This window comes from Flagellimonas amoyensis, from assembly GCF_003058265.1.
GTDB classification, from domain to species: domain Bacteria; phylum Bacteroidota; class Bacteroidia; order Flavobacteriales; family Flavobacteriaceae; genus Flagellimonas; species Flagellimonas amoyensis.
The window spans coordinates 171895-392983 of sequence record NZ_QBUK01000003.1 but is presented as its reverse complement, the minus strand read 5'-3'; the positions used below and the strand labels follow the sequence as shown (position 1 = coordinate 392983).

Annotated in this window: 218 protein-coding genes, 1 tRNA gene, 1 other RNA gene and 1 pseudogene (1 of these 221 cut by a window edge); 119 read left to right on the top strand and 102 right to left on the bottom strand. The window is 46.0% G+C overall.

The genetic code is table 11. The features are described from left to right. Positions 1 to 65: 65 nt before the first annotated feature. The 8 genes and pseudogenes from DB398_RS06510 to dinB form a co-directional block, all read right to left on the bottom strand. Positions 66 to 149, bottom strand: a pseudogene (locus tag DB398_RS06510) (single-stranded DNA-binding protein); the annotation flags it as partial. An 884-nt stretch (positions 150 to 1033) separates the two neighbouring features. Beyond that, positions 1034 to 3001, bottom strand: a complete 1968-nt coding sequence (locus tag DB398_RS06500; RefSeq protein WP_108423566.1) for a heavy metal translocating P-type ATPase — start codon at positions 2999 to 3001, stop codon at positions 1034 to 1036. A gap of 42 nt (positions 3002 to 3043) precedes the next feature. Beyond that, positions 3044 to 3460: a Fur family transcriptional regulator gene (locus tag DB398_RS06495; RefSeq protein WP_108246765.1), complete on the bottom strand. Its 417-nt coding sequence runs from the start codon at positions 3458 to 3460 to the stop codon at positions 3044 to 3046. Between the two features lie 15 nt (positions 3461 to 3475). Continuing rightward, positions 3476 to 4675 (bottom strand): efflux RND transporter periplasmic adaptor subunit, encoded by a 1200-nt coding sequence (locus DB398_RS06490; RefSeq protein WP_108423565.1) that lies wholly within the window; start codon positions 4673 to 4675, stop codon positions 3476 to 3478. 4 nt (positions 4676 to 4679) lie between these two features. Beyond that, on the bottom strand, positions 4680 to 9053 hold the full coding sequence (locus DB398_RS06485; protein WP_108423564.1) for a CusA/CzcA family heavy metal efflux RND transporter: 4374 nt from the start codon (positions 9051 to 9053) through the stop codon (positions 4680 to 4682). Positions 9054 to 9177: 124 nt separating this feature from the next. Then, entirely contained in the window at positions 9178 to 9486 is a 309-nt protein-coding gene (locus DB398_RS18655) for a DUF6660 family protein (RefSeq protein ID WP_081894468.1), read from the bottom strand. Positions 9487 to 9732: 246 nt separating this feature from the next. Then, the gene (locus DB398_RS06475) at positions 9733 to 12714 is read right to left on the bottom strand and encodes a DNA polymerase III subunit alpha (protein WP_108423563.1); all 2982 of its coding nucleotides are present in this window, start codon (positions 12712 to 12714) and stop codon (positions 9733 to 9735) included. 1 nt (position 12715) lies between these two features. Further along, positions 12716 to 13930 (bottom strand): DNA polymerase IV, encoded by a 1215-nt coding sequence (gene dinB, locus DB398_RS06470; protein ID WP_108423562.1) that lies wholly within the window; start codon positions 13928 to 13930, stop codon positions 12716 to 12718. A 117-nt stretch (positions 13931 to 14047) separates the two neighbouring features. Here dinB and DB398_RS06465 point away from each other — a divergent pair, with 117 nt between their 5' ends. Next, positions 14048 to 14803, top strand: a complete 756-nt coding sequence (locus DB398_RS06465) for an SOS response-associated peptidase (RefSeq protein ID WP_036379062.1) — start codon at positions 14048 to 14050, stop codon at positions 14801 to 14803. 201 nt (positions 14804 to 15004) lie between these two features. Then, positions 15005 to 16552, top strand: coding sequence for a Fic family protein (locus DB398_RS06460; RefSeq protein ID WP_036379063.1), 1548 nt, complete (start codon positions 15005 to 15007; stop codon positions 16550 to 16552). Positions 16553 to 16681: 129 nt separating this feature from the next. Here the strand turns inward: DB398_RS06460 and DB398_RS06455 are convergent, their stop codons facing one another. From DB398_RS06455 to DB398_RS06370, 18 genes are all read right to left on the bottom strand, one after another. Beyond that, on the bottom strand, positions 16682 to 18478 hold the full coding sequence (locus DB398_RS06455) for a ParB/RepB/Spo0J family partition protein (RefSeq protein WP_108423598.1): 1797 nt from the start codon (positions 18476 to 18478) through the stop codon (positions 16682 to 16684). Positions 18479 to 19046: 568 nt separating this feature from the next. Continuing rightward, positions 19047 to 19514, bottom strand: coding sequence for a DUF2703 domain-containing protein (locus tag DB398_RS06450; protein WP_159076331.1), 468 nt, complete (start codon positions 19512 to 19514; stop codon positions 19047 to 19049). Between the two features lie 74 nt (positions 19515 to 19588). After that, complete coding sequence (locus DB398_RS06445; protein WP_051947128.1) at positions 19589 to 20128, bottom strand: sigma-70 family RNA polymerase sigma factor; 540 nt, start codon at positions 20126 to 20128, stop codon at positions 19589 to 19591. 12 nt (positions 20129 to 20140) lie between these two features. Further along, the gene (locus DB398_RS06440) at positions 20141 to 21115 is read right to left on the bottom strand and encodes a permease (RefSeq protein ID WP_108423560.1); all 975 of its coding nucleotides are present in this window, start codon (positions 21113 to 21115) and stop codon (positions 20141 to 20143) included. Between the two features lie 12 nt (positions 21116 to 21127). After that, on the bottom strand, positions 21128 to 21364 hold the full coding sequence (locus DB398_RS06435; protein WP_051947130.1) for a thioredoxin family protein: 237 nt from the start codon (positions 21362 to 21364) through the stop codon (positions 21128 to 21130). Between the two features lie 85 nt (positions 21365 to 21449). Then, positions 21450 to 22046, bottom strand: coding sequence for a sigma-70 family RNA polymerase sigma factor (locus DB398_RS06430; protein ID WP_051947131.1), 597 nt, complete (start codon positions 22044 to 22046; stop codon positions 21450 to 21452). A gap of 322 nt (positions 22047 to 22368) precedes the next feature. Further along, on the bottom strand, positions 22369 to 23139 hold the full coding sequence (locus DB398_RS06425; RefSeq protein WP_036379065.1) for a metallophosphoesterase family protein: 771 nt from the start codon (positions 23137 to 23139) through the stop codon (positions 22369 to 22371). 2 nt (positions 23140 to 23141) lie between these two features. Then, a complete protein-coding gene (arsB, locus tag DB398_RS06420) occupies positions 23142 to 24188 on the bottom strand; it encodes an ACR3 family arsenite efflux transporter (protein WP_036379066.1) in 1047 nt (348 codons plus the stop codon). Between the two features lie 3 nt (positions 24189 to 24191). Beyond that, positions 24192 to 24824 carry a low molecular weight phosphatase family protein gene (locus DB398_RS06415; protein ID WP_108423559.1) on the bottom strand — a complete coding sequence of 211 codons (633 nt, stop codon included), beginning with the start codon at positions 24822 to 24824 and terminating at the stop codon, positions 24192 to 24194. A gap of 16 nt (positions 24825 to 24840) precedes the next feature. Next, positions 24841 to 25311, bottom strand: coding sequence for a DUF6428 family protein (locus tag DB398_RS06410; RefSeq protein ID WP_036379069.1), 471 nt, complete (start codon positions 25309 to 25311; stop codon positions 24841 to 24843). After that, positions 25308 to 25940: a hypothetical protein gene (locus DB398_RS06405; RefSeq protein ID WP_108423558.1), complete on the bottom strand. Its 633-nt coding sequence runs from the start codon at positions 25938 to 25940 to the stop codon at positions 25308 to 25310. Before DB398_RS06405 ends, DB398_RS06410 begins: the two co-directional genes overlap by 4 nt. 68 nt (positions 25941 to 26008) lie before the next feature. Next, a complete protein-coding gene (locus tag DB398_RS06400; protein WP_036379071.1) occupies positions 26009 to 26341 on the bottom strand; it encodes an ArsR/SmtB family transcription factor in 333 nt (110 codons plus the stop codon). A 108-nt stretch (positions 26342 to 26449) separates the two neighbouring features. After that, positions 26450 to 26662, bottom strand: a complete 213-nt coding sequence (locus DB398_RS18520) for a GDCCVxC domain-containing (seleno)protein (RefSeq protein ID WP_081894160.1) — start codon at positions 26660 to 26662, stop codon at positions 26450 to 26452. A 2-nt stretch (positions 26663 to 26664) separates the two neighbouring features. Continuing rightward, positions 26665 to 27267 (bottom strand): mercuric transport protein MerTP, encoded by a 603-nt coding sequence (gene merTP / locus DB398_RS06390; protein ID WP_036379073.1) that lies wholly within the window; start codon positions 27265 to 27267, stop codon positions 26665 to 26667. Further along, entirely contained in the window at positions 27260 to 27643 is a 384-nt protein-coding gene (locus DB398_RS06385; RefSeq protein WP_036379075.1) for an ArsR/SmtB family transcription factor, read from the bottom strand. Before DB398_RS06385 ends, merTP begins: the two co-directional genes overlap by 8 nt. A gap of 84 nt (positions 27644 to 27727) precedes the next feature. Next, entirely contained in the window at positions 27728 to 29002 is a 1275-nt protein-coding gene (locus DB398_RS06380; RefSeq protein WP_036385944.1) for a site-specific integrase, read from the bottom strand. Positions 29003 to 29224: 222 nt separating this feature from the next. Next, positions 29225 to 29298: transfer RNA gene (locus tag DB398_RS06375), tRNA-Pro, on the bottom strand. 268 nt (positions 29299 to 29566) lie between these two features. Further along, complete coding sequence (locus tag DB398_RS06370) at positions 29567 to 37771, bottom strand: T9SS type B sorting domain-containing protein (RefSeq protein WP_234416099.1); 8205 nt, start codon at positions 37769 to 37771, stop codon at positions 29567 to 29569. Between the two features lie 257 nt (positions 37772 to 38028). Between DB398_RS06370 and DB398_RS06365 the strand changes: the two genes are divergently transcribed. Beyond that, positions 38029 to 39147, top strand: coding sequence for a PQQ-dependent sugar dehydrogenase (locus DB398_RS06365; protein ID WP_234416113.1), 1119 nt, complete (start codon positions 38029 to 38031; stop codon positions 39145 to 39147). Between the two features lie 2 nt (positions 39148 to 39149). Here the strand turns inward: DB398_RS06365 and murQ are convergent, their stop codons facing one another. Together murQ and DB398_RS06355 are read right to left on the bottom strand one after the other, a co-directional pair. Next, positions 39150 to 39965 (bottom strand): N-acetylmuramic acid 6-phosphate etherase, encoded by an 816-nt coding sequence (murQ, locus tag DB398_RS06360; protein WP_108423555.1) that lies wholly within the window; start codon positions 39963 to 39965, stop codon positions 39150 to 39152. Positions 39966 to 39967: 2 nt separating this feature from the next. Next, positions 39968 to 40717, bottom strand: a complete 750-nt coding sequence (locus tag DB398_RS06355) for a DeoR/GlpR family DNA-binding transcription regulator (protein WP_108423554.1) — start codon at positions 40715 to 40717, stop codon at positions 39968 to 39970. 460 nt (positions 40718 to 41177) lie between these two features. Here DB398_RS06355 and DB398_RS06350 point away from each other — a divergent pair, with 460 nt between their 5' ends. The 7 genes from DB398_RS06350 to DB398_RS06320 all read left to right on the top strand — a co-directional run bounded on the left by DB398_RS06350 (position 41178) and on the right by DB398_RS06320 (position 51780). Next, positions 41178 to 44264 carry a SusC/RagA family TonB-linked outer membrane protein gene (locus DB398_RS06350; protein WP_234416093.1) on the top strand — a complete coding sequence of 1029 codons (3087 nt, stop codon included), beginning with the start codon at positions 41178 to 41180 and terminating at the stop codon, positions 44262 to 44264. Between the two features lie 13 nt (positions 44265 to 44277). Next, positions 44278 to 45777 carry a SusD/RagB family nutrient-binding outer membrane lipoprotein gene (locus DB398_RS06345; RefSeq protein WP_108423552.1) on the top strand — a complete coding sequence of 500 codons (1500 nt, stop codon included), beginning with the start codon at positions 44278 to 44280 and terminating at the stop codon, positions 45775 to 45777. A gap of 95 nt (positions 45778 to 45872) precedes the next feature. Then, positions 45873 to 47357: a glycoside hydrolase family 10-like protein gene (locus DB398_RS06340; RefSeq protein ID WP_108423551.1), complete on the top strand. Its 1485-nt coding sequence runs from the start codon at positions 45873 to 45875 to the stop codon at positions 47355 to 47357. Positions 47358 to 47363: 6 nt separating this feature from the next. After that, a complete protein-coding gene (locus DB398_RS06335) occupies positions 47364 to 47846 on the top strand; it encodes a GNAT family N-acetyltransferase (protein ID WP_108423550.1) in 483 nt (160 codons plus the stop codon). Then, entirely contained in the window at positions 47843 to 49123 is a 1281-nt protein-coding gene (locus tag DB398_RS06330) for an MFS transporter (protein WP_108423549.1), read from the top strand. Before DB398_RS06335 ends, DB398_RS06330 begins: the two co-directional genes overlap by 4 nt. Continuing rightward, positions 49116 to 50711, top strand: coding sequence for a glycoside hydrolase family 3 protein (locus DB398_RS06325; RefSeq protein ID WP_108423597.1), 1596 nt, complete (start codon positions 49116 to 49118; stop codon positions 50709 to 50711). Before DB398_RS06330 ends, DB398_RS06325 begins: the two co-directional genes overlap by 8 nt. Beyond that, positions 50698 to 51780 (top strand): anhydro-N-acetylmuramic acid kinase, encoded by a 1083-nt coding sequence (locus DB398_RS06320; protein WP_108423548.1) that lies wholly within the window; start codon positions 50698 to 50700, stop codon positions 51778 to 51780. The genes DB398_RS06325 and DB398_RS06320 overlap by 14 nt, the downstream gene beginning before the upstream one ends. On the opposite strand, the gene DB398_RS06315 is transcribed toward DB398_RS06320, so the two are convergent. From DB398_RS06315 to DB398_RS06300, 4 genes are all read right to left on the bottom strand, one after another. Then, a complete protein-coding gene (locus tag DB398_RS06315; protein ID WP_108423547.1) occupies positions 51777 to 52991 on the bottom strand; it encodes a multidrug effflux MFS transporter in 1215 nt (404 codons plus the stop codon). The two genes, DB398_RS06320 and DB398_RS06315, sit on opposite strands and share 4 nt — an antisense overlap. A 337-nt stretch (positions 52992 to 53328) precedes the next feature. Beyond that, the gene (locus DB398_RS06310; protein WP_108423596.1) at positions 53329 to 54870 is read right to left on the bottom strand and encodes an acyl-CoA carboxylase subunit beta; all 1542 of its coding nucleotides are present in this window, start codon (positions 54868 to 54870) and stop codon (positions 53329 to 53331) included. Positions 54871 to 54875: 5 nt separating this feature from the next. After that, the gene (gene accC / locus DB398_RS06305) at positions 54876 to 56318 is read right to left on the bottom strand and encodes an acetyl-CoA carboxylase biotin carboxylase subunit (protein WP_108423546.1); all 1443 of its coding nucleotides are present in this window, start codon (positions 56316 to 56318) and stop codon (positions 54876 to 54878) included. After that, positions 56318 to 56803 carry an acyl-CoA carboxylase biotin carboxyl carrier protein subunit gene (locus DB398_RS06300; protein WP_108423545.1) on the bottom strand — a complete coding sequence of 162 codons (486 nt, stop codon included), beginning with the start codon at positions 56801 to 56803 and terminating at the stop codon, positions 56318 to 56320. The genes accC and DB398_RS06300 overlap by 1 nt, the downstream gene beginning before the upstream one ends. Before the next feature lie 175 nt (positions 56804 to 56978). Here DB398_RS06300 and udk point away from each other — a divergent pair, with 175 nt between their 5' ends. From udk to DB398_RS06245, 11 genes are all read left to right on the top strand, one after another. Continuing rightward, positions 56979 to 57587 carry a uridine kinase gene (gene udk / locus DB398_RS06295; protein WP_108423544.1) on the top strand — a complete coding sequence of 203 codons (609 nt, stop codon included), beginning with the start codon at positions 56979 to 56981 and terminating at the stop codon, positions 57585 to 57587. A gap of 2 nt (positions 57588 to 57589) precedes the next feature. Further along, complete coding sequence (locus tag DB398_RS06290) at positions 57590 to 57922, top strand: FtsB family cell division protein (RefSeq protein ID WP_108423543.1); 333 nt, start codon at positions 57590 to 57592, stop codon at positions 57920 to 57922. Continuing rightward, positions 57915 to 59294: a methylmalonyl-CoA mutase subunit beta gene (locus DB398_RS06285; RefSeq protein WP_108423542.1), complete on the top strand. Its 1380-nt coding sequence runs from the start codon at positions 57915 to 57917 to the stop codon at positions 59292 to 59294. The genes DB398_RS06290 and DB398_RS06285 overlap by 8 nt, the downstream gene beginning before the upstream one ends. Continuing rightward, positions 59287 to 61374 carry a methylmalonyl-CoA mutase gene (scpA, locus tag DB398_RS06280; RefSeq protein WP_108423541.1) on the top strand — a complete coding sequence of 696 codons (2088 nt, stop codon included), beginning with the start codon at positions 59287 to 59289 and terminating at the stop codon, positions 61372 to 61374. The genes DB398_RS06285 and scpA overlap by 8 nt, the downstream gene beginning before the upstream one ends. A gap of 133 nt (positions 61375 to 61507) precedes the next feature. After that, entirely contained in the window at positions 61508 to 62281 is a 774-nt protein-coding gene (locus DB398_RS06275) for a ParA family protein (protein WP_108423540.1), read from the top strand. Continuing rightward, positions 62282 to 63190 (top strand): ParB/RepB/Spo0J family partition protein, encoded by a 909-nt coding sequence (locus DB398_RS06270; RefSeq protein ID WP_108423539.1) that lies wholly within the window; start codon positions 62282 to 62284, stop codon positions 63188 to 63190. Continuing rightward, on the top strand, positions 63183 to 63809 hold the full coding sequence (locus DB398_RS06265; protein WP_199913355.1) for a DUF5683 domain-containing protein: 627 nt from the start codon (positions 63183 to 63185) through the stop codon (positions 63807 to 63809). Before DB398_RS06270 ends, DB398_RS06265 begins: the two co-directional genes overlap by 8 nt. A 3-nt stretch (positions 63810 to 63812) precedes the next feature. Further along, on the top strand, positions 63813 to 64514 hold the full coding sequence (gene dapB, locus DB398_RS06260) for a 4-hydroxy-tetrahydrodipicolinate reductase (RefSeq protein ID WP_108423538.1): 702 nt from the start codon (positions 63813 to 63815) through the stop codon (positions 64512 to 64514). Between the two features lie 48 nt (positions 64515 to 64562). Further along, positions 64563 to 66305, top strand: a complete 1743-nt coding sequence (gene lepB / locus DB398_RS06255) for a signal peptidase I (protein ID WP_108423537.1) — start codon at positions 64563 to 64565, stop codon at positions 66303 to 66305. 17 nt (positions 66306 to 66322) lie between these two features. After that, positions 66323 to 66955 carry a WbqC family protein gene (locus tag DB398_RS06250; RefSeq protein WP_108423536.1) on the top strand — a complete coding sequence of 211 codons (633 nt, stop codon included), beginning with the start codon at positions 66323 to 66325 and terminating at the stop codon, positions 66953 to 66955. Further along, positions 66948 to 67256 carry a DUF6122 family protein gene (locus DB398_RS06245; RefSeq protein WP_108423535.1) on the top strand — a complete coding sequence of 103 codons (309 nt, stop codon included), beginning with the start codon at positions 66948 to 66950 and terminating at the stop codon, positions 67254 to 67256. Before DB398_RS06250 ends, DB398_RS06245 begins: the two co-directional genes overlap by 8 nt. Here DB398_RS06245 and DB398_RS06240 read toward each other — a convergent pair. The 7 genes from DB398_RS06240 to DB398_RS06210 all read right to left on the bottom strand — a co-directional run bounded on the left by DB398_RS06240 (position 67245) and on the right by DB398_RS06210 (position 73468). Then, positions 67245 to 68264 carry an endonuclease/exonuclease/phosphatase family protein gene (locus DB398_RS06240; RefSeq protein ID WP_108423534.1) on the bottom strand — a complete coding sequence of 340 codons (1020 nt, stop codon included), beginning with the start codon at positions 68262 to 68264 and terminating at the stop codon, positions 67245 to 67247. The genes DB398_RS06245 and DB398_RS06240 overlap by 12 nt on opposite strands. Before the next feature lie 21 nt (positions 68265 to 68285). Beyond that, positions 68286 to 69149, bottom strand: coding sequence for a rhomboid family intramembrane serine protease (locus DB398_RS06235; RefSeq protein WP_108423533.1), 864 nt, complete (start codon positions 69147 to 69149; stop codon positions 68286 to 68288). A gap of 3 nt (positions 69150 to 69152) precedes the next feature. Beyond that, entirely contained in the window at positions 69153 to 69887 is a 735-nt protein-coding gene (locus tag DB398_RS06230; RefSeq protein WP_108423532.1) for a rhomboid family intramembrane serine protease, read from the bottom strand. Further along, positions 69888 to 71735: a DNA mismatch repair endonuclease MutL gene (gene mutL, locus DB398_RS06225; protein ID WP_108423531.1), complete on the bottom strand. Its 1848-nt coding sequence runs from the start codon at positions 71733 to 71735 to the stop codon at positions 69888 to 69890. Further along, positions 71735 to 72019, bottom strand: coding sequence for a riboflavin synthase subunit beta (locus tag DB398_RS06220; protein WP_108423530.1), 285 nt, complete (start codon positions 72017 to 72019; stop codon positions 71735 to 71737). The genes mutL and DB398_RS06220 overlap by 1 nt, the downstream gene beginning before the upstream one ends. A gap of 201 nt (positions 72020 to 72220) precedes the next feature. Next, on the bottom strand, positions 72221 to 72703 hold the full coding sequence (gene ribH / locus DB398_RS06215; RefSeq protein WP_108423529.1) for a 6,7-dimethyl-8-ribityllumazine synthase: 483 nt from the start codon (positions 72701 to 72703) through the stop codon (positions 72221 to 72223). A gap of 3 nt (positions 72704 to 72706) precedes the next feature. Continuing rightward, positions 72707 to 73468 (bottom strand): tetratricopeptide repeat protein, encoded by a 762-nt coding sequence (locus DB398_RS06210; protein WP_108423528.1) that lies wholly within the window; start codon positions 73466 to 73468, stop codon positions 72707 to 72709. Positions 73469 to 73594: 126 nt separating this feature from the next. On the opposite strand from DB398_RS06210, the gene recF reads away from it, so the two are divergent. Genes recF through DB398_RS06190 form a run of 4 tightly spaced genes read left to right on the top strand, consistent with a single transcriptional unit; the run spans position 73595 to position 75953 of the window. Next, positions 73595 to 74674: a DNA replication/repair protein RecF gene (recF, locus tag DB398_RS06205; protein ID WP_108423527.1), complete on the top strand. Its 1080-nt coding sequence runs from the start codon at positions 73595 to 73597 to the stop codon at positions 74672 to 74674. A gap of 1 nt (position 74675) precedes the next feature. After that, positions 74676 to 75098 (top strand): hypothetical protein, encoded by a 423-nt coding sequence (locus DB398_RS06200; protein ID WP_108423526.1) that lies wholly within the window; start codon positions 74676 to 74678, stop codon positions 75096 to 75098. Beyond that, entirely contained in the window at positions 75098 to 75394 is a 297-nt protein-coding gene (locus DB398_RS06195; protein ID WP_108423525.1) for a DciA family protein, read from the top strand. The genes DB398_RS06200 and DB398_RS06195 overlap by 1 nt, the downstream gene beginning before the upstream one ends. Before the next feature lie 19 nt (positions 75395 to 75413). Then, positions 75414 to 75953, top strand: a complete 540-nt coding sequence (locus DB398_RS06190) for a GNAT family N-acetyltransferase (RefSeq protein WP_108423524.1) — start codon at positions 75414 to 75416, stop codon at positions 75951 to 75953. A 15-nt stretch (positions 75954 to 75968) separates the two neighbouring features. Here DB398_RS06190 and DB398_RS06185 read toward each other — a convergent pair whose 3' ends face one another. Together DB398_RS06185 and DB398_RS06180 are read right to left on the bottom strand one after the other, a co-directional pair. Next, entirely contained in the window at positions 75969 to 76388 is a 420-nt protein-coding gene (locus tag DB398_RS06185) for a nucleoside-diphosphate kinase (protein ID WP_108423523.1), read from the bottom strand. 50 nt (positions 76389 to 76438) lie between these two features. Continuing rightward, entirely contained in the window at positions 76439 to 77473 is a 1035-nt protein-coding gene (locus tag DB398_RS06180) for an alkaline phosphatase D family protein (protein ID WP_108423522.1), read from the bottom strand. 74 nt (positions 77474 to 77547) lie between these two features. Between DB398_RS06180 and DB398_RS06175 the strand changes: the two genes are divergently transcribed. The 6 genes from DB398_RS06175 (at position 77548) to DB398_RS06150 (ending at position 85755) form a co-directional block, all read left to right on the top strand. Further along, a complete protein-coding gene (locus DB398_RS06175; RefSeq protein ID WP_108423521.1) occupies positions 77548 to 78564 on the top strand; it encodes a DHH family phosphoesterase in 1017 nt (338 codons plus the stop codon). After that, on the top strand, positions 78561 to 79109 hold the full coding sequence (gene gldI, locus DB398_RS06170) for a gliding motility-associated peptidyl-prolyl isomerase GldI (RefSeq protein ID WP_108423520.1): 549 nt from the start codon (positions 78561 to 78563) through the stop codon (positions 79107 to 79109). The genes DB398_RS06175 and gldI overlap by 4 nt, the downstream gene beginning before the upstream one ends. 14 nt (positions 79110 to 79123) lie before the next feature. After that, positions 79124 to 80230 (top strand): peptidylprolyl isomerase, encoded by a 1107-nt coding sequence (locus DB398_RS06165; protein WP_108423519.1) that lies wholly within the window; start codon positions 79124 to 79126, stop codon positions 80228 to 80230. Positions 80231 to 80380: 150 nt separating this feature from the next. Next, a complete protein-coding gene (locus tag DB398_RS06160) occupies positions 80381 to 81388 on the top strand; it encodes a DUF3810 domain-containing protein (RefSeq protein WP_234416091.1) in 1008 nt (335 codons plus the stop codon). Between the two features lie 62 nt (positions 81389 to 81450). Then, a complete protein-coding gene (locus DB398_RS06155) occupies positions 81451 to 84390 on the top strand; it encodes an amidohydrolase family protein (protein WP_108423517.1) in 2940 nt (979 codons plus the stop codon). A 96-nt stretch (positions 84391 to 84486) separates the two neighbouring features. After that, a complete protein-coding gene (locus DB398_RS06150) occupies positions 84487 to 85755 on the top strand; it encodes an amidohydrolase family protein (protein WP_108423594.1) in 1269 nt (422 codons plus the stop codon). Positions 85756 to 85829: 74 nt separating this feature from the next. Here the strand turns inward: DB398_RS06150 and DB398_RS06145 are convergent, their stop codons facing one another. After that, the gene (locus DB398_RS06145) at positions 85830 to 86633 is read right to left on the bottom strand and encodes a DUF6503 family protein (protein ID WP_108423516.1); all 804 of its coding nucleotides are present in this window, start codon (positions 86631 to 86633) and stop codon (positions 85830 to 85832) included. 66 nt (positions 86634 to 86699) lie between these two features. Here DB398_RS06145 and DB398_RS06140 point away from each other — a divergent pair, with 66 nt between their 5' ends. The 13 genes from DB398_RS06140 to DB398_RS06080 all read left to right on the top strand — a co-directional run bounded on the left by DB398_RS06140 (position 86700) and on the right by DB398_RS06080 (position 102812). Further along, on the top strand, positions 86700 to 87503 hold the full coding sequence (locus DB398_RS06140; protein ID WP_108423515.1) for a TrmH family RNA methyltransferase: 804 nt from the start codon (positions 86700 to 86702) through the stop codon (positions 87501 to 87503). A gap of 3 nt (positions 87504 to 87506) precedes the next feature. Further along, on the top strand, positions 87507 to 88739 hold the full coding sequence (locus DB398_RS06135) for a M48 family metallopeptidase (protein WP_108423514.1): 1233 nt from the start codon (positions 87507 to 87509) through the stop codon (positions 88737 to 88739). Between the two features lie 44 nt (positions 88740 to 88783). Next, complete coding sequence (locus DB398_RS06130) at positions 88784 to 90988, top strand: RelA/SpoT family protein (RefSeq protein ID WP_108423513.1); 2205 nt, start codon at positions 88784 to 88786, stop codon at positions 90986 to 90988. Between the two features lie 41 nt (positions 90989 to 91029). Beyond that, positions 91030 to 91485, top strand: a complete 456-nt coding sequence (locus tag DB398_RS06125) for a Fur family transcriptional regulator (RefSeq protein ID WP_108423512.1) — start codon at positions 91030 to 91032, stop codon at positions 91483 to 91485. 12 nt (positions 91486 to 91497) lie between these two features. Next, positions 91498 to 92766, top strand: a complete 1269-nt coding sequence (locus DB398_RS06120) for an adenylosuccinate synthase (protein WP_108423511.1) — start codon at positions 91498 to 91500, stop codon at positions 92764 to 92766. A 199-nt stretch (positions 92767 to 92965) separates the two neighbouring features. Next, complete coding sequence (locus DB398_RS06115; protein ID WP_108423510.1) at positions 92966 to 93445, top strand: Dps family protein; 480 nt, start codon at positions 92966 to 92968, stop codon at positions 93443 to 93445. A gap of 91 nt (positions 93446 to 93536) precedes the next feature. Next, the gene (locus DB398_RS06110; protein ID WP_108423509.1) at positions 93537 to 95240 is read left to right on the top strand and encodes an OstA-like protein; all 1704 of its coding nucleotides are present in this window, start codon (positions 93537 to 93539) and stop codon (positions 95238 to 95240) included. Continuing rightward, positions 95240 to 96436 carry an aspartate aminotransferase family protein gene (locus DB398_RS06105; RefSeq protein WP_108423508.1) on the top strand — a complete coding sequence of 399 codons (1197 nt, stop codon included), beginning with the start codon at positions 95240 to 95242 and terminating at the stop codon, positions 96434 to 96436. The genes DB398_RS06110 and DB398_RS06105 overlap by 1 nt, the downstream gene beginning before the upstream one ends. A gap of 86 nt (positions 96437 to 96522) precedes the next feature. After that, on the top strand, positions 96523 to 97923 hold the full coding sequence (locus tag DB398_RS06100; RefSeq protein ID WP_108423507.1) for a tetratricopeptide repeat protein: 1401 nt from the start codon (positions 96523 to 96525) through the stop codon (positions 97921 to 97923). Positions 97924 to 97948: 25 nt separating this feature from the next. Next, positions 97949 to 98866, top strand: coding sequence for a polyprenyl-phosphate transporter (locus DB398_RS06095; protein ID WP_108423506.1), 918 nt, complete (start codon positions 97949 to 97951; stop codon positions 98864 to 98866). A 19-nt stretch (positions 98867 to 98885) separates the two neighbouring features. Then, positions 98886 to 99923 carry a DUF368 domain-containing protein gene (locus DB398_RS06090; protein WP_108423505.1) on the top strand — a complete coding sequence of 346 codons (1038 nt, stop codon included), beginning with the start codon at positions 98886 to 98888 and terminating at the stop codon, positions 99921 to 99923. Further along, a complete protein-coding gene (locus tag DB398_RS06085) occupies positions 99892 to 100629 on the top strand; it encodes a shikimate dehydrogenase family protein (RefSeq protein ID WP_234416090.1) in 738 nt (245 codons plus the stop codon). The genes DB398_RS06090 and DB398_RS06085 overlap by 32 nt, the downstream gene beginning before the upstream one ends. A 143-nt stretch (positions 100630 to 100772) precedes the next feature. Further along, positions 100773 to 102812 carry a DUF349 domain-containing protein gene (locus tag DB398_RS06080; protein WP_108423503.1) on the top strand — a complete coding sequence of 680 codons (2040 nt, stop codon included), beginning with the start codon at positions 100773 to 100775 and terminating at the stop codon, positions 102810 to 102812. A 42-nt stretch (positions 102813 to 102854) separates the two neighbouring features. Here DB398_RS06080 and DB398_RS06075 read toward each other — a convergent pair whose 3' ends face one another. Further along, on the bottom strand, positions 102855 to 103274 hold the full coding sequence (locus DB398_RS06075) for a CBS domain-containing protein (RefSeq protein WP_108423502.1): 420 nt from the start codon (positions 103272 to 103274) through the stop codon (positions 102855 to 102857). Between the two features lie 224 nt (positions 103275 to 103498). On the opposite strand from DB398_RS06075, the gene DB398_RS06065 reads away from it, so the two are divergent. Beyond that, positions 103499 to 104758 (top strand): DUF7477 domain-containing protein, encoded by a 1260-nt coding sequence (locus DB398_RS06065; RefSeq protein WP_108423500.1) that lies wholly within the window; start codon positions 103499 to 103501, stop codon positions 104756 to 104758. A gap of 12 nt (positions 104759 to 104770) precedes the next feature. On the opposite strand, the gene rny is transcribed toward DB398_RS06065, so the two are convergent. From rny to DB398_RS06045, 4 genes are all read right to left on the bottom strand, one after another. After that, entirely contained in the window at positions 104771 to 106342 is a 1572-nt protein-coding gene (rny, locus tag DB398_RS06060; protein WP_108423499.1) for a ribonuclease Y, read from the bottom strand. 51 nt (positions 106343 to 106393) lie between these two features. Beyond that, a non-coding RNA gene (gene ssrS, locus DB398_RS06055) (6S RNA) lies at positions 106394 to 106500 on the bottom strand. Positions 106501 to 106555: 55 nt separating this feature from the next. Beyond that, positions 106556 to 106849, bottom strand: coding sequence for a cell division protein ZapA (locus DB398_RS06050; RefSeq protein WP_108423593.1), 294 nt, complete (start codon positions 106847 to 106849; stop codon positions 106556 to 106558). 14 nt (positions 106850 to 106863) lie between these two features. Beyond that, entirely contained in the window at positions 106864 to 107154 is a 291-nt protein-coding gene (locus DB398_RS06045; protein ID WP_108423498.1) for a hypothetical protein, read from the bottom strand. A 168-nt stretch (positions 107155 to 107322) separates the two neighbouring features. On the opposite strand from DB398_RS06045, the gene DB398_RS06040 reads away from it, so the two are divergent. Both DB398_RS06040 and DB398_RS06035 read left to right on the top strand, forming a co-directional pair. Next, a complete protein-coding gene (locus DB398_RS06040) occupies positions 107323 to 109014 on the top strand; it encodes a M23 family metallopeptidase (protein ID WP_108423497.1) in 1692 nt (563 codons plus the stop codon). A gap of 138 nt (positions 109015 to 109152) precedes the next feature. Continuing rightward, positions 109153 to 109800, top strand: a complete 648-nt coding sequence (locus DB398_RS06035) for a hypothetical protein (protein ID WP_108423592.1) — start codon at positions 109153 to 109155, stop codon at positions 109798 to 109800. Positions 109801 to 109808: 8 nt separating this feature from the next. Here the strand turns inward: DB398_RS06035 and DB398_RS06030 are convergent, their stop codons facing one another. Next, complete coding sequence (locus DB398_RS06030) at positions 109809 to 110957, bottom strand: cysteine desulfurase family protein (protein WP_108423496.1); 1149 nt, start codon at positions 110955 to 110957, stop codon at positions 109809 to 109811. 109 nt (positions 110958 to 111066) lie between these two features. Here DB398_RS06030 and DB398_RS06025 point away from each other — a divergent pair, with 109 nt between their 5' ends. Then, positions 111067 to 111588: a hypothetical protein gene (locus DB398_RS06025; protein WP_108423495.1), complete on the top strand. Its 522-nt coding sequence runs from the start codon at positions 111067 to 111069 to the stop codon at positions 111586 to 111588. Here DB398_RS06025 and DB398_RS06020 read toward each other — a convergent pair. Then, positions 111585 to 112127, bottom strand: coding sequence for a Smr/MutS family protein (locus DB398_RS06020; RefSeq protein WP_108423494.1), 543 nt, complete (start codon positions 112125 to 112127; stop codon positions 111585 to 111587). The two genes, DB398_RS06025 and DB398_RS06020, sit on opposite strands and share 4 nt — an antisense overlap. 80 nt (positions 112128 to 112207) lie before the next feature. On the opposite strand from DB398_RS06020, the gene DB398_RS06015 reads away from it, so the two are divergent. Genes DB398_RS06015 through DB398_RS06005 form a run of 3 tightly spaced genes read left to right on the top strand, consistent with a single transcriptional unit; the run spans position 112208 to position 113192 of the window. Beyond that, on the top strand, positions 112208 to 112528 hold the full coding sequence (locus DB398_RS06015; RefSeq protein ID WP_234416089.1) for a DUF2752 domain-containing protein: 321 nt from the start codon (positions 112208 to 112210) through the stop codon (positions 112526 to 112528). A 13-nt stretch (positions 112529 to 112541) separates the two neighbouring features. Then, the gene (locus tag DB398_RS06010) at positions 112542 to 112871 is read left to right on the top strand and encodes a CCC motif membrane protein (RefSeq protein WP_108423493.1); all 330 of its coding nucleotides are present in this window, start codon (positions 112542 to 112544) and stop codon (positions 112869 to 112871) included. A gap of 3 nt (positions 112872 to 112874) precedes the next feature. After that, a complete protein-coding gene (locus DB398_RS06005; protein WP_108423492.1) occupies positions 112875 to 113192 on the top strand; it encodes a CCC motif membrane protein in 318 nt (105 codons plus the stop codon). Here DB398_RS06005 and recQ read toward each other — a convergent pair. Continuing rightward, on the bottom strand, positions 113189 to 115390 hold the full coding sequence (recQ, locus tag DB398_RS06000) for a DNA helicase RecQ (protein WP_108423491.1): 2202 nt from the start codon (positions 115388 to 115390) through the stop codon (positions 113189 to 113191). The two genes, DB398_RS06005 and recQ, sit on opposite strands and share 4 nt — an antisense overlap. A 185-nt stretch (positions 115391 to 115575) precedes the next feature. Here recQ and DB398_RS05995 point away from each other — a divergent pair, with 185 nt between their 5' ends. From DB398_RS05995 to lptB, 4 genes are read left to right on the top strand one after another with little or no spacing between them, the layout of a single operon-like run. Further along, the gene (locus DB398_RS05995; RefSeq protein ID WP_108423490.1) at positions 115576 to 116541 is read left to right on the top strand and encodes a KpsF/GutQ family sugar-phosphate isomerase; all 966 of its coding nucleotides are present in this window, start codon (positions 115576 to 115578) and stop codon (positions 116539 to 116541) included. Beyond that, positions 116541 to 117383 (top strand): twin-arginine translocase subunit TatC, encoded by an 843-nt coding sequence (gene tatC, locus DB398_RS05990; protein WP_108423489.1) that lies wholly within the window; start codon positions 116541 to 116543, stop codon positions 117381 to 117383. The genes DB398_RS05995 and tatC overlap by 1 nt, the downstream gene beginning before the upstream one ends. Beyond that, positions 117373 to 117723, top strand: coding sequence for a carboxymuconolactone decarboxylase family protein (locus tag DB398_RS05985; protein WP_108423488.1), 351 nt, complete (start codon positions 117373 to 117375; stop codon positions 117721 to 117723). Before tatC ends, DB398_RS05985 begins: the two co-directional genes overlap by 11 nt. 57 nt (positions 117724 to 117780) lie before the next feature. Further along, complete coding sequence (gene lptB, locus DB398_RS05980; protein ID WP_108423487.1) at positions 117781 to 118521, top strand: LPS export ABC transporter ATP-binding protein; 741 nt, start codon at positions 117781 to 117783, stop codon at positions 118519 to 118521. A 7-nt stretch (positions 118522 to 118528) separates the two neighbouring features. On the opposite strand, the gene DB398_RS05975 is transcribed toward lptB, so the two are convergent. Further along, positions 118529 to 118960 carry a PH domain-containing protein gene (locus DB398_RS05975; protein WP_108423486.1) on the bottom strand — a complete coding sequence of 144 codons (432 nt, stop codon included), beginning with the start codon at positions 118958 to 118960 and terminating at the stop codon, positions 118529 to 118531. Next, positions 118950 to 119681 (bottom strand): CDP-alcohol phosphatidyltransferase family protein, encoded by a 732-nt coding sequence (locus DB398_RS05970; protein WP_108423485.1) that lies wholly within the window; start codon positions 119679 to 119681, stop codon positions 118950 to 118952. Before DB398_RS05970 ends, DB398_RS05975 begins: the two co-directional genes overlap by 11 nt. A gap of 226 nt (positions 119682 to 119907) precedes the next feature. Between DB398_RS05970 and DB398_RS05965 the strand changes: the two genes are divergently transcribed. From DB398_RS05965 to DB398_RS05935, 8 genes are all read left to right on the top strand, one after another. Continuing rightward, complete coding sequence (locus DB398_RS05965) at positions 119908 to 121077, top strand: lipoprotein N-acyltransferase Lnb domain-containing protein (protein ID WP_234416088.1); 1170 nt, start codon at positions 119908 to 119910, stop codon at positions 121075 to 121077. 22 nt (positions 121078 to 121099) lie between these two features. After that, entirely contained in the window at positions 121100 to 122974 is a 1875-nt protein-coding gene (locus tag DB398_RS05960; protein WP_108423484.1) for an ABC-F family ATP-binding cassette domain-containing protein, read from the top strand. A 33-nt stretch (positions 122975 to 123007) separates the two neighbouring features. After that, on the top strand, positions 123008 to 123508 hold the full coding sequence (locus DB398_RS05955) for a hypothetical protein (RefSeq protein WP_108423483.1): 501 nt from the start codon (positions 123008 to 123010) through the stop codon (positions 123506 to 123508). Between the two features lie 17 nt (positions 123509 to 123525). Continuing rightward, entirely contained in the window at positions 123526 to 123687 is a 162-nt protein-coding gene (locus DB398_RS18415; protein WP_199913354.1) for a hypothetical protein, read from the top strand. Between the two features lie 100 nt (positions 123688 to 123787). Beyond that, the gene (locus tag DB398_RS05950) at positions 123788 to 124348 is read left to right on the top strand and encodes a cob(I)yrinic acid a,c-diamide adenosyltransferase (protein ID WP_108423482.1); all 561 of its coding nucleotides are present in this window, start codon (positions 123788 to 123790) and stop codon (positions 124346 to 124348) included. 122 nt (positions 124349 to 124470) lie between these two features. Further along, complete coding sequence (locus DB398_RS05945) at positions 124471 to 124695, top strand: DUF2795 domain-containing protein (protein ID WP_013551418.1); 225 nt, start codon at positions 124471 to 124473, stop codon at positions 124693 to 124695. A gap of 133 nt (positions 124696 to 124828) precedes the next feature. Beyond that, complete coding sequence (gene secA / locus DB398_RS05940; RefSeq protein WP_108423481.1) at positions 124829 to 128191, top strand: preprotein translocase subunit SecA; 3363 nt, start codon at positions 124829 to 124831, stop codon at positions 128189 to 128191. A 209-nt stretch (positions 128192 to 128400) separates the two neighbouring features. Beyond that, a complete protein-coding gene (locus DB398_RS05935; protein WP_234416087.1) occupies positions 128401 to 129570 on the top strand; it encodes a sensor histidine kinase in 1170 nt (389 codons plus the stop codon). Positions 129571 to 129688: 118 nt separating this feature from the next. Here the strand turns inward: DB398_RS05935 and DB398_RS05930 are convergent, their stop codons facing one another. Then, on the bottom strand, positions 129689 to 129925 hold the full coding sequence (locus DB398_RS05930) for a hypothetical protein (protein ID WP_108423479.1): 237 nt from the start codon (positions 129923 to 129925) through the stop codon (positions 129689 to 129691). Positions 129926 to 130302: 377 nt separating this feature from the next. On the opposite strand from DB398_RS05930, the gene msrA reads away from it, so the two are divergent. Further along, entirely contained in the window at positions 130303 to 130995 is a 693-nt protein-coding gene (gene msrA, locus DB398_RS05925) for a peptide-methionine (S)-S-oxide reductase MsrA (protein WP_108423478.1), read from the top strand. Positions 130996 to 131115: 120 nt separating this feature from the next. On the opposite strand, the gene DB398_RS05920 is transcribed toward msrA, so the two are convergent. The 4 genes from DB398_RS05920 to DB398_RS05905 form a co-directional block, all read right to left on the bottom strand. Beyond that, positions 131116 to 132555: a hypothetical protein gene (locus DB398_RS05920; protein WP_159076330.1), complete on the bottom strand. Its 1440-nt coding sequence runs from the start codon at positions 132553 to 132555 to the stop codon at positions 131116 to 131118. Next, positions 132527 to 133129, bottom strand: a complete 603-nt coding sequence (locus DB398_RS05915) for a hypothetical protein (protein WP_108423476.1) — start codon at positions 133127 to 133129, stop codon at positions 132527 to 132529. Before DB398_RS05915 ends, DB398_RS05920 begins: the two co-directional genes overlap by 29 nt. Beyond that, positions 133119 to 133655 (bottom strand): RNA polymerase sigma factor, encoded by a 537-nt coding sequence (locus DB398_RS05910; protein ID WP_108423475.1) that lies wholly within the window; start codon positions 133653 to 133655, stop codon positions 133119 to 133121. The genes DB398_RS05915 and DB398_RS05910 overlap by 11 nt, the downstream gene beginning before the upstream one ends. 153 nt (positions 133656 to 133808) lie before the next feature. Further along, on the bottom strand, positions 133809 to 134234 hold the full coding sequence (locus DB398_RS05905; protein ID WP_072877880.1) for an organic hydroperoxide resistance protein: 426 nt from the start codon (positions 134232 to 134234) through the stop codon (positions 133809 to 133811). A gap of 198 nt (positions 134235 to 134432) precedes the next feature. Here DB398_RS05905 and meaB point away from each other — a divergent pair, with 198 nt between their 5' ends. Genes meaB through DB398_RS05890 form a run of 3 tightly spaced genes read left to right on the top strand, consistent with a single transcriptional unit; the run spans position 134433 to position 137333 of the window. Beyond that, a complete protein-coding gene (meaB, locus tag DB398_RS05900) occupies positions 134433 to 135476 on the top strand; it encodes a methylmalonyl Co-A mutase-associated GTPase MeaB (protein ID WP_108423474.1) in 1044 nt (347 codons plus the stop codon). Positions 135477 to 135511: 35 nt separating this feature from the next. Then, positions 135512 to 136474, top strand: a complete 963-nt coding sequence (locus DB398_RS05895) for a glycosyltransferase family 2 protein (protein WP_108423473.1) — start codon at positions 135512 to 135514, stop codon at positions 136472 to 136474. Continuing rightward, entirely contained in the window at positions 136455 to 137333 is an 879-nt protein-coding gene (locus DB398_RS05890) for a lysylphosphatidylglycerol synthase transmembrane domain-containing protein (protein ID WP_108423472.1), read from the top strand. Before DB398_RS05895 ends, DB398_RS05890 begins: the two co-directional genes overlap by 20 nt. Here the strand turns inward: DB398_RS05890 and DB398_RS05885 are convergent. From DB398_RS05885 to mazG, 5 genes are all read right to left on the bottom strand, one after another. Then, positions 137321 to 138979: an ArnT family glycosyltransferase gene (locus DB398_RS05885; RefSeq protein ID WP_108423471.1), complete on the bottom strand. Its 1659-nt coding sequence runs from the start codon at positions 138977 to 138979 to the stop codon at positions 137321 to 137323. The genes DB398_RS05890 and DB398_RS05885 overlap by 13 nt on opposite strands. After that, positions 138976 to 139545, bottom strand: coding sequence for a phosphatase PAP2 family protein (locus DB398_RS05880; protein ID WP_108423470.1), 570 nt, complete (start codon positions 139543 to 139545; stop codon positions 138976 to 138978). Before DB398_RS05880 ends, DB398_RS05885 begins: the two co-directional genes overlap by 4 nt. Continuing rightward, positions 139545 to 139772 carry a hypothetical protein gene (locus DB398_RS05875; RefSeq protein WP_108423469.1) on the bottom strand — a complete coding sequence of 76 codons (228 nt, stop codon included), beginning with the start codon at positions 139770 to 139772 and terminating at the stop codon, positions 139545 to 139547. Before DB398_RS05875 ends, DB398_RS05880 begins: the two co-directional genes overlap by 1 nt. Before the next feature lie 36 nt (positions 139773 to 139808). Continuing rightward, a complete protein-coding gene (locus tag DB398_RS05870) occupies positions 139809 to 141176 on the bottom strand; it encodes an MATE family efflux transporter (RefSeq protein WP_108423468.1) in 1368 nt (455 codons plus the stop codon). A 159-nt stretch (positions 141177 to 141335) separates the two neighbouring features. Further along, a complete protein-coding gene (mazG, locus tag DB398_RS05865; RefSeq protein WP_108423467.1) occupies positions 141336 to 142109 on the bottom strand; it encodes a nucleoside triphosphate pyrophosphohydrolase in 774 nt (257 codons plus the stop codon). A 168-nt stretch (positions 142110 to 142277) separates the two neighbouring features. On the opposite strand from mazG, the gene DB398_RS05860 reads away from it, so the two are divergent. After that, positions 142278 to 142922 (top strand): SGNH/GDSL hydrolase family protein, encoded by a 645-nt coding sequence (locus DB398_RS05860; protein WP_108423589.1) that lies wholly within the window; start codon positions 142278 to 142280, stop codon positions 142920 to 142922. Between the two features lie 13 nt (positions 142923 to 142935). Next, the gene (locus DB398_RS05855; protein ID WP_108423466.1) at positions 142936 to 144510 is read left to right on the top strand and encodes a family 20 glycosylhydrolase; all 1575 of its coding nucleotides are present in this window, start codon (positions 142936 to 142938) and stop codon (positions 144508 to 144510) included. 3 nt (positions 144511 to 144513) lie between these two features. Here DB398_RS05855 and DB398_RS05850 read toward each other — a convergent pair whose 3' ends face one another. The 3 genes from DB398_RS05850 to ruvX all read right to left on the bottom strand — a co-directional run bounded on the left by DB398_RS05850 (position 144514) and on the right by ruvX (position 146159). Continuing rightward, the gene (locus DB398_RS05850) at positions 144514 to 144957 is read right to left on the bottom strand and encodes a DUF5606 family protein (RefSeq protein WP_108423465.1); all 444 of its coding nucleotides are present in this window, start codon (positions 144955 to 144957) and stop codon (positions 144514 to 144516) included. Positions 144958 to 145154: 197 nt separating this feature from the next. Continuing rightward, positions 145155 to 145745 carry a peptide deformylase gene (def, locus tag DB398_RS05845; protein WP_108423464.1) on the bottom strand — a complete coding sequence of 197 codons (591 nt, stop codon included), beginning with the start codon at positions 145743 to 145745 and terminating at the stop codon, positions 145155 to 145157. A 3-nt stretch (positions 145746 to 145748) separates the two neighbouring features. Next, positions 145749 to 146159, bottom strand: a complete 411-nt coding sequence (ruvX, locus tag DB398_RS05840; RefSeq protein ID WP_108423463.1) for a Holliday junction resolvase RuvX — start codon at positions 146157 to 146159, stop codon at positions 145749 to 145751. A gap of 98 nt (positions 146160 to 146257) precedes the next feature. On the opposite strand from ruvX, the gene DB398_RS05835 reads away from it, so the two are divergent. After that, positions 146258 to 147073, top strand: coding sequence for a 2,3,4,5-tetrahydropyridine-2,6-dicarboxylate N-succinyltransferase (locus tag DB398_RS05835; RefSeq protein WP_108423462.1), 816 nt, complete (start codon positions 146258 to 146260; stop codon positions 147071 to 147073). A gap of 6 nt (positions 147074 to 147079) precedes the next feature. Here DB398_RS05835 and DB398_RS05830 read toward each other — a convergent pair whose 3' ends face one another. Next, a complete protein-coding gene (locus DB398_RS05830) occupies positions 147080 to 148120 on the bottom strand; it encodes a glycosyltransferase (protein ID WP_108423461.1) in 1041 nt (346 codons plus the stop codon). Positions 148121 to 148218: 98 nt separating this feature from the next. On the opposite strand from DB398_RS05830, the gene glf reads away from it, so the two are divergent. Both glf and DB398_RS05820 read left to right on the top strand, forming a co-directional pair. After that, a complete protein-coding gene (glf, locus tag DB398_RS05825; RefSeq protein ID WP_108423588.1) occupies positions 148219 to 149328 on the top strand; it encodes a UDP-galactopyranose mutase in 1110 nt (369 codons plus the stop codon). A gap of 228 nt (positions 149329 to 149556) precedes the next feature. Further along, on the top strand, positions 149557 to 150360 hold the full coding sequence (locus DB398_RS05820; protein ID WP_108423460.1) for a glycosyltransferase family 2 protein: 804 nt from the start codon (positions 149557 to 149559) through the stop codon (positions 150358 to 150360). On the opposite strand, the gene DB398_RS05815 is transcribed toward DB398_RS05820, so the two are convergent. Continuing rightward, positions 150342 to 151175: a glycosyltransferase family 2 protein gene (locus DB398_RS05815; RefSeq protein ID WP_108423459.1), complete on the bottom strand. Its 834-nt coding sequence runs from the start codon at positions 151173 to 151175 to the stop codon at positions 150342 to 150344. The genes DB398_RS05820 and DB398_RS05815 overlap by 19 nt on opposite strands. Positions 151176 to 151251: 76 nt before the next feature. Here DB398_RS05815 and DB398_RS05810 point away from each other — a divergent pair, with 76 nt between their 5' ends. From DB398_RS05810 to DB398_RS05785, 6 genes are all read left to right on the top strand, one after another. Further along, positions 151252 to 152322, top strand: coding sequence for a hypothetical protein (locus tag DB398_RS05810; RefSeq protein ID WP_108423458.1), 1071 nt, complete (start codon positions 151252 to 151254; stop codon positions 152320 to 152322). 11 nt (positions 152323 to 152333) lie between these two features. Continuing rightward, positions 152334 to 152894 carry an L-threonylcarbamoyladenylate synthase gene (locus DB398_RS05805; protein ID WP_108423457.1) on the top strand — a complete coding sequence of 187 codons (561 nt, stop codon included), beginning with the start codon at positions 152334 to 152336 and terminating at the stop codon, positions 152892 to 152894. Between the two features lies 1 nt (position 152895). Beyond that, positions 152896 to 154326, top strand: a complete 1431-nt coding sequence (locus tag DB398_RS05800) for a CCA tRNA nucleotidyltransferase (RefSeq protein ID WP_108423456.1) — start codon at positions 152896 to 152898, stop codon at positions 154324 to 154326. Further along, complete coding sequence (locus tag DB398_RS05795) at positions 154323 to 155336, top strand: COX15/CtaA family protein (RefSeq protein ID WP_108423455.1); 1014 nt, start codon at positions 154323 to 154325, stop codon at positions 155334 to 155336. The genes DB398_RS05800 and DB398_RS05795 overlap by 4 nt, the downstream gene beginning before the upstream one ends. A gap of 42 nt (positions 155337 to 155378) precedes the next feature. Then, positions 155379 to 155891, top strand: coding sequence for an IS1096 element passenger TnpR family protein (locus tag DB398_RS05790; RefSeq protein WP_108423454.1), 513 nt, complete (start codon positions 155379 to 155381; stop codon positions 155889 to 155891). Between the two features lie 87 nt (positions 155892 to 155978). Beyond that, positions 155979 to 157037 carry a nucleoid-associated protein gene (locus DB398_RS05785; RefSeq protein ID WP_108423453.1) on the top strand — a complete coding sequence of 353 codons (1059 nt, stop codon included), beginning with the start codon at positions 155979 to 155981 and terminating at the stop codon, positions 157035 to 157037. On the opposite strand, the gene DB398_RS05780 is transcribed toward DB398_RS05785, so the two are convergent. Next, positions 157034 to 158110, bottom strand: a complete 1077-nt coding sequence (locus DB398_RS05780) for a hypothetical protein (protein ID WP_108423452.1) — start codon at positions 158108 to 158110, stop codon at positions 157034 to 157036. The genes DB398_RS05785 and DB398_RS05780 overlap by 4 nt on opposite strands. A 392-nt stretch (positions 158111 to 158502) precedes the next feature. Between DB398_RS05780 and DB398_RS05775 the strand changes: the two genes are divergently transcribed. The 3 genes from DB398_RS05775 to uvrB all read left to right on the top strand — a co-directional run bounded on the left by DB398_RS05775 (position 158503) and on the right by uvrB (position 162331). Then, positions 158503 to 159399: an ABC transporter ATP-binding protein gene (locus DB398_RS05775; protein ID WP_108423451.1), complete on the top strand. Its 897-nt coding sequence runs from the start codon at positions 158503 to 158505 to the stop codon at positions 159397 to 159399. An 11-nt stretch (positions 159400 to 159410) separates the two neighbouring features. After that, positions 159411 to 160244 (top strand): ABC transporter permease, encoded by an 834-nt coding sequence (locus tag DB398_RS05770; RefSeq protein WP_108423450.1) that lies wholly within the window; start codon positions 159411 to 159413, stop codon positions 160242 to 160244. 98 nt (positions 160245 to 160342) lie between these two features. Continuing rightward, on the top strand, positions 160343 to 162331 hold the full coding sequence (uvrB, locus tag DB398_RS05765) for an excinuclease ABC subunit UvrB (protein ID WP_108423449.1): 1989 nt from the start codon (positions 160343 to 160345) through the stop codon (positions 162329 to 162331). Positions 162332 to 162445: 114 nt separating this feature from the next. On the opposite strand, the gene DB398_RS05760 is transcribed toward uvrB, so the two are convergent. The 5 genes from DB398_RS05760 to DB398_RS05740 all read right to left on the bottom strand — a co-directional run bounded on the left by DB398_RS05760 (position 162446) and on the right by DB398_RS05740 (position 166147). Continuing rightward, positions 162446 to 162871: an Hsp20/alpha crystallin family protein gene (locus DB398_RS05760; RefSeq protein ID WP_108423448.1), complete on the bottom strand. Its 426-nt coding sequence runs from the start codon at positions 162869 to 162871 to the stop codon at positions 162446 to 162448. A gap of 117 nt (positions 162872 to 162988) precedes the next feature. After that, the gene (locus DB398_RS05755) at positions 162989 to 163390 is read right to left on the bottom strand and encodes a hypothetical protein (RefSeq protein ID WP_108423587.1); all 402 of its coding nucleotides are present in this window, start codon (positions 163388 to 163390) and stop codon (positions 162989 to 162991) included. A gap of 118 nt (positions 163391 to 163508) precedes the next feature. Then, on the bottom strand, positions 163509 to 163844 hold the full coding sequence (locus DB398_RS05750; protein WP_108423447.1) for a hypothetical protein: 336 nt from the start codon (positions 163842 to 163844) through the stop codon (positions 163509 to 163511). A gap of 352 nt (positions 163845 to 164196) precedes the next feature. Beyond that, entirely contained in the window at positions 164197 to 165390 is a 1194-nt protein-coding gene (gene sucC, locus DB398_RS05745; RefSeq protein WP_108423446.1) for an ADP-forming succinate--CoA ligase subunit beta, read from the bottom strand. Positions 165391 to 165508: 118 nt separating this feature from the next. After that, positions 165509 to 166147 (bottom strand): LON peptidase substrate-binding domain-containing protein, encoded by a 639-nt coding sequence (locus DB398_RS05740; RefSeq protein WP_108423445.1) that lies wholly within the window; start codon positions 166145 to 166147, stop codon positions 165509 to 165511. A gap of 207 nt (positions 166148 to 166354) precedes the next feature. On the opposite strand from DB398_RS05740, the gene lysA reads away from it, so the two are divergent. The 3 genes from lysA (at position 166355) to DB398_RS05725 (ending at position 168593) form a co-directional block, all read left to right on the top strand. Next, positions 166355 to 167593 (top strand): diaminopimelate decarboxylase, encoded by a 1239-nt coding sequence (gene lysA, locus DB398_RS05735; RefSeq protein ID WP_108423444.1) that lies wholly within the window; start codon positions 166355 to 166357, stop codon positions 167591 to 167593. Between the two features lie 37 nt (positions 167594 to 167630). Next, the gene (locus DB398_RS05730) at positions 167631 to 168008 is read left to right on the top strand and encodes a DUF3995 domain-containing protein (RefSeq protein ID WP_108423443.1); all 378 of its coding nucleotides are present in this window, start codon (positions 167631 to 167633) and stop codon (positions 168006 to 168008) included. A 69-nt stretch (positions 168009 to 168077) separates the two neighbouring features. Next, positions 168078 to 168593 (top strand): thioredoxin family protein, encoded by a 516-nt coding sequence (locus DB398_RS05725; protein ID WP_108423442.1) that lies wholly within the window; start codon positions 168078 to 168080, stop codon positions 168591 to 168593. A gap of 39 nt (positions 168594 to 168632) precedes the next feature. Here DB398_RS05725 and guaB read toward each other — a convergent pair whose 3' ends face one another. Then, complete coding sequence (guaB, locus tag DB398_RS05720; protein ID WP_108423441.1) at positions 168633 to 170105, bottom strand: IMP dehydrogenase; 1473 nt, start codon at positions 170103 to 170105, stop codon at positions 168633 to 168635. 159 nt (positions 170106 to 170264) lie between these two features. On the opposite strand from guaB, the gene DB398_RS05715 reads away from it, so the two are divergent. After that, a complete protein-coding gene (locus DB398_RS05715) occupies positions 170265 to 170615 on the top strand; it encodes a DUF6686 family protein (RefSeq protein WP_108423440.1) in 351 nt (116 codons plus the stop codon). A 3-nt stretch (positions 170616 to 170618) separates the two neighbouring features. Here DB398_RS05715 and DB398_RS05710 read toward each other — a convergent pair whose 3' ends face one another. The 5 genes from DB398_RS05710 to DB398_RS05690 form a co-directional block, all read right to left on the bottom strand. Next, a complete protein-coding gene (locus DB398_RS05710) occupies positions 170619 to 171116 on the bottom strand; it encodes a hypothetical protein (RefSeq protein ID WP_108423439.1) in 498 nt (165 codons plus the stop codon). A gap of 70 nt (positions 171117 to 171186) precedes the next feature. After that, a complete protein-coding gene (locus DB398_RS05705; protein WP_108423438.1) occupies positions 171187 to 172050 on the bottom strand; it encodes a hydroxymethylglutaryl-CoA lyase in 864 nt (287 codons plus the stop codon). A gap of 20 nt (positions 172051 to 172070) precedes the next feature. After that, complete coding sequence (locus DB398_RS05700; protein ID WP_108423437.1) at positions 172071 to 172727, bottom strand: LysE family translocator; 657 nt, start codon at positions 172725 to 172727, stop codon at positions 172071 to 172073. Between the two features lie 7 nt (positions 172728 to 172734). Beyond that, the gene (locus DB398_RS05695; protein ID WP_108423436.1) at positions 172735 to 173775 is read right to left on the bottom strand and encodes a quinone-dependent dihydroorotate dehydrogenase; all 1041 of its coding nucleotides are present in this window, start codon (positions 173773 to 173775) and stop codon (positions 172735 to 172737) included. A gap of 55 nt (positions 173776 to 173830) precedes the next feature. Beyond that, complete coding sequence (locus DB398_RS05690; RefSeq protein ID WP_159076329.1) at positions 173831 to 174193, bottom strand: hypothetical protein; 363 nt, start codon at positions 174191 to 174193, stop codon at positions 173831 to 173833. A gap of 153 nt (positions 174194 to 174346) precedes the next feature. On the opposite strand from DB398_RS05690, the gene pepT reads away from it, so the two are divergent. From pepT to DB398_RS05665, 5 genes are all read left to right on the top strand, one after another. Next, complete coding sequence (gene pepT / locus DB398_RS05685) at positions 174347 to 175576, top strand: peptidase T (protein ID WP_108423434.1); 1230 nt, start codon at positions 174347 to 174349, stop codon at positions 175574 to 175576. Position 175577: 1 nt separating this feature from the next. Next, a complete protein-coding gene (locus tag DB398_RS05680) occupies positions 175578 to 176168 on the top strand; it encodes a YdeI/OmpD-associated family protein (RefSeq protein WP_108423433.1) in 591 nt (196 codons plus the stop codon). Between the two features lie 46 nt (positions 176169 to 176214). Further along, entirely contained in the window at positions 176215 to 176763 is a 549-nt protein-coding gene (locus DB398_RS05675) for a DUF7010 family protein (protein ID WP_108423432.1), read from the top strand. A 199-nt stretch (positions 176764 to 176962) separates the two neighbouring features. Further along, the gene (locus DB398_RS05670) at positions 176963 to 178066 is read left to right on the top strand and encodes a DUF262 domain-containing protein (protein WP_108423431.1); all 1104 of its coding nucleotides are present in this window, start codon (positions 176963 to 176965) and stop codon (positions 178064 to 178066) included. 3 nt (positions 178067 to 178069) lie between these two features. Beyond that, positions 178070 to 178570 carry an endoribonuclease gene (locus DB398_RS05665; RefSeq protein ID WP_108423430.1) on the top strand — a complete coding sequence of 167 codons (501 nt, stop codon included), beginning with the start codon at positions 178070 to 178072 and terminating at the stop codon, positions 178568 to 178570. A 16-nt stretch (positions 178571 to 178586) separates the two neighbouring features. On the opposite strand, the gene DB398_RS05660 is transcribed toward DB398_RS05665, so the two are convergent. From DB398_RS05660 to nusB, 4 genes are all read right to left on the bottom strand, one after another. Next, the gene (locus DB398_RS05660; RefSeq protein ID WP_108423429.1) at positions 178587 to 179936 is read right to left on the bottom strand and encodes a Gfo/Idh/MocA family protein; all 1350 of its coding nucleotides are present in this window, start codon (positions 179934 to 179936) and stop codon (positions 178587 to 178589) included. An 88-nt stretch (positions 179937 to 180024) separates the two neighbouring features. Beyond that, positions 180025 to 180318, bottom strand: coding sequence for a preprotein translocase subunit YajC (gene yajC, locus DB398_RS05655; RefSeq protein ID WP_108423428.1), 294 nt, complete (start codon positions 180316 to 180318; stop codon positions 180025 to 180027). Positions 180319 to 180331: 13 nt separating this feature from the next. After that, the gene (locus DB398_RS05650; protein ID WP_108423427.1) at positions 180332 to 180808 is read right to left on the bottom strand and encodes a DUF1573 domain-containing protein; all 477 of its coding nucleotides are present in this window, start codon (positions 180806 to 180808) and stop codon (positions 180332 to 180334) included. Positions 180809 to 180846: 38 nt separating this feature from the next. After that, positions 180847 to 181794, bottom strand: a complete 948-nt coding sequence (gene nusB, locus DB398_RS05645) for a transcription antitermination factor NusB (RefSeq protein WP_108423426.1) — start codon at positions 181792 to 181794, stop codon at positions 180847 to 180849. Between the two features lie 179 nt (positions 181795 to 181973). On the opposite strand from nusB, the gene DB398_RS05640 reads away from it, so the two are divergent. The 3 genes from DB398_RS05640 (at position 181974) to DB398_RS05630 (ending at position 184819) form a co-directional block, all read left to right on the top strand. Further along, entirely contained in the window at positions 181974 to 183725 is a 1752-nt protein-coding gene (locus tag DB398_RS05640) for an ABC transporter ATP-binding protein (RefSeq protein WP_108423425.1), read from the top strand. Between the two features lie 78 nt (positions 183726 to 183803). Then, a complete protein-coding gene (locus DB398_RS05635; protein WP_108423424.1) occupies positions 183804 to 184178 on the top strand; it encodes a PUR family DNA/RNA-binding protein in 375 nt (124 codons plus the stop codon). Between the two features lie 80 nt (positions 184179 to 184258). Further along, positions 184259 to 184819, top strand: a complete 561-nt coding sequence (locus DB398_RS05630; RefSeq protein ID WP_108423423.1) for a thioredoxin family protein — start codon at positions 184259 to 184261, stop codon at positions 184817 to 184819. A gap of 27 nt (positions 184820 to 184846) precedes the next feature. Here the strand turns inward: DB398_RS05630 and DB398_RS05625 are convergent, their stop codons facing one another. After that, positions 184847 to 185389 carry a YfiT family bacillithiol transferase gene (locus DB398_RS05625; RefSeq protein ID WP_108423422.1) on the bottom strand — a complete coding sequence of 181 codons (543 nt, stop codon included), beginning with the start codon at positions 185387 to 185389 and terminating at the stop codon, positions 184847 to 184849. A 233-nt stretch (positions 185390 to 185622) separates the two neighbouring features. Here DB398_RS05625 and DB398_RS05620 point away from each other — a divergent pair, with 233 nt between their 5' ends. After that, positions 185623 to 186261, top strand: a complete 639-nt coding sequence (locus DB398_RS05620; protein WP_108423421.1) for a peroxiredoxin — start codon at positions 185623 to 185625, stop codon at positions 186259 to 186261. 83 nt (positions 186262 to 186344) lie between these two features. Beyond that, a complete protein-coding gene (locus DB398_RS05615; protein WP_108423420.1) occupies positions 186345 to 186539 on the top strand; it encodes a cold-shock protein in 195 nt (64 codons plus the stop codon). A 434-nt stretch (positions 186540 to 186973) separates the two neighbouring features. On the opposite strand, the gene DB398_RS05610 is transcribed toward DB398_RS05615, so the two are convergent. Continuing rightward, on the bottom strand, positions 186974 to 187906 hold the full coding sequence (locus tag DB398_RS05610) for a peptidylprolyl isomerase (protein ID WP_108423419.1): 933 nt from the start codon (positions 187904 to 187906) through the stop codon (positions 186974 to 186976). A gap of 437 nt (positions 187907 to 188343) precedes the next feature. Between DB398_RS05610 and DB398_RS05600 the strand changes: the two genes are divergently transcribed. From DB398_RS05600 to DB398_RS05525, 16 genes are all read left to right on the top strand, one after another. Further along, entirely contained in the window at positions 188344 to 188922 is a 579-nt protein-coding gene (locus tag DB398_RS05600; protein WP_108423417.1) for a hypothetical protein, read from the top strand. Between the two features lie 412 nt (positions 188923 to 189334). Continuing rightward, the gene (locus DB398_RS05595; RefSeq protein ID WP_108423416.1) at positions 189335 to 189739 is read left to right on the top strand and encodes a hypothetical protein; all 405 of its coding nucleotides are present in this window, start codon (positions 189335 to 189337) and stop codon (positions 189737 to 189739) included. A gap of 126 nt (positions 189740 to 189865) precedes the next feature. Beyond that, entirely contained in the window at positions 189866 to 191332 is a 1467-nt protein-coding gene (locus DB398_RS05590) for a hypothetical protein (protein WP_108423415.1), read from the top strand. Between the two features lie 151 nt (positions 191333 to 191483). Continuing rightward, entirely contained in the window at positions 191484 to 191981 is a 498-nt protein-coding gene (locus DB398_RS05585) for a hypothetical protein (protein ID WP_108423414.1), read from the top strand. Between the two features lie 40 nt (positions 191982 to 192021). Beyond that, the gene (locus DB398_RS05580; protein ID WP_108423413.1) at positions 192022 to 192564 is read left to right on the top strand and encodes a DUF1579 family protein; all 543 of its coding nucleotides are present in this window, start codon (positions 192022 to 192024) and stop codon (positions 192562 to 192564) included. Between the two features lie 56 nt (positions 192565 to 192620). Beyond that, positions 192621 to 192818, top strand: a complete 198-nt coding sequence (locus DB398_RS05575; RefSeq protein WP_199913353.1) for a VOC family protein — start codon at positions 192621 to 192623, stop codon at positions 192816 to 192818. Next, a complete protein-coding gene (locus tag DB398_RS05570) occupies positions 192815 to 193321 on the top strand; it encodes a hypothetical protein (RefSeq protein ID WP_159076328.1) in 507 nt (168 codons plus the stop codon). Before DB398_RS05575 ends, DB398_RS05570 begins: the two co-directional genes overlap by 4 nt. Positions 193322 to 193528: 207 nt before the next feature. After that, positions 193529 to 194062 (top strand): DUF2975 domain-containing protein, encoded by a 534-nt coding sequence (locus DB398_RS05565; RefSeq protein ID WP_108423411.1) that lies wholly within the window; start codon positions 193529 to 193531, stop codon positions 194060 to 194062. A gap of 3 nt (positions 194063 to 194065) precedes the next feature. Then, the gene (locus tag DB398_RS05560) at positions 194066 to 194272 is read left to right on the top strand and encodes a helix-turn-helix domain-containing protein (protein ID WP_108423410.1); all 207 of its coding nucleotides are present in this window, start codon (positions 194066 to 194068) and stop codon (positions 194270 to 194272) included. A 191-nt stretch (positions 194273 to 194463) separates the two neighbouring features. Beyond that, positions 194464 to 194895, top strand: a complete 432-nt coding sequence (locus DB398_RS05555; RefSeq protein ID WP_108423409.1) for an EthD family reductase — start codon at positions 194464 to 194466, stop codon at positions 194893 to 194895. Between the two features lie 240 nt (positions 194896 to 195135). Further along, a complete protein-coding gene (locus DB398_RS05550; protein WP_108423408.1) occupies positions 195136 to 196854 on the top strand; it encodes a tetratricopeptide repeat protein in 1719 nt (572 codons plus the stop codon). Positions 196855 to 196941: 87 nt separating this feature from the next. Next, positions 196942 to 197268, top strand: coding sequence for a DMT family transporter (locus DB398_RS05545; protein WP_108423407.1), 327 nt, complete (start codon positions 196942 to 196944; stop codon positions 197266 to 197268). Between the two features lie 19 nt (positions 197269 to 197287). After that, positions 197288 to 197683, top strand: coding sequence for a DUF1801 domain-containing protein (locus DB398_RS05540; protein ID WP_108423406.1), 396 nt, complete (start codon positions 197288 to 197290; stop codon positions 197681 to 197683). 26 nt (positions 197684 to 197709) lie between these two features. Continuing rightward, positions 197710 to 198075, top strand: coding sequence for a DUF2200 domain-containing protein (locus DB398_RS05535; RefSeq protein WP_108423405.1), 366 nt, complete (start codon positions 197710 to 197712; stop codon positions 198073 to 198075). Between the two features lie 102 nt (positions 198076 to 198177). After that, a complete protein-coding gene (locus DB398_RS05530; RefSeq protein WP_108423404.1) occupies positions 198178 to 198759 on the top strand; it encodes a PepSY domain-containing protein in 582 nt (193 codons plus the stop codon). A gap of 42 nt (positions 198760 to 198801) precedes the next feature. Continuing rightward, positions 198802 to 199383, top strand: a complete 582-nt coding sequence (locus tag DB398_RS05525; protein WP_108423403.1) for a TMEM175 family protein — start codon at positions 198802 to 198804, stop codon at positions 199381 to 199383. 7 nt (positions 199384 to 199390) lie between these two features. Here the strand turns inward: DB398_RS05525 and DB398_RS05520 are convergent, their stop codons facing one another. Then, entirely contained in the window at positions 199391 to 200788 is a 1398-nt protein-coding gene (locus DB398_RS05520) for a M28 family peptidase (RefSeq protein WP_108423402.1), read from the bottom strand. Next, the gene (locus DB398_RS05515) at positions 200788 to 201669 is read right to left on the bottom strand and encodes a PPK2 family polyphosphate kinase (RefSeq protein WP_108423401.1); all 882 of its coding nucleotides are present in this window, start codon (positions 201667 to 201669) and stop codon (positions 200788 to 200790) included. The genes DB398_RS05520 and DB398_RS05515 overlap by 1 nt, the downstream gene beginning before the upstream one ends. A gap of 176 nt (positions 201670 to 201845) precedes the next feature. On the opposite strand from DB398_RS05515, the gene DB398_RS05510 reads away from it, so the two are divergent. After that, the gene (locus DB398_RS05510; protein ID WP_108423400.1) at positions 201846 to 202553 is read left to right on the top strand and encodes a hypothetical protein; all 708 of its coding nucleotides are present in this window, start codon (positions 201846 to 201848) and stop codon (positions 202551 to 202553) included. 5 nt (positions 202554 to 202558) lie between these two features. On the opposite strand, the gene DB398_RS05505 is transcribed toward DB398_RS05510, so the two are convergent. The 10 genes from DB398_RS05505 to DB398_RS05460 all read right to left on the bottom strand — a co-directional run bounded on the left by DB398_RS05505 (position 202559) and on the right by DB398_RS05460 (position 212052). Then, complete coding sequence (locus DB398_RS05505) at positions 202559 to 203722, bottom strand: sigma-54-dependent transcriptional regulator (protein WP_108423399.1); 1164 nt, start codon at positions 203720 to 203722, stop codon at positions 202559 to 202561. Positions 203723 to 203734: 12 nt separating this feature from the next. Next, a complete protein-coding gene (locus DB398_RS05500) occupies positions 203735 to 204592 on the bottom strand; it encodes a DUF6268 family outer membrane beta-barrel protein (RefSeq protein WP_234416079.1) in 858 nt (285 codons plus the stop codon). A gap of 51 nt (positions 204593 to 204643) precedes the next feature. Next, the gene (locus DB398_RS05495) at positions 204644 to 205522 is read right to left on the bottom strand and encodes a mechanosensitive ion channel family protein (RefSeq protein ID WP_108423397.1); all 879 of its coding nucleotides are present in this window, start codon (positions 205520 to 205522) and stop codon (positions 204644 to 204646) included. Between the two features lie 6 nt (positions 205523 to 205528). Next, positions 205529 to 206869: an ABC transporter permease gene (locus tag DB398_RS05490; RefSeq protein ID WP_108423396.1), complete on the bottom strand. Its 1341-nt coding sequence runs from the start codon at positions 206867 to 206869 to the stop codon at positions 205529 to 205531. Continuing rightward, positions 206859 to 207797 (bottom strand): ABC transporter ATP-binding protein, encoded by a 939-nt coding sequence (locus tag DB398_RS05485; protein WP_108423395.1) that lies wholly within the window; start codon positions 207795 to 207797, stop codon positions 206859 to 206861. Before DB398_RS05485 ends, DB398_RS05490 begins: the two co-directional genes overlap by 11 nt. A 182-nt stretch (positions 207798 to 207979) precedes the next feature. Then, positions 207980 to 209101, bottom strand: coding sequence for a molecular chaperone DnaJ (gene dnaJ, locus DB398_RS05480; RefSeq protein ID WP_108423394.1), 1122 nt, complete (start codon positions 209099 to 209101; stop codon positions 207980 to 207982). Positions 209102 to 209107: 6 nt separating this feature from the next. Next, complete coding sequence (locus tag DB398_RS05475; RefSeq protein ID WP_108423586.1) at positions 209108 to 209683, bottom strand: nucleotide exchange factor GrpE; 576 nt, start codon at positions 209681 to 209683, stop codon at positions 209108 to 209110. A 134-nt stretch (positions 209684 to 209817) separates the two neighbouring features. After that, positions 209818 to 210780 carry a TIGR01777 family oxidoreductase gene (locus DB398_RS05470; RefSeq protein ID WP_108423393.1) on the bottom strand — a complete coding sequence of 321 codons (963 nt, stop codon included), beginning with the start codon at positions 210778 to 210780 and terminating at the stop codon, positions 209818 to 209820. Between the two features lie 136 nt (positions 210781 to 210916). Further along, positions 210917 to 211579, bottom strand: coding sequence for a tRNA (5-methylaminomethyl-2-thiouridine)(34)-methyltransferase MnmC2 (mnmC2, locus tag DB398_RS05465; RefSeq protein WP_108423392.1), 663 nt, complete (start codon positions 211577 to 211579; stop codon positions 210917 to 210919). Positions 211580 to 211581: 2 nt separating this feature from the next. Further along, entirely contained in the window at positions 211582 to 212052 is a 471-nt protein-coding gene (locus DB398_RS05460; protein WP_108423391.1) for a DUF4920 domain-containing protein, read from the bottom strand. Positions 212053 to 212158: 106 nt separating this feature from the next. On the opposite strand from DB398_RS05460, the gene DB398_RS05455 reads away from it, so the two are divergent. Continuing rightward, positions 212159 to 213226 carry a branched-chain amino acid aminotransferase gene (locus tag DB398_RS05455; RefSeq protein WP_199913352.1) on the top strand — a complete coding sequence of 356 codons (1068 nt, stop codon included), beginning with the start codon at positions 212159 to 212161 and terminating at the stop codon, positions 213224 to 213226. 27 nt (positions 213227 to 213253) lie between these two features. Here the strand turns inward: DB398_RS05455 and DB398_RS05450 are convergent, their stop codons facing one another. Continuing rightward, entirely contained in the window at positions 213254 to 213640 is a 387-nt protein-coding gene (locus DB398_RS05450; RefSeq protein WP_108423390.1) for a pyrophosphohydrolase domain-containing protein, read from the bottom strand. 39 nt (positions 213641 to 213679) lie between these two features. On the opposite strand from DB398_RS05450, the gene DB398_RS05445 reads away from it, so the two are divergent. The 5 genes from DB398_RS05445 to DB398_RS05420 all read left to right on the top strand — a co-directional run bounded on the left by DB398_RS05445 (position 213680) and on the right by DB398_RS05420 (position 217665). Continuing rightward, positions 213680 to 213868, top strand: coding sequence for a hypothetical protein (locus tag DB398_RS05445; protein WP_108423389.1), 189 nt, complete (start codon positions 213680 to 213682; stop codon positions 213866 to 213868). A gap of 311 nt (positions 213869 to 214179) precedes the next feature. Continuing rightward, positions 214180 to 214554: a fluoride efflux transporter CrcB gene (gene crcB / locus DB398_RS05435; protein ID WP_108423387.1), complete on the top strand. Its 375-nt coding sequence runs from the start codon at positions 214180 to 214182 to the stop codon at positions 214552 to 214554. Between the two features lie 268 nt (positions 214555 to 214822). Then, a complete protein-coding gene (locus DB398_RS05430; protein WP_072877242.1) occupies positions 214823 to 215161 on the top strand; it encodes a P-II family nitrogen regulator in 339 nt (112 codons plus the stop codon). Between the two features lie 32 nt (positions 215162 to 215193). Continuing rightward, the gene (locus DB398_RS05425; RefSeq protein WP_108423386.1) at positions 215194 to 216477 is read left to right on the top strand and encodes an ammonium transporter; all 1284 of its coding nucleotides are present in this window, start codon (positions 215194 to 215196) and stop codon (positions 216475 to 216477) included. Between the two features lie 126 nt (positions 216478 to 216603). After that, the gene (locus tag DB398_RS05420; protein WP_108423385.1) at positions 216604 to 217665 is read left to right on the top strand and encodes a porin; all 1062 of its coding nucleotides are present in this window, start codon (positions 216604 to 216606) and stop codon (positions 217663 to 217665) included. A gap of 61 nt (positions 217666 to 217726) precedes the next feature. Here the strand turns inward: DB398_RS05420 and DB398_RS05415 are convergent, their stop codons facing one another. From DB398_RS05415 to DB398_RS05405, 3 genes are all read right to left on the bottom strand, one after another. Next, positions 217727 to 218365: a DUF1684 domain-containing protein gene (locus tag DB398_RS05415; RefSeq protein ID WP_108423384.1), complete on the bottom strand. Its 639-nt coding sequence runs from the start codon at positions 218363 to 218365 to the stop codon at positions 217727 to 217729. A 25-nt stretch (positions 218366 to 218390) separates the two neighbouring features. Next, entirely contained in the window at positions 218391 to 219809 is a 1419-nt protein-coding gene (locus tag DB398_RS05410; RefSeq protein WP_108423584.1) for an alpha/beta hydrolase, read from the bottom strand. A gap of 61 nt (positions 219810 to 219870) precedes the next feature. Further along, positions 219871 to 220323, bottom strand: coding sequence for an Lrp/AsnC family transcriptional regulator (locus DB398_RS05405; RefSeq protein ID WP_108423383.1), 453 nt, complete (start codon positions 220321 to 220323; stop codon positions 219871 to 219873). A 121-nt stretch (positions 220324 to 220444) separates the two neighbouring features. Between DB398_RS05405 and DB398_RS05400 the strand changes: the two genes are divergently transcribed. Further along, positions 220445 to 220846: a hypothetical protein gene (locus DB398_RS05400; protein ID WP_108423382.1), complete on the top strand. Its 402-nt coding sequence runs from the start codon at positions 220445 to 220447 to the stop codon at positions 220844 to 220846. Positions 220847 to 220853: 7 nt separating this feature from the next. On the opposite strand, the gene DB398_RS05395 is transcribed toward DB398_RS05400, so the two are convergent. After that, positions 220854 to 221089: the 3' portion of a methylmalonyl-CoA mutase family protein gene (locus tag DB398_RS05395; protein ID WP_108423583.1), read on the bottom strand. Its footprint extends 3217 nt past the window's final position; only the last 236 of its 3453 coding nucleotides appear in the window; the start codon falls outside the window, past its right edge — the gene reads right to left on this strand; its stop codon occupies positions 220854 to 220856.

The window sequence follows — 221089 nt, the reverse complement described above, 5'->3', positions numbered from 1 at the left end:
CACTATGCTCACTTTGGTCCGCCGCGGGTGGCTCAGTTTAATCCGCCGAAGGTGGTATACTATGCCCGTTTTTTGCAGTCAAGGTCTGTGATGGTGGGGTCCTGCCCCACATTTCCGATAAGTTGCACTTTGTTTCTCAATGTACTCATGATAAAAAGTTTTAAAGGCCTGCTATCTTCCAGTATGGATAAATCAGCAAACAGGGTTAAAAATTTCCCCTCTATTTTTTTGGTCATTGTTTCCCAAATTTTAAGGGGCGTTTGTTTGCTTCTTACGTGCGTAGCACAATAAAAGAAGGGGGTTCTGTCAAGGCTTTTGGACAGAAATCGGGAGGCTCCGCGACGTAGCAAAACCTTTAGGTTTTCAAGGAAGTGGAAACCCTATTTGTGGACAAAACCTGTCTTGGCCTTGACAGGTTCGATAAGGGCCTTAGGAATTCCTTCAGACCCATTGGCAAGGGAGCGTACGGGAAGTTAAGCGAGTGCAGGCAATGGTGTCCTGATAGGAAGTCCTTGGGCACTGCCCTGTTTTTCGATGCCCCGAAAAACAACGAGGGCTTCTTTTATTATGGACCCCTTAAAATTTGTTGGGCGGACGGACGGATTTGCGGCCTTTCCCGGCAAAGCCCCAAGAAGGGTTTGCTAAGGAAGGGCGCACCAAAGATCCGTTTGGACGGCTTCCGTTTTGACCAAATGAAGTTTCATCAAACATTACGACAATAAGGGAACAAACGTATTGGAGTTACCCTACGACCGGATTATTTTTCATCTACAGTGATAAGCATTTCGTAATTGTTCGGATACGGTTTTTTATGCCCGGAAGCTTTCATATTGTCTCATAAGTCCTGTCGCCGTTTCTCGAAGAATCAGACCCCTAACCTTCCTGAAGTCCCCTCCAATACACGGACAGTTGTTTGGGTGACACAACCTGCGAAGCCTCTCATGTACAATTTTATTGAAGGTCTTGGCGAACCATGGGGCTGCCAACAACGGCTGAAATATAAGTTAGCCCAAAAAATGGTTCCTCTTTGAAACTAAGTGTTCCACTTCATCCGCTGAAGTCGAACAGCATTCAATATTGCCAATAAGGCAACCCCCACATCAGCAAAAACTGCTTCCCACATCGTGGCTAGGCCTCCCGCTCCAAGGATGAGCACAAATGCCTTCACGCCAAAAGCGAGCCCAATATTTTGCCAAACTATCTTTCGGGTGGAGCGTCCTATTTTAATGGCTCGTGCCATCTTGCTCGGTTGGTCGGTCTGAATGATGACATCTGCTGTTTCAATGGCCACATCACTACCCAAGCCTCCCATGGCAATGCCCACATCGCTGATGGCCAGAACGGGCGCATCATTAATGCCATCGCCCATAAAGGCCACTTTGGTGTCTGATTGTTTTTTGAGTTCTTCGACTTCGCCGAGCTTATCTTCTGGCAACAGGCCGCCCTTTGCCCAATCAAAGTTCAACTTTTTCGAGACTTGTTGCGTTATGGAATCTTTGTCACCCGAAAGCATTATGATTTTCGAAATCCCGGCATCCCTGATTTGTTGGATGGCTTGATGGGCATCTTCCTTGAGTTCATCTGCAATGGTAACATAGCCTGCAAATTTTTCATCAATGGCCAACATTACAATAGAATCTACAATATCATCGGTTTCTGAAGGTACATCAATGTTGTTTGAGGCCATTAGGGCTTTATTGCCCACCAGCACTGTTTTCCCATTGACCGTTCCCCTTAATCCCTTTCCTGCAACTTCCGATACATCGGTTGCCTTTATATCCGTGCCTTCGGCTTTGTATTCCAAAATTGCTTTTGCTATGGGATGGGTAGATTGTTCCTCCATGGCCATCAGGTATTTCATAAACTTGGCTTCCTCAAATTGCGCGGTCTTGATCTCCTTGATTTTAAAAACCCCTTTGGTAACGGTTCCCGTTTTGTCCATCACTACCGTGTTCACTTTGGTGATTGCTTCCAAAAAAGATGCACCTTTGAAAAGAACCCCATTTCGGGATGCCGCTCCCAGACCACCAAAATAGCCGAGCGGAATGGAAATGACCAAGGCACAGGGACAGGAAACGACAAGGAATATTAAAGCGCGATAAAGCCAATCCTTAAATACATAGTCATTTAGAAAAAAGTAGGGCAAGAACGTTAATCCAATGGCAAGGAAAACTACAATGGGCGTATAAATTCTTGCAAATTTTCTGATGAACAGTTCTGTCTTTGATTTTCTGGCTGTAGCGTTTTGTACCATATCCAAGATTCGAGTGATGGAACTGTCCTTGAATTCTTTGGAGGTTTCTACATCGATAACACCCTCGAGATTAATACTTCCGGCATAGACTTTTTCGTCTCTATTTATCGTATCGGGCTTACTTTCGCCAGTAATTGCCGCCGTATTGAGAGAAGCTCTTTCGGATAAGAGAATGCCGTCCAAGGGGATTTTCTCCCCCACACGTACTTGTATCCTTTCGCCAATCTCGACGGTTTGGGGATTTATGGTAACGAAATTCCCGTTACGAAGCACCAAAGCTTCGTCCGGTCGCGCACCCAAAAGGGCCTTAATATTTCCCTTTGCCCGATTGACTGCTGCATTTTGGAACAGTTCGCCCACGGCGTAAAACAACATTACGGCCACGCCCTCTGGGTATTCGCCTATGGCAAAGGCCCCTAGAGTGGCAATGGACATCAGGAAAAATTCAGTAAAGAAATCACCATGCTTTATACTGTTCCAACCTTCTCTAATGACAGGGAAACCAACAGGCAAATAGGCAAGGGTGTACCATATAATCCTTATCCAGCCCTTGAAAAACGGGAAAGCATCAAAATAGTCCACTGCAATGCCGATGATGAGCATTACAAAACTGAAAATGGCCGGTAAATAGGTCTTGAATTTAGATACACCTTCAGGACCACCATGGTTATGGCCACTTTCGTGTCCGTTTTCGCCCTGGCGTTCCTTTGAACCTAGATCACGTAGTTTTACTTTTTTCTTTTTCATAGACGGTAAGGTCGTAATTAGTTTCGTGCAACGGAAGTGCATTTATTGACCGCTGCATTTGTCGCAGATTCCCTTAATGACCAAATTGGCATTTTCTGCCACATACCCATCAGGTAGATTGATATGGGGAATCTTATGCTCAGTGAGACAGACCGTTTCATCACAGTTATCGCAATGAAAGTGCAGGTGCAGATCTTGTTCCATTTCACAATTGCAACCTGGTTCGCACAGGGCATACTTTGAAATATTGGTGCCATCATCTATTTGGTGCACAATGCGTTTTTCCTCAAAGGTCTTCAGGGTCCGGTACAATGTGGTTCTGTCCGCTTTTGAGAAAGCGTTCTCCATATCGGTCAGTGCAATGGCCACTTCCTTTTCAGCCAAATATTTATAGATCAAAATACGCATCGCCGTTGGGCGTACACCTTTATTTTCCAATGTTTTTTCAATGTCTGTCATCGTATTGTGATTATATCAATGATCATGTCCCGCATCCCCTTTTTTCATTTGGGCCATTAAATAGTAGGCATTGTTGTATGCAAATGTAGTGTTTGGTCCAATAGAGTCTACAAAATCGATGGCGACCCAATTTCCGTCATGTGGACCGGTGGTAATTTCGACAGGTTTGAAGCTCCAGTCATTGCCTTCGCGCTCCGCTGTAAATATATACTTCATTCCCTCGTTCGAACTTATTGCACTTTCAGGCATCGCAACAGTCTCGAATTTTTGGATTTCAATCCGTCCTTCAACATACATCCCTGGAATCAGCTGCCCTTCCTTGTTCTCGATTTCGGCATGGACGTGTATCGCTTTGGGATTTTGCTCGAAAGTTTTCCCTACGGAATAAATTTTCGCAGTAAGTTCCTTTCCGGGAATGGATTGCACATTGAAGGATACTTGCTGGCCTACCTTTACTTTGTACACATCCTTTTCAAACACCATTAAATCGGCATGGACGTGATGGGTGTCAACGATTTCAAAGAGGTCGGTCTGCGGTTCTACGTACTGCCCGGTTTTGACCGCTACTTTTTGGACAAACCCCTCAATGGGACTTCGCAATGCCACCCGTTGGTAAATCGTACCATTTCTGACCCCGGATGCACTAATGTTCAATTGTTCCAACTGTGCTTCCAATCCTTTTGCCAGGCTTTGGGAGGCCCTGTATTCCGCTTCGGCCTTTTGAAAGTTGGCCCCGCTGCCCACCCCGGCATCATACAAGTTTTTTTGTCTTTCAAATTCCTTCTTAAGAAACTGGCTGTTACTGTAGGCGTTCAGGTAATCGGTCTGTTTCTGGATAATATTGGGGTGGGACAAATAGGCGACCGTTTGACCTTTATTTACTTGGTCTCCCTCAATGACCTCTATGGACACCACATTGGCACCCACGACCGTTGTAATGGTCGCTTCATTCTGTGGTGGGACCTCCAATTGGCCATTGGCTTCCACATACTGCTTCATAACACGTTGGGTAACAGTATCGATTCTCATGTTAAGATTCCGGTACTGTGCCTCCGTCAGCATGGCTTCTTTGGCTTCACTTTCATTTTGCATTTCACCCACTTCAGGATTTTTTTGCTTTGCTTCCTCAGTATCGGCTTTGGAATTCCCACAGGAAGTAAGAACCAAGAGCATCGCCACGAGCCCGAAAACGCTATATTTAAAAAGATTGTTCATTTGTCTATTGTTTAAAATATTGTAATTCAAATACTGATTCTAGATAATTGTCAAGAGCGTCAAGGGCATCCATTTCCGTGTTTATGGCATCCCGAATAATCTGTGTGAACGCTGCATAGTCCACCGCACCCTCCGCGTAGGCCAACAATGCTCCCCTGCGTTGCTCTTGGGCAAGTGGCAAGGCCTTGTCCCTATAAAATTGCCACGATGCGCTCCATTTCTGATAGGCTTGCACTGCCTGCCGAAATTCGGATTGCAGCTGGCGTTTGGTATAATCCGCATTGGTCTTTGCGATTTCACTTTTAATTTTGGCGGCCTTGGCTTGACTACGCTGTCCACCTGAAAACAAAGGAACCGAAATGCCGGCTTGATAGGTATAGAACCCGCTATTACCATTGACCTGTTGCAGTCCGCCCTGAAGGTTGAATTTAGGCAGCAGATCGGCACGTGCCGCATTGTAAGTCGCCTCGGCCTCCTCGATGCGCCTTTGTGAAAGTTCCAGCTCTGGATGTTTTCCTAAATCCCCGTCCCATCCCAAAACCGTTACCGCACTTTCATCAAGTTTTCCCGGAACTGCATAGTAGATGTCCGAAACCAACCAAAGATTGAGCTTTTGCAGGGCAATGGCATAATCACCTTCGGCCTGTTGCAGTTTATTGTTGATTTGCAAGGCCTGATTTGTGGCCGATGAATATTCCAGCCGGGAAATGGCTTCTACCTCGAAGTTGAGTTCTATTGCTTTTTTAAATTGTGAATAAATAGAATCCAGTTCACGGTACAGTTCAAATTTCTGTCGTTGTCGATAGGCTTCTGACCAAGCCTTTTTGACTTCCTGTTCCACTTGCAATTGGGAAAGGTCCAGAGCTGTCTCGGCCAAAGCTATGCGTTGTCTCTGCAAACGCCTTTTTGCACTGATGCCCAACAGGTCGATATTCTGTTGTCCAACCCCAACCAAGGTATAAATTCCCTGCCCATCCATAATTTCTTCGCCACCTGTAAAGACTTGGGTATTTCCAAGGTCGTAAGCCATACCTTTTAGGACGGTTTGTTTTTGGACCTCCCATTGTTTCGCTTTCAACAGCGGGTAGTTTTTCTTGGAAACTTCCACCGCCTCTTCCAATGAAATAGTGGGCAGTGAATCTTTAGATTGGTCCACCCGTGCATTTTCAAAACCTTCTTGCGCATTCAATTTGGCAGGTAGTGCTGTGGTGAATAAAAGAAGGACCATGACCACAGGGGCAATCCATTTCGGGTCGGGTTTCCTCATCCGTTCCGAACGTCCCTCGACCCATTGGTATAAGATGGGTAGGATAAAGAGGGTCAAGAGGGTCGAAGTTATCAAGCCACCAATGACCACGGTGGCCAAAGGTCGCTGTACCTCTGCCCCGGCCGAAGCCGAAACCGCCATGGGAAGAAACCCTAAAATATCCGTAAAGGCCGTGAGCATAATGGGACGAATCCGTCTTTTAGTGCCTTCTATAATTCTATCTTTAAGATTGGTCACGCCTTCTTCCTTCAGTTCATTGAGACCACTTATCATGACGAGTCCGTTCAGAACGGCCACACCAAACAACACGATAAAGCCGACCCCTGCGGAAATACTGAAAGGCATATCCCTTAACCACAGGGCGAACACACCGCCAATGGTGGCCATCGGGATCGCTAGGTAGATCATCAAGGTCTGTGGAAAGGACTTTAGCGCAAAATAAATCAATATGAAAATCAGGAACAAGGCAATAGGGACCACAGTTTGCAATCTATTGCTGGCACGTTCCAGATTTTCGAAAGCTCCACCATACCGAATGTAATATCCTGCGGGCAGGTCAAACTGTGCATCCAATTTTTCTTGGATATCCTCTACCACCGATTTTACGTCACGGTCGCGAATATTGATACCCACATAGGTCCGCCTATTGGTATTGTCACGGCTTATCTGCATCGGGCCGGGTTCATAACTTACCTCGGCAATTTCCCGTAATGGGATTTGCGAACCATTGGGCAGGTTGATGAACAAGTTCTGGATATCCTCGATGCTTTGTCGGTTTTCCTTTAGAAGTCTTACGACCAGGTCAAACCGTTTTTCACCCTCGAAGATTACGCCCGCCTTTCCTCCTGCAAAGGCGGACTGTACCACTTTATTGAGCTGTTCGATCTTTAGACCGTACTGTGCCAATTTATTGCGGTTGTAGTCAATGGTGATTTGTGGCAGGCCGTCCGTGGCCTCAACTTTCATATCCGCCACACCGGGAACGGTGGCAATGATTTCCCCCATTTCCTCGGCCTTGCTTGCCAATATGCCGAGGTCTTCCCCGAACAATTTAATGGCCACATCCTCACGAACACCCGTAAGTAGTTCGTTGAAGCGCATTTCGATAGGTTGGGTAAACTCAAAATTCACGCCGGGAACGATACTGATGGCCTCCTTCATTTTTTCCACGAGTTCATCCTTGCTTTCTGCAGATGTCCATTCATCAGTTGGTTTGAGGATAACGAAGACATCGGCAATATCCATGGGCATCGGGTCCGTTGGTACATCGGCGACACCGATACGGCTGAGAACGGTTTCAACTTCGGGAAATTCGGCCTTCACGATACGTTCAATAATTGTCGTGGTTTCGATGGTTTCCGACAGGGAACTGCCGGGTTTCAAGATCGCATGAAAGGCAATATCACCTTCGTCCAATTGCGGGATAAACTCACCGCCCATTCTCGTAAAGGCGAAAATGGCAATGGCAAAAAGACCAAGGGCAATGCTTACGACCACTTTGGCCTTGGAAAGTGATTTGGTCAACAACGGTTCATATTTCCGCTCAATCCAATGCACGAACCTATCGCCATAGGATTGTTTTTTGGATTTTGGCGGCCGTAGGAACAATGCCGAAACCATGGGTACATAGGTAAGACACAATAACATGGCCCCGATCATCGCGAAAATGAAGGTGAGGGCCATGGGCTGGAACATTTTCCCTTCGACACCCTCCAAGGCCAAAATGGGCAGGAACACGATCAGAATGATCAGCTGGCCAAAGAAAGCGGCGTTCATCATTTTTTTGGAGGCCTTAGCGGCGATGTCATCCCGTGTTTCTGCACTAACGCCATTCTTTTTGACCACATAGGAGTACATTAAAAAAACGGTGCCCTCTACGATGATCACCGCACCATCCACAATGATTCCAAAATCGATTGCCCCCAAGCTCATCAAGTTTGCCCATACGTCAAAAACATTCATCAGAATAAAGGCAAACAATAGGGATAAGGGTATGGTCGAAGCCACAATGAGTCCGCCACGCCAATTTCCCAACAACAAGACCAACACGAAGATCACGATAAGCCCACCTTCCAAAAGGTTCCCCGTTACCGTGCCTGTTGTCTCGGCGATCAATTCGCTGCGGTCCAGGAAAGGTTTGATGGACACTCCTTCAGGAAGGGACCGTTGTATCTGTTCCACACGTCGGGTCACGTTTTCGATCACCTCGTTGGAATTTGCCCCTTTGAGCATCAAGATCATTCCGCCCACGGCTTCGCCCTTTCCATCTTTGGTAAGCGCACCATAGCGTACCGCACTTCCCATGCTTACCTTACCTATATCCTTCACTTTGATGGGAATGCCATTAACGGCCTTGACCACCATATTTTCAATATCCGATATGGTCCTGGCCAGCCCTTCACCACGAATGAAGTTGGCTTGGTGGTTACGCTCGATGTAGGCCCCACCTGTATTCTGGTTGTTCTTTTCAAGGGCCGAGAACACTTCTGTAATGGTTATACCAATGGCGCGAAGTTCGTCCGGGTCAACCGCCACTTCGTATTGCTTTTTGTTTCCGCCAAAGGCGTTTACCTCCACCACGCCGGGCACCATGGCCATCTGTCTCCGTACAATCCAGTCCTGGATCGTACGCAGTTCGGTTGCCGAATATTCACCTTGATGTTCATCATCTACTTCAAGGGTATATTGATAGATTTCGCCCAATCCCGTTGAAATTGGACCCATAACGGGTTTGCCAAAACCCGAAGGGATCTGTTCTTGAACCTCGGGCAGTTTTTCAGCTACAAGTTGTCTCGGCAGATAAGTGCCCACCTCGTCATCAAATACAATGGTCACTACAGAAAGACCAAATCGGGAAACAGAGCGGATCTCCTTGACGTTGGGCAGATTGCTCATGGCCACCTCAACGGGATAGGTTACAAATTGTTCTATATCCTCCGTTCCCAGATTGGGCGATTGGGTAATGACCTGTACTTGATTATTGGTGATATCCGGTACGGCATCGATGGGAACTTGGGTCATGCTATAAACGCCCGCACCTATCAATGCGAGGGTGAGCAGACCAATAATAAATTTATTATTGATTGAAAAATCAATGATTCTGTTGATCATGGACAAGGGTATTGATTCAGTTTATATTCTTACTGGGCGCATTGATGAAAAGCAACGCACGATATTGACGTAACCATGAAAAAGTCACGTCAAAACAGGATAGTTTTATCCTATAAAAACTGGATCATGCCCGAGGGGGCTGTAAAAGAGAAGGTGGAATATCCTTGCCGAGGTCATCAAAATGGGCAAAGAATTCGTCTGGGATTTCTGGCTGGTACGGTTCAAATGCGACAAGCCCAAAATCTATGGTGTGAACGTGGCAACAATGACATTGACAGAAAGGCGAGCAAAGTTCACAATCGTCACCTTGGTCGCCGTCAGAATCGACTACCGAAACAGTTTGGCAATCGTCAGAGGCATTCCCTGAATCACTACAAGGCACCACGTTGAGCGCCAAGAAGTATATTGTTAATATGATTGTCAAAAATTTCACGGGGCAAAGATAAAAAAATCCAAGTGCAACTCTATTGCAAAGAATGGTTCTTAAAAGGAACTCTTTTTGGACCAATAAAAAGTAGTTCCAAACTTCATTATTGGAGTTTTCCCCCTAAAATATCAGGTCATTACTAGAGTATGAAAAAAGTGACATCGGCAACGGCCTTATGCCGTCCCTTTCCCGAGAAATATTTTCCGGGTTTATCTTTGCGCAGTATTGATCGGAATACGTCCTTACTCGCTTTTATTTGGCCAATAGCGCTCCCGATCCCACTTGTCTCGGGTCAGGTTTCAAGGGTTGTTTGACGGTCGTAACCACCTCCAGACTGAAATGCCCGAACTCTTCGGTCACCGTTCCGTGGCATAAATAGATGCCCTTTCCATGAATGGGTGTGGATGCCATCGTTTGTGGAAAGTGTACACAGTCAAAAAAGTGCCCTTCCAGATCGAGCATGGTGGTAAAGCGCATGGTGTCCCCTTTGGATGTGGTGTTCAATCGGGTATGCACTAGGGAACCATAGATCCAGATCCTTTGGTTGACATAGGCCTCAAAATCACCGGCAGTCAGCCTACTCTTCACTTTGCCGTCCATAAGTTCATAATACCCGCATAGTGGAAAACCCAGAAGTTCCATTTGGTCGTAGGCATCCTCAATAGGATGGGAAGGTAAATTCGGCAATGTAAAATGCCTGTGGTTGGGTTTAAAGAGCAGTTTCTGGATAGTTTCCTTTCGATGGGCCTTGGTCTTGAACACGGCCTGCCAAAGCACTTGCTTCTTGGGCACGTCAAAGACACGAAAGGCATCGATACGCACCAAGATGGTCAACTGTTCGATGGCAATGGGGACACGGTCGATAAAATCATCAAAATCTCGGAATTTGCCATGGAGTTGCCTTTCGTTCAAAATGCGTTGGATGACCAAACGTTCCAAACTCCGAAGCTGCCCCAGCCCCAAATAGATGTGCTTCCCATAGATGACATTGACATGATCACTGCGGTTGATACAGGGCGGATGGATAATTCCTCCCCACATCTTAGCCTCATGGACATAGAGCTCTGTATCATAGAACCCTCCCCCATTGTTGAGCACGGCTACCATAAATTCCAGGGGAAAGTAGCATTTCAGATACAGGCTCTGGTAGCTTTCCACGGCATAGGAAGCGGAATGTCCCTTGGCAAAGGCATAACCCGCAAAACTCTCGATCTGTTCCCAGACCATTTGGGTCAAGGCAGCATCGTGCCCCCTTTGTTTGCAGTTTTCAAAAAACTTGAGTTTCACTGCTTGGAATTCCTCCCGGGAACGGAACTTTCCGCTCATCCCCCGTCGCAACACATCGGCCTCCCCTAGGTCGAGTCCTGCAAAGAGATGGGCCACCTTGAGCACATCCTCTTGATAGACCATGATCCCATGGGTCTCCGGCATGATCTCCAACAGGATGGGATTGGCCTCCTTGCGGCGTTCCGGTTCCCGCTCCCTGCGGATATATTCATCCTTCATCCCCGAGGAGGATACCCCTGGACGGATCACGGAGCTGGCCGCCACCAGTCCCAAGTAGTCATGGGTCCGTAGCTTTTTCATCAGCCCCCGCATGGCTGGGGATTCCACATAATAGGCCCCTATCGCCCTTCCTTGGCTCAACAGCCGATTGATATTGGCATCCTGTTTCATGGCCTCCACGCTCTTGATGTCCCAAAGCATGGCATCGGGTCGGTTGTCCTTGATCACCTCAACCGCCTCCTTGATCTTGGCCAATCCCCGTTGCCCAAGGATATCGAACTTGAACAGGCCTACATCCTCGGCAATGATCATATCGAACTGCACCGTCGGAAACCCTTTGGGCGGCAGGGTCGTGGCCGAATAGTAATGCTCGGAACGGTCCAGAATCAAGATCCCCGAGGAATGCACACTGATGTAATTGGGCATCCCATGGATATAGGTGGCGTATTTCAGCACCAATCGGGCCAGTTCGTCCAAGCTTCCTTGCTCATACCGACCTGCACTGAGCTTATCGATTTCCTCGGTGGGCAGACCGAACACCTTGCCCAGTTCCCGAACAGCGGCCCGGTATTTAAAGGTGTTGTAGGTTCCCAATAGGGCCACATGCTCGAAACGTTCAAAAATATAGGCCGTGACATCGTCCCGGTCCCAGGTGGAAAAATCAATGTCAAAATCCGGAGGGGAGGCCCTAAAGGGATTGATGAACCGTTCAAAATACAGGTCCAGTTCAATGGGATCCACATCGGTGATCCCAATTAGGTAGGCCACCAGACTGTTGGCCCCACTCCCCCTGCCCACATAGGGATACCCTTTGGACTTGGCATAGGAGACGATATCATGGTTGATCAAAAAATAGGACACGAAGTCCAGTTCCTGAATGGTACGCAGTTCCCGGAACATCCGCTCCTTGACCTTTTCCGTGGGATGGGCATAGCGTCGAGGCAGCCCATCCAATGCCAGTTCCCGCAACCGCTCCACATCCAAGGCCTTGGACGCCAAAAAACGGGACTGGTTCTGGGAAACCCGCTCACTTCCAAACCCAAAGGCAATGGTACAGGAGTCCATCAACCGCTGCGTATTCTCCCAGATATGCGGAAAATCAACCAAGGCTTTTTTTAGTTCCTCCATGGACCGAAGGGTATCAGAGGGTCTGGCCTCCTCGGACTGGGGAAGTTTACTCAACAGTGTGTTCAATCCTATGGCCCGAAGCAACCGATGGGTATTGAAATCCTTTTTGTTACGAAAGCTCACGGGCTGTAACAACACCAATCTATCGGTATAATCCCGGTACCGGGAGAACCGTAATTTCCGGAGCTCTTCGACGGATACCCCAATGTACTCATAAGCTCGGAAGTCTGTCCGTTCCTCCTCCTGGATCTTCTCGAAGGGATAGATGACATGGACATGTTCGAATATTGGAGCCACGGAGGGAATGGATGTTCCCTTATGCAAATGTTCGGATAGAAAGGCATTGATCTCCCGAAACCCTTCATTGTTTTGTGCCAGGCCCACAAACTCCTGTACGTTCCCGTTCCGAAAATCGATGCCCAGAATGGGACGTATTCCCTGCTCATGGGCCAGTCGCACAAAGTTCATCCCTGCCGAACTGTTGTTGATATCGGTCAGGGCCAAGGTTTCCACCCCATGGGAACAGGCCAACTCCAAGAGCTCCGTTTCGGAAAGCACCCCGTAGTTCAAGGAATAATAGGTATGGCAGTTCAAGTACATGCTATTGTTGTCTATGGGCCAATAAGATGGGTGGTTGTCCGTCAAAGGGGTTTCCGCCTCTTCCTATACTATGGGCCCCCATGGCCGAGGCCCGCATCAAACTGGATTCCCCAAATCGATTCCGTACACGATCCATGGCCTGATAGAGGTTGAGCAGTTTTTCGTCATCCGCGAACAGGTCGATCTGGTAATGCCCCCCTACGATATGACTGTAGTTGACACCCACGAGTCGGATGAGCATCCTTCGGTCATAAAGGGAGGTAAAGAGTTCCTTCACCAAGGGTACCAACACATGGTCCGCAGAAGTATAGGGAACCCGTTTCTGCTTGGTGTAGGTCTTGAAATCACTGTACCGGATCTTCACACTCACACAGCCCGTCATCTTATTGGCCCTTCGGAGTTGGTAGGCCAGGTTCTCGGCCATGGCGAACAAGGTGGTCTCCAGTTTGACCATATCGGTGGTATCCTTTCCATAGGTACGTTCCGTAGAAATGGACTTCCGTTCATGAAACGGGAGCAAGGGGGAATTGTCCAGCCCCTGGGCCCGCATCCAGATGGTCCGTCCATGCAACCCAAAGGCGCTTTCCAGCATCTCCAAGGGCAGTTGCTGTACGGTCTGTATGGTAGTCACCCCCATATTGGACAAAAGCCCATAGGTTTTCTCCCCCACGGAGGGCAGTTTACGAATGTGTAAAGGCGCCAGGAACTCTTTCTCCAGTCCAAGATCGATCTTCATCTGGTTGTTGGGCTTGGCCTCCCCGGTGGCCACTTTGGAGACCACCTTGTTCTGGGAGAGTCCAAAGGAAATAGGCAATCCCGTTTCCCTCAAGATCCGTTGTCGAATTTCCGAGGCATATTTGTAACAACCAAAGAAGCGGTCCATGCCCGAAAGGTCCGCATAGAACTCGTCCACACTGGCCTTTTCAAAGACCGGCACGCTTTCCTTGATAATTTCGGTCACATTGTCCGAGAACTTCATATAGGTGCCTGCATTGCCCTTGATGACCGTCGCCTCTGGGCACAACCTACGGGCCACTTTCATGGACATGCCTGAATGTACCCCAAAGCGTCGGGTCTCATAGCTACAGGCCGCGACCACCCCTCTGTCCCCCAACCCTCCGACCAATAGGGGCCGCTTCATCAGACGGCTGTCCAACAGCCGCTCACAGGAGACGAAGAAGGTATCCAGATCGAGATGGAGAATGGTGGGTTTCATAAAAATATTGGATTTATTCCTATAATTTGGAAAATATCCAAATGTACGGAAAGGAACAACCCGTTTCAAAACTTTAACAATTTTGCCTATCTTAATACGGCATAATTCAACCTCAACATGTGTTACTCGACCAGACAGACCCGGGAACGGAAGGAGCTGGAAAAACTCCTTTCTGTCAAGGCCATGTACGGTGACCTGGACACCGACCTGGAACTCATTTATTTCCACGCCAACGGCTGGAGCCATCCTGTGATGTGGACTTTGGGCCAGGAAGAGCCCTACAATATGCTCCCTGCGATGTGGGGCATCATGCCCCCAAAGGAAAAGCAGGAAAATTACACGGAGTATTTCAAGAACCCAAAAACCTTTGGGGGACTGAATGCCAAATCCGAAAAGCTCTTTGACCACTTCGTGTACCGGTACTGTTGGGAGCACCAACGCTGTATCATTCCCGTGGACGGATTCTTCGAACCACACAATACGAAAGTGAAAGTCAAGGGAAAGGATTTTAAAGTTCCGTTTTATTTCCATAGAAAGAACGGCGACCCCATATACCTAGCGGGCATCTATACCAACACGGCCGATGGACGGAGGACCTTTGCCGTACTCACCAAGGACGCCACCCCCATGTTCGAGGAAATCCACAATGAAAAGAAAAGGCGACCCGTCATCATTGATGATGAAAACTTGGATGCTTGGTTACATAACGGCAACAATAAATCAGATGTTCAAGATCTTATCGATGACGATCTATGGGAAGGTGATCTGGAAGCCTATCCCGTCACCAAGGACCTCTATAGTAGAAGTGTGGATTCCAACTATCCGGGCATCATTGAAAAAGTGGACTACGAAGAGGTGTCCATACCCTATTGACCTTTCCTTTTGACCATGTTCATGGGTACGGACAGGGAATATCCCCCATTAAGGGTTCGCTAGCCCCGGAAGTGCAAGATCTTCAACGGTCAACCCAGACAGATGTACTTATATTTCATGAAAAATATATAAAAATCATCGTTTTTCACGCCAAGTAATTGTTTTTCATGGTATATTTGTCATTATATTTCACGTCATCATATGAAAAATAATGATTTTTCACAGAAAATAACGGTTTTTCATGGCCGCACCTTACCTGAGGAAGGTTTCTTGGTAGGTCAGTCCCTTTTGATTGCCACAATGGAGAATCAATTTGATGTAGCGGTTCCCCTGCCTGATATATTGGCCATGGCAACGGAGAAGCACCAACGCTACGATACGGACCAATGGCAAGTGTTCACCATAAGGCACAAACCCAAGGACGACCTGAAAAGCCATTTGGTCTTTGCCCTTAAATACGAGCCCTTGGACCTATATCTCCTCAAAAGGTTTTTCGAGTTGACCGGGGATGCCATCATACACCAAATGTTGGAAGAGGAGCCCACGGGGCAATACACTAGAAGGGCGTGGTTTCTATACGAATGGCTGACCGGAATAACCCTTGACGTACCGAACCTGAACAAGGGCACTTATGTAACGGTGGTGGACCCCAACCTACAATATACGGCCGAGCCCGAGAATTCCACACGGCATCGCGTCAAGAACAACCTGCCCGGGGTCCCGGGGTACTGCCCGATGATCCGACGGACGGCAAAACTGGATGGGTATATTGCCAAGGACCTATCTGAAACCATCGAAAAGGGATTGGGCAAACGGGACAAGGATCTTATTCGAAGGACCGCTGCTTTTTTATTGTTGAAGGACTCGAAGGCATCCTTTGCCATAGAAGGGGAACATCCCCCGAGCATGCGGGCAAGGAATTGGGGAAAAGCCATAGGCCAATCGGGCAAGTCCCCTTTGGGCATACAGGAGATCGAACGGTTACAGCATATTGTCATCGGCAACAAAAAACTGAGGCATATGGGCATCAGGACCGGGGAAGGCTTTATTGGGGAGCACGATAGGGAGACCCTCTCCCCCTTGCCCGACCACATCTCTGCCAAGGCCAAGGACCTTCCTCTTTTGATGCAAGGGTTGTTCGGCACGAACGAGCTGTTGCAGAAGTCTCGGTACAATCCTGTATTGGCCGCGGCCACCATCGCATTTGGCTTTGTTTTTATCCATCCCCTATCCGATGGCAACGGGAGGATACATCGCTATATCATCCACCATTTGCTTACCCGGATGGGGTATACCAAGAGAGGTATGATATTCCCCATATCCTCTGCCATTCTGGAACGGATTGATGAATATCAGGATATTCTGGAGCATTTTTCCTCGCCAAGGGTCGATTTGATCGAATGGGAGGAAACACAAGACCATAACATCGATATCCTGAACGAAACCATTGATCTATACCGGTACTTTGATTTGACCAAACAAGCGGAATTCCTGTATACCTGTGTGGAAGAGACCATTGAAAGGATCATACCGGAAGAATTGGACTATTTGGAAAAATACGATCGGATGACAAACCTTATCAATGCCCGTGTGACCTTACCGGATACCAAAGTCGATCTTTTGATCAAGTTTCTGAACCAGAATGAAGGTATATTGTCCAAAAAAAGAAGGGAAAAGGAATTTGCGGAATTGACAGATGCTGAAATCCAGGAAATTGAAGATTCATTCCAAAGTATTTTCCAAGGTTGATGGGTAACCTGACCCAGTTTGGGTTCCCTAACTATTCAAATCCCTATCTGTGGTAGGACACCGGCATGGTTCGACCAAAATAAAAAGGGTTCGCTTTCCCGAACCCTTCTTTTGTACCATTTGGAAGCCCTATCCCTCCAATATTTTGGCCTGCCGTTCTAAACTGGCCACCCTTTCCTTGATCCGTTCCTCCCGTTTTTGACGCTTTTCAGTATAGGATTTTTCGATTCCCAAAATCTTCTCCTTGTAAAAGGATTGCATTGCCACATAAAAGGATCGGTTGGTCAAATCATTGGAGTGGTTGCTTTCCCCAAGGTGTACCTGTCGGGTCAACAGGAACCGGAGCAGTTTATACAAGGTCTCCTTTTTGAAACCCTGTTTGAACCGGGCCACCCGTTCCCCATCGGATAACTTGGAATCCTCGCCGAAGAATTCCCCAAAATGTTCCCTTTGGCTATAATACCCGATGTTGTTCTCGAACAGGGAAATGGCAATGGCCACCATTTCATCCGTGGACAAAGGCTTTTTCAGGTTGATATAATCGGTCTCACGTATCATGTCCACGACTTCCTTGAACTGGTTGTTGTTCTCGATCTGTTTTTTCCGCAATTCCCGTGTATTGATCTTGATGATCTGCTCCTCCGGGGTACACTCGGACATTTTGCGTTGCTCCAAGGCCTTGGTACCTGAACTTCCACTATGGGTTTCTTCCCTGACCTTCACAAATACCGGCCGGGTCAAATAGGTGTCCGTTTCCAGCAGGATACCCTTTTCAAATCCAAGGTCCACGGCCTTGTCCCATGCCTCCTTTTCCTCCGTGAAGGATTCCAGGGCCTCTTTCAGGAATTCACCCAACTCTTCCTCGGTATATTCATAGTGTCGGTGCTCCTCCCTAATGTGATTCATGGTAGGTTCTATGGGCTCCTTTAAAATGTCCAGCCCATTGGTCAAATGCACCGCTAGGCCCTCCTTTTCCATTTGGGCCATGACCCATTGGTTGCGTTCCTCGTCCACCCGGTATTTGTTGATGTTGGGCACCAGTTTCAATCCTTCCTTTTTCACGCTTTTCAATAGCTGCATAAAGGTCTTGGTCTTTTTGTTCTCAAAACAGGAGGTCCGGGTACAGACCATCTTCCCATCACCGAACAAATTGCCCTGATTGGCAGCATTGAAGGGACAGGTATGGCAAGCCCCGGCTTTGGGAAGCAACGTCTTATCCGACAACCCAAAAGGGGCTTTGGACAGATCGAAGGTGCGGCTTTCGATCATCCGTTTGATCCGATGTTCCTGGAATTCGTCTTCTAGGCTTTCCAACAGCATCAGTTGTTCTCCGGGTTCAAAAAGGGCCACGGCCACCCCTAGGGAGAGGGTCATTTCCCCACTGCGGATAAAGGCCTTGAATCCCTCGATCAATCCTGCCAACTTGATGCGTTGCCGGATATAGTTCTCAGATCGGCCCAGACGTTTTGCAATCTCCCCGGGTTCGTAACGATCCAACAAAAATTGGATGGCCTCGGCCTCCTCCGTGGGTTCCACATCCTTGCGCTGTAGGTTCTCGATGATCTGGACCTCCAGAATCTCAGTGTCCCTATAGTCCCTTACCATGGCAGGGATAGTGGTCAATCCTGCCAATTTACCGGCACGATACCTTCGCTCACCCATGACGATGATAAAACCTTCGTCGGATTTTCGTACGGTGATCGGCTGCAGCACCCCATGTTCGGCAATGCTCTGTTCCAAATGATTGAGACTTTGCTCATCAAAGGTTTTTCGGGGTTGGTCTGGGTCCGGGAAAACCGAATCGATTCCCAACAACTGGATCTGTGGAACGTTTTCCACCTTCTCCACAGTTTTGGTTTGTTCCGACTTTGAACCTTGGTTGTTACCTGCTTTACGTGTCGCTCTCTTCTTTGTTTGTGCTTCCATGATCTTTGGATTTTGGTTAAACAATATTTGAGCGGAAACCAAGCGGAAGACAAATTTTTGGAGTGGCAAGGAAACGGAATAAAAAGTGACAGGGGAACGGCTTTATGCCGTCCCTTGTCCGACAAACCATTTGCGGGCTTATCTTTCGAAAACTATTGGAAGATAAAAAAGAAATCTACCCCTCCAGAAGGCCCATAAGGGTATTATAGTTCCAAACCTTAGATGGATATCCCTTGTACGCATGTTTGAAACCGAAGGTTTTTCTTTGAAAACCCATAGAACCCTAAAAACCAAAGGCTACAATATCAATCAGGCACGAACCTAGGTTATGGGAAGCGTATCCGCCGTCCTAGTCCTGAAAATGACTTATTTGAGGGCGGGGCGGACAAACGAGGGGACGATACGGCATTGGGGTATTGAACGGTAATGAAATACTACTGGGAAGATTGCCAAATTCAAAAAATAGGTAAAACAAAAGCCCATCGTTTCCGATGAGCTTAATAAGGTCTTTTCTTGTATGAGGTAAATCTCATCTAACAGAACCTAAGGCGGTTCACCCAATCATTCATCAATGGCATCCGCAGTTGGAATCCGCGGTCACTTCTCCTTTTAAGTGTTTTAGAATGTAAGGGTACAAGGTTATTTCCCCATGGTCATTTTTGGGTTCAAAATAGCCTTTGAGCAATACCTCGATTAAGATTTCTTTATTGGGTTCTCCCATTGTAGCTCCATTCCAAACCCATTCCCTGGCTTCCGGACTGTCTTCCAAATGTTCAGGATGGAAATCGAGGTTGCCGACCCTTATGGTAGGGGAAGCAACAATATGGGCTTTTTCGGCTTCCTCTATCGTTTTAATCATGGTTGAACTGAACAAGATTTCGCAGTTCAAATGATCAAAGAGTTCTTGAACTTCTTGAATCGCCGATAGCAATACACCTTGAACAGAATCACAGGCTGAGCAAGTACCTTCCCCAGTTGTTGGCATTCCCACTTGAAAAAGGGTCACTCTCAATGCATTTTTTGTCTTTACTTCCATGTTCATACGTTTTTAAGATTAAAGTTTACCCCTAAGACATGGAAAATGGACAAAGGATGCAGGTTTATACAAAATTATGATAGGCAACAGGATTTTGTAATGGTAAATCTCCACATTTGGTTTTCAGAATATTCAACTTCACCACATTCATCAAACTTTGCCCTAACCTTTTTCCTTGCCCTTAAGATCCTTGACTTTGTTGCCGATAATGTCAAGCCCAGATGCGCGGCAATACTTTTCTGCGGAAGGCCTTCTATATCCGAAAGTCTCAAGGGAGTTGAATAGTCGATAGGGAGACCATTTATAAACTTATCGAGCCAAACAAAGACGTTTTCATCATATTCATCCGGAACAAACAGGTGCAACTGTTCCAGGTCAACAAGTGTGGTCTTTCTTGGCTTCTTGTAAAAGTCAAAAATTGTATGTTGTGCAATCCTGTATAACCAAGCCTTTATATATCTTACGTCATTTTTTTTCTCACAATATGTTATGACCTTGATAAGAATCGTTTGCATTATATCATCAACATCATGCTCATTGTAAACACGCTTGCCCACATAGTTCCTTAAATCAGTCCGAAGGTCTTCCCAAATATTGAATATATCACATTTCATAAGTATAGGTTGTTAAAAAAGGAGGTTGAACAAATAACCGGAAATGATCATTCCAATGGCAATAGTTGAAAAGAAGGCAATGATCAACTGCCTTTGCATCACTTTTTGGAGCAGCAGGCCTTCGGGGATGGAAAGTCCGATCGAACCCATGATAAAGGCCATGGCCGTCCCTAACGGAACCCCTTTGTCAACGAGCGAATCCAATATGGGCAGGATTCCAACCGCATCAATGTACAATGGAATCGATACCAATACGGCAATGGGAATCGCAAAAGGGTTGGATTTTGAAATATAGGTGCCAAAAAATGACTCGGGGACATAGCCGTGGATAAATGACCCTATTGCAATTCCTATAAAAATATAGGGGACAAGGTTTTTAAGGGTCCGAATGGCCTCCCGATGAATTCCAGGAAATCGTTTCAGCAAATTTCTGCTATCCTTTTCCCTCGAATGCGCTTTCCATTCATTGTCCTTGAGCCATTCTGCCACATATTTGGCCATACCCATCTTTTCCAGGATAATTCCACCGATCACCCCCAAGACGATTCCTGAAAGTAGGTACACTATTGTAACTTTCCAACCATAGCCCAACCAGAAAATGGCAATAGCGATTTCGTTCACCAAGGGTGAGGTTATGAGGAAGGAAAGTGAAATTCCCAGTGGGATCCTGACCTGCATCATTCCCACGAACAAAGGAATGGAAGAACACGAGCAAAAAGGTGTCAAGGCACCCAAAGAGGAGGCCACAACATTCCCAAGACCTGATTTTTTGTGTTTCTCCAAATAATCCCGGATTTTTTCCATGGGCAAATAGCTTGTTACCACTCCCATTACATAGGTCACCAGCACAACCAGAATGGAAATAGAGCCAAAGGCAATGATGAAATAGTGTAATGCTGAGCCGAATGTATCCGTATCAGGAATACCCAAAAGGACATGGACAACATAGTCTGCCAGTCGGGTAAGCAGTTTTGTAAAGATTTCCATCTTAAAAACGTTTTAAAGAATTGCTAATAACACCTTGTCGTTGCTGACTTTTTTATAGTCATAAACCTTCCCGTCAATGACCAATGCAGGAAAGGTAAGGACCCCGTAGGGCATGGTGTCCTTGAGGTCAGAAAACTCGGTGATGTTTACGTCCAGATGGTTTTCACTGGCAATTTTTTCGATTTGTGCCCTTATGGGGGATGCAGTGGCGCAGCAGGATGAATGTAAAATTTTGACTTCAGTACTCATAGTTCAGTAATTTTAAATAAACTTTACTATGTAGTCTAAAATGGCGTGTCAAAAGACACAATTCTCAATAAAAAAATGATTCTACCTATTTGTACTTTGTGGATGCCTGAAAATCAACCAAGTGGTTTATTAACGGGATACACGATTCCTTAACAGAGCAATTGACGAAGTTGCCATTGGCATCATATACGATATCACAGCATTCCACAAATAATTCCCTTAGCTTTGTTCTTGCCCTTTGCACCCGCATTTTTGCAGCCGAATACCCCAAGTTCAGCTTTTCAGCTACATCTTTTTGGGATAGTTTGTCGATGTCACTCCATTGTAAAGGCTCGGCATATTTTTTGGGAAGGAACTGGATCATGGGTATCATATGATCATACACGGATAGCTCCAGATTGGTTGGTTCAGTTGCCTCAAGTATCTTTACATCACTAAGTTCAACAATTGGGGCACTCTTTTTGAAATGGTCATAAATGGTATTTCTGGCAACTTGAAACAGCCAGGCCTTGATGTTTTCAATTTCCCTATTTTTTTGATAGGACTCGACCAGTTTCAGCATTACCTCTTGCACAATATCTTCCGCAATGGTTTCATCCCGAACCTTTTTTAAGGTAAAGTATTTTAAATAACTGTAGAAACTTTCGATCTGTTCATTAATATCGCAACATTTCTTTTTCATGGCTTTGCTTTTATGGCTTTCGGTTTAATGGTGTGCCAGCCTACACAGGATATGTATACAAAGAGGTTGGTGAAACTTTTATTTTTCACTCTTCCTATTTCCTTTGTCAATTAAGGATGAAGCTTTAGTAGTGGTAAAATTTCCCTGTAACTGACCATGGTTTTCAATTCCCTTAAATGCTGATCAAGGGTAGATTTACAATGGAAAATATTTCCACCAAGTTGCCTGTTATATTCTTGTACTTACATTGTTCCTTACAAAATTCATCACAGATTTGGATTGTCTTACAAGAAAATATTTAGACTAAGGCCTTAAAAAATAATCAATGGGCCTTTCTCAATGCTCCAGCGTAAGCGTTGGGCAATATGCTGCCCTCAACGGCTTTGGCCGCCTTTTCGACATCATATTCGAAGCGTACAAACTCCACATGGATGCTATTCTTGTCCGGCCTACGGAAGTTCCCATCCATGTTCAACAGCACATAGCATCCCCTATTGTCGCCATCCTTGGGCTTTCCGATGGATCCGATATTTATCGCATGGCGGTATATGGTGCCTCCATCATAATCCAAAAGGGCCTTGTGATAGGGTTGGTGTGTATGTCCAAAACAGAGGATATCGGCATTTGCATCCCGCAGGATGCGTACCAGGCTCTTCTCCTTCCGGTCCTCGAAAAGATACTCGTTGATTCGTCTTGGGCTTCCATGCACCAGGAGTAGGTTCACTGTTTCATCGTTCCTTTTGAACTCCACATTGATATGGGATGGAAGGTTTTTCAGGTAGGCCCTTTCATCATCCCCCATAATGGAGTTGGTATAGGATATGGAAATTGCCCCGTTCGCCTTTTCCTCATCGCTCTTGTAGGCACAGCCACAATCATCACTGTTGCGTCCGATGCCAAAATCATAGTTGCCCGCAATGGTGGGTATCCGGCGTTTTCTGATCTCATGGACCACCTCGTTGGGCCAGATGTTATAGCCCACAAGGTCCCCAAGGCAATAGATGGCGTCCGGCCTATGTTTTTCCACATCCACAAAAAAGGCCTCAAGGGCAGGAAGGTTGGCGTGGATGTCCGAGAAGAGTGCAATTTTCATCCTTATGCGGTTTGCGGTTTAAAATACTTTTTGCGCAACCAAAAGGCGACCCTTACCAACAGAATCAGGGCAGGAACTTCCACCAAGGGCCCGATGACCCCTGCAAAGGCCTGGCCGGAATCCAGTCCGAAGACGGCAATGGCCACGGCAATGGCGAGCTCAAAGTTGTTCCCGGCTGCTGTAAAGGCCACCGAAGCGGTCTTGTCATATTCGGCACCCATCGCCTTGGTGAAAAAGAACCCAATGATGAACATCAGGGTAAAGTACACCAAGAGGGGTATGGCGATCACCACCACGTCCATGGGAATCTCCACGATAAGTTCCCCTTTGAGGGAGAACATGATCACAATGGTGAACAACAGGGCGATCAAGGTCATGGGAGAAATGGCGGGAACAAACTTTTGGGCATACCACTGTTCCCCTTTGATCCGGACCAATATCGTTCGGCTAAGGATGCCCATAAGGAAGGGGATGCCCAAATAAATGGCCACACTCTCCGCTATGGTCCCTATGGAGATGTCCACAATGGCCCCTTCAAAGCCAAAATATGGGGGCAAAACGGTGATAAAGATCCACGCATAGAAACTGTAGGCAAACACTTGGAAGATACTGTTCAGGGCCACCAGTCCCGCACCATATTCCGCACTGCCCTCGGCCAGGTCATTCCAGACCAGCACCATGGCAATGCAACGGGCCAAACCTATCAATATCAATCCGACCATATACTCGGGATAGTCCCTCAAAAAGAGGATGGCCAGGACGAACATCAACACGGGGCCGATGATCCAGTTGAGCACCAGGGAAATGGTCAAGATCCTGGTGTTCTTGAACACCTTGGGCAACAGTTTATAATCCACTTTTGCCAAAGGTGGGTACATCATCAGGATGAGACCTATGGCAATGGGGATGTTAGTGGTGCCGCTGTTGAACGAATTGATGATGTCGGGGAAGGACGGGAAGAAGTAACCGATACCGACCCCTACCGCCATGGCGATAAAGATCCAAAGGGTAAGGTTCCTGTCCAAAAAGCTCAATTTTTTTACTGCCATGTGTTATGATTTGATCTGTGAAAATACATACCAAAGTTCCGTTGCTATCTGTATGCTCCTTTCAAGGTATTTCTCGGCCTGTTGCGGGGTATTGTCAAAGGCCTTGGGATCCTCAAAGGTGATGGGGATGCGCTTTTCCGCACCGGGCACAAAGGGACAGGCCTCATTGGCCGAATCACAGGTCATGATGGCCCCAAAGCCGGAACTGGGGTTGAAGGCATCGTCCATTTTCTTGGAGAACCCGATCACCGGATGGGCATTTTCCGCATATTTGATGGCATAGACAGGATTTTGTCCCTGTGAAAGCTGTTGGATCTGGAACCCTTGTTTCCCCAAGGTTTCCGCCACCATCGGGAACAGGGCCGTGGCTTCGGTCCCCCCCGAATAGCAAAATACGTTCTTGATGTTGAAATGGAAAGCCATGGCCTGTGCCCATATCTGTGACAGGTGGCTCCTCCTGGAATTGTGGGTGCAAATGAAATTCAGGCGTATTTCCTGATCTTCGGAAACTTTCGACTGTATGAACCCGGCAAGGGGATCAAGGATTTCCCTACGCTCCGGGGAAACGGCATCCAGTTTCAAGGTTGTGATGAATCCCGCTATTTCAGGGAACAGGCTAGTTGTGGTCGTAGTCATTATATAGAATTAAGATTTAGCAACAATTGCCGTCCGGGGAACAGCAGGGCTCACTTTTCAATTGGGACAGTCTTACCTTTGGTTTCTTTTCGGGGACCCCACACTGGTCCTTGGCAAGGCAGTCGGTCATCTTGGTGGTCAACAGAAAATGCCCTTCATCAAAGGCAAGGCCATATTTTCCGATAGTGGTGCCCTGGTATTCCACTTCGACTTCCAGTGAGTCCTCTATTTCCAATACCTTTTGGGACAGTTCGATGATATGAACCAACTTTTCGGGATGCAACCTGTGGTCATAGTCGTTGGCCTCCCACAGTTGGAAACTGACCACTTCCTCATGGCGCACGGTTCCCCCGCAGTCTATAAAGTGTTTGTGAATCTTCCCCACTTCGGTGACATGGAAATGTCCGGGGACCATTTCCCCGGTGGGCAATTGGAAGCCAAGGGTTTCCAATCGGGACAGTACTTCTTTTACTTCTGATAATTTCATGGATTGTTCATTTTAGCTTTGATAATAGCATCGACCTGGGTGGCGACATAGATCATTTCCCCCGCGATGACGGCCTTGTTTTCAAAAAGGACCTCTGCATTTCGGTCCGTCAGCCCATCCTGTACATATACCTTGACACTGCTGTCCTCGTCCAAATGTAAGGATTCGAGGGTCTTTCTGTTGATGGTCCAACTATCGGAGCCATAGCGGACCGAATACGTGAACAGGGATTCGCCCTGCGCATTGGAGACCCTGAACCCATCGTTCTTCAGCAGGGCCAGACCGGGAAGGGTCTCATTGGCGGTATCCAGACCAGCGGATTCCACCTTGAACCTGTCATATAATCCGTAGTACATAAGGCCCGTCCTGAGCCAGATCATGGCCAATTGGCCCATATCGTCATTGTCCTGGTCCACAAATACAACGGTATAAGGGGTCTCCCCCATATTGGACACCATTCTGGCGGCGAGTTGGTCCAAAAGCTGGATCTTTTCTTTGGGTATCTGGGGAAAAACGGTCTTCAGTTCCTTTACGGAGCGTTGGATCTTTCCCCTCAGTTCCTGGGAATGTGTGGTCAATGGGAGGCACAACAGCAGCAGTGCCATGGTTAGGATCATTTTTGTTTTCATGGTTTCTATTTTATGGTTTCAGTTTATTAGTTAATCGCAATAAAACGATTAATGGGTTCAAAAAAATACTAACAGCACTCTTGGTCCAGTTCAATCCCCTGATCGAGGAATGCCTTGAACTTATCCTTCATTTCGTTCCAATTTGCCACATTGACACAGTAACAGACACTGGTGCCCTCCACATCGCCCTTGATGAGTCCCATGTTCCGGAGTTCCTTCAAGTGTTGTGAAACCGTAGGCTGTGCCAGTCCTATCTCGTCCACAAGGTCACCACAGACACAGGCCTTGACCTTGAAGAGGTGCTGCAATATGGCAATCCGGGCGGGATGGGCAAATACCTTACCGATGAGGGCGAGCTCATTCTGGTTTTCGGTAAATATTTCGGTCTTTGCCAGTCCCATATCATTATTTTATCGCAATATTACAATATATTGATTCAACATAAAAAGATTTTCGATAAAAATACTTAGGTTCAAACCAAGGCTTTACAAATTTTCAGGGTCACTTGGTCATGTACCACAACATCCGGATGTTGCCTGAATGGGGGGACAGGCCACCGAACCAAAGGAACAATACACGCAACAATCGCCATTTTTGGGCCTTAGAATGGAGCCGCAATTTTCACATTCATAAAAGAACTGACAAGAATCCGTAGGCATCTTTTCCTCTTTGGAATTGCCACAATGCGGACAGGTAATTGTAGAGTACAGATTGATATCCATTATCACTGGTCCTTTATGGTGTATCCGGTTTTCAAAATGGCGTTCACGATAGCATCCCTGGTGGTTTTGGCGGGATCGTACATTATCTGTGCATTGGCTTTTTGGTAATCTGCCTTGACCATGATGATCCCATCAAGTCCATTGACCTCGTGTTCAATATGTGCCTCGCACCCACTGCATGTCATTCCCACGACCGGAATATTGATTTCCTTGACATCTTGGCTCGCAAAAAAGTTCGTTTGACCCTTGGCTTCCTGTTTCGGGTACAAAGATTGGGCATAATAGGGAAAGGCAAGCATCGCTAAGGCAAAGACCGTGATGGTCATCAACCAAATTTTACCCTTCCAAAAGGCCGGCTTTTCGTCCGTATCGCATGCACAGTCTATTTCCTTTTTGGCGACTGTCCTTAACTGTTGGTACCACGCCACTACCAAAACCAAACCCGTAATTCCGATCAAATACGGTCTGAACGGTTCCAAAAACTTAAAATTGGACGCCAGGCCAGATGTTCCGGCCACAATGGCCAAAAGTGGTCCTATGCAACAAAGGGAGGTGGCCATGGCCAAAATAATGGAAGATCCCATTAAGGTTTTCTTGTTATTCATGGTTTACTGGTTTTATTTGTTCTTTTTTATCGAGCAGGTCAAAAATTGGAAAAAGTAACGGCGAATGATCGGTCACCAAGGAATAATGGATCATCTGGCCTTCCTTTTGGGATGTGATCAAATTTCTGTCCTTGAGCTTGCGCAAATGTTGTGAAATTGCGGATACATTCATTTCCAGTATATCACTAAGGTCACAGACACATAAGCGTTGCTCTTGGTTCAAAAGGTAGAGAATCTTAAGCCGAACCGGATTGCCCATTAAATTCATTATCCCTGAAAGGGAGTCCATGGAATTTTCCAAATTTTGCATAGTTTCCCTGCATTCCATTATCTGTTTGGCATCCGCCTCCAAACGTATGCATATGTTCTTATCCATACTACGAAGTTACAGTAATTTATTATTTTAGCAAACTCTAAAATAAATGGGTGGCAAAAGAACAATATCAAGCCCTGGGTCACATTACCTGATAATCTTTAGGGTCGGATATTCCGAATTGTCGTTCGCTTTACTTTGCCCGCTTCCCAATTTCTCCTTCAACTGGGCCATGTCCTTGCTGATTTTCTTTTCCACGACCCTAGCATACTTTTGGGTCGTTGAAAGCTTGGTATGCCCGAGGAGTTTGGAAACGGTCTCAATGGGCACGTCGTTCATTAAGGTGATTGTCGTTGCAAAGGTATGTCTGGCCACATGGAAGGTTAGGTGCTTATCAATATTTGCCCTTTGTGCAATGATCTTTAGGTATTGGTTCACCTTTTGATTGGAATACACTGGAAGAACGGTATTTTCATTTTTGGGAAAATCCACATACTTCTCCAAGATTTTCTTGGCTTTGGGCAATAGGGGAACCTTCACTTCGGTCTTGGTCTTTTGGCGTTTTACATCGATCCAGAGTTCCCCGTCGATGCCGGATACGATACCATTGGGATTGAGAAGTTTGATCTCTATGTAGCTGAGTCCGGTATAACAGGCAAAAAGGAAAATATCCCGGACCAGTTCCATGCCCTTTTCCTCGAATTCCAATTGGTCCAGCGCCAGAATTTCCTCCTCTTCCAAGAAAGCACTGTCATAATCCTCCATTTTCACTTTATACAGATTGAAGGGATTCTTGGGGATACAATCAAATTTATAGGCCATGGTCACCAATTTCTTGAACCGCAGCATATGTTTCATGATACCGTTGTTGTTCAATGTCTGGAACGATTTGATGGGTTCGCAGTTCCGCAGGAAGTTTTCAAACTCGATCAAAAAGGCATAGTCTATCGAGGCCAGCCCAATATCGGGTACCCGATATTTTTTGGCAATGAAGCGTTTCAGGTAGGTCTCTGTGGAGGAATAGTTCTTGACCGTCCCTTTGGCCAGTTTGGGCAACTCATAGGTTCGGTTGTACTCCAAAAGGTCCAATAGGGTGAGCATCACCTTGTCCTTTCCCAGATATCGAAGCTTGATGGATTGTGCCGTTATAAAGTTACTCTCGGCACTAAGTTGCCGATGGCATTCCAGCAACTTTGCACGGACGTCGTCCAGATATTTGTTTACAACAACGGATTCACTGGCCCTATGGTCCATTTTTCCCAAAATAGGACACCATCGTTCTTCAAAAGTTGATCTATGGACACTGAGATCTGCATTTTTTCCTTTACATCTGATCCGGACATAAATTGGAAACCGTCCATCTTTTTTTCTTCCTGATTTTTTCAGCCAAAAACTGATACTGAAGGAGTTAGAGGTATTCATGTGTTCTCGCTTTAAGTGAAACATTGGTTGAAGCGAAAGTCAAATCACACGAAAAATCAATAATGGAAGTACAATTTAGGGAATTTTTCCCGACAAAAATAGGACACTCTATAGGACATCCTCACCGATGGTTTCAGATGGAAATAAAAAAAACCAGAAAAAATTAATTTTCTGGTTTTCAATTAATTAAGGTTTTACTTAGTGTCATAAAACCATGGTTCGTCGGGATGACTGGATTCGAACCAGCGACCACACGCACCCCATGCGTGTACGCTACCAGACTGCGCCACATCCCGTATTTGACCTTCGGTCAACAATTTTCAATAAACAATACCCAATTTTCAAAACGTCCACTGCTTTAAGCAGTCTGGGTGCCAGACGGAGTCAATCCTGAGCATGGCCGAAGGGCCACATCCCGAAATCGGACTGCAAAAATATAAATTTTGATGATATTTTGCCCCAGCCCCTACAAAACTTTTGCTCTTGAATGCAAAATAGACGCTCCTCTCTTGACACCAAAATACGCTTCAGTCTTAGTGTCAATGATTTATAAAATAAATCCTTCTATCTGTATAGTGTAAAGTGACCTACAAATCGTTGCTTTTCCCTATCGTTTGCATTCACCACATACCAGTAGTCACCAGTGGGCAGCGGTTTGCCCTCATAGGTCCCATCCCATTTTTTGACCTGGTCCAATCGGGCCACTACCCTACCATATCGATCATAAATAATGACATCGATATTGGGGAAAAACTCACGGTTCCCTGGATACCAGTAATCGTTCAGGTTATCACCATCCGGGGTAAAGAACGGCGGCATTTCGGGCATTCCCTCAAAATTGAACGGCAGCACCAGATTGGCCACACAACCATTACTGTCCCGGACCATGATGTTGATGTTTGAATCCACATTGATGTTGAAGGTGTTGATATCCCCATAGGACTCCCCTTGGAAGAAATATTCATATCCCCCAAATCCGCCTGTAGCAATGGCCGTGACCTCATTTGGGCCAGTTTTCATGGCTTCCAGCGTAAGTGGCTCGTAGGCATCAATTTCAAATTCCACAAAGGTCACACAACCGTTGGCGTGGTAAATATATACCGTGTGTTCACCTGGTGGCAGGTCCCCAAAGGTCCTTTGGTTCGTGGCCAGTTGAATATCATCCACATCCAATGAAAACAAAAGGTCGGAAAGCTGTGAACTGTCTGCAATACTGACAGTGGCCGTACTGTTCGGGAATATTCCCTCACAACCATATTCCACTATGGGTTCAGCAATAATGTTTATTCCAATGCCAATTTCTGCTATCACGTTGGTCTGGCAACCATTCGCATCCCTAATAAAGATGGCATAGGTTTCCCCTCCCTGAAGATGATCAAAGAACATGGTATCATTTTGGACAAAATCAGCATCGTCCACAGAATTTATACTGGTGTAATAGGGTGCCGTTCCTCCAGAAACTCCCAAGGTCAAGGTACCATCACCATCCCCCATACATACCTCTGGAGTCGTAGAAACCACTGCGGCGACAAGTTCCGTAGGCTGGGTGATTTCCAGTGTTCGGGTTATGGTACATCCTAGATCGTCCTGAATTATGATGTCATAGGTCCTAGGGCTAAGATCGTTGAAAGTTTTTCGGTTTGGATTGTCCGGGTCATCCCCTTCAAAGAACTCGCTCAATGTATCTGAAATGGAGTACCTGATCCTTCCTGTACCTCCACTGGCCTCGATGATGATCTGTCCGTTGGTATCTCCGGCACACATGACGGGCACTGCTTCCAGATATTCCAATACCAATGGTGGTTTAGGTTCGATGACGATAGGGTCCGACATGGCTTCACATCCACCACTTTGGGCATACACGTAGTAGGTGCCAACATCCAGGTCCCTAAAGATTCCTGAGTTTTGTGATGGACGGACAATATTGGCTGGCATTACAGGCAAGGTATTCGTGTTCACCAAGGTGTACGTATAACTTCCAATACCCCCGAAGGCTTCCGAGCGAATGATAGCGGTTGACTCCCCTGCACAATTGATCGTTGCATTGGTAAGGTCCAAGGAAACCACCAAAGGTGCCGCTGGATCCAAGGAGATCTGGTTCGATTTCTCTGAAGGACAGCCATTGGAATTCTGCACATCAAACTGGAAAGGTCCTGCATCCATAGTAATGTCCACTGTGATCTCTACACTGGTCATTCCCGCCCCAAAAGGGGTAAATGGGTCAGAAGTACCTGATTTACGATAGAAATACTCGACCAAGGGCTCAGGATTGGTGACCGTTAATTCCATTCTACCCAAATCCCCACAACCCGGAGGTTGCAACTCCACCAATTCGGCCACCACGATTTCTGGATCGGCAATGGTGATCACATCGGTGAGGGCACTACAGTTCCATCCGTCAAAAATGGTGATGGTATAATCTCCCGCCGATAGGTTGGCAAAGGTTGGGGTGGTCTGGAGTCCACTATTGGTACCGTCAGTGATGCGGTTCAATTGGTATAGGTAATTTCCTGGTCCTTGGCCTCCCGAAACCGCAAAAGCCTCGATGACCCCATCATTATCGTTGTTACAGGCCAATGGGCTCACCACACGAATGTCTGCCGTGATTTCCACAGGCAATGGCAAATTGATGGTATTGAATCTCTCACAACCTCTCACATCTCTGATATTTACCGTATATGTATCTGTAGATAGATTTTCAAATACTGGATTGGTATTGGGATAATCCACCAAAATGGTTCCATCGGATGCCACCAACTGATATTGGTAAGTTCCCCATCCACCATCGCCAGTGGCTGTGATTTCACCCAAACCGGGCACATTACAGGTCACCGGGGAGGTTTGCAATAAATCAACGGTCAGTTCCCTATCAGGAGAGCGCACTGTGGTCACATTGCTCACGGTATCGCAATAGGGCGAATCCACGGCCTCGATACGGACAATCAGGTTGCCTGCAGGTAAATTTTCGATGATCTCGGGAGTATTGATCGGGGCATTGGTATCAAAAGTCCCAGTTACCCCTGTAGTGGTTTCCACTCCTGCATTATCACGAGTGAACACTTCATAATTGTACACGCCATTATAGTTGCTGATCTGCAAACTTATGGAACCATCTCTTCCATCAAAACAGGTCACGGGTTCCACCTCGGCGATCAGGGCCTCGATGGTATTGTATTCGGGCATGTTGATGGTCGTGGTCAAATACGTACATCCACCACTGCCCACATCGGTCACGGCGAAAATATAATCACCGGGAGTGGCAATATCCCAGGTTACACGATCACTGCCTCCAGAACTTCTTGCTGGTTCGGAAAGCAACGGTAGAATTTCGACTTGGTAATCCCCTGGTCCTTCGTTGATGATGATATCAATGGAACCTGGGCTTACCCCCGTTCCCGAAGCATCACAAGTGATAGGGTTCACATTATAACTAAAAGTGATGTCTGTTGGGCTGTTGATGGTTATGGTTGATGTTTCCTCGCATCCATTATAGTCACGGGCAGTGAGGGTAATGGTCTGATTGGTACCATTATCGATCACTTCAAAAGTATTGCTGGTCTGGAAATTGGTGCCATCAAACTGTGGCGTACCATCGTTCATGCTGTAGGTATAAGGACCTGTTCCAGTTGCTGTTCCAGTTCCATCACCATTGGTATCGGTATAAATGGTCATGGTCGCCGTACTGAACTGATTGCTGGATGGGTTACAGCTAAATTCGGTATGTATTGCATTGGCCATCAATAGGGATGGTTCACCAATGATGATGTCTCCTGATCTATTTGCACATCCCCTATCGGAAACCACTTCGGCCTGATAGGTGCCTGGTTGAAGGTCATCAAAAACGGGAGAGCCTTGCGGACCGGCCACGATGGTCGAACTGGAACCTTGGTACAGGATATATTGAATCGGTGTATCGGTATCTGTGCCAGGTTGAAGTTCTACGGAAATAGTACCATTATCGGCCCCATTACAGGTCACATGGCTACTGTTCGTGGCGGTAATGATCGGGGTATCCACTGTGGAGACAATAACTTCGGCCTCATCCGAGCACAATGGGGATGTATTGGAATCCAAATCCGTTACCAGAATGTTGTAGTCCCCAGGCATCACACCGGTAAATTCGTTGGTGTACTGTGGTGGTCCAAGATCTGTCAAAGTGAGGGCATCCCTCAATTGGTATTCAAAATTTCCACTACCCCCCGTGGTGTTCACTGTAATGACTCCATCCCCTGCATTACAGGTAGGGAAAGAGGTGGCATCGGCCGTAATGGCGAAGAAATCGAATACTTCCGCAGTAACGGTATTGGTACACCCGTTTCCATCCCGAACCGTGATCACATAGGTGCCAGGGTTGGGCACAATAAAGGTAGTTCCTGTCTGGTAACCACTTCCGATGTTGTATTGGAATGTATTTTCCGGCTCAGGACCTGAAGTGATCGGCGATACCATATTGATTTGATACCCGCTTGTGGCCGTACATTGGTTCACCACATCGATCATAGGGTCTGGAACACCGGCCTCTTGGGTCACCGCAAGCGTGGTGAAAGCCGTACACCCGTTGGCATCTTGGGCATAGAAATCATATGTCGTTGGGTAAGGCCCAGGAACCTCAAAAGTGGTTTCCGGCACAAATGTTGTCGGCGCCGGATCTCCCGAAGGCACATAGGCATAGGTGTATGGACCTGTGCTTCCAAAACCTCTGACAGTCACCAAGGCACCAGCATTACACGTGGCCTCCACAAAGTTGTCGATGGCTATGGAAACAGCACTGATGTCAATGAATGCCAAGGTACTTGAGCTACATCCCGTAAAGTCGTCCGTGACAATAATCTGATAGTTTCCAGGAGCCAATCCGGTCAGGGTTCCAGTATAGGGAATGGTTTCTCCTGTAAATGGTTGGGTCGAAACTGTTGCTCCAGTATCGGTGTTTTCTACCCTGACGGTAAAGTTTCCAGGTGCTGAAATTCCAGATACCTCAAAATCAATGGAGCCACTTCCTGCCACATTACAGGAAGCTGCCAAGGAGGTGGCGGTCACAGCAACAGGATTGGTTGGACCAATGGGGTCAATTTCTTCAATATAGGTACAACCGTTGGCATCCATCACTTCTACAAAGTAGGTCACTCCTGGAACCACCAATCCGGTCACATCAAATATATCTTCTCCAGGACCTGTTCCATCCTGCCATGTAGGGTCACCCACCAATCTAAAATCGTAGGGTGCTGTTCCGCCAACGGCTTGGACTCGATATGGAAACGAAGTATCAAAACAATCTGTCGGGGCTGGGTCCAAAGGAATCAAATCTAATTGGTTTTGGTCTATCACTACCGGATCTCGGTCCTCACAACCTTGGGCATCGGTAGTGATCAGGGTATAGTTGCCCCTAGGTAGATTGGTAAAGTTCACCGAAGTACTGGTGGTTCCTATTGATGATGCCACTGTTCCCCCAAATTCATCCACCAATACATAATCGAAAGGTGCAACCCCATTGCTGATGGATGCCAATATCTCCCCATCGACCGCTCCCGATGAACAAATCGCATCGGTGGGTGTTGCGGAAGCATCCAAAGGATCACTGGCACCTATGGTGACGGAATAGGCCGGGCTCACACAGCCCCTACTGTCCCGGATGACAAACCCTCCGTGCGTTCCAGGTCCATAACCCGAAAAGATATTTTGGCTGCTGAATGTCGCCCCATTGTCATTACTGTATTCATACGGTGGAATACCTTGTGTAGTGTCAGGAACTAACTCCACAATACCACTCGAAATGTCTCCACATTGCGTATCCGTACCCACCACAGACCCGGCTATGGTCTCGGGAGGAGACATGGTCACCATGTTCGATTGCGTGGTACATCCACGGCTATCCGTAATCAAAAACTGAAAGGTTGTATCCGTGATGATGGAACCATCGTTGGGAACATTGTACACAAACGAGTTCCCTGTAATGTTGTTGTTATCTGAAGTGTAAGGCGCACCATTGATACTTACTTCATAAATATCATAGTTGCCCCCGGAGGTATATCCATTACTGATGTTTACACGAATCTGTCCCGGAGGTCCTGCACAATCCAATTCTTGGATAATGGTGGCATTGGCCATCACCTGAGGCTGAATTGTAGCGGTGACCGTATCTCGACAGTCGTTGGCATCCACCACTTCGATGGTATAGGTTCCGGGAGTAAGTCCGGAAAAGCTGTTGCTGGCCTCCAAAGGACCTCCGTTGATCCTGTAGCGGTATGGGGCCAATCCGCCTGCTGCATTAACCGCCAAGGTAGAGGCATTAAAATTATCGTAACAGAAATCAGAGACTCCGTTGTCCAGCGTGAGCGTAGGCGCATCTAATCGGGTCAAGGTAAAACTATCGGTGACCTCACATCCATTGGCATCGGCAACAATCACTTGATAGGTCCCATCCAAGGAAAGATTGGAGAACGTGCTTCCACTTTTTGGTCCTCTTGTGGAACCATCGGGTTGGATCAAGGTGTATCGGTTACCTCCCCATCCTCCTACGGTATTGATCTGGACCGCTCCAATGTTTCCATTTTGACAGCTCATGTCCGTTACGTTCAAGCCTGAAATATCAAAAGCGGTTGATGGTTCTTCAATGATCAAAGTGGCCGTGTCGGTACAATTGGTCCCTTCATCGGTCACGGAAATCACATAACTTCCGGCGGTCAATCCTGTTACGGGAATGATACTACCATTCTGACCTGTGAACACTGGGCCTCCGTCTATACTGTAGCTATAGCTGGTGCTGAAGCCATCCACCAAAAAGCGACCTTCCCCGTCGGAATCACCAACGCAGGTCACCACCCTAGTCTGTTGGGCCTGTACACCAATGGAACTGATATCGGTAATGGCGTAATTCTCTTCATAAGAACATCCTTCATTGTCAGTGACCCTGAACGTATAGGTTCCCAGTCCCAAACCTGTAAAGGTATTGTTGGCGCCATTGTTGATGGCACTTGTCGATGGGGCAATGATTTCGTAGGTATATGGTCCCGTTCCACCAGTTACTACCAAATCCAAAGAAGCGGTGGTAGTGATACAATCCAAACTGGAAATGCTGAAATCCAGATTTGTGGGTTTGTTCAACGTACTGAAAACGATGTTCGGAAGTGCTTCAACACATCCGTTGGCATCCCTTACCATGGGCGTATAGGTTCCCACACCTAAATTGGGGAACACATTACTGGCCCCAAAACCTGCACCGATACTATATTCATAAGGTCCTGTCCCCCCTAAAACACCTGAAATGGTAATCTGCCCCCCATTTTCATTCCCACAGGTGGGTTGAAAATCGGGAGTGGCCGATGCAGTTATGGTGGACGGTGTGCCCACCGTAACGGTTTGCGGTGTTGTGGTACAGGTAAAGGAATCCTGTTGGTACCTTAGGACCACATCGTAGGAGCCTGGTGCCAAATTGGAGAACACATTGCTTATTTGATAGGTGGTCCCATTGTTGACACTGTATTCGATCTCGTAACCAAATCCGTTGGTCACATTAACGGTGACCCTTCCATCATTGGCACCCCCACAGTTGGCATCTTCTTCGGTGATATTGAAAATGGGCTGGGGAATATCCTGAACATCTACCGAAGCGCTTCGTTGGCAACCATTGGCATCTTCCACCAAAACGGAATAGGTCCCTGCCGTTGTCACCGAAAAGCTGGCAGTACTGGCATAGGTTGACCCAAAAGGTGCTCCATCCACGCTGAAGCGATAGGGGGCCGTACCCCCTGAAGTGGTCAAATTGACATCGACCGAGGTGGCACCACAGCCGAAACTGTCCGATGCAGTGGCAGATACGGCCAAAGGACTTATGCCCCCACCTATTACAATGGGATCTCCATTGACATCTTCCGTAATGGTCACGGAACAATCGTTGGTCTCCACCCGAATACTATAGGTTCCGGGGCTTATGTTCGCAAACGTATAGGAATCGGCCCCGTTTGGACCGAAAGTATTCACGGTCACTCCATTTTTGATCAAACGATAGGTATAAAATCCCGGCACTCCCGAAACTTGGATGTCAATGCTTCCCAGTTCCCCGCTACATAGAATATCGTTGGCGGTCACATCCACATTGATGTCAAGGTCGTTCACGGTCACAGGATTTGATGGAAAGACACAGGCACTGGCGGAAACATTTTTCAAACGCACATAGACCCTGTAAGTCCCTGGTGAAGTGATATCGAAATAAGGAGTGTCCTGATATGGTCCGGCAGGACTGTTCAAACTGTATTCATAACCAGCAGGAACGTTGGTCACCTCCACCCTTCCCGGATTTCCACAAACTATGTCTTCTTTGATCAATTGTGGGTTCAAGGGGTTAAGGGTCGATTTAAAATAATAGTACTGTCCAGAATTCACCCGTACCCTGAATTCCCCTGCGGTCGAAAGATTATAAGTAGCTCCTGTTCCCACGGTGTTCCACGTACAGGCACCATTTATGGTGGGACAGTTATCCACTACCGTCGGGGCACAGGTATTGGGGTCCAACTGTTGCCATTGGTAAGTACTACCGGATTGGCTCAGGCTCAAGGTCCTGATGTCACTGGTTCCACAAAGGAAGAATTTGGCCAATGTACTTCCATCGTTGGGACAGATGACCTGTTGGTCGCTCCCCTGGATAATGGTCGCGAACATACTGGCACTCGCCGGAGCATAGGTCACTTCTGTGGCCGATGGCATCTCTGGAACGGAAACCACCTCTTCTTCCCCGGCATCTTCCGCGGAAACGGTGGATACTATTTTTGTCAAAATTCGTTTGACGTCTGTTTTTGCTAATACCGTGGAACCAAATATGGATATGAACACCAGCAACACGGCATATAGCAAATGCCTTGTTTTTTGAGGGAGCATAGGGTTAAGTCTTGTTAGCAGAATATGTCAGATTTGGGACCTTAATATTCTAAGTTGTAATTGTCTATACTTATAAAAATTCTGTTTATCTTACAGCAAATGATTCTCTAAAAATGACCGTTCGTCCAATAAATCTATTATTTCAACGTAAAATTATAGAAAAAAGTACCTTATTTCCTTATTTTTTCGTTGTACTGCTCAATACATCCTGCGCGCAAAATTCCAACTCTAAGATAAATCTTACGAATAACGACAGTTTTACTTCGGAAATTGTAGTGGATGGCATTCAAAATCCATGGGGCATGGTTTTCTTGCCCAATAATGGCATCCTCATATCCGAAAAATCAGGAAAACTGCTCCTCCACCAGTCCGGAAAGACCATTGAAGTGGGAAATCCTCCCGAGGTCTATAACCGCGGACAAGGCGGATTGATGGACATTGAACTGCATCCCAATTACAAAAACAATGGCTGGATCTACTTTTCCTATGCCTCAAGCGAGGGTGATGACAAAGGTGGAAACACTGCAATCATGCGGGCGAAACTTTCCAACAATAAGCTCGTCCAAAAACAATTGCTCTACAAAGCGGTCCCCAATACCACCAAAGGACAGCACTTTGGGTCGCGTTTGGAGTTTGACCGGGATGGCTATCTGTTCTTCTCCATCGGTGAACGTGGAGATCGGGATGTGAACCCACAGGACATCAATAGGGACGGCGGCAAAATCTATCGCCTTCATGATGATGGAAAGGTTCCCGAAGATAATCCGTTCGTAGGCCAAGACGGTGCCAAGACGGCCATCTACAGTTACGGCCATCGAAACCCACAGGGGTTGGCGCTGCACCCGGAAACTGGGCAGTTGTGGGAACACGAGCATGGCCCAAGGGGTGGTGACGAAATCAATATCATAAAAAAAGGAAAAAACTATGGCTGGCCTGTGATTACCTATGGCATCAACTACAGCGGCACCAAAATCACTGATGAAACTTCACGGTCCGGCATGGAACAACCCCTATACCAATGGACACCCTCCATTGCGCCTTCTGGGTTGGCTTTTGTCACTTCCGACAAATACCCCGATTGGAAAAACAATCTTTTGGTGGGTTCTTTATCGTTCCAATATTTGGAACGCTTGGTGATCAAAGACAACAAAGTAGTGCACCGGGAAAAATTATTGGATGGTATGGGAAGGGTCCGTAATGTACGACAAGGCCCAGACGGCTACATTTATGTAGGTATAGAGGGCAAGGGAGTTTTCCGATTGGTCCCCAAGTAACCTTATCTCAAGGCATCAATGGCCCTTTTGACCGAACCGTATTCTTTCAATGCTTTTTCCGCATCTTCATAGTTGAGCCCCAACTCTTCCATAATATAGCGTGTGCCCCTGTCCACCAATTTGGTGTTGCTGAGCTGCATGTTCACCATTTTATTGCCCTTCACACGGCCTACACGTATCATCAGCGCTGTGGAAATCATATTGAGCACCAACTTTTGGCTGGTACCACTTTTCATCCGGGTACTTCCCGTCAAAAACTCGGGTCCTACATTGACCTCTATCGGAATATCCGTATCCGTTGCCAAAGGTGAACCTGGGTTATTGGTAATGCCCACGGTCAATATACCATGCTTTTTGGCATCTGCAATGCCGCCCAGCACATAAGGAGTGGTCCCGGAAGCCGCTATACCGATCAGAACATCATTGTTGGCAATGCCATATTCCTGAAGGTCTTTCCACGCTTGTTCCGTATCGTCCTCTGCAAATTCCACGGCCTTTCGAATGGCCTTGTCGCCTCCAGCAATGAGACCGATCACCCTGTCGTAGGGTAGCCCGAAGGTGGGCGGTATCTCGGAAGCATCAAGGATTCCCAATCGTCCGCTGGTGCCGGCACCAATATAGAAGAGCCTACCGCCTTTTTCAAACCGCTTTGAAGTTTCATCCACGACACGCGCCACTTGGGGAAGGACCTGTTCCACGGCATCCGCCACTTTCTTGTCCTCATTATTGATATTGGCCACTATGTCCAATGTATCCATTTCATCCAATCGGTCGTACAAAGACGGTTCTTCGGTTATCTTTATGTGCTTTTCTACCACTATTATAATAATTGTATGTTCATATTTTTAAAAGCATCCAGTTTTACATCCCAAGGGTCCAATTCAGTGATCAACACGTCAATTTCTTCCACCCCACAAATCCTATATCGCTGTAATGACCCAATTTTTTCGGATATACAGGGAGATACGACCCTTCTTGAACTTTGGATCATGGCCTTTTTTACTTGGACAATCTCCCAATCAAACTCCATTAGACCCTCTGTTGGGTGAATGGAATTGGTTCCCAAAAAACAGATATCCACCTTGATATCCGAAAGCATATTGATGGCACTGCCCCCTATGGCTATTTGGGAATCCTGGGACAACCTTCCCCCAATGAAAATGACCTCAACATTGCTTTTTCCCAACAATTGCACTGCTATGGGAAGGCTTGGGGTAAAGCAGGTCAGTTTTATTTTTGAGGGCAACCGTCTTGCCAATTCCAGATTGGTGGTTCCCCCACTCAGCAAAATGACCTGTCCCTCTTTGATCAACCCCAATGCCTTTTCGGCTATCAGTGATTTTTTCTCCAAGGAGTATATTTTCTTTCCCGTGGGACTGTAATTATTAAACCCTAGGGAAATGGCTCCTCCATGCACTTTCTTCAATTGTTTGGCATTGTGCAGCTCTTTGATGTCCCTACGTATGGTATCCACAGAAACATTGAGCAGATTGGCTATATCCGTCAACAGTACCCTGTTGTGGATCCCAACCTCATTGAGGATAAACTGATGTCTTTCTTCCTTCAACATAGTATTGGGGTAAAGTTAAATAAAACCAAAAAAGAATACCAATACCAGCAAAATACTGCAAAAATATGCAGATTTTATAAATATATTTTCAATAATTGCAAATCCTTGCAAATAAATGCATTATTATGCTGCTTTTAATATATATTTGAAATAATCTTTCTGTCTTTTGCAAGAATATGATATTTGGATGCTTTTGATGCTGGCAGAAAGAAACAAAACTTGAATTGGTCTTACGATTACCTTGGGGCAAGGGCATGAAGAAAAGATTAGGATGCCGCTCGCAGAAACCTTTCCCATAAAAGACCATACCATATCCACAGGACTATGGACAACAAGGCTCCGATGCCCTTATCGATTGAAAAACCGCAAATAGATATAAAATCCCAATATTGACTGAAAATTAGGGTCATGAAAAGGATTTTATGCTATCAATTATGTAACTCAATTAAACTACTCATTTATGCAAAAACTTCATGACTTTTTAGGAAAAATGAGGTTCCGATTGGTTTTTATTGCACTTATGGCGTCATCGCTATCAGCGTTTGCCCAAAGTCAATACACCTTGACGGGAACCGTAACAGAAAGCGGGTCAGGACTGCCATTGACCGGCGCTTCTGTATTCATCGAGAACACATCATTCGGTACGGTTACCGATTTTGATGGAAATTACAGTTTCACGGCAACACTGGAACAAGGAACCTACACCTTGTCGCTCAGCTCACTGGGCTTCACCCCTCAAAAAATTACCTTTACCGCAGGGGGGAATTCCACAATCACCAACAATGCCTCACTTTCAGAGGATTTGACCAGCCTTGATGAAGTGGTGGTCACCGCATTGGGAATCGAGGCCAACAAAAAATCCTTGTCCAACTCCATCCAGAACATTAAGGCCGACCAACTTTTGGAAGGAAACCAAGCAAACATGGTCAATGGACTGCAAGGTAAGGTCTCCGGGGTCAATATTGTTTCCTCCGGAGGTGCTCCTGGAACATCATCCATTATTTTGATAAGAGGTGGTTCTTCCATTACAGGAAGCAATCAACCACTGTTCGTGGTGGACGGTATCCCAATTGACAACTCCACCAATTCTTCATTGGATGTGGCCAGTATCAACAGGGCTTCGGACATCAACCCAGCAGATGTGGAGAGCATTTCCGTATTGAAAGGCCCTGCTGCAGCTGCACTTTATGGTATCCAGGCCGCTAGTGGTGCTGTTATCATTACCACCAAAAAAGGGAAAGCAGGGGTCAGTACAATAAGCTATTCCGGTTCCTTGTCCGTGGATAAAATCCTAGGAACTCCAGATGTACAAAGTGCCTATGGGCAGGGAATGGAAATTGTGACCGAATCAGGGACCGAATATGACCCTGAGTCTTCTTTCTCCTGGGGGGCACCGCTAGCTGCAGGAACCCCCATATATTACAACATGGAGGATTTTTACAAGACAGCCGTTACCCAGAACCACAATGTGAGCTATTCCAGCGGTACAGAAAAAAGCAACTTGTATTTTTCCATAGGCGACATGTCACAAGATGGGATCATTCCTAGTACCAGCTACGACAAGACCTCCTTTAAAATCAACGCAAACTCCAAGTTTGGTGATAATTTCACCATAGGAATTTCAGGAAACTACATTGACACCAAAACTGCCAGCACCCGTCAAGGGAACTCCACCGGGGGAAGTCTTAACAGCCTTTTGGCCTATCCTGTGAATGTCAATGCAAAAGATTACCTCAATGAGGATGGACTCCAAGAGCCATTTTATTTGGACCAACAGTTTGACAATGCGTATTGGAGCATCGCCAATAGCCCAAACAATAATAATGTCAAAAGGTTGATCGGGGTGCTCAATCTGAGTTATAATTTCCTGAACGATTTCAACCTTACCTACAAAATAGGTACCGATGATTATCACGAATATGACAAAAAGATAATCGGGACAGGCTCCTTGGTTGAAAATAGGGCCGATGGTTATATCAGTCAGTTCGAAAGGGACCACAGCCGTTTAACCTCCAACTTGTTCTTAAGGTACGACAAGCAGATCACCGATGATTTTTCCGTGGAGGCCATGGTCGGGAATTCTGTGGAAGAATTGGACATCCGAACCACTTACACCTACGGGGATGGTTTCCAGGCCCCAGGAATCTATAGCATTGCCAATGTGCTCATCGAAAACCAGTCCATTAACGAGATCATCAACAGAAAAAGAATCGTGGGTGTTTTTGGAGACATTAAATTGGGTTGGAAAAATGCCTTGTTCTTGACCGCGACCGGAAGGAATGACTGGACATCCACCCTACCTGCAGACAAGCGTTCTTTCTTCTATCCCTCTGTAGGAACATCGGCCATATTGACGGACCTATTTGATTTCTCCAGCGATAAATTCAATTATTTGAAATTGAGGGCCACTTGGGCACAAGTTGGTAAAGATGCGCCAATAGGAGCTTTGGAGAGTTCATTGGGGACCAACCTAAACGGTGCTGCAAGTTCTGGATATGCCTGGAACGGGCAGAATGTCGGAAACCCAAATTTGGAGCCAGAGTTCACCAACAGTTTTGAGATTGGTGCGGATATGCGTCTTCTTGACAATAGGGTCTCATTGGAGGTCACTTATTACAACAGCAAATCGGACAATCAGATATTAAAGGATATCCGAGTCCCTCCGACCACGGGTACCTTTTTGGCTACCCTCAACGGAGGCTCCATAGAAAACAGAGGGGTCGAGGCATTGCTTTCGGCAAATATTTTCAACAACCCCCAAGGCTTTTCTTGGGATGCCACCTTCAACTTCGGCACCAACAAAAGTACGGTAGCCACTCTTCCCGGCTTTTTGAGTGAAGTATATCTATCCGACTCTTGGACCTTTAGAGATTCGGCTGCCGGCGCAGCCATCTTGGATGGCTCACTTTTCGGCCTTAGGGGAAAACGACCTCAAAGGAACGAAAATGGAGAGGTGCTGGTCCAATCCAATGGATTGCCTGTTTTGGAAGATGCAATTCATGACGACGTAAACAGGTTGCCAGACTGGACTTTGGGCATCACCAACAGCTTCAAGTACAAAAACTTGAGCCTTTCCTTTTTGTTTGACATAGCCATGGGCCAGGACATCTACAATGCCACCTCTTCTGCCTTGGTGTATTACGGGCAAAGCCCCATCACCCTTAATAGAGGGGAAACCACCATTATCCCGGGTGTGGATGTAAACGGTGTTGCCAACCAAACGCCCGTGGTGATGAACCAGAGCTACTATCAAAACTACTATTCCCTTAATTCGGAAAACTTTATTGAGGATGGTTCTTTTGCACGTTTGAGGTATGTGACCCTTAGCTACAAGTTCCCAAAAACAATTTTGGACAAACTATCCCTATCCGCTCTTGAGCTTTACGCCACTGGACGAAATCTGCTTACCATCACGGATTACAGCGGAGTTGACCCAGATGTGAATACGTTTGGAGCAGGGATTTCAGGCGCTGGTTCCACATACATTGATAACTTGGGCACACCGAACACCCAAGGATTTGATTTAGGATTGAAATTTACTTTTTAAAACCAAAAGGACTATGAAAATTATCAAACACATATATATATCACTGTTACTTGTTGGAGTGGCATCCTGCTCGGATGACTATTTTGATGTGAACAGTTCCGAGACAGCACCGACCACAGCATCGCTGGAACCCCAATATAGGATTCAAGGTGCCATAGAGAACACTACGGGAACGGCCCAGTATAGAGGAATGAGGGAAGTTTTGGGAGTGGTCCAGTACGGATCCCAGAACGTGGCCAACTACTATTCGGAGACTTGGAGCAATGAATTTACCACAGGCCGATATTTTCTGTGGCAAAATGCCTATGTCTATGCCCTGCCAAATACCGCCGACCTTATTGTTCTGGGTAATCGATACAACTCCCCCAACTATGTTGCGGTAGGTAAAATACTGAGAGCCTACAATTTTGGAATGACCACCGACCAATATGGCGATATCGTTACAGATCAGACCTACGACGGTGAGTCCTCCATGAACCTTACCCCTGAGTTTGTAACGCAAAGGGAAGTGTACGCGACCATCTTTCAGATGTTGGACGAGGCCATCGAGGAATTGCAACAGCCCAGTGCCATAGGATTGGACCAGGAAGGCGGCGACGTACTCTATCAAGGCGATCAAGATCAGTGGATAAAATTTGCCAAAGCCATCAAAGCTCGGTATTTGAACCACTTGAGCAAGAAATCCTCTGGGGACATGGCCTACGATGCACAACAGATCATTACCCTTTGCCAAGAATCATTCACTTCCAATGCGGACAACGCACAGGTGACCTTTGGCGGTGGTGAAGCGGAAAACGACAACCAGCCCTTTAGCTCCACAGGGTATGGATCATCCCGTTTTGACTATTTCTCCGATTTCTTTGTGGAAATGCTCAAAAACCCCATGAATCTGGAAACCCCTTATGAAGACCCCAGACTAAGTATTATTGTTCCCGAAGCGGTCAATGGTGGTTATCATGGCGTGGTGACCGGTCGAGGGTTGGACGGATTGCCTTCCGATGATTTCTCACTCGGAAATGGAGGTTTTTATACCAGTTCAACATCTCCAACCTATATGATGAACTACAGCGAGGTCAAATTCATTGAGGCCGAGGCCCAATTTAGGAGTGGAAACCCAGGTGAAGCCTATACAGCCTTTAGAATGGGCGTTCAGGCCGACTTGGAAAAATTGGGAGTCCCCAATACAGAGGCAACCGCTTATTTAAATGAGTTGGACACCCAAGTGGGCAGTGACAACATAAGCCTGTCACACATCATGGTCCAAAAATACATCGCCAACATGCTCAATCCAGAAACCTGGGTGGATATGCGCAGGATGGATTACAGTGCCGATATTTATCCCGGCCTGCAAAGACCGGACCATGTCAACCTGGACATCTTCCCTGGAGCAAATGATTGGCTTCAAGCAATGATGTACGAATACAATGAAGAGGACAGGAATTATGTGAATATGCCCGACAACAATCCTTACATCAGACTCACAACACCTGTTTGGTGGAATACCGAAGAATAAAGGAATTTCATTTTGAGTTGTTAGTTGTTTAATTCAATTTTAGCAAAAAGGCCTACATTTAGTGCATAGTAGGCCTTTTTTATTTATCTCAGTTCATGAAAAGATTTCTCTACCTGGTTCCTTTTGCATTTTTGATTTCCTGTGCCGTTTCCAAAGCACCCAAGGAAGAATTCAGGGGGGTATGGATAGCCACAGTGGCCAACATCGATTGGCCCAAGCACCCATCCGATGATGTTGAAAAGAAAAAGAAGGACTTTATTGCCATTCTGGACTTTTACGAAAAGTTGAACTTCAATGCAGCCATTGTGCAGGTGAGGACCGCCGGCGATGCCCTCTACCCCACCCGGCTCGCCCCATGGTCCAAATACCTATCGGGCCAACAGGGAAAAGCACCCGAAGGTTTTGAAAAACCGCTCCAATGGATGATCGAGGAAACCCATAAAAGGGGAATGGAATTCCACGCTTGGCTCAATCCCTACCGCGCCACGTTTGACCTGGACACCTTGGCCCTCTCCAAATCCCATGATTTTTACCAACATCCCGACTGGATGATCAAGTACGGCAAAAAATACTACTATCACCCCGGCCTTCCCGAAGTGCAGGACAAATTCAACCAGATCATTGAAGAATTGGTCATCAACTATGAGCTGGATGCCATCCATTTTGATGATTATTTCTATCCCTATAAAATTGAAGGGGAAACATTTGGGGATGCCGAAACTTTTTCCAAATACGGATTGCCCGGACAATCCTTGGAAGATTGGCGACGAAGTAATGTGGATTCCCTCGTGAAAAATGTACACGCCACCATCAAAAAGAACAAACCTTGGGTACAGTTCGGCATCAGTCCGTTCGGGGTCTGGAAAAACAAAAGCACCGACCCAAGGGGCTCCGACACCCAAGCCGGACAGACCACCTACGAGGACCTGTATGCAGACCCCGTGCTCTGGGTGCAGGAAGGTTGGTTGGACTATTTGGCCCCACAAGCCTATTGGAGCATGGATTACCCAGTGGCTTCACACAAAAAAATTGCTTCATGGTGGGCCAATGCCACACCAAACACCAACCTGTACATGGGCAACGGCACCTACAAAATCAAGAACAATGCCGACAAAGCTTGGGAAAAGGACAATGAGATCCCCAAACAGTTGAGCCATGCCCGTAACCTGGAAAACATTGATGGCAATATCTTCTTCAGTGCCAAATCATTGATGGGCCAGCATGAAAAGGTCAATACCAAACTGGCAAAGAAATTTTATGCCCTGCCCGCAGAAAATCCGGGGGCCATCAACCAAGTGACAAGGGCCGTACAATTGCCCGCAATCATTTCTTTGGAAAAAACAGGGCAATCCGTGAAAATTTGTATCGACCACACGGACCGTATTCCTCGTTTTCTGAACCTTTACCTTGTAAAAAATGGAAAAACACAGCTCCTTGCAAAAGAATATCTTTCAGAAAGTGATGGGGAAGGATGCTTTGCATTCAACCTATCGCCAAAACAGCTACGTGGCAATCTCCAAATCAACATCAGTGATGCCTATGGCAATAAAAGCGCCATGCTACCCCTGAACATCAAATAGACCGATATGCACGACATGCTTGTTCGACTTATGGACCTCCCCGACACCTCCACAGCGGAAAAAGCACTTTTGGAGAAAGAGGGCATCATTTTTAAAAGGCCCATACCCCCCGAAAAGAGCATTGTGGTCCAGTGGGTCGGCCAGCATTTCAGCACAAACTGGGCGGATGAGACCGAGGCTGCCTTCACGGCATTGCCCGTAAATTGTTTCATTGCCCAACGGGAGCAGGAAATTTTGGGTTTTGCCTGTTTTGAGAGCACGGCAAGGAACTTTTTTGGCCCTACGGGAGTTCTTCCCTCCGAGAGGGGCAAAAACTTGGGCAAGATCCTGCTGGTGAAATCCTTGCTCGCACTGAAGGAAATGGGGTATGCCTACGCCATCATCGGTGGGGTTGGCCCTGCCAGCTATTACGAAAAAACCGTAGGTGCCACCATCATCGAGAAATCGGAAAAAAGCATCTACCAGAACCTATTAAAACATCCCAAATGAATGTAGTTCCAAAAGACAAAAACGCCTGGCTGTGGATTCCCTTTTTATACTTCACCCAAGGGATCCCTTACATTCTGGTGGTCACGGTCTCCGTGATCATGTACAAGCGGTTGGGCATTGGCAATGCCGAAATAGGGCTGTACACCAGTTGGCTCTATTTGCCTTGGGTCATCAAACCCTTGTGGAGCCCCATTGTGGACCTGAACGGCACCAAACGAAAATGGTTCCTGGGCATGCAATTGGTCATTGCCCTTGCATTTTTGGGAATCGGGCTGTTCCTGCCCTCCAATTCCTTTTTCACCATCACCTTGGCGTTTTTCTGGATGGCCGCCTTCGCCTCCGCCACCAACGATATTGCTTCGGATGGTTATTACATGATCGGTCTTACCCAGAAAAAACAATCCTTCTTCATTGGCCTTCGCAGCACCTTTTACCGATTGGCCATGGTGACAGGGCAAGGGCTCTTGGTCATTTTTGCTGGATTTTTGGAGAACAGATATGGTGACAACACCAAAGCATGGTCCGTTACCATGATCAGTGCGGCCGTTTTGATGATCGCCCTCACCATTTCCAACTTTTTTGCCACGCCCAAGTTTGAAGAAACAGCACCCCGACCCAAAGAAAAACAAGTGGGCTTTTTAGAGGTGTTCGCTTCCTTTTTCAAGAAAAAACAGATAGGCTGGGTGCTCCTGTTCATCCTCACCTACCGTTTGGGCGAATCCCAATTGGTAAAAATGGCCTCCCCCTTCCTTTTGGACAAACTCGAGGTGGGCGGATTGGCCTATTCCACTGAAGCCGTGGGCACCATCTATGGCACGGTGGGCATCATCATGCTATCCTTGGGCGGAATCTTGGGTGGAATCCTGATCTCGAGGGATGGCCTAAAAAAATGGATGCTGCCCATGTTGCTGGCCCTGAACCTGCCCAATGCCCTGTATGCACTTTTGGCAATCACCCAAACCACCAGCATGTTTGCCGTGGTGGGCACCGTGGTCATCGAGCAATTTGGTTATGGTTTTGGGTTTGCTGCATTTATGATGTACCTCATCTATGTGGCCGAAGGGGCCTCCAAAACATCGCATTACGCCATCGCCACCGGATTTATGGCCCTCGGGATGATGCTCCCCGGCATGCTGAGTGGATACATTCAGGAGTGGTTGGGATATGGCGGCTTCTTCACTTGGGTCGTGATTGCTGCGCTACCCGCATTTGTGGTACTGCGCTTTTTGAAATATCCTGCGGATTATGGCAAAAAAACTATCGACACCAATGACTGATACCCATCCAATCTATACGCTTCCAAAGAAAGAATTGACCCTAAGACAAAAAGTGGGGCAATTGTTCATGCCTGCAGTTTTCATTAATGATACCGAGGAAGAAGTCCAAAAAATGGAAAGCCTCATCAAGGAACACCATGTGGGGTCCATCTGCTTTTTCCACAGTAGGGCCAGTGCTGCGACCAATTTTGAAGGGAAGAAAAAAGTGGTGCACAATGCCAAAAGCTATGATCGGTTAAAAGAACTCATTGCCCGCTATCAGAAAGCGGCTGAAGTTCCGATTTTGGTAGCCATTGATGCCGAATGGGGATTGGCCATGCGCATTGAGAACACCCCCCAGTTTCCCTACGCCATTACCTTGGGCGCACTGAACGGTGGCGAAAATCTTATCTATCAAGCTGGACAGCATATCGGATGGGATTGCAAGGCTGCTGGCATTCAGTGGAACCTTGCCCCAGTGGTGGACATCAATAACAATCCTGAAAACCCGGTGATTGGCTACCGTTCATTTGGGGAAAACAAAAGAAAGGTGTTGGCCAAATCCGAAGCTTTTATACAAGGAATGAAAAGTACCGGGGCGCTGAACTCCATCAAACACTTTCCCGGTCACGGTGATACGGCCACCGATTCCCATTTGGGACTGCCCGTCATCGATAAATCTTTGTCCGAGTTAAAAGAAAACGAACTGTTCCCATTTCAGGAACTCATCAACAAAGGAGTGGATTCCGTGATGGTAGGCCATTTGTCATTACCTCAATTGGACGCCGAAAATCCATCGACCACTTCATCAAAAATCATCACTGATCTCCTTCGGAAACAAATGGGCTTTGAGGGTGTGATCATTTCAGATGCCCTGAACATGCATGCCGTCTCCAAAAAATATCCCCAAAAAGGAAAATTGGAACAGGCCGCTTTTGAAGCGGGGATGGATGTTCTTTGTTTCAGCGGGAACGTGAAGGAAGGGATTGAAGAAATATTGGGAAATGCATCGGAAGAAAGAATCCAAGAGAGCTTTGAAAGGATTTGGAAAATAAAATACAATGTATTTGCAGACAACTCCCGACCTGAAGAGTTCAATACCAAATCACCTTCGAAGCTAAACCGGGAAATAGCAGAAAGCAGCATTACAGAACTCATTTCAGATGTGTCTGCGGTCGATCAAATAAAATCTTCTCGTTTTTTGAATGTTTCCGTGGATTTTGGAAAGAAAAACACCTTTTCCGAGCAGATTTCGTCCAATTTCGGGTCAAAAACCATTGATTTGAATGATGTGCTATCTACCGATAACAAAAATATTGTACTGAGCATCTTCCCACCTGCCGTAAAACCCAAAAACTTTTTTGGTTTTGGTGAAATCACGTTGGCAAACATCCATAAATGTGTAGCAGAAAAAAATAGCTTGATCTATCTTTTCGGGAATCCGTATGTGCTGGATATTTTAAAGTTGCGGCCGAATTCCAATGTGGTAGTGGTATATCAAGATTTTGCGGAGTTTCAAGATGTTGCCTTCGATCATTTTATGGGAAAAATTGAAGCAAAAGGAACACTTCCCATCCAATTAAAAACCAAATTTCATGAGCAGCTATAACGTATTGGGGTTGATGTCGGGCACATCACTGGATGGTCTGGACATGGCCCTTTGCCATATTTGGCAGGAAAATGGACACTGGAACTTCACCATCAAACACTCCATGGATGTTGCCTACTCCGATGAAATGAGGGAACATCTCAAAAATGCCATTTACCTATCCGAAAAAGATCATGCCCAGTTGCACCGGGATTATGGTATTTGGTTGGGGGAACAGTCCAAAAATTTTATGGAGGCGTTTGGTCCAGAGGTGGATTTTATTGCCAGTCATGGCCATACTTCCCATCACAGGCCACACGACGGCATCACTTTTCAATTGGGTGATGGACAACTCTTGGCAGATACCAGTGGCAAAAAAGTGGTCTGCGATTTCAGGACCAAGGATGTGTCCCTAAAGGGACAAGGTGCCCCATTGGTTCCCATTGGCGATAAATTGCTGTTCCATGAATATGATTTTTGTTTGAATTTGGGCGGAATCAGTAATATTTCCTTTGATAAGAATGGGAAGCGGATTGCCTATGACATCGGATTGGCCAACATGCCCTTGAATTATATTACCCATAAAATGGGTCTGGCCTACGATGAAAATGGAAAATTGGCCCGTTCGGGGAAATTGGACCACAATCTTTTACAACAACTGAACGCCTTGGCGTATTACCAGCTTCCCTACCCCAAATCCACAGGTTACGAATGGTTCACCGGCGAGATTGTTCCCTTGGTTGAAGCTTCCGGAAGTTCCGAGATTGAACTTTTGCACACCTTTATCCACCATAATTGCGAACAGATTGCCCTTTCGGTCCATAAACATCAAAGCAAATCCCAAAATAAATTATTGGCGACCGGTGGAGGGGCACTCAACCAATTCTTTGTGGATACATTACAAGAGAAGTTGGGTTCCCATACCGAAGTGGTCGTCCCGAGCAAAACATTGATCGCTTACAAAGAAGCCTTGGTCTTTGCACTGATGGGTGTGCTGCGTTTGGAAGGCCAGACCAATGTGCTGCGCTCTGTTACTGGGGCCACATCAGATTCTTGCAGTGGGGAGATCTTCCTTCCCAACCAAGGTTAAACCGCGGCCAGCTTTTTCCTTCTAGGCTTTCTCACCATCAAGAAAATGGCAAGGGAACACAGTCCACAGATGGCCAAACCAGCAAAAAGAGGCCATACACTATCTTTCACAAATTCCCCGATGAAGGTCGCAATGGGAATGGAGAGCAGGGTGGACACAAAACCATTGATGGCCGCACCTATTCCCGCAATATGGCCTATGGGCTCCATGGCAATGGAACGGAAGTTACCCCACATAAACCCAAGACAGAAGAACTGCACGGACAGAAACCCGACCAACACATAGATACTTGGATTGGGTGAGTTCAGGTACAAAAAGGAATACAACAGGGCTACCGAACAGAACACGATGGTGGCCATCAGGGACAGTTTTCGCATCCCAAAGCGCATCACCAAGGTACCGTTCAGAAAAGTGGAAAGTCCAATGGAAATGGCCAATCCTGCAAAAATGTAGGGGAACATCTCCTTCAGCGCATATTGGTCCTCAAAAATATGCTGGGCAGAACTCAGGTAGACCAAGAACGCCCCTGTGACCAATCCTGAAGTCAGTGTAAAGGCAACGGTTTCCCTATGTTTCACAAACTCCTTCAGACCATCTATAAAAACATGGCCTGTGAACGGAATCTTGTATTCGGGGTGCAAGGTCTCTGGCTGTCGCTTCCAAAACCAAAGTGCGACCACCAAGGCAAAGAACAACTGCACATAAAAAATGGCCTGCCATCCGGCAGCATCCATGATCAATTTGCCTATGGCAGGGGCCACAACAGGCACCAAAATGAAGAAAGCCACCACAAATGACATGATCTTCGCCATGTAATCGCCTTCATACGTATCTCGGATGATGGAAATGGATATGGTGCGGGGAGCGGACAGTCCTATTCCTTGGAATATCCTTCCAATGACCATGATTTCCAGTGATGGTGCATAGAGACAGATGATACTGGCCACCAAGAAAATGGTGAACCCAATATAGACCACGGGTTTTCTACCAAAACTGTCGGATATGGGGCCAAAGAACAATTGTCCCACACCCAAGCCCAAGAAAATCATGGTAACCAACAATTGGTTGTCCGTTGTGTCCAAACTGTTGATGGCCACACCGATGTTTGAAATAGCGGGCAAAATGGCATCAATCGCAAGGGCAACAATGGACATCAAGGCAGCCATCATGGCTACAAATTCAAAATGAGGTTTTTGGGTTTCTTTTTGCATGGCGCAAAATTAGGCATAGCCCATGGATCCATAAAACTTTTAAGATAGGTTTAATGATATGTTGATATAGGTTTTGTCTATGAGCGCCTTTAGTACATTTTGAAGGTTTTTTATACCAAAGCCGTCAATTAGCTTCGCTCAGTTCGGATTTGCCTCGGGTCAAGTGAAATTCCGAAGGAATTTTGTGTCGAGAAATCGAAGATTCAGCGGAGCTAATCGGTTTTGGGCTCGAAATTCTGGTTCTCGATACAATTTTTCTCTCGAAAAATTACTCGAAATGACTTTATAAATTCAATTAGTGAAAATTCGTGCCATTCGTGTCAAAACACCGCAAAACCTACAACGGAATATTACCATGCTTCTTCCATGGAGTCTGCACTTCTTTTTTCTCCAACATGGCATAGGCCTTCAACAGTTTGCGCCTTGTATCTTTTGGTAAGATCACCTCGTCAATGAAACCGCGCTCCGCAGCTCGATAGGGGTTGGCGAACTTTTCCGCATATTCGGCCTCTTTCTCCTTCAACTTGGCTTCGGGGTCATCTGAATCGGCAATCTCTCGCCTAAAAATGATCTCGCTGGCTCCCTTGGCTCCCATCACGGCAATCTCGGCACTGGGCCATGCAAAATTGAAGTCGGCACCAATGTGCTTGGAATTCATCACATCATAGGCACCGCCATACGCCTTTCGGGTGATCACCGTCACCCGTGGCACGGTTGCTTCGCTTAGGGCATAGAGCAATTTGGCCCCATGCATGATGATCCCGCTCCACTCCTGGTCCGTTCCCGGCAAAAATCCAGGGACATCCACCAAAACAAGCAATGGAATGTTGAACGCATCACAAAAACGGGTAAAACGGGCTGCTTTCTGCGAACTTCGTACATCCAATACCCCTGCCAAGAACATAGGTTGATTGGCAATGATGCCTATACTTCGTCCTCCCAAACGGGCAAAACCTGTGATGATGTTTTCCGCAAAGTCCTTATGGATCTCATAGAACGTGTCGTTGTCGATGACACCCTGGATCACATCGTGCATATCGTACGGCTTGTTTGAATTATCGGGCACAATGGTGGTAAGCTGCTCCCGAAGCTCATCACCAAGCTCATACGGTTTTATTTTGGGCCGTTCGGTATTGTTCTGGGGCAGGTAGTCCAACAATCGTTTGATATCGTCCAAGCAAGTGGCATCGTTGGAAGCCGTCCGGTGTGCCACGCCCGACTTCGCTGCGTGTGTGCTGGCCCCTCCCAATTCTTCGGAAGTGACCTCTTCATTGGTCACCGTTTTCACCACATTCGGGCCTGTGACAAACATATAGCTGGTCTCCTCTACCATCACAATAAAATCCGTCATGGCCGGGGAATAGACAGCACCACCCGCGCAGGGACCCATAATGGCCGAAACCTGTGGAATCACGCCCGAAGCCTGCACGTTTCGGTAAAAAATATCGGCATAACCTCCCAAAGACCGTACCCCTTCCTGTATCCTTGCCCCTCCGGAATCGTTCAGCCCCACAATGGGCGCCCCGACCTTCATGGCCAAGTCCATCACCTTACAGATTTTTTCGGCATGGGTCTCGGACAAGGCACCACCAAAGACCGTAAAATCCTGGGCATATACATAGACAAGCCTTCCGTTCACAGTGCCATACCCTGTCACCACCCCATCCCCGTAGTAGATTTCCTTGTCCATCCCAAAATCTTTGGTGCGATGGGTGACCAAGGCCCCCATTTCTTCGAAGGAACCTTCATCCAAAAAGTAATGGACCCGCTCACGGGCTGTCAATTTTTTCTTTTGATGCTGCTTTTCAATTCGCTTTTCCCCACCTCCCAAAAGGGCTTGGGCCATTTTTTCCTGAAGCGTCTTTATTTTATTGTCCATTGGGTTCAATTTGATGGCAACCGTACTGTTTTTTTATCTTCCAAATACTGATAGAGTGCAACCAGTGCAGCTACTTCGGCTTGTTTGGCATTGCGCTCTTTGATGTCGTCCGGGGCATAATGGTTTTTCACAAAGTGGGTGTCAAAATTGCCCGAACGAAAGGCTTCATGGGCAAAGACAAAACTCCCGAATGGTAATGTGGTCTGCACTCCCTTCACCTTGTATTGCTTGATGGTGTCCAGCATCAGCGCTATGGCCTCTTCCCTCGTTTTACCATAGGTAATGAGCTTGGACAGCATGGGGTCATAATAGATGGGCACGTCCATGCCCTCCTCAAAACCATCGTCCACACGGATGCCTTGTCCACTGGGCGGCCTATATATTTCCAAGGTGCCCACACTCGGCAAAAAATCGTTCAAAGGGTCTTCCGCATACACCCGAAGTTCCACGGCATGCCCATGGATTTTCAGGTCTTCCTGCTTCATGGGCAGTTCTTCCCCACGCGCCACGCGAATCTGCAATTCCACCAGATCTACTCCTGTGATCATCTCGGTAACGGGATGTTCCACTTGCAAACGGGTGTTCATTTCCAAAAAATAGAAATTGTGGTCGGCGTCCATCAGAAATTCCACTGTACCAGCCCCTATATAATCGCAGGCCTTGGCCACTTTGGTCGCTGCCACGCCCATTTTTTCCCTCAGTTCCGGGGTCAAGATGGAGGAAGGGGCCTCTTCCACCACTTTTTGGTGCCGTCTTTGCACGCTGCATTCCCGCTCAAAAAAGTGAAGGACATTCCCGTGGGTGTCCGCCATCACCTGTACTTCGATATGTCTGGGGGACTTCACATATTTTTCCAAGAACACCGAACCATCCCCAAATGCAGAGGTAGCCTCACTGATGGCACGTTTCATGCCCGATTCCAACTCCTCTTCCTTCTCCACAATACGCATTCCTTTGCCCCCACCGCCTGCGGATGCCTTGATCAGAATGGGATAGCCCACCTCTTTTGCAATCTTTTTGGCCTTGGTCACATCGGTAATGGCCTCATCTATACCGGGAACCATGGGAATGTCGTAGGCCTTGACCGCTTCTTTGGCCGCCAATTTGCTCCCCATCATTTGGATGGCCTTGGATTTGGGACCAATGAAAGTGATTCCGCTTTTCTCGACAGCTTCGGCAAAGTCAGCGTTCTCGCTGAGGAAACCATATCCGGGATGGATGCCATCCACACCAAGCGCCTTGGCCACTTCAATGATCTTGTCCCCCCTCAAATAGGATTGGTTGGAGGGCGCCTCACCAATGCAAACAGCCTCATCGGCAAACTTTACATGGGGTGCGTTCCTGTCCGCTTTTGAAAACACGGCCACAGTTTGTATGCCCATCTTTTTGGCGGTTTTCATCACACGGACCGCAATCTCGCCGCGGTTGGCTATCAATATCTTTCTCATCATTCAAACGCTATCAACAATTGTTTTTTATCAACCGTATCACCTTGCTTCACGGCCACCTGTTTCACCACTCCCTTTCTCGGCGAAGTGATGATGTTTTCCATCTTCATGGCTTCCAAGACCAACAGTTGATCTTCTTCATCCACCTCTTGCCCTACTTTTACCAAAATATCCAAGATGAGGCCGGGCATGGGCGCGGAAATGGAGTCGATGTTCTTGGCCCCGTTGGTAGCAAAACCCATTTTCAGAATGAGTTCATCCAATGGCGTGTGGATGGATGCCGTGTATTCATTTCCGTTGACTGAAATGGTATAGGTGCCCTCATTGTAATTGGATTGCAAGATTTCGATGGTGTAGGATTGCCCTTTATGGAGCAAATGAAAGCTAGTTTTCCCCGTTTTGATCAAATCCAATGCGGCAATTTGTTCATGGGAGAACGCAAAATCAACATTCTCGCCCACCTTTACCGAGTACGAACTGTCCATAGCGACTTTCTTTGGTTAGTTGGATAAATATAAGGGTAATGGTTTGGAATTGCACAAGACATTCCGGTTATCCTATTGTTATGATCTGCGGATGGACATCATTTTACCCGCTTGGGAACGATAGGATGGCAACAGATATATTCAAATGTTTATTTTTGGGGCTAAATTGGTTCGTATGCTGATCTTAGGGATTGCCGGGGGCACCGGGTGTGGAAAAACGACAGTGGTCAATCAAATTGTTGACCAACTTCCTAAAAATGAGGTAGGTGTCATTTCGCAGGACTCGTATTACAAAGACCTTTCCCATATGGAACGAAAGGAGCGGGGAAAGGTCAATTTTGACCATCCGAACTCCATTGATTTTGACCTTTTGATCTCCCATATGATGCAGTTGAGGGAAGGCAAGACCATTCAGATGCCGGTATATTCCTTTGTGGAGGAAACACGTTTGGAAGAGACCGTACCCACCCCGCCCCGAAAGGTGATGATCGTAGAGGGCATTTTGGTGTTGAGCAATCCAAAACTTCGCGATCTGTTCGACATCAAAATATTTGTGCATGCCGACTCCGATGAGCGGTTGATCCGCAGGTTGCAGCGCGACATCAGGGAACGGGGGCACGACCTGGACAAGGTGCTCACCCGCTACCAGACCGCCGTAAAGCCCATGCACGAACAGTTCATTGAACCTTCCAAGGAGTTTGCGGACATCATCATCCCGAACAACCACTACAACACGGTGGCCGTGGATATTGTACGGACCATCATCAACAATAAACTGGCATAGCCATGGGCCTGAAGGAATTAAAGCAGAAAAAATGGTTCAAAGTCTTTACCAATACGTATATTTTGGTACTGACCATTTTTGTGATATGGATGGCCTTTTTCGACACCAACTCCCTATTGATCCACATGGAGCTGCGGAACGAGATCAAGAAACTGGAAAAACAGAAGGATTTCCTGAAAGATGAAATTGCAAAGGACAAGGAGATCCTTGAAAAGATGTCGGACAAAAATGAATTGGAAAAACTGGCCCGCGAAAAATATTACATGAAAAAGGAAAAAGAGGAAATCTTCCTTATCGAGTACGAGGACAGTTTGAAAAACAAACAAGATGACTGACAGTGGCCTATTTGATGAATTTCCCGAAATTTCCGCCAAACAGTGGAAACAGAAGATCCAATATGACCTAAAAGGGGCAGACTATAACGACACCCTCGTCTGGGAATCGTTGGAGGGCATCAAGGTAAAGCCCTTCTACCACTCGGAGGACATGGAAAGCACCAAGACCTTTGCCCTACCCGAAGGCCATACGTGGCAAATTGCAGAGAACGTCTATGCCGGAGACCCCAAAAAAGCGAATGCAAAGGCCTTGGATGCCCTCAAAAAGGGAGCTGGCAGCTTGATCTTTACCATTCCCGACCCAAAAACAGATTTCTCGGTCCTGCTTGCCCATATCGATTTGGAAAAGACCCCGGTCCATTTCAATTTCGGGTTTTTGGACGTGGAACCCATCAAACGGCTATTGTCCGTCACCGGTGGCCAAAAAGCGAATATATTTCTCAACTTGGACATCATCGGGCATTTGACCAAAGATGGAAACTGGTACCACAATCTGGAAAAAGACCATGAACTGGTCGGGGAAATCAACGCATTGGGCAACATTCCGATAGTGGGCGTCGATGTTTCCCATTACCAAAATGCTGGAGCGAACCGGATTCAGCAACTGGCCTATGGGTTGGCCCATGCCCATGAGTACCTGAACCATTTTGTCCCATCGGGAGCAGTTGAAGAGTCTTTTCCAATCGTGTTCAAAGTGGCCGTGGACGGCAACTATTTCTTTGAAATAGCAAAATTGAAGGCATTGCGTTGGCTCTGGAACACGTTGGCTGTTGCATACGGTTTAAAAAATGACTGCCATATCCTTGCCGTGCCCACCAAACGGAACAAGACCCTATATGATTATAACGTGAACATGCTCCGTACCACTTCCGAATGCATGTCTGCCGTACTGGGCGGTGCCGATACGATATGCAACCTTCCCTATGATGCCATTTACCACAAGGACAATGAGTTTGGCAGCCGTTTGGCCCGAAACCAATTGTTGTTACTGAAAGAGGAGAGTTATTTTGACAGTACTTCAAATGCGTCGGAAGGAGCTTACTACATCGAATCGTTGACCCAACAACTGGCAGAAAAGGCCTTGACGCTCTTCAAACAGATAGAGGCTTCAGGGGGATTTTTGGACGCCTTGAAAAAAGGGACCATACAGCAAAAAATCAAGGAAAGTGCCGCAAAGGAACAACAGCTTTTTGATGAGGGGAAGATTATATCATTGGGAACGAACAAATACCAGAACCCCCAAGATCGTATGAAAGATGATCTGGAGCTGTATCCCTTTGTGAAGACACAGTCCCGAAAAACTATCATTGAACCCATCATTGAAAAAAGATTGGCCGAAGCTATCGAACAAAAAAGATTGGACAATGAGTAGAAAGGACCTTCAACATTTGGAATTGAGTTCAGAGTTGGGTGAAACTCATAATTCAAAACCCATAACCCATAACTATAGGCATGCCAACTTCGCTGCCGGCATCTCTCCCTTCCTTCGGGGTCCCTACTCCACCATGTACGTGAGCAGACCATGGACCATCCGTCAATATGCCGGATTTTCCACTGCCGAAGAGAGCAATGCCTTCTACCGCAGAAACTTGGAGGCAGGGCAAAAAGGACTTTCCGTTGCCTTTGACCTCCCGACCCATCGTGGATATGATTCTGACAATGAACGTGTTGTCGGGGATGTGGGCAAGGCTGGGGTCGCCATAGATTCGGTGGAAGACATGAAAATTCTCTTCGACGGCATTCCGTTGGACCAAATGTCCGTTTCCATGACCATGAACGGCGCCGTGATTCCCATTATGGCCTTCTACATTGTGGCGGCACTGGAACAGGGCGTGCCCATGGAAAAACTTTCAGGGACCATCCAAAACGATATTTTGAAGGAGTTCATGGTACGGAACACCTACATCTACCCCCCCACGCCCTCGATGCAGTTGGTGGCCGACATTTTCGAGTTCACCAGCAAACATATGCCGAAGTTCAACAGTATCAGCATTTCTGGCTACCACATGCACGAAGCAGGTGCGCCTGCAGCCATGGAGCTGGCCTACACCTTGGCCGATGGGGTCGAATACATCCGGACCGGAATCAAGGCCGGCATGAAAATAGACGATTTTGCCCCCCGACTTTCCTTTTTCTGGGGGATTGGGATGAACCATTTCACGGAAATTGCCAAAATGCGTGCAGGTCGCATGCTCTGGGCCAAGCTGGTACAGCAATTTGGGCCGAAAAATGAAAAATCGTCCATGCTGCGTACCCACAGCCAGACCAGTGGATGGAGCTTGACCGAGCAAGACCCCTTCAACAATGTGGCAAGGACCACCATTGAGGCCATGGCAGCGGCCTTGGGCGGAACACAGAGCTTACACACCAATGCGTTGGACGAGGCCATTGCCCTTCCCACAGATTTTTCTGCACGTATTGCACGGAACACACAGATCTATCTTCAGCTTGAAACCCATATCACAAGAACTGTGGACCCTTGGGCCGGTAGCCATCTCGTTGAAAAATTGACCCAAGAAATCGCCAAAGAGGCCTGGGAACTCATCACGGAAATTGAAAAACTGGGCGGAATGACCAAGGCCATCGAGGAGGGTATCCCCAAAATGCGCATTGAGGAGGCAGCAGCCAAAAAGCAGGCCCGGATAGACAGCGGACAGGACATTATTGTGGGCGTGAACAAATACAAATTGGAGAATGAGGACGAGCTCCAAATTCTGGAAGTGGACAATGTAAAGGTCCGCAAGCAGCAGATGGAGCGTCTGCAACACATCAAATCCACCAGAAATACCGCTTCGGTCGAAAAAGCCTTGGAAAACATAAGGACCGCGGCAAAAAAAGCAGTGCAACAGGAGACCGACCGTGAAAATTTGTTAGCTTTAGCAGTGGAAGCGGCCAAAGAACGTGCTACGCTGGGCGAGATCAGTGATGCCATGGAGAGTGCCTTTGGACGCTACAAAGCAAAAATCCAATCCTTTTCCGGAGTGTATTCCAAAGAAATCAAGAACGACGAAAGCTTTGAAAAGGCCCGAAAAATGGCCGATGAATTTGCCGTTAAGGAAGGCCGTCGCCCCAGGATCATGGTGGCCAAAATGGGTCAGGACGGACATGATCGCGGGGCAAAGGTGGTGGCCACAGGCTATGCCGACCTCGGTTTTGATGTGGATATAGGCCCCTTGTTCCAGACCCCTTCGGAAGTGGCCAAACAAGCTGTGGAAAACGACGTGCATGTACTTGGCATCTCCTCCTTGGCCGGAGGCCATAAGACCTTGGTACCGGAAGTGGTCCAAGAACTCAAAAAAATGGGAAGGGAGGATATTATGGTGATCGTGGGCGGTGTTGTCCCCAAACAGGATTACGCACACCTACTGGAACATGGCGCCGTAGCGGTGTTCGGGCCGGGCACCAAGATCAGTGATGCCGCCATTGAAATACTCAACATTTTGATGGGCTAATGGCTTAACGATCTAATACAGATAACTTTAACTTTCTTTAACGCCCAAAGCGGCCGTTATTCACCCCTTGTTAACAAAATACATTTTCTGGCATCTTAAATAATCGTATTTTTAGCACCTAACTTACTATGAAATGGGCAAGATTATTGCTATCGCGAACCAAAAGGGCGGTGTGGGCAAAACGACCACTACGGTAAACCTTGCAGCCTCCCTTGGCGTATTGGAAAAGAAAGTATTGTTGATCGACGCCGACCCCCAGGCCAATGCAACATCTGGCCTTGGCATCGATGTGGATTCCGTGGAATATGGCACCTACCAACTTTTGGAACATACCATGAGCGTGGACGAGGTCATCATCCAGACAGATTCCCCCAATGTAGATCTAGTTCCCGCACACATTGACCTTGTGGCCATCGAAATAGAACTGGTGGACAAGGACAATAGGGAATACATGATGAAAGAAGCCCTAAAGGACCTTGGTGACCGATATGATTTTGTCTTGATCGATTGTGCCCCATCCCTGGGCCTTTTGACCCTGAATGCCCTTACTGCGGCAGATTCTGTCATGATTCCCATCCAATGCGAATATTTTGCGCTGGAAGGTCTTGGTAAGCTGTTGAATACCGTAAAAAGCGTACAAAAAATACATAACAACGACCTGGACATCGAGGGTATGCTACTGACCATGTACGATTCCAGGCTCCGCTTGTCCAACCAAGTTGTGGAAGAAGTGAAAAAACATTTTGCCGATATGGTGTTCGACACCATCATCCAAAGAAATGTGAGACTGAGTGAAGCCCCAAGTTATGGAGAGAGCATCATAAAATATGATGCCAGCAGCAAAGGTGCCTCCAATTACCTTAACTTGGCCAATGAAATTTTGAAGAAAAACAAGGAGAAAGTTTAAATGGCGAAAGCAACTAAAAAGCAGGCTTTGGGAAGAGGCCTGTCCGCCCTATTGAAAGATCCCGAGAACGATATCCAATCCGTTTCGGACAAAAATGCGGACAAGGTGATAGGAAATGTGGTGGAACTGGACATCGAATCCATAGAGATGAACCCGTTCCAGCCCCGATCCAACTTCAACGATGAAGCTCTTGAGGAATTGGCCAGTTCCATTCGGGAATTGGGCATCATCCAACCCATCACCGTTAGAAAACTGGATTTCAACAAATTCCAGCTGGTATCCGGGGAGAGAAGGTACCGTGCCTCCAAACTGGTCGGACTGGAGACCATTCCTGCCTACATCCGCATCGCCAACGATCAAGAATCCTTGGAAATGGCCTTGGTGGAAAACATCCAGAGGCAAGACCTTGACCCCATTGAAATAGCACTTTCCTATCAGCGACTGATCGATGAGATCCAGATTACCCAAGAAAAACTGAGCGATCGTGTAGGAAAAAAACGTTCCACCATCACCAATTACCTTCGTCTGTTGAAACTGGACCCCATCATCCAAACAGGGATGAGGGACGGGTTCATCAGCATGGGACACGGTAGGGCGCTCATCAACATCGACAAGAAAAAGGACCAGATCTCCATCTACGAAAAAATTGTTTCCGATGGCCTTTCCGTCCGCGATACAGAACAATTGGTGAAAGCCTACAAGGAGCCCGAAAGCCAAACGGGGGCACCGAAGAAAAAAGGCAGCAAGGATGTTCCCGGATTTGTATCCAAAAGCATTGAAGCCATCAAAGAACACCTTTCCGCAAAAGTGGACATTTCCGCCTCCAGCAACGGAAAGGGCAAGATTGTGATTCCTTTCCACTCTGAAGAGGAATTCAAGCGAATAAAAAAATTGTTGACAGGTGAATAAAAACCTCCTCTTTTTGTTCTTTGCCTTGTTGTTTCTGCACATTGGTCTTTCCCAAGAAAAAGAGGAAACAGGCAAGGAAGAACCCCAACCCCAAGAAGTGGATTCCCTGGCCCAAAATATGGAAGGCGAAGGCATCACTTTTGAGGAAGTGACCAAAAGGGAGAGCGTGAATCCACTTGCTCCCAGCAAAGCCGCATTCTACTCGGCGGTACTTCCCGGTCTTGGACAGATCTACAACAAACGCTACTGGAAAGCCCCTATTGTCTGGGGTGCCATTGGCACTGGAATCTACGTGTATTCCTATAACAACACCGAATACAAAAGAGCCAGAAACGCCTTCAAGCGACGATTGGCAGGCTTTACCGACGATGAATTTTTTGGTCGTATTTCCGATGAGGCTTTGGAGGGAGCACAGGAGAATACCCAAAGAGATAGGGACTTGGCCCTCGTGATCACCATTGCGCTCTATGCCTTTAACATCATAGACGCCAATGTGGACGCCCACCTAAAACAATATAACGTCGATGACAATCTCGCGGTTGATTTTCAACCTTATATAGATGTAAACCCCGTGACCAACCAGCCCAATTATGGAATGGCCTTGGTCGTAAAATTTTAGTGTATGAACATTGCTTTGTTCGGTTATGGCAAAATGGGTAAGATGATTGAACAGATCGCCCAAGAAAGGGGCCATACCATAGTGGCAAAAATAGACGTCGGCACGGCAGATGTGGATTATGGCGCCATGGACGTTGCCATAGATTTCAGTACGCCCGATGCCGCCTTTGAAAATATCACCAACTGTTTCAAAAACGGTGTTCCGGTCATCAGTGGCACCACGGGATGGTTGTCCCGCTACGATGAAGCCGTGGAGCAGTGCACAGAAAACAAAGGTGCCTTTATCTACGCATCCAATTTCAGTTTGGGCGTGAACATCTTTTTTGAACTGAATTCGTATTTGGCCAAAATGATGGCCCAATTGGAGCAGTACAAGGTTTCCATGGAGGAGATCCACCATACCCAAAAACTGGATGCACCCAGCGGGACCGCCATCACCTTGGCGGAAGGGATCATTGGGAACTCTTCGTACAGGGATTGGAAACTGGACACCGCAGGTGATACAACCATTCCCATAACATCAATACGGGAAGGCATGGTGCCCGGCACCCATAGCATCTGCTACGAAAGTGATGTGGACAGCATCGAGATAAAGCACACGGCACACAATAGACAGGGTTTTGCCCTTGGGGCCGTGATCGCAGCGGAATGGATCCAAGGTAAAACAGGTGTCTTTTCCATGAAGGACGTGTTAAACCTAAGCTAAAAAACGTAACAACAATTTAGGCATTTAGTCTAACAAAGAAAACTTTATATGGACGGTACACAGTGGATCATTTTTATCTTGATCATCCAGATCATCCATTTTTTGGGTACTTGGAAACTATATGTAAAAGCAGGACGAAAGGCTTGGGAAGCCGCCATTCCCGTGTATAACGGGATCGTATTGATGAAGATCATCAACAGGCCCAAGTGGTGGGTCATCTTGTTGTTCATCCCCATCATCAATTTATTGATGTTCCCCGTGGTTTGGGTGGAGACCATCCGAAGTTTTGGCAAGAATTCCTTGCTGCACACTTGGTTGGTGATCCTCACGCTTGGATTCTACATCTACTACATCAATTACGCTGAAAATGTCACCTACATCGAAGACCGTAGCCTGAAGCCCAAAACCGGTCTGGGCGAATGGGTCAGTTCCATTGTCTTTGCCATTGTGGCCGCAACCTTGGTGCACACCTATTTCATCCAGCCTTATGTGATTCCGACGGGATCATTGGAGCGCACCCTCCGGGTCGGGGACTTCCTTTTTGTGAGCAAGTTCCATTACGGTGCCCGAGTGCCCATGACCACCTTGGCCGCCCCAATGGTACACGATACACTTCCCGTTCTCAAGACAAGGTCTTACTTGGCCGATGTGGACCCCGAGACCGCCAAGACTTCCTGGATCAACAAACTGCAATTGCCCTACATGCGATTGCCCGGTTTTGAAGAAGTGAAGAAGAACGATATTGTGGTCTTTAGTCTGCCCTCGGATACCCTGTACCAATTTTTCAGGGCCGAAAAGGCCGTCAAAAAGCCCATCGACAAAAAATCCAATTACGTAAAACGTTGTGTGGGCACCCCAGGGGATTCCCTTTCCGTGGTTGATGGCTTTGTACACATCAATGGAAAAAAACTACAGCTTTCGGACAGGGCCAAACCCATGTACAATTATGAAATATATGCCAAAAATGGCGTATCCAGCCGTTATTTGGAAGAAGTGGATGCATCGGACTATTTGCGAAAGTATATTGCCACGACCATAAGCGAAGCACAGTACAATGCCCTGGCCCCTTATGCCATGGGAGCCAATCGTACTAAAGATGGAAAAATAGAGCTGATCACTGAAGAAAAGGGAATCCCAACAGAAGTCATCCGACAATCAAGGCTTTCCCTGACCGAGGAGAAGCCCCTTTCCCGAATTGCCAATATGACTACCGAAATGGTGGAAAAATTGCGTCAAAACCCAGCCATTGATTCCGTAGTGATGACACTGGACCCCAAAGGTGTTTACGGCGGCTCCTTTCCGCAAAAACCCAACCTCTATCCGTGGAACAATGACAATTTTGGACCTATTTACATTCCAAAAGCGGGAACCACGGTGGAAATCAATTCCAGGACGATTCCCTTGTACAAAAAAATTATCAGGGATTACGAGCACAACGATGTCGAGGTCACAGGAGGGAAAGTGCTGATCAATGGACAAGAAGCCACTTCTTATACCTTCAGACAGGATTATTACTGGATGATGGGGGACAATCGTGACCACTCCGAGGATAGTAGAACCTGGGGCTATGTCCCTGCAGACCATATTGTGGGCAAACCTGTCTTTCTTTGGATGAGCTTTGACAATTTCACGGAAGGCATCGCCAATTGGAAACCCAGATGGGAGCGTGTCTTCACCACTGTGGGCGGTAGCGGGGAACCTGTTTCCTACCTCAAATATTTTCTGATCTTGTTGGTTGGATGGTTTGTTTTTGATTTCTTCCGAAAGCGAAAAAAGAAAAAGGCTGAATAACCCTTAATCCGTTTCCTTTGAAAATATTGCTCCACCCCACCTATTTTCCGAACGTGGCCTCTTTTGCCGCCATGGTCCAAAATGATGTGGTCTGGGAAGCCAAGGACAATTTTCAGAAGCAGACCTACCGAAACCGGTGCTACATCTGTACGGACAAAGGAAAACACATGCTCAACATTCCCATCAAACATGTTGGTGGTGATGAGGGCAGGCAAAAATACGCCGATGTGGAAATGGACAACAGCTATCCCTGGAAAAAACAACACTGGCGCACCTTGGAAACAGCCTACAGGACATCCCCTTTCTTTGAGTTCTATGAAGATGAGATAAGACCGCTGTATGAAGGAACCGACGTCTCTTTGTTCGAGTTCAACCTAAAGACCATCGAGGTGGTCGTCAACTGTTTGGGCGTGGAAATGCCCACGGCCAAGACCGAGAAATTCCAAGTGGATCCGACCGAACTAATAGACACCCGTTTTTTGGCAGAGGCCAAACGAGAAGGAAAAATACACTTGGAACCTTACCCACAAGTGTTCGATGATCGTCATGGCTTTATCCCCGACCTGAGCATATTGGACCTTTTGTTCAATGAGGGCACCAATGCCCTTACCTACTTAAAGAACCAATCTTTGGATTTTCCCCATGCTTAGGCACGTGGTCCATTATGGCATCCATTTTCTGGTGCCCATTCTTATTGCCGTTTGGTTTTTCAAGGGGAATCGACTGCAAATTGCCTTGATCTTGTTGGCAGGCATTCTTATCGATGTGGACCATCTGTTGGCAGAGCCGTTATTCGACCCAAACCGTTGCAGTATCGGTTTTCATCCCTTGCACAGCTATTGGGCCATAATGGTGTATTGCATCCTACCCTTTTTCAAACCCACTAGGATCATTGGTCTAGCGCTCATCATCCACATTGTGGCGGACATGCTGGACTGTCTATTGATGTGAACTGAGGCGTAGCGTGGCCATCACAGGGTAATGATCGGACAGTTTTTTATCGAAATTTTCATGATCCAAGATTTCCAAATCGGGATCCGTCAAGATATAGTCTATCCGGATCGGGGTCCTGAAGAGATCATAGGTTCGTCCAAACCCTTCTCCTTTCTCCAAAAAAGTATCTTGCAGATTCCCCCTGACCATTTTATAGATATTTGAAAATTGGGTGTTATTGAAATCTCCACATACAATGTTCGTAAAAGGACTCTTCTCAATATGTTCCCTAAAAATTTTTGCCTGTTCCAGTTGCTTGGTGAAGGTGTTCACCAAACGCCTGTACGCTTTTTCAGACTTGTCCCCATCCGAAAAGGAAGCTGCACTCGGCACAATACTGAATGATTGCAAATGGATATTATATACCCGTATTGTGTCCTTTCCATGGGCAATATCAGCATAAATAATATTATTGATCGTTCCTGGCAAATCCAGCGAACCATTTCCCACTATGGGATATTTTGAGAAAATCGCTTGGGTGGTCCGCCCAGTTGAGTAGGGAGTTTCGCTTCTGTAAGGATATTGGCGCAATTGGCGATGGCGAATTCTATTGTGCTCTTGGATGCAAAGGATGTCTGGGTCTTTTTCCTTTACAAAATTGATTATACTGTCACCAATGCCAGGTTGCTTGATCCATCCGTTCTTATTGAAGCCCCAAACATTGTAGGTCATTATCTTCAGATCAGTGGTCTTTGCCTCCACCTGATCATTATCTCCAAATCCATAGAAAAATCCAAAGGAGATATATCCTATGAGCAATGCCGATATGGAATAAACTGCTCTTTTCCTTTTTTTGAACAACCAATAGAGCAAAAACAACAAATTAAGGATAAAAAGAAAAGGTACGAAGAGGCTCAACACCGAGAGAACAGGTATTGGCTGGAACGGCAAAAAGGAAAAAATGGATATGATGCCCAATAAAAGGGCAATCAAAATATTGATGCCGAGAATTATCCTATCCAGCATTGATGGTGATTTTTTTATACATCAATCTTCCTTACCTGCTTTAAACAAAAAGTCTTTTTCCTCTTTGGACAGACTCTCGTAGCCCGACTTGCTGATCTTGTCCAGAATGGTATCGATTTTGCGCTGCCTGGCCTGCCTATCATAATCTGCCTGACTGTCCGCGGCAGTGTTTTTTCTATACACGGTCTTCATCGAGGCCTTTTTTTCCTTTGGTTTGAACAGTTGCCCGATGGAATTCCTCAGCTTGGTGAACCCAGCACCAATATCATTGCCATTGAGCAATTGTCGGGCATACATATAGCCCAAAAAAGCACCGCCCAAATGGGCCAAACGCCCCCCAATATTTCCACCATAAGGTATCTGGATCAAATCCACCAGAACGAAGAACACCCCAACATACCATAATTTGATGTTGAAGAAAATCACCCTGACCTCTTGATTTGGGATATACGCACAGACAAAGATCAGCACGGCCGTCACCCCTGCCGATGCGCCGATCAACGCAGTATTGGTGTTCAACAGGGTCGGGAATACATTGTAACTGAGCAGAAAGACCAATCCTCCCACAATGACACCCAAAAAATATACGTTGATGAACTTTTGGGCGTCAAAAAGGTTCAGGAAGATGCGACTCGCAAAATAGAGCATGAGCATGTTCCAAAAGATATGCCCCAATCCCGCATGAAAAAAAGAGTAGGTGACCAAAGACCATGGTTGCCCTACAAATTCCAAAAAGTCCTTGGGCAAGTGGAACCAGTGGGACACCGAATGGCCCAACAAGGCTGTTGACAATCCGTCCAGAATAAAGATCAGGACATTGACAACAATCAGTTTCTCAGCAATGCTGAGTCGGGCAAATTGATATTGAAGTCCGCCATTCGTCATAGATCAATCCCATCTTCTATTGTTGAACTGGTTCTTTTTCCAGTACCACATCATTATAAAACCAATCAGGGCACCACCGATATGCGCAAAGTGTGCCACTCCCGTGTTCACGTTCCCTATACCAAAAATCAGATCCACTGCGATCAGTATGGGCACAAAATATTTTGCCTTGATGGGAACGGGCAGGAAGATGAGCATCAACTTGGCCTCGGAATACATAAAGGCAAATGCCACTAAAATACCGTAAATAGCTCCCGAAGCGCCTACTACCGGAGTGTTGAATGCAGTCAGCATGGCATCTATCGTACTTTTAGGGGCCAAATCATACCAACCAGGACTGTATTGCCCATTGACCAAAATATCCAAAACCTGAGTCCTGACAATGCCAGCTCCTTCCAAAGCACTCAATCCTTCGTTGAAAAGGAAATAATTTACGCCGGTATGCAGTGCAGCGGACCCCAATCCAGCGGAAAAATAGAAGAACAGGAACTTTCCCTTTCCCCATACCTGCTCCAAAGGCGTTCCAAAGGCCCACAAGGCGTACATGTTGAACACAATGTGCATCAGGTTACCGTGCATGAACATATGGGTGACCACTTGCCACCATTGAAAGTTGTTGTTCTTGGGAAACCAGAGCGACATCCATTGGTACATCTGATCCCCATATAGTTGTGTGGCAAAAAACAAGATCACGTTAACGATCAACAAATGCTTTACTGCCTCGGTCATTCTACCCATCTAACTGAATTTTTTATCGATATCCCCTTCGGAGATAATAGTGTACGTTAATTTCTGGAACGGACTCAAAGAGGGTTCCTTACATGCGAACAGGTTGTCCAAAAGGGCCAACTGCGATTCTTGGTCCAAAACCTCGCCGGTCCGTACCGCCAAGTTCTTGGAAAGCACTTTGGCCAAGACCTCTGCCTGCGAAACGGAACCGTCACTGAACCCTTCCGTATAATCTGCGATGAGGCGGTCCAATACCGTGCCAATCCCACTTTCGGGGACGACCAAAGGCACACCTGTCACTTTTACAGTCTCCTGTTCCAGACTTTCAAAGGCAAAACCGATGTTTGTCAGGCTTTCCTTGATCTCGTTCAGAACGACCAGCTCCTGCTTGTTGAAGGTCAGTTCCATGGGAAACAACAGTTGCTGGCTCAAACCTTCCTTCACCGTGATCTCCCCTAAAAATTTTTCAAAAAGGATGCGTTCATGTGCCCTGTTTTGATGGATAACGAGCATTCCGGACTTCACCGTGCTCACCACATATTTTCGTCGAAGTTGAAACGTGGAGGCCAAATGCCCTGTCCCGTCTTCCGGATACAAAGTGCCCTGCTCGTCACTTTCCGATTCGATGACCACACTGCTGAAACCTTCAATATCGGTGCTTTTTTCCAGTCCTTCGTACAGCCCCTCCCAACCCTTGACGCTGGTTTTTTGATAGGTTCCACCACCCGTGTTTCTTCGCTCTGTCGTTTGCTGAAAGGGATTGAAACTGGCATCCACGGTAACCTTGGGCAAGGTCGCCCCCTTTTCCTTGTACGAATAGGGCGTGTCCAGATTAGGGTCATGCTCAAAATCAAGTACCGGGGCCACATTGAACTGTCCCAAGCTATGCTTTATGGTCGATCGGAGAATGGCATATAGCGTGTTCTCGTCATCAAACTTCACTTCTGTTTTTGTGGGGTGGATATTGATGTCGATGGAAGACGGGTCCACTTGCAAGTACAGAAAATAGCCCGGGTACAGATCCGATTTGATCAAACCTTCAAATGCGGCGACCACGGCATGGTGCAAATACGGACTTTTGATGAATCTGCCATTGGCAAAAAAGAACTGTTCGCCCCTGCTCTTCTTGGCAAATTCGGGCTTACAGACAAATCCTGAGATTTTGACCACCTCCGTTTCCTCCTGCACAGGCACCAATCGACCGTCCATTTTGCTGCCAAAAATATGGGCAATGCGCTGACGGTGCTTTGCCGATGGCAGGTTGAAGATATCCGAACCATTATTGTAGAAATGGAACTCGATATCCGGGTGCACCAAGGCCACTCTATGAAACTCATCGGTGATGTGACGGAGTTCCACTTGATCGGATTTCAAAAAATTTCGTCTTGCGGGTATATTGAAGAAGAGGTTTTTCACTGAAATGGAAGTCCCCTTTGGGGATGCCACAACCTCTTGGGAAACAATTTTACTCCCTTCTATTTTTATGTGTGTACCCACCTCATTGGATGCCGTCCGCGTATGCATATCCACATGGGCAATGGCCGCAATGGAGGCCAGGGCCTCACCTCGGAAACCCTTGGTCTGCAAATTGAACAGGTCCTGCGCAGAGGATATTTTGGAAGTCGCGTGACGCTCAAACGACAATCGGGCATCGGTTTCACTCATCCCAACACCATCATCGACCACTTGGACGAGGGTCTTTCCGCCATCCTTGATGATCAATTTGATGACCTTGGCACCGGCATCGATGGCATTTTCCAAGAGTTCCTTGACCACCGAAGCAGGCCGTTGGACCACTTCCCCTGCTGCAATCTGGTTGGCAACATGGTCTGGCAAAAGTTTGATGATGTCAGCCATTAGGGATTCAGGAATATCGATAGGTCGAAGTCGATGATAAAAAGGAACAACAACACCAATATGCCCACAATAATGAGAAGGCGCAGTTTCAGGTTCTTGTCCCCTTCTGTTTTCAGATCGTCCATTGCCGATGAAAACTTATTCTTGAGCCCTCTATTGGTATGTGCCGTACTTCGAAACTTATCCAGTTTGTGTTCTATTTTATACGGATTGCCCTCCCCCTTGTAGTAGCGCGGTGAATAATCAAATGATTTATTTTTCCTAAGTTTTAAGGGGTTTCGCATAACATCCTTCTCCGTATCACCTCAAAGGTACTCAAAATAGAAAAAAGGCGTTGGACGGTGCTGCCAAAAAATGTTAACAGGGGAGAGATAAGCTCAAGTACAAGTTAAAGTTTCAAGTTCAACAATCCAACCATCCAAAAGTTAACTTGATAGAAGACAGCCCATATATGTTCTTGAACTTGATACTTGTACTTGAGCTTATTATTTCCCCAATACTGCCATTTGGATGGCCGCTATGGCCGCTTCCGTGCCCTTATTGCCGTGTTTGCCCCCACTCCTGTCCTTGGCCTGCTGAAGATTGTCATCGGTCAGGACACAGAAAATGACAGGAACGTCATAGGCCACGTTCAGATCTTTGATGCCCTGCGCCGTGGCACTGCACACAAAATCGAAGTGACTGGTCTCCCCACGGATGACACTGCCTATGGCGATGACGGCATCCACTTTTTGGGTATCCATCATTTTTTTGCAGCCAAAAGTGAGCTCAAAACTGCCGGGAACATCCCACACCAATATGTTTTCGGGAAGTGCCCCACAATCCAAAAGGGCTTCTTTGGCCCCTTCACAAAGGGCTCCGGTAATCTCTCCGTTCCATTCCGAAACAACAATCCCAAACCGAAGGTCCTTCGCATTTGGGATTTTGTTTTTATCGTAAGTGGATAAATTTTTGTTCGCTGTGGCCATAGTTTAGTTTTGGGCCATTCCGATCAGGGCTTCGACGCCATTGGCTTCTTGGGCGTTCGGATACTCCTCCTTGATGCGCTCAAAATATCCCAATGCCTTGTCTTTTTGTCCCAATTCCATGGCAACCACTCCTGCCTTGTATAGAAATCTTGGTGTGGTGAACTCATTTTCGCTATGGGCAACGGCCTTTTCGTAGTAATCCAAAGCATCTTCGGACTGGTTCAACTGTGAAAAAGCATCACCGATCCCGCCTTTGGCCATGGCTCCCATGATATCGTCTTCGGATGAAAAGCTTTCCAAATGGGAAATGGCCTCATCGTATTGCTGAAGGTTCAAATAGGTCATTCCAGCAGAATATTTGGCCAAATTGGCCGCTTTGGTCCCGCTGTATTCCTCAATGATATCCAAGAAACCATATTTACCCTCGGCACCGTTGAGCGCCAATGTAAACAGGGAGTCCTTTTCGGTCTCGCTGTTCAATGCTTGGTCAAAATATTGTTGTGGGTAGAAAAGCTCGTTGGCCGCAGAAGCCTCTTTGGGCTTTTGGATGAACTGGTGGTAACCCAAATAGGCAAGCACCCCAATGGCAACGGCTCCAATGACCCCCAAAATATAGTTTTGGTTCTTTTGTACCCATGCCTCGGTGCGTGATGCACCTTCGTCCAGCGTGTTGAACACTTCCGCCGTTGTGCTCTCGTGTTCTTCTATCTGAGCTTCTTCTGCCTTATTTTTTGGCTTAAAGCCTCTCTTCTTGTATGTTGCCATCCGTCATTTAATTGGTCGCGCAAAAATAAAGTTTTTATCCAAAACCAAAAGGTAATTTATTCGTTATTTTTGGAACCCTTAACGGAATACCGATCAGAAAAACCCACTTTGTCCCTTTAGATTTTTATGTTTTTAAGACATTTATCTTTAGTCAATTACAAAAACTTCGACTCCAAGACCCTGGAGTTCGACCCAGTCATCAACTGCTTGGTGGGCGATAACGGCGTGGGAAAAACGAATATTCTGGATGCCATTTACCACCTCTGTTTCGGTAAGAGCTATTTTAATCCGGTGGCCACACAGAACATCAAACACGACACTGATTTTTTTGTGGTGGAAGGTGAGTTTGAAAAGGAGGGAAAAACGGAAAAAATCATCTGCAGCTTCAAAAAAGGGACCAAAAAGGTCATCAAACGCAATGGAAAACCCTACGAAAAGTTCTCCGAGCATATTGGCTTTTTGCCCTTGGTGATCATTTCCCCTTCGGACCGCGACCTTATCCTTGAGGGCAGCGAAACCCGTAGGAAGTTTATGGACGGCGTTATTTCACAATCGGACAAAGTTTATCTACAGAACCTCATCAAGTATAACAAGGTTTTGGTACAGCGCAATTCCCTGTTGAAATACTTTGTGGCCAATCGCACCTTTGACCCGAACACCCTTTCCATTTATAACGAACAATTGCATGGACTGGGGACGGAGATCCACAAAAAACGTAAGGAATTCATGTCCGCTTTTGTGCCCATTTTCAAGGAGCAGTACAGTCATATCTCGGAAAAGGAAGAACAGATCATGCTCTCCTACGAAAGCCCGCTCTCCGAAGGTCCACTCTTGAAACTTTTGGAGGACAATGTGGAGAAAGACCGTGCCCTGCAATACACTTCGGTGGGAGTGCACAAGGACGACCTGGACTTTACGATCGCGGGACATCCCATCAAAAAATTCGGGAGCCAAGGCCAACAGAAATCCTTTTTGATCGCCCTGAAACTGGCCCAATTCCATTTCATCAAGGAACAGGCGAACACCACGCCCATCCTGTTGCTGGATGATATTTTTGACAAACTGGACGAGAACCGGGTCTCCCATATTGTGGGCTTGGTGAAGAACGACAATTTCGGTCAGATCTTCATCAGCGACACGCATGCGGAGCGCACGGAAAATGTGGTAAAAACCATCCATCAGAGCTATAAAATCTTTACCTTGTAACATGCGCCAGATTTTTCCTTTTATATTGCTATTGATGCTCATGGGCTGCAAAAAAACCGCTGTGGCCGAGGCGGACCTACAGTATCTGAACGGATATTGGGAGATTGCCGAAGTGGAATTTCCGGATGGCTCCAAAAAGCAGTACTCGGTCAACCCCAGCATCGATTTCATCAAATTGAAGGATGGCGAAGGGTTCCGCAAAAAGATGCAGCCCCAGTTTGATGGCTCCTACGACACCTCGAACGATACGGAGTTCTTCACCGTATCGGCAAACCAAGAGACCTATACGCTGCGCTACAAAAATGAGTTCAGCGAATGGGAGGAAAAATTGGTGTCCGCGGATTCCCTTTCGTTTTCGGTGACCAACGAAGAAGGGGTCACCTATTCCTACAAGCGGTTCCAACCTATCCAAATTCCGAAGTAATGGCCAAACGGAACAACTCCCATCTGCCACTGAGCGAAGCCTTGAACGAGTTCATCAAGGAAAACAAGCTCCAAAAAGGCATGGACAAGGTGGATGCCCGCGAGGCATGGACCAATCAGATGGGCAATGGGGTGAACAACTACACTACGGCCGTGGAACTCAAGAACGAGACACTCTACGTCTCGCTTTCCTCCTCCGTGCTCCGGGAAGAACTCAGTTTGGGCAAGACCAAGATCATTTCCATGATCAATGAGGAACTGGGTCGGGAACTGGTCAAGAAATTGGTGCTTCGTTGATCTTGATCCTTCAACACTCATGAAAGTCATCCTATCCACAGAACGGCTCGTCATCTCAGAAGCAGAACTTTCCGATGCCACATTCATTTTGGAATTGCTGAACAGCCCTACATGGATCCAATTTATTGGGGACAAGGGAATATATACGATGGAAGAGGCGGAAAACTATATCCAGAAAAGTCTGATGGATTCCTACCAGACACACGGTTTTGGACTGCATAAGCTCTGCTTAAAGGAATCCATGGTCCCGATAGGCCTTTGCGGATTCTTGAAACGCGACTATCTGGATCATCCGGACATCGGTTTCGCCCTATTGCCAGATCATGAAGGAAAAGGTTTGATGTTGGAGGCCGGCAAAGCACTTTTGGAACATTCCCGATCCCAATTGGATTTTGATGAAGTGCTCGCCATTGTCCTTCCATCCAATGATCGATCCCGCCAATTACTGATGAAATTGGGGCTCCAAGAAATTGGAAAAGTGACGCCGAAGGGAAGCCATGCGGAACTGCTGCTATTTTCCAATAAAAAAAGCCACTCCAATGGAGCGGCTTCTTCTTGATATCTTTGGTTCAAATTAGAACACTTCCCTTCCCGAAAAATGGAAAGCACCTTCAATGGCGGCATTCTCATCACTGTCCGATCCGTGAACGGCGTTCTCACCGATGCTGGCTGCATACAACTTACGGATAGTCCCCTCGGCGGCTTCGGCCGGGTTGGTGGCACCGATCAAGGCACGAAAATCATCAACGGCATTGTCCTTCTCCAATATGGCGGCCACAATGGGACCCCTGGTCATAAACTCTACCAATTCACCAAAGAAAGGACGCTCTCTGTGGATACCGTAGAATTCCTCGGCATCCCTTTGGCTCAATTGGGTGTACTTCATGGCCACGATCTTAAATCCGGCAGCCGTTATTTTTTCCAAAATCGCGCCGATGTATCCGTTTTCAACAGCATCTGGCTTGATCATGGTAAACGTTCTATTTCCCGTCATTTTCTTTAAATTTTGCGCAAAAGTACAGTTTTTGGAACAACGGACAAGTGTTAATAGGTTTGTTTTAACTCCTGAAGCACAGCTCCGTTATCGCCCATGATCTTCATGTGGGCTTCTTTATCCTTGAAATTTAGGTCGATGATCCCGTAACTTTTATCGGAAACCACCTCACCTACCCTATAGCTATTAGGTTCCCCACTGAAGGATGCATAGGAATGGGTGAGCCCACTGCTCGTAAAATCCACCAAGGGATAGGGCAATCCAGTGACAGTGCTCCTTGAAAATTCAGAGATGTGACGGTCCCCGGACAAAATGATGACCCCCTTCGCCCCTGATTCCACAATCATGGTTTCCAATTTTTCGACCTCATGCGGAAAATTGCCCCAAGTCTCAAAACCGTGCTCCCCGGACAATATCTGTATACTGGACATGATCAGGTTAAAATCCGCATCGGAATTGGCCAACTCGCCCTGCAACCAGTCCCATTGGACATTCCCGAGTATGGTGGCCCCATCCTCGATATTGGGCTTATACCTTCTTTTGGGGTCTTCGTCCCTGATCAGGTCACTTCGGAAATATCGGATATCCAAAACGATGATCTTCACTTTTCCCTCAGGTAGTTCAAATTCGTGCGAGGCATAGACTCCTTCGCGGGTTCTTCGCTCACTGTCCGAAGGCACTCCCATAAAATCCAAGAACACCTGCTGACTTTCCTTTTTCACGGCAAATCCGGAGCCTCCATCGTTCAGCCCAAAATCATGATCGTCCCAAGTCCCGATAATGGGAACCTCTGCCTTCAATCGGGCATAGCCCTGCACCGTATCCTGCATCGCATAAATGGCCCTGATCCTGTCCACATCGTCCGTATCGGCATAGACAATATCACCTCCCCAAACCCAGACATCCGGGTTTTCGACCAGTACATCGTCCCAAAACGGGTTGGGTTCCTGGGGCATGTTGCAGGAGCCAAAGGCCACCACAAAATCAGGCCGTTGCTTTTCTTTTTCCAATGGTTGTTTCCCATCTTTCCTTTTGCATCCCATAAAAAGGACCACAAGGACCAGCAAAACGGAAGTGTGCTTCATCGTCAGTGTTTAGAGGTTCAAAAATAAGGATATTGCCAGTTACCTCTATATTATATTATTGTATATTTGGCCGCATGAATTCAGCGGATATCACGACAGTAAAGTCGATACTTTCCCAGCCTCAAAAAATTGTGATCGTTCCTCATAAAAACCCCGATGGCGATGCTATCGGCTCTTGCTTGGCACTCTATGGGTTTTTGAAGGGAATGGGCCACACGGCCCATGTAATTGCCCCTAACGATTACCCCAAGTTCCTGAAATGGATGCCCGGCAACGAGACGGTCATCAATTACGAATGGGAGACCCAAAGGGCCCAGCGATTGTTGGATGAATCTTCCTTGATCTTCACTTTGGATTTCAACGACCTGTCCAGGGTTGGACAGATGGAATCCGCACTGAGGCAGGCCAAGGCCGATTTCATCATGATAGACCATCACCAGCAACCTGGTGATTATGCCAAGGTGACCTATTCCGATGTCAGCATGAGCTCCACCTGCGAGATGGTCTATAATTTCATCTCTTTTTTGGGCGGAGCCGAGCAGGTGACCAAGGAAATTGCCACTAACCTTTACACGGGCATCATGACCGATACGGGTTCCTTCAAGTACCGGTCCACATCGAGCAAAACCCACCGCGTAGTGGCGGAGCTGATAGACAGGGGCGCAGAGAACATGGAAATCCACAGACAGGTGTTCGATACCAATTCGCCTTCCAGATTGCATTTGTTGGGCGTAGCCCTGAGCAATATGGTTATCTTGCCCGAATATCGGACGGCATACATCACCCTAACGCAGAACGAACTGGATGCCCATGATTTCAAGAAAGGGGACACGGAAGGATTTGTGAATTATGGACTTACCTTGGAGGAGATTGTTTTTGCATTGATCTTTATTGAAAACAAGGAAGAAGGCATTATCAAAATCTCCCTACGTTCCGTGGGTGACTTTTCGGTGAACGAATTTGCCCGAAAGCATTTTCAAGGGGGCGGGCACGACAATGCCGCAGGTGGCAAAAGTGACCTGGGCATGGAAGAGACCATCGAACAGTTCAATGCCATCCTGAAAACCTATAAAAGCCGATTGAACCCATGAGAATTGTCCTTTTATGCATAGCCGTAATCGCTTTTGCAAGCTGCAAAGGCCCTGAACCACGAAAACCCGTGGAAGTAAAATCCGGCAGCTTCTACAAGGAATCCATAGAACGAAGCAAACAATTGTTGGCCAAGGAAGAGGAAATGATCAAAGAACTCATGGCCAAGGACACGCTTCACGAATATAGCTCCAGTCCCAATGGTTTCTGGTACTATTTTGAAACAAAAAACGATACGGCCACCTATTTGCCCAAATCAGAGGACCAAATCTTGTTTTCCTATAATCTGATGTCGTTGCAAAACGACACCATCTATACCGCCGAGCAAATTGGCCCAACATCGCATGTGGTGGACAAGCAGCAATTGTTCCCGGGGCTCCAAAATGCGGTGAAACTACTCAAAATCAACGAGAAGGCCACATTTATATTCCCCTCATTGCAGGCCTATGGCTATCAAGGGGACAATAAGGCCATCGGCCCGCGGACGCCATTGAAATCTTCGGTGGAACTACATACGATCATTATCCATAAAGACAGTTTAAACTAAAATCCATACATCAAATGAAACAATCACTTTACATCATAACCCTGTTCTCCTTGGTCATTTTGGGGTGCAAATCCAGCCAGCATGCTGATTTGGGAGATGGTATCTATGCCGATATCCAGACGACCAAAGGGGACATCATCATCAAACTGGAATACGAAAAGACCCCGGTCACTGTGGCCAACTTCGTGTCCTTGGCAGAAGGGAACAACCCCTTTGTGAATGACGAGTACAAAGAAAAAAAGTTCTATGACGGCATTGTTTTCCACAGGGTGATCAAAGATTTTATGATCCAAGGCGGTGACCCTTCGGGAACAGGCAGTGGAAATATCGGATATACGTTCAAAGATGAGATCCATGACTCCTTGACACATTCCAAAAAAGGCATCATCTCCATGGCCAACAGAGGCCCAAAAACCAATAGCAGCCAGTTTTTCATCACGCACAACGAAACTCCATGGCTGAACGGCAAGCACACCGTTTTTGGGGAAGTGGTCAAGGGAATCGAAGTGGTGGACTCCATCGCCAACACGGAAACTGGACCTGGCGACAGACCCAAAGTGGATGTGGTGATGAACAAAGTGGCCATTGTCCGAAATGGCAAGGAGGCCAAAAAATTTGATGCCATACAGGTAATGAACGCTTATTTTGAAGAAGAAAAGGCAGTTGAGGCCGCTTTCAAAAAAATGAAAGAGGATTGGGTCGCCGAATTTACTTCACAAATGGCCAATGCCGAAGAGACCCCTTCCGGACTGAAAATAGTCAAACTGAATGAAGGGGATGGCGAACAGCCTAAACTAGGCCAAAAAGCAATGGTGAACTATGCCGGCTGGTTGGCCAATGGCGAACTGTTCGACACCAACATTATGGAAATTGCCGAAAAGTTCAACCAAGTGAACCCTGGCAAAAGAGATCGTGGCCTATACAGCCCCTACCCTATGGATTACAGCCCGGATGCCCAATTGGCGGCAGGCTTTAGGGAAGGACTGCTCACCATGAAAGTGGGGGACAAAATACGTTTGTTCATCCCTCCGCATTTGGGATATGGCGACAATGACTATGGCCCCATTCCCGGAGGCTCCACATTGGTCTTTGACCTAGAGATTGTGGGAATCCAAGAATAAAAACCAACTATTGAACATAAAAAAAGCCGTACTTTTCCGTACGGCTTTTCCATTTATGGTCGCACCTATTTTCGCTTTATATTGATGGGACAAAAAACGAAAACTATCCTTGCCATTGCGCTTCCAATCCAAATTATATTGGTCAAATGGATGGGAAGCTATCCCCTCTTTGTCGAGAATTATTACAGTAATGGAGTATACCCCTATATCTCCGGATTGTTGCGTACCCTTTTCGGATGGATTCCCTTTTCGGTTGGGGACCTGGTCTATACCGCCTTGACCGTGATGGCCATCAGGTACTGTTACCGCCATTGGAAGACCATCAAAAAACGACCGCTTTTTTTTCTCAAAGACATCTTGGTGGTATTCTCCATTGCCTATTTTGCGTTCCATTTGCTCTGGGGACTCAACTATTACCGACAGCCCATCACATGGCGGTTGGGCATAGCACGTGAGTATACACTTGACGAATTGGTGGATTTCACCGAATATCTGGCAGAGAGGGCCAACCAGTACCAAAACGAGATTACCGGAGATACCCTTTCCCCTGTGCATATTCCCTATACCAAAAGGGAAATTTTCACCAAAACAGAGGATGCCTATCATCTTTTAAACCAAACATACCCTAGCTTCAACTACGAAACTCCCAGCCTGAAATCATCAATCTACAGTCTTCCCCTAACCTATATGGGATATGGGGGTTACCTCAACCCCTTCACGAACGAGGCCCAGGTGAACGGTCTGACGCCATTGTTCCGGCTGCCTGCCGTGAGCGGGCACGAAGTGGGGCACCAATTGGGCTATTCCGCCGAGGATGCCACTAATTTCATAGGTTTTTTGGTCACATCGCAAAGCGACGACCCTTACTTCAAATATGCAGCGTATAACCATGCATTGGGGTACTGCCTTGTGGATCTATACCAAAAAGATGAAGTCAAATACAATGAAATTTTGAACGCTCTTCACCCCGGCGTGAAAAAAAATTATAAGGAATTGGCAGATTTTTGGAAAAAATATGAAAATCCCATGGAGCCGGTCTTCAAGGCCCTGTTCAACACTTTTTTGAAGGCGAACAACCAAAAAGAGGGAATCAAAAGTTACAACTCGGTCGTTGGGTTGATGATCAACCACCAAAAACGCCTTGGGAAGCATGACTGAAACTTGTGGGGTCTGCACACTTCCTTTATATTTAGACCACTAAACTAATTCAATTCAACTTTATGAAAATTAAACTCTTGGCGCTGTCCTTCTTTTGGGGCGGTATTTCTTTGTTCGCACAAGATTATTTTCCAACAAATGATGGTGTAAAGACAAAGAACAACAACTACACGGCATTCACGAATGCCAAGATCCACGTGACACCCACACAGGTCATTGAAAAAGGGACCCTACTGATCCAGAACGGAAAGGTAGTGCAGGTAGGCAAGTCCGTGAGCATTCCCAAGAATGCCGTGATCCAAGACCTTGACGGGAAGTCCATATACCCTTCCTTTGTGGACATTTTTTCGAATTTTGGGGTAAAGGCGCCCGAAAGGGCAAATAATGCAGGAAGGTCTGCACAATATGGCCCGGAGCGAGAAGGGTTCTATTGGAACGACCACATCATGCCAGAGAACAATGCCGTGAACAGCTTCTCCTACGACTCCAAAAAAGCCGAAGAGCTCCGAAAAGCAGGTTTTGGGACAGTGAACACCCATATCCAGGACGGTATTGCAAGGGGAACGGGACTACTGGTCGCACTGAACGACGCTGGAACCGAGGCCCAAAGAATCCTTTCGGACAAATCCGCGCAATACTTTTCCTTTCAAAAAAGCGTAGCCAAAAGACAATCCTACCCCGGTTCCCTCATGGGGGCCATGGCCTTGATGAGACAATTGTACTATGATCTGGACTGGTACAACAAAGGCAATGTGGACACCAAGGACCGCTCACTGGAAGCTTTGGCAGCCAACAAGGGCCTTACCCAGATTTTTGCTGCCGGTGACAATGGAAATGTACTACGGGCCGATAAGATCGGGGACCTGTTCGGCATCCAATACGCCATTTTGGGCGGAGGCGATGAATATGAACGCATTGAGGACATCAAGGCCACCAAGGCCAAGTTGATCCTTCCCTTGAATTTTCCAGATGCCTTCGACGTATCCAATCCCTATCAGGCCGAATTCATCGCCCTCAAGGATATGAGGCATTGGAACTTGGCACCATCCAACCCTAAGGTATTGGCTGAAAATGGGGTGGAATTTTCCATCACACTACACGAATTGAAGTCCCCTTCCGACCTGAAGGAAAAATTGGCCAAGGCCATCACGTACGGGCTTTCCAAGACCAAGGCTTTGGAAGCACTGACCACAGTGCCCGCAGGCATTTTGGGCATGTCCGGCCAAATAGGATCTCTACAAACCGGCAGTCAGGCGAACTTCTTGATCACTTCCGGTGAAATTTTTGACGAAGGTACCATCCTCTACGAAAACTGGGTACAGGGAACCAAGAACATCATCCAATCCATGGACTTGGTGGACATCCGAGGGAATTATGACCTCAGCGTGAACGGCAACACCTATTCCGTGGCCCTTACCGGCTCCATAGACAAGCCCAAGGCCGAATTGAAGAAAGGGGATGATAAGATCGATTCCAAGCTGGACTTCTCCGACAACTGGTTGAATCTTTCCTTTTCAGAGGACAATATCGGTTCTTACCGTATGATTGCCCGTGTTGCCCCAGGCTCGAACGCCATTAGCGGCAAGATGGTACTCCCCAATGGGAACGAGACCATGGCCAGTTTGACCAAAACATCTCCCTTTGAGGAAAAATCCGAAGACAAGAGTAGCGAAGAGCCAGAATTGGTGGCACTCTCCTACCCCAATGTAGGTTTTGGATTCAAGGAAAAACCGAAACAGGAGAACATCCTTTTCAAGAATGCAACGGTATGGACCGGGGAAGCCATTTTGGAAAACACCGATGTATTGGTCAAAAATGGTAAAATAGACAAGGTAGGTAAAGACCTTCGCGCAGGAGGGGCCACCGTGGTGGATGCCACTGGAAAGCACCTTACCGCCGGGGTCATTGATGAGCATTCGCATATTGCCGCATTGGCCATCAACGAAGGAGGACACAACTCTTCCGCGGAAGTACGCATGAAAGATGTCATCGACCCAACGGACATGGACATCTACAGAAACCTTGCCGGTGGCGTCACCACCATTCAATTATTGCACGGTTCTGCCAACCCGATTGGGGGCCGTTCTGCCATCCTACGCCTAAAATGGGGTGAAAATGCAGATGGATTAGTATTCCCCAATGCACCAAAATTCATCAAATTTGCGCTGGGCGAGAACGTGAAACAGTCCAACTGGAACAGTTTTTCCCGTTTTCCACAGACCCGTATGGGCGTGGAACAGCTCTATACCGACTATTTCCAACGGGCCAAGGAATATGATGTCAAAAAGAAGAGTGGACAGCCCTTCCGCTACGATGAGGAAATGGAAACCCTTGCCGAAATCCTCAATGGGGAAAGGTTCATCAGTTGCCACTCCTATGTTCAGAGTGAAATCAACATGATGATGAAGGTGGCGGAAAAGTTCAACTTCCGCATGAACACCTTCACCCACATCCTGGAAGGCTATAAAGTGGCCGATAAAATGGCCGAGCACGGAGTTGGAGGTTCCACCTTCAGCGATTGGTGGGCCTACAAATACGAAGTGAACGATGCCATTCCCTACAATGCCGCCATCATGGCGAGCCAAGGAATCACCGTCGCCATCAACAGTGACGATGCCGAAATGTCCAGAAGGCTGAACCAAGAGGCAGGAAAAACCGTCAAGTATGGAGGCATGTCCGAAATCGAGGCTTGGAAGATGGTCACCCTTAACCCTGCCAAATTGTTGCATTTGGACGACCGTGTAGGCAGTATCCAAGAAGGTAAAGAGGCCGATATGGTACTTTGGAGCGATCATCCGCTATCCGTATATGCCAAAGCAGAAAAAACCTTGATCGAAGGCAAAGTCTATTTTGACCTGGAAAAGGACCAAATGCTACGGGAATCCGTGAAAAAGGAAAGAAACCAATTGATCGGCATGATGCTGAACGAAAAGAAAAATGGTGGAAAGACCCGCACGCCCGTCCAAAGCAAGAAAGAACGATTTGAATGCGAAACCCTTTAAAGTAAGATAATGAAATTTTCAGATATAAATTCAAGCAATCATTGTCCCCTTGAGGGGACTTTAGGGGTGTTTTTGAAGCGACTCACCTTCGTGGTCATGCTAGCTTTGAGTTTTACAACTTCCGCCCAGCAGACCCCTGCACCCAAACAGACCGAACAAGTTGCCATTTTTGGGGCAACCGCCCATATTGGCAATGGAGAGGTCATAGAAAACTGTACCATCATATTTGCGGATGGAAAAATCACGGCCATAGGTTCCGACCTTATGGCTCCGACCATTGGCACTATGATAGATGCCAAAGGAAAACACGTATATCCAGGCATCATTGCGCCGTCCAAGTCCCTTGGTCTGGTGGAAGTGGATGCCGTAAGGGCCACTGACGACCAAGATGAGATCGGGGAAATGATCCCACACATCAGGAGCATCATCGCCTATAACGCAGAATCCAAAGTGGTGGAAAGCATGCGTCCCAATGGTGTTCTGTTGGGCCAAGTGACCCCACAGGGCGGAACCATTTCTGGAACATCGAGTATTGTACAGTTCGATGCATGGAACTGGGAAGATGCCGCCGTGAAGACCGATGATGGTATCCATATGAACTGGCCGTCCTTCTTCAGGAGAGGTAGATGGTGGATGGGAGAAGACCGAGGCTACGTCCCCAATAAGGAATATGCCGGACAGGTAGGCGACATCGAAGTGTTCTTCCAAAATTCCAGCGCCTATGGAAAATCAGCCGAAAAGGAACGGAACCTTCCCTTTGAAGCGATGTCGGGCCTATTTGACGGCTCCAAGCATTTGTACATCCATGCCAATGGCGAAAAGGAAATGACGGATGCCGTGGCCGCCGCAAAAAAAGCAGGTGTAAAGAATGTGGTGATCGTGGGCGGCTATCGTGCCAACAAGATTGCGGATTTCCTAAAGGAAAACAATGTTCCCGTACTCGTCAACCTCACCCATTCGTTGCCCGAATATGATGATGACGATTACGACCTTCCCTACAAATTGCCCAAGTTGCTCGTGGACGCAGGATTATTGGTCGGTTTGCAGAATGAAGGTGCAGCCAATTTCCAGACCAGGAACCTACCCTTCTACGCCGGGCAGACTGTTGGCCAAGGACTGGACAAGGAGACCGCGCTGCAATTGGTGACCGGAAATACCGCAAAAATATTGGGTATCGACGATAGGTACGGCACCTTGGAGATTGGCAAGAGCGCCACCTTGTTCATCTCGGAAGGCGATGCTTTGGACATGCGCACCAATCAACTATCAAAGGCTTATATCGATGGTCGGGATGTTTCATTGGAAACCCATCAGACCAAACTTTGGAAAAGGTATATGGGCAAGTATGAAGGTGAAGGAAAATAAATCCATGGCCTAAAAAAGCAATAAGGGCGGTTTTCCAAAGAAAACCGCCCTTATTTATTTATTCCAACCCTAACTTAACTTTTGGTCAAAGGGATAAATTCCGCCCCATCAGGTTTGGTATATACATTCTCGGGTTTGGCCTCCTCGGACAGCATCACATTCTCAAAGACTACCGTACTCTTTGTATCCAACAAGGTGCGACCTTCATAATTGTACCAGGTGATGGCCTTGGGCAACAACACGCCATTGATCTCCTGCCATTCGTTGTAATGGATCCATCTAAAATTATCCGAAGGCTCCCCGGTTCGATAGGTCACGGTATATCCCAACCAGACCATTTGATGGGTCTCGGGATCAAAATGGATATAATATTCATCCTTAGATGAAGCCCCTACCCCGGTCTTGTAGCCAATCTGGATGCCCGGATAACTTTTTCCTTCAAATTCCAAGTCCTCTGCAGCGGTGTACACAATACCATCATCCGCCAAAACAAAGGGCATCGCCTGAAAATAGAACATCAAGTTGTGGTAAAATGCGGCATCTCCTTTATAGGCTTCTTGAGGATCTAGGAGCCAAGCCTGTGTCCCATCAAATCCCATGGAAAATGAGTCGGTATCCACTCTATCCCTTCGTGACCACAGATCAATGGTGTGGGTCTCGGGAAGTTCGGGATTGGGCAGCACAAAGGAAAGGGTCCGCTGATTTTTCCAGAGCTTCAGACCGCCGTGGGCATCAAAAACCTTGGAAAGTGCTTCAGGAAAGTCACGGACGGCCATTTTTTCCTCCATGGGAATCTGCGCTTCTTTTTCTTCATTTTTGGGGGACTGTTTACAGGCAAAAACGGCCAGTACAGTCAATAGGATGGTTGCTTTTTTCATGGTATAAGTTTGGTCACTTGGTCGAAAACCCCTTTTTTACATTACAGGAATGGCTATTTTTACCTTATGATGGAAACCAAACTGATCAGCAGTGTCCAAAATCCATTGGTAAAAAAAATACTGCTCCTTAAAGAAAAATCCCGGGAACGGAAGACAACGGGGCTTTTTGTAGTGGAAGGGCAGCGGGAACTGGAGCTAGCCCAAAAGGGCGGGTATCCATTGGAAACCCTGTTGTATTGTCCGGATATTTTGGATGCGTCCCAGATTCGACGTTTCCTAAAAAACCCCAATACCGAAATTATACAGATCACAAAACCTGTCTATGAAAAAATGGCCCACAGGGGCACCACCGAAGGCGTTTTGGGAATCCTAAAAGCAAAGGACCATGGTTTGGACAAAATCCATTTCAAGAACAAAGAGCCTTTGGTACTGGTTGCCGAGGCCCCAGAAAAACCAGGCAACATCGGAGCCCTGCTACGAACTGCCGATGCCGCTGCGGTGGATGCGGTGCTGATCGCCAATCCCAAATCGGACCTGTACAACCCGAACATCGTACGATCCAGCGTGGGCTGCGTGTTCACCAATCAGATTGGCATGGGTTCCACCGAGGAGATCATCCATTTTCTCCAAAATAACCGCATCAAGATCTATTGTGCCGCGCTCACCGCCTCAAAACATTATGTGGACTGCGATCTTACGGGAGCCACGGCCATTGTGATGGGCACAGAGGCCACTGGGCTAACGGATGTTTGGCTCAAAAGTTCCGACCAAAACCTCATAATTCCGATGCAAGGAGAAATAGATTCCATGAACGTTTCCGTATCGGCGGCAATACTTATATTTGAGGCCAAGCGACAACGCGGATTCTAAGCTATGGAAAGGACCCTGCTCTTTTATGTCATTCTCATCATTTTGATTGTCCAATTCTTGGTCCATCAACTTCTGGAATACCTGAACGCAAAGCGTTTTGGGTCGAACCTTCCCCAGGAACTTTCCGATGTCTTCGATGAAAAAGAGTATCAAAAATCGCAACAATACAAACAGGCCAATTATCGGTTTGGGTTGATTTCGGATGGTTTTTCGTTGGCCGTCACCACCTGTTTTTTATGGTTTGGCGGGTTTGGCTGGGTCGATGACATCACCCGCTCCCTTACCGAAAACCCAATTCCCATGGCATTGGTGTTCTTTGGGTTGATCACCTTGGGAAGCACTGTCCTTGGATTGCCCTTTTCTTATTACAGAACCTTTGTCATTGAGGAAGCCTATGGGTTCAACAAGACCTCCCGAAAATTGTTTTTCATGGACAAACTGAAAGGCGGATTGCTCACTGTTGTTTTAGGTGGTGGCATATTGGCCCTGTTCATGGTGTTCCTGCAATGGACCGGTCCAAACTTTTGGATCTACACTTGGGCCATGATAGGCACTGTGATTCTTTTTGTCAATCTATTCTATAGTCGTTTGATCGTGCCTCTTTTCAACAAACAGACCCCACTGAAGGAAGGTAGCTTAAAAAAAGCCATAGAAGGTTACGCCCAAAAAGTCGGGTTTGAACTGAAGAATATTTTTGTGATCGACGGGTCCAAGCGCTCCACCAAGGCCAATGCCTATTTTTCGGGATTGGGAAGGGAGAAGCGCATCACCCTTTTTGATACGTTGATAGATGACCTGAGCGAAGAAGAGATTGTTGCTGTCCTGGCCCACGAGGTAGGACATTACAAGAAAAAACACATCGTTTTCAACCTATTGGTTTCCTTGGCCTTGACAGGCTTCACCTTATATGTGCTTTCCCTTTTCATCAACCATCCAGAGATATCACTGGCCATTGGAGTGTCCACACCCAGTTTTCATGCGGCTTTGGTGGGATTTGCACTTTTGTACAGCCCCATTTCGGAAATAACGGGACTGGCGATGAACTATCTTTCCAGAAAGTTTGAGTTCCAAGCGGATGATTTTGCCAAAAACACCTTTGCGGCAACACCTTTGGTGACTTCGTTGAAAAAACTTTCAAAGAACAGCCTGAGCAACCTGACCCCACACCCTGCCTACGTTTTTGTGCACTACTCCCACCCACCATTGATAGAGCGGATCAGAAACCTTAGGGCATAGTTTTTGTTGCCCAGCTGACAAGATTGTGGTAATTTTAATATACTATGACAGAGGCTGCGATTGAAAAAGAGAACAAGGAGATTGCAAAGCAGTACAAAGAACTGCTTCGCATCAGCTATCAAACTTTGACCGATGAGGACAAAAAGTTGATACGCTCAGCCTTTGATGTGGCCGTGGATGCCCATAAGGACCAAAGGCGTAAATCTGGCGAAGCATACATCTTCCATCCCATAGCCGTGGCCAAGATCGTGGCCTCCAAGATAGGCCTCGATGCCGTGTCCATCGCAGCGGCCCTGTTGCACGATGTGGTCGAGGACACCCCCTATACCCTTTCCGATATTGAGCGGATGTTCGGCGAAACAGTGGCCCGTATCGTGGACGGCCTTACCAAGATCGCCCACCTCAAAAAGGACATGGACATCAGCCAGCAAGCAGAGAATTTTAGGAAAATGCTGCTCACGTTGCATGACGATGTCCGGGTCATTATCATCAAGATTGCCGACAGGTACCACAATATGCTCACCATGGAGTCCATGCCAGAGCACAAGCAGGTCAAAATAGCTTCGGAAACCCTCTACATCTATGCCCCGTTGGCGCATAGGATAGGGCTCTACAACATCAAAACGCATTTGGAGGACCTTTCCCTGAAATATACCGAACCCGAGGTGTACAACGACATCAAGGCCAAGGTTGAGGATACGGAGGAAGAGAGTTTGGCCTATATTGATGCCTTCTCCAATGTGATAAAACAATCACTGGACAAGGAAGGACTCAATTACCAGATCAAGGGACGGATGAAGTCCATCTTTTCCATCCGAAGGAAAATGAAGGCCCAGAATGTTTCCTTCGATGAGGTATATGATAAGTTTGCCATCAGGATCATCTACAGATCTGACCGAAAGAATGAAAAGTTCCTCGCCTGGAAGATCTACTCCATCGTGACGGACCACTTCACCCCAAACCCCATCCGTTTGCGTGATTGGATCACTTCTCCTAAATCCACAGGGTACGAGGCGCTCCACATCACCGTAATGGGCCCAAAGGGCAAATGGGTGGAAGTCCAGATCCGAAGTGAGCGGATGCACGAAATAGCGGAAAAAGGCTATGCAGCACACTTCAAATACAAACATGGCGACCAGAAGGAGCAGGGGATCGAGGAATGGCTCAATAAATTACAGGAAGCCCTTGAAAGTGCCAATGGCAATGCCGTTGACTTTGTGGAGGAATTCAAACTGAACCTCTACGCCAAGGAGATCTTTGTGTTCACCCCGAAGGGAGATCTAAAATCCATGCCCAAAGGGGCCACGGCCCTGGATTTTGCCTTCAACATCCATACCGAGATCGGCATGAAGACCCGTGGCGCGAAGGTGAACGGGAAATTGGTACCGCTGGGCACGGAACTGCACAGTGGCGACCAGGTGGAGATCATGACCTCGGAAACGGCCAAGCCCAACCAAAGCTGGTTGGATTATGCCAATACGGCCAGGGCCAGGGCAAAAATCAAATCCTCATTGATAGAGGAGAAAAAGGAAGTGGCCGAGGAGGGCAAGGAAATCCTTCGCAGAAAGCTGAAATCCCAAAAGATCACCCTGAACGAGGACACGGTGAACAAACTGGTGAACTACTTCAAACTGAAGACCAGTCTGGACCTGTTCTATCGAGTGGGCATCGGGGTCATTGACAATGACAAGCTGAAAGATTTTGCATCGTCCTATCACAACGCCTTCATCAACTTCTTCAAGAACAGGATACGGAAAACCCCTGTCCCGAAAGATGTGGACAAGGACGAGATCACCACCAAATACGACATGCTCGTGTTCGGCAAGGAAGAGGAACGGTTGAACTACAAACTTTCCCAATGCTGCAACCCCATTCCGGGGGATGAGGTGTTCGGTTTTGTAAGCGTGAACGACGGCATAAAGGTGCATAAGAAAAACTGCCCCAATGCCATTTCCCTCCAGTCCAACTATGCCTACCGCATCATGACCGCCAAGTGGATAGACTCCACCCAGGAAGAGTTTTCGGTGGACATACAAATTACGGGGATCGACAACCTCGGACTGGTCAAGGACATCACCAAGATCATTTCAGAGAACATGCACGTGAACATGCGGAACCTCAATTTCAGTGCAGATGGAGGCACCTTCAAAGGGAAGATCACCCTTGTGGTAAAAAACAACAACATCCTGAAAAGGCTCATGGACAATTTAAAGCAGGTAGAGGGGATCGACAAAGTCACCAGAATTTAATTTTTAGCTGTACCTTTGTGCATTAGCATAGGTAGAAAGCCATGGGAAACAATAAGAATCAGGAAATTGTAAAAAACGTGTTCACTACGTTCCTCGAGGAAAAGGGGCACCGGAAGACACCTGAGCGCTACGCCATTTTACAGGAAATCTATGAAAGTGACGATCATTTTGACGTGGAATCCCTCTATATCAAAATGAAAACAAAGAATTACAGGGTGAGCCGCGCCACACTCTACAATACCATCGAACTTTTATTGGAATGCAAACTGGTACGCAAGCACCAATTTGGAAAAAACCAGGCACAATACGAGAAATCTTATTTTGACCGTCAGCACGACCATGTCATACTTACCGATACCGGAGAAGTGGTCGAGTTTTGCGACCCCCGCATCCAATCCATAAAAAAGACGATAGAAGAGGTTTTTGATATCAAGATCAACAACCACTCGTTATATTTCTACGGAACCCGAAACAAAGAAGAAAACCTAACAGAATAACCAACACATTTCATGGTAGATTTATTGCTTGGACTCCAATGGGGAGATGAAGGAAAAGGAAAAATTGTTGATGTACTAACCAAGGAATACGATATTATCGCCAGATTTCAGGGAGGCCCCAACGCAGGGCACACCTTGGAGTTCGATGGCATAAAACACGTACTGCACACCATCCCCTCTGGGATTTTTCATAAAAATGCCATCAATATTGTGGGCAATGGTGTGGTCATAGACCCCGTCATCTTCAAAAAGGAATTGGACAACCTCGAAAAGTTCAACATCGATATCGTATCCAAGCTCCTGATCTCGCGCAAGGCACACCTTATACTTCCCACGCACCGGTTGCTGGATGCCGCTTCCGAAGCATCCAAGGGAAAAGCCAAGATCGGTTCCACCCTCAAGGGCATCGGACCTACCTATATGGACAAGACCGGGCGCAACGGAATGCGTGTGGGCGATCTGGAATTTGACGATTGGAAAACCAAATACAGGGCCCTTGCCGACAAGCATGAGGCCATGATCGATTTCTATAATGCAGAGATCGAGTACGACTTGACCGAATTGGAGGCCGAATTCTGCAAAGGCGTGGAGACCCTAAAAAAATTGACCTTCATCGACAGTGAGGAGTATATCTTCAAAGCACAGGACGAAGGAAAGAAAATACTTGCCGAAGGAGCCCAAGGTTCCCTTTTGGACATCGATTTCGGGACTTATCCCTTTGTCACCTCATCCAACACCACCGCAGCAGGTGCCTGTACCGGATTGGGTGTTGCGCCCAACAAGATCGAGAAGGTATTGGGCATCTTCAAGGCCTATACCACCCGAGTGGGCAGTGGCCCCTTCCCTACCGAGCTTTTTGATGAGGATGGAGCGACCATGGGACGTGTGGGCAACGAATTTGGCGCCACTACGGGAAGACCGAGACGTTGTGGTTGGTTGGACCTCGTAGCACTGAAATATGCCGTGCAGATCAATGGGGTCACTGAACTGATCATGATGAAAGCCGATGTGCTCAGTGGATTCAAGACCATTAAGGTCTGTACCGCCTATGACTACAAGGGCGAAAAGATACAACACCTTCCCTACAACATTGAAAGTGAATACGTTACTCCCGTTTACACAGAAATGAAGGGGTGGGCCAAGGATCTAACCAAATTGACCACGGCGGAAGAGCTTCCACCTGCGTTAAAGGATTACATCACATTTTTGGAAGAACAACTACAGGTGCCCATCAAGATTGTTTCCGTTGGACCGGACAGACTTCAGACCATACATCGATAAGGTTTCTTGCCGTACATTTTGATTGCTGACGCCAAATAAGGATCAATCCGAATGTTTTCTTTAGGAAAAATCAGGAACAAGATTTCTGTAACACGGTGACTTTTGTCACTTTTGAGGTTATGTTTATTGCTTAACTTTGAAAGTAACGCAGCCCAAATCCGACAAATTTTGGATATAAAATCATTTAAAAAGCAAGGACATGGCAAAGAACCTGAATCAAATTGGACTGGACCAAAAAGCCTCCAGCGAGCTCTCTGAAAAACTCAATGAGCTTTTGGCCAACTACCAATTGTTCTATATGAATGCACGTGGGTTCCATTGGAACATCAAGGGCCATAAATTCTTTGAGCTCCACCTCAAATTTGAAGAACTGTACAATGATTCCCTGATCAAGATCGATGAGATTGCCGAAAGGATATTGACCCTTGGCTTTACCCCGCTCCACACTTATGCGGATTATTCGGGCCTTTCCAAAATAAAGGCGGCCAAGAACGTATCCAATGGCACTGATGCCATCAAGGAAATCTTGAAGGGTTATGAGGTCTTGCTTCCTTTGGAAAGGGAACTGCTCGAAATGTCAGGGGACTCCAATGACGAGGGCACAAACGCACTGATGAGCGATTATATCCGTGAACAGGAGAAATTGGTCTGGATGTACTCCGCTTACCTGAATGAATGACAAAACCGGGCAAAACTGCCCAACATTTGCCAAAGCTTTCTAAAGTCTATATGCCACTTTCCCCAAAAACCCTACTTTTGGGCAAAATTCCATGGATTTGAAAAGAATTTCTTTTTTCATTCTATTGCTTTGTTTTATGGGGGCCACTGCCCAACAGAACGGTCAGAAACCCCAGGACAAGCAAATCAACATTGTCTATGGAGGCACTTTCACCAAGGACGAGGCCCAGTTTCCCGGTGGATCCATATTCAGCAAGGACGATGAAAGACAGGTACAGTTTGAACACCAAGGTGCAGACCTTTGGTGCGATATCGCCATTTTCTATACGGAAGAAAACCGCCTGAAGGCCATTGGGAACATCCGTTTGCAACAAGGGGATTCCATTGAGATGAACAGTGGCAAAATGGATTATGACGGCAACACCAAACTGGCCAAGGCCTGGGAAAGTGTGGACCTCACGAACGGACAGATGACCCTCACCACGGACACCCTTTATTTTGAACGTGAAAAGCAGTTGGCCTATTACAATTCCGGCGGTAAGGTGGTGGATTCCGCCAATGTGCTGACCAGCAAGGTGGGCACCTATTTCATGACCCCAAAAAAGTACCAGTTCCAAAGGAACGTGCACATAGACAACCCCGAGTACATCATCGATTCGGAACAGTTGGATTACTACACGACCTCCAAAAATGCTTATATGTACGGCCCCTCCACCATTACCGGGGAAGAATACAAAATCTATTGTGAACGAGGGTTTTACGATACCAAAATCGAACGGGGATATGGCATAAAGAACACAAGGATCGATTACGACAACAAGATCATAGAGGGCGATAGCCTCTATTTTGACAAGGTCAGTGAGTTTGCCTCCGCCACCAACAACATCAAGATTACCGACACCATCAACAACGGGGTGATCAAGGCACACTATGCCGAAGTCTACAAGGCACTGGATTCGGTTTTTGCGACCAAACGGGCCGTGTCCATCAGTCTGGTGGAAAACGATTCCCTCTACATGCACGGCGACACCCTTATGGTGACCGGAAAACCCGAAAAAAGGATACTTAGGGCTTTTAGAAATGCCAAATTCTACAAAACGGACCTGAGTGGCAAATCTGATTCCATCCATTTTGATGAGGCTACCGGAATCACCCAATTGATCAAAGATCCCATTATGTGGAATGTGGACAATCAGATTACGGGAGATAGCATCCATCTGATCTCTGATATGGAAACCGAAAAACTGGATTCCCTCAAAGTCATCGAAAATGCCTTCATCATTTCCTTGGACACCATTAGCGGAACCGGGTACAATCAGGCCAAAGGAAAGAATCTCTATGGAAAATTCATCGACAATGAACTGAAGATCATAGATCTGGTCGCCAATACCGAGGTCATTTATTACATGTACAATGACGATGAGGAACTTATTGGCATTGACAAGACCATTTGCAGCAAGATCCGGTTGATCATGGCCAATAACGATATTGAGGACATTACTTTCTTCGTCAATCCCGATGGGGACATTTTCCCTGAAAAGGACCTTCCCGTGGAGAGTAGGAAATTGAAAGGATTTGTCTGGCGGGGCGATGAACGCATCATGTCCAAGGACGAAATCTTTGATGAGGACGACAATACTATTGAACTGGTAAAAATCCGTGGGATCGATAACCCCATAGACATCGATGCGGAAGAAGAGGAACGTCAAAAAAATGAGAACGACCCCATCAATGCCCCCAACAACAAGGCCACACAGCCCAAAAAGACCCAAGTAAAAAAAGTACAGACCCCCTAATGTACAAAGACGATTTTTTCATCCATCAAGCCCAGACCTCACCACATCCCTTGGGATTGGAGGTTTCCCATGCAAAGGGCAGCTATATCTACGACCAAGAAGGAAAGGCACACTTGGACTTTGTGGCCGGCGTGTCCGCCTGTGGGTTGGGCCATGGACATCCCAGGGTGATTGGGGCCATCAAAGAACAGGTGGAAAAATACATGCATGTGATGGTCTACGGGGAATACGTACAGCGACCAGCGGTGGAATTCACCAAACTCTTGGCCGCGCACCTACCCAAAACTTTGGAGACCACCTATCTGGTCAATTCCGGCACTGAGGCCATGGAAGGAGCCATAAAGCTGGCCAGAAGGCATACCGGAAGATCGCAGATTATTGCGGCCAACCACGCCTACCACGGAAACACCATGGGCAGTTTGAGCCTTATGGGATATGAAGAACGTAAAAGTGCATTCAGGCCGCTGATTCCCGATGTACGCTTCATCAACTTCAATGTTGCGGAAGATTTGGACAAAATCACCGAAAAAACGGCCGCTGTGGTCTTGGAGACCATACAAGGAGGAGCTGGTTTCATCCTTCCGGAAAATAGATACCTGGAAAAAGTAAGAAAACGCTGTGACGAAATGGGCGCTCTGCTCATCCTTGATGAGATCCAACCCGGCTTTGGAAGAACAGGAAAGCTTTTCGCTTTTGAACATTTCAACTGCGTGCCCGATATCCTCGTAATCGGTAAGGGGATGGCCTCTGGCTTGCCCGTAGGTGCCTTTGTGGCCTCAAAAGAGATGATGGCCCAGTTGCAGCACAGCCCAAAATTGGGACATATCACCACCTTTGGTGGAAATCCTGTGATCGCCGCCGCCAGTTTGTCCACTTTGCAGGAACTTACGGAAACGGACCTGATCTCACAGACATTGGAGAAGGAAAACCTGTTCCGAAAACTGTTGGTCCATCCCTTGATCACCGAGGTACGGGGCAAGGGACTGATGCTGGCCGCAATGTTGGAAACCAGGAAAGTGGCCGACTATTTGATATTAGAGGCCGCCAAAAGGGGACTCATTCTTTTTTGGCTGTTGTTCGAAGGAAGGGCGGCAAGAATTTCACCCCCTTTGACCATTTCGATGAAAGAAATTGAGGCCGGTTGCGACTTAATCATTACGATTTTGAACGAGTACAAACCCGACACTGTTAACTAATTTGTTGATAACATACCCGATTTTTGGACCTAAAGAGATAACCAAAGGGTTAATTTTAAGTCCATAGTCAAACCAAAAAAGTTCCTATGGCGTTAGATTCTAACGAATATCCTGACAAATCCATCAGCAAATTCGAGTCAATGCTCAAGACGGACGACGTCTATTTTTTTGACTCTGAGGACTTTGAGGAAATCATTCACCACTACCTCAACAACGGAAAAATCTCCTTAGGGAAGAAAGCCATCCAAATAGGCTTGGAGCAACACCCAAACTCCTTGGAGCTAAAATTGTTGCAGGTCGAGGTATTGGCGTTTGAGGATAAATTCGAGGCCGCTGAAAAATTATTGGACGAAATCCAGGACATAGATGCCCTCAACGAGGAAATCTATATCCAAAGGGCCAATATCCAATCCAAACAGGACAACCACCAAGCTGCGGTAAACTTGTTATTGGACGCCCTGCACCTTACGGACGACACTTTTGACATCCATTCCCTTTTGGGCATGGAATACCTGTTCATGGACGACCATGAACGTGCCAAACTCAATTTCATGAAATGTGTGGAGTATGATGAAAGTGACTATTCATCGCTCTACAATGTCATCTATTGTTTTGAGTTCCTTGAAGATTTTGACGGGGCCGTGCACTACCTGAACGACTATTTGGAACGCAACCCCTATTGCGAAGTGGCCTGGCACCAGTTGGGCAAGATGTACTACGCCATGGAGATGTTCCAAGAAGCCCTGACCGCATTTGATTTTGCCATTATTTCCGATGATTCCTTCATAGGTGCCTATTTTGAAAAAGGCAAGGTGCTCGAAAAGTTGGGAAGGTACAACGAGGCCATAGAAAATTACGAGGCCACCATTTCCATGGAAGACCCTACTTCCCATGCGTTCCTTCGTCTTGGAAAATGTCATGAAAAACTGGGCAACTACGATCTGGCCAAATATTATTACTACCATACGGTACACGAAGACCCTTTGCTGGACAAGGGCTGGTTGGCCATAACGGATTTCCATTTTAGGCAAAAGAACCACGAGAAGGCCCTGTATTACATCAACAAGGCCATCAATATTGATGGGGAGAACCCGCTCTATTGGAAAAAAGCCGCCAAGATCTACTTTGCCCTTGACAATCTGGACGAGGCCGATTTCGCCTACAAACAGACCGTGGACTTGGGAAACTATGAACTGGACACTTGGAAAAATTGGGCAGAGGTCCTGAAAAAAATGGGCGATCTGAATTCCGCGATACAAGTCTTGATCCAAGGGTTGGAATTTTATCCCGACAGCGCCAAGCTCACGTATAAACTGGCCGGAATCTACCTCAAGAACAACGAGGTTTCCGAAGCCAAGAAAACACTGGCAGACGCCATGAAAATGGATTTGGACAAATTGGAACTGTTCGACGGGGAATTTCCAGAGTTCAGCGAAGTGAAATGGGTCAAGGCCTTGGTTTCCAAAATAAAAAAGACCTCGACCTAATCCCCTACCCTTATATCCCAATTACATGAAACCACGCCAATTAGCGGACTATATTATTATTACCCTCAAAGGAATGGCCATGGGTGCCGCAGATGTGGTGCCGGGAGTATCCGGGGGCACCATTGCCTTTATTTCGGGCATCTACGAAGAACTCATTACCTCCATCAACAATATTGATCTGTCCCTTATCACCGTTTTGCGGAAAGAGGGCATCAAGGCTTTTTGGAACAAGATCAACGGTAATTTTTTGCTCGCCCTTTTTGCGGGCATCTTCATCAGTGTACTTTCCTTGGCCAAGTTTCTTAGTTGGCTTTTGGAAAATGAGCCCGTACTGCTGTGGTCTTTCTTCTTCGGGTTGGTAGTGGCCAGTGTATTTTTTGTGGGCAAGGAAATCAAGCAATGGAACTTGGGCACTGTGGTCGTTTTTATTTTGGGTGCTGTGGTCGCCTATTTCATCACCGAACTGCCTGTCAGCGAGAACACGGACAGCCTTCCCTATCTTTTCATGTCGGGGGCCTTGGCCGTATGTGCCATGATCCTTCCGGGAATTTCAGGCGCTTTCATCTTGGTACTGCTGGGTTCCTACAAGACCATTTTGGATGCCGTGCATGAAAGGGACATCAAAATAGTGCTCACCGTTGCCCTTGGGGCCATTGTGGGCCTCTTGAGCTTTGCCCGCCTGCTGAAGTGGATGTTCAACAACTACAAGAACATCACCCTGGCCTTGCTCACCGGTTTCATTTTGGGTTCACTGAACAAGATCTGGCCATGGAAAAAAGTACTCCAGACCCGTACTTTTGGGGATAAGACCATTGTTGTGGACGACGTCAACGTACTGCCCAGCGCATTTGAGGGCGATAATCAATTAATGCTTGCCATAATCTTAGCCATCATAGGTTTTTCGCTTATTTTTATCCTGGAAAGAGCAGCTTCCAAAAAATAGGAAAAACATATTTTGGCCCATGCACCAACCTAGGACGTTTCTGGATAATTTCTTCTTGGTCATCAAGGGCCTCTGCATGGGGGCGGCCAACAAGGTGCCGGGGGTATCCGGCGGCATCGTGGCCTTCGTGGGCGGCTTTTACGAAGAGTTCATCTATTCCCTCCAAAAACTCAATTCCAAGGCCGTAAAATTGCTTTTCAATGGCAGGTTCAAGAGTTTTTACAAATATACCAACGCACAGTTTTTGGCCCTGCTGATCTTTGGGATGCTGGTAAGCTATTTCAGTGTTTCAAGAATTTTGGATTATTTTTTGGACCATAACGAAATCTTTGTGTGGGCCACATTTTTTGGGATGGTCATTGGGTCCATCTACTACATCGGAAAGGATTTTGAGTCCTGGGACCGAAGAACGGTTCCTGCGGGCATCATCGGGCTTCTGATAGGCCTTTCCATCAGTTTTCTTAACCCGGCCAGGGAAAATGACAATCTGATCTTTATCTTCTTTTGTGGGATCATCAGTGTTTCCGGGATGACCCTTCCCGGGCTTTCGGGATCTTTCATCCTGATCCTCTTGGGCAACTATGTATTGCTGCTAGTGGATTCGGTGAATGCCCTTTATGACACGTTTTCAGATATTTTTGCGGGTGATTTCAGTTTTGTGGACAACAGCGAACGCATCCGAACCCTAAAGATTTTGGCCGTGTTCACACTGGGGTCCGCCACGGGACTGGTCACTTTCTCCCATTTGCTCAGCTATGTGCTCAAGCATTACAAGGCCACGACCACTGCCGTGATCTTGGGATTCATCACAGGCTCGCTCGGGGTGCTTTGGCCATGGAAAAGGACCATGTTCAAACTAAACCCCGAAGGAAACCCCTTGTTGGATTCCAATGGGGACAAAATAGTACTCAACTACAAACGCTACCTTCCTGACATGGCACTGGCCGAAACCTGGTGGGCTTTGCTTTTTATAATCCTCGGGATTTTGATATTATTGTTATTGGATTGGTATGGAAAAAACAGAAATGAAAAAAAACAGGTACGGACTTCTCGGTAAGAACATCTCATATTCCTTTTCCAAGGGCTATTTCACCCAAAAGTTCAAGGATTTGGGGATGGAGGACCACAGTTATGAGAACTTTGACCTTCAAAACATCTCCGAACTGGAATCCGTGCTTTCGCAGGACAACCTCAAGGGATTCAACGTAACCATCCCGTATAAAGAAGACGTACTGGCCTACCTGGACCAATTGGACGCGAAGGCGGAAAAAATCGGTGCCGTGAACACCGTCAAGATCACTGAAAATGGACTGAAGGGCTTCAACACTGACGCCCACGGTTTTGAAAAATCGCTCGCACCTTTGCTAAGGCCCCACCATACCAAAGCCCTGATCTTGGGTACGGGTGGCGCTTCCAAAGCGGTCCGTTTTGTACTCGAAGAGATGGGTATTGGCACTACCTACGTTTCCCGGAGCAAAAAGGCGGGACAGTACACCTATGAAGAACTGGACAAAGCGATCATGGAAGAAAATACCTTGATCGTGAACTGCACGCCCTTGGGCACCCACCCCGATATTGATAAAAAACCGGACCTTCCCTATCCATACATTGGAAAGGAACATTTGCTGTACGACCTGATCTACAACCCCGAAAAAACCACTTTTCTTGCCTTGGGAGAAGCCCAAGGAGCAACCATCCAAAATGGGCACGGGATGTTGAAATGGCAAGCCGAAAAGGCTTGGGAAATCTGGAACACGCCTTAAAAAAAGACCCCCAACATAGCTTTCCTGTCGATTCACACAACTTGTGATTGAAGCAAAAGAAGATTCAATACTTTTGCTATTAGTCAATTAAGTTGTTAAATTGGCTATAATTATCATCGATCAACAGCTAAAGCTACTTACTCATGCAGGACAACGAACACAAACTTCAGCAAGCTGAAGGTGGCACAGAGCATACATCGGACAACAGCAAAGCATCTTTGGAAGAAGCCCCCATTTCTGAACCGAACGTGTCCGAGGAAACTGTCTCTGAAAACAAGGAAGAACCCAAGGAGGAGAGCAGTGTCTCCAACGAGGAAGGCACCAAAGATTCCGCCCCAGACGACCATATGGATGAGATTGACGAATCCAATGCGGAGGATGCGGAAGACACCGACAATGAAAAACGCCACTACATCCCGTTCTTGGATTACCACTCCATGCCCATGGAAAACTTGGTGGGCGAGCTCCAAAAACTAGTTCGGAACGAAAAGGTACAGGCCATTGGAAAACATGTCAGTGCCATAAAATATGAGTTTGACCAAAAGTTCCAGGAGTTTTTGGAACACAAGAAAGAAGAGTTTGTGGCCAAAGGAGGCAATGAAATCGATTTCAAGTATAACTCTGTGGCCAAAAGGCAGTTCAATGAGGTATATGCCGATTACCGCGAAAAACGGGACCAGTACTACAAACAACTGGAGCAGAACCTGAAGAACAATCTCCAAAAACGTTTGGAGATCATTGAAGAGCTGAAAGGACTTATCGATGTAGAGGAAGACATCAACACCACCTACAACAATTTCAAAAACCTTCAGGAAAGTTGGAAAAATGCAGGGCCCATTCCCCGCAACAACTATAACGATGTTTGGCGCACCTACCATCACCACATGGAGATCTTCTACGATTTCCTGCACCTGAACCGGGAATTGCGCGACCTGGATTTCAAACACAATCTGGAAGAAAAACAAAAATTGGTGGAGCGAGCCGAAGCTTTGGCCGATGAACCCGACCTGAACAAAGCTTTTAGGGAGCTCCAGACCTTACATAAAATTTGGAAAGAGGACATTGGTCCCGTGGCCAAGGAAAACCGTGAAGAAATCTGGGAAAGGTTCAGCAATGCCACCAAGGCCATGCACCAGCGCAGACAGGATCATTTCCAAGAACAGGAAAAGGTCTATGAAAAAAATCTGGAGAAAAAACAGGAGATTATCGCTGCCATTGCCCAAATTTCAGGAAGTGTGGCCAATAGCCACAGGGCACTTCAACAGCAGATCGGCGAAGTCGAAAAGCTGAGGGATTCCTTCTTCAAGGCCGGCAAAGTGCCGCAAAGGGTAAACGAGGAGACCTGGAGCCATTTCAAGGAAGCGGTCCGTAAATTCAATAGGAACAAGAACGCTTTTTACAAGAACCAGAAAAAAGAACAACAGCACAACCTCGATAGGAAACAGGCCCTTTTGGATTTGGCCATTTCTTTGAAGGACCGGGACGATTGGGAAGAGGTAACCCCCGAAATGAAACGCATCCAAAGTGAATGGAAAAAAATAGGCCATGTTCCCAGAAGGTATTCGGACAAGATCTGGAAAGAGTTCAAAGATGCGTGCAACCATTATTTTGACCGTCTGCACTCGGAAAAGAACGAAGCACAGAAGGACGAGTATGAAAACTTTGAAAAGAAAAACGCCTGTCTGGAACGATTGAAGGAGTTCCAACTGAGCGGGGACAAAAAGAAAGACCTGGCCGAGATCAAGGAGTTCCTTGCCGAATGGAAACAATACGGCCGGATTCCGTACAACAAGAAACACATCAATGGGAAGTTCAACAAGATTGTGGACGCCCTGCTGAAAAAGTTAGGGGTGAGCAGGCAAGAGTCCGAGCTCATCAAATATGGGAACAAGGTACAGGAACTGGCCAAAACGGAGGACGACCGCGCCATTGGCAACGAGCGGGTTTTCATCAAGCGAAAGATAGACGAAAGCAAGTCAGAGATACGCCAGTTGGAGAACAACCTCCAGTTCTTCTCCAACAGTTCCGAGGATAACCCCTTGGTGCAAGAGGTCATCAAAAATATTGACAAACAGAAAGAGGCCCTTCAGACTTGGAAGGAAAAACTCAAAAAGCTGAACATTCTGGAAAACAGGCTCAACAGGGAAGCCGAAGAGGAAGAGAACAGCAATGAAGAAGAATAAAAAAATCGCCCCAATTTTGGGGCGATTGCTTTTGTTGCCAGTTCAATATTGTTCCAACAGATACCTTATCAAATCGGTAGTGGTGACTATACCCACCAACTTTCCGTCATCCACAACAGGAAGGGCATGGAATTCCTTTTGTGATAAGAACTGTGCAACATCCCTAATGGTGGTCTTGGAGGTAACGGTAACCACATCGTGCACCATTACTTGGGGTATGGTGAACATATTGTAGACTATAGTGTCCACATACTCCTCGTGCTCGTCAATGGCATCCGCAAAACTGATGCGGAGCAGGTCCGTATAGCTCAATATTCCAATGATGGCATCGCCTTTTACCACTGGAATGTGTCTGATATGATGCTTCTTGAAAAGTCTCTCGGCAGTGACCAAGTCATCTTTTGGCCCCAATGTGACCAATTTTTTGGTCATAATCTCGGAAACAGGTACGCCATTTTTCATCGTTGTTGAAGTTTATTGTTCCGAGAATAAAGCTAGTGCGATTCCGCTGGGAAAAGTATGATAATTGTCAGTCCTCATCCACGGGAATGCCTCGCTGACATCCAAAAAACAAACATTGGCTATCGCTTTTGAACCGTACACCGCATTTCTTTTGAAGATTCGGAAATAAGGGGGAAATTTCACAAGAAAATAAAACCAATGACCAACCAACACCCCTTTTACCAATGACCAAAAGAATAATTTTCTTGGCCCTCTACCTTTTGATGGGCTTCCAAGCATTTTCACAATCGCCCTATTACGAGACCAGTTGGATCAGCAATAGTGTAAAATATACTGGATTTGCTTTCTTTTACAGTGACACCGAAGCCTTGTTCCGAATAAAATATTTTGCCAATGGCTCGGACAAGGTCGCACAATACAGAGGCACCTTCAAAGAGTTCACCAAGGCAGATGGCACCACGGATTATTATCTGGATGGGGAGAACCCCTTCATCATCAGGGGTCCTGAAAACTCCAGTTACAGTCCGGACAACTTTTATCTGCAAAAAATGGATGATGGCACTTTCAAAGCCTATACCGTGGATGACAATGCATATACTGACGGGGACATCACCCTACACATGAAACCCACCCTCTACTGGATCAACCTGAACATGGAATCGGTCAACAAAAGCTATCTAGACGACTACATGAACGAGGACGAGGACATCTACAAGGCCATACTGTTTGACAATTTTGGCGAGTTGGAACTTCCAATTTACACCAATGCCATAACAGCATTGGCCAATGGACAAGTGGAGGGCGACTCCGTTTGGTCACTAGTAATGAGCGACTTGGGCCTTAGTTCTTATGAAAAACAAAAACTATTTCATTCGAGCAACATGCCCTCCGATTGGATCAAGACCCAATGGGACTTGGGGTATACCATTACCTCTGTGGAGTTTGACAAAGCCAAGAAAACCTATTTATCGGTCATGAGCAAAAATCCCTCTTGGGGCATTCAATCTTGGAAACTATCCGAAACTTTCCCCAAAGATTGGGTCACCGAAAAGTGGAACAACGGCTATCGTATCACTTCCACTACTTATGGTAATGGGGAATGGCTCGTGGTCATGAACCAAAATACGGGGTACGACCAACAACGATGGAAAACCTTTGAATCAGAAATACCCAAAGAGTGGATCGAGCAGAGTTGGAACGAGGGTTATTCCATCACTTCGGCCAGTTATGGGAACGGACTTTGGGCTGTCACCATGACCACAAACTCCAAATTGGGCCTTCAGAGCTGGAAAACGTTGTCTGATTACCCACTCGATTATATCAAGGAAAAATCAAACGAAGGGTATGATATCACGACCATGGCATATGGCAATGGAAAGTGGTTTGTGGTGATGTCCAAAAGGACCATCTACGACTACAACACATCGTACTCCAGTTATGACAACATTCCTATGGAATGGATATTCAAAAATTCCAGGGATTAAGAAGCGAATCGCTTATTTGGCCACGTTCACAGAGCGTGTTTCCCTGATCACGGTCACCTTCACTTGGCCCGGATAGGTCATATCGGTCTGTATCTTCTGGGAAATCTCAAAGGATAGTTCAGCGGCCTTGTCGTCGCTGACCTTTTCACTTTCCACAATGACCCGAAGTTCCCTTCCGGCTTGGATGGCATAGGCTTTTTGTACGCCGTGGAAACCAAAGGCGATGTCCTCCAAGTCTTTCAAACGTTGGATGTAAGAGTCCAACACCTGTCTTCTTGCTCCAGGACGTGCACCGCTGATGGCGTCGCAAACCTGAACGATGGGCGAGATCAACGTGGTCATCTCAATTTCATCGTGGTGGGCACCGATGGCATTGCATACCTCGGCTTTCTCCCCATATTTTTGGGCCCATTGCATGCCCAGAATGGCGTGTGGGGTTTCCACTTCCACCTCGGCCATGGGCACTTTGCCGATATCGTGCAAAAGTCCGGCCCTTTTGGCCAATTTAGGATTAAGTCCCAGTTCTGCGGCCATCACACCACAAAGCTTGGCCACTTCCCTGGAGTGCTGCAACAGGTTCTGCCCGTAGGAAGAACGGTATTTCATACGTCCTACGGCCTTTATCAATTCTGGATGTAGTCCGTGTATGCCCAAATCGATCACGGTACGCTTACCGATCTCGGCTATCTCTTCATTGATTTGTTTTTCGGTCTTCTTCACCACTTCTTCGATGCGGGCAGGGTGAATCCGTCCATCGGTCACCAATCTGTGCAATGAAAGTCGGGCAACTTCCCTTCGCACTGAGTCAAAACAGGAGAGGATGATGGCTTCCGGAGTATCGTCCACAATGATCTCTACCCCAGTGGCCGCCTCGAGGGCACGGATGTTCCTTCCTTCCCTACCAATGATACGTCCCTTGACATCGTCCGACTCCAAATTGAAAACGGAAACACAGTTTTCCACTGCTTCTTCGGTCCCGATGCGCTGTATGGTATTGATGACTATTTTACGGGCCTCTTGCTGTGCGGTGAGCTTGGCTTCTTCCAAAGTGCTCTGCAAATAGGCCATGGCATCCGATTTGGCCGTTTCTTTCAAGGATTCCAACAATTGGCTCTTGGCATCTTCCGCGGACAGCCCGGAAATCACTTCCAACTGCTGCACTTGGCTTTTATGGAGTTTTTCCACCTCGGACTGTTTCTTGTCCAGTATCTCTCCTTTATAGTTGATTTCTTTGATCTGCTCTTGGAGCTGATCGCTCAGTTTTTTGTTCTTGGCCAGTTCACTGCTCACTTGGGATTCCTTGTCCCTGATGCGCTTTTCGGTCTCTGCTATCTTTTTGTCCTTACCGATGATGACCTTTTCGTGTTCAGCCTTCAATTCCAGGAACTTCTCCTTGGCTTGGAATATCTTGTCCTTTTTGATGTTCTCCCCTTCCTTGTTGGCCTCCTTTACGATGTCCGATGCTTCTCTCTTCGCATTGGCTATGGTCTTGGATGCCTTGCCCTTCTCCATCATCTTGGCTATGGCGAACCCTATGCCCAGCCCTACAACAGCTGCTACAACGATCACTATGATATTATCCATGTTTGATTGTGTTTAGTTAAAAAAAAGCCCACATCGGCTGAAGTTTTGTACAAACTCCTAATTACAGGTTTAGGGCTAACAGGCTGATCAAGGATCCCTTGGAGAGGGCATGCTTTTACAACCTAAACTCACCCTTTTTAATTATAATAGCGTTGAGCTTGTCAAAAATTTATTACCAATGTGGGCAGTAACAATAATTTTATTTAAAAGAACTTATTCCCCCAGCTTGGAATGTACCAGTTCATTGAGGGCCTTGAGGCGCTGCATGGCGGCCTCGGCATTTTCTGAACGGTCTATTCCACCTTGCTCAATCTTTGAAGCAAATTGTAAGGCACACATGGCCAGAACATCCTGCTTGTCACGAACCGCGTAGTTCTGCTCAAATTTTTTGGCCAAGGTTTCAATGTTCTTGGCCGCTTTTCGAAGTCCTTCCTCCTGCCTGGGGTCTATCGTCAATGGATATACCCTGTCAGCAATGGAAAGTTTTATTTTGAGCTTCTCTTCCATGGTTTCGTTACAGATCAATCCGAGAGCTTGGCGATGCAAACATCCAATTCGCGGATCAATGTATTTATCTTGAGCTTAGCTTCTGTTTTGCTTGTATTACTACCCAGCATCGTGTTCGCCATTTTTAGGGAATTGTATTTCTCCTCCCATTCAGCCAAAGCGTCCTCTTTGAGTTTGCTTTCCTCTTTTGCAAGTTCCAATTCTTCTTTCAACTTGGTGTTCAACTGGTGCAACAGTTCCATTTTGTGCAGCAGTTTGCTCACCTTGTTCTCCAAAGAATCCACAATCTCAACAAGTTCGCCCATAGATGCAAACAACAATGCGTATTACACAAAGTTAACGATCCTCGGATAACTTCACAATACTTTTCGGTATTTATTCTTTGGGGTGTTCTTGGCGAGGCCAAGGGACCTTAATTCGTTTTTCATAAAACAAAACATTGGTTATTTTCGTATGTAATTACAAAAAACCTTATGCGCCTTTCTTTTTCTGCCCTGCTTTTATTGTTTGCCCCTATCCTGCATGCCCAAGAAAAATACCCCAAGGAAGTTTTCCAATCCCCTTTGGAGATTCCACTGGTACTTGCCGGAACATTCGGGGAGTTGCGTTCCAATCATTTCCATTCCGGTATCGACATAAAGACCCAACAGCGGGAGGGCCTGCCCGTCCTTGCCGTTGCGGATGGAACAGTGACCCGGATCGTGGTCTCGCACTGGGGCTATGGAAAGGCACTTTATGTGGCCCATCCCAATGGGTACACTTCCGTATATGGACACCTGAAAAAGTTTGGACCGGAAATAGAGGAATATGTGAAGAAGGTACAGTATGCCAAGCAATCGTATGAGGTTGAAATTTTTCCTGATTATGGGGAACTCAAGGTATCCCAAGGCACCACCGTGGCCTTTTCCGGAAACACAGGCGGCTCATCCGGCCCCCACCTACACTTTGAAATTCGGAGCAGCGTCAATGAAAAACCCACAAACCCCCTGCTCTATGGCTATGATGTGAGGGATGCCACCGACCCTACCCTCCTCGGACTCTATGCCTACCCTTTGTCCAAGGATGCTTTGATCAACCAAAGTGAGGAGAAAATACAGATCAACTATACCAAACAAGCGGATGGGTCCTTTTTGGCGGAAAAGGTCACAGCTTCGGGCTCCATCGGTTTTGGGATCAACACCTTTGACCGACAGGACATGGCCGCCAACCAGAACGGGGTCTATTCGGTACGACAAACCGTGAATGGCAGGGTGTACTCCGAGTTCGACTTTGAAACTTTTTCTTTTGGGGAGACCCGCTACATCAACACCTTGATCGATTATGCCCATTTCTACAAATTTAGGCAGCGTATCCAAAAATGCTTCAAGGAACCCTTCAACCATTTGAGCATTTACAAATCACTGTACAATAATGGACAGCTTGATCTGGAAGAAGGCATGTCGTACAATGTGGAGTTGCTCATATCGGATATTGCGGGCAACACCACCAAGCTCATCATTCCCGTTGAAGGCAAAAAGGAGATGGCAAAAAAGCTCAAGACCGACAAAACTTCATCCGATTTCATTCTTGCTGACAAACCGAACAATTTTGATCTTGGAGCGGCAAAGGTGTATTTTCCGGCCAACACCTTTTATGATGATTTTTATATCGACCTGAAAAAAGGGGATGATACCGTAGTGATACACGACAACAGTGTGGCAGCGCACCGAAACTTTACCATTAGTTTTGACCCTTCCAAATACCCCCCTTCGGAACGCGACCAAATGTTCATAGCTCACCTGGACGAGAACAGGCGCCCTTCCTACTCCAAGACTTATAAAAGGGACGGCTCCTTTACCACCCGTACGCGTACCTTGGGCACCTACACTCTGGCCAAAGACAGTGTTGCCCCTTCCATAACGCCCAAAAATTTCAAGGAAAGGCAATGGCTGAGCAATTACAGTTACCTGAGCCTGACCATTACGGACGATTTGAGTGGGATAGACACGTATTCAGCCACTTTGAACGGGGAATGGATATTGATGGAATACGAACCCAAGACCAATACCATCACCTACAATTTTGACGATAAGATCCTGAATGCCACAGAGTGCGAGCTAAAAGTCACCGTTACGGACAATGTGGGCAATTCAAGTACCTTTATCAGTACTTTTTTCAGGAAATAGCTTTATTTTTGCCTCCGGAAAACAGCCAGCCAGACGATTTTCATAGGAATACTCCCCATAACTGGGTTGGCCATAATGTTTTTTTGGCAGATTACTTCATTGAAAATCAAGAGCCTGTTCCCGATAAAAGATATGACCATGAAAAAAATCGTCTTCATTTTTGTTCTGTTCACTGCAGCCTTTGCATCGGCCCAAAAGAACATTTATGAGAACACCCGGTTCGATGACCTTACCGAAGACCACGAAATGCTCGCCATTGTTCCCTTCATTGCCCATCTGGAACTGAAGAAGGCCGTGGATAGTGACGAACTGAAGGTTTTGGCCCAAAGGGAGGGCTATGCGGTGCAGAATGCCCTGGAGACCTATTTTGCCAAACGTAAGAAACGGAAAAAGTTCAATGTGGATTTCCAGAACATCCGGAACACGAACGCCATTTTGGCCCAGAACGGTATTGAATACAACAATATAGACACCTTCACCACGCAGGAGCTTTGTGACATATTGAAGGTGGACGGCATCATCAGTGGAAACCTCAACCTGAACATCCTACTTTCTGAGGGTGTTCCCACAGATTTCAGTCTTTTCGATTATTTCAGCGGCGATGCCAATTATGGCAGGATCGGCGTGAAGGTCAGTGACGGGGAAACGGGCAAGCTGCTCTGGAAATACGAAAACGAAATCACGAAAAAAACGGGCAAAAATACCACGGAACTCATCGACAAGATGATGAAAACGGCCTCCCGAAAGTTTCCCTACGACAAGGAAAAGAAAAAGGACAGGGATTGATATTGATATTATCCTTGGGTAAACTCCTTGAGCACCCCAACGGTATAATCCAACTCCTCTTTAGTGTTGTATAGGGAAAACGAAAACCGCAATGATGGTTTTTCCAGTTCCTCATCCGCAAGGATTTCCGTAAGCACGTGCGATCCTTTATCACTTCCCGATTGGCATGCACTTCCTTTGGAACAGGCAATACCTTTCATGTCCAAGTGAAACAGCAGCATCAGACCTTTTTGCTTGTCCAAAGGCAGGCGCACATTGGCAAGGGTGTAGGTACTCTTTTCCATATCACCGGAAAGCCCATTGAAAATGGCCCCAGGAATTTCTTCCTTCACTTTTTCCACAAAATACCTCTTGAGCTCCTTTACGGCCTTGGTCTCTTCCTCCAAATGCTCATATGCTTTCACAAAGGCCTCTTCCAGCCCCACGATATTATGGAAAGGTTCCGTACCGGCCCTGAACCCTCTTTCCTGTGCTCCACCCACGATCATGGGCTTTAAGCCTGAATTTTTTCGGATAAAGGCAAAACCAATTCCCTTGGGACCATGGAACTTGTGGGCAGCGGCCGTCATAAAATCAACCGGGACATATTGCACATCCCATGGATAATGACCAATGGACTGCACGGTATCGGAATGGAAAAGGGCCCCGTTCGCTTTACACAGCTTCCCGACAGCCTCAATATCAATGATGTTCCCGATCTCGTTGTTCACATGCATCAAACTGACCAACTTTTTGGAACCCTCTTTTTGAAGAAGTTGCTCCAAATGGTCCAGTTTTGGATTGCCGACCCCGTCCAGATCCACATACCAGACCGAAATGCCGTATTCCTTTTCCAGCTCTTCCACAGTGTGTAACACGGCATGGTGCTCTATTCTGGAAGTGATGATGGTCTTTACCCCCAAATCCCTAACAGCACAGCGCAGAATCATATTGTCCGCCTCCGTGCCGCCCGAAGTGAAGATGATTTCCGAAGCCTGGGCGTTCAAGGTCTTGGCAATGATCTTTCGGGCCTGTTCCACCATGGTCTTTGCCGATCTTCCAAAGCTATGGGTCGAGGACGGGTTGCCATAATGCACGGCCAGCGCCTCTTGCATCCTTGCAATTACCTCATCCCTTACCTGCGTTGTGGCCGCATTGTCCAGATACACTTTTTGCATGGTCCAGTTGTGATTTTAGAGGGGCAAAAATACGGGAAATAAAGTTAATTTCTTTTAAAGTGACGAGAAGGATTGGGGTATTAAAATGGAATTGCTTTAAATTTGGTGCATGAGAAGATTTTTCCTTTCGATGCTTTGTGCCGGGATGTTTTTTTCCTGTAGCGATGGCGACCTTCAGATTGAGACCATTGATTTTGACAGTGTCTCCTTGCAATACTGCACCACTCCGAGCACAACGACCAAAAACATCCTCTTCAAGATCAATGAGAATGAGGCATTGATATTGGAACTCCAGAGCGGAGTGCTCAACAGGGGCGTTGTGGGCGATACCATTGTCACGGAAAGCAGCGTGCCCACCCAATCACAGATCACCTATCGTATTTTTTCGGATGATGTGGACAAAAATTATTTCTGCGACGACATTCCTACGGCAGATCCTGTCGTGATCGATGAGGTCGAAGCCGAGGACGGAGCAGTATTCATAGAAACCATCATGGATGCGGACAGCACCAACTTTGTCCACACCATAAATTTGAGCGGAATTTCATTTGTGACGGGTAATGGGGAACGCATCACCAACCTGAACATCTCCGAGTTTGGCGAGGTCAGCACCGCCATCCCGACCAACTAAGGATTCTGAAAAATATAGACCTCCGTAGCGCCTAGCCCATATTTTTGGTAATCGGCATCGTAATATTTCACATTTTCATATTTGCTGAAGAGCCAATGCAACTCCTCCTTTAAGATGCCCTCCCCCACACCGTGGATGAACACCACTTTTTGGATGCGCTTTTGCATGGCAAATTCCAACTGCCCTTTGGCCTTTTCCAATTGAAGGTTGAGCATATCAAAATTACTGAGTCCTTTGGTGGATTCCACCAAGTGATGGATATGGAGGTCCACTTCCATTTTGGGAGCCTGTCGTTCCTTCGGTTTTGTACCTGTGGACTTTCTGCGTTTCGGAAGCTCTTTTTCCTGCTTCACCTGGGCCACCTCAAAATTGGAGATGGAAATGTCCCTTCCCGTTTTCACCAGATCTTTTGCAGGATATTGCATGGGAAAACCCTCGTCGGTCAACAAAGTGACCCTATCCCCTTCCACTAGCTGCACCGTGCCCGAAATGGCCTCGTCCAACACCTCCACTTTGTCCCCTATCTTAAAAATGCCCATACTTAAATATCTGTTAAAAAAATGATGGGAAAGATGAATCCCATAAGCAAAAATAATAGTATTTTTCGGCTGTCACAGTTATGATGTACCTACAACCGACCATATTCTCCCTTAGCCTGAAGGACTATATGCTTCCCTGCCTCAACAAAAAGTTGTTAGGGCTGGACTGTCCCGGTTGCGGCATGCAGCGTTCTGTCGACCTATTGCTGCACGGAGAGTTTGCGGCCGCGTTCAAAATGTACCCGGCCGTTTACCCGATCATGCTCCTGCTGCTTTTTTTGATTTCCAACCTGTTTGTGAAATTCAGATTCTCCCATCAAATCCGATTGGCGCTGATGCTGACAATAGCTGGGGTCATAATTGTAAGTTACGTCATCAAAATGAATAAACTGTTTAACTAAAAAACCTAAAATTATGGAACAACAAAAATTACCAAATGCAACACTGATCCTTGTATTTGGCATCATATCGATAGTGACTTGCTGCTGCTATGGTGTCATCGGTCTGATTTTCGGGGTGATCGCCTTGGTCTTGGCCAATAAGGCCATCAAGCTATATGCCGAAAATCCAGAGATCTATGAAGGGATACAAAATGTAAAAACAGGTAGAATACTGGCCATTATTGGGGTCATCCTCAACATATTGGCCCTCGCCTATTTCATCTGGGCCATTTCCTTCTTTGGATGGGACACTTTGCAAGACCCAGAGAGAATGCAAGAAATTTTGGAACAATACCAACAATAACATATGAGCCAACAACCCTTACCTGGGGCAAGTACTGTGCTGACAATGGGAATCATTTCCATTGTTGGCACCTTTTTTTGCTGCGGTCCTTTTGGGGCCATTTTTAGCATCATCGCATTGGTCAAAGCTAAGACTGCAAGTCAGTTATACCATCAAAATCCAGAGAACTATACGGATTACAGCAATGTAAAGACCGGTAAGATCTTGGCCTACATTGGTCTGGCTTTTGCTTTGATTTCCTTGGTGCTGGTCATCATATACTTCGGATTTATCATAGCCATGATAACCGCGGGGTCAAATGATTGGGGTGGCGGATATTAATTCGCCACTTCACTTATAAATTTCAATCGGTACAGCCTGAGTTCCTCATCTTCGTAGTCGCCATCGAACTCTTCAATGGCCTGTGAAATGGAATCGGTAGTGGCTTCCAAGAAGTAGTCATGGATTTCTTCTTGTTGGTCCTCGTCCAGGATTTCATCTATCCAGTAGCCAATATTGAGTTTGGTACCACTGAACACGATCTGCTCCATTTCCTTGATAAGTTCTGAAAGCTCCAACCCCTTGGCAGAGGCAATGTCATCCAAGGGTAATTTCCTGTCAATGCTCTGGATCACATATAATTTCAATCCAGAATTGGCCCCAGTGCTCTTTACCACAAGGTCATCGGGCCTCACAATATCGTTTTCCTCAACGTATTTGTTGATCAGGTCCAAGAAGGGTTGCCCATATTTTTTGGCCTTTCCTTCCCCTACCCCTTGAATATTGAGAAGCTCATCCATGGTGATGGGATATTTGAGCGACATATCTTCCAAGGAAGGGTCTTGAAATACCACAAAGGGAGGCACTTCACGTTTTTGGGCTTCTTTTTTCCGAAGGTCCTTGAGTATTTTCAACAGATTGTCATCGGCCACGGCACCCATGGATTTTGTGGCAGTGGCCACGGCATCCATACTTTCTTCGGTATAGGTATGGTCCTTGGTCATCAAGAAGGATTCCGGTTTTTCCAGAAATTTCTTCCCGGCCTCCGTCAAGTTCAAAATACCATATCGCTCTATCTCCTTCTTAAGAAGACCGGCCACGAGCACCTGTCTCACCAGGGCCATCCAGTAGGCCTTGTCCTTTTCGGACCCTATACCAAAAAAGGGTTTTTCATCGGTCTTGTGCGAAGAGATCATGGCATTGACCTTGCCCACCAAGATCCGAACAATTTCTTTGGCCTTGAACTTTTCGTTGGTATCCCGGACCACACCCAAAAGTTTCACCACTTCGTTTTTGGCCTCTTCCTTGGGTTTCGGGTTTCGGGCATTGTCGTCCATATCGGCACCCTCTCCGTCCACCTCATCGAACTCCTCCCCGAAATAGTGGAGGATGAATTTTCGGCGCGACATGGAAGTTTCGGCATAGGCCACAATTTCCTGGAGCAGGGCACTCCCTATTTCCTGTTCCGCAACGGGTTTCCCGGACATGAACTTTTCGAGTTTTTCCACATCCTTGTAGGCGTAGAAGGCCAAGCAATGGCCCTCGCCTCCATCCCTTCCGGCACGGCCCGTTTCCTGATAGTAGCTTTCGATGCTCTTCGGGATATCGTGATGGATCACGAACCGCACATCGGGCTTATCTATCCCCATCCCGAAGGCTATGGTGGCGACCACCACATCCACTTCTTCCATCAAGAACATGTCCTGGTACTTGGAGCGGGTCTTGGCATCAAAACCAGCATGATAGGGCACCGCACTTATCCCGTTCACTTGCAGCACTTGGGCCAGTTCTTCCACCCGTTTTCTGCTCAAACAGTAGATGATACCCGATTTGCCTTGGTTCTGCTTTACAAAGCGGATGATGTCCGCATCCACATTCTGGGTCTTGGGGCGCACCTCGTAGAACAGGTTGGGCCTGTTGAACGACGCCTTATATACCTTGGCATCGGTCATGCCGAGGTTTTTGATGATGTCTTCCTGCACTTTTGGGGTTGCCGTGGCCGTAAGCCCGATAATGGGGATATTGTCCCCCAATCGATTAATGATTCCCTTCAAGTTCCGGTATTCGGGCCTAAAGTCATGCCCCCACTCCGAGATACAGTGGGCCTCGTCCACCGCCACAAAGGAAAGCGGCACCTTTCGCAAGAATTCCACATTGTCGTCCTTGGTCAAGGATTCGGGTGCCACATATAAAAGTTTGGTGACGCCATTGGCAATGTCCTGCTTCACCTGTTTGATTTCGGTCTTGGTGAGCGAAGAGTTCAGCACATGGGCTATACCGTTCTGTTCGGATATGCCCCTTATGGCATCCACTTGGTTTTTCATCAGCGCGATCAAGGGCGACACCACAATGGCCGTCCCCTCCTTCATGATGGCAGGTAATTGGTAACAGAGTGATTTTCCGCCGCCCGTGGGCATAATCACAAAAGTGTCCTTGTCATCCATAATGTTCTGGATCACATTTTCCTGAAGCCCTTTGAATTTAGAAAAACCAAAATATTTTTTGAGAGAGGAATGCAAATCGGTGTTCATTAAGCTCATTTCCGCATTTTTCTATTTATGACAACCAACCTGAGAGGCTGTAGATTCTTTATTTTTTAATGTCCATCAAAAGTACGAAGTATTCTATCTTCCATTATGGTCTGTAAAAGATAGTTTGATTAGTTTTGTAATCTTAAATATAAGATATTCTTTTAGGAATACAATCAGATAATCCGTTAATTACCTTGAGCGACACACAGTCCATTTTATCCATCGCAAAACGAACACTTGAAATAGAGAGCAAGGCCATTTGGGATTTGATAGGTCAACTTGATGAACAGTTCGCCCAGGCCGTCCAATATATATTGGATTCCCAAGGAAGGGTCGTGGTGTCAGGGGTGGGCAAAAGTGCCATTGTGGCCTCCAAGATCGTGGCCACGCTCAACTCCACCGGAACCCCAGCCATCTTCATGCATGCCGCCGATGCCATCCATGGAGATCTCGGCACCATCCAGAAGGACGATATCGTCATCTGCCTCTCCAAAAGTGGCAACACCACCGAAATCAAAGCTTTGCTTCCCCTCATCAAAAGTGGTGGAAACAAACTTATAGGCATTACGGGCAACATGGATTCCTTTTTGGCCAAACAAGCGGATTTTGTGCTTGGCACCTATGTGGAAAAGGAAGCCTGCCCCAATAATCTGGCCCCTACCACAAGTACATCGGCACAAATGGCGATGGGCGATGCATTGGCCATCTGCCTGTTGGAACTCAGAGGTTTCAGCAGTGCCGACTTTGCAAAATACCACCCTGGGGGCTCATTGGGCAAAAAACTGTATTTGCGCGTAGCGGACATTGTGGTGAACAACCAGAAGCCAGAGGTCGACATCAATTCTAGCGTAAAGGAAGTAATCGTAGAGATTTCCAAAAAGATGCTGGGCGTGACCGCGGTGACCGAAAATGGGAAAGTAGTGGGTATTGTGACCGATGGTGATATCCGAAGAATGCTCAGCAAACATGACAATATCAGTGGACTTACGGCCAAGGACATCATGACCTCCGATCCAAAGTCGGTGAAAGTGGACACCCTTGCGGTAAAGGCACTCAAACTGCTCCAAGAAAAGAACATATCCCAACTGTTGGCCTTTGATGAGGGCAACTACGCCGGAGTGGTCCATATCCATAACCTTATAAACGAGGGAATCCTATAATGGCAAAAAAACAAAAGAAAAGTCCGGATGAAATGTCCTTTTTGGACCATTTGGAAGAATTGCGCTGGCATCTCGTACGCTCAACATTGGCCGTGGTCATCATTGCCTGTGTGGCATTTGTGTTCAAAAGCTTCATCTTTGATGTGATCCTCTTCGGACCCAAGAACATGGATTTCCCTACCTACAGGTTCTTTTGCCAGATTGCCACATACTTTGGGGTAACATCTGAGTTTTGCGGGGACTCCCTACCCATTACCATCCAAAGCCGATTGATGGCCGGACAGTTTTCCGCGCACATCTGGACCTCCATATGGGCCGGGGTCATCCTAGGGTTTCCGTACATTTTATATGAACTCTGGAAATTCATCAGCCCAGGACTGTACGAAAACGAAAGAAAGCATTCCAGGGGTTTTATCTTGACAGCCTCCTTTTTGTTCTTTTTGGGGGTACTCTTCGGATACTACGTGGTGGCACCCCTATCCATCAACTTTTTGGGTACCTATCAGGTCAGTTCGGAGGTGCTCAATCAAATCGATTTGGCATCCTATGTTTCCACGGTAAGGGCATCGGTGATTGCCTGTGGTATCATGTTCGAACTCCCCATTGTCATCTATTTCTTGACCAAAGTAGGATTGGTGACCCCAGAAATCCTTAAAAAATACAGGAAAATGGCCTTGGTCATTGTCCTTATCCTATCTGCCATCATTACCCCCCCAGATGTCACCAGCCAGATTGTGGTTGCCATCCCGGTACTGATTTTATATCAGATAAGCATACACATTTCCAGAATAGTGGTTAAAAGAGAGGCCAAAAAAGAAAAAGCGAAAAAGGATGCCAAATAAAGTAGAGGAATTCAATGCCTATCGTTCCCAAATGAACGAAAAGTTGCTTGCCGACAACAACAAGCTCATCAAACGCATCTTCAACCTGGACACCAATGCCTATATGGCCGGTGCCTTGGACGTGAAGACCAAGGAACTGTTGGGACTGGTCGCATCGGCCGTGCTCCGTTGCGATGATTGTGTGAAGTACCATCTGGAAAGCTCCAAAAAAGCCGGTGCCAACAAAGAAGAGGTGATGGAAACGCTTGGTATTGCCACCTTGGTGGGAGGTACCATTGTGGTGCCCCATTTGCGCCGTGCCTACGAATTTTGGGAAGCCCTGGAGGAGAACGATGCTTAAAAAAATCCAAAAGAGCACCCCTCAGAAAAAGAATATGTTTAGTTTTGGCCCATTCCTATGAAGCTACGTGCAGAAAATATCATGAAAGCCTATCGGGGCCGAAAGGTCGTACGAGGCATTTCGCTGGAAGTGAACCAAGGTGAGATCGTAGGTCTATTGGGACCCAACGGAGCCGGAAAGACCACCTCTTTCTACATGATCGTGGGACTGATCAAACCCAACGGTGGCAATATCTTCCTTGAAGACATGAACATCACCAGCTTCCCCATGTACAAAAGGGCCCAGAACGGTATAGGCTACTTGGCACAGGAGGCCTCAGTGTTCCGGAAACTCAGTATCGAAAAGAATATCCTCAGCGTGTTGCAGCTCACCAAATTGAGCAAAAAGGAGCAACACATGAAAATGGAATCCTTGATCGATGAATTCGGCCTTGGACACATTCGGAAAAACAGGGGCGACCTTCTCTCCGGAGGTGAACGCCGACGTACGGAAATAGCCCGCGCACTGGCCACCGACCCCAAGTTCATTTTGCTGGACGAACCTTTTGCGGGGGTGGACCCCGTAGCTGTGGAGGACATTCAGCGCATCGTGGCCCAATTGAAGAACAAGAACATCGGGATCCTGATCACCGACCACAACGTACAGGAAACCCTGGCCATCACCGAGCGCTCCTACCTCATGTTCGAAGGGGGAATCCTAAAAGCAGGTGTCCCGGAAGAACTGGCCATGGACGAAATGGTACGAAAAGTATATCTGGGGCAGAACTTTGAGCTCCGCAAGAAGAAACTGGACTTCTAAGATTCTTTTATTTTTTCTTCTCCCGCATTTTTACCATTATCTGGGGAGAAATGGATTTTAAATGTTCAATGAACCCCATCTTATCTTTTGGGGAGATGATGACACTATTGTTCCTCCCATACAATATTTCCAAGCGATCTAATGATGCTGCCGGGGATGATATAGGATTATAGGTTTCCTGTACTCCGGTAATTGAAGTGATCGGAATTTTTTTCTTGATCCAAAAAAAGGACTTTATCCACAATGTTTCTCCACTGATCTCATAGGAAATAGAGAGGAATACAAGGACCACGAGAATTAAAATTGCACCATTGACCATGACACCGATCCATGACCCCGCTTTCACCAATTGATATATCACCACCCCAAAAACCAAAAACACGAAAGCCAGCAGCTCCAGTCCTACTTTTGAAGGGTAAACCTTAGCTCTATTTTCCATTTTTTTCAGGAATCAACAAGGATGCGAGTATATAAAAAACAATGATCAACGGTATGGCCAAAAACTTCAAGGTCAGCAACATGATCAAACTACCGATCAAAAACAGGTAACGGACGCCATTGTCCTTAAAACTCCAATTTTTGAACTTCAGTGCAAAAAGTGCAATGGGTGAGTTCAACAAATAGGCACTTAAAATCGTCAACCCTACCAAAAACCATGGATTCAGGATAACGCCATTCAACAATTCGTTGTTATGGTACAAAAGGATCAAGGGCAACGAAAGGATCAGCAGTGCATTCGCAGGTGTGGGCAGCCCCACAAAGGACGAAACTTGGTTTTCATCCACATTGAACTTCGCCAACCGATAGGCAGATGCCAACGTGATCACAAATCCAAAAAAAGGCAGCACGGTCATTTCGGTACCGTGTCCAAAAATTCCCAAGTTCCAACCTCCCCTTTCCGCCATGTTCAACAATTGGAACATGACCACCCCAGGGACCAGACCACTGGTGATCACATCCGCCAAGGAATCCAACTGCACGCCAACTTCGCTCTGCACCTTCAGAACGCGGGCAGCCAAGCCATCAAAAAAGTCGAAGAATATCCCAATAAAAACAAAAAGGGCCGCCCATTCCAGTTGGTTCAGCACCGCAAAAACCGTGGCAATACAACCACTCAACACATTCAACAAGGTCAAAAAATTGGGGATATACGACTTCATACTGGGTCAGATTTTCGTAAAAATAAGGCAAAGAAGTCGTTTTTCGATGATTGAATTATTTGATTTGAAGTTTCAGGTTTCAAGTTTTTTGGACTTCCGACTTCTGACCACGGACTTGGTTATTCGGTGGATGACTCGAACTTATTTCAATAGTACCTGCCTTCATTGTGTTCCTCTGTCCAGTCATATCGTATTTATTCTGATATTTGCCGTGATGAATTTCAGGATGAGACCAAAGTACCTTTTTTCATTTCTTTTGCTGTTGATCGGAAATGTGCTGTTTTCGCAAACGCCGCAACTCACCGATCGATCACAGGTAAGCCTACTCACCTGTGCAGCGGGCCATGAGCTCTACTATGCCTTTGGCCACAGCGCCTTCCGGGTGCAGGACCCTGTTTTGGGCATCGATGTGGTGTACAACTATGGTACATTCGATTTCAATCAGCCCAATTTCTATCTGAATTTTGCAAAGGGAAGAATGATCTATTCCCTTTCCCGCCGAAGCTTTGATGCTTTTTTATATGAATATGAACTGGAGAAAAGGTGGGTAAAGGAGCAGATTTTTGACCTCACCTTGGAGGAACGGAACCAGTTGCTCGTCTTTTTTGAGGACAACTATCTGCCCCAGAACAGGGATTACCTCTATGACCCCTTACTGAACAATTGTTCCAGCATCACAGGGGATATTTTAAGAAAGCAATTTGGCGATGCCATTGCATTTGATGGTTCCTACTTGGACAAACAGTATACTTTCCGCCAATTGGTTAGACAGTTCTTGGACACCAACTCCTGGTCCATGTTCGGTATTGACCTTGCCTTTGGAGCCGTGGTGGACCGAAAGGCCACGGTGCAGGAACATATGTTCCTCCCCTACTACGCCATGGAACAGATACGCAATACAAGTCTCAACGGCAGGCCCCTCTTGAAAAGGGAACGCACCATTTTGGACTACAACGAACATACCCAACAGCATTTTTTCCCATTGTCCCCGCTGTTTTGGTTCGTCCTATTGCTGGCCTTTACCTGCGCCATCACGTATTTTGACTATACCCATAAGACCCGTAGCCGCTGGTTGGATTTTTCGCTCATGTTCCTGACAGGTTTGGTGGGCATCTTCCTTTTGCTCCTTTGGTTTGCAACGGACCACACCTCCACACCAAAAAACTTCAATATCCTTTGGGCATTTCCGCTAAATGTGATCGTGGCCTTTATTTTTGCCTTTCAGGACAAACTGCCCGAATGGTCATCGAAATACCTCTGGTCCACTTTGGGGCTTATCGGAATTGTACTGTTGCTTTGGATAATGCGGGTACAGTCTTTTTCACCTGTGTTGATTCCCTTATTTTTGACCTTGGCCATTCGGTATGTGTACCTGATCCGGTATTCCAAGCTTTAAACCTGGCCCGTAAACAGCATCCATGAATTTATTGACCGTAGAAAACATATCAAAATCGTATGGGGAACTGGTACTCTTCTCCGACATCTCCTTTGGTATCAACAAAGACCAGAAAATTGCACTGATCGCCAAGAACGGGAGCGGGAAAACCTCCATTCTCAACATCATGTCGGGCAAGGACACTTCCGAAACGGGACAGGTCACCATCCGCAAGGACATCAAGATCTCCTTTTTGGAACAAGAGCCCCGTTTGGATCCCAACCTGACCGTGGAGGAGACCATTTTTGCGACGGACAATGAAATCCTCAAGATCATTGCCGCCTACGAAAAGGCCGTGGAGAATCCCGAGGACAGCACACGCTACCAAAAGGCATTCGAAGCCATGGAACGGCACAATGCATGGGATTTTGAAACGCAGTACAAACAGATCCTCTTCAAACTACAGCTTACCCAACTCGATGCCAAGGTGGCCACCTTGTCGGGCGGGCAGCGAAAACGTCTGGCCTTGGCCAATGCCCTGCTGAACAAGCCCGAACTGCTCATTATGGATGAGCCGACCAACCACTTGGACCTGGAGATGATCGAATGGCTCGAGGCCTATTTTTCCAAAGAGAACATGACCCTGTTCATGGTCACCCACGACCGGTATTTCTTGGACCGCGTCTGCAATGAGATCATAGAACTGGACAACAATCAGTTATATACCTACAAAGGCAACTACTCCTATTACCTGAGCGAAAAGGAGGGCCGGATGGAACGCGAGGCCGTGGAACAGCACAAATCCAAGTTGCTCTATAAAAAGGAACTGGAATGGATGCGCCGGCAGCCCAAGGCCCGTACCACCAAATCCAAATCACGGATAGACGATTTCAATGAGATCAAACAACGGGCAAACCAACGGAGAAAGGACCATGAAGTGGAGCTGGAACTCAATATGGAGCGCTTGGGCAGCAAGATCTTGGAACTCCACAACATCTCCAAATCCTATGGGAACAAGACCATTCTGAACAAGTTCGATTACAACTTCACCAAAGGTGAACGCATCGGGATCATCGGAAAGAACGGAACCGGAAAGTCCACTTTTTTGAATATCATCACCCAAAAAGAAGATGTGGATGGTGGAAAGGTGGTTGTTGGGGACACTATCAAGTTTGGTTACTACACCCAAAAGGGCATTCCAGATAAGGAGGGGCAAAAGGTCATCGATGTCATCCGCGAGTTTGGGGACTATATCCCGCTGAAAAAGGGAAAACAGATTTCCGCACAGCAGTTGTTGGAGCGTTTTCTCTTTGACCGAAAAAAGCAGTATGATTTTGTGGACAAACTCAGCGGCGGCGAACGCAAACGGCTGTATTTGTGCACCGTACTCATCCAAAACCCAAATTTCTTGATCCTGGATGAGCCCACGAACGACCTTGACATTGTGACCCTCAATGTTCTGGAAAGTTTCTTGTTGGATTTCCCGGGATGCTTGATCGTGGTGTCACACGACCGTTACTTTATGGACAAGATCGTGGACCATTTGTTCGTGTTCAGGGGTGAGGGTGAAATCGAGGATTTCCCCGGCAATTATACCGATTACAGGGTCTATGAGAGCAGCAAGCTCATCGAGGAACGGGAGAACAAGGAGATTCCTGAAAAAACGGAGAAGACCCACTGGAAGGAAAAGGAAAGCGGCGGCAAACTTTCTTACTTGGAGCAGAAGGAACACAAACAATTGGAAAAGGACATCCAAAAACTGGAAGAACAAAAGGTAGCCCTGCAGAACAAGTTCGCCGACCCAGACCTGAACGGGGACGAGATCAACCAACTTTCCGTGGAACTGAAAAAGGTATCGGATACCATCGAGGAGAAAACAGAACGTTGGTTCGAGCTTTCATCCATTTTAGAGGGATAATGTCCCCTTGAGGGGACCATAGGGGTGTTAACTATGTTTTTCGAATTGCTTTCTTACTTAAAATTCATTTTCAAATCCACCAATGCGCATGGAGTACACTCCCCCTTTGTTTTCCAGTATGTGACCCAGTGCCTGTATGCCAGTAAAAAGTTCCACAAGGAGACGTCCATCAATGTGCTACTGAAAAGTATCGCCTATTTCAAGGCAAACCGTATCTATTTGGACCCCAATCCTTCTCTTGAAAAAACCGTCAATGAAATATTTCCCAACATTGATTTTGACACCAAACCTGTGGACATTATCTATACCGACCGATTGGCCACTACGCGCTTTGAAGGATTTCTTTCCAAAGGAAAATTACACAATGACAGCATGATCTTGGTGGATGGCATCCATCAGAATGAAGAAAAAGCAGAAGATTGGAAGATGCTGATCGCTTCGCCCAAAATCACGGTGAGCATCGATATGTTCCATTGTGGCGCCATCTTCATCCGAAAAGAACAAGTGAAGGAGCATTTTACGATTCGGATTTAAAGCGGTAATTTTAGGTTATGGAAAATGCAGCAACAGATAACACCGTTTGGTATGTTCTCGCCGTATTGGGGCTCATCTATCTGATCATTCTGTTCAGGAACAAAAAATCGACCCGACAACGAAAATCGAGAAGGTTCATGGATGGCAAGCGCAGACATGATAGGGACAATGAACAATGAGCAATTGCCAATGTTCAATAAACAATGCTCAAATCCCTCTAAAATGCCCTATTCACCTCAACCAATTTGTACTGATAGTTGATTATTGATAACCGATAACATGAAGATATACACCAAAACAGGTGACAAGGGCACCACGGCACTGTTCACGGGAACTCGGGTGCCCAAACACCATATCCGCATCGAAAGTTATGGCACCATTGACGAGCTCAATTCCTTTTTGGGGCTTTTGCGCGACCAAGAAATGGACGCCCATTCCAAAGAACTGTTGGCCCTCATCCAAGAAAAGCTCTTCACGGTAGGCTCTATCCTTGCCACGGAACCCAAAAAGGACAAACGTCTGAAAATACCCCGCATCAGTGATGCCGACATTGAACTTTTGGAGAAGGAAATGGACCAAATGAACGAGGAGTTGCCCGAAATGACACATTTTATACTTCCGGGTGGGCACACCACCGTGTCATACTGTCATATTGCCAGAACCGTTTGCCGAAGGGCGGAACGGATGATTTCCTATCTGCACGAAAATGAACCCGTTCCCGACACCCTGCTTTCCTATATCAATCGCCTTTCCGATTATCTTTTTGTATTGGCACGGAAGTTGTCGCAAGACCTAAAGGCCCAAGAAGTCAAGTGGATCCCGGAGAAGTTGGACCAATAAAATCGTTTTTTTGACGCAATAGTTTTGTCAACATCAAAATAATTTTTAAATAATACTGTTTTTACTTGGCGAATTGGGTTTAAAAATTATTTTTGCAAAAAATTTAAAATCAAACCGTTACTATGTACTGGACGTTAGAACTAGCCTCATATTTGAGTGATGCGCCTTGGCCAGCCACCAAAGACGAACTGATAGATTATGCTATCCGTACCGGAGCACCATTGGAAGTTGTAGAAAATTTACAGTCCATGGAAGAAGAGGGCGGCGAAATATATGAGTCCATCGAAGAGATATGGCCTGATTATCCCACCGAAGAGGATTACCTCTGGAACGAGGATGAATATTGATATCAGTAAAACAAGCACAATAAAAAGTCTCATCTGAGGCTTTTTTTTATGTAATTTTGACAGCCTAGCAAAAGAATTTCCCGACATTCCCGTCAATGGAACAGCTTTTGCCATTCTAACGAAAATACAATTCATGAGTTTTATCAATTCCGTACTAAAGGTTTTTGTGGGAGACAAATCGGAGAAAGATGTAAAGTCCCTCCAACCCTTGGTAAAAGAGATAAAGTCCTTTGAGCAGCAGCTGGAAGGATTGACCCACGACGAACTGAGACAAAAGACCGTCGCCTTCAAGGCACAGATCGCGGAAGACTGCAAAACCGTCAATGACAAGATTGCCGCCCTTCAAAAAGAGGTGGAAAGCTCCAATGACATCGACCGCAACGAGGAAATCTACGCCGAGATAGACAAACTGAACGAAGAGGCCTATAAAATTTCCGAAAAGACACTCAACGATATTCTTCCCGAAGCCTTTGCCGTTGTAAAGGAGACCGCCAAACGGTTTGCCGCCAACGAGACACTGACCGTACTGGCTACCGAATTTGACAGAAAACTGTCGGGCGACAAGGATTATGTGACGCTCGAGGGCGACAAGGCCATTTGGAGCAACTCCTGGGACGCCGCCGGAAAAGAGGTCACTTGGGACATGGTGCACTACGACGTACAGTTGATAGGTGGTATTGCGCTACATCAAGGCAAAATTGCGGAAATGCAGACCGGAGAAGGTAAGACCTTGGTGGCCACGCTCCCACTCTACCTGAACGCCCTAGCTGGTAAAGGGGCCCACTTGGTGACCGTGAACGACTATCTTGCCAAAAGGGACAGTGCCTGGATGGCCCCCATTTTTGAGTTCCATGAGCTTTCTGTGGACTGCATCGACAAGCACAGGCCCAATTCCGATGGAAGAAGGGCCGCCTACAATGCCGACATCACCTATGGGACCAACAACGAATTTGGTTTTGACTATCTACGTGACAATATGGCGCATACCCCGGACGATTTGGTACAGCGTCCCCATCACTACGCCATTGTGGATGAGGTGGATTCCGTTCTCATCGACGATGCCCGTACCCCATTGATCATTTCTGGTCCCGTGCCGGAAGGTGATCGCCACGAGTTCAACGAGCTACGGCCCAAAGTGGCCGACATTGTCCAGCAGCAACGCCAACACTTGACAGGCGTGCTTGCCGAGGCCAAAAAACTCATTGCGACCGGAGACACCAAAGAAGGTGGGTTCCTACTGCTCCGTGTGCACCGAGGACTTCCCAAGAACAAAGCACTCATCAAGTTTTTGAGTGAAGAAGGCGTGAAACAACTCCTCCAGAAAACGGAGAACTTCTACATGCAGGACAATAACAGGGAAATGCCCAAAGTGGATGCCGACCTGTTGTTCGTGATCGATGAGAAAAACAACCAGATAGAATTGACCGATAAAGGGGTAGATTACATTTCTGGGGACAAGGACAAGGATTTCTTCGTGATGCCTGACATTGGCAGTGAGATTGCCAAGATCGAACGTCAGGATCTGGAGATTGAAAAAGAAGCTGAGCTGAAGGAAGATCTTTTCAAGGATTTTGCCATCAAGAGCGAGCGGATCCACACCATGACCCAATTGTTGAAGGCCTATACCCTATTTGAAAAAGATGTGGAGTATGTGGTGATCGACAACAAGGTGATGATCGTGGATGAGCAGACCGGACGTATCATGGACGGTAGGCGATATTCCGATGGACTCCACCAGGCCATCGAGGCCAAGGAGAACGTGAAGATCGAGGCGATGACCCAGACCTTTGCCACCATCACCCTTCAAAATTACTTTAGGATGTACAATAAGCTGGCTGGTATGACCGGTACGGCTGTTACCGAAGCAGGCGAGTTTTGGGAGATCTACAAGTTGGATGTCATGGAAATACCTACCAATAGGCCCATTGCCAGACATGACCGCCATGATCTTATCTACAAGACCAAACGCGAAAAATACAACGCTATCATAGAGGAAGTGACCAACCTTTCCAATGCGGGCAGACCCGTTTTGATCGGTACCACTTCGGTTGAAATTTCGGAACTGCTCTCCAAACTCTTGAGTGTCCGTAAAATTTCCCACAATGTACTGAACGCCAAATTGCACAAAAAGGAGGCGGATATCGTCGCCGAAGCAGGAAAATCAGGGGTGGTCACCATTGCCACCAACATGGCCGGCAGGGGTACGGACATTAAGCTCACCACGGATGTAAAGGGAGCGGGAGGACTGGCCATCATTGGTACGGAGCGCCACGATTCCAGACGGGTGGACCGGCAGTTGAGAGGCCGTTCCGGGCGTCAAGGAGATCCTGGAAGCTCCCAGTTCTATGTTTCCTTGGAAGACAACCTGATGCGTTTGTTCGGATCGGACCGTGTGGCCAAGATGATGGACCGTATGGGTCTGGAAGAAGGAGAAGTGATCCAACACTCCATGATGACCCGATCCATAGAACGGGCCCAGAAAAAAGTGGAGGAAAACAACTTTGGCATCCGTAAACGTCTGTTGGAATATGATGATGTGATGAACGCCCAGCGTGAGGTGGTCTACAAGAGAAGAAAACACGCCCTTCAAGGCGAACGCCTCAAAGTGGACATCGCCAACATGATCTATGACACCTGTGAACTGATCGCAGAGACCAACAAAATGGCCGATGACTTCAAAAACTTCGAGTTTGAGCTCATCAAATATTTCTCCATCACTTCGCCCATCAGCGAAGAAGAGTTCAAAAAGATGAACTTCCAGGAAATAGCCAATACCATTTATAAGGCATCCTACGATTTCTATAAGAACAAAATGGAGCGTAGTGCCACTGTGGCCTTCCAAGTCATCAAAAAGGTTTATGAAGACCAGGCCAACAAGTTTGAGCGTATTGTGGTCCCTTTCACGGACGGTATCAAGACCTTGAACGTGGTCACCAATCTGGAAAAGGCCTATAATACGGATGGAAAGCAATTGATTACGGATTTTGAGAAGAACATCACCTTGGCCATCATTGATGATGCCTGGAAAACCCATTTGCGCAAGATGGACGAGTTGAAACAATCCGTCCAATTGGCCGTCCACGAACAAAAAGATCCTTTGCTGATCTACAAATTCGAGGCATTCGAACTTTTCAAGGAAATGATAGACAAGGTGAACAAAGAGGTGATTTCCTTCCTTTTCAAAGGGGAACTGCCCTCAGAGAACACCAATCAGATCCAAGAAGCCCGAAACGTACAAAGGCCCAAGGAAAACCTTCAGACCTCAAAAGAAGAAATTCCCAACAGCGATGAGCTTGCCGCCCAGCATAGGGCAGCTGGCCAAACCCAGGGACAACGTCAGCAAGTGACCGAAACCATTACCCGGGAAAAGCCAAAGATTGGCCGTAATGACAAGGTTACCATAAAGAATGTAATGTCCGGCGAGAGCAAGAGCATGAAATACAAGCAGGCGGAATCCCTTCTCGAAAAGGGGGAATGGGTCTTGATCGAAGATTAAATTAGCCTAAAAGCAATTCTACAAGTGACAGTTATTTTATAGCTGTCACTTTTTTTATATCAAAAACATATTTAGATTTACACCATAATTACACCCCATTAAGCTACTTTTACTACCCTTTTATCAACCTTGGTAGTGGAGGATACAATCACGTGCAGCATATGAAAGTCCCTGGTAAGGATAAATATCGGTTACAAGACAAGATTGATTTGATACTCAAGGTTAATTACAGTTCCTCACTCTTTGCTGCCATTTTTGGGTTGATCTGCTTTTTTTTCCTGGACATCAAAGGAATCATTCCCTATACCTTTATTGGCTATGCCTTTGTGAACCTCGTGAACACAGCGCTCTATCGGAAACATGAAAATGTGGTCCTGACATACAACCTGACCTCCATTCTGTCCATGATCGCGGCCATAATCATTACCATATATAGTGGTAGCATACAAAGCCCATTCATCTTTGTGCTGGCCATTATTGTCTTTGCCGGCTATGTCACCACAAAAGTATTTGGGCAATTGTACCTCATTGTCAATTTGGCCGTGCTCACCATACTCTTTCTCTATGACACGGGGGACTTTAGGATTTCCGAGAACACTGTTCCCTTGGAATCCCGCAACTGGTTTGCCTTTTTAAGTGCCGTCTTTGCCGTGTACCTGCTCGGTGGCGTTTTTGGGAAGAACCTTCTTATGGCCCATCACAAATTGTACAAATCCCGGAATGAAATACAGGAACGGATTGAGGAAAAAGAAACTTTGTTGAAAGAGGTCCATCACAGGGTAAAGAACAACCTTCAGACCGTTTCCAGTCTCTTGAGTCTTCAATCCAGGGCCATTGCGGACGAAAAGATCAGCAGTATCATCAAGAGCAGCCAAAACCGTGTGGTCTCCATGGCCATGGTACACGAAATGCTGTACAAAAGGGACGACTATCTTTCCAAAATCGAGCTTAGGCCCTACGTAAAGGAACTCTGTGATTATTTGGTGCGCTCCGTCAAGGGGAACAACAGCAACGTCAAGGTGGACCTGGACATCGACGACCACAAACTCAGTATAGATACCGTGATCCCCATTGGCCTCATCATCAATGAGACCATCACCAACGCCCTTAAATATGGAATAACGGATGCCAATGGCGGTGAAATCCATGTTTCGGTCAAGAAAATAGGGGAAAATCGCTATCAAATGTACTTAGGGGACAATGGAATTGGCTATTCCGAGGACATCAACCCAAGAACGTCCAATTCGTTGGGGCTTAAACTGATCTACAACCTAAGCCGTCAGCTTCGCGGTACCATCAGTAGGGATTATGACAAAAAGGGCACCTACTACTGCATCGAATTTGAAGAAATCATCGAAGAGTTCAATTCGGTGGATTGATAGGGCCCACCCCATTCCGCTTAAGACTTTCTCACCCTGAACGAAAAGGCAATTGTGGCCACCACAAAGGCCAAACTGATAAAAAGGGCAAATGGTACCAGAAGGTTCAAAACCATGATTAGGCCAATATTGATTTGTTTTTCTTTGTAGTAAAGGAAAGGGCCTGTTTTACCCTAGAGTTCTTGAATTTGTACAATCTGGCCGTTTTTCTGTCCTTGCGGATGGCTTGTTGAAAATCCACGTCCAAAACCACATCGGCAGTGATGGTCTCCACCTTTTTCTCTTTGGAAATATCCTGTGCCATAGCCATGGTTCCGATAAAAGTTACTGCGATGATGGTCAAAATTGTTTTCATGATCTGGGTTTGTATTACGAAGTAAAATTACCCTCGTGCCCACCCCGATCCAGATTTCCATCGTCCAATAACACCCTTTATTCGGTATAAAAACTTTTCTTGGGCGAAGTGCATTTTATCGACGACGAACGTATTGGAAGCAAAAAACAGGATGCCGAGCGCATGTGCATTTCATCGATCATTTGAAAAAGGGCCATTTCTAACGCGCTGGTTTTAAGTTTCTTATTTGTAGGAAAAACTTTTCATTTAATAGACGGGCAGGCTACACATACTGCATCTTCCTCAAAAAAGAATAAAGGACGATGGAGAACACCTTAACATTTTTTAACGCTCCTTGGCGTAATACTTAGTACCTTAAGGCAACTAAGTAAAAAAAAATCAACATTGTGAGAACTTCCCTTTTCCTACTCCTTATTCTGGCATCCACCAGTTGCCAGCCCAAAAACAAATCGGACAAACCCGAAACCGCCCAAAAAGTTGAAGAAAACCATTCAGTGGAGGTAAAACTAACGGCAGACCAATTGAAAGGCTATGAGACCGCTTATTTTGCAAGTGGTTGCTTTTGGTGTGTCGAGGCCATTTTTGAAAGTGTCAAGGGTGTGAAAGAGGTCTATTCGGGCTATTCGGGCGGAACAGAGAAAAACCCGACCTACAAAGAGGTTTCCTATGGAAAAACAACCCATGCGGAGGCCGTGGAAGTCTACTATGACCCCAACATCATCTCTTTTACCCAACTGGTACAGGTATTTTTTGGTTCCCACGACCCAACCAGTCTGAATAGACAGGGGCCGGACAGGGGTGCCCAATACCGCTCCATCGCATTTTACAAAGATGAGGCACAAAAGAAGATCATCACGGATTATATTGCCCAATTGGAGGCGGAAAATGTGTATGGTCGACCTATTGTCACCGAAGTGAAAAAGTTTGACAAGTTCTACAGGGCGGAGGAGTACCACCAAGATTACGAAAAAAGAAATCCTGACAATTCGTATATCAGAAACGTTTCCATTCCCAGATTGAATAGGTTCAAGGAAAATTTCAAAGCCTATCTGAAAAAAGGGGCACATTGACCCAAGCGACAGAAAGCATTATTTTTAAGCGGAAAGAAGCTGAAGTTGATGCGGGCGGTAAGATGAAATGGCCCAAAAGTGATTGTAGAGGTATTTGGGGATTCGGAATATGGGAAGATGTTATTCCTTCAGGACCACTTCGCTGTACTTGGAATTGATGTTGATGGTTTTGCCCCCATTCTTGTTCACATGGTAACCACTGAACACATTGGCCCCGGATTTTTTGGAACCTTCCAGTTTCAAGGTTTTGGGATATTGTAGATCGGATGTGACCTCATTCACCGAGATCACAAAGGGAGCTGCAGGCAATTTACAGGCCAGCTCTCCATTTTCCACAGAAACATCAATGGATTGGAACCCATCGGATACCGTATTGATGCTCAGAGTTCCGAACTTGTTGTTCACCAATGCCCTGCTGGCCAGTTTACCGATCACCACATTGGAAGAAACCGAACTAAGGTCCAGTTCCACCACTTCTTTTAAATTGACCTTATCGGAATAGTCCGTCTTTAACTTCCCATAGTTCCATTGCTGTACCACAACAGGGGAATAGGAAGCTCGGATATAGGTCCTGTCCCCATCAATGGTAGGGGCATGCAAGCTTGCGTAGGACAAGCTTGCATTGATGTTCTTGGTATTTGCCGCCAGTTTCACCTCCCCATGCCTCACGTTCATGTTCAGTTTGAGGTATTTTGGCATTTTTATCTTGATGCGTTTTTTCACCTTGTACTCTTTGTTCTCCCCATCAGAAGAAAAATAGAACACATTGGGACCTGAACGCAATGTTCTGGCTTCCTCGGCATACTGTTTTCTCATCTCTTCCCTCTGGCTCCTCAGTTCCTCACGCTGCTGCTTAAGGTCTTCCTGCATTTCCTTGCGTTTCTCTTCACGCTGCTTTTGGAGTTCTTCCCTTTGCTTGGCCATCTCTTCCCTGTGCTTGTCCCTATCCTTGGCCATTTCCTCCATTTCCTTGCCCCATTCCTCAAAGCGTTTTTTGTACTCTTCGTCAAAGGTCTTGTCAAACTTTTTCTTCCATTCCTTCAAGTACTTTTCCTTGTCCTTTTTATAGGCATCGTAATCAAACTCCATAAAAGGGGTCGGGGGCATAGGCGGCATGGCCGGCATGAAGGAAATCTCAGGCAGCACGGCAATCTCTGGCATTTCGGGAATTTCTATGGTGGACATGATATGGTCCACGGATGGAAGTTCCGGAAAATCAAAATTCAATCCTTTAAAATCATAGACATAGGGCCCACCTGCCTTGGTGCTTACCTCTATTTCCTTGCTGTTGCCCATGATCTTGACAAGGTCTTTTTCAAAATACGACTTGGCCTCCTCGTCACCCACTCCTTCGAGTTCCACCACCACAGAGATTTCCACTTGGTCCTTGTCCCAAGTTTCAAACTCAATGTCCGCATGGCTGGTATTGAGGTTCAGTTCGGTGTCCTTGTTGACACTGTAGGTTTCCTTGTAGGTCTTTGATTTTTCCTGTGCACGACAGGCGAAACCTGCGAGCAGCAGGAGCAACCCGTTAAATAATATGAGACGATTCCTGTTCATTTTTTGATGATTTTAATTGATTCAACTTTGTTTTTAATTTTTGCAGCAATTGCAACCTGAGCTGCAGGTTCATGATCAAGGCACTTATGGTCTGATCGTTGGGTCCCAGTTCGTTCAGCTCCTTGTTCAATTGTTGGTATTCGTCGTTGAGTTCCGCCAATCGTTCCAGATAACTGTCCATGAGCTCCTTATTATCTGAGGTCATCTCCAAGTCGGACAATTGCAGGTTGATATTGGTGGTGTAATAGGTCTCTATTTTTTTGAAATCGGGGGAAAGATCACCCAATGAAATGGTCTGTTCCTGTCCTTTTGTGTTTTCTCTGTCCGCAACGATGACATTCTCATCGGGCAGATCCCCTTTGCCTGAACTGCCCATGAAATACAGGGACAATCCCACCGCCACTATCACGGAGGCCGCTATTTGCAACCACAGGGTGTACACTTTCTTTTTCCGTGGGCCTGCTGGCAGCTGTCCATCCAATTTTTCAAGAAAACGGGCCTCATGTCCGTCCTTCATGGAATAGCTTTGCTGCTCCCTTTCCTTTTCGAACATTTTCCGAAGATCATGTGCCATATACCAAATCTTTTAATTTCTCTTTCAATTGTGCTTTTCCGCGTAACAACCGTGTCCTGGAGGCCGTATCCGAGATCCCCAAAACCTGGGAGATCTCACTATGGTCATACCCTTCCACCAAGAACAGTTGCACCACATACCTATATTTCCCCGGCAACTCCTCAATTGCCGCTTTTACCTGTTCCAAGGAAATGCTTTCCTCGACCGACCAATCATCTTCTTCTGCGACATGCATATAGTTTTCATCCAGTTCCTCTGTGCGTTGGTGTTTCGATTTCAGAAAATCGATGCTCCCGTTCACCACTATCCTCTTTAACCATGCCCCGAACGTGACCTCTCCCTTGAACTGATGGATGCGCTGAAAGGCCTTTATGAACGATTCTTGGAGTACATCCTCCGCATCATCCGCATTTTTGAGGAAACGCATGGCCACCCCGAACATACCATCACAGTACTGTCGGTACAGTTTCAATTGTGCCTGACGATCGTTCGCCTTGCACTTTTCCACCAGTTCAATATGAAACAAGCTCGGTTCTATGTTTGGTCTTTTAGCTGTTCAACTTAAGGACGAAGCGAAAAACGCAACGTTGCAAAATAGGTTGTTTTTTGCTGATTTTTAACAAAAAAATCCTGCCGATTTTCACCGACAGGATTCATTTTGAACAGGTTATGATTTTTTTTACTCGTCCAACATCAAGTTCAAATGAACAGTAATATTGTCCCTTGTCGCCTTGCTATATGGACAGATTTCGTGGGCGGCATTGATCAAATCCTCCCCGGTCTCCTGGTCCACCGTTGGCAAATAGGCATCCAAAGTGGCCTCCAAGAAAAATCCTTCTTCCTCTTTGTTGAAGGCTATGGTAGCCGTTACGTTGAAATCCCCTAGGTCATCTATGCCCTGCTCCTTGGCCACGGCCTGCAAGGCACCGGCAAAACAGGTGGAATATGCGGCCGCGAAAAGTTCCTCGGGATTGGTAGACTTTGGATTGGGCTTGCCTTTGGCATTGGGCATGGAAATATCGAAATCCAATACGCCGTCCTCGCTCTCCACATGTCCTGCCCTACCTCCCGTATTGGTGGCCTTACTTTCAAAAATTGTCTTCATCATATCTAGTTTATAGGTTTCTGTGCCGGCTTCCTAAAGTCACCGGACATTGAGTTGAAAAGTTACCAATTAGAATTTGGAAGTCCCCTACGACAGGTATTAAATTTTTGTGAAATGGTTGTATAATGGCTTCTTACCTTTTTCCTATAACCCATAAAAACTTTATACCTTAGTGATGAATTGAACCACCATCGACCCTTGGCAAAGAAAAAGAGCACACCCAACGATACCGTGTCAAAGATCAAAACGCTCCGCAGGCAGGAAATTTCCGTGGACACCCTTACCGAAGGCATCTTCAAGGGAGACAAGGCCCTGTTGGCCAAGGCCATCACTTTGTTGGAAAGTACACAGCCTGCCCATTTTGAAAAAGCCAATGCCGTGGTGGAAAAATGCCTTTCAAGGCCGGTGGAGAGCATACGGCTGGGGATTACGGGCGTGCCCGGTGTGGGCAAGAGCTCATTCATCGAAACCTTGGGCACCACACTCACGGCCATGGGCAAAAAGGTCGCCGTACTGGCCGTGGACCCCTCAAGTTCACTGAGCAAAGGCAGCATTTTGGGCGACAAGACCCGGATGCAGACCCTTTCCAATGACCCCAATGCCTTTATCAGGCCCTCCCCTTCGGGAAGTTCGTTGGGCGGTGTGGCGCAAAAGACCCGTGAGAGCATCATGCTTTGCGAGGCAGCCGGGTATGATGTGGTGCTTGTGGAGACCGTGGGCGTGGGCCAGAGCGAGGTGGCCGTGCACAGTATGGTCGATTTCTTTTTATTGTTGAAGCTATCCGGTGCCGGGGACGAGCTACAGGGCATCAAAAGGGGCATTATGGAAATGGCGGATGGGATCGCCATCAACAAGGCCGATGGGAGTAATGTGGAAAAGGCCAAGTTGGCCGTTACCGAGTTTCAACGGGCCTTGCACCTATATCCTCCAAAACAGAACGGATGGACCCCAAAAGTGATGAAATGCTCTGCATCCGAAAACACCGGGATCCGAGAAATCTGGGACATGGTAGAAGATTTTGCCCGCCGGAACAAGGAAAATGGGTTCTTTGAAAAGAACAGAAAAAACCAGAACAAGAACTGGTTCCTTCAGACCGTGGACGACCACCTGAAACAGTTTTTCCATCAAAAACCAACATTTATGAAGGTGCAGAACGAATTGCTCAAGGACATTGAACAGAACAAAGTGTCCCCTTTTTATGCGGCCAAACTCCTATTGGACAAGATTACCAAGGAACTTTAAATAAAAGCGATAAATTTGCACAGATCAAAAATGAAATGAGCACCGTCACCGATTCCCTTTTATCCATAGTGGTTCCGTTATACAATGAAGAGGACAATGTGGTCCTTCTCACCCAAAAGATCCATGAAAGTCTTGAAGGATACAACTACCAGATCGTATATGTGGACGATTTTTCCACGGACCAGACCCGAAAAAGGGTCAAGGATATGGATGATGACAAGGTCCATCTCATTGAACTGAAAAAGAATTACGGACAGAGCCTTGCCCTGGCTGCCGGACTCGACTATGCGGAAGGGGAATACATCATCACCATGGACGGCGACCTACAGAACGACCCTTCGGACATCCCGCACATGTTGGAATATGCCGTGAGCGGCGAATATGATGTGGTCACGGGCATCCGTCAAAAACGAAAGGATTCCCTCGTAAAGAAAATCCCTTCCAAAATCGCCAATTTTTTGGTGCGAAGGGTGACCAAACTGGACATCAAGGACAATGGTTGTGCCCTAAAGGTATTCACTAGGGACATAGCCAAAGGACTGAACCTGTATGGGGAAATGCACCGTTTCATCACACTGTTGGCCTTTTTGGAAGGCGGGCAGATCAAGCAGGTTCCCGTAAAGCACCATGCGCGCCATGCCGGGGTCTCCAAATATGGACTGGAACGCGTTTTTAAGGTAGTGGCCGACATGATGTTGTTGCTCTTCATCCGAAAATATTTCCAACGACCCATCCACCTTTTTGGAATTTTTGGGGTGTTGCTGATCATCCTTGGCATATTCATCAACATATACCTGCTGATCGTGAAACTTGGGTTTGGCGAGGACATTGGCAGTAGGCCCTTGCTCATTTTTGGGATGATGTTCATCTTGGGGGGCATCCAATTGTTCACCATCGGGATCGTGATGGAACTGTTGATACGCACCTACTACGAATCCCAACAGAAACGTCCCTATCGCATCAAAAAAATTACCATAGGTGACGGAAAAGCTGCGTAAACAGGGGATCACTGTCCTAAAGATCGTTGTAAGTGCAGCGCTGATCTACTTCATCTTCACCAAAATAGATCTGAAAAACGTTTTGCAGACACTCCGAAAGAGCGACCCGCTTTTTCTGTTCCTAGCGCTCCTCTTTTTTGTGGTTTCCAAAGTACTCTCCGCATTCAGGCTGAACCTGTATTTTCACCAAATAGGAGCCCAACTTTCGCACGCCAGCAACCTGAAATTGTATCTGCTCGGGATGTTCTATAACCTCTTCCTCCCCGGGGGAATCGGTGGGGATGCCTATAAAGGCTATGTGGTCCAAAAAGCCTATCAACCCGGCACCAAAAAAGTGGTTTCAAGTCTGCTGCTGGACCGCTTGAGCGGGATGTTGTTGCTGTTCGTTTATGCCTGCGCCCTTGCCCTGCTGTCCGAAAATGCATTCCTACAATCCTTTTTCTGGCTGCTGATGGCGGCCATTCCGGCAAGTGTGGTCGTGTTTTGGTTCGTGAACAGATCGTTCTTCCCCACTACCCTTCCCGTTTTTTGGATGTCTTTCGGCTATTCGGCACTGGTACAATTGGCACAATTGGTCTGTGCATTCTTTATTTTAAAGTCATTATCGGTGACAATGGACGCCATCGAATATCTTTTCGTCTTTTTGATCTCGTCCATTGTGTCGGTCATTCCTTTGACCATTGGTGGGATTGGAAGCCGGGAAGTCACTTTTCTCTATGGCGCCAAATGGTTGGGATTGGATACAAGTACATCCATCGGTATCAGTTTCACCTTCTTTTTGATCACGGCCCTCGTTTCCTTTATGGGAATCGCGTACCATTTCAAAAAACCGGAACTGGAATCGAATCAATCCAAATGAACCAAATGCATATGGTTGAGCTTGCCCTCACGGGTGTTCGGGTTCAGGAATTTGGCCTGTAGGCGGGTGATCCGGAATTGATCTACCGTGATCTGTTCCTTCCATTGAAACCCATTTTTTCGCAGCTGCTCCAGTTCCTCGTCCGTGGCATAGACCCAAATATCCTTTTTATCGGCTATTTCCGAGAGTGAGGACAGCTGTACCGGCTTTTTGTTGTAGAAATCCAAGGACCAAGAGTACCTTTCCGAAATCTTATAGATCTTGTCCACGGGAATGTTGTTCTCCCTCACCTTTTCCGCCATGGTGGAGCCTCCTTGGTATTCAAGCAATTTGGGATAGAAGTGGGCATTCATCAACCCGTTCAGCACTACCGAACTGAGAATGGCGACCGTCACGATCTTTGCATAGACCGTTTCTTTTTTCAAGATGAAATAGGCTACCAGTACCAATGCTGCGACCAAAAATAAATACCCGTACCATTGTTCCAATCGGAACACATAGAAACAGACTAACAACGCGAAAACGACCACCAATCCCAATATAAAATATTGGATACCCAGAATCACTTTGGCCATTTTCTGTTTTTCCCGTTGGTAGAGCCCAAACAGGAAAGCGGCCGACATCACGGCATACAGTGGAATCAAAATATTGATGTAGTGCGGCAGTTTGAACTGCGCAAAACTGATCAGAAAGAATAAAATGGAAATGCCCCCAACGGTCAGAAACTCCAATTGTGGGCGTTGGGCAAACTTGGCTTGCCAAAATGCTTTCAATTGCGTCCAATACCCCATCAATGCTAGAACGGTCCATGGCAGGAACACCCATAAGAAGGTATGGAAGAAGAAAAAGAAGTCACTGCTGTTCTTCCCAACGCCTTCGCCGCTCATCCGCTCAAAGCTCTGTTCCCAAAAAATGAAGAAGATACCGCTTCGGTGGTCCTTGCCACGGATCACTTTTTCTGGGTGCAGGTCAAATTGGTGGTAATAAGCATACAGCATCGGGGAAATGGTCAACCCAAAGACCAAGAGGGCCACCAGCAACCGCCAATTGAGCAAACGTGCCCATTTTCGGGTATAGGCCAAATGGCACAAGAGGGAAATCCCAATGACCACAAGGGCTATCTGCCCCTTGGTGGAAAAGGCCATCCCTGCCCCAAAGGCACCCAATACAACACTCTGTAAAGTTCCTTTTTCAATAAAGGTCGCCAATTGCCATATCGCAAAAATGGTGAAACCGGTCAGCACGGCATCGGTACGAATATCGATATTGGCCAGCACTATGGTCTGTGCGGTCATGAATATGAGGGAGGCCAAGCGTCCCACATCCTTGTTATAGAGCAATTTACCAAGACCGTAGCAGCTGTAAGCGGCCAAAAACGTGGCCAATATGCCCGGAATGCGGTAGGCCCAATCGTGTATTCCAAATACTTTATAGGAAAGAGCGGCCAACCAATAGTGCATGTGTGGCTTGTCCAGATATTCTTCCGGACCTTTGAAAAGACTCAAAAAATCATTCTCTTGGACCATTCGCATGGCCATTACCGCAAACTGGGCCGAATCGTTCTCGAAGAGGGTCACGAACATCCCCACGATGTACACCAAGACGATCAGGGCAATAAAGAACCAATACCGGGCCGTGGAGATCATGAACCTATTTTTTGGAATGCAAATATAGCCAACCTAGCAAATACCCATCCGAAGAAAGAGCCGACCAAAGCTCCTGTGATCACATCCAAAGGATAGTGCACGCCAATATAAATCCTACTGTAGGCGACAACACAGGCCCAAAAAACCAAGATCCAGCCTATGTATTTCACTTTATTGCGGAAAAGAACGGTGAAGAAAATGGCCGGACCGAAAGAATTGGCCGCATGGGCCGAAAAATACCCGAACTGCCCGCCGCAATAACTTTTCACTAGGCGCATCGCAGTACTGATTTCAGGGTCGTGACAAGGCCGTAACCGGGCCAGACCATATTTGAAAAAATTGGACAACTGGTCCGTGCAAGTAATCAGCAAGGCAATGCCAACCAACACAACGGCCGTTTTTTTCAGTCCAAAATGTTTGTAGGTAAGATAGAGCAACAGCAGATAGAGCGGGGCAGAATTACGGGTGGTGGTCATGAACATCCAAAAACCGTCCCATGCCTCCGTTCCCAATCCGTTCAGGAACAGGAAAAGGTCTTTATCGAACTGTATGAGCTGGTCCAACATTATTCGTCGTATCTGGAGACTTCCCTATCGTAAAACGCCGTGGCCGCCTCGATAAGGCTTTCGGCCTCTTCGGCAAGCTCTGCTTCGTCCTCTTGGGAAAATTCTTCCAGCCACTCCACTTCATCATCTTCCAGATTGATGACAAATCGTGGATATTCGGTATGGACTATGAAAATGGCCGTAGGATAATCGGTGTTATCGGCCAATAAAAATTTAGGTAGTTCCATGTGCTTTCAATTTGGTCCCGAACATGGGGAGCCTTGTTATTGGGAAATCAATTTTTTCGTCAAATAGTTGAATCGAATATACAACATTACCGCCGATGCTGTTAGCCCCGACAACAATCCGATCCAGATGCCCGTGCTGCCAAAATCCGTGAACAGTCCCAAATAATAACTGATCGGGAACCCTATCAACCAATAGGCCACAAAGGTAATAAGGGTTGGAATCTTTACATCCTGAAGTCCACGAAGTGCCCCGAGCACCACCACTTGCAGTCCATCCGATATCTGAAAAAAGGCGGCGACCAGCAACAGCTTGGCCGCTATAACGATCACCTCGGTGTTGTCCGCTTGGTTGATCAAGTCGTCCACATCCAAATAGATGGTAGGAAACCAGTGTCTTCCCATCAAAAAGAGGGCGGCAAAGACAATTTCCAATAACAATGTGAGAAAAAAGATGGATTCGGCGATACGCCTGAGCTCCCTGAAATTTTGGAGCCCCTTTTGGTTGCCCACACGCACCATGGCCGCCACGCTGAGGCCCATGCCCACCATGAAGGTCATGCTGCTCAGGTTGAGGGCTATCTGGTTGGCCGCCTGTGCATTTTTACCCAATACGCCGCTCAGCCAGATGGCCGCCGTGAAAATGGCCACTTCAAAGAACATCTGCAACGCTGAGGGAAACCCAAGGCTGATGATCTTTTTCATTACCGTTTTCTCAATCTTTTTGAAATTGAAATGGGTCACGTAGGCTTCAAACTTTTCCTTTCGTTTCAACAAAAACCAAATGAAGGCCACCATGATTACCCGGGATGCCAAAGTTCCGATGGCCGCGCCAACAATACCTAGCTTGGGAAATCCAAGAGACCCGAATATGAGCAGATAATTGAGGGAAATATTGACCACATTGGCCAAAATAGTGGCAATCATGGGGTATTTGGTCTGCGACAAGCCATCAGAAAACTGTTTGAACGCTTGGAACATGACCAAGGGGACCAAGGAAAAGGCCACCAATTCCAAATATGGGATGGCAAGTTCCACCACCTCAGGAGGTTGCTCCATATGGTACAGCAGGGGTTTGCAAAGCAAAATGACCCCGAACAGGGAAAGTCCCAATAGCGTACAGAGTACCAAACCATGCTTGAGTGCATTCTTGCCCGCCGCTTGGTCCCCTGCCCCATCGGCCTCTGCCACCAAAGGTGTTATGGCCGTTGAAAAACCAATGCCCAAGGACATGGCAATGAACACAAAACTGTTTCCAAGAGAGACCGCGGCCAATTCGGCCGTACCCAATTGCCCAACCATGATGTTGTCCGCAAAGGCCACAAAGGTGTGCCCCAACATCCCCAAGATAACGGGGTAGGACAACTTGAGGTTATAGGCAAATTCTTTGGTGTATTGCTGGAACACTTCGGTGGTTTAAAAAAGAGCGTAAAGATAGTGGGATTGGAATTTTTTTCACTCTGAATCTGTAAAACTTTTTGGGATAAAACACCCCTAAAGTCCCCTCAAGGGGACAATGCCTCTATGGAGTTCAGTAAGTAATTCTTTTGGTCAAAGGGGTCTTGTTCAAAGACCTTTTGCCTCTTCCCAAAAAACGTCCATTTCCGCCAAGGTCATTTCCCGTAAGGTCTTTCCGGATTCCTTGGCCTTGCCCTCCAAATATTGGAAACGCTTGATGAATTTCTTGTTGGTGCGCTCCAGGGCATTTTCTGGATTGATTTTCAGAAAACGGGCGTAGTTCACCATGGAAAAGAGTACATCCCCGAACTCTGACTCCATCTTGTCCATGTCATTCTGCTTCACCTCATGCTGGAGTTCTGCCAATTCCTCCTTCAGTTTTTCAAAGACCTGTTCCGGGTGCTCCCAGTCGAACCCCACCCCGGCCACTTTTTCCTGGATACGGTTGGCCTTCACCAATGCCGGAAGACTGTTGGGCACACCCTCGAGCACACTTTTCTTCCCTTCCTTAAGTTTGATGCTTTCCCAGTTCTGCTTTACCTCTTCTTCGTTCTGCACCTTGACATCGCCATAAATGTGCGGATGCCTGTTGATCAATTTCTCGCAAATACCATTGGCCACATCTGCAATGTCAAAATCCCGGGTCTCGGAACCGATCTTGGCATAAAAGACAATGTGCAGCAACAAATCCCCCAATTCCTTCTTTACCTCATCAAGGTCATTGTCCAAGATGGCATCGCCCAGTTCGTAGGTTTCCTCTATGGTGAGGTGGCGTAGGGTCTGCATGGTCTGTTTTTTGTCCCATGGACATTGCTCACGGAGTTCGTCCATGATGTTCAACAGTCGTTCCAATGCCTTTAGCTGCTCTGGTCTTGCGTTCATCTATAATATTTTAGCCAAAAGTACAAATCCGCTACTTTAGACACCATTGGATCTTGGTGTTATTTGTGAAGAATATCAACCTTTTTTCAACACTTTTTCAAACGGAACACAAAGGAAAGCCCTAGGATGAAGTTCATATATCTTATTTTTGGAAAAACATTCAGATCCATGAAAAGAATCTTGGTTGCCCTATTGTTGCTCTCCTACCTTGGCCACTCACAATCCCCCGAACCTTTCAAAAAAGAGGTGACGGACATCCAGAAAAAATACGATACCATCTGGGATGTTTCCCGTCCCACCATAGTGTTTACAGGAAGTTCCAGCGTTCGGCTATGGAAAGACCTCCAAGAACGTTTTCCCGATCACCAAGTGGTGAACACCGGCTTTGGTGGCTCCCAATTTTCGGACTTGGCCCTCTATCTTGATGATCTTATCTTGGCCTACACCCCCACCAAGGTCTTCATTTATGAAGGGGACAATGACATTTCTGCAAAGAAAAGACCGAAGGATATTCTCAACACTTCGGAAAAGATCATACAGACCCTTCAGCAAAGAAAACCGGACATGAAAATTGTCCTTATTTCGCCCAAACCCAGCATCTCCAGATGGCAGTTGCGGGGCAAATACAAGCGTTTGAACAGGAAGTTGGCCCGATTGGCCTCAAAAACCGAAGGGGTGGAATTTGTGGATGTTTGGTCCCCTATGTTCGAAAAACGAAAGCTAAAACAGGATATCTTTATTGAAGATGGACTCCATATGAATTCCAAAGGATATGACATCTGGTACGATGTCCTCAAAAATTACGTAGAATAACCAATCGATCATTATGCTATACCGATCACTTGTACTGTTCGCTGCCATTGTATGCTTGGCCGCCTGTCAAACCGAAAAAAAGGAAATCGTGTTTCCAAAAACAGATTTGACCACCGTTCCCTTGATCCCCAAACCTATCAAGACAATCGCCACGCACAGTGCCTTTGGCCTGGACAGCAGTACAACCATCTATACCTCAACGATAGATCCCAAATTTGAGGAAGTGGGCAAATATCTCTCTGAAAAAATAAAGGGAAAGACCGGTCTGGACCTTGCGGTGAATGCCACACCCGACAGCAAAGTGGAGCGGATGATCTACATCAACCAATCCGACAGTTTGGAACTGGAGACGCCCGAGTCCTACCAGCTTTATATCAAGAAAGATTCCATCCTTTTGAACGCCAAAACCGCTGCGGGTGCCTTTAGGGGGATACAAACCCTTAGACAGCTTATCCCACAACAAAGCAATGACACGCTTACCGACCATCCTTTGTGGCTGATACCGACCGGAAAAATACTGGACGCTCCCAAGTTTGCCTATCGCGGGGCCATGCTGGATGTGGCGCGCCATTTCTTTACAGTGGACGAGGTGAAAAAATTCGTGGACATCCTCGCTTATTACAAGTACAACACGCTGCACTTGCACCTTACGGACGACCAAGGATGGCGTATCGAGATAAAATCGTGGCCAAAATTGACCGAGATCGGCGCAGCGACCGAAGTTGGCGGTGGCAAAGGGGGCTTCTTCACCCAAGAGGATTATAAGGAATTGGTGCGATATGCCGCTGAAAGGCACATGACCATCGTTCCCGAGGTGGACATGCCCGGACATACGAACGCCGCTTCGGTGAGCTATCCCTTCTTGAACGGCAATGGAAAACCTGTGAAGCCCTACTCAGGGACAAAAGTTGGTTTCAGCACTTTTGACGCCCAAAAAGATACCGTTTACAGCTTTCTGGACGATGTGATAGGCGAAATAGCAGCCATCACCCCTGGCCCTTACTTCCACATCGGCGGGGATGAAAGCCATGTGACCAAGAAGAAGGACTACATCCACTTTGTGGAAAAAGTGGAGAAGATTGTACAGAAGCATGGCAAAAGGTCCATCGGCTGGAACGAAATTGCGCAAGCGGACATTGATTCCTCCACCGTGGTCCAACTATGGAACGAACCGGAGCATGCCACCAAAGCGGCCAAAAATGGGTCCAAAATCCTGATTTCGATGGCCGGAAAGACCTATATGGACATGAAATATGATTCCATCTCCGAATATGGATTGACCTGGGCTGGCCTTATCCCTGTGGATGTGGCCTACAAGTGGCTTCCTGAAACCTTGGTGGAAGGACTTCCCGTGGAGAGCATCCTTGGCATTGAGGCCCCTCTGTGGTCCGAGACCATAGACGACAGTGCTGGTATTGAATATTTGGCCTTTCCACGCGCCATTGGGTATGCTGAATTGGGCTGGTCCCCAACGGAACATTGCGATTGGGAGGACTACAGAAAGCGCTTGGCGCAGCAAGTGCCCTATCTGAAAAAGATGGAAATCAATTATTATCCAACAAAGTTGGTGGACTGGGCCAAGGAATAAAGTTTATTCTTCCTCGCTGGAAGCTGTTTCAGCGGGGACTTCTTCAGCGTCTTCGGCCACAACAAAATCTGTGATCTTGTTATCGATCAAGATGTTGTACCATTGGATGATCTTCTTGATATCGCTGGTATATACCCTATCCTCGTCATAATTGGGGAGGATCTCGAAGAAATATTCCTCCAACTCAATTTTGTCGGCCTTGTGGTTGATGGCGGTCTTTTTGCCGTCTTCCTTTTCTTTTATCTTTTGAAAGACTTCACGAAGTGGCACTTCCTCTTCCAAGGTATAAATGGCGATTTCGGAAAGTACGCTCACATTGCTCCGCAATCCCACGGTAACACGCTTGCCGTCCAATAGGGATTCGCCGACAAAGCCGCTTCTGGTTTGGGTCACTAATTTGTAAAGTCCGGGCTTTCCGCCAATAGATAAAATCTTGTCAAGTGCCATTTATAGTTTTTATACTTGTTTATAATCAAATCCCACTAATGAATGGAAATATGTTTTGTCTTCTTGAGCGCAGTCGAAAGATTGACAAAACATCTCGACTGCGCTCGATGTGACATCTTACCAAATTAATGGTAAAATACGTCCTCCAATCAACTTATGCGGGCAAAAATATGGTATTATCGGAAACTGTGATTTTTTTAACGTCCTTTTTTGATATTGGGGAACCTCATCCTGTAGTCCACATCAATCTTTCCTTTGGAAATCTTTTCCAAACGGCCCTTAATAAGACGTTTTTTGAGGGTTGAGAGCTTGTCCGTGAACATAATGCCCTCAATGTGGTCATATTCATGCTGGATCACCCTTGCCAACAGACCATCATAGGTCTCGGTATATGGCTTGAAGTTTTCATCCAAATAGCTGATGGTGATCTCGGGTTTACGCTTTACATCTTCCCGGATATCGGGTATGCTCAGACAACCTTCGTTAAAATCCCATTCCTTTCCGGTCTCCTCGGTGATCTTGGCATTGATGAACACTTTTTTGAAACCGTTCAACTTTTCCTGATCTTCCGGGCTCAAATCTTCATCGTCGGAAAAAGGGGTGGTATCCACTACGAACAAACGTATGGGAAGTCCTACTTGGGGAGCCGCCAATCCAACACCATGGGCATTGTACATGGTCTCCCACATATTGGAGATCAACTCTTCCAACTTCGGGTATTCTGGGGCAATGTCACCAGCTTTTTTTCGTAGAACGGGATCACCGTATGCAACAATGGGTAAAATCATAAATCAAAATCGGTTTAAGTAGGCCTGCAATATGAGCGTGGCACTTATTTCATCGACCAAGGCCTTGTCTTGGCGCTTTTTCTTTTTCATTCCACTGTCCAGCATGGATTGTACCGCCATTTTGGAAGTGAACCTTTCATCTTGGCGTTCCACTGGATAGGTAGGGAACTTGGCCGTCATTTTCTTTAAAAATTCCTTGATAAGGGTTTCGGATTCAGATGGTGTATTGTCCATCTGCTTGGGAAGTCCCACCACGATCCGTTCCACTTGTTCCCTTTGAAGATAATCTTCCAAAAACGGGATCAGATCTTTGGACTCCACTGTGGTGAGCCCGGAAGCGATCAGTTGGAGCTCGTCCGTGACAGCAATTCCCGTCCTCACCTTACCATAATCCAAAGCCAAAATTCTTGCCAAGACAATTTTTTGGCAAAAATAACCCTAAAAATGTTATGGCCTTAAAATATGGGCCAATATTCTGTGGAGGGGCGTATCTTTGCGAAAAATTTAAGAAAATGACAGAATTAAGGACGCTCATAGAAAAAGCGTGGGACAACAGAGCTTTGTTGGAAGAGGAAACGACCCAAACGGCCATTCGTAAAGTTATAGACCTAATCGATTTGGGCCAATTGCGCTGTGCAGAGCCTACAGAAGAAGGATGGCAGATCAACGAGTGGGTGAAAAAAGCAGTGGTACTCTACTTCCCCATCCAAAAAATGGAGGTCCTTGAAGCTGGCATTTTTGAATATCACGATAAAATTCCGCTTAAAAGAGGTTATCAGGAAAAAGGGGTGCGTGTAGTTCCCCATGCAGTAGCCAGACATGGAGCCTATATTTCCAAAGGAACCATTTTAATGCCGAGTTATGTGAACATTGGGGCATATGTGGATGAAGGAACCATGGTGGATACCTGGGCCACTGTGGGTAGTTGTGCCCAAATTGGCAAAAACGTTCACTTGAGTGGTGGTGTTGGTATTGGAGGAGTTTTGGAACCCTTGCAGGCCGCCCCTGTAATCATTGAAGATAATGCCTTTATTGGATCACGTTGTATCGTTGTGGAAGGCGTTCGCGTTGAAAAAGAAGCAGTTTTGGGAGCCAATGTAGTGTTGACAGCTTCTACCAAAATTATAGATGTAACCGGTGATGAACCCATCGAATTAAAAGGAAGGGTGCCAGCTCGTTCGGTAGTTATTCCCGGAAGCTACACCAAAAAATTCCCTGCAGGTGAATACCAAGTTCCCTGTGCCCTTATCATTGGGAAACGCAAGGAAAGTACGGATAAGAAAACATCTTTGAACAACGCCCTAAGAGAACACGACGTAGCGGTATAAAACCCGTTACCCCAACTGCGCCAAGGCATTTGTAACGGCTTCCTGTAAAAAGTGGCCATTGGCAATCTTGTTTCTCATGATATGCACATTGACGACCATTTGGTCGTAAGTGGTCGCATCGATTTGGGCGAGTTTTTCCGACAATTCCTCCAAGGAGGCAATCGCAAACCCTATTTTTTCTCGTTCCACCACTTGGGCAACGGCCGCTTTGTCCCAAATGATGATGGGAAGACCTGCCAATAAATACAGGGACGTTTTGTGTGGATTGTTGTATTGGATGTACTTGCCAAAGTCACCATCACATTCCCTGATGGCATTTCCGTTCCATACTAGGCCAAAGTTTCCCTTCAAGTGGTCCAAGACCTCATCGGGAGCAAAGACCCCTTGGTAGTGCAATGCGGAACCTTCCTTTACTTTCTCCTTTTGAAAACCGTTTCCATAAAGTTTGAGGGTAAAGTTCGGATGCAATTCATCCAACTGGTAGAGGAAGGCACTTTTTTCCATGCCCAGCCCCCCTGCAAAAACAATTTCATTCCCTTGGCCCAAAGATTGTTCGGGCAGTTCTTGCCCTTCGGCCAACAGATAATCGAAGAGATACAAGGGAACCATTTTCCCTTTGTATCCATTTTCTGCAAACCACTGCATCATCACCTGATTGTGCAGAATGAGTACATCGGCCTTGTTGAACCGCTTCATCTCCTTTCCTGCATCCCTGTTCTTGCCCATGAGCGTCTTTACATCGTGGACGATCAAGATCACCTTACACCCTTTCAGTTTGGCCACGGCCACCTTGTAACCGAAAAATTTACTGAGTGGATATTGCATGCAGAGCACCGATGAAAATGGCAACCTGATCAATCCCCAAGTGATGCCAAAAAAGCTGATGATCGCCCCAATGGCCGAACTGGGATGGTTGCTTTGCCGAAACCCAAGGTTCTTGAATCCCGATTTGGACAGCACTTCCTCGCAGTCCATTTTGGGCTTGGATGCCGCATTTCTGGAAAACTTGTAATTTCTGGAGATATAGAACAGTTTTCGGTTTTGCATTTTGGTTCGTTTTTTTCAAAAATATCCTTTTTTCTTTTCTCGAATCCATAAATTGCGGCCAATCGCCATTGAATTATAAACCAACGATTGTGGACAACATGCGTGAACCCGAATATGATTTTCTGATTGTAGGTGCTGGACTGTATGGTGCCGTTTTTGCCCATGAAGCTCACAAAAAGGGAAAAAAATGTTTGGTGATCGACAAAAGGGAACATCTTGGCGGCAACACCTATTGTGAGGATGTGGATGGCATCAACGTGCACAAATATGGAGCCCATATTTTCCACACCAACGACAAGTTTATTTGGGACTACGTGAACAGTTTTGTCCCCTTCAACAGATATACCAACTCCCCGTTGGCCAACTTTGAGGGTGAACTCTACAATCTCCCGTTCAACATGAACACGTTTCGCCAATTGTGGGGTGTTTCCACTCCAGATGAGGCCAAGGCCATCATAACGGAACAGACCAAGGAATACAAGGACAAGATACCGTCCAATTTGGAAGAACAGGCACTTTCGCTAGTGGGCAAAGACATCTATGAAAAGTTGATCAAGGGCTATACCGAAAAACAGTGGGGCAGAAAGGCATCGGAACTGCCGGCATTTATCATCAAGAGGTTGCCCTTACGATTCACGTACGACAACAATTATTTCAACGATGATTACCAAGGTATCCCCATAGGCGGCTACAACAAATTGACCGAAGGTCTTCTGGAGGGCATTGAATGCCGAACAAATATTGATTTTTTCAAGGATCGAAAAAAATTGGAGAGCTTGGCCAAACAAGTGGTGTTCACCGGAAAAATCGATGAATATTTTGATTATCGCCATGGAAAACTGGAATACCGTAGCCTTCATTTTGAACACACCACCCTTGATCAGGACAATTATCAAGGCAATGCCGTGGTAAATTATACGGAAGCCTCCATCCCCTACACCAGGATCATTGAACACAAGCATTTTGAGTTTGGCAAACAAAAGACCACGGTGATCACCAAAGAGTATCCGTTGGAGGCCTCTTCGGACAATGAACCTTACTATCCCATCAACGATACCAAGAATACCGATCTGTTCAATATGTACAAAAAATTGGCGGAGCAGGAAACATCTACAATTTTTGGGGGCCGATTGGCAGAATACCGATACTATGACATGCACCAAGTGATTGGTGCCGCACTGGCCAAAACACGGAAAATGGTGTCTTGAGAACTTTCCTACATCCACAATAGGACAAAAAATCCACATCCTTACGCAACCATCCCAATGGGAACCTATCTAAAGGAAAGAAACCGAATCGCCAAGAACCCACAAATTGGAACGCCAATGGTAGGGTATTGAGGCAGTCAGTTGTTGTAAGAAAAAGAAACGGGAAAACAATTTTCCACCTCTTTTTTTGTTATTAGATTTGTAAACCATTAACCCTGCACCCATCATATGGCTGGATTGAGCACCCCAAAGCAAAAATTGTCAGCACTCATCATTACTTACAACGAAATGGGCTACATTGAAAAATGTATAGATTCTATTTCCTTTGCCGATGAGATTCTTGTTGTGGATTCCTATAGCACGGATGGAACCTACGAATATTTGATGAACCACCCCAAAGTGACTGTCATCCAAAATCCGTTTGAAAATTTTACCGCCCAAAAATCGTTCACCCTCAAGCAAGCGACCCATGATTGGGTCCTATTCCTGGATGCGGACGAAGTGGTCACCGAAAAGCTCCAAAAAGAAATCATGGAGACCATAAACAAACCCAATGCCCAAGAGGCCTATTGGTTTTACCGCAAGTTTATGTTCCAAAATGAACCTCTACATTTCAGTGGCTGGCAAACCGATAAAAACCATAGACTTTTCCGAAAGAGCAAGGTGCAGTTCACGGATAAAAAGTTGGTGCACGAGACCCTTGAGGTAGAGGGAACTTCTGGCATCCTCAAACAACGACTGACCCACTACTGCTATAAAAACTACGAGGACTACAAAGGTAAGATGCTGAAGTACGGTCAATTGAAGGCCAAAGAGGATTTTTACAAGGAAAAACATTTCAATTACCTCTTGATGACGGTAAAACCATTGTGGAAGTTCTTTAACCACTACGTGATCAGATTGGGCTTTTTGGACGGCAAAAAGGGAATCACCATTTGCTACCTGAATGCCCTTGGCGTTCTTGAACGGTTCAGAGAGTTAAAAAGATTGGAAAAAAAGAACGAGCTGGCCTATTATTTGGTAATGCCGTAATGCGTCCAAACTGCTTTTTTTGACCTCGTTTCCTTTCGTATGGCTTGATTTTTGGCGATGGACTCCGGTGTCTTATATCCCCTTTTGTGATCTAGGTGCACACAGACCGCACTGTAGCGCAGTTGTTTTGACTTTATCCCAAAATTGAAGAGGCGTTCGCCCAATTCCCGATCCTGACCGCCATATTGCATGCGCTCGTCAAAACCATTCACATTGAGGATATCCTTTTTCCATCCCGATGAATTGTGGCCGTTCCAACTGGCATTGGTCGGAGTGAAGGTGTTCAACAACTTTGAAATGAAACCGCTCGCAGTGAGCTTGTTGTTCTTGAACGTTTTTGGAATGCCCTTATCCATCAACCAATGGATGTTGAAGCAATTTTGCTTTTCAATATCCTCCAAAGTGATCATTTTGGAAATGTTCATCGGCAGCATATAGTACCCGCCCGAAATAAAATACCCCGCCTCTTTGTTGATGTAATGCACCTCCACAAAATCCTCACGGGGAATACAGTCCCCATCCGTCATGATGATATATTCCGCATTGCAGGCCTCCACGGCCTTGTTCAATATCCTTGATTTTTGGAACCCATCATCCTCCTGCCACACATGCACAATGTTGTAGAACACCTTTTCGGAAAGTTCCTCCAGGAGTTCCTTGGTCTTAGGCCCCGAGCCATCGTCCGCAATCACCACTTCAAAGTCCTTGAAAATCTGACAATTGAATCCCCAAAGCACCTTTTTTAGCCATTCCTCGGCATTGTAGGTGCTCACTATTACGGATATTTTCGGTACTTCGCGTTCTTCGTGGCTCATTCAGGCAAAAATAGTAAAGTCTGTAATTTAAAAGATAACTTTGCAAAAAAGTACTGTCTTTTCAAAAAACCTGTTCATGGGAAAAGTAGCCCTTGTCGAGTTCAACTCCTATCATGACGAATGCCTGTACTCACAGATCAGGTTTTTGACGGATTCGGGACATTCGGTAACCCTTATTATCAGCGAACAAATCCATGAAAGGGCTTCCGAATATGTCCATCTTGCGGAAGAAGTGGTCATTTACCAACGTTCATCACAAAAAAATCTGTTCAACCGCATTGCCTTTATTTTTGGTCAGAGCAGGTTCCTGGGAAAGAAAAAAGTGGAAACGCTCATCTTCAACACAGCAAGTTCCCGACTGGAAGTCATCTTGCTGAGCCATATGTTGAAACGGAAAACAAAACTTTTCGGGATTCTCCACAACTTGAAAAAAGTAAACCACAGCTTTTCTCAAAAACTCATCAACAAGGCCATCAAGAAATTCTTCGTGCTGAATGATTTTTTGCTGGATTCCGTCAAGTTGGAGGACAGTTCCCTTCAATTGCAAGCTTTTTACCCCATTTTCTTCCCTTCATATGACAGTTCTGCTCCAGCAAAACCAGAAGGAGAGATCTGGATCAGTATTCCCGGGAAACTGGATTTTGGCCGAAGGGATTATTTTTTGGTGGTCGAAGCACTTCGAAAGGCTCTGACCAAATCAAACTTAAAGATACTGATATTGGGCAGCACCAATGCCAACGACCCAAAAAGCCAAGAATTTTTGGACCATATGAAAATCCTTGGTCTTCAAGATAATTTTATCACGTTTGACGCTTTTTTGGCTAACGACACATTCCACGATTACATCCAAAAATCGGACTATATATTGATTCCCTTGGATTCCGTTGGGGACAATTACGCCAAATACAAGATCATGGGGTGCTACAATCAGGCATTCGGGTACCAAATAAACCTGATTTCCCCCACCGGACTTGAACATATTCCAGATATGCGATCCCATTCCCTTTTTTACACAGGTGCCGATGGACTATCCGAAGTTTTTGAACGCATAAGCACTGGGAATATTGATAAAAAAGAATACGTTTCCAAAAAGTGGGATTTCGTGGAACAGAAAAACAGATATATCACCTTTTTGGAAAGCCATTAGAATTTTTATCCATGACCGAAGAAATCAACAACTGTATCAAAGTGCTCAAAGAAGGAGGCCTTATCCTCTACCCTACCGATACCGTGTGGGGCATTGGCTGTGATGCCTCCGACCCCGAAGCCGTAAAAAAAGTATATGCCCTCAAAAAAAGGGAGGACAGCAAGGCCCTAATCTGCCTTGTCGCCAACCAAGCGATGCTGGAACGCCATGTGAAACAGGTGCCCGAAGTGGCCTACGACATTATGGACCTGGCCACAAAACCTACCACCATCGTCTTTGACGAACCGAAGGGTGTGGCCCCAAATCTCGTTGCCGAAGACAACACATTGGCCATCCGGGTCGCATCGGACAAATTCTGCCAGTACCTCATCAACAAATTTGGAAAACCCATTGTTTCCACCTCGGCCAACATCTCCGGGGAACCCACCCCAAATCGTTTCAAGGATATAGCCCCGGAAATTTTAAAAGGAGTGGACTATGTGGTAAATTTGCCGGACGAAAACAAAAACCCTTCCCCTTCCTCCATCATTAAATTGAGCAATGACGGCCAGGTGAAGGTAATCCGGGAATAGCATGACGAAGGAATTCCATACAGAAGCCATACAACATCCCATTTTTGAGCTGATCGGTTCAACTGCCGATGAACTTGGAATCGACTCCTATGTGATCGGCGGCTATGTACGCGATTATTTTTTACAACGAAACACCCCGAAGGACATAGACATTGTGGCCATCGGGAGCGGGATTGAACTCGCCCAAAAAGTGGCTTCCAAACTCAAGGGAAAACCTGAGGTCTCCGTGTTCAAGAATTTTGGTACGGCCATGATCAAACATCAGGGCATGGAACTTGAGTTTGTGGGCGCGCGCAAAGAAAGTTACCAAAGGGACAGCCGAAAACCCATTGTGGAGGACGGCACCTTGGAAGATGACCAAAACCGAAGGGATTTTACCATCAACGCCATGGCCCTGTCGCTGAACAAGGACAGCTTTGGACGACTGTTGGATCCTTTTGATGGATTGTCCGACTTGGACAAAAAAACCATCAGGACCCCACTGGAGCCGGGCATTACCTATTCCGATGACCCACTGCGCATGATGCGCGCCATCCGTTTTGCCACCCAACTGGGATTTGCCATCGAGCTCCGGTCTCTTCAGGCCATCACGGAAAATAAGGAACGTATCAAAATCGTTTCCAAAGAACGTATTGTGGACGAACTGCACAAAATAATGATGGCCCGCAAGCCATCCGTTGGGTTCAAGTTGATGCTCCAAACAGAGCTTTTACCCTATATCCTACCCGAACTCATCGCCCTTCAGGGTATTGAGGAAGTCGAAGGACAACGCCATAAGGACAATTTTTGGCACACTTTGGAAGTGGTGGACAACATTGCCAAAACCACGGACAACCTTTGGTTGCGCTGGGCCGCCCTGCTCCACGATATTGGCAAGGCCCCTACCAAAAAGTTCCACAAAAAAATCGGTTGGACCTTCCACGGACATGAATTTGTGGGATCAAAGATGGTGTACAAACTCTTCAAGCGGCTGAAGATGCCCTTGAACGAGAAAATGAAATTTGTGCAACAAATGGTGTTGATGAGCTCGCGCCCCATCATCCTGGCCGAGGACCATGTCACCGATTCCGCGGTCCGCCGTTTGGTCTTTGATGCCGGGGACCATGTGGATGACCTGATGACCCTTTGCGAGGCGGACATCACCACCAAAAACCCCAAAAAACAGAAAAAGTACAAGAACAATTTCCAGATTGTACGTCAAAAAATAGTGGAGGTCGAGGAAAGGGACCATGTACGCAACTTTCAGCCGCCCGTTTCCGGTGAAGAGATCATGGCCACTTTCAACCTGAGTCCATCCAAGGAAATCGGCATCATAAAGGATGCCATAAAAGAGGCCATTCTGGAAGGGGAAATTCCCAACGAATATGAAGCCGCTTACCAATTTATGCTGGAAAAGGGCAAAGCAATGAACTTAAAAGTCCATACGGAATGAAAAAGAACAAAGCTGTAATCTATTGGCTATTGACGGGCTGTGCCCTCATTTTTGTAATGGTCCTCGTCGGTGGCATTACCCGGCTCACCCATTCCGGACTTTCCATTTCCGATTACAAATTGATCCATGGGACCTTGCCTCCGATGAACGAGCAGGCTTGGGAAGAAGCTTTTGAACTTTACAAGCAATATCCTGAATATCAAAAACTTAACTCCCATTTTGATTTGGAGGATTTTAAGGACATTTATTTTTGGGAGTGGTTGCACCGATTTATTGGGCGATTCATTGGAATCGTTTTTATCCTGCCCTTCCTGTATTTTTTGGTCACCAAAAAATTGGACAGGCCCACCATCAAAAAATGCCTTGTCCTGCTCTTTTTGGGAGGTTTCCAGGGTTTTTTGGGCTGGTATATGGTCAAAAGTGGCCTAGTGGACCGCCCAGATGTGTCCCATTTCCGGCTCGCCGCCCATTTGACCACGGCCTTTGTCACCTTTGCCTATAGCCTTTGGGTCGCTTTGGATTTGATATACCCCAACAAAAAAGAGGTCAATACAAAAATCAGGAACCTTGTCAGGGCCGGACTTGCCGTTCTCCTACTGCAAATCATCTGGGGTGCCTTTGTGGCCGGTCTGGATGCCGGTTTCATCCACAACCACTGGCCCATGATGAGCGAGGGAAAATTGATGCACGAAACCGTGTATATAGAGCACCAGCCCGTCATCAAAAACTTTTATGAAGGAAAGAGCGGGGTGCAGTTTGTGCACCGCTATCTGGCCTATATTGTCGTGGGCTTTATCCTTTGGATATGGTTCAGCACCCGTAAAGTGGAACGGACAGTGATACAGGAAAACGGCCTCAAAACCCTTTTGGGATTGGTATTCCTGCAATTTGTGCTGGGCGTGTTGACATTGATCTATGCCGTTCCCCTGTGGCTGGGCATTGCGCACCAAATAGGGGCGTTTTTCCTTTTGGCCGCCATGACCTTTACCTTGCATCGGTTCACCAAATAAGGGGTATTTATTGTAACTTTGTACATTCTATAATTTTTTTTGATGATTTATAAAATCAGGATAATACTTGATGCTGAGGAAGATATCTTTCGAGATATCGAAATTGACGAAAACGACACACTGGAAGAATTCCACAATGCCATAACCCAAGCCTTTGGATTTGGTGGAAGTGAAATGGCCTCGTTCTACACCTGCGATGAGGAGTGGAACCAAGATGAGGAAATCGCCCTCTTCGACATGAGCGATAACGGTTCTGATGTTCGATTGATGAACGAGACCACGCTGGAAGATGTGCTCTCCGAGCAAACCCCAAAAATGATCTACGTGTATGATTTCTTCAGCATGTGGACCTTTTTTGTGGAGCTGGCCGATGTCGTAGAAAATGAAGACGGAAGAGTTTATCCCAATCTTTTGTTCAGTTTTGGGGAACTGCCTGACTCCCCTCCGGAGAAAAAATTTGAAGCAGAGGAAGGTGATTTGGAGGACAGCTTTGGCGAGGACGATGATTTCCTCGACAGCTATGACGACATGGATTTTGACGAAAACTGGAATTGACATACCCAACCCTTAAACCTTAACCCTTAAACCTTAACCCTTAACCCTTAACCCTTAACCCTTAACCCTTAACCCTTAACCAAAAATATGCTAAACCTATATCCCGCCCAGATTGAAAGCATCTCGCTCCACCGCGTGGGCAACAAGAGCAAAAACGAAGCTGCTTTTATGTCCGCCGAGCCTTTCTCTCTCAACGATGAGATGTCCGGTTTGCTGAAGGAGTATTTCTTTAGGCCATTTAGGGAAAAGGAAGAGAACTATTTTAGGTTTGCCCATGATGTGGACCTGGAGTTCAATGAGGTGTTCAAATCCGTTACGGAACTGTTTGAAAACCCATCGAACGGACACCAAGTTTCCAAAAAAATAACCCAGCACCTTTTTGACCAATCCAACCACCCACACATCAAAAGTGGGGAGGTATATGTCGTCCACTTTTCGGACATGGTCATCGACAACAAAAAAACGGATGCCGTGGGCATTTTCAAAAGTGAGTTGAAACACGATTTTCTCCAGTTTCAGGAAAAGGAGCAAAACTTGGAAATCCTTATCAAACAGGGTATCAACATCAATAAATTGGACAAGGGCTGTATCGTTTTCAATGTGGACAAGGAAGAAGGGTACAAAGTCCTATCCGTGGACAGCAACCGCTACGATGCCAAATACTGGCTGGAGAACTTTTTGGGACTGGAACCGCTGACCGATGAGAATTTCTACACCAAAAACTACCTTAAATTCTGCCAGAACTTCGCCAAGGATGTGGTCCTTCCTGCGGAGGACAAACAACAGGAGGTTCTTTTCATGAACCGGGCGGTGAACCACTTTGCCAAAAACGATGCCTTTGAAGAAACCGCTTTTTTGAACGAAGTGATGGAAAACCCGGAACTGATTCCTGAGTTCAAGCACTACAAAGTGGAAAAAGGGCCTAAATACAGCATTGAGGACGTCTCCAATTTTGACATTGCCAACAAGGCCGTCTCCGATGCCCGAAAAAAGATAAAGAATGTCATCAACCTCGACACCAATATCCAGATAAAACTGGATTTCATCAACCCTGAATCCGCTGAAAAATTTGTGGAAAAGGGCTGGGACGAGGAGCGACAGATGTACTACTATCTGGTCTATTTCAACAAGGAGCAGAAGAGCTAGAACTTCTTCTCGATGATCTGCTTCATGCTGACATCCTCATAATTGCGCCTTACAAAATCGAGGGCAAGGGACAGTACCTCGCCCATAGTAGTGCTCTTTTTGAAATCGATGTCCCTGGTGAGGTCATAGATTTCGAGCTTTAGGCGATCGATGTTTTCCGGCAATGATATGGTATCTGGTTTTACGGCACCTATCAAGCGTTTGATGCGATTGCCCGAACTGAGAATCCGCTTGGCCACGATGGACCGCTCTTCTATTTTGTACTGATCCACAGAGTTTTTCTGCAATTTGTCGCGCACCAGCTCCACCATTTTATAGTTTTCCTTAAAAAACTGGGGCCGATATACCTTCAGTTTCCCTTCGAAACATTGTTGGTCAAAATCGATGGCCCTGATCTTATACACCACATGGTCAAAATCGTGCACGGGAACAATCACATAATTGTAGGACCGCATATCGCCCAGCAGGCGTATCATGCAGCGTTCGTTGAACTTCACAAACTCCTTGGCCAATTGGGCCTTTTCGGACTCCGAACATTTGGGCAGCATGTCCTTGATGAACACATCGCCCGGAATGCCTGCAATGTGCTCCTCGATCAAAGTGTCCTTGTACACCAAAAAGTTAAGGTTGTAGGGCGAAAGCATGTGTTCCAGTTCCAATCCATAAATCCGTGAAGCATCGGTCTTCTTCACATAAAAATAGGTGTAGTTGTCATTGAGAATGTTCCTCACCTTGATACGGAACGGCTTGGAATTTCCAAAGGTGCAGAAATCAACGGCATCCACATTCAAATATTCCTGGATGCGGTCACTACCATCCGAATGCAAAATGGAATAGACCTTTTTGAGGCTGATGTCGATTTCCTTTCGGTCAAAATCCGAATAATAGACCCGTACCCAAAGGGTATCCTCCCCATCGGAATCGTACACGACCACCGAACCGGAAAAACGCAATAGGTCCTCATAGAAAATAGGGATCTCTATTTTTCGGTTGTACCTGAACAGATAACTATCCAGTTTCTTATTGACCGGATAGGCCGGTTTTTTCTTCGACATCAATTTCTCCTCGGACATATTTCTTTATGGTTCTAGCTATTGGACATAGGACAATGGGAACTGATCCCATTCAAACTTCTGACCTGGTTATTGGGTTATTCGGTTATTGCCCGTCTTCATTTCGACTTGCTTCGACTACGCTCAGCAACCAACGCTCAGGGTGGCAACTCCGGATGATAACTCAGTGATTCGTGTTTCAAGTTCAAAAGCATGGAGCCGAAAACCTGAAACCAAAAACTTGGAACCACTCCCGACGTTTCGACTACGCTCAACGTGACACTTCCGACATCCGACATCCGACATCTAAACTTCCCTTATTTGTCCTATATGGTCAAAAATTTTGTTTTATTGTAACAAATTCCATTAAACCTCGTCAAGTTACTATAAACAATTCAAAAAACGATTCCGTCTTGGAAACAATACTGACCGTAAACCATCTCACAAAAAAATTTGGGTACCTCACAGCTGTCAAAGACCTGTCCTTTACCATTGAAAAGGGCAACGTGTATGGCATTCTAGGTCCCAACGGAAGTGGAAAATCCACCACTTTGGGCATCATCCTCAACGTAGTGAACCGGACCTCGGGCGATTTCAGTTGGTTCGATGGCAACACCTCGACCCATGAGGCCTTGAAAAAGGTAGGGGCCATCATCGAAAGGCCCAACTTCTACCCTTACATGACCGCCATACAAAACCTGAAACTGGTCTGTAAGATCAAGGAAGTGCCAGAGACCAAAATTCAGGAGAAATTGGAACTGGTCGGACTTTGGGACCGCAGGAACAGCAAGTTCAAAACCTACTCCCTGGGTATGAAACAGCGTTTGGCCATTGCCTCTGCCCTGCTCAACGACCCGGAAATATTGATTCTTGACGAGCCCACAAACGGCCTGGACCCCCAAGGGATCCACCAGATACGGGAAATCATCAAGACCATTGCAGGCCAGGGAACGACCATTTTGTTGGCCTCCCACTTGCTGGACGAGGTGGAAAAGGTATGTTCGCACGTGGTCATTCTCCGAAAAGGGGAAAACCTGTACTCCGGTCCAGTGGACAGTATGTTGGCCAGCCATGGTTTTTTTGAGCTGCGCTGCCAAGATATGGAGCAGTTGAAATCCCTATTGGAGAAAAATGCCAGTTTTGGGAAGATCGAGAACTTCAACGGGACACTGACCGCTTACCTCAAGGAAGAAATGGATGCCGTGACACTCAACAAGATGCTTTTTGAAAAAGGCATTGTGCTCTCCCATCTGGTGAAACGCAAAGAGAGCCTGGAAGAACAATTTTTAACCTTGACCAAGAACAACTAATCAAAAAACGAATGTTACGTCTCCTACACATAGAATTCATCAAACTTTGGAACAACAGGGCGAGCAAGGTACTGATCATTGCCTATTTTGTACTCCTGACCTCGATCGCACTCATCGCGGCCATCAAGTTTGATATAGGACCGGTCCAGTTCCATTTGGCAGACCAAGGAATCTTCAACTTCCCCTATATCTGGCACTTCAACACTTTTGTGACAGCCCTTTTCAAGCTGTTTTTGGCCATTGTCATTGTTTCCATGATGTCCAACGAGTACAGCAACAAAACCATCAAACAGAATCTCATAGATGGCCTCTCCAAGAAAGAGTTCATCCTTTCAAAAGTCCTCACCGTGGTATCCTTTGCTTTGATATCGACCGTGTTCGTATTTGTAGTTTCCATGATTTTGGGGCTTGCCTATTCGGACTACAATGAGCTATCCATCATTTTTTCCGATTTGGAATTTTTACCCGCTTTCTTCTTTAAGTTGGTCGGGTTCTTCTCCTTCTGTCTCTTTTTGGGAATATTGGTGAAACGCTCCGCTTTTGCCTTGGGGTTCCTCATCCTTTGGACCATTTTGGAACAGGTGGTGTTTGGGCTCTTGGGATGGAAAGTCATGAGTTGGGATGCTGCACGAACGGTAAAGGACTTTTTTCCGTTACAGTCCATGTCCAACCTGATCAAAGAGCCATTTACCAGACTTTCTGCCGTACAGAACATCGGGCAACAAATTGGTGAGGACATGAAGTTCGATTATCATGTGTATTGGTACGAATTCCTGATTGTCTTTATTTGGACAGCCATTTTCATCTATTTATCCTATGCTTTGTTGAAAAAAAGGGACCTTTAAAAACCAGTCACCCCGAAAGACGAAACATTTATACCTGACCAAAGGATAATCTTGCTTTTTTGCTTCCGTTTGGGCACATCCTTCACTATTTTTATCGAATGAAATTTCAGGTAGTTTCGGGATTCAAACCCACAGGTGACCAGCCAAATGCCATCAAGCAATTGGTGGAGGGCATTGAGGGAAATGAACGGCATCAGACCCTGCTCGGGGTAACAGGTTCGGGCAAAACATTCACTGTGGCCAATGTGGTGGAGGCCGTGCAGCGACCCACTTTGGTATTGGCCCATAACAAGACATTGGCGGCCCAGTTGTATTCGGAGTTCAAGCAGTTTTTTCCGAACAATGCCGTGGAATACTTTGTTTCCTACTACGACTACTATCAGCCAGAGGCCTATATACCTTCCAGCGGACTCTATATCGAAAAGGACCTTTCCATCAATGAGGACATCGAAAAACTGCGGTTGAGTGCCACTTCTTCCCTACTTTCAGGAAGAAGGGACGTGTTGGTGGTCGCATCGGTATCCTGTCTGTATGGTATCGGGAATCCCATTGAGTTCCAGAAAAACGTGATCTCCATCCACAGGGAACAAGTGATTTCCCGCACCAAATTTTTGAAACAATTGGTGCAAAGCCTGTATTCCCGAACCACGGCTGATTTCAGGAACGGCAATTTCCGGGTGAAGGGCGATGTGGTGGATGTATTCCCCGGCTATGCCGACCATGCCTTTCGCATCCATTTTTTCGGGGATGAGATCGAAGAGATTGAGGCCTTGGATCCTTTCAACAACAAGGTCATCGAAATCTATGACTCCCTGAACATTTATCCGGCCAATATGTTCGTTACCTCTCCCGATGTGCTGCAAAATGCCATTCGGGAAATTCAGGACGATCTGGTGAAACAGGTGGACTATTTCAAAGAAATAGGCAGACCACTGGAAGCCAAACGTTTGGAAGAACGCACCAATTTTGACCTAGAGATGATCCGCGAACTGGGCTATTGCTCGGGTATTGAAAATTACTCCCGCTATCTGGACGGCAGAAAACCAGGTACACGACCTTTCTGTTTGTTGGATTATTTTCCAGATGATTATCTGATGGTGATCGATGAAAGCCACGTGACCATTCCCCAGGTACATGCCATGTACGGCGGCGACCGATCGCGTAAGGAAAACTTGGTGGAATATGGATTTCGATTGCCCGCAGCCATGGACAACCGCCCGTTGAAGTTCGAGGAGTTTGAAGCCCTACAGAACCAAGCCCTCTATGTGAGTGCCACCCCGGCCGATTATGAGTTGGAACTAAGTGGAGGGGTCTATGTAGAGCAAGTGATACGACCAACGGGGCTCTTGGACCCCGTCATCGAGGTAAGGCCCAGTGCCAACCAAATCGATGATCTGGTGGAAGAGATACAGCAACGGGTAGAATTGGATGAACGAACCTTGGTGACCACACTGACCAAACGTATGGCTGAGGAACTCACCAAATACCTATCCAGAATCGATGTGCGCTGTCGATACATCCATAGTGATGTGGATACCTTGGAACGCGTGGAAATCATGCAGGACCTTCGGAAAGGACTGTTCGATGTACTTATCGGTGTCAACCTGCTCCGGGAGGGATTGGACCTGCCCGAAGTTTCCTTAGTGGCCATATTGGATGCGGATAAAGAAGGTTTTTTGCGAAGCAACCGTTCACTGACACAGACAGTTGGTCGTGCAGCCCGTAACCTTAACGGGAAGGCCATTATGTATGCCGATAAGATTACAGAGAGCATGCAGAAGACCATCGACGAGACCAATTACCGTAGGGAAAAGCAGATGTCCTATAACAAGGAGCACAACATCACCCCCAAGGCGCTCAACAAAAATCTGGACAATGCCTTGGTCAAAAATTCCGTTTCCACCTATCATTTTCAAAAAGAAGAACTGCGTGCCGCAGAACCTGATCTGGACTACCTGACCGAGGACCAAAAGGAAAAGTTGATCCGGGAAAAGCGAAAGGCCATGGAGAAAGCGGCCAAAGAACTCAATTTTATGGAAGCGGCCAAATTAAGGGACGAAATAAAGGTGTTGCAGGAGAAGGAATAAAATAAGCGCGCCCCAAGCTATGCAAGGGGCGCGCCAACAAACTAACCAACTAATCCAACCCTGCCTGACCGGCAGGCAGGCATCATGAAACACCGAGTTGGTGCATTCAATATCTTATCCAATCGAAATCAATCGCTTGGGCTTGGGTAAAGCCTCTTGTCTCTTGGGCAAGGTCAGCTTCAATATTCCGTCCTCGTACTTGGCATCTATCTTGGAACCATCCACGGTCTCTGGCAAGGTAAAGGCCCTTTTGAAAGAGGTGAAGGAAAATTCCCTTCGTGTGTAATTGTCCTTTTTCTCCTCATTTTCCGTTTTGATCTCGCTTGAAATGGTCAACACATCATTGTCCACCTCCACGGTGAAATCATCTTTTTTCATGCCGGGAACGGCAAGTTCCAATTCAAACTCCCCTTCATTGTCCTTTATATTGACCTTTGGAGTGGGAGCATTCCACTTTTCTGTGCCACCAAACCAGTCTGGGGCAAAATAATCGTTCATCAAAGCAGGGAAAAACAGGTTGTTTCTTTTTACTATACTCATGGTGATTCAAATTTTATATTAAACTTCTAAACCATGTAGCTATAGACAAAAGCTGTACCATCGCCAAAAACATGACGTTATGGCATTTATTGGGAAAAATAAGATGACAAAGTGTCTTTAATTGTAATGCGCCTTGAAGATATTGATCAGCACATCCGGCGGGACCACCTTATTGGGATAGCGGTGCATGATCTCCAGTACCTGGGCCATGGCCGCGGGCGGCAAACCCATTTTGAGGCCAATATTGTACAACGTATCCACTTCCTTCTTATGCTGCTCTTGGTCTATGTTCATTAGAAGCAACAACCTATGGAACTGCACAATGCGCTCCGCTTGGGTTTTGAGCGTGATCTTGGGTGATTTTTTCTTCAGGAGTCCATCAAAGGTTTCCTTGTCCACCCCTAAATTTGAGGCCACTTTCAACAAAAACTCATATTCGGACCGTTTCAATGAATGGTCCACTCTCGCAAAGGAGATCAGTTCCGAAAGAATGCCCAATTTTTCTTCGTAAGTACCCATATGGTTCAGGTTTGGCCGTGCACTTATATAGATAACTCCAATATTGTTCATTTTAGTGCATAAAAAAGCCCTGAAAATTTCAGGGCCTTACTGACCAACTCAAACTAAACTCAGCAAACTAGGCTGTAATCCGCACAGGGATTTTGTAAATCTTTCCTGGACCACCCTGTTTAAAATCCACTTTCTGGTAGTTCAATCTGCTTTTTACATAGTTATCCAAAAAGTCGTTTTGCGTTTCCACAGAAAGTACGACCAACTCTCCTTTATTATTGATGGTGAAGCGGACCTCAGCGGTCAAATCGTCGGATTTCAACTCAAAAGGATATTGCTTCAACATCTCATAAATTTGGGAAGAAAGGTCCTTTTCCACCTTGATGTTGTTTCCCTTGTTCGCAAAAGCGCCCATTGTGGCCAACAATGCGAGCACAACATAAACTACTTTGATTTTTTTCATGGTCTTGTTTTTTGATTAAATGATGAATGATTTTTTGATTTCAGAATGAACGTTTCTTTTGTAAAGACAGGCCAAAATTACTACGAAGACATCCAAAAAAACGAACAAGGAAACTGCATTTAACCGAGGTTTAATTTCTGTAACATTGCGCTAATATTGGGCTTATTGCAGTTCTCAGAAGCTGTCCTGAAATCTTTTCATCCCATTCCAAAAAAGACAAGAAAAAGGCCAAAGGAAACACTTCAACCCTTAGAAAGAAAATGGCATTTTGGGGATACGATCGAGAAAAATAAAAAAGGGCAACGTTAAAACAACGTTACCCTGATTTTGTACAGTTATTGTAATCGGAAAATTATCCCAATACTTCTTTTACCTTATCGGCAGCTTCTTGGAACTGCACCGCGGAATGTACCGCCAATCCTGAGTTATCAATGATTTCCTTCGCCAACTCAGCGTTGGTACCTTGCAAACGCACAATAATCGGCACCTGAATGGCATCTCCCATGTTCTTGTAAGCATCCACCACACCTTGCGCCACTCGGTCACAACGTACGATTCCACCAAAGATGTTGATCAATATGGCCTTTACATTGGGATCTTTCAAAATGATACGGAACGCTTCTTCCACCCTTTTGGCATCCGCAGTACCTCCAACGTCCAAAAAGTTGGCTGGTTCACCACCTGCCATTTTGATCAAGTCCATTGTGGCCATGGCCAATCCGGCCCCGTTCACCATACAGCCCACGTTACCGTCCAAATCCACATAGTTGAGGCCTACTTCACGGGCTTCCACCTCAATGGGGTTTTCTTCGCGAAGGTCGCGCATCTCTGCATATACTTTTCTTCTGTAAAGGGCATTGTCGTCAATGGAAACCTTGGCATCCACCGCCATGATCTTGTCATCCGAGGTCTTCAACACAGGGTTGATCTCAAAAAGACTGGCATCACTCTGCTCGTATGCTTTATATAGCGCAGTGACAAATTTCACCATCTCCTTGAAAGCCGTTCCGGACAATCCCAAGTTGAAGGCAATTCGCCTTGCTTGAAAGGGCAACAATCCCAATCCCGGGTCAATTTCTTCGGTAAAGATCAAGTGAGGGGTCTTTTCGGCCACCTCTTCGATGTCCATACCCCCTTCAGTGGAGTACATCACCATGTTCCTTCCCGTGCCCCTGTTCAACAAAACGGACATGTAGAACTCGTTGGTCTCGCTGTCACCTGGATAGTATACGTCCTCGGCAATCAATACCTGGTGTACTTTTTTTCCTTCGGCAGATGTCTGTGGTGTGATCAGGTTCATCCCAATGATGCTTCCTGCCAATTCTTCCACTTCCTTCAGGTTTTTGGCCAATTTTACACCGCCACCCTTGCCACGGCCACCAGCATGCACCTGTGCTTTTATAACGTGCCATCCGGTACCGGTTTCTTGGGTAAGTTGTTTTGCGGCATCCACCGCTTCCTTGGCATTTCGGGCCACTATGCCCCTTTGAATTCTAACGCCAAAGCTGGCCAAAATCTCTTTTCCTTGATATTCGTGAAGGTTCATCTGCGATTTAACTTTTGTTTGCCTACAAAAATAGAAAACAGCATCGACAAATAGAAGGGCAAAAAAGAATAATTGCCCATATCCGTCCTTAAAAAGGACGTTTTGTTCAGCAGGGAATCTAAATCTTGAAATCTGGGAAGTCCAACGGATCAAAATTCTTGAAATGTCCGTTCATTTCGATGGTGGCCTTGGTGCGGTTCACCTCGCTCAAAACATGGGCCGTGGTCTCCAAATGGGCCTTGATGTAGAGCAACCTATTCTTTTCGCTGGTCATTTGCAGCAATTCAAATTCCTGTTCAAAGGAAAGCCCCATTTTATGGGCAAGGGCATAACTGTTGAACTGCTTGGGCGGTGTTTTGGTAAATGGCACATCCATCAGGTCGTACAAGGCCTCCACTTTCTGCATCACCTCTTCCCTGAGCCCATCATCCGCATCGTTCTCCATGTCCAAAAACTCCACTTCCCCACCGGCGTACAATTTGCCCTGCAACTGATTCTCGAAGGAGAGCACCTTGAACACCTGGCGGGCCACGCAGACCACGTCCATTTCTCCCGATCCGTAGGTATTGACCACCTCGACCAACTGCACTTCCGTACCATAGGTAATGGCATTGTTGATAAAAACAGGAATCCCAAAAGTCAAGGCCTCCTTCCTGCAATCATGGATCAGCTCCTTGTACCGTTCCTCAAAAATATGGAGCGGCACGGTCTCACCTGGAAAAAAAACGGACTGCAATGGAAAGAAAGGTAGCTTCATATAGGGAGTTTGCCTAAAAATACGATGTGCAGACCAAAGCAGCAAATCCATTGGAATCCCCCTACATCAGCTTGCGGGATTTCCACAGCCGGCTAAATTTCAAATGTGATATATAAAACATTTTGTTATAAAATCATCGGATTATACTTTTATTCTTGTAAAACCGAAAGACAAACTTTAGATTTGTCGGTTAAATATTGATACGGCATGAACCCTAAGGATCTATTGAAACTCACAGAGCAATTTGGTGCTCCCCTATATGTTTATGATGCGGACAAGATAGCTTCGCAATACCAAAGGCTCACCAAGGCTTTTGAAGGTGTTTCCAGCCTTAGGCTGAACTATGCCGCAAAGGCTCTTTCCAACATCAGTATCCTAAGGTTGATGAACCATTTGGGCAGTGGATTGGACACCGTGTCCATCCAAGAGGTGAAACTGGGCCTTATGGCAGGTTTCAAGCCAGAATCCATCATCTTTACGCCCAATGGTGTCTCTTTGGAAGAAATCGAAGCAGCTGCCACACTTGGCGTTCAAGTGAATATCGACAACCTTTCCATTTTGGAGCAATTTGGCGGCAAACACCCCGATATTCCCGTTTGTATCCGTATCAACCCACACGTGATGGCGGGTGGCAACTCAAAGATTTCTGTTGGCCATATCGATTCCAAGTTCGGGATCAGTATACACCAGATACCCCACTTGCTGCGCATCGTGGAACTCACCAAGATGAACATCAACGGAATCCACATGCACACAGGTAGCGATATCCTGGACATCGATGTGTTCCTATACGCCTCCGAAATACTCTTCGAAACGGCCAAAAACTTCAAAGACTTGGAATTCATCGACTTTGGAAGTGGCTTCAAGGTACCATACAAAGAAGGTGACATCCAGACCAATATTGAGGAACTCGGCAAAAAACTTTCTGCCAGGTTCAACGAATTCTGCACCGAATATGGTCGTGAGCTTACTTTGGCTTTTGAGCCCGGTAAATTCTTGGTCAGCGAGGCAGGTTATTTCTTGGCCAAGGTCAATGTGGTCAAACAGACCACGTCCACCGTTTTTGCCAGTGTGGATTCAGGGTTCAATCACTTGATCCGTCCCATGCTCTATGGATCTAGCCACGAGATTGTCAATATTTCCAACCCAAAGGGTAGGGAACGTTACTATTCCGTGGTGGGCTACATCTGTGAGACCGATACTTTCGGAAGCAACCGCAGGATCAATGAGATTTCCGAAGGGGATATCCTCTGTTTCAGAAATGCAGGCGCCTATTGCTTCACCATGGCAAGCAACTACAATTCCAGATACAGGCCCGCCGAAGTACTCTGGTACAAAGGAAAAGCGCATTTGATCAGGGAGCGGGAAACGTTTGATGACATCGTGCGAAACCAAGTGGATGTCAAAAGTCTGTTTGAAGCCCCAAAGAAAGAAGCTGTAAAGTAAAGTGGGGATTATTTCATTGTTGCTTTTTCTGGTATTCATGTTTTTGGGAGGACTCCATTTTTATTGGGTATTTTTTGGAATAAAAAACCCAACAGCTGTTCTGCCCACCGATGTATCAGGAAACCTATTGATGAAACCTGGAAAGGCCGGGACTGTTTTTGTTGGGGTGACCCTATTCCTTTTTGCAGTTATTTATCTCAACAAAATGGTGGCTTATTTAGCTCTAAATGGATCAACATATATTTCATTGGCCATCGGTTCCATTTTTCTACTTCGTACCATCGGCGATTTTAAATACCTTGGTTTTTTCAAAAAATTGAAAAGCACCAGATTTGCCAAAATGGATGGTAAATATTATTCTCCATTGGCTCTTGTGGTTTCCATTTTGATCTTTATACTGGAGTTCTGGGGCTAAATACTTTTCTGGCACAATTTTCGTTATTTTTGTACGGATGGGGCGACCTATGTCCCGAAAACAGATATTATGCGCGCTACTTTTACCCAAATCGGCTTGTTTTTTTTCCTATTGATGGGTTTTCAGGCACAGGCTCAAGACATCAAATGGATTTCTTGGGATGAGGCGGTGCAGCTGTCCCAGACGGATGCCAAACCCAAAAAGATATTCATCGATGTATATACCGATTGGTGCGGATGGTGCAAAAAAATGGACAAGGACACTTTTCAGCATCCTGAAGTCTCCAAATACATGCAGGACAACTTCTACATGGTAAAATTGGATGCAGAGGGTAAGGACCCTATCGAGTACCAAGGAAAAACCTTCAAGTTTGTTCCTTCGGGCCGAAAAGGCTACCATGAGTTGGCCGCAGCGCTGCTACAGGGCAAACTGAGCTATCCTACCGTGGTGTTCTTGGATGAACAACGAAATATGCTCTCCCCTGTTCCCGGGTACCAAAAAGTGGAGCCTTTCATGCAGATTGCCCGCTATTTTGGCGACAACATCTACAAGGACAAGGATTGGCAAACCTATGCCGGGAAATAAGGATATCCCCTTTCCCAGCATTTCACTTTACCCTATTATTTATCGACTGTAGTTCGGACTTTCCTTCGTGATGGTCACATCGTGAGGATGGCTTTCGTGGATACCGCTGGAGGTTATCTTCACAAAGCGGCCCGTTTCCTTTAACGTGGCAATATCCTTGGCACCACAATAGCCCATACCGGCACGTAAGCCACCTATAAATTGGTGCATACTTTCATACAGGTCACCTTTATAGGGCACACGGCCCACAATGCCTTCTGGCACAAGTTTCTTGATATCGTCCTCCACATCTTGGAAATAACGGTCCTTGCTGCCCTCTTTCATGGCCTCCACAGAACCCATTCCCCTGTAGGATTTGAACTTACGCCCTTCGTAGATGATGGTCTCCCCTGGGGATTCCTTGGTACCGGCCAACAACGAGCCTAGCATCACAGTGTCCGCACCGGCTGCAATCGCCTTGGGAATGTCACCCGTGTAGCGGATTCCCCCATCGGCAATCACAGGGACGCCACTGCCTTTTATGGCTGCGGCCACTTCCAATACAGCGGAAAATTGGGGAAAACCAACCCCGGCCACCACTCGGGTGGTACAGATGGAACCGGGTCCAATACCCACTTTTACTGCATCCGCACCAGCTTCCACCAAATATTTGGCGGCTTCTGCCGTGGCTATGTTGCCCACGACCACCTCTAGTTCGGGGTAGGATTTCTTGACTTCTTTCAAAATACCGACCACACCTTTGGTGTGCCCGTGTGCAGTATCGATGATGATGGCATCCACACCGGCCTGCACCAATGCGCCTGCCCTCTTCACGGCATCTGCGGTTACGCCAATGGCGGCAGCCACTCGCAAACGTCCATATTGGTCCTTGTTGGCGATCGGCTTTTGGGTGAGTTTGGTGATATCCCGAAAGGTAATCAATCCGATCAACTCATTGTTGTCGTTCACCACCGGAAGTTTTTCAATCTTATTTTCCTGTAAAATAACCTCGGCCTGTTCCAAGGAAGTTCCTTCGCCAACGGTCACCAAATTTTCAGAGGTCATCACTTCTGAAATAGGACGATCGTTATCTTTTTCAAAGCGGAGATCGCGATTGGTCACGATCCCGATCAGTTTTTTATCGGCATCCACAATGGGAATCCCCCCAATGCTGAATTCCTTCATGCTGGCCTTGGCATCACGCACCTTGGAATCCAAAGGAAGGGTCACGGGATCCATGATCATACCGCTTTCCGCCCTTTTTACTTTTCTCACCTTTAGCGCTTGTTGCTCAATGGTCATATTTTTATGAAGAACGCCGATACCACCTTCCCTGGCCATCGCAATGGCCATACGTGATTCGGTCACCGTGTCCATGGCCGCGGAAACAATGGGCACATTGATGGTGATGTTCCTGGTGAATTTTGATTGGATATTGACTTCTCTGGGAAGTACTTCGGAATAAGCGGGGACAAGAAGGACATCGTCATAAGTAAGTCCTTCGCCAACAATTTTGTTTAGGTGGGCTTCCATTGCAATTACGGATTAATTGCGTGCAAATATACCACTATTTTTATTGAATACACCCTCTTGCCGCCTCAGACATTTTTTTGGAACATAAATTCAATCAAATTATACTTATTTAGACTTAATATAAATAATTATTATCTTTACGATCCAAGAGAAGAATTTATGTGCAGATCCTTGAACACTTTGAGCCGTTCCAAAAATGGAATACTGACCTTTTGCAACCACAGCAAGCTGTTCCAATTGATTTTCAACAACCTCTGCTATGAGTTGTATGAGTGGGAACTTGAGGCCTTGAAGGAATACATTGGCCAATTGGACATTGCCTATTGGGAAAGCCATTTGAAAAATTGGGCCCATCAGCGCAAGATTCCCATTTCCGTGGGGAAAAAGCATTTCATCATTTTGGTGAACCGGGAAGAAGTCCATGAAATCATGAACCTACTTTCTTATGAAAAGACCAAAATTGAGCTATTGGATTATCAGGATATTGATTATCAATTTATAGAAAACTGACCCCTACTCCACCTTTGGTGGTTTTGCACATTGCCAAAGGACCAAACAGGCTGCTCCCGTGAAGCTTAAGGTCATCAATGTCCCGGAAAAAATCACCACATACTTGAACCAACTGATCCCTGTCCACATCAGGTAGATTCCCCCGAAGGTCAAAATGACCGAAAGAAAAGGCTCTATGGTCAACAAAAGTTTCCACTTTTTGGGTGCTTTGCAAATCCAGACCAACCCGCCCAACAAGAAAAAGATAAGTGACATGGAAAGGATATGGGTGTGCACAATGGTGAGCATTTCCCTGTCCCCTTTCTTGAACTTCATCTCGGTGGCCTCTTCATTATCCTCATTGCCCAAATAGTTTTCCTCTATCCCGGCCGGAGTGGTGGATTCCGTCTCTTTGATAAACAGTAAACCCGTAAAGAACCCAACGGAAAGTATCACCACAAAAGTGGCTATGAACAACCTGATTTCTTTGGGAAAAGTGGCCAGCAGACCATTGTATGTCATTGTGGTATGTATTAGCTGTCCAAATATATTGATTTAGACTGAATAAAAATACAAATAGTAGGTTGTATGATCAATGATACACCGAGAACAGCTCCGTAGCCTTGTTATAGGCTGCTTCAAAAACCATCCAGTTCACTCCGGTATCGGCCTTTTCTGAGGTAAAGTAGGACAACATTTTTTCGGTGGGCATGTTCCCCGTCAGCTCGTCCTTGGCCATGGGACAGCCCCCAAACCCCTGTACCGCACCATCAAAACGGCGGCACCCGGCTTTGTATGCCGCGTCCACCTTCTCATGCCATTGGGTAGGCGTGGTATGCAGATGCGCCCCAAATTCGATATCCGGATATTTGGGAATGAGATTGGAAAAGAGGTAATCGATCACATCGGGAGTAGAACTTCCAATGGTATCCGAGAGGGAAAGAATGCTGGTCCCCATGGCGGCCAACCGTTCGGTCCACTCCCCTACGATCTCCACATCCCAAGGGTCGCCATAGGGGTTCCCGAACCCCATGGAAATATAGGTGACCACTTTTTTATTGTGGGTATGGGCAAGGTCCAGGATTTCCTTCAAAGTCTCCACGGACTGTGCTATGGTCTTGTGCGTGTTCCGCATCTGAAAGTTTTCGGAAATGGAGAACGGAAAACCCAAATAATCAATCGGACCGTGCTGACAGGCATCCTCGGCTCCCCGAACATTGGCCACAATGGCCAAAAGCTTGCTTTTGGTCCGCGTCAGGTCCAACTGGGCCAATACCTCGGCCGTGTCCTGCATCTGCGGAATGGCCTTGGGCGACACAAAACTACCAAAATCGATGGTATCAAAACCGCAACCCAGCAAGGATTGGATATACTTCACCTTTTCCTTGGTGGGGATGAAGGTCTTTATACCCTGCATGGCGTCCCGCGGACATTCTATAAGTTTGATCTTTGACATAGGCTCCCGTAAAAATAGCACTATTTATCAGATAGCAGCAGGTAAACGGCTATGCCCACAAAAACGATGATCTGCACCCATTTGAGGTACAGTCCAATCTTGTTATGGCTCTTCAAATAATTGGAAATACTCCCTGCCAACAGGGCTATGGTCCCAAAAATGAGCAAGGCGGACAGCATGAACAGAAGACCCAACACATAGAACTGTAGCACAGGGTCCAATTCCGTACTGAACAGGAATCCGGGAAAGAAAGCCAAAAAGAAAATCGTGACTTTCGGGTTGAGCACATTCATCGTGAAACCCGTCCAAAACAGGTTTTTTGAGCTTCTGCCCGCTGCTTTTCCCTCCAAAAGGATGTTCCCATCACTTTTGTACACTTTATAGGCCAGATAGAAGAGGTAGAGTGCCCCAAACAGCTTTATGCCAAAGAAGAGGGCATCGCTCTGTTTAATGATCTCCGAAACCCCGAAGGCCAACAATGTGGTATGTACCAAACAGCCGCCCACCAAGCCAAAAACGGTGGCCAGACCAGCCTTTACCCCGTTCGATATACTTTGTGTGAGCACAAAAATATTGTCAGGCCCAGGGGAAATGGCCAATGCGGAGGCCGATAGCACAAACCCAATAAGAATGGGATAGTTTATGATCTCTCCACTAAATAGAAGTAAGCTGTGCATGATGGATTTAGGTCGTCCGCTCCAAAATGGCCTTGTTGATTTTCTTGACAAGACCCGGGCCTTCATAAATGAAACCGGTGTACAATTGTACCAGATCGGCCCCTGCATCCAATTTTTCCAAAGCATCTTCAGGAGAATGGATACCGCCCACCCCAATGATCGGGAAGGACTTGTTGCTCTTCTCGGACAAAAAGCGAATGACCTCGGTGCTCCTGTTTCGCAAAGGTTTACCGCTGAGTCCGCCCTGTTCTTCGGATAAGATCAGATGGGACTTCAATCCCTTTCTTTCGATGGTCGTGTTGGTTGCGATCACCCCATCGATTTGGGTAACCCTGACGATGTCTATGATGTCCAAAAGCTGGTCATCGGTAAGGTCCGGTGCAATCTTCAGCAAAATAGGTTTCTCCTTCTGCACCAGTTTTTTGGCCTGCTTGCTGTTCTGGCGTTTCAGCTTTTTCAAAAGGTCCGTCAGTGGTGCTTTGTCCTGGAGCTCACGTAGCCCGGGAGTATTGGGCGAACTCACATTCACCACAAAATAATCTACATGCTCAAAAAGTGCCTCGAAACAGATCAGGTAGTCCTTGATGGCATCTTCGTTGGGGGTTACCTTATTTTTACCAATGTTGCCACCTATGATGACGCGGTGTTTTTTCTTCAGTTGCTCTACAGCCTCAAAAACTCCTTTGTTGTTAAAGCCCATCCTGTTAATGATGGCCTTGTCCGCCAACAAACGAAACAAGCGTTTTTTGGGGTTCCCGTCCTGTGGCTTTGGGGTCACCGTCCCGATTTCCACAAATCCAAAACCAAAATCCGAAAATTCGTTGTACCGTTTGGCATCCTTATCAAAACCTGCCGCCAAACCTACTGGATTCTTGAACTTTACGCCAAACACCTCTCGCTCCAGCTTGGGGTCGTCCAGCACAAATGATTTTCGGAAGAACCGGTTGAGGCCCAGTTTTGAAAAAACCCCAATGGCCCCAAATGTGAAGTGGTGGGCCGTTTCTGCATCAAATAAAAAAAGTACCGGTCGGATGAGGATTTTGTACATTCAAAATTGGTTTGGACAAAAATAAAAACTCTTAAAAAAGTTTTCTGCTATTCGACTATTTTTCGTCAATCGACCTGTTTACATGGATAGGACGCAAGGCAAGCTCGTTGCAGAAGCCCAAGTAACGTTGGTATTGCTTGTCATTGAAAATGGTCAACAACCTTTTGTCCATCATCCGTATGTTCTGAAACATGCTATCCTGGATGTCCCTGTACTGTTTGGAGACTTCCAACAAGACCTCTGGGGTACTGTTCTCGTTCTTTTTCATCAAATATTCGGCCTTTTCCCTCAAAATATCGTTCCGCACTTTCAGTTCGGCCGCCCAACTTTTGAGCTTTTCCTGTTGTTCCTCATTCAATTGGAAAACCTGGACCATGGTATCCCCGTCGGGACCTCCCACACCCAAGATACATTCCATCTGGGCCGACGTATAAAGCCCGGAAATCATAAAAAGATATAAAACCACCGTTTTCAATGGAAGCTGCTTTAAAGTTGGGGAAAGATACTTTTTTAAACCGTTTGTTTTTAATTTAACGCTCGAATATGCATTATTTTTGATGAAATCCCTGCTATGGAAAAACTACTGCCCCGTTTTCTGGACTATGTGACCACGGACACCCAAAGTGACCCTTACTCCAAAACCACCCCGAGCACCGAGAAACAATGGAACTTGGCCAAAAAACTGGTCATGGAACTGCATCAAATTGGCCTTCAAGAGGTCTCCATCGATGAAAATGCCTACATCATGGCCACTTTGCCCAGCAATGTGGACAAAAAGGTGCCGACCATTGGTTTTATCTCTCACATGGATACGTCGCCCGATTTTTCAGGTAAGAACGTAAAACCTCGGATCATTGAAAATTATGATGGCAAGGACATTGTGCTGAACAAGGTGAAAAACATTGTGCTTTCACCCGATTATTTTGAAGACCTATTGCAATATGAAGGTCAAACTTTGATCACCACCGATGGCACTACGCTTCTGGGTGCCGATGACAAGGCAGGTGTGGCCGAAATCGTCACGGCGATGGAATATTTGGTACAACATCCCGAAATCAAACATGGGAAAATCCGCATTGCCTTTACCCCGGATGAAGAAATTGGCAGGGGCGCACACAAGTTCGATGTGAAAAAATTTGGTGCCGATTGGGCCTACACCATGGATGGCAGCCAAATTGGGGAACTGGAATACGAAAACTTCAATGCGGCCAAGGCCAACCTCACCTTTACGGGCAAAAGTGTACATCCTGGCTATGCGAAGAACAAGATGGTGAACGCCATCGGCATTGCCAATGAGTTTTTGAGTCTCCTCCCCCCAAGGGAAGTTCCGGAACACACCACAGGCATGGAAGGCTTTTTCCATGTGCACAAGATCAAGGGGGAAATTGAAAAAGCCGAAATTGAACTGATTGTCCGCGACCATGATGCCGTTCATTTTGAAGCCCGGAAGGAATTATTGAAGGAAGTAGTGGACAAGCTCAACCAAAAACATGGGGATTATGCCAGTTTGGTCATTGAGGAGCAATATCGAAATATGCGCGAAAAGGTGGAACCCGTTTTCCATATCGTGGAGATTGCCGAAGAAGCCATGAAATCTTTGGGCATTGAACCCATCATTAAACCCATTCGGGGTGGCACGGATGGTTCTCAATTGAGTTTTATGAGCCTGCCCTGCCCCAATATCTTTGCGGGCGGACATAATTTCCACGGAAAATATGAGTATATTCCTTTGGAAAGCATGCAAAAAGCAGTGGAGGTCATTGTGAAAATCTGTGAACTCACTGCCCGTCAAATCAAGTAAGATGGAAAGATCGGAAAAACTAGAAGCCTTTTATGAAAAGGAACATCCCTTTAAAGACGGAATTGCGCTTTTGCGCGAGCTGGCCCTCCAAACCGATTGCAAGGAGGATTTTAAATGGAGTTTTCCGGTGTATACCGTAAACGGCAAAAACGTTTTTGGCATCAGTAAATTCAAAGGCTATTTTGGAATCTGGTTTTTTAATGGGGCCTTAATGAACGACCCGAAAAAAGTACTGGAAAATGCCCAGGAAGGGAAGACCAAGGGCATGCGGCACTGGAAGTTCTTTTCTTTGGATGAGGTAGATAAAAAGGGTGTAACAGCCTACATGCAAGAGGCCATTCAAAATCAAAAAAAGGGAATTGAACTAGCGCCTGCCAAGCCCACAAAAGCCGCAGTTCCAGACCTTCTCCAAACCAAATTGGCCGAAAACGCACGTTTAAAAAGTGCTTTTGAATCCTTTGCTCCCTATAAACAGAAAGAGTTCTGCGAGTACATTGCGGAAGCCAAACAAGAAGCCACCAAATTGCGCAGACTAGATAAAATCCTACCTTTGATCGAAAAAGGAGTGGGATTGAATGATGGATATCGATGATCTGCCCTAGAGCCATTTTAAATTCTAATTGAAAAAACAAAAATCTATGGAACCCATCAAAAGAACCCTCGAAGAACAACGCTTGGAGTTTAAAAATGGAAAGTTTCTGGCCACCCCATTGGCAGGACTGATAGCATGGACAATAGTTGGAGTTTCTGGCCTACTATTTCCCGACCTCACAACGGTCTGGGTACTGTTCATTGCAACGGGCTCCATTGCGTATTTGGGCATGTTCATTTCCAAATATACGGGAGAGGACTTCCTCGATAAACAGAAACCAAAAAATGAGTTTGACACCCTCTTCTTTTACACGGTAGGGCAAGCGGTCTTGGTCTATTCCATTGCGATTCCATTTTTCCTTGAGGATTACACCTCCCTGCCACTAACAGTAGGTATTCTGTCCGGGTTGATGTGGTTGCCCCTTTCGTGGATAATCAGCCATTGGGTCGGAATGTTCCATGCATTGGCTAGGACTGTTTTGGTACTTGTGCTATGGTATTTGTTTCCTGAGCAACGATTTATCACCATTCCCTTTGCGATTGTTTTGATCTACATCCTTACACTAATTATTCTAAAGGACAGAAAGAGAATATAATTTAGTTACAATTAAGATTTATTTTCAAAAAAGGTAGCCCACCTAATTATTATGTAATCAGTTTATTACTACCTTACTCGCTAAACCAGTTTTCACTTATAAACTAATAATCAAAGTTCAATACTTATATAAAATTGTTCGATGGGAATAAAAAAGATAGTTAATTTAAACGTTGATTATAATTAAAATAACTGGAATCATGACTAATAAACTTTTTGAATTGGATGAGCAGTTAGAAAAATTGGAGAATGAGCAACTGGAAACAGATGATTTTAGTGAAGCTCCACCTGAAGACATAGTTGCATTTAACGAACTTCGGTCTTGTGCTGACCTTCTAAGAATGCACAAAGAAGGACAATTAGATATACAACCGGACTTTCAAAGAGAAATTGTTTGGTCTCCAACAATGCAGACAAGGTTAGTTGATTCATTGGTCAAACAATTACCAATACCTAGTTTATGCATAAGTTTAGATTACAAAACTCAAAAAAGGTTTGTAATTGATGGCCTTCAAAGAATTGCAAGCACAGTAAAATTTCTTGACACAGAGCCCACTAATGAATGGAAACTTTCTAAGCTAGATGATATTGACGCAAGAATATCAGGAAAAACTAATCTATCTATTAAAAGTAAATATCCAGATTTGTTCAATAAAGTTGAGAACACAGTAATACCAATAACTGTTCTTCGCTGTAATTATTCAAAGAAAAGCCACATGGAGTATTTATTTACAATATTTCATCGTTTAAATACAGGTGGTGCAAAATTATCGAATCAAGAAATCAGAAACTGTATCTATAATGGAGTGTTCAACACATTACTGAAAGAATTGGTTGAGCATCCTAATTTTTTAAACTTATTTGACTTGGAATCTGACAAAAAAGATCGCTTTGCCAGTGAGGAATTGGTTCTTAGGTTTCTTTCTTTTACTTACAATAGAACAAATTATAAAGGTCAATTGTCTAGATTTTTAAATGATTTCATGGATGATTACCAGCATACAAGCACAGAAAATATTGAAAAATTTAGAGAATTGTTCACTAGGACAATTGACTTAATCTATATAAAGGTTTTAAACAAAAACCCTATACCTAAGCTAAGTAAAGCTACTACAGAGGCAATTTTTGTAGGAGTAGCCAATAATCTACAGAATCTAGAGCATGAATCAAGTGAAGATTTAAACATGCGATACTTGAACTTAAGGCAAGATGATTTATTCTCTGTTGAAAGTTTGAAAGAAGGTTTAGCTCAAAAAGATAAGGTTTTGAATAGACTCAATAAAGCGATTGAAATTTTTGGTTAAACAATGGTCGCCAAGTCATATATTAAGTCTACCCTTGCAGAGTTAGATAAACTCTACAACTCTGCTTCAAGTCAAAAAAAAGCAATCTATTTTTCAAAACTTGCTTTGATTGAGTTATGTGGCTGGATTGAAGAATCTCTTGATGACATAATTATTCGACATGCAAATAGAAAACTACAAAACCCTGACAATAAAAAATATTGTGAAGAATCTATAGTCAAACCAAATTATGGATTTGAATATAAAAAAAACATCCGCCCAATGTTAATAAGTTTGATTGGTTTAATCGAAGCAGAAAGAATAGAAAGGGAGCTTGAAAAAACTGGGCAAATTACTTTACTAAAAAGTTATTTGGGAAATATCAAAGATTCTAGAAATAATGCTGCCCACACACACTTGAAAGGTGTAACAAGAAGATATAATGCTCCTTCTAGGACTATCGGTGACTTCAATAGAATTAGTTTAATCATAGACAAAATTGACACCGAACTTAGAAAGAGATAATCAACACCAAATCAGTTTACCCCATCTTCGGGAACTTCCAACCGTTATGGTATTCGTTCATCAATAGGGCATCAGCTTTCGGATTATTGAACTTTTTGTTTTCCGCATCCCAGAACAGGCGTTCCCCCGTTTTGTAGGCCACATTGCCCAAATGGCTCACCACCGCGGCATCGTACCCCACTTTTATAGGTGCTTTTAAGATAGAGGCGTCCCTAGTTTTTACAGCTTCCAAGAAATTCTTGGTATGCAGTCCCAAACCTTGGCCAATACCTTTTTGCAAGGGAACCGGCTCTACTTTTGGACCCAGATCTTTGCTCCAATGTGGACGGTCGTGTTCAGGAATCACCTCCCAACCGCCTCGGTCCAGCACCAAGGTTCCGTTGTTCCCGATAAAGGCCACACCATGGTTTCGGCCGTAATTGCCACCGTCAATGCCCGTAGCGTGTTCCCAAAGCAGGGAAAAATCACCAAAATCGTATATGGTCTGTAAGGTGTCCGGTGTTTCGGCGGCGTCACCTGGGTAGGCGAACTTGCCCCCCATGGCCATCACCGATTTGGGATCGGAGGCCTTCATGCCAAAAAGGGCATAATCGATCATATGGACGCCCCAATCGGTCATCAAACCGCCTGCATAGTCCCAAAACCACCTGAAATTAAAATGGAACCTGTTTTCATTGAAAGGTCTGCTTTGTGCAGGCCCCAACCACATGGCATAATCCACACCGGAAGGCACGGAACTGTTGGGCAACACGGGAACGGATTGCATCCATCCTTGGTAGGCCCATGCCTTCACCAAACGTATCTGTCCCAATTTTCCGGAATGCACATAGCTGATGGCATCCACAAAATGGGGTTCACTTCGTTGCCATTGTCCAATTTGCACCATTCGGTCGCTGGAGTTCACTTTGGCCAACATGGCCTCGCTTTCGGCCACTGAATTGGCAATGGGCTTCTCACAATACACATCCTTTCCTGCATCAATGGCATCCGTTAGTTGCAAGCAATGCCAATGGTCGGGTGTTCCGATGATGACAATGTCGATATCCTTGTCCTCAAGCATTTTTCGGTAATCGGTATACCATTTTGGTTTTTTGATGCCTCCCTTTTCCAGGTCGTCCGTTTTTTCACGCAGTACATTTTCATCCACATCGCACAGGGCCACGACTTCCACTTCGCTGTTCTGCAACAGGGAACTCAAATCGGAAAACCCCATGCCCTTACAGCCAATGAGCCCTACTTGTATCTTATCGTTCGGACTGACGGTCCTTCGGATGGATGCCAATAGTTCCATCGGAAACAGAAACGAAGTGCCCAATCCGGCCATACCCAATGTGCTTCTTTTTACAAATTGTCTGCGTGTACCCATTTTTAAATTTTTGGATAAGGTACAAAAAAAACATCCCTCGAAAATGAAATTTTCGAGGGATGTTATGGGTATAAGATGCGTCTTTCGACTATGCTTTACTTTCTGGAGTCGAGTTCAACTTCTTGCTCATTTCCATGGAAATGGCAGATCGGTCAAACTTTAGGCGGCCGGCCATCGTCTCGATAACACAGGAGAAATCCTTGTCGTTCAATTCCACGATCTTGCCGTGAAGCCCACTTTTGGTGATGATCTTATCGCCTTTTTTCAGCTCCGTGGTAAATTTTTTCTCATCCTTCTGACGTTTGATCTGTGGGCGGATCATAAAAAAATAGGCCACACCAAAAATCAATATCAGAGGCAAAAACTGTTGTAAGTTTTCCATTCAGGTATGTTACTTATTTCACAGGACCGGCGGGTACTGCGTTCTTAGGATTAACAAATGCTTTGATCCTCAAGATCTCCGAACCCTTGGCCGTGTTGGCCGTAACCGTAATGGTCTTGGTCACTTGGTTCTGTCCAGATCCATTGAACTTCACCAAAAGCTCTCCTGTTTCCCCTGGGGCAATAGGTTCTTTTGGCGGATCGGGCACGGTACATCCGCAGCTGCTCTTGGCATCTGTGATGATCAAAGGGGCATTACCTGTGTTGGTGAACTTGAAGATGGTTTCTTGTGGAGTTCCTTGTTCAATGGTTCCGAAATCATGTTCTGCCTTTTCAAAGGTCATTACCGGAACCAATTTTTGTGCCTCATCCCTAGAAGTGGCATTCTCAACATTGTCCGCAACTATTTTGTTAGAGGCCTTGTCCTTGCAGGAAACACCCACTAGGGCCATAGCGAAGACCAAGCTAAAAAGTGTTGTTATTCTTTTCATGATAAAAATTTGTTTTCCCAAAAATAATCAATTATTGTTTATTGTAGCCCTCTTCCGATTTTTTGCAACCTGCCCTCTGTTTTGTATTCCTTGGCAAGTTTGTCCAGAACCCCGTTTATGAAGATGCTGCTCTTGGGCGTCGAATATTCCTTGGCAATCTCCAAATACTCGTTCAAGGTCACTTTTTCTGGAATGGAGGGGAAATTCAATAGCTCACAAATGGCCATTTTCAGAATGATGGAGTCAATTTCCGCGATCCGGTCATTGTCCCAATTCGGGGTTTTGCCCTCTATTTCCTTTTCCCACTTGGCATCGTTGAGCAAGGTCTTGGTCAACAGGTCGTTGGCATAGTCCATGTCCTGTGCGTCCTTGAGCAGGGCGGGCAAAAAGAACTTGTCTCCCGAATTTTCGGTGGCCTTCTTCAATCGTTTTACCAAATAGGTGTTCACAATGGGGAAATCATCGACCCAAGTGAGTTTATCGTCCTCGAAGTATTCGTAGATCTTTTCGTTGGGGGCCACGATTTCACGGAACAATTGGATGACCACGTCTCGGTCGTTCTCATAACTGTCCTTCGCGTTGGTCATGTACTCCTTGTAAATAGTACTGGCCACAATTTCCTTGTAGAGGATTTTGATGTACTCCTCGTTCAGGTACCAATTGTTCAGTTTTCTTCTGGAAAGTTCGTTCTTTAGCGACTCATTGTTCACGATTTGGAGCAACAAGCGGTTCTTTGTGAATTTTTCGGGATTTGGATAGTTGTCCTCTTCCGTGGCCACATACTTTTTGGATGCATGTCCCACGTGTTTTTCGGCCATTCGGTGCAGTTCGGCCAAGAGGCTCAAGATGAGGAGGTAGAGCACATACATGTTCTCTATGCTCATTCTCAGGAATTTTTCCTGCTTCACCAAGGAATCGTCCTTGGACTGGATCAGTGCATAGATACACTGCATCACTTTTACTCTGATATGCCTTCTGGTGAGCATTTGTAAAGAACTTTTAAAGTCGTTGATTGGCTTTCACGCCACAAAAGTAACCTTATATTTTTATCTTACCTACCAAAGTTGCTTTCTTATCAGTTTTATAACATTTTGTTTGTGTGCTATGCCATATATTTGCTTGATTGTCCCGATGCATTGACAATCAAAAACCGTCTTTCCCTTTTATGAAGGAGCTAAAACACCTTAACAAATACTTTAAAAAATACTGGTTCAAATTGCTGATCGGGGTGCTGATCACCATCATAGCCCGTATTTTTTCCCTGATCATGCCCTCCTATGTGAACAAGTCCATCCAGGCTGTTGAGGAGTTTATGACCGAGACCATTTCCCTTTCCGACGCTAAGGGTATGCTATTGCAATACATCTTGATCATTGTGGGAGCGGCCCTGCTCTCTGCCCTTTTCACTTTTTTGATGCGGCAAACCATCATCAATGTATCGCGCTATATCGAATACGACCTAAAGAACGAGGTCTTTGACCATTACCAATCGCTCAGTCTCAATTTCTACAAAAAAAATAGGATAGGCGACCTGATGAACCGCATCAGCGAGGACATCAACCAAGTGCGGATGTATGCCGGACCTGCGATCATGTATGGCATCCAGACGCTCACCCTTTTTGTTTGTCTTGTGCCATTGATGTTCATAAAAGCGCCCACCTTGGCAGCCTATACCCTATTGCCCCTACCCATCTTGTCGGTTTTGATCTATCAGATCAGCAAGGTGATCCACAAGCGCAGCACCAAGGTGCAGGAATTCCTGTCCACATTGTCCACGTTTACCCAAGAATCCTTTTCTGGGATTTCGGTGATCAAGGCCTATAGCATAGAGCCCCGTATCAATGCAGAGCTTAGGGAACTGGCCAATCAAGGTAAGGACACCAGTATGTCCCTTGCCAAAGTGAACGCCTGGTTCTTCCCATTGATGATCTTGTTGATCGGGATCAGCAACATCTTCGTGGTTTACATTGGTGGCAGACAATACATCAACGGCGACATTGAATCCATTGGGGTCATTGCGGAATTCATCCTGTACGTGAACATGCTCACCTGGCCCGTCGCCATCGTGGGATGGCTCACCTCCATCATCCAAACGGCAGAGGCCTCCCAAAAGCGGATCAACGAATTTTTGAAGCAGGAACCTTCCATCAAGAACGAGGTGCTGCAACCCACGATTGTCCATGGGGATATCGAGTTCAAGAACGTGACCTTCACCTATGAGGATACCGACATAACCGCGCTCAAGGACATTTCCTTCAAAGTAAAGGCCGGGCAGACCGTGGCCATTCTGGGCAAGACCGGTTCGGGAAAATCCACCATTTTGGATTTGGTGGCCCGACTGTACGATGTCACTTCGGGCGAAGTATTGGTCGATGGGGTGCCCGTACAGAAACTCAACCTGAACAGCCTGCGCAATTCCATCGGTGCCGTTCCGCAAGATGCCTTTCTTTTCTCGGACACCATTGAGAACAACATACGCTTTGGCGATGAAAATGCTTCCCATGATGAAATAGTGGCCGTTGCCAAAAAAGCAGTGGTGCACAAAAACATTGAAGGATTTGCCAAAAAATATGACACCATCCTAGGCGAACGGGGCATTACCCTGAGCGGGGGACAGAAACAGCGGGTATCCATTGCCAGGGCATTGCTCAAGAAACCGCAGATCTATCTTTTTGACGATTGCCTCTCCGCCGTGGACACCGAGACCGAGGAAGAAATCCTGAACAACCTGAAAAAAGTATCGGAGAGCAAGACCACCCTTATTGTGAGCCATCGGGTATCTTCCGCAAAAAATGCCGATAAGATCATTGTGCTGGACAATGGCAAAATAATTCAAGAAGGCAGCCACCAAGAGCTGAACAATGTGGATGGCTACTATAAGGAACTCTATCTCAACCAACTTTCGGGCAAAGAATGATAAAAAACTTGCTGAATTAGCATTTTTTTTACATTTTTGGTAGTGTAATTCAACATTGTTCTAAATACACTATACCATATGGGCGAGAAAGATATAATGGATCAGGAAGAGATTTATTCAAAAGTTTTAAGGGCTGGAAGAAGAACTTACTTTTTTGACGTGAGGAGCACCAAGGCAGGTGATTATTACCTGACCATCACCGAAAGCAAAAAGTTCACCCATGACGACGGTTCCTTCCATTACAAGAAACACAAAATCTATCTCTACAAGGAAGACTTTACTGCCTTCAAGGAGATCATGGATGAGATGATGGATTACATCATCGATGAAAAGGGACAGGAAGTGATATCCGAACGCCACCAGAAGGATTTCAAGAAAGAAGAAGAGACCACGGTAAGCGAAAACGGGAGCACTACCGAAAGTTTTACCGATGTGGATTTCGACGACATCTAGGATTTACCCATAAAAAAACCGAAAACGGCCTGCCATTCCGCAGGCCGTTTTTTATTTTTATACCTCAAAAAGCAACACACATGGCGAGGACACCCAGCAATATGCTCCCATTGGGGACCAAGGCACCTAATTTTGACCTTTTGGACACCGTTTCGGAGAAAACCATATCCCTCAAAAACGCCAGTGGGGAAAAGGGCACGGTGATCATGTTCATCTGCAACCATTGTCCCTTTGTCATCCATGTGAACCCCAAAATCTCCGAACTCGCCCGGGAGTATCAGGCCAAGGGAGTCAGTTTTATCGCCATTTCCAGCAATGATGTGGACAATTTTCCACAAGATGCCCCACATTTGATGAAGGAGAAGGCAAGGGAGGAAGGATACACCTTTCCGTACCTGTATGATGAGACCCAAGAAGTGGCAAGGGCCTACGATGCGGCCTGCACCCCTGACTTCTATCTTTTTGATGCCGATTTGGAATTGGCCTATCGCGGACAATTGGACGATTCAAGGCCCGGAAATGGTATTCCCTTGACCGGAAATGACCTGAAGGCAGCCATGGATGCCCTTTTGGCAGGAAAAGCGATCCCGTCCGATCAAAAACCCAGTCTGGGTTGTAACATCAAATGGAAACAAGCCTAGCTTGACCCCAATTTCTTTTGTGCCAATCTACCAGCCCTCCCGTTGTACCAAATTGGCGATATGCGCAAAATGATGGTTGCTGTGCCAAGCATAGCGACCTATGTTCACTTCCAATGTGGATTCCACATTTCCATCAGGATGGATGAAGGTCTTCTTGAGATCCGCTTGGGAAAGCCCTTTTAACAGATAGACCAGTTTGGCATGGGCCGCTTTTAAATGGTCCAAGGACATTTGAATGGGTGCCGTTCTGGAATCGAAAAGTTCTGCCCAACCTTTTTCATCATACGGTTTTATGACAGGATTGCTTTCTGTAAGTGCCCATTTGAACCGAATGTAACTGTTCTGATGGCTGTCGGATATGTGGTGCACCAATTGCCTCACGGTCCACCCACCGGGCCGGTACGGGGTTTCCAATTGATCATCGGAAAGTGGGTTGACCAAATCCTGTAAGCGTTGGGGCAAATGTTCCAGTACACTGATCCATTCGTCCAATTGTTCCTTTGTGATGTTCGAAGGGGCCTCAAACTTTCCTATGGGGTAACGGAGTTGTTCCAGTTGATTGTTTTCCATAAATTTAAATTTACGAACATTGGGTCGCAAAAAGAAGTGGTACATTTCCAAAGGGGCATAAAATTTTAGTTCTCGATACGATTTTTATTCCGAAAAATCACTCGAACTGACAGATTCAATCAAAATGCACAAGAGGCAATTTTAATACACTTTTAACTGAAATTAAATGAAGTCATTGATTTATCTACTAAATTTGTAGGGTATTCATTTATCAACTTTAAAACAAGATATATATGGCAACTCTTAGACTGGGCGATACCGCTCCCGACTTTACTGCAGAGACCTCCGAAGGAACCCTTAATTTTTATGAATATCTAGGCGATGGTTGGGGCATTTTGTTCTCGCACCCTGCTGATTTCACTCCCGTTTGCACCACCGAATTGGGCACTGCGGCCAAATTTAAGGATGAGTTTGAGAAAAGGAACGTGAAGATGATGGCCCTGAGTGTAGATGGTGCCGCTTCCCATAAGGAATGGATCAAGGACATCAACGAGACGCAGCACACGACCGTGAACTTTCCCATCATAGCGGATGAGGACAGAAAGGTTTCCGACCTGTACGATATGATCCACCCCAATGCCAACGATACCCTTACCGTTCGCTCGGTGTTCATCATCGCACCGGACAAGAAGGTGAAACTGACACTCACCTACCCTGCATCCACAGGGCGTAATTTCTATGAACTGCTCCGAGTGGTGGACTCCCTGCAACTTACGGCAAACCATAAAGTGGCCACTCCCGCCAATTGGGAACATGGACAAAAAGTAGTAGTGAGCCCAGCCATACCCACCGAAGAGGCCAAGACAATTTTCATCAAAGGTGTGGAAGAAGTGAAGCCCTATTTGCGGTTGACTCCGGACCCTACAGCTTGATTTTCAAGAAATTTTCGAAAAATCCTAATTATCAATAAATTAAATGTACCTTTGTTCCTCATTTAATTTTTTTAACATTTATTATGAGTAAAGGAACAGTAAAATTCTTCAACGATTCTAAAGGCTATGGCTTTATCACTGAAGATGGTTCAAAAACAGATCACTTTGTACACGTTTCAGGTTTAATCGATGAAATCAGAGAAGGTGACGTTGTGGAATTCGAACTACAACAAGGTAAAAAAGGATTGAACGCCGTTAACGTACAAGTTATAGATTAAGGTACCAGCACACTTTTTTATAGATCAGGCCCGGACAATTGTCCGGGTTTTTTATTTTTCTCCACTTTTTACGCAACCATTCCACCCCCCCACTATCTAAAGGTTGAGATTGACATAGTTCCCCACAACCATTAAACCCATGAATGCATGAACACTTTTTTTGGAGTACTGTCTTTTCTATTGGTCGTAAATGCGCTTTTGCTTGTGCTCAGCGTGAACGGATCAAAAAAATGATTTTAAAGGTTTTGGGCAATAGGTAGGGTATTTTCCCGTTCAACTGTTATGCAGTAAACACCATAACCATGAATACATTTTTTAGCATTTTGCTTCTTTTGCTTGCCTTCAACCTTTGTCTGCTTTTGGTAAGCGTGAACCGTACCAAATAAAAAAGCTCCCTTTCGGAAGCTTTTTTTTTATTGTCAATGGCGCAAAGATTATTTCACCGCCATCAATTCCACATCAAAGATAAGGGTGGCATCTGGAGGAATCACCCCACCGGCGCCGGCACTACCGTAGGCCAAATGTGATGGAATCACAAAACGGCCCTTGTCCCCTACGCTCAATAAAGCAATACCTTCTTCCCAACCAGCAATCACCTGGCCAATGCCCAAGGTAAAATCGATGGGCTGTTTTCTTTTGTAGGAAGAATCGAATACTTGTCCGTTGGAGAGGCTGCCCTCATAGTGCACGGAAACAATTTTCCCGTTTTCCGCTTTGGGACCATTTCCTTTCTGTACGATTTTGTACCGAAGTCCGCTATTGGTCTTCTCAAAGCCAGCGGCCAATTTTTCCATTTCGGCCTCTGCCTTGGCCTTGGCCTCGGCCATACGTTTTTCCCTGGCGCCCTCGAACACTCTAAAGGCTTCGATGGCGTTCCAGTTCTGGGCCTCATCGCCCACACGGACAATTTCCAGACTTTCTATCTGGTCGCCCTGGGCAATGGCATCCACCACTTCCTGACCATGCTCCACAAAACCGAATACGGTGTGCTTATTGTCCAACCAAGGGGTTGGGCCGTGGGTGATGAAGAACTGACTCCCATTGGTGCCCGGTCCTGCATTGGCCATGGAAAGTACGCCTGGACCGTTGTGGGTAAGTTCGGGATGGAACTCATCATCGAACTTATAACCGGGGTCGCCCGTACCTGTGCCCAGCGGGCATCCGCCCTGTATCATAAAATCGGCTATGACGCGGTGGAACTTCAATCCGTCGTAATAGGGCTTGCCTTGGGGCTTGGCCGCATTTTCCATATTGCCCTCGGCGAGTGCAACAAAGTTGCCTACCGTTCCCGGCGTCTTGTCGTGGGTGAGTTTCACCAATATTTCCCCTTTGGGGGTATTGAACTTTGCATAGATTCCGTCTTGCATGTCTTTTTTATTAGATGATTAATCAATTTCAGTGCCCGGAGTTTTTCCAAGGCTGCAAAGATACAGGTTTATAGCCAAGGGAAAAAGAGCCGATAAGAGGGTAAAGGGTCAAGATGTAGTGGATGATATAACCGAAAACCTTGGCCACCATGCCAATCAAACCTGGCATTACACCTTTTCAGGTGTTTCCTCTAGTTTTTCTGTATGCAAATAGAAGGCATGGGAATTGTAAGGTTTTGGCTCCATTACGGCCTTTGGTCAATGCAAAATGTTCCATGGAAAATTAGAAGTAGGTAGAGAACAACGTGGCATATTTGGTTTATGACAATTCTCGGCAAAAAGTGTATAATAACTTTGTTATAAATATCTTACACATCAAAAAAACCATTATTTTGGTTGAACAGCCGTTACCAACAAACTGACAAAAATACTCTCAATTGAAAACCAAACAACCATATCTGAAAGGGAAATCTGTTTTTATAGTTTCATTACTTGTAATCGGAATTACAATTCTGACTGTTCATTTGACTGGAGTAAATTATAATCGGAGTTTGACTTCCAATCTATATTTGTCACTTGGAATTATAGCAACCGCGTTGTTTCTCTTTATGACTTATGGACTTTACTTTGGAATGGGAATGATTGACAATTTTCCAAAATTTAAGGATTTTAAAAGTGGAAATTTCATAGCAAATAGCGGAACTGGACCAACTATGGAATTACCATCTGTTGGAGATGGAATTGGCGGACTGATTTTGTCGATTTTGCTATGGATTGTAATGTCGATATTGTTTGTGGTATTGCTAATAGTTTTGGAAGTCATTTTTTGGTTTTCACTATTTATAATTTTGGCAATGCTTTACTGGATTTTCTTTAGAGCGTTGAAATTTGTTTTTAATAAATCAAAAGATACAAAAGGAGATATTGGAATTTCAGCAGTTTACTCGCTGACTTATACTCTACTCTATGTGGGATGGATATTTGGAATTGTTTATCTGACCGAAATAATAAAATAAAACCAGTTGTCAACAACTATAATTCCTTACTCCTTACTTTCCCATCGAAAAGTCCTCGCAAATTTGCTATCTTCAGTTTACGGCGGAAAATCCTTATGGATTTTCACGCAATGAAAACATAGACAAACCGTTGTGCGAAAGCTGAAAACCGAGAATAATTGAGAAAAACGATTTACATAATTACCTTGATAATACTAATAATCGGAATTCCATTATTTGAATTTATGGCTTTTAATTCAATGGTAAGTTTAAAGTACGAAACACGTGAATTGACAAATTGTATCTCACTGGTTTCAGGAATTGACTTATGCAAAGCAATAAGAACCTTTCACATTTTGGCAATTCTTTGCGGACTGACATTTATAGGACTTTTGATTTATAGAAAACGGATTTTAAGAACGGCTGAAAAATTATGATTTCAATTCTCTTGTTAATTCCGTGGATAATATTTGGATTTAAAAATCCGAGTAAAAATTTCATTGGACTTAATCAAACAAAAAAGTCGCTGACTTTACTTTTAGGAATTGAAATCGCCTTTTTTCTAGTTCTCTACTTGACTTTACCAGAACCGACTTCAAAAATTGCGGGACTTCAAAGTTTTTCGTGGAATTATTTTATGTTGTACTACGCAAAAGGAATTGTCCCAACTTGGTTAATTGGAGAATCTATTAACGGAAATTTGGGAGACAAAATTGACTTAAATTATCAATGGATATATTTAATTGTAAGTTTAATAATGGACTATTTGATTTTATTAATAATAAGTCCGAGAATAAAAATATTGTGGAATAAAAAGCCAGCACACAACAATGTATAACCGCAATTACGGCGGATTCGACTAGGTCCGAATACACTCGGAATTGCTAACGTCTGTGCTAAACCGAAAATCATCAACTTTAATCCCGTAACTGACGGTTATACAAGACCGTTGGCAAACATACGAATGAAACAAATTGCTTTAATATTATCATTCTTACTGTCTTTAAATCTTTTTGGACAATCAAAATTTGACCAAAACAAGATTTCGAGCAAAACAGATAAAATTGTTCAGAAAATAGCAAATGTCAATGAATTAATGGGTTCTGCGGTTTCTATTGGTGGAACAAGACCAAAACAATATGATAATTTTGTGGAATTAGAGAAAAAAGCTTCTAAAGAAGAACTATTTGAATTAACAAATCATCCAAATGGAGTTGTACGTTCATATTCGTTTTGGGCATTGTCACATAAAAAGAACATTGACTTATTTCAAATAATTAAGAATCATCTGAATGACGATGAACTAGTGAGTACAATGTTTGGTTGTATTGTAAGTAGAGAAAAAGTAGGCGATTTTTTTATAAGTGTTGCTACGCCAGAATACATTGATTTAGATTCGGACAAAATGGACTCTAAAGAAATGAAAGAATTAGATAGCCTTTTAATATTTCAACCAAACAATTTATCGGCTCGATTTGATGCTATTAATCGAGCTGAACCAACTGAAAGTTTATACCCAAAAATTCGTGAACTTGTCATTAATGAAAAGAATCAAAGTGCATTGGTAACTTTGGCTAAATATCAAAAGGAACAAGACATTGATATCATAAAAAACTTTCGAGACGAAACAGATAAAGATGAAGGCGGATATTTTTTCACATATAAAGCCATAAGTTATTTTCCAAACCCGAAATTCTTCCCATTTTTAAAATCACAACTTCAAAAGACATTAGATAATACGCATTTTAGTAATGAATGGACACAATTATACAGAGCAATTGCAAGCTACAAAAATGAAGAGGCTAAAAATCAATTACTAATACCTTTTACACAAGTTGAACATAAGCATATTAGAAAGTATCATTTGAATATGATTTTTTCCGCATTAAATGAATTTCAATGTGAGAACTATGAAGAAATTCTATGGAAACTATGGGACGAAGAAAATAAAATTTCACCAAAAGTCTTCGAGTATTTAAGTGGTCTAAATTCAAGCAGGGTATTTGAATTGACAAAAAAAAGTATGCAAAACCCTAATGAATTGGACATTGCGAATTTCAGTTTTGACAATCTTGAAGAAACAAAAAGCTTGAACGAACAAATGCTGGACTTAATAATAGATAAAGATAGAGATTTTGGATTTCAGTTAATCAGAGAGAACATCACAAAATCAAATGTTCATAATTTTCCCTTATATGCAAAAAAGGCATCTGAATTTAAAGACAAATCATTTGTAAAACCACTTATAGAAATATTAGAAACGGAATGGAATGCACATATTTATCTATCTGCCACCAAAGCGTTAATATCTTATAATAATCAAGACATTAATAATCAGATTTTAAGTGCGAGAACAAAAAATGAAAACTTGAGAAAGGATTGGGGTGGAAAAGCTTTTGACCAACTACTCGCTGAAAACGGAATAAAATAAAAGTACGTTTGCTAACAACGTATATAAAAAATAGCGGTTTTAATGCTTAAACGAAATATAAATAATAAAACAAAGGTCAGCGATAATCCGAAAAGTTAGTTCTTAAAATCCGCTACTTTTCATATACAAGACCGTTGGCCAGAATTTTAAAATGAAAATTGGAAATAGGGAATATCAAATAAAATCATCTGACTTCCGAATTGTAACTCCCGATTTACATTTGAATATAGAAGTATGGTCAGACAAACCTAAAACATGTTTCCTAGGAGAACCAATTTTTATCGAGAACCCAAAAAACTTAATGGACAACTACGAAATTGGCATTCCAAACCCGCAAGTTGATTTAATGGACTCAACTCTGTTGGAAAATGATATTGATTTACACTTTAATAGCCTACAAATCGAATTTGACAACATAAATTTATTTCAGATTTCCAATGTTAAGATAAATGGCATTACAAGGGAAAATGAAAAACTGGCCATAAACACTAAAACTCACTTCAGCGGATTTGAAATATGGAAAATAGGTAATTTTTTGAAGTTGCAATTAGACTTTGAAAAATGGTTAGAAGACGCCCAAATCCAATATGATGTAGAAGATGATAAAATAAACGGAATCATATATTTAAAGATAAAAAACAGAGGCTAACAATATCCACAAGTTGACCGCAATTAAAAAACCAAGAGGAATGCTCAAAAAAACAATACTATTCATCCTACTAATTCAATCATCCATTATGGGCGCACAGGAAAAAGATCCTTGGACAGTGTATATGACACCGTCTTCCATCCACGAATCATTTGCAAAATACGAAGGGGAATTTCAAATGGAAATTGAAATGAACGGGCTCAATGAACCTATGGTCATCAGCTCTTCCCACGCCATGATCTTGGGTGGTCGGTTTTTGGAATTGAAACAAAAGGGCAAAATGATGGGAATGGATTATGAATCGATTTTTACCATCGGCCATAATACCATTGACGGTAGCATTTCAATGACCACCCTCACAAATATGGGAACAGGGACTTTGGCCCTCAATGGCGAATGGGATGAAAACACAAATACTGCAACGCTTTATGGAAAACTGACCAATCCTGTTTCCAAAAAAACAATCAACGTAAAACAAACCCTTGAGTTTATCGATGAAGATACTTTTCTGATCCAAAGCTTTGACCAAGAGGAAGATCAACCAGAAAAGAAAACGGTGGAATACCGATTTGTTAGAATATAAAATACTGTCTATGATCAGCAGTCAAAAAACAGACAGGTAACAGAACCATTCCGCAAATGAAAACATACAAACCTGACCATTATAATTCCCTTTCGCCCTATTTGATCGTGGACAATGCCCAAAAGCTGGTCGACTTTCTGATGATGATCTTTGATGCCAAAATCTTAAGGCGCTTTGATCATGACAACGGGAAAATTGCCCATATCGAACCAAAATCAATACAACAACAACCCAATAAAAAAACACCGAAATGAAAGCAACATATTTAATAGTAGGCCTTTTGGTCGGGGCAACCGTAAGTTTTTTCCTGACCAAATCTTTTGTAACACCAAGTGCACAAAACGAGTTGACCCATACCGAACCGGTGGAGCAAGATACCTTATCTGCTCCATCACCATGGAATTGGCCCGAAACTTTGGATGCCGTGAAAGCCGCACCTGATGGGCATCAAATTGTGTATGAGGACGACTCGGTCAGGATCCTGAAAGTAATCCTGGAACCAAACCAAGTAGAGCCCGTCCATACCCATCAATGGAAAAGCATAATGTGGTTCACAAAGGCCACCCCGATGACGTATTACAGCTATGACCAAACCCATGAAGACCTTGTGGTCAAAGACAGCTTTGCTATTCCTCAAATGCCGCCCGAAGTACTGGACCATGGCGATGCCGTGGATGCCGAAGGGCCCCATGCGGTCAAAAATAGCGGCGATGCCGATGGAATTGCCTACCGTGTGGAATTCAAGCAGGCGTTGTAATCCATGGCAGAGTTGACGCTCAACTCATAAGTCACATTAAAACCCCACAAGCCATTCCCTTGCCCCAAGGAAGATCTGTTAAGGCCCTACAAGACCTTGACTGGTACTGTTCTTTTTTATTTTAATCATTAAAAATAAAATATTTATCATTTATCAATAAATATTTATCTATATTTGACTTCATTAAACAATTAAAGTCATCTATATATGAAAACAAAAAACTTGGTGTTCAAGGGAATGAAGATCATTTCTTGGATCATTTTTGTTGGCTTGTGCGTAGAAGCCGGGGCCTTGGTGGTAAACTTTATCTTTAGTCTGTTCAAACCGGAAGCTGTCCAAAATCTCTATCAAAAATTGGACATGAGCGACGTCTACCAAAGCAGCAAACTCATCTTTTTGGGCATGTATGGGTTTATTTTGACCATCGCAATATTGAAGGCCGTAATGTTCTACATCGTGATTGTGCTGGCCACGAAGATTGACCTGTCAAAACCATTCAACCATTTTGTTTCCAAAAAGATCTATAAGATCTGTTACTACACGTTCTCCATCGGGCTATTGAGCTTCATTGCACAACGGGCCACCAAACAACTGGAACATGATGGTTTTACAATGGACAGATTGAACCAATTTTGGCCCGATAGCGAGGCATTCATCCTGATGGCAGCCGTAATCTATATCATCGCCATCATTTTTGAAAAAGGAGTGGAATATCAAGACGAACTGGAAGAAACCGTATAGACCATGGCAATTATTGTAAACCTTGACGTCGTGATGGCAAAACGCAAAATGTCGCTCAACGAACTCTCCGAAGCCGTGGATATCACCTTGGCCAACCTTTCCAAACTGAAAACAGGCAAGGTAAGGGCCATCCGGTTCAGCACCCTCGAGGCCATCTGTGAAGCCTTGGACTGCCAACCCGGTGACCTGTTGGAATTTTCCAAGGGTTAAAGTCTGAACAGCTTGACAATCCATAAGTTACTTTGGGGTTTTCTGACCAAAAATGTCCACTAATCGAAAAAAGTGAATGCTTTTTGACTAATTTCATACCACATGAAATCCAACTGAAGCATCATAAAAAAATGTGATCAGCTTCAGAGCACGATCAAAACAAACGGTACAGCAACTACAATCAATTCAAAATGACGAACAAGATCAAATTTTTCCTGCCCCTTTTTGCCCTAATGGCCCTATTCGGTTGTAAAACGGCCCAACTTGAAAGTCCACACCTCCAGAACGGAACGTTCAAAGTGACCATACTGTACCCCAACGGGGAAGGTTCCACTTTTGACATGGACTATTATGAAACGAAACATATGCCCATGGTGGCCGGTTTTTTGGGTGAAAACTTGAAGTTCTACGAAATCGACAAGGGCATTTCCGGCAGAACGCCCAATGACAAACCTCCCTTTGCGGCCGTGGGCTACTTCTACATTAACAACATTGAGGAATACGGAAAGGCCATCTCCGAACATAGGGATGAAGTGATCAATGACTTTAAAAACTATACCAATATCCAACCCGTGGTTCAGATAAGCGAGATCAAGCAGGTAGTGTACCCTACAAAAAATTGAAGCTTGGACCGGCCAAATAAGTAAAAACATTGGTTGTCCCAACCTTAAAAAGCCCTGTTGCCATCAGGGCTGATATGACCTTGGCCCATCTCTGCAAAAAAACATCTTACATTCTGGTATTGAACGTTATACGGAATCACTATTTTCCTATCTTTAGGGTAAGCTCCCCAAAGAAAAGTCCCCCGATAACAGCCGTAACCGACCAAGGCCATTCACCTTGTTCCCATAAAAGCAGACTGTATGAAAAAGTACATCAATTTGGCCATGCTCCTTGTTTTTGTATGTGGTTGCAAAGATTCGGACAAGAAGCAAGAAAAACAGCTGGTCACTTCCAGCATTATGTGCGCTCCCGTAACCACGGACAAGGAGTGGTACAAAAGTGAAAAGAAAGCTCCCTTATTTGACGGCCTTGGCGATTGGCGGTTCACCATATCCACCAAGGACACCTTGGTCCAAAGGTATTTTGATCAAGGGCTTGTCTTGGCCTACGGCTTCAACCATGCCGAAGCTGCCCGATCGTTCTACTACGCCACAAAATTGGATACCACCTGTGCCATGGCATTCTGGGGCTATGCCTATGTATTGGGGCCCAATTACAATGCCGGAATGGAAAGTGACAATTACGAACGTGCGTATGATGCCATCCAAAAAGCCCTCGAACTATCCAAAAACAATACAAGCGAAAAGGAGATCGCGCTCATTGAAGCCCTTGCCCAAAGGTATGTCAAAGAACCTGTGGACGATCGATTGCCGTTGGACGTCACCTATGCCACGGCAATGAAGACAGTACACGACAACTACCCCGATGATGCCGATGTAGGGACCCTCTATGCCGAATCCGTCATGAACCTTCATCCCTGGGATTTGCAGGACAAGGAAGGGAAAGATAAGGAATGGACACCGGAGATCATCTCTGTCTTGGAAAATGCCCTTACGGCCCATCCCGACCATCCAGGTGCACATCATTTCTATATTCACGCAGTGGAAGCGTCCAGCACACCAGAGCGCGCCTTGAACAGTGCAGAGGCATTTGACCAAGGACTTGTGCCCAATGCAGGCCACTTGCTGCACATGCCCTCCCATTTGTATATCCGGACGGGCGACTACCACAAAGGTACCTTGGCCAACATACAATCCATAAAGGTGGACAGTGCCTACGTGACCGCCTGTAATGCCCAAGGCGCATATCCACTGGCCTACTATCCACACAATCAGCATTTCATGGCCGCCACGGCCACCTTGGAGGGCAACAGCAAATGGGCCCTATATGCCGCCGATGCGCTCCAGAAAAATGTGAACCTAAAATTGATGGCCGAACCTGGCTGGGGCACCGTTCAACATTACTACACCATTCCCTATTACGTTTATGTCAAGTTTGGCAAATGGGACCATATCCTATCGATGGAAAATGAACGTCCCGACCTGGATTACCCGACCGCCATTCTACATTATGCGAAGGGAATGTCCTATTTGGGCAAGGGCGATACAAAAGCGGCCAAAAATGAACTCCAAGCTTTGGAAAAAATCGCTATGAAGGAAGAACTGAAGGACATTACCATATGGGATATCAACACCGTGTACGAACTCGTACAGATTGCCCACAAGGTCCTCAAGGCCGAAGTGCTTGCCCAAGAAAGCAAACATTTGGAAAGTATTGCCCTTTTGAAGGAAGCCGTTGTCCTTGAAGACGGACTGAACTACAACGAACCACCTGATTGGTTCTTTTCCGTGCGACATTATTTAGGGGCGGTACAATTGGATGCAGGTCAATACCAAGAGGCCGTTGAGACCTATAAGCAAGACCTGTCCCATTTGCCCAAGAATGGATGGGCATTGAAAGGGCTGGGGTTAGCCTATTCAAAACTGGGCGACCTTCCCAATCAGAAAGAAACGGAAAACCACTTTAAGGAAGCATGGATGACCGCCGATACCGAATTGGCCTCTTCCATCATAAAATAAATCCAAGCGGACAAAATCGTATATTCATGCCCCAATGATCGGTCCAACCCATCCAAAACTGATGGAAACAGACCAAAAGCCTCAAAAATGAACTGGATATTATTGACCATTGCCGGATTGTTTGAAGTTGCCTTTGCCTTCTGTTTGGGCAAAGCAAAAGAAACCTCAGGGAATGAAATGTACTTATGGTATGTTGGATTTCTAGTGACCCTCTGCCTGAGTATGGCACTACTGATCAAAGCGACCCAGACCTTGCCCATTGGTACCGCCTATGCCGTATGGACAGGAATCGGGGCCGTGGGAACAGTGCTCGTGGGAATTTTTGTGTTCAAGGAACCGACCACCTTTTTGAGACTCTTTTTTTTGACTACTTTAATTGCATCAATAGTGGGACTGAAGGTAGTGTCCCATTGAACCGATAACTTTTGCACCTATGACAAACCCGGAAATTCAGGCCTACAATGATGGACAAGAAACTTTGGACAGGGAAATCTGCAACGTCCTTGCCATCACCATCGATAACGGATTGCCCGAATCCGAGAGCAAAATATGGCACGGACACCCCGTCTGGTTCTTGGATGACAATCCCATAGTGGGCTACAGCAAACAGAAAAAAGGCCTCCGTCTCATGTTTTGGAGCGGTGCCAGTTTTGAAGAAGCAAAACTGGACGTTAGAGGGGAAAAATTCAAGGATGCTTCCATTTTCTATACCTCTGTGGACGAGATCCAAACAGAAGACATTGTCCGGTGGTTGGAAAAATCAAAAGAAATACAGTGGGACTACAAGAACATCGTCAAAAGAAAAGGACAACTGGAAAGATTGAAATAATTGGGACCTAACCTATATTCCAAGATATGAAAACAACACCTGAACATGACCAACGGATTGCAAAAATGACATTTTCCTCTGTCTATCCGCATTATGTCACCAAAGTGGAGAAAAAGGACCGGACAAAGGAAGAACTGCACCAAGTGATCGAATGGTTGACCGGTTTTGACGACAACAAACTTCAAGAACTCATCAACGGGAAGGCAACCTTTGAAACGTTCTTCCAAGAAGCAACACTGAACCCGAATGCCCACCTCATCACGGGAACCATCTGTGGCTACCGGATAGAGGAAATCGAAAACCCATTGACCCAACAGGTGAGGTATTTGGACAAATTGGTGGACGAATTGGCCAAAGGCCGCAAGATGGAAAAGATCCTTCGAAGCGCCTAAATCCCTTTGAAAATGGCTCTTACAATGCTCATTGGGCCGCTTTAGCCTTTCACAAATTTTGTCGATCTTTAGCGGGTTGTTCGCATAAACCCCACATAACGGATGGACAAAAGAAAAGCACAGGCCAAGACATTGCGGGTCTTCAGAAAAGTACACAGAACCACCGGCGCATTGTTGTTTGTCTTTTTCTTTTTCATTTCTATTTCTGGACTCATTTTGGGCTGGAAAAAAAATTCCAATGGCAAATTGCTCCCCAAAACGCAACAAGGTACATCGTCCGATCTAAAGGATTGGCTTCCGGTGGACAGTCTCCACACCCTCGCCATCGGTGCTTTACAAAACAGCATGTCCCCGGACCTATCACCAGAACTGGACCGAATCGACATCCGAAAAGAAAAAGGTTCCGTCAAATTTGTTTTTGTGGACCACTATGCGGAAATCCAGTTGGATGGTGCCACAGGAAAGGTGCTTTCCATCGGACAAAGAAGATCGGATTTTTTGGAAAAAGTGCATGACGGCTCCATCTTGGACCGCTATCTTGGGACCGATGGCATCATAAAACTCGTCTATACCAGCGTGATGGGCATTTCGTTGCTGCTTTTCACCATCACAGGTTTTTGGCTATGGTATGGACCAAAACGAATGAGAAAAGAGGCAAAAAGAAACGTACAGGCCCTAAGCTGACCTGTATGGAACCATAAAAAACACGAACCAAAATTTACTGTTATGACCAAAGGAAGAATGGAAGCGTTCAGCGATGGTGTTCTGGCCATCATCATTACCATCATGGTATTGGAAATCAAAGTGCCCCACGACGGGGAAGGTTTTGAGGCACTGGCACCTTTATTGCCCGTTTTTTTGAGCTATGTGCTCAGCTTTATTTATCTGGGCATCTATTGGAACAATCACCACCATATGATGCATACCGTGAAAAAAATCTCTGGAAAATTACTTTGGGCCAACCTTCACCTCCTGTTTTGGCTTTCCTTGATTCCCTTTGTGACCGGCTGGATGGGAGAAAACCATTTTGCCAAGGAACCCATGGCGCTTTATGGGCTGATCTTGCTAATGGCGGCCATATCCTATTTCATCCTCCAAAACATCATCATAAAATCACAGGGCCATGATTCCCTTTTGAAACATGCCGTAGGAAAGGACATCAAGGGAAAAATGTCCCCCGTGCTGTACATCATTGGAATAGCACTGGCTTGGGTAAGTCCTTGGGCATCCGGGCTCATGTATGTGTTGGTGGCCCTGATGTGGCTCATTCCCGACAAAAGAATCGAAAAGACGTTGCAGCAGGAATAAACCTGTGTTATCCCTTTACTTTCTTTGAGGGAATGGTACCGTACTTATCAATGAGGTAGACCAAACTGGCCATGGTGGCCGCCCCCAGCTCCAGTTCACGTTTGTTCACATGCTCAAACGTGTCGTTTTCGGCATGGTGATGGTCAAAATAGCGCTGCGTGTCGGGCCTAAGTCCCACTAAGACCATGTTTCCATCTTTTAGGGGGCCGATGTCCGCTCCTCCTCCACCTTTATCGAACATATGGATCAGATAGGGCTCGAAGAGTCCTTTCCATCCTTGGATCTGTTCCAGATTTTCTTCGGATGCATCAATGGTGAAGCCTCTGGGGGTAAAACCACCTGCATCACTTTCCAACGCAAATACATGGTTTTCTCCCTTGCCCTTGGCCACTTCTGCATATTTGTTGCCGCCCCGCAACCCATTTTCTTCATTCATGAACAGCACCACCCGCAGGGTTCTTTGGGGCTTATACCCTGTTTCTTTCAACAACCTGAGCACATCCATGCTCTGTACGCAGCCAGCACCATCGTCATGTGAACCATCCCCTAGGTCCCAAGAATCCAAATGGCCTCCCACGACCATGATTTCATTGGGATAGGTACTTCCCTTGATTTCCCCGATCACATTATAGGATTGCACATCATCGAACTGTTTGCAGTTCTGTCTAAAATAAAATTTGATGTTCGGGTTGAGCTTGAGCGTGCCACTCAACAGTTCGGCCCCTTTGGTACTGATGGCCGCAGCCGGTATTCTTTGGTTGACGGGCATGTCACCATACCCCATGGAACCTGTATGGGGATAGTCGTCCAACCGAAGGTTCATGGACCTGACAATGACGCCCACCGCTCCAAATTTTGCCGCTTCGGCCGCTCCCGAATAACGTTGGTCCACACAGCCGGAATAGGATGCGAACGTATTGATCAAGGTAGGGTCCATTGGGCGGTTATAAAAAACAATCTTGCCAGCTATCTTTTCCTTGCCCAGTTTCTCCAGGTCCTCTATGCCATTGACTTCCACTACGCTTGCCTTTAGACCGCCATCTGGGGTGGCCACGGACCCGCCCAAGGCACATATCGGCACATTGGTGGTCAATCCTGGTTTCGTCTCAAAGTAGGCAAATTCCGCAGTGCCCCTCATCCATTTGGGTACCATGACGGGCTGAAGCCACACACGGTCCAGTCCCAATGAGTCCAATTGTCCCTTCGTATACTCCACGGCATGCTGTGCCTGTACGGAACCTGAGAGCCTCCCTCCTATTTGGTTGGACAAATGGTCGAGCCAATCGTAGGCCTTTCCATTGGTCAATGCCTTGTCATAAATGGCCTTGATCTGTTTTTCGTCTTCAGTCTGTGAAAAAAAGGGGGTACTTGCCAATAAAAGGGCCAAAAGTAGGACTGTTCTCATTAGGTTTCTTTTTCCAGTTCTTGCTTAAAGGTTTCTAAATTAGCCTTTATTTCGTCGTCGAGCTCGGGTTCCTCTATATCTTTGTACTTTTTTAACGCTTCCAGCATGATGGACGCCACGATTACCCTCGCGGCCTCTTTGTTGTCCGCCGGGATGATGAACCAAGGGGCATGTTCCTTCGAGGTTTTGGAAAGTGCTTCCTCATAGCATTTTTGATAAGCATCCCACAACCTGCGTTCCTTCAGGTCACCCGGGGAAAATTTCCAGTTTTTTTGTTTCAATTCAATTCTACGCAACAAACGTTGGCGTTGCTCTTCTTTGGAAAGGTGCAGGAAGAACTTGAAAATAATGGTCCCATTTTTGGCCACGTGCTCTTCAAAGGCATTGATTTCTTGATATCTTCTTTCCCAAAAGGCTTCATCAATGTCCGCAACAGAAGTGATATCCGGCAGGTTTTCGCCCAAAATATATTCAGGCCGCACCTTGGTGACCAACACGTTCTCATAATGGGTCCGGTTGAAAACGGCAAATTTTCCACGTTCGGGAAGGGCGATATAATGCCTCCAGAGATAGTCATGCTTCAGCTCAAGGGAAGTGGGTACTTTAAAACTATGGACCACCACGCCACGCACATTGAAATCCTTGAAAACCTCCCTGATCAAGCTGTCCTTGCCGGCCGTATCCATTCCCTGCAGGCAGACCAACACTCCGTATTTACCGTGGGCATATAGGGTGTCCTGAAATTCACCGAGATCTTTTCGGATATCCTCCAATTCTTTTTTGAGCTTCTTTTCCGATGCCCCAAGATCCTCATAGGTATCTTCTTTGTCTAGTTGGATATCTGATTTGACGAGATATTTTTCTGTTCTGATTTTTTCCATAGGAATGAATATAATCTTTTTTCCCCACTCCTTCGATCTTCCAAAAAGCGTCTTTCACCGATGGTTTTTGCCATTGGTAGTTTTTGGTCTCTTTTTATCGATCTTATTCTTCGCCAAAACACCCTTGTCCTAACTTAGTGACCATCGAAAGCGCAACGTCCCAAATCTATCGCGTTATGAAAACCAAAAAGACTATCTTATTGATTACCTTGGCATTGGGCCTTATCGCCCTCTGGCTGATGTCTTCCTTCTCTGCCCCGAATGCCTGTGCCTACGCCAATTCCAATCTGGAATATATCAAAAGTAAAATACAGGCGGCCGTCACGGCAAATGACCTTAAAATGGCCAAGTACCATGCCTACAAAGCCTTGAACGGTATTGAAAAAACCAAGGCAAACTTTGTGGACTGTGGTTGTACGGGTACTATTGAAAGCTTGGAAAAAGCGTTGTCACAACTCAAGACGGCAACAAAATCCGAATTCCTGGAGGATTCCAAACTGGCCTTGCACAGGGCGTTGGAGAACACCATCATCGGGATCAAGGTGCTTCGGGTCTTTGAACATGAATCGTCCAGTCCATATGGCAACGATTTCCTGTCCATGAACACCAAGGAGCTTCTCGACGGACCAAAATGGCTGTCTCCGCCCCATAGCGGCACCATAAAGGAACAGGTACACGAGTGTCTTCTGGAGTTTGAAACGTCTTTGGAGAAAGTGGTGACCGATGTGGATTGCGCCGAGGCAAAAAGGTTTGTCATGAACATTCACGAGGAATCCCGATTGATATTGCTCAATACAGGGCTCTCTGACTATAAAAAACAGTACCACCAAAGGGTAAAAGTGCTTTCCCAAGCGGCTCTTCAAAAAATTGGTGATTGTAAATAAGGTGTTTATTTACTGGCAAACAGCTTTACGTCTTCTTCGGACACTTCCTTTCCGCCGAGAATGATCAGACGCTCCACCACATTGCGCAGCTCACGGACATTCCCTGTCCAATCATAGCTTTTGAGGAGTTCCAAGGCCTTTTTGGAAAAATTCTTTTGTGCAGTTCCCTGTTCGGAGGCTATTTTCTCCGAAAAATAGGTGATCAGCAAAGGAATATCGTCCCTTCTATCATTCAAAGAGGGTACTTTGATCAATATCACTGCCAATCGGTGGTAAAGGTCTTCCCTGAACCTGCCTTCCTCGATCTCCTTCTTCAAGTCCTTGTTGGTGGCCGCTAGCACACGCACATCCACCTTGATGTCCTTGTCCGACCCTACCCTTGAGATTTTGTTCTCCTGCAGGGCGCGCAATACCTTGGCCTGTGCGGAAAGGCTCATATCCCCTATCTCATCCAAGAAAATGGTGCCTTTATTGGCAGTTTCAAACTTACCGGCCCTGTCCTTTACCGCGGAGGTAAATGCTCCTTTCACATGACCAAACAGTTCGCTTTCTATCAATTCCGATGGTATGGCAGCGCAGTTGACCTCTATGAACGGTGCGGAGGACCGTTGGCTCTTTTGGTGCAGCCAATGTGCCACCAGTTCTTTACCAGTTCCATTGGATCCCGTGATCAGTACCCTGGCATCGGTGGGGGCCACTTTTTCTATCATGTCCTGAATGATGCCAATTTCCTTGCTCTCGCCCACCATTTCATAGTTCTTGGAGACTTTCTTTTTCAGGATGGTGTTCTCCACGACCAGTTCCTTTCGGTCCAAGGCATTTCGGACCGTGGTGAGCAACCGGTTCAGGTCTGGGGGTTTGGAGATATAGTCAAAGGCACCCATTCGCATGGTGTTGACCGCCGTATCAAGGTCGCCGTGTCCCGAAATCATGATGAAGGGAACTTCGGGCTTTATCCTTTTGGCGGCCTCCAGCACTTCCACCCCATCCATTTTTGGCATTTTGATGTCGCAGAGGACCAAATCGAAGTCTTCCTTTTTGATGATTTCTATCCCGGACAGCCCATCTTCAGCTTCCTGGACTTCATAGTCTTCGTTTTCTTCGGCCAATATCTTGACCAATACCCTTCTGATTGCCGACTCGTCTTCTATCACCAAAATCCTTGACATATTTTTCTTTTTTTAAAAAATTCCAATCTTGAACCCTGTTCTAATATAAAAATTTGAATCGTCATTGAACACAAATACCTCGCCACGTTCCCTGTTTCTCAACTTTCCTTCTTGAAACAGGGTGCTCCCTGCAAGGGCAAAAAAGGAAATGTTCTCCGTGAGATTGTACTGATAACCAATAGTTCCCACCAAAGAGTTGAAAGAGATCCTTGACGCTACCAGTCCATTGTCCAAAACGATGTTTCGCTGGAGGTTCATAAAATAGCCATCCAAGAACAGTGCCAATTCCAAACTGTGCTTTTCATTGATATGGTATTTTACATTGGATTTGGGAACACCCACCACATAGGACCAGTCTGGATGGAACCTTCTGTAATAGTGGATCAAGGGCAAGGGAACAGGTATTCCCGTTGTGCTGTTATAGGTAAGCCCCAATACGATTCGAAAGGGTTTATCTGCATTGGGTTTCTCTTTCCAAAATGCTGCGGAGGCATTCATGAAAAGATCGTCCCTGACCACTCCATCCAATAAATTGGAGGCCACTCTTGGGGTCAAGATACCGACCAGGTTCCAGTTCTCGTTCCATTTTTTGACAAGGCCCACATTAAAATCAATGATATGGAACCTGATCATTTCTTTTTTATCAAAAGGAAGGTCGGCCGAATATCCCATATCAAAACGGTTATACTCGCCGCCAATGACCAGATACTCTTTTTTCTCGTTCAGCTTGATGGGGAAATTGATCAAGGCCTTGTAGCGCTGCGTCTTCACGCCGGTATCATTTACAGGAATATTGAGATATTCCAACCTGAAGATATCGGTGTTCTGTGCCCGGACCAGCTGTCCAAAAAGTATTGCAAAAAGGACCAACAGTCCTGCTTTTGCAATTTGATGTTTTCTATTTTTTATATCGCTTTCGTTTTATTGGATGATATGGACATCCCGTTGCGGGAATGGAATGCTTATGTTGTTCTCTTTAAACCTGGCATTGATCTTATAGCGCATTTCACTTTTGATCCTCGGGTCCCTGAAACTGTCGTTGGTGAAAAAATGGACGGAAAACAGCAATGCGGAATCGCCAAAATCATCAAACAGTACAAATGGCTTTGGGTTCTTCAGGATCTGTTTCTGTTCCGTGGCCACCTGTTCCAAAATCTTGGTCACCAATTGCACGTCACTTCCGTAGGCAACGCCCACGCTCACCTTTTCCCGTGTGGTCCTGTGGTTCTGCGTATAGTTATAGACAATGTCACTGATGAATTTGTGATTGGGCAAAATGAGGACTTTATCGTCCCGTGTGATGGCCCTTGTGGTCCGCAGTTTGATCTCGAACACCTTTCCTACCTTGCCATCCACCTCCACAATGTCACCTACCTGCAACGACTTGTCTATGATGATGAAAACACCTCCGAGAATATCCTTGAACAGATCCTGCAATGCCAGTCCCAGACCCACAAAGAGTACCGCGGATGCCGTGATCACCAACGTAATGTCCACCCCGGCCACACTCAGTGTAACGAACACGGCGATCAGATAGACCAAATAGTTGATGAACTTGAAGATGCTGGTGAACTTTTGTTTGTCCTCCTGCTCCATCTTTCGGGTGATCAAGTGCCGGAGCCATTTCATGATGAATTTGGCCACGATAATGGCCAAGGTCAAAAGCAATAGCAACCCTATCGTCAGGTTGATGGATTTTTCACCTTCCCCGATATGGATGCCCAAGTTGAGGAACTCCTTGATGGACCCCCAGATATCCTCTTCGAGGATTTCCTTTATTTCTTCTGCTCCGTCTTGCATGTTACATTAATATCTCAACCACTTGATCAACTCTTTGTACGTGGGCTTTTTGCCATACATCAAAATACCGACCCTATAGATCTTGGCCGCCAACGACACAATACCCAAAAAGGTAACGATCAACAGGGAAATGGACAACAATAATTGCCATAAAGGTACGCCACCTTGCCCAATCCCTCCCGGTAGCCGCATGAGCATCACGATGGGCGATGTGAGCGGAAACAGGGAAAAGGCCACTGCTATGGGGCCGTTCGGGTTACTGAACACCGAAAAGAAGCCCACATAAATACCCAACATCAACGGCATTATGATCGGGAATATGAACTGCTGCGTATCCGTTTCATTGTCCACTGCGGCACCAATTGCCGCATAAATGGAACTATAGATCAGGTAGCCCAATACAAAGTAAACAAAAAAGGACACGATCAATAATCCCCATGGAATGTCGAATACTTCCTTGGCATACATCATCATTTCGCTGTCCATGGAGGAAAATTGGGACATTCCCCCCATGGTCTCCTGTGGCAGCGGGGTATCGCCAGTCATGGCCCCGAGGTCCAGTCCCAACAAGAGCACGGCAAGCATTAGCAGGATGGAGGCCGAAATGATCCAAATGGCAAACTGGGTGATCCCCGCCAATGAGGTCCCGATGATCTTGCCCAACATCAATTGGAACGGTTTCACTGAAGATATGATCACTTCAATGATCCTGCTTGTTTTCTCCTCGATCACGCTCCGCATCACAAACCCTCCGTATATGATAATGAACATCATGATGGCATAGCCAAAACCGCCACCTATGAACGCCTTGATCTCGTTGATGCCCTTTAAGCTCTTTTCCCCTTCAAAAGTGGAGAGGTTCAGCCCGAAGGGCTTTTCCACCTCGGAAAACTGGTCCGATGAAACCCCCAATTTTCCCAAACGGTCCTGCCGCAACTGTTTCTGGAAAATATCTTCCAATTGTTGGGTCACGCTGGTGTTGGGATTGTCCTTGGTGTATAGATGTGCTTGGCGGGCCACATTTTCGATGCTGCCCCCGCTGGGAATATGGAGCAGTCCATAATAGCCCATGGAAGCTGTTGAATCCTTTGCAGCCTCAAGAGAAATTTGGTCCAGATACACATAGGAAATGTTTCTGGTCGAGATGAAGCCCTCATCAAAATAGTTGCTCTCGTTCAAAACGGAGACTACCCTTACCTCGTCATCATTAATCTTGGCCAGATAGGCGATCAGTACGATCATCCCCACGATCAGCAGGGGACTCAGAATGGTCATTACAATAAAGGAACGGTTCCTCACCTTTGCCAGATACTCCCGTTTGATGATCAGCCCCAGTTTACTTCCCATTGTCCTTGCTGTTTACGGTTTGTATAAATATGTCGCTGGCCGATGGAATGGTCTCTTCAAATCGGTTCACGTTCGCCACTTTTGAAAGTTCCGCCAATATTTCAGAGGTATGTGAAGAAGGTAATTGCACCTTGAAATCCAGTTGTTTTTCAAGCAGGTCGATGTTGGACGAGATGATATTGAACTTTTCGCCCAATGTCCGTATCAGGGCCTCACCATCTTGCTGTATCTGCAACCCAACATTGAAAATATTGTTCTTATAGGCTTTCTTGATATCGGATAGTTTGCCGTCCAGAATCTTTTCCGATTTATGGATCAAGGCGATGTACTCACAGAGTTCCTCCACGGATTCCATGCGGTGTGTGGAGAAAATGATGGATGCCCCTTTTTTCTTCAGTTCGATGATCTCATCTTTGATGATGTTCGCATTGATGGGGTCAAAACCACTGAAGGGTTCATCAAAAATGAGCAACTTGGGTTCGTGCAGCACAGTCACGATGAACTGTACTTTTTGGGCCATTCCCTTGGATAGCTCCTGAATCTTTTTGTTCCACCAATCGCCGATGTCCAAGCGATCGAACCAATACTTGAGCCGCTTCTTGGCCTCACTCTTGGACAGTCCCTTGAGCTGTGCCAGATACAGGGCCTGCTCCCCTACCTTCATGCTCTTGTATAGCCCTCGCTCTTCGGGCAAATACCCAATAAGGGCAATATGGTCGGGTGCCAAAGGAGTTCCATTGAAGAAAATCTCGCCTGCATCCTGATGGGTAATCTGGTTGATGATGCGTATAAAAGAGGTCTTTCCTGCCCCATTTGGCCCTAAAAGTCCATAGATGCAGTTCTCTGGGATTTCAAGTGAAATGTTGCTCAACGCTTTGTGATTTCCGTAGGATTTGGAAACGTTTTTGGCAACAAGGATGTGATCCATGCAAACAATTTTTTCAAAGATATGTATTTGCCCAATAACGGCATACCCCTAAAAAACAAAACCCACCCTCAAATGAATTCAAGGATGGGAAAAAAATTGCTATGAAAAAGAAAATTAGATATTGGTCACCCAACATCAGTTCCAAATATACGTTTTTTATTTAAACAGCAATATTTTTCTTCTTAAGAGAACATATCTTTTACCTTTTCAAAGAAAGATTTATCGCTTTTCTCGGGTTTTGGTGCAAAATTCTCATCGTTCTGCATCCGTTCAAAAAATTCTTTCTGTTCCTTGTTCAGCTCCTTTGGGGTCCACACGTTCACGTGTACCAATAGGTCTCCACTTCCGTACCCGTTGATACTGGAAATTCCTTTGCCCCTGAGCCTCAATATCTTTCCGGATTGTATGCCCGGCTCCAGTTTAATGCGGACCTTTCCTCCCACGGAATCAATTTCCTTGGAACTTCCCAACACGGCCTCCGGGATACTGATGTACAGATCATAGTGCAGGTTGTCGCCCTCTCGTTTAAGGGTATCGTGCTCAACGGTCTCAATGGCGACCAACAGGTCTCCGGCAATTCCGTTCCCGGGTGCATCATTGCCCTTTCCGGATACTTTCAACTGCATCCCATCTTCCACCCCTGGCGGTATTTTGATGGATACGGTCTCTTCCTCCACTTTGAGCCCCTGGGCATCTGCCCCTGCGGGTCGTTTATCAATGGTCTGCCCAGAACCACCACAGGCACTACAGGTGGTGGCCGTCTGCATCCTCCCCAAAATGGTATTGGTGATCTTGGTGATCTGTCCGGTTCCGTTACAGGTGGGACAGGTCTTGTAGGTCACGCCATCGGCCTGTATCTTTCTCCTTACCTTGATTTTCTTCTCCACACCATTGGCCACTTCTTCCAAGGTCAGTTTTACGCGGATGCGAAGGTTACTGCCCTTCACTCTTCGCTGGCCACCGCCACCGAAACCTCCAAAACCACTAAAGCCTCCTCCGAAGGCACTGCCGAATATGTCGCCAAACTGACTGAAGATATCATCCATGTTCATACCTCCTCCGCCACCAAAACCGGAACTTCCATCGAATGCGGCATGTCCATACTGGTCATATCTGGCGCGCTTGTCAGGGTCGCTGAGCACCTCGTAGGCCTCGGCTGCTTTCTTGAACATTTCCTCGGCCTTGGCATCTCCTGGATTCTTGTCCGGGTGGAACTCAATTGCCTTTTTGCGATAGGCTTTCTTGATTTCCGCCGCGGTCGCTCCTTTGGAGACCCCTAATATTTCATAAAAATCTTCCTTCATACCGCTCTAGTTTCCAACCACTACTTTTGGGTGCCTGATGATACGGTCTCCCAGCTTGAACCCTTTCTCTACCACATCCAGAATCTTGCCTTTCAATTTCTTGTCCGGGGCCGGAATCTGGGTGATGGCATCGTGCACTTCGGCATCAAAGGCATCGCCTTGTTTGACCTCTATTTGTTCCAATCCCTTGTTTTTCAGGGTTTCATTGAATTTATTACTGATGAGTTCCACTCCCTTGAACATTTCCTTGTCCTCGGATTTGGAAAGTTCCTTCAGGGCACGGTCAAAATCGTCCAAAACAGGCAAAAGGGACACTATGACTTCTTGTCCGGCCGTCTTGAACAGATCCATGCGCTCCTTGGAGGTCCTTCTCTTAAAGTTTTCAAACTCGGCAAAAAGTCTTAGGAACTTGTCCTTCTCCTTGGCCAGTTCTTCACGCAATTGGTCCTCTACGGAAACCTCTTCTTGCAACTCCTCCCCTTGTTCCACATCTACATTTTCACCGTTCAGTTCAGTACTTTCGGAAGTCTGCCCGTTTTTCGGTTCTCCTTCCATTTCCTCAACCTTGCTCTTATTGCTCATATGTGTTTGTTTTATTTCCTTTTCCTGAAACGGCAAAAGTACTGCCATTTGTCCAAAAATGTCAAAATGTCACTACAAAACATAAAAAAATCCGCCTTTGCGGATTCCTTTTGCGTTCTGATGGACAATCCCTGCTAGACCACTTCCTTTTCAGCCGTCCGCACGGATGGGACGTCAGTTTGCTTTTCCAAGGAATATAGGTCTTCCAAAGCTGTACAAATATTGGCGTATTGGAAGGCAAATCCCATTTTCTCTATTTTTTTGCCACTTACTCGTTGGCTGTCCAAAAGAAGTTGAGACATTTTGCCCAAAGCTGCCCGAAGGACAAATTTTGGTACATGGGGAAGCCATAGTGGCCTATCCAGCACCCTCGCCAGTTCCTTGGTCATCTTGGTATTGGTGACGGGGTTTGGTGCAACGGCATTGAAGGTCCCTTTGAGGTTGTTCTCCACGACAAAAACGAACAGTTGTGCCAAATCCTCGATATGGACCCACGATTGCCATTGCTCTCCACTGCCCAACGGTGCACCGAAAAAATTCTTGACAGGAATCGCCATTTTGGGCAATGCCCCACCTTCAGTGGAAAGAACGACTCCTATCCTTACTTTCGATACAACAAGGCCCAACGTCTTGAAGGCATCTGCCTCCGTTTCCCATTTCTGGACAACTTCACCCAGAAAACCATCGGCAACCTCGGTTTCATCCTCATCGTAAAATTTGGAAAGGGAATCGGGATAGATCCCAATGGCCGACGCAGAGACAAGGCATTCCACCTCTGTTGCACCGGCCTTTTCCATTCCTTTTCGCAGTGTCCTTAGACTATCTATCCTGCTGGAAAGTACTCTTTTCTTATGCTTCGGGGTCCATCGTTTGGCAATGCTTGTTCCGGCCAGGTTGATAATCGCCTGGACCTGGTCAAAGCAGACAAGGTCTATTTCCCCTTTTGAGGGATTCCAATAAAAACCCTGAAAATCTTCGGAGGAAGAGATTTTGTCCCTACTCGTAGTCAAATAATTTACTGGGATACCTTTTGAGTGCAGCACCTTCACAATGGCCTGCCCCACCAATCCCGTAGCACCTGTTATCAACACCTTCATACCATCATTTTGATACAAATTTAATGGTTTAAGTGGCTGTTCCTGAGACGTTAATTTAGGTTTAACACAAATGCCCAAACTTTAGAATATTTTATGACAATCCCTGCAATACGAATTAACAGAAGATTGGGAAATGTCAGTTTTTGATGGCCCGTAGCATCTCTCTTTTGCCGGGTGGCCCGGGCAATCGTTCCACGGTAAAACCGACAGCTTGCATGGCACGCCTTACGCTTCCCTTGGCCGCGTAGGTGACCAAAACACCCCCTTGCTGCATTGCATCGTACATCTTGGAGAAAATTTCCTCGGTCCACAGTTCCGGTTGTACCCTGGCCCCAAAGGCATCAAAATAAACAAGGTTGAACAAGTTTTCGTCCTTCACCTCCAAGAAATCCTTTTTCTGCTTGGTCAAGACAAAGCCACCTGTAATGGGGTGCGGTTCTTCCCATGGGGTTTCGTGCATTCTTTGGAACTCCGTTTGTTTGTCCGCACAGTCCAATTGTGCACAATAGCCCAATTCCGCCACTTCTTCATTGGAAACCGGGAATGCCTCAACGCCCACATAATTGACGTCCAGCTTCAGTTTTGGTGCTTCCAATAAGGTTATGAGCGCATTGAGCCCTGTACCGAAACCAATTTCCAAAAGATTGATTTTCCGATCGGCAAACAACCGAAGTCCGTGGGTTATAAATACGTGATAGGCTTCCTGTACCGCGCCGTGCTTGGAATGGTACTGTTCGTCCCAATCCTCTATCTGGATGGTCTTTGAACCATCTGCGGTGAGGATGATCTTACGCTTCAAGATCAGTTGCCTATGAGCACGCCTTCCGCCTCAAAACGAAGGGTCCTTTTGGGCGCGGTGATCTGGGCCAACTCATCTTCGGAGGCACCTTCATCTTCTGCGTAGTGTTTTTGGTCCTCAACGGACATCTCTTCCAAAAAGGCCGCCCCGTTCATCACCACTTTTTTTCCGGCCGCATCTTTGGGCACAAAGAAACCGTAGTCCTTAAAGCGTACAAATACTTCGTCCTCGGAGTCCAATTTCACCTTCATCCAGCATCCCTTGGCCTGGCATACTTCCGTGACCTCGCCCATCATTTGGGTCTGTAGGGTATCGGTGGCCACCAATCCTTCATAAGGGGCCGATGTTTTGTCCACTTTGTTGGAAACCTTGAATTCCTCACCAAAATAATCGCCTTTTATGGTTTCTTGTTTGCAAGAGACTTGGCACAAAACCACTAACAATACGGCAGCAAAAGTGTTAAAAAGCTTCATTTTCAATAACGTTTAAAAAATTGTAGATCAAGTATAAAAAATCGATTTGTAAAACATTCAAAACTAACAATAAATAGCTAATTTTAACATTGAAAATGTAAGTGATATGGAAACAATGGTCAATAACATAGCTATAGAAAAGGCGAAGACCTCCAAAATCAAGGATGTCGATTTTGACAATCTTTCGTTTGGAAGCGTATATACCGACCACATGCTGGTCTGTGATTATAAGAACGGGGAATGGAGTGCTCCCAAAATAGTACCCTATCAACCCATCACATTGGATCCTTCTGCAAAGATTTTCCATTATGGACAATCCATCTTTGAAGGCATGAAGGCCTACAAGGATGAAGACGAAAAAGTATGGCTTTTCCGCCCGTTGGAAAACTTCAAGCGATTGAACAAATCCGCAAAGCGTTTGGCCATTCCCGAACTACCTGAAGCCTATTTCATGGAAGGGTTGACGGCCCTTATCCAATTGGAAAGTGACTGGGTCCCTAAAAATCCGGGCAGTTCCTTATATATAAGACCTTTTGTTTTTGCTTCGGGCAAAGGTTTCCATGCCTCCCCTGCCGGCGAATACAAGTTCATCATTGCATGTGCCCCATCCGGAGCCTATTTTTCAGGCAAGGTAAAGGTATTGATTGAGCAGACTTATTCACGTGCCGCCAATGGTGGTGTGGGCTATGCCAAGGCCGGTGGAAACTACGCCGGGCAGTTCTACCCGACCCAACTGGCTGCCGAAAAAGGATACCAACAGGTCATCTGGACAGACGACAACACCCACGAATTCATTGAGGAGGCTGGCGCCATGAACGTATTTGTACGAATCAACGATACCTTGCTCACGGCACCGACCAATGATCGTATCCTGGACGGCATCACCCGAAAGAGCATCTTGGACATTGCCAAAGATGAGGGCATCCAAATCGAGGTTCGAAAGGTATCTGTCCATGAATTGGTGGAAGCCGCCAAAAATGGCTCCCTAAAGGAAATGTTCGGTGCAGGTACTGCGGCTGTGGTATCCCCCATATCAGCCTTTGGCTATGAGGGTGTGGACTATGACCTTCCTGAACTGACGGACAGCTACGCCTCTCGTCTCAAAAAACGAATCACCGATATTCAATATAACCGCGCCGAAGATAAATTTGGATGGCGCCACGAGGTCATCTAACAAAAAAGGCACCAAAAGGTGCCTTTTTTATTTGTCCATTATGGTCTTGATATCCGGTTTGAAATAGTTGGGACCCTTCAGCACTTTACCATCTTCCCGATAGATCGGTTTACCATCCGCTCCCAGTTTGCTCATGTTGCTTTTCTGGATTTCCTCAAAAACTTCCTCAATTTTGTACTGCATCCCATGCTCCAAAATGGTACCGCAAAGAATGTAGAGCATATCCCCCAAGGCATCTGCAACCTCCACCAAGTCGCCCTCGTTGGCCGCATCCAGATATTCTTTGTTCTCCTCGTCCATCAAATTGAACCTAAGTAGGTTTTTTTCCATTCCCAAGTTTGCCTTGGGTTCCTGGGAAACTCCCAATCCAAATGAATTGTGGAAAAGTTCCACTGCCTTGATTTTACTTTCCATTGCCCTTGTTTTGGTTTAAATTTGCACAAAAATAAAAATATGTTCAGCACGGGACAGCTCATTTTTGCCGCATTTTTCTTCATTGCTTTTGTCGCCATCATCATTCTTTCCTATAAAAAGGACAAAAAATTGCACAAAAAGAATTACAAGGGAGTTGTCCAGATCTTGGTTTCATTTATAACTTTTATAATAATCCTCTTCCTGATCAAACACTTTCTCAAAAATTAACACCAATCTTGCCTTCACTACAAAAATGAGGCGATTCACAACTTAAAGTAGGGTTTGGGACGTATATTATAAGAAAACACGTACTTTTGTTTAACATTAATTTAGCATCGACAAATGACCTCATTTCTCAGCATTTTATTCGTTTTGCTCGCAATTAATGCAATTCTGTTGATCTTCAGTGTCAATGGAGCTAGCAAAAGGTTCAAAAAACCGACCCTCAAACTTTCAGAAAGTTCCATTACCAAACTCTTCCCCCGCGAGACTTCTGAAACCGAGTACAAAGAAGCTGTTTAATTTATACCTTTAGGGGTATGAAGCAGGCTTTTCTTGTTTTTTTGGGAGGTGGATTGGGTAGCGTTCTTCGCTATCTTATCTCCAGACCCCTTAACCCCCTTTTTCAAAATTTTTTTCTTGGCACCTTTTTGGTCAATATGATTGGCTGCTTGCTGATTGGTTTTGTTCTTGGCATCTCCGCCAAAGGCAATCTTCTTTCCTCCAACGGCGCCCTGTTTTTGGCGACCGGGTTCTGCGGAGGCTTTACTACCTTTTCAGCCTTTGCTTTTGAAAAGCATCATTTATTGCGCAATGGTGAACTCCTCAACTTCGCCCTGTACATGCTGTCCAGTGTAGGTATCGGCATTCTTGCCGTCGTCCTTGGTCTATGGCTGGCCAAATCCATCAGCTAGTTACAATTTCATTTTTTCAGTTAAAAAACGTTAAAAATTGAACAATTGTCATCATAAAATAACTTTATGATTGATAAAATTCATTTGTTTAAGACAATTGTTAAGAAAAAATAAACAAATAAATAATTTTATGTAAGCTATAATTCAATACCCCTAAATTTTTAGGGGTATTTTTTTTATAACAATAAAAATTTTCAGTTATACCCATATATTTTGATGGTCTCGTATTGATTAACATATATTTGGCAAATCAATTAACTACTTCATTATGAAAAAAGTCGAGGCAATTATTAGAAAATCCAAATTTGACGAAGTGAAGAAAGCACTTCATCAGATTGAGGTCAACTTCTTTAGTTACTGGGATGTAACAGGGGTTGGAAATGAAAAACAAGGACATGTGTATCGCGGGATCTCCTACAGCACCAGCGATATACAGAGAAGGTATTTGGTTATCGTTGTGTCCGATGACTTTCTGGAGCGAACCATCAATGTCCTTTTGGACACGGCTAGCACAGGAAACGTCGGTGATGGGAAAATCTTCGTCTCAGATATGATCGAGGCCTACAGGATCAGGACCAAGGAAAGTGGCAGCGCCGGAATCAATTAAAACACAACCAAATTAACACAAAAACTTAGATTATGATTGTACAAGAACAAGAAGCGATAGATAAAGCCATTGAAGCCATCACTGGCGACATGGGCGCGCTGTGGATCACCATTGCGGCCATTCTGGTATTTTTTATGCAAGCAGGGTTCACCCTGTTGGAGATAGGGTTCACGCGAAGCAAGAACTCCGGTAACATCATCATGAAGAACATCATGGACCTTGCGATTGGTTCCATCATGTTCTGGGCCTTAGGTTATGGCATCATGTATGGAAGTGACCTCGTTGGTGGCGGTTTTTTCAGGACCAGCCCCTCCGATCAAGGCTATTTCTTTTTTAGCGCATCGGATTGGTACAACCTGTTCTTCCAAACCGTGTTCTGTGCCACTGCGGCGACCATTGTTTCTGGAGCCATTGCAGAACGAACCAAATTTTCCACCTATCTTATCTTTTCGGCCGTACTCACCACATTGATCTACCCTATTTCCGGTAGCTGGTACTGGCCTTTTGATGACGATGCCTGGTTGAACACCGCTGGCTTCATCGATTTTGCCGGTTCTTCCGTGGTACACGCCGTAGGTGGTTCTGCCGCATTGGTGGCCGCCATTCTGGTTGGCCCAAGGATCGGTAAATATGTAGACGGGAAGGCACAGGCCATACCTGGTCACAACATGGCCTTTGGAGCACTTGGTGTCCTTATCCTTTGGTTGGGATGGTTCGGTTTCAACGGAGGTTCACAATTGGCCTGGGGCGGTGATGATACCGTTGCGGCCGGAAGTGTGATCATCAACACCAACATTGCTGCGGCCATTGGCGCCATAGCAGCTTTGTTCTTCACTTGGATCAAATACGGAAAAGCGGATATTTCCATGACCCTCAACGGTGCATTGGCCGGATTGGTAGGTATTACTGCCGGTTGCGGTGCCGTGAGCGCTTTGGGATCTTTGGCCATTGGCCTTATTTGCGGTATTGTGGTGGTACTCTCCATTGAGTTCATCGACAAGAAATTGAAGATAGACGACCCAGTAGGTGCCATTTCCGTACACGGAGTATGTGGTTTCTTGGGAACTGTCCTTATCGGTTTCTTTGCTTTGGATGGTGGAATTTTTTACGGCGGAAGCGCAAAATTGCTATGGGTACAGACCTATGGTTCTTTGGCCTATATCCTTTGGGCGGCCCTAGCCTCCTTTATAGTGCTTTTCATCTTGAAGAAAACTATCGGGCTACGTGTATCCGAGGAAGAAGAAGTTGACGGATTGGACATCCACGAACATGGTGTGGAGGCTTATCCTGAGCACATTTCTTCCCAAAACAATTAAACTCACAACTACAAGAAAAGAAAACGGAGCGTTTGGCAGAACGCTCCGTTGATAACCTTTTCAATCAAACTCACAATTAAACAACTAACTGTCCTCTACAAAAAGGACAACTAAAACGATTATGATATGAAAACGATTATAAATACAAATTTCGGAAAAATTTTCATTCTTGCCCTATTGACCTTGACCGTGTCCACTGCTGTGGCGCAGGAAGAAGAAGAAACCAAGCCCAAGTTCAGTTTCAGTGGTTCTGTGGATGCCTATTATAGGGCCAACCTTACTGCACCAAACGATGAAGAATGGATAGCTCCCGGTTCTTCTTTTGCCCAACTTCCCGGTTTTTCTTTGGGCATGGCCAACCTTATTGCGGCCTATGAAGGTGAAAAAGTAGGTTTTGTGGCCGATTTGGTGTTCGGTCCCCGCGGTACCGATGCCATTTTTGCATCCCCTATGTATTCCGCTACCGGTGATATCGTGAACCAGCTGTATGTGTACTGGAACGTGAGCGATGCCGTTACCCTTACCTTTGGTAATTTCAATACCTTTTTGGGTTATGAGGTCATCTCTCCAGTGGCTAACTTCAACTACAGCACTTCCTATTTGTTCTCCTATGGCCCATTTAGCCATACTGGATTGAAGGCTGATTTTGATTTGGGCAGCGATTGGTCCGCCATGCTTGCCGTGATGAACCCGACCGACCTTACCGAGTTCAACCCAACCGGCGACTACGCTGTGGGTGCGCAATTGGGCTATTCCGGTCAGTTCTTGAACTTCTTGTACAGCCAAGGTGGTTTTGAAATCGACTATACCGGTGGTTTTGATCTTTCCGAGGAATTCTTCTTGGGGTTGAACGCAGCCCATTTCAGTGCTGAAGATGATGGAGGGTCTTTCACAGGTGTGGCATTGTACCCTCAATATGCAGTATCCGAAACCTTTAGCCTTGGTTTAAGAGGGGAGTACTTCATGACAGGTGATTTCTTCGGAGATGCTGCCAGCATAGGTTCTGACATTGATGGTGATGGTAGTGTACTAGCACTTACATTGACTGGAAGCGCCACTATCGGGGATTTGATCTTGAAACCTGAAATTCGTTTGGATAGTTCTGCTGAGGAAGCGTTTATCGATAATGATTTGGCTCCAACCAAGAGCTTGGCTTCTGTGCTTTTCGCAGCCATCTATTCATTCTAAAAAGCAATAACCCAACCCAATACCAATAGAAAAGCCTTTTTCCTCTTGGATGAAGGCTTTTTTAGTCCTTGTTAAAATTTTTCACTCCTGCTCTCACTTTAGTTCTCAAATAATTTTGCCTTGGCACTAGAGGGCAGGAGTACTTTTTATTGTAAGCGCAATAGGGATTATAAGCCTTGTTGAAATCGATGACCAAGGTATCCCCTTCCGGGATGGAAAGGTCTATATAGCGGCCACCACCGTAGGTCTCCTCGCCATTGGTCGCATCCAAAAAGGGCAAAAACAGATAATCTTTGTACTCTTCTTGTTTCATCAGTTCCAAACTGCGATAGACCTCCAGTTGGCGTTCCTCCCCATTCAAGGTAAAATGGGCTATGCCAAACAAGACTTCCTGTGTTTTCCTATCGGTAGTGGTCGGCATAAAAAAGGGAATGGCGTCCGGGGTACGTTCAAACCTTGCCGTTACTATATATGATGTATCAGGTGCAAAAAAATCGAGTCCCTCAAAATCCTTTCGATGCTTGTCGGTCAAAGGCGAAGTTTCCGGGTCTTTGAAACTTTCATCCAATTCTTCCTGGAATTCCATAATCTCCGCCACCAAAGGTGAACCTGGCACTTCCTTTTTCCCATCGTGGTATTTTTTTTCCTGACCACAGGCCACCATCAATACAAAAAGAAAAAAAAGAGTAGAATATCTCATGAACAATAGTTTAAGTGAACTAAAATCAATTTTCGTCCATCTCGTACCTGGCATCTTTCAAGTACTTGGCCACCATTTCGTTAAATTCCGGGGTAATTCGGAACAATGCGGTATTTTCCAGACTGTAGAGTTTTTCCCTATCCTTAAAACCCTTTTTCAGCACTTCTTCCAAATAGAACAATGCCGTACCAAAATCCTCATTTTTGGCACTGAGGGATATCGTTTTTAAATAGTATTCCTCATTTTCGGGTTCCAAAATGGTCTTTAGCATGTAGAGGAACGCCAAGGCATCTTCATCTACCACACTATCGGACTCGATTGTTCCAATATTATCCAATGCAAGTGCGTTCACAAATCCCAACAAGCGATGTCCCATCTGTTTTTCATAGGGATTGGATCCTGAAATAAACTTTTTGATTTCGCCCATTTGATGGTTCCACCAGCCCAAATTGTTGAAATTGTGGGTATACACATCCTCCTCCATATAATAAAGGTAGTCCTCCTTCAGCAGGGATTCCTTGAGAAACGCAGAATTTTCGTTCCTCTTCATGGCCTTGAACTGTTTGTCGCGGCGAAGGTCCCTTTGCACCGTACGCAGGGAATCCAAGTTTTTGTGCGCGCCGTAAATGGACATCATCTCGGTCATGAACTGCTCCGCCCAAAGCAAGTCGCCTGTTCTTTGCAATTGATTGACTTTGTCAAGATCTTCCCGATATGCCCTTTCCACATACATGGAGTCCTTGGGGATGAGCCTTCGTCCCATGGCCGCCAACGTAAAGAGCTGCAAGCCTTTTTCGAGTTCGCCTATGCTGGGCCAATCTTTGTTGCCCTCATACAACAGCACTTGATTGGGAAACTTGAGCTTGTCCAACAGTTCAGTGTCATTGAGCATGGACACATAATTGTAGTTCTCCCGGCTCACGATCCCCACAAAATGAAAAGGGTCTTTTAGGTTCAGTAATTCCGTATTGGCAATGGAGGCCCCAACAGCGATCACGCCCCTTATCCCATTCAGAAGGATTGGGGTCAAACTCGCAAATCGCCCTCCTGCCGCTGCACCTCCTGCGTAGATCCGGTTGTGATCGATGGGCAACATTCCCATGGTTTTTTCCAAGGATTTGCTCACGGCGATCATACTATTGGTCAAGGAAACCGTGTCCCTCATTTTGGGAGCAGCCAGCACATATCCTTGCTTTTCGGCCGCCTGCACGAACATGGACATGGCCTGCCGTTCCTTGCCCTCCATTTCAAAAATCATCAGCAAAGGCCATTTTTTGTCCGCACTGAAGTTGGTGGGCAAATAGAGCGAAAAGGTGTTCTGGACAGAATCTTGGACGGGAATGGCCTCTATGATCTCTCCTTTTCTAAGCACCATTTGTTCCTGCGAAAGGATGTATGGGGCCGAAACCGTGGAAAGAAAGGCCAGTAGCAGTATTTTTTTCATATTCATCTATTAACAAAAACCTAGCCAAATAACCGGGTAGACTCCTTAAAATTAATGGAATTTATTTGATGCTTTTCGCATTTTTTATCGGGGCGTCCGAAACCACGTTGGACAGCACAATGTGCGTCCTGCACTCCCCATACACAATGAGCTCGTCTATGAACTTTTCCAAATGGGACTGATCGCGCAGCACCACTTCCATAATGATGTTCTCATTTCCCGTGATCCGATAGCAGTTGATCACCTCTTGAAAGGATTTTACCTTTTCCAGAAAGGGTTTCAACTTGCCCATAAAGGCCCGGAGCATGATGATGGCCGTCAACTGGTGACCGGCCAAGACATAGGAAATATTGGTCTTGTACCCCTCTATGATTCCCAAGTCCTCCATCTTTTTTACCCGCTCGGCCACAGCTGGGGGCGTGAGGCCCACCTTGCGCCCGATATTGGCAAAGGACTCCCTTGCGTTCCGCTGCAAATGGCCCAAGATCTGCCAATTAAGATCATCTATCTTCATACGAAAGAAATTTACCGGATAAATTTTACAATCAAAAGCAAAATAACATTTATACTTTGGTAACAAAAGTAAGAATATTTATTCCGTATGTAATTTTATAGGTGAAAATTGCTTTTGAAAAATGGAGAGAAACTCCCTTGATTCTTTGTCCGTATATCGCCGATCTTTGGCCCTTCGTGAAATGAGCGAGGCCGTAGCGTCCTATTTTTCCTATAACCGGGAAATCCTGTCGTTGCGAAAAATCGATTGCTTCCGCGATGACATTACCCAATCATTGATGACAGATGCCCTCCAGATCACCAAGGAAGTGGAGCAGGCCGCTTTGAGCAACTCCCACTCGGTCCGTATGAGGAGCCTCACCTTTGTCAATATCATGACCCGCAACATCTTGGCCTACTGCAATGGCCTTGAAAGGGACGGTGTGAAGGAAAAAGAATACCTCAACTTGCTCCGAAGGGAAATCAAGACGTTTAGGATTTCCTTCAAAAAATGGAGAAAGTCTTTGATCAACAGGAACGACTGATTCCCTACTACATATTTCTTCTATACTGCCCACCCACTTGGAACAGTGCCTTTGTGATTTGGCCCAATGAACAATGCTTGGCCATGTCCATCAGTTTTTCAAAAATGTTCCCATTGTTGATGGCCACCTGCTGAAGCTCCCTTAATTGGATCTCCGATTCCTCTTGCTTGCGCCCATGAAGGCTTTTCAATGTCTTGATCTGATTTTCCTTCTCGGCCTCAGTGGCACGGATCACCTCGGCCG

Coding starts and splice junctions, on each gene's coding strand:
- DB398_RS06500 (WP_108423566.1), bottom strand. CDS start 3,001: ATGAAAAAGAAAAAAGTAAAACTACGTGATCTAGGTTCAAAGGAACGC.
- DB398_RS06495 (WP_108246765.1), bottom strand. CDS start 3,460: ATGACAGACATTGAAAAAACATTGGAAAATAAAGGTGTACGCCCAACG.
- DB398_RS06490 (WP_108423565.1), bottom strand. CDS start 4,675: ATGAACAATCTTTTTAAATATAGCGTTTTCGGGCTCGTGGCGATGCTC.
- DB398_RS06485 (WP_108423564.1), bottom strand. CDS start 9,053: ATGATCAACAGAATCATTGATTTTTCAATCAATAATAAATTTATTATT.
- DB398_RS06475 (WP_108423563.1), bottom strand. CDS start 12,714: ATGTACTTGAACTGCCATACCTATTATTCCTTGAACTACGGGGTGCTT.
- dinB (WP_108423562.1), bottom strand. CDS start 13,930: ATGAAACCCACCATTCTCCATCTCGATCTGGATACCTTCTTCGTCTCC.
- DB398_RS06465 (WP_036379062.1), top strand. CDS start 14,048: ATGTGTTACTCGACCAGACAGACCCGGGAACGGAAGGAGCTGGAAAAA.
- DB398_RS06460 (WP_036379063.1), top strand. CDS start 15,005: ATGAAAAATAATGATTTTTCACAGAAAATAACGGTTTTTCATGGCCGC.
- DB398_RS06455 (WP_108423598.1), bottom strand. CDS start 18,478: ATGGAAGCACAAACAAAGAAGAGAGCGACACGTAAAGCAGGTAACAAC.
- DB398_RS06450 (WP_159076331.1), bottom strand. CDS start 19,514: ATGGAAGTAAAGACAAAAAATGCATTGAGAGTGACCCTTTTTCAAGTG.
- DB398_RS06445 (WP_051947128.1), bottom strand. CDS start 20,128: ATGAAATGTGATATATTCAATATTTGGGAAGACCTTCGGACTGATTTA.
- DB398_RS06440 (WP_108423560.1), bottom strand. CDS start 21,115: ATGGAAATCTTTACAAAACTGCTTACCCGACTGGCAGACTATGTTGTC.
- DB398_RS06435 (WP_051947130.1), bottom strand. CDS start 21,364: ATGAGTACTGAAGTCAAAATTTTACATTCATCCTGCTGCGCCACTGCA.
- DB398_RS06430 (WP_051947131.1), bottom strand. CDS start 22,046: ATGAAAAAGAAATGTTGCGATATTAATGAACAGATCGAAAGTTTCTAC.
- DB398_RS06425 (WP_036379065.1), bottom strand. CDS start 23,139: ATGAAAATTGCACTCTTCTCGGACATCCACGCCAACCTTCCTGCCCTT.
- arsB (WP_036379066.1), bottom strand. CDS start 24,188: ATGGCAGTAAAAAAATTGAGCTTTTTGGACAGGAACCTTACCCTTTGG.
- DB398_RS06415 (WP_108423559.1), bottom strand. CDS start 24,824: ATGACTACGACCACAACTAGCCTGTTCCCTGAAATAGCGGGATTCATC.
- DB398_RS06410 (WP_036379069.1), bottom strand. CDS start 25,311: ATGAAATTATCAGAAGTAAAAGAAGTACTGTCCCGATTGGAAACCCTT.
- DB398_RS06405 (WP_108423558.1), bottom strand. CDS start 25,940: ATGAAAACAAAAATGATCCTAACCATGGCACTGCTGCTGTTGTGCCTC.
- DB398_RS06400 (WP_036379071.1), bottom strand. CDS start 26,341: ATGGGACTGGCAAAGACCGAAATATTTACCGAAAACCAGAATGAGCTC.
- DB398_RS18520 (WP_081894160.1), bottom strand. CDS start 26,662: ATGGATATCAATCTGTACTCTACAATTACCTGTCCGCATTGTGGCAAT.
- merTP (WP_036379073.1), bottom strand. CDS start 27,267: ATGAATAACAAGAAAACCTTAATGGGATCTTCCATTATTTTGGCCATG.
- DB398_RS06385 (WP_036379075.1), bottom strand. CDS start 27,643: ATGGATAAGAACATATGCATACGTTTGGAGGCGGATGCCAAACAGATA.
- DB398_RS06380 (WP_036385944.1), bottom strand. CDS start 29,002: ATGAATACCTCTAACTCCTTCAGTATCAGTTTTTGGCTGAAAAAATCA.
- DB398_RS06355 (WP_108423554.1), bottom strand. CDS start 40,717: ATGTTGAAGGAAGAAAGACATCAGTTTATCCTCAATGAGGTTGGGATC.
- DB398_RS06350 (WP_234416093.1), top strand. CDS start 41,178: ATGCAAAAACTTCATGACTTTTTAGGAAAAATGAGGTTCCGATTGGTT.
- DB398_RS06345 (WP_108423552.1), top strand. CDS start 44,278: ATGAAAATTATCAAACACATATATATATCACTGTTACTTGTTGGAGTG.
- DB398_RS06340 (WP_108423551.1), top strand. CDS start 45,873: ATGAAAAGATTTCTCTACCTGGTTCCTTTTGCATTTTTGATTTCCTGT.
- DB398_RS06335 (WP_108423550.1), top strand. CDS start 47,364: ATGCACGACATGCTTGTTCGACTTATGGACCTCCCCGACACCTCCACA.
- DB398_RS06330 (WP_108423549.1), top strand. CDS start 47,843: ATGAATGTAGTTCCAAAAGACAAAAACGCCTGGCTGTGGATTCCCTTT.
- DB398_RS06325 (WP_108423597.1), top strand. CDS start 49,116: ATGACTGATACCCATCCAATCTATACGCTTCCAAAGAAAGAATTGACC.
- DB398_RS06320 (WP_108423548.1), top strand. CDS start 50,698: ATGAGCAGCTATAACGTATTGGGGTTGATGTCGGGCACATCACTGGAT.
- DB398_RS06315 (WP_108423547.1), bottom strand. CDS start 52,991: ATGCAAAAAGAAACCCAAAAACCTCATTTTGAATTTGTAGCCATGATG.
- DB398_RS06310 (WP_108423596.1), bottom strand. CDS start 54,870: ATGGACAATAAAATAAAGACGCTTCAGGAAAAAATGGCCCAAGCCCTT.
- accC (WP_108423546.1), bottom strand. CDS start 56,318: ATGAGAAAGATATTGATAGCCAACCGCGGCGAGATTGCGGTCCGTGTG.
- DB398_RS06300 (WP_108423545.1), bottom strand. CDS start 56,803: ATGGACAGTTCGTACTCGGTAAAGGTGGGCGAGAATGTTGATTTTGCG.
- udk (WP_108423544.1), top strand. CDS start 56,979: ATGCTGATCTTAGGGATTGCCGGGGGCACCGGGTGTGGAAAAACGACA.
- DB398_RS06290 (WP_108423543.1), top strand. CDS start 57,590: ATGGGCCTGAAGGAATTAAAGCAGAAAAAATGGTTCAAAGTCTTTACC.
- DB398_RS06285 (WP_108423542.1), top strand. CDS start 57,915: ATGACTGACAGTGGCCTATTTGATGAATTTCCCGAAATTTCCGCCAAA.
- scpA (WP_108423541.1), top strand. CDS start 59,287: ATGAGTAGAAAGGACCTTCAACATTTGGAATTGAGTTCAGAGTTGGGT.
- DB398_RS06275 (WP_108423540.1), top strand. CDS start 61,508: ATGGGCAAGATTATTGCTATCGCGAACCAAAAGGGCGGTGTGGGCAAA.
- DB398_RS06270 (WP_108423539.1), top strand. CDS start 62,282: ATGGCGAAAGCAACTAAAAAGCAGGCTTTGGGAAGAGGCCTGTCCGCC.
- dapB (WP_108423538.1), top strand. CDS start 63,813: ATGAACATTGCTTTGTTCGGTTATGGCAAAATGGGTAAGATGATTGAA.
- lepB (WP_108423537.1), top strand. CDS start 64,563: ATGGACGGTACACAGTGGATCATTTTTATCTTGATCATCCAGATCATC.
- DB398_RS06245 (WP_108423535.1), top strand. CDS start 66,948: ATGCTTAGGCACGTGGTCCATTATGGCATCCATTTTCTGGTGCCCATT.
- DB398_RS06240 (WP_108423534.1), bottom strand. CDS start 68,264: ATGCTGGATAGGATAATTCTCGGCATCAATATTTTGATTGCCCTTTTA.
- DB398_RS06235 (WP_108423533.1), bottom strand. CDS start 69,149: ATGACGAATGGCGGACTTCAATATCAATTTGCCCGACTCAGCATTGCT.
- DB398_RS06230 (WP_108423532.1), bottom strand. CDS start 69,887: ATGGGTAGAATGACCGAGGCAGTAAAGCATTTGTTGATCGTTAACGTG.
- mutL (WP_108423531.1), bottom strand. CDS start 71,735: ATGGCTGACATCATCAAACTTTTGCCAGACCATGTTGCCAACCAGATT.
- DB398_RS06220 (WP_108423530.1), bottom strand. CDS start 72,019: ATGCGAAACCCCTTAAAACTTAGGAAAAATAAATCATTTGATTATTCA.
- ribH (WP_108423529.1), bottom strand. CDS start 72,703: ATGGCCACAGCGAACAAAAATTTATCCACTTACGATAAAAACAAAATC.
- DB398_RS06210 (WP_108423528.1), bottom strand. CDS start 73,468: ATGGCAACATACAAGAAGAGAGGCTTTAAGCCAAAAAATAAGGCAGAA.
- recF (WP_108423527.1), top strand. CDS start 73,595: ATGTTTTTAAGACATTTATCTTTAGTCAATTACAAAAACTTCGACTCC.
- DB398_RS06200 (WP_108423526.1), top strand. CDS start 74,676: ATGCGCCAGATTTTTCCTTTTATATTGCTATTGATGCTCATGGGCTGC.
- DB398_RS06195 (WP_108423525.1), top strand. CDS start 75,098: ATGGCCAAACGGAACAACTCCCATCTGCCACTGAGCGAAGCCTTGAAC.
- DB398_RS06190 (WP_108423524.1), top strand. CDS start 75,414: ATGAAAGTCATCCTATCCACAGAACGGCTCGTCATCTCAGAAGCAGAA.
- DB398_RS06185 (WP_108423523.1), bottom strand. CDS start 76,388: ATGACGGGAAATAGAACGTTTACCATGATCAAGCCAGATGCTGTTGAA.
- DB398_RS06180 (WP_108423522.1), bottom strand. CDS start 77,473: ATGAAGCACACTTCCGTTTTGCTGGTCCTTGTGGTCCTTTTTATGGGA.
- DB398_RS06175 (WP_108423521.1), top strand. CDS start 77,548: ATGAATTCAGCGGATATCACGACAGTAAAGTCGATACTTTCCCAGCCT.
- gldI (WP_108423520.1), top strand. CDS start 78,561: ATGAGAATTGTCCTTTTATGCATAGCCGTAATCGCTTTTGCAAGCTGC.
- DB398_RS06165 (WP_108423519.1), top strand. CDS start 79,124: ATGAAACAATCACTTTACATCATAACCCTGTTCTCCTTGGTCATTTTG.
- DB398_RS06160 (WP_234416091.1), top strand. CDS start 80,381: ATGGGAAGCTATCCCCTCTTTGTCGAGAATTATTACAGTAATGGAGTA.
- DB398_RS06155 (WP_108423517.1), top strand. CDS start 81,451: ATGAAAATTAAACTCTTGGCGCTGTCCTTCTTTTGGGGCGGTATTTCT.
- DB398_RS06150 (WP_108423594.1), top strand. CDS start 84,487: ATGCTAGCTTTGAGTTTTACAACTTCCGCCCAGCAGACCCCTGCACCC.
- DB398_RS06145 (WP_108423516.1), bottom strand. CDS start 86,633: ATGAAAAAAGCAACCATCCTATTGACTGTACTGGCCGTTTTTGCCTGT.
- DB398_RS06140 (WP_108423515.1), top strand. CDS start 86,700: ATGATGGAAACCAAACTGATCAGCAGTGTCCAAAATCCATTGGTAAAA.
- DB398_RS06135 (WP_108423514.1), top strand. CDS start 87,507: ATGGAAAGGACCCTGCTCTTTTATGTCATTCTCATCATTTTGATTGTC.
- DB398_RS06130 (WP_108423513.1), top strand. CDS start 88,784: ATGACAGAGGCTGCGATTGAAAAAGAGAACAAGGAGATTGCAAAGCAG.
- DB398_RS06125 (WP_108423512.1), top strand. CDS start 91,030: ATGGGAAACAATAAGAATCAGGAAATTGTAAAAAACGTGTTCACTACG.
- DB398_RS06120 (WP_108423511.1), top strand. CDS start 91,498: ATGGTAGATTTATTGCTTGGACTCCAATGGGGAGATGAAGGAAAAGGA.
- DB398_RS06115 (WP_108423510.1), top strand. CDS start 92,966: ATGGCAAAGAACCTGAATCAAATTGGACTGGACCAAAAAGCCTCCAGC.
- DB398_RS06110 (WP_108423509.1), top strand. CDS start 93,537: ATGGATTTGAAAAGAATTTCTTTTTTCATTCTATTGCTTTGTTTTATG.
- DB398_RS06105 (WP_108423508.1), top strand. CDS start 95,240: ATGTACAAAGACGATTTTTTCATCCATCAAGCCCAGACCTCACCACAT.
- DB398_RS06100 (WP_108423507.1), top strand. CDS start 96,523: ATGGCGTTAGATTCTAACGAATATCCTGACAAATCCATCAGCAAATTC.
- DB398_RS06095 (WP_108423506.1), top strand. CDS start 97,949: ATGAAACCACGCCAATTAGCGGACTATATTATTATTACCCTCAAAGGA.
- DB398_RS06090 (WP_108423505.1), top strand. CDS start 98,886: ATGCACCAACCTAGGACGTTTCTGGATAATTTCTTCTTGGTCATCAAG.
- DB398_RS06085 (WP_234416090.1), top strand. CDS start 99,892: ATGAAAAAAAACAGGTACGGACTTCTCGGTAAGAACATCTCATATTCC.
- DB398_RS06080 (WP_108423503.1), top strand. CDS start 100,773: ATGCAGGACAACGAACACAAACTTCAGCAAGCTGAAGGTGGCACAGAG.
- DB398_RS06075 (WP_108423502.1), bottom strand. CDS start 103,274: ATGAAAAATGGCGTACCTGTTTCCGAGATTATGACCAAAAAATTGGTC.
- DB398_RS06065 (WP_108423500.1), top strand. CDS start 103,499: ATGACCAAAAGAATAATTTTCTTGGCCCTCTACCTTTTGATGGGCTTC.
- rny (WP_108423499.1), bottom strand. CDS start 106,342: ATGGATAATATCATAGTGATCGTTGTAGCAGCTGTTGTAGGGCTGGGC.
- DB398_RS06050 (WP_108423593.1), bottom strand. CDS start 106,849: ATGGAAGAGAAGCTCAAAATAAAACTTTCCATTGCTGACAGGGTATAT.
- DB398_RS06045 (WP_108423498.1), bottom strand. CDS start 107,154: ATGGGCGAACTTGTTGAGATTGTGGATTCTTTGGAGAACAAGGTGAGC.
- DB398_RS06040 (WP_108423497.1), top strand. CDS start 107,323: ATGCGCCTTTCTTTTTCTGCCCTGCTTTTATTGTTTGCCCCTATCCTG.
- DB398_RS06035 (WP_108423592.1), top strand. CDS start 109,153: ATGAAAAAAATCGTCTTCATTTTTGTTCTGTTCACTGCAGCCTTTGCA.
- DB398_RS06030 (WP_108423496.1), bottom strand. CDS start 110,957: ATGCAAAAAGTGTATCTGGACAATGCGGCCACAACGCAGGTAAGGGAT.
- DB398_RS06025 (WP_108423495.1), top strand. CDS start 111,067: ATGAGAAGATTTTTCCTTTCGATGCTTTGTGCCGGGATGTTTTTTTCC.
- DB398_RS06020 (WP_108423494.1), bottom strand. CDS start 112,127: ATGGGCATTTTTAAGATAGGGGACAAAGTGGAGGTGTTGGACGAGGCC.
- DB398_RS06015 (WP_234416089.1), top strand. CDS start 112,208: ATGATGTACCTACAACCGACCATATTCTCCCTTAGCCTGAAGGACTAT.
- DB398_RS06010 (WP_108423493.1), top strand. CDS start 112,542: ATGGAACAACAAAAATTACCAAATGCAACACTGATCCTTGTATTTGGC.
- DB398_RS06005 (WP_108423492.1), top strand. CDS start 112,875: ATGAGCCAACAACCCTTACCTGGGGCAAGTACTGTGCTGACAATGGGA.
- recQ (WP_108423491.1), bottom strand. CDS start 115,390: ATGAGCTTAATGAACACCGATTTGCATTCCTCTCTCAAAAAATATTTT.
- tatC (WP_108423489.1), top strand. CDS start 116,541: ATGGCAAAAAAACAAAAGAAAAGTCCGGATGAAATGTCCTTTTTGGAC.
- DB398_RS05985 (WP_108423488.1), top strand. CDS start 117,373: ATGCCAAATAAAGTAGAGGAATTCAATGCCTATCGTTCCCAAATGAAC.
- lptB (WP_108423487.1), top strand. CDS start 117,781: ATGAAGCTACGTGCAGAAAATATCATGAAAGCCTATCGGGGCCGAAAG.
- DB398_RS05975 (WP_108423486.1), bottom strand. CDS start 118,960: ATGGAAAATAGAGCTAAGGTTTACCCTTCAAAAGTAGGACTGGAGCTG.
- DB398_RS05970 (WP_108423485.1), bottom strand. CDS start 119,681: ATGAAGTCGTATATCCCCAATTTTTTGACCTTGTTGAATGTGTTGAGT.
- DB398_RS05965 (WP_234416088.1), top strand. CDS start 119,908: ATGAGACCAAAGTACCTTTTTTCATTTCTTTTGCTGTTGATCGGAAAT.
- DB398_RS05960 (WP_108423484.1), top strand. CDS start 121,100: ATGAATTTATTGACCGTAGAAAACATATCAAAATCGTATGGGGAACTG.
- DB398_RS05955 (WP_108423483.1), top strand. CDS start 123,008: ATGTTTTTCGAATTGCTTTCTTACTTAAAATTCATTTTCAAATCCACC.
- DB398_RS18415 (WP_199913354.1), top strand. CDS start 123,526: ATGGAAAATGCAGCAACAGATAACACCGTTTGGTATGTTCTCGCCGTA.
- DB398_RS05950 (WP_108423482.1), top strand. CDS start 123,788: ATGAAGATATACACCAAAACAGGTGACAAGGGCACCACGGCACTGTTC.
- DB398_RS05945 (WP_013551418.1), top strand. CDS start 124,471: ATGTACTGGACGTTAGAACTAGCCTCATATTTGAGTGATGCGCCTTGG.
- secA (WP_108423481.1), top strand. CDS start 124,829: ATGAGTTTTATCAATTCCGTACTAAAGGTTTTTGTGGGAGACAAATCG.
- DB398_RS05930 (WP_108423479.1), bottom strand. CDS start 129,925: ATGAAAACAATTTTGACCATCATCGCAGTAACTTTTATCGGAACCATG.
- DB398_RS05920 (WP_159076330.1), bottom strand. CDS start 132,555: ATGAACAGGAATCGTCTCATATTATTTAACGGGTTGCTCCTGCTGCTC.
- DB398_RS05915 (WP_108423476.1), bottom strand. CDS start 133,129: ATGGCACATGATCTTCGGAAAATGTTCGAAAAGGAAAGGGAGCAGCAA.
- DB398_RS05905 (WP_072877880.1), bottom strand. CDS start 134,234: ATGAAGACAATTTTTGAAAGTAAGGCCACCAATACGGGAGGTAGGGCA.
- DB398_RS05895 (WP_108423473.1), top strand. CDS start 135,512: ATGAGCACCGTCACCGATTCCCTTTTATCCATAGTGGTTCCGTTATAC.
- DB398_RS05885 (WP_108423471.1), bottom strand. CDS start 138,979: ATGATCTCCACGGCCCGGTATTGGTTCTTTATTGCCCTGATCGTCTTG.
- DB398_RS05880 (WP_108423470.1), bottom strand. CDS start 139,545: ATGTTGGACCAGCTCATACAGTTCGATAAAGACCTTTTCCTGTTCCTG.
- DB398_RS05875 (WP_108423469.1), bottom strand. CDS start 139,772: ATGGAACTACCTAAATTTTTATTGGCCGATAACACCGATTATCCTACG.
- mazG (WP_108423467.1), bottom strand. CDS start 142,109: ATGAACGCAAGACCAGAGCAGCTAAAGGCATTGGAACGACTGTTGAAC.
- DB398_RS05860 (WP_108423589.1), top strand. CDS start 142,278: ATGAAAAGAATCTTGGTTGCCCTATTGTTGCTCTCCTACCTTGGCCAC.
- DB398_RS05855 (WP_108423466.1), top strand. CDS start 142,936: ATGCTATACCGATCACTTGTACTGTTCGCTGCCATTGTATGCTTGGCC.
- DB398_RS05850 (WP_108423465.1), bottom strand. CDS start 144,957: ATGGCACTTGACAAGATTTTATCTATTGGCGGAAAGCCCGGACTTTAC.
- def (WP_108423464.1), bottom strand. CDS start 145,745: ATGATTTTACCCATTGTTGCATACGGTGATCCCGTTCTACGAAAAAAA.
- DB398_RS05835 (WP_108423462.1), top strand. CDS start 146,258: ATGACAGAATTAAGGACGCTCATAGAAAAAGCGTGGGACAACAGAGCT.
- DB398_RS05830 (WP_108423461.1), bottom strand. CDS start 148,120: ATGCAAAACCGAAAACTGTTCTATATCTCCAGAAATTACAAGTTTTCC.
- glf (WP_108423588.1), top strand. CDS start 148,219: ATGCGTGAACCCGAATATGATTTTCTGATTGTAGGTGCTGGACTGTAT.
- DB398_RS05820 (WP_108423460.1), top strand. CDS start 149,557: ATGGCTGGATTGAGCACCCCAAAGCAAAAATTGTCAGCACTCATCATT.
- DB398_RS05815 (WP_108423459.1), bottom strand. CDS start 151,175: ATGAGCCACGAAGAACGCGAAGTACCGAAAATATCCGTAATAGTGAGC.
- DB398_RS05810 (WP_108423458.1), top strand. CDS start 151,252: ATGGGAAAAGTAGCCCTTGTCGAGTTCAACTCCTATCATGACGAATGC.
- DB398_RS05805 (WP_108423457.1), top strand. CDS start 152,334: ATGACCGAAGAAATCAACAACTGTATCAAAGTGCTCAAAGAAGGAGGC.
- DB398_RS05800 (WP_108423456.1), top strand. CDS start 152,896: ATGACGAAGGAATTCCATACAGAAGCCATACAACATCCCATTTTTGAG.
- DB398_RS05795 (WP_108423455.1), top strand. CDS start 154,323: ATGAAAAAGAACAAAGCTGTAATCTATTGGCTATTGACGGGCTGTGCC.
- DB398_RS05790 (WP_108423454.1), top strand. CDS start 155,379: ATGATTTATAAAATCAGGATAATACTTGATGCTGAGGAAGATATCTTT.
- DB398_RS05785 (WP_108423453.1), top strand. CDS start 155,979: ATGCTAAACCTATATCCCGCCCAGATTGAAAGCATCTCGCTCCACCGC.
- DB398_RS05780 (WP_108423452.1), bottom strand. CDS start 158,110: ATGTCCGAGGAGAAATTGATGTCGAAGAAAAAACCGGCCTATCCGGTC.
- DB398_RS05770 (WP_108423450.1), top strand. CDS start 159,411: ATGTTACGTCTCCTACACATAGAATTCATCAAACTTTGGAACAACAGG.
- uvrB (WP_108423449.1), top strand. CDS start 160,343: ATGAAATTTCAGGTAGTTTCGGGATTCAAACCCACAGGTGACCAGCCA.
- DB398_RS05760 (WP_108423448.1), bottom strand. CDS start 162,871: ATGAGTATAGTAAAAAGAAACAACCTGTTTTTCCCTGCTTTGATGAAC.
- DB398_RS05755 (WP_108423587.1), bottom strand. CDS start 163,390: ATGGGTACTTACGAAGAAAAATTGGGCATTCTTTCGGAACTGATCTCC.
- DB398_RS05750 (WP_108423447.1), bottom strand. CDS start 163,844: ATGAAAAAAATCAAAGTAGTTTATGTTGTGCTCGCATTGTTGGCCACA.
- sucC (WP_108423446.1), bottom strand. CDS start 165,390: ATGAACCTTCACGAATATCAAGGAAAAGAGATTTTGGCCAGCTTTGGC.
- DB398_RS05740 (WP_108423445.1), bottom strand. CDS start 166,147: ATGAAGCTACCTTTCTTTCCATTGCAGTCCGTTTTTTTTCCAGGTGAG.
- lysA (WP_108423444.1), top strand. CDS start 166,355: ATGAACCCTAAGGATCTATTGAAACTCACAGAGCAATTTGGTGCTCCC.
- DB398_RS05730 (WP_108423443.1), top strand. CDS start 167,631: ATGTTTTTGGGAGGACTCCATTTTTATTGGGTATTTTTTGGAATAAAA.
- DB398_RS05725 (WP_108423442.1), top strand. CDS start 168,078: ATGCGCGCTACTTTTACCCAAATCGGCTTGTTTTTTTTCCTATTGATG.
- guaB (WP_108423441.1), bottom strand. CDS start 170,105: ATGGAAGCCCACCTAAACAAAATTGTTGGCGAAGGACTTACTTATGAC.
- DB398_RS05715 (WP_108423440.1), top strand. CDS start 170,265: ATGTGCAGATCCTTGAACACTTTGAGCCGTTCCAAAAATGGAATACTG.
- DB398_RS05710 (WP_108423439.1), bottom strand. CDS start 171,116: ATGACATACAATGGTCTGCTGGCCACTTTTCCCAAAGAAATCAGGTTG.
- DB398_RS05705 (WP_108423438.1), bottom strand. CDS start 172,050: ATGTCAAAGATCAAACTTATAGAATGTCCGCGGGACGCCATGCAGGGT.
- DB398_RS05700 (WP_108423437.1), bottom strand. CDS start 172,727: ATGCACAGCTTACTTCTATTTAGTGGAGAGATCATAAACTATCCCATT.
- DB398_RS05695 (WP_108423436.1), bottom strand. CDS start 173,775: ATGTACAAAATCCTCATCCGACCGGTACTTTTTTTATTTGATGCAGAA.
- DB398_RS05690 (WP_159076329.1), bottom strand. CDS start 174,193: ATGGAATGTATCTTGGGTGTGGGAGGTCCCGACGGGGATACCATGGTC.
- pepT (WP_108423434.1), top strand. CDS start 174,347: ATGGAAAAACTACTGCCCCGTTTTCTGGACTATGTGACCACGGACACC.
- DB398_RS05680 (WP_108423433.1), top strand. CDS start 175,578: ATGGAAAGATCGGAAAAACTAGAAGCCTTTTATGAAAAGGAACATCCC.
- DB398_RS05675 (WP_108423432.1), top strand. CDS start 176,215: ATGGAACCCATCAAAAGAACCCTCGAAGAACAACGCTTGGAGTTTAAA.
- DB398_RS05670 (WP_108423431.1), top strand. CDS start 176,963: ATGACTAATAAACTTTTTGAATTGGATGAGCAGTTAGAAAAATTGGAG.
- DB398_RS05665 (WP_108423430.1), top strand. CDS start 178,070: ATGGTCGCCAAGTCATATATTAAGTCTACCCTTGCAGAGTTAGATAAA.
- DB398_RS05660 (WP_108423429.1), bottom strand. CDS start 179,936: ATGGGTACACGCAGACAATTTGTAAAAAGAAGCACATTGGGTATGGCC.
- yajC (WP_108423428.1), bottom strand. CDS start 180,318: ATGGAAAACTTACAACAGTTTTTGCCTCTGATATTGATTTTTGGTGTG.
- DB398_RS05650 (WP_108423427.1), bottom strand. CDS start 180,808: ATGAAAAGAATAACAACACTTTTTAGCTTGGTCTTCGCTATGGCCCTA.
- nusB (WP_108423426.1), bottom strand. CDS start 181,794: ATGCTCACCAGAAGGCATATCAGAGTAAAAGTGATGCAGTGTATCTAT.
- DB398_RS05640 (WP_108423425.1), top strand. CDS start 181,974: ATGAAGGAGCTAAAACACCTTAACAAATACTTTAAAAAATACTGGTTC.
- DB398_RS05635 (WP_108423424.1), top strand. CDS start 183,804: ATGGGCGAGAAAGATATAATGGATCAGGAAGAGATTTATTCAAAAGTT.
- DB398_RS05630 (WP_108423423.1), top strand. CDS start 184,259: ATGGCGAGGACACCCAGCAATATGCTCCCATTGGGGACCAAGGCACCT.
- DB398_RS05625 (WP_108423422.1), bottom strand. CDS start 185,389: ATGGAAAACAATCAACTGGAACAACTCCGTTACCCCATAGGAAAGTTT.
- DB398_RS05620 (WP_108423421.1), top strand. CDS start 185,623: ATGGCAACTCTTAGACTGGGCGATACCGCTCCCGACTTTACTGCAGAG.
- DB398_RS05615 (WP_108423420.1), top strand. CDS start 186,345: ATGAGTAAAGGAACAGTAAAATTCTTCAACGATTCTAAAGGCTATGGC.
- DB398_RS05610 (WP_108423419.1), bottom strand. CDS start 187,906: ATGCAAGACGGAATCTATGCAAAGTTCAATACCCCCAAAGGGGAAATA.
- DB398_RS05595 (WP_108423416.1), top strand. CDS start 189,335: ATGATTTCAATTCTCTTGTTAATTCCGTGGATAATATTTGGATTTAAA.
- DB398_RS05590 (WP_108423415.1), top strand. CDS start 189,866: ATGAAACAAATTGCTTTAATATTATCATTCTTACTGTCTTTAAATCTT.
- DB398_RS05585 (WP_108423414.1), top strand. CDS start 191,484: ATGAAAATTGGAAATAGGGAATATCAAATAAAATCATCTGACTTCCGA.
- DB398_RS05580 (WP_108423413.1), top strand. CDS start 192,022: ATGCTCAAAAAAACAATACTATTCATCCTACTAATTCAATCATCCATT.
- DB398_RS05575 (WP_199913353.1), top strand. CDS start 192,621: ATGAAAACATACAAACCTGACCATTATAATTCCCTTTCGCCCTATTTG.
- DB398_RS05570 (WP_159076328.1), top strand. CDS start 192,815: ATGAAAGCAACATATTTAATAGTAGGCCTTTTGGTCGGGGCAACCGTA.
- DB398_RS05565 (WP_108423411.1), top strand. CDS start 193,529: ATGAAAACAAAAAACTTGGTGTTCAAGGGAATGAAGATCATTTCTTGG.
- DB398_RS05560 (WP_108423410.1), top strand. CDS start 194,066: ATGGCAATTATTGTAAACCTTGACGTCGTGATGGCAAAACGCAAAATG.
- DB398_RS05555 (WP_108423409.1), top strand. CDS start 194,464: ATGACGAACAAGATCAAATTTTTCCTGCCCCTTTTTGCCCTAATGGCC.
- DB398_RS05550 (WP_108423408.1), top strand. CDS start 195,136: ATGAAAAAGTACATCAATTTGGCCATGCTCCTTGTTTTTGTATGTGGT.
- DB398_RS05545 (WP_108423407.1), top strand. CDS start 196,942: ATGAACTGGATATTATTGACCATTGCCGGATTGTTTGAAGTTGCCTTT.
- DB398_RS05540 (WP_108423406.1), top strand. CDS start 197,288: ATGACAAACCCGGAAATTCAGGCCTACAATGATGGACAAGAAACTTTG.
- DB398_RS05535 (WP_108423405.1), top strand. CDS start 197,710: ATGAAAACAACACCTGAACATGACCAACGGATTGCAAAAATGACATTT.
- DB398_RS05530 (WP_108423404.1), top strand. CDS start 198,178: ATGGACAAAAGAAAAGCACAGGCCAAGACATTGCGGGTCTTCAGAAAA.
- DB398_RS05525 (WP_108423403.1), top strand. CDS start 198,802: ATGACCAAAGGAAGAATGGAAGCGTTCAGCGATGGTGTTCTGGCCATC.
- DB398_RS05520 (WP_108423402.1), bottom strand. CDS start 200,788: ATGAGAACAGTCCTACTTTTGGCCCTTTTATTGGCAAGTACCCCCTTT.
- DB398_RS05515 (WP_108423401.1), bottom strand. CDS start 201,669: ATGGAAAAAATCAGAACAGAAAAATATCTCGTCAAATCAGATATCCAA.
- DB398_RS05510 (WP_108423400.1), top strand. CDS start 201,846: ATGAAAACCAAAAAGACTATCTTATTGATTACCTTGGCATTGGGCCTT.
- DB398_RS05505 (WP_108423399.1), bottom strand. CDS start 203,722: ATGTCAAGGATTTTGGTGATAGAAGACGAGTCGGCAATCAGAAGGGTA.
- DB398_RS05495 (WP_108423397.1), bottom strand. CDS start 205,522: ATGCAAGACGGAGCAGAAGAAATAAAGGAAATCCTCGAAGAGGATATC.
- DB398_RS05490 (WP_108423396.1), bottom strand. CDS start 206,869: ATGGGAAGTAAACTGGGGCTGATCATCAAACGGGAGTATCTGGCAAAG.
- DB398_RS05485 (WP_108423395.1), bottom strand. CDS start 207,797: ATGGATCACATCCTTGTTGCCAAAAACGTTTCCAAATCCTACGGAAAT.
- dnaJ (WP_108423394.1), bottom strand. CDS start 209,101: ATGAAGGAAGATTTTTATGAAATATTAGGGGTCTCCAAAGGAGCGACC.
- DB398_RS05475 (WP_108423586.1), bottom strand. CDS start 209,683: ATGAGCAATAAGAGCAAGGTTGAGGAAATGGAAGGAGAACCGAAAAAC.
- DB398_RS05470 (WP_108423393.1), bottom strand. CDS start 210,780: ATGAAGGTGTTGATAACAGGTGCTACGGGATTGGTGGGGCAGGCCATT.
- DB398_RS05460 (WP_108423391.1), bottom strand. CDS start 212,052: ATGAAGCTTTTTAACACTTTTGCTGCCGTATTGTTAGTGGTTTTGTGC.
- DB398_RS05455 (WP_199913352.1), top strand. CDS start 212,159: ATGGAAACAATGGTCAATAACATAGCTATAGAAAAGGCGAAGACCTCC.
- DB398_RS05450 (WP_108423390.1), bottom strand. CDS start 213,640: ATGGAAAGTAAAATCAAGGCAGTGGAACTTTTCCACAATTCATTTGGA.
- DB398_RS05445 (WP_108423389.1), top strand. CDS start 213,680: ATGTTCAGCACGGGACAGCTCATTTTTGCCGCATTTTTCTTCATTGCT.
- crcB (WP_108423387.1), top strand. CDS start 214,180: ATGAAGCAGGCTTTTCTTGTTTTTTTGGGAGGTGGATTGGGTAGCGTT.
- DB398_RS05430 (WP_072877242.1), top strand. CDS start 214,823: ATGAAAAAAGTCGAGGCAATTATTAGAAAATCCAAATTTGACGAAGTG.
- DB398_RS05425 (WP_108423386.1), top strand. CDS start 215,194: ATGATTGTACAAGAACAAGAAGCGATAGATAAAGCCATTGAAGCCATC.
- DB398_RS05420 (WP_108423385.1), top strand. CDS start 216,604: ATGAAAACGATTATAAATACAAATTTCGGAAAAATTTTCATTCTTGCC.
- DB398_RS05415 (WP_108423384.1), bottom strand. CDS start 218,365: ATGAGATATTCTACTCTTTTTTTTCTTTTTGTATTGATGGTGGCCTGT.
- DB398_RS05410 (WP_108423584.1), bottom strand. CDS start 219,809: ATGAAAAAAATACTGCTACTGGCCTTTCTTTCCACGGTTTCGGCCCCA.
- DB398_RS05405 (WP_108423383.1), bottom strand. CDS start 220,323: ATGAAGATAGATGATCTTAATTGGCAGATCTTGGGCCATTTGCAGCGG.
- DB398_RS05400 (WP_108423382.1), top strand. CDS start 220,445: ATGGAGAGAAACTCCCTTGATTCTTTGTCCGTATATCGCCGATCTTTG.